The organism is Streptomyces sp. NPDC048481 (assembly GCF_043200075.1).
Taxonomy (GTDB): Bacteria; Actinomycetota; Actinomycetes; order Streptomycetales; family Streptomycetaceae; genus Streptomyces.
In genome coordinates this window covers 227,964-458,649 of record NZ_JBICXC010000001.1, presented here as the reverse complement: position 1 = coordinate 458,649, position 230,686 = coordinate 227,964, and the positions used below count along the sequence as shown (strand labels likewise).

General features: G+C 72.6%; 192 protein-coding genes, 4 tRNA genes and 2 pseudogenes (2 of these 198 only partly in view). 104 read left to right on the top strand and 94 right to left on the bottom strand.

Going from position 1 to position 230,686, the window contains the following annotated elements:
- The 9 genes from rodA to ACGFSH_RS01910 form a co-directional block, all read right to left on the bottom strand.
- Positions 1-697, bottom strand: partial view of a rod shape-determining protein RodA gene (gene rodA / locus ACGFSH_RS01950; RefSeq protein ID WP_393343981.1) — the 5' portion only. Its footprint begins 503 nt before the window's first position; the window shows 697 of its 1,200 coding nt (coding positions 1-697); it begins with the start codon at positions 695-697; its stop codon lies beyond the left edge, outside the window.
- A complete protein-coding gene (mrdA, locus tag ACGFSH_RS01945) occupies positions 694-2,943 on the bottom strand; it encodes a penicillin-binding protein 2 (protein WP_393343979.1) in 2,250 nt (749 codons plus the stop codon). Before mrdA ends, rodA begins: the two co-directional genes overlap by 4 nt.
- Positions 2,944-3,098: 155 nt before the next feature.
- Positions 3,099-3,770 (bottom strand): rod shape-determining protein MreD, encoded by a 672-nt coding sequence (mreD, locus tag ACGFSH_RS01940; protein WP_108999418.1) that lies wholly within the window; start codon positions 3,768-3,770, stop codon positions 3,099-3,101.
- A 15-nt stretch (positions 3,771-3,785) separates the two neighbouring features.
- Positions 3,786-4,724 carry a rod shape-determining protein MreC gene (gene mreC / locus ACGFSH_RS01935; RefSeq protein WP_393343976.1) on the bottom strand — a complete coding sequence of 313 codons (939 nt, stop codon included), beginning with the start codon at positions 4,722-4,724 and terminating at the stop codon, positions 3,786-3,788.
- Between the two features lie 220 nt (positions 4,725-4,944).
- Positions 4,945-5,964: a rod shape-determining protein gene (locus tag ACGFSH_RS01930; protein WP_020127820.1), complete on the bottom strand. Its 1,020-nt coding sequence runs from the start codon at positions 5,962-5,964 to the stop codon at positions 4,945-4,947.
- Between the two features lie 234 nt (positions 5,965-6,198).
- On the bottom strand, positions 6,199-6,612 hold the full coding sequence (gene ndk / locus ACGFSH_RS01925; RefSeq protein WP_240868984.1) for a nucleoside-diphosphate kinase: 414 nt from the start codon (positions 6,610-6,612) through the stop codon (positions 6,199-6,201).
- A gap of 94 nt (positions 6,613-6,706) precedes the next feature.
- Positions 6,707-7,072, bottom strand: coding sequence for a DUF4233 domain-containing protein (locus ACGFSH_RS01920; RefSeq protein ID WP_329409860.1), 366 nt, complete (start codon positions 7,070-7,072; stop codon positions 6,707-6,709).
- A gap of 8 nt (positions 7,073-7,080) precedes the next feature.
- Entirely contained in the window at positions 7,081-8,613 is a 1,533-nt protein-coding gene (locus tag ACGFSH_RS01915) for a bifunctional folylpolyglutamate synthase/dihydrofolate synthase (RefSeq protein ID WP_393343973.1), read from the bottom strand.
- A gap of 112 nt (positions 8,614-8,725) precedes the next feature.
- Complete coding sequence (locus ACGFSH_RS01910) at positions 8,726-11,350, bottom strand: valine--tRNA ligase (protein WP_393343971.1); 2,625 nt, start codon at positions 11,348-11,350, stop codon at positions 8,726-8,728.
- A gap of 136 nt (positions 11,351-11,486) precedes the next feature.
- Between ACGFSH_RS01910 and ACGFSH_RS01905 the strand changes: the two genes are divergently transcribed.
- Positions 11,487-12,476: a hypothetical protein gene (locus ACGFSH_RS01905; RefSeq protein WP_393343969.1), complete on the top strand. Its 990-nt coding sequence runs from the start codon at positions 11,487-11,489 to the stop codon at positions 12,474-12,476.
- Positions 12,477-12,545: 69 nt separating this feature from the next.
- Here ACGFSH_RS01905 and clpX read toward each other — a convergent pair whose 3' ends face one another.
- The 5 genes from clpX to ACGFSH_RS01880 all read right to left on the bottom strand — a co-directional run bounded on the left by clpX (position 12,546) and on the right by ACGFSH_RS01880 (position 17,539).
- Positions 12,546-13,835, bottom strand: coding sequence for an ATP-dependent Clp protease ATP-binding subunit ClpX (gene clpX, locus ACGFSH_RS01900; RefSeq protein WP_256920357.1), 1,290 nt, complete (start codon positions 13,833-13,835; stop codon positions 12,546-12,548).
- A 181-nt stretch (positions 13,836-14,016) separates the two neighbouring features.
- Complete coding sequence (locus ACGFSH_RS01895; protein ID WP_329409871.1) at positions 14,017-14,697, bottom strand: ATP-dependent Clp protease proteolytic subunit; 681 nt, start codon at positions 14,695-14,697, stop codon at positions 14,017-14,019.
- 233 nt (positions 14,698-14,930) lie between these two features.
- On the bottom strand, positions 14,931-15,539 hold the full coding sequence (locus tag ACGFSH_RS01890) for an ATP-dependent Clp protease proteolytic subunit (protein ID WP_030779489.1): 609 nt from the start codon (positions 15,537-15,539) through the stop codon (positions 14,931-14,933).
- A gap of 312 nt (positions 15,540-15,851) precedes the next feature.
- Positions 15,852-17,258, bottom strand: coding sequence for a trigger factor (gene tig, locus ACGFSH_RS01885; protein ID WP_393343966.1), 1,407 nt, complete (start codon positions 17,256-17,258; stop codon positions 15,852-15,854).
- A 204-nt stretch (positions 17,259-17,462) separates the two neighbouring features.
- Positions 17,463-17,539, bottom strand: a tRNA-Pro gene (locus tag ACGFSH_RS01880).
- A gap of 166 nt (positions 17,540-17,705) precedes the next feature.
- On the opposite strand from ACGFSH_RS01880, the gene ACGFSH_RS01875 reads away from it, so the two are divergent.
- Positions 17,706-17,776, top strand: a tRNA-Gly gene (locus ACGFSH_RS01875).
- Positions 17,777-17,874: 98 nt separating this feature from the next.
- Here the strand turns inward: ACGFSH_RS01875 and ACGFSH_RS01870 are convergent.
- Together ACGFSH_RS01870 and ACGFSH_RS01865 are read right to left on the bottom strand one after the other, a co-directional pair.
- Positions 17,875-18,240 carry a hypothetical protein gene (locus tag ACGFSH_RS01870; RefSeq protein ID WP_393343964.1) on the bottom strand — a complete coding sequence of 122 codons (366 nt, stop codon included), beginning with the start codon at positions 18,238-18,240 and terminating at the stop codon, positions 17,875-17,877.
- A 110-nt stretch (positions 18,241-18,350) separates the two neighbouring features.
- Positions 18,351-18,731, bottom strand: coding sequence for an ArsR/SmtB family transcription factor (locus ACGFSH_RS01865; protein WP_393343962.1), 381 nt, complete (start codon positions 18,729-18,731; stop codon positions 18,351-18,353).
- Positions 18,732-18,813: 82 nt separating this feature from the next.
- Between ACGFSH_RS01865 and ACGFSH_RS01860 the strand changes: the two are divergent.
- A pseudogene (locus ACGFSH_RS01860) lies at positions 18,814-19,121 on the top strand (VOC family protein).
- 113 nt (positions 19,122-19,234) lie between these two features.
- On the opposite strand, the gene ACGFSH_RS01855 reads toward ACGFSH_RS01860, so the two are convergent.
- Positions 19,235-19,429 (bottom strand): hypothetical protein, encoded by a 195-nt coding sequence (locus tag ACGFSH_RS01855; RefSeq protein WP_108999428.1) that lies wholly within the window; start codon positions 19,427-19,429, stop codon positions 19,235-19,237.
- A 390-nt stretch (positions 19,430-19,819) separates the two neighbouring features.
- Between ACGFSH_RS01855 and ACGFSH_RS01850 the strand changes: the two genes are divergently transcribed.
- The gene (locus ACGFSH_RS01850; protein WP_393343959.1) at positions 19,820-21,121 is read left to right on the top strand and encodes an acyltransferase family protein; all 1,302 of its coding nucleotides are present in this window, start codon (positions 19,820-19,822) and stop codon (positions 21,119-21,121) included.
- On the opposite strand, the gene ACGFSH_RS01845 is transcribed toward ACGFSH_RS01850, so the two are convergent.
- Both ACGFSH_RS01845 and ACGFSH_RS01840 read right to left on the bottom strand, forming a co-directional pair.
- Positions 21,109-21,558 carry an HD domain-containing protein gene (locus ACGFSH_RS01845; protein WP_393343957.1) on the bottom strand — a complete coding sequence of 150 codons (450 nt, stop codon included), beginning with the start codon at positions 21,556-21,558 and terminating at the stop codon, positions 21,109-21,111. The genes ACGFSH_RS01850 and ACGFSH_RS01845 overlap by 13 nt on opposite strands.
- Positions 21,559-21,629: 71 nt before the next feature.
- The gene (locus tag ACGFSH_RS01840; RefSeq protein WP_393343955.1) at positions 21,630-22,814 is read right to left on the bottom strand and encodes a PP2C family protein-serine/threonine phosphatase; all 1,185 of its coding nucleotides are present in this window, start codon (positions 22,812-22,814) and stop codon (positions 21,630-21,632) included.
- 163 nt (positions 22,815-22,977) lie between these two features.
- Between ACGFSH_RS01840 and ACGFSH_RS01835 the strand changes: the two genes are divergently transcribed.
- Positions 22,978-24,219: a GNAT family N-acetyltransferase gene (locus tag ACGFSH_RS01835; protein ID WP_393343953.1), complete on the top strand. Its 1,242-nt coding sequence runs from the start codon at positions 22,978-22,980 to the stop codon at positions 24,217-24,219.
- An 81-nt stretch (positions 24,220-24,300) separates the two neighbouring features.
- Here ACGFSH_RS01835 and ACGFSH_RS01830 read toward each other — a convergent pair whose 3' ends face one another.
- Together ACGFSH_RS01830 and ACGFSH_RS01825 are read right to left on the bottom strand one after the other, a co-directional pair.
- Complete coding sequence (locus tag ACGFSH_RS01830) at positions 24,301-25,107, bottom strand: Fpg/Nei family DNA glycosylase (RefSeq protein WP_393343951.1); 807 nt, start codon at positions 25,105-25,107, stop codon at positions 24,301-24,303.
- Positions 25,108-25,216: 109 nt separating this feature from the next.
- Entirely contained in the window at positions 25,217-25,702 is a 486-nt protein-coding gene (locus ACGFSH_RS01825; RefSeq protein ID WP_329409895.1) for a ribose-5-phosphate isomerase, read from the bottom strand.
- A gap of 216 nt (positions 25,703-25,918) precedes the next feature.
- On the opposite strand from ACGFSH_RS01825, the gene ACGFSH_RS01820 reads away from it, so the two are divergent.
- Positions 25,919-27,415, top strand: a complete 1,497-nt coding sequence (locus tag ACGFSH_RS01820) for an amino acid permease (protein ID WP_393343948.1) — start codon at positions 25,919-25,921, stop codon at positions 27,413-27,415.
- An 82-nt stretch (positions 27,416-27,497) separates the two neighbouring features.
- Here the strand turns inward: ACGFSH_RS01820 and ACGFSH_RS01815 are convergent, their stop codons facing one another.
- Positions 27,498-29,450 (bottom strand): serine/threonine-protein kinase, encoded by a 1,953-nt coding sequence (locus tag ACGFSH_RS01815; protein WP_393343946.1) that lies wholly within the window; start codon positions 29,448-29,450, stop codon positions 27,498-27,500.
- A 156-nt stretch (positions 29,451-29,606) separates the two neighbouring features.
- Between ACGFSH_RS01815 and ACGFSH_RS01810 the strand changes: the two genes are divergently transcribed.
- Complete coding sequence (locus tag ACGFSH_RS01810) at positions 29,607-30,338, top strand: LPXTG cell wall anchor domain-containing protein (protein ID WP_393343944.1); 732 nt, start codon at positions 29,607-29,609, stop codon at positions 30,336-30,338.
- An 89-nt stretch (positions 30,339-30,427) separates the two neighbouring features.
- On the opposite strand, the gene ACGFSH_RS01805 is transcribed toward ACGFSH_RS01810, so the two are convergent.
- Entirely contained in the window at positions 30,428-31,036 is a 609-nt protein-coding gene (locus tag ACGFSH_RS01805) for a biotin transporter BioY (protein WP_393343942.1), read from the bottom strand.
- A 290-nt stretch (positions 31,037-31,326) separates the two neighbouring features.
- On the opposite strand from ACGFSH_RS01805, the gene ACGFSH_RS01800 reads away from it, so the two are divergent.
- The 7 genes from ACGFSH_RS01800 (at position 31,327) to ACGFSH_RS01770 (ending at position 38,152) form a co-directional block, all read left to right on the top strand.
- Complete coding sequence (locus ACGFSH_RS01800) at positions 31,327-31,419, top strand: putative leader peptide (protein WP_393343940.1); 93 nt, start codon at positions 31,327-31,329, stop codon at positions 31,417-31,419.
- 85 nt (positions 31,420-31,504) lie between these two features.
- Positions 31,505-32,719, top strand: coding sequence for an ROK family protein (locus ACGFSH_RS01795; protein ID WP_393343938.1), 1,215 nt, complete (start codon positions 31,505-31,507; stop codon positions 32,717-32,719).
- Between the two features lie 351 nt (positions 32,720-33,070).
- Positions 33,071-34,141, top strand: a complete 1,071-nt coding sequence (locus tag ACGFSH_RS01790; protein WP_393343936.1) for an ABC transporter substrate-binding protein — start codon at positions 33,071-33,073, stop codon at positions 34,139-34,141.
- Between the two features lie 5 nt (positions 34,142-34,146).
- Positions 34,147-35,103, top strand: a complete 957-nt coding sequence (locus ACGFSH_RS01785) for an ABC transporter permease (RefSeq protein WP_393343934.1) — start codon at positions 34,147-34,149, stop codon at positions 35,101-35,103.
- Positions 35,079-35,816, top strand: a complete 738-nt coding sequence (locus ACGFSH_RS01780) for an ABC transporter ATP-binding protein (protein ID WP_393343932.1) — start codon at positions 35,079-35,081, stop codon at positions 35,814-35,816. The genes ACGFSH_RS01785 and ACGFSH_RS01780 overlap by 25 nt, the downstream gene beginning before the upstream one ends.
- A 92-nt stretch (positions 35,817-35,908) precedes the next feature.
- Positions 35,909-37,249, top strand: a complete 1,341-nt coding sequence (locus ACGFSH_RS01775; protein WP_393343930.1) for an LLM class flavin-dependent oxidoreductase — start codon at positions 35,909-35,911, stop codon at positions 37,247-37,249.
- Positions 37,250-37,261: 12 nt separating this feature from the next.
- Positions 37,262-38,152 carry a TauD/TfdA dioxygenase family protein gene (locus ACGFSH_RS01770; RefSeq protein WP_393343928.1) on the top strand — a complete coding sequence of 297 codons (891 nt, stop codon included), beginning with the start codon at positions 37,262-37,264 and terminating at the stop codon, positions 38,150-38,152.
- A gap of 269 nt (positions 38,153-38,421) precedes the next feature.
- Here the strand turns inward: ACGFSH_RS01770 and ACGFSH_RS01765 are convergent, their stop codons facing one another.
- Positions 38,422-39,066 carry a disulfide bond formation protein DsbA gene (locus ACGFSH_RS01765; RefSeq protein ID WP_329409920.1) on the bottom strand — a complete coding sequence of 215 codons (645 nt, stop codon included), beginning with the start codon at positions 39,064-39,066 and terminating at the stop codon, positions 38,422-38,424.
- A 170-nt stretch (positions 39,067-39,236) separates the two neighbouring features.
- Between ACGFSH_RS01765 and pepN (ACGFSH_RS01760) the strand changes: the two genes are divergently transcribed.
- Both pepN (ACGFSH_RS01760) and ACGFSH_RS01755 read left to right on the top strand, forming a co-directional pair.
- Entirely contained in the window at positions 39,237-41,828 is a 2,592-nt protein-coding gene (gene pepN, locus ACGFSH_RS01760; protein ID WP_393343925.1) for an aminopeptidase N, read from the top strand.
- 206 nt (positions 41,829-42,034) lie between these two features.
- Positions 42,035-43,096, top strand: coding sequence for a hypothetical protein (locus ACGFSH_RS01755; protein WP_393343923.1), 1,062 nt, complete (start codon positions 42,035-42,037; stop codon positions 43,094-43,096).
- 164 nt (positions 43,097-43,260) lie between these two features.
- Here the strand turns inward: ACGFSH_RS01755 and ACGFSH_RS01750 are convergent, their stop codons facing one another.
- Positions 43,261-43,722 carry an NUDIX hydrolase gene (locus ACGFSH_RS01750; RefSeq protein ID WP_393343921.1) on the bottom strand — a complete coding sequence of 154 codons (462 nt, stop codon included), beginning with the start codon at positions 43,720-43,722 and terminating at the stop codon, positions 43,261-43,263.
- Between the two features lie 109 nt (positions 43,723-43,831).
- On the opposite strand from ACGFSH_RS01750, the gene ACGFSH_RS01745 reads away from it, so the two are divergent.
- Positions 43,832-44,395 (top strand): CGNR zinc finger domain-containing protein, encoded by a 564-nt coding sequence (locus ACGFSH_RS01745; RefSeq protein ID WP_393343919.1) that lies wholly within the window; start codon positions 43,832-43,834, stop codon positions 44,393-44,395.
- A 315-nt stretch (positions 44,396-44,710) separates the two neighbouring features.
- Positions 44,711-48,025, top strand: a complete 3,315-nt coding sequence (locus tag ACGFSH_RS01740) for a S8 family serine peptidase (RefSeq protein ID WP_393343917.1) — start codon at positions 44,711-44,713, stop codon at positions 48,023-48,025.
- 99 nt (positions 48,026-48,124) lie between these two features.
- Here ACGFSH_RS01740 and ACGFSH_RS01735 read toward each other — a convergent pair whose 3' ends face one another.
- Both ACGFSH_RS01735 and ACGFSH_RS01730 read right to left on the bottom strand, forming a co-directional pair.
- Positions 48,125-48,877, bottom strand: a complete 753-nt coding sequence (locus tag ACGFSH_RS01735; RefSeq protein ID WP_393343915.1) for a hypothetical protein — start codon at positions 48,875-48,877, stop codon at positions 48,125-48,127.
- A 1-nt stretch (position 48,878) separates the two neighbouring features.
- Positions 48,879-49,418 (bottom strand): RNA polymerase sigma factor, encoded by a 540-nt coding sequence (locus ACGFSH_RS01730; RefSeq protein WP_393343913.1) that lies wholly within the window; start codon positions 49,416-49,418, stop codon positions 48,879-48,881.
- A 338-nt stretch (positions 49,419-49,756) separates the two neighbouring features.
- Here ACGFSH_RS01730 and ACGFSH_RS01725 point away from each other — a divergent pair, with 338 nt between their 5' ends.
- A complete protein-coding gene (locus ACGFSH_RS01725) occupies positions 49,757-50,773 on the top strand; it encodes an aspartate-semialdehyde dehydrogenase (RefSeq protein WP_393343911.1) in 1,017 nt (338 codons plus the stop codon).
- Positions 50,774-50,897: 124 nt separating this feature from the next.
- On the opposite strand, the gene ACGFSH_RS01720 is transcribed toward ACGFSH_RS01725, so the two are convergent.
- Positions 50,898-51,404 (bottom strand): DUF1203 domain-containing protein, encoded by a 507-nt coding sequence (locus tag ACGFSH_RS01720; protein WP_393343909.1) that lies wholly within the window; start codon positions 51,402-51,404, stop codon positions 50,898-50,900.
- Between the two features lie 203 nt (positions 51,405-51,607).
- On the opposite strand from ACGFSH_RS01720, the gene pepN (ACGFSH_RS01715) reads away from it, so the two are divergent.
- Entirely contained in the window at positions 51,608-54,175 is a 2,568-nt protein-coding gene (gene pepN / locus ACGFSH_RS01715; RefSeq protein ID WP_393343907.1) for an aminopeptidase N, read from the top strand.
- A gap of 92 nt (positions 54,176-54,267) precedes the next feature.
- Here the strand turns inward: pepN (ACGFSH_RS01715) and ACGFSH_RS01710 are convergent, their stop codons facing one another.
- Positions 54,268-55,296 (bottom strand): EamA family transporter, encoded by a 1,029-nt coding sequence (locus ACGFSH_RS01710; RefSeq protein ID WP_393343905.1) that lies wholly within the window; start codon positions 55,294-55,296, stop codon positions 54,268-54,270.
- Between the two features lie 78 nt (positions 55,297-55,374).
- On the opposite strand from ACGFSH_RS01710, the gene ACGFSH_RS01705 reads away from it, so the two are divergent.
- Positions 55,375-55,896, top strand: coding sequence for a MarR family winged helix-turn-helix transcriptional regulator (locus tag ACGFSH_RS01705; RefSeq protein ID WP_393343903.1), 522 nt, complete (start codon positions 55,375-55,377; stop codon positions 55,894-55,896).
- A 213-nt stretch (positions 55,897-56,109) separates the two neighbouring features.
- On the opposite strand, the gene ACGFSH_RS01700 is transcribed toward ACGFSH_RS01705, so the two are convergent.
- The 3 genes from ACGFSH_RS01700 to ACGFSH_RS01690 form a co-directional block, all read right to left on the bottom strand.
- Entirely contained in the window at positions 56,110-56,379 is a 270-nt protein-coding gene (locus ACGFSH_RS01700; protein ID WP_256920173.1) for a hypothetical protein, read from the bottom strand.
- A gap of 83 nt (positions 56,380-56,462) precedes the next feature.
- Positions 56,463-58,586 carry a 4-alpha-glucanotransferase gene (gene malQ / locus ACGFSH_RS01695; RefSeq protein ID WP_393343901.1) on the bottom strand — a complete coding sequence of 708 codons (2,124 nt, stop codon included), beginning with the start codon at positions 58,584-58,586 and terminating at the stop codon, positions 56,463-56,465.
- On the bottom strand, positions 58,587-58,823 hold the full coding sequence (locus tag ACGFSH_RS01690; RefSeq protein ID WP_393343899.1) for a hypothetical protein: 237 nt from the start codon (positions 58,821-58,823) through the stop codon (positions 58,587-58,589). It abuts the gene before it with no gap.
- 165 nt (positions 58,824-58,988) lie between these two features.
- On the opposite strand from ACGFSH_RS01690, the gene ACGFSH_RS01685 reads away from it, so the two are divergent.
- Positions 58,989-59,258, top strand: a complete 270-nt coding sequence (locus ACGFSH_RS01685; protein ID WP_393343897.1) for a hypothetical protein — start codon at positions 58,989-58,991, stop codon at positions 59,256-59,258.
- 177 nt (positions 59,259-59,435) lie between these two features.
- On the opposite strand, the gene ACGFSH_RS01680 is transcribed toward ACGFSH_RS01685, so the two are convergent.
- The gene (locus ACGFSH_RS01680) at positions 59,436-59,972 is read right to left on the bottom strand and encodes an HNH endonuclease (protein ID WP_108999468.1); all 537 of its coding nucleotides are present in this window, start codon (positions 59,970-59,972) and stop codon (positions 59,436-59,438) included.
- 323 nt (positions 59,973-60,295) lie between these two features.
- On the opposite strand from ACGFSH_RS01680, the gene ACGFSH_RS01675 reads away from it, so the two are divergent.
- From ACGFSH_RS01675 to ACGFSH_RS01610, 14 genes are all read left to right on the top strand, one after another.
- Complete coding sequence (locus tag ACGFSH_RS01675) at positions 60,296-61,402, top strand: mechanosensitive ion channel family protein (protein ID WP_393343895.1); 1,107 nt, start codon at positions 60,296-60,298, stop codon at positions 61,400-61,402.
- Positions 61,403-61,613: 211 nt separating this feature from the next.
- Positions 61,614-62,825: an ROK family protein gene (locus tag ACGFSH_RS01670; RefSeq protein ID WP_393343893.1), complete on the top strand. Its 1,212-nt coding sequence runs from the start codon at positions 61,614-61,616 to the stop codon at positions 62,823-62,825.
- A gap of 124 nt (positions 62,826-62,949) precedes the next feature.
- Complete coding sequence (locus ACGFSH_RS01665) at positions 62,950-64,299, top strand: ABC transporter substrate-binding protein (protein ID WP_393343891.1); 1,350 nt, start codon at positions 62,950-62,952, stop codon at positions 64,297-64,299.
- A 2-nt stretch (positions 64,300-64,301) separates the two neighbouring features.
- Positions 64,302-65,246 (top strand): carbohydrate ABC transporter permease, encoded by a 945-nt coding sequence (locus ACGFSH_RS01660; protein ID WP_393343889.1) that lies wholly within the window; start codon positions 64,302-64,304, stop codon positions 65,244-65,246.
- 4 nt (positions 65,247-65,250) lie between these two features.
- On the top strand, positions 65,251-66,144 hold the full coding sequence (locus tag ACGFSH_RS01655; protein ID WP_393343887.1) for a carbohydrate ABC transporter permease: 894 nt from the start codon (positions 65,251-65,253) through the stop codon (positions 66,142-66,144).
- A gap of 6 nt (positions 66,145-66,150) precedes the next feature.
- A complete protein-coding gene (locus ACGFSH_RS01650; RefSeq protein ID WP_393343885.1) occupies positions 66,151-67,416 on the top strand; it encodes a 6-phospho-beta-glucosidase in 1,266 nt (421 codons plus the stop codon).
- The gene (locus ACGFSH_RS01645; RefSeq protein WP_393343883.1) at positions 67,407-68,378 is read left to right on the top strand and encodes an N-acetylglucosamine kinase; all 972 of its coding nucleotides are present in this window, start codon (positions 67,407-67,409) and stop codon (positions 68,376-68,378) included. The genes ACGFSH_RS01650 and ACGFSH_RS01645 overlap by 10 nt, the downstream gene beginning before the upstream one ends.
- Positions 68,379-68,632: 254 nt before the next feature.
- The gene (locus ACGFSH_RS01640; protein WP_393343881.1) at positions 68,633-70,006 is read left to right on the top strand and encodes a hypothetical protein; all 1,374 of its coding nucleotides are present in this window, start codon (positions 68,633-68,635) and stop codon (positions 70,004-70,006) included.
- 17 nt (positions 70,007-70,023) lie between these two features.
- Positions 70,024-71,052: a glutamate ABC transporter substrate-binding protein gene (locus ACGFSH_RS01635; RefSeq protein WP_393343879.1), complete on the top strand. Its 1,029-nt coding sequence runs from the start codon at positions 70,024-70,026 to the stop codon at positions 71,050-71,052.
- A gap of 153 nt (positions 71,053-71,205) precedes the next feature.
- Positions 71,206-72,591: a hypothetical protein gene (locus ACGFSH_RS01630; protein ID WP_393343877.1), complete on the top strand. Its 1,386-nt coding sequence runs from the start codon at positions 71,206-71,208 to the stop codon at positions 72,589-72,591.
- 2 nt (positions 72,592-72,593) lie between these two features.
- Positions 72,594-75,326 (top strand): tetratricopeptide repeat protein, encoded by a 2,733-nt coding sequence (locus tag ACGFSH_RS01625; RefSeq protein ID WP_393343875.1) that lies wholly within the window; start codon positions 72,594-72,596, stop codon positions 75,324-75,326.
- A gap of 3 nt (positions 75,327-75,329) precedes the next feature.
- The gene (locus ACGFSH_RS01620; protein ID WP_393343873.1) at positions 75,330-76,748 is read left to right on the top strand and encodes a PP2C family serine/threonine-protein phosphatase; all 1,419 of its coding nucleotides are present in this window, start codon (positions 75,330-75,332) and stop codon (positions 76,746-76,748) included.
- 120 nt (positions 76,749-76,868) lie between these two features.
- Positions 76,869-78,215, top strand: a complete 1,347-nt coding sequence (locus ACGFSH_RS01615; protein WP_393343871.1) for a VWA domain-containing protein — start codon at positions 76,869-76,871, stop codon at positions 78,213-78,215.
- A gap of 66 nt (positions 78,216-78,281) precedes the next feature.
- Positions 78,282-80,042, top strand: a complete 1,761-nt coding sequence (locus ACGFSH_RS01610; protein ID WP_393343869.1) for an FHA domain-containing protein — start codon at positions 78,282-78,284, stop codon at positions 80,040-80,042.
- 108 nt (positions 80,043-80,150) lie between these two features.
- Here the strand turns inward: ACGFSH_RS01610 and ACGFSH_RS01605 are convergent, their stop codons facing one another.
- A complete protein-coding gene (locus ACGFSH_RS01605) occupies positions 80,151-81,161 on the bottom strand; it encodes a methyltransferase domain-containing protein (protein ID WP_393343867.1) in 1,011 nt (336 codons plus the stop codon).
- A gap of 151 nt (positions 81,162-81,312) precedes the next feature.
- Between ACGFSH_RS01605 and ACGFSH_RS01600 the strand changes: the two genes are divergently transcribed.
- The gene (locus ACGFSH_RS01600) at positions 81,313-81,726 is read left to right on the top strand and encodes a globin (RefSeq protein WP_393343865.1); all 414 of its coding nucleotides are present in this window, start codon (positions 81,313-81,315) and stop codon (positions 81,724-81,726) included.
- Positions 81,727-81,854: 128 nt separating this feature from the next.
- Here the strand turns inward: ACGFSH_RS01600 and ACGFSH_RS01595 are convergent, their stop codons facing one another.
- The 7 genes from ACGFSH_RS01595 to ACGFSH_RS01565 form a co-directional block, all read right to left on the bottom strand.
- The gene (locus ACGFSH_RS01595; RefSeq protein ID WP_393343863.1) at positions 81,855-82,538 is read right to left on the bottom strand and encodes a hypothetical protein; all 684 of its coding nucleotides are present in this window, start codon (positions 82,536-82,538) and stop codon (positions 81,855-81,857) included.
- Entirely contained in the window at positions 82,535-82,960 is a 426-nt protein-coding gene (locus ACGFSH_RS01590; protein ID WP_393343861.1) for an acyl-CoA thioesterase, read from the bottom strand. Before ACGFSH_RS01590 ends, ACGFSH_RS01595 begins: the two co-directional genes overlap by 4 nt.
- Before the next feature lie 6 nt (positions 82,961-82,966).
- The gene (gene ettA, locus ACGFSH_RS01585; RefSeq protein ID WP_393343859.1) at positions 82,967-84,631 is read right to left on the bottom strand and encodes an energy-dependent translational throttle protein EttA; all 1,665 of its coding nucleotides are present in this window, start codon (positions 84,629-84,631) and stop codon (positions 82,967-82,969) included.
- Between the two features lie 292 nt (positions 84,632-84,923).
- Positions 84,924-86,300 (bottom strand): TQXA domain-containing protein, encoded by a 1,377-nt coding sequence (locus ACGFSH_RS01580; RefSeq protein ID WP_393343857.1) that lies wholly within the window; start codon positions 86,298-86,300, stop codon positions 84,924-84,926.
- 378 nt (positions 86,301-86,678) lie between these two features.
- Positions 86,679-87,257, bottom strand: coding sequence for a single-stranded DNA-binding protein (locus tag ACGFSH_RS01575; protein WP_393343855.1), 579 nt, complete (start codon positions 87,255-87,257; stop codon positions 86,679-86,681).
- Between the two features lie 349 nt (positions 87,258-87,606).
- Complete coding sequence (locus ACGFSH_RS01570) at positions 87,607-89,574, bottom strand: YfjP family GTPase (RefSeq protein ID WP_393343853.1); 1,968 nt, start codon at positions 89,572-89,574, stop codon at positions 87,607-87,609.
- 225 nt (positions 89,575-89,799) lie between these two features.
- Entirely contained in the window at positions 89,800-91,410 is a 1,611-nt protein-coding gene (locus ACGFSH_RS01565; protein ID WP_393343851.1) for a dynamin family protein, read from the bottom strand.
- A gap of 320 nt (positions 91,411-91,730) precedes the next feature.
- On the opposite strand from ACGFSH_RS01565, the gene ACGFSH_RS01560 reads away from it, so the two are divergent.
- Positions 91,731-91,803, top strand: a tRNA-Arg gene (locus ACGFSH_RS01560).
- Positions 91,804-91,982: 179 nt separating this feature from the next.
- Here ACGFSH_RS01560 and ACGFSH_RS01555 read toward each other — a convergent pair.
- The 5 genes from ACGFSH_RS01555 to ACGFSH_RS01535 all read right to left on the bottom strand — a co-directional run bounded on the left by ACGFSH_RS01555 (position 91,983) and on the right by ACGFSH_RS01535 (position 95,834).
- Positions 91,983-92,180, bottom strand: a complete 198-nt coding sequence (locus ACGFSH_RS01555) for a hypothetical protein (RefSeq protein ID WP_393343849.1) — start codon at positions 92,178-92,180, stop codon at positions 91,983-91,985.
- Positions 92,181-92,420: 240 nt separating this feature from the next.
- Positions 92,421-92,834: a hypothetical protein gene (locus ACGFSH_RS01550; RefSeq protein WP_393343847.1), complete on the bottom strand. Its 414-nt coding sequence runs from the start codon at positions 92,832-92,834 to the stop codon at positions 92,421-92,423.
- 1,047 nt (positions 92,835-93,881) lie between these two features.
- On the bottom strand, positions 93,882-94,409 hold the full coding sequence (locus ACGFSH_RS01545) for a DUF6584 family protein (RefSeq protein ID WP_393343845.1): 528 nt from the start codon (positions 94,407-94,409) through the stop codon (positions 93,882-93,884).
- 181 nt (positions 94,410-94,590) lie between these two features.
- A complete protein-coding gene (locus ACGFSH_RS01540) occupies positions 94,591-95,415 on the bottom strand; it encodes a 4'-phosphopantetheinyl transferase superfamily protein (RefSeq protein WP_393343843.1) in 825 nt (274 codons plus the stop codon).
- A 38-nt stretch (positions 95,416-95,453) separates the two neighbouring features.
- Positions 95,454-95,834 (bottom strand): S-adenosylmethionine decarboxylase, encoded by a 381-nt coding sequence (locus ACGFSH_RS01535; protein ID WP_329410022.1) that lies wholly within the window; start codon positions 95,832-95,834, stop codon positions 95,454-95,456.
- A 485-nt stretch (positions 95,835-96,319) separates the two neighbouring features.
- On the opposite strand from ACGFSH_RS01535, the gene ACGFSH_RS01530 reads away from it, so the two are divergent.
- From ACGFSH_RS01530 to ACGFSH_RS01515, 4 genes are all read left to right on the top strand, one after another.
- Positions 96,320-98,173 carry a bis-aminopropyl spermidine synthase family protein gene (locus ACGFSH_RS01530; RefSeq protein WP_393343840.1) on the top strand — a complete coding sequence of 618 codons (1,854 nt, stop codon included), beginning with the start codon at positions 96,320-96,322 and terminating at the stop codon, positions 98,171-98,173.
- The gene (locus tag ACGFSH_RS01525; protein WP_393343838.1) at positions 98,170-99,252 is read left to right on the top strand and encodes an HAD-IIIC family phosphatase; all 1,083 of its coding nucleotides are present in this window, start codon (positions 98,170-98,172) and stop codon (positions 99,250-99,252) included. Before ACGFSH_RS01530 ends, ACGFSH_RS01525 begins: the two co-directional genes overlap by 4 nt.
- The gene (locus tag ACGFSH_RS01520; RefSeq protein WP_393343836.1) at positions 99,249-99,527 is read left to right on the top strand and encodes an acyl carrier protein; all 279 of its coding nucleotides are present in this window, start codon (positions 99,249-99,251) and stop codon (positions 99,525-99,527) included. The genes ACGFSH_RS01525 and ACGFSH_RS01520 overlap by 4 nt, the downstream gene beginning before the upstream one ends.
- 141 nt (positions 99,528-99,668) lie before the next feature.
- A complete protein-coding gene (locus ACGFSH_RS01515; protein ID WP_393343834.1) occupies positions 99,669-99,965 on the top strand; it encodes a chaplin in 297 nt (98 codons plus the stop codon).
- A gap of 66 nt (positions 99,966-100,031) precedes the next feature.
- On the opposite strand, the gene ACGFSH_RS01510 is transcribed toward ACGFSH_RS01515, so the two are convergent.
- The 8 genes from ACGFSH_RS01510 to chpG form a co-directional block, all read right to left on the bottom strand.
- Complete coding sequence (locus ACGFSH_RS01510; RefSeq protein WP_393343832.1) at positions 100,032-100,898, bottom strand: tyrosinase family protein; 867 nt, start codon at positions 100,896-100,898, stop codon at positions 100,032-100,034.
- Positions 100,882-101,385 carry a tyrosinase family oxidase copper chaperone gene (locus tag ACGFSH_RS01505; RefSeq protein ID WP_393343830.1) on the bottom strand — a complete coding sequence of 168 codons (504 nt, stop codon included), beginning with the start codon at positions 101,383-101,385 and terminating at the stop codon, positions 100,882-100,884. The genes ACGFSH_RS01510 and ACGFSH_RS01505 overlap by 17 nt, the downstream gene beginning before the upstream one ends.
- A gap of 189 nt (positions 101,386-101,574) precedes the next feature.
- Positions 101,575-102,096: a hypothetical protein gene (locus ACGFSH_RS01500; RefSeq protein ID WP_393343828.1), complete on the bottom strand. Its 522-nt coding sequence runs from the start codon at positions 102,094-102,096 to the stop codon at positions 101,575-101,577.
- 186 nt (positions 102,097-102,282) lie between these two features.
- Positions 102,283-102,879, bottom strand: a complete 597-nt coding sequence (locus ACGFSH_RS01495) for a vitamin K epoxide reductase family protein (RefSeq protein WP_393343826.1) — start codon at positions 102,877-102,879, stop codon at positions 102,283-102,285.
- A complete protein-coding gene (locus ACGFSH_RS01490; protein ID WP_393343824.1) occupies positions 102,879-103,379 on the bottom strand; it encodes a DUF5949 family protein in 501 nt (166 codons plus the stop codon). Before ACGFSH_RS01490 ends, ACGFSH_RS01495 begins: the two co-directional genes overlap by 1 nt.
- 203 nt (positions 103,380-103,582) lie before the next feature.
- Positions 103,583-103,870, bottom strand: a complete 288-nt coding sequence (locus ACGFSH_RS01485; RefSeq protein WP_256920957.1) for a hypothetical protein — start codon at positions 103,868-103,870, stop codon at positions 103,583-103,585.
- 204 nt (positions 103,871-104,074) lie between these two features.
- A complete protein-coding gene (locus tag ACGFSH_RS01480) occupies positions 104,075-104,740 on the bottom strand; it encodes a hypothetical protein (RefSeq protein ID WP_393343822.1) in 666 nt (221 codons plus the stop codon).
- Between the two features lie 265 nt (positions 104,741-105,005).
- Positions 105,006-105,245 (bottom strand): chaplin ChpG, encoded by a 240-nt coding sequence (chpG, locus tag ACGFSH_RS01475; RefSeq protein WP_393343820.1) that lies wholly within the window; start codon positions 105,243-105,245, stop codon positions 105,006-105,008.
- Between the two features lie 240 nt (positions 105,246-105,485).
- On the opposite strand from chpG, the gene ACGFSH_RS01470 reads away from it, so the two are divergent.
- The 9 genes from ACGFSH_RS01470 to ACGFSH_RS01430 are packed head-to-tail and all read left to right on the top strand — an operon-like array spanning position 105,486 to position 116,324.
- Positions 105,486-106,589, top strand: coding sequence for a DUF3344 domain-containing protein (locus ACGFSH_RS01470; protein WP_393343818.1), 1,104 nt, complete (start codon positions 105,486-105,488; stop codon positions 106,587-106,589).
- A 53-nt stretch (positions 106,590-106,642) separates the two neighbouring features.
- A complete protein-coding gene (locus ACGFSH_RS01465) occupies positions 106,643-107,818 on the top strand; it encodes a glycosyltransferase (RefSeq protein WP_393343816.1) in 1,176 nt (391 codons plus the stop codon).
- Positions 107,815-109,230 carry an exopolysaccharide biosynthesis polyprenyl glycosylphosphotransferase gene (locus ACGFSH_RS01460; protein WP_393343814.1) on the top strand — a complete coding sequence of 472 codons (1,416 nt, stop codon included), beginning with the start codon at positions 107,815-107,817 and terminating at the stop codon, positions 109,228-109,230. Before ACGFSH_RS01465 ends, ACGFSH_RS01460 begins: the two co-directional genes overlap by 4 nt.
- Positions 109,231-109,238: 8 nt before the next feature.
- Complete coding sequence (locus ACGFSH_RS01455) at positions 109,239-110,720, top strand: O-antigen ligase family protein (protein WP_393343812.1); 1,482 nt, start codon at positions 109,239-109,241, stop codon at positions 110,718-110,720.
- A complete protein-coding gene (locus ACGFSH_RS01450) occupies positions 110,717-112,681 on the top strand; it encodes a lipid II flippase MurJ (protein WP_393343810.1) in 1,965 nt (654 codons plus the stop codon). The genes ACGFSH_RS01455 and ACGFSH_RS01450 overlap by 4 nt, the downstream gene beginning before the upstream one ends.
- On the top strand, positions 112,668-113,408 hold the full coding sequence (locus tag ACGFSH_RS01445) for a polysaccharide deacetylase family protein (protein ID WP_393343808.1): 741 nt from the start codon (positions 112,668-112,670) through the stop codon (positions 113,406-113,408). The genes ACGFSH_RS01450 and ACGFSH_RS01445 overlap by 14 nt, the downstream gene beginning before the upstream one ends.
- Positions 113,405-114,568: a glycosyltransferase gene (locus ACGFSH_RS01440; RefSeq protein ID WP_393343806.1), complete on the top strand. Its 1,164-nt coding sequence runs from the start codon at positions 113,405-113,407 to the stop codon at positions 114,566-114,568. Before ACGFSH_RS01445 ends, ACGFSH_RS01440 begins: the two co-directional genes overlap by 4 nt.
- Positions 114,565-115,212, top strand: coding sequence for a lipopolysaccharide biosynthesis protein (locus ACGFSH_RS01435; protein ID WP_393343804.1), 648 nt, complete (start codon positions 114,565-114,567; stop codon positions 115,210-115,212). The genes ACGFSH_RS01440 and ACGFSH_RS01435 overlap by 4 nt, the downstream gene beginning before the upstream one ends.
- On the top strand, positions 115,209-116,324 hold the full coding sequence (locus tag ACGFSH_RS01430; protein ID WP_393343802.1) for a GNAT family N-acetyltransferase: 1,116 nt from the start codon (positions 115,209-115,211) through the stop codon (positions 116,322-116,324). Before ACGFSH_RS01435 ends, ACGFSH_RS01430 begins: the two co-directional genes overlap by 4 nt.
- 28 nt (positions 116,325-116,352) lie before the next feature.
- Here ACGFSH_RS01430 and ACGFSH_RS01425 read toward each other — a convergent pair whose 3' ends face one another.
- Positions 116,353-117,759, bottom strand: a complete 1,407-nt coding sequence (locus tag ACGFSH_RS01425) for a glycoside hydrolase family 26 protein (RefSeq protein WP_393343800.1) — start codon at positions 117,757-117,759, stop codon at positions 116,353-116,355.
- Between the two features lie 161 nt (positions 117,760-117,920).
- Here ACGFSH_RS01425 and ACGFSH_RS01420 point away from each other — a divergent pair, with 161 nt between their 5' ends.
- Together ACGFSH_RS01420 and ACGFSH_RS01415 are read left to right on the top strand one after the other, a co-directional pair.
- Positions 117,921-119,252 carry an ATP-grasp domain-containing protein gene (locus ACGFSH_RS01420; protein WP_393343798.1) on the top strand — a complete coding sequence of 444 codons (1,332 nt, stop codon included), beginning with the start codon at positions 117,921-117,923 and terminating at the stop codon, positions 119,250-119,252.
- Positions 119,252-120,496, top strand: coding sequence for an FAD-dependent oxidoreductase (locus ACGFSH_RS01415; RefSeq protein ID WP_393345446.1), 1,245 nt, complete (start codon positions 119,252-119,254; stop codon positions 120,494-120,496). The genes ACGFSH_RS01420 and ACGFSH_RS01415 overlap by 1 nt, the downstream gene beginning before the upstream one ends.
- 52 nt (positions 120,497-120,548) lie before the next feature.
- Here ACGFSH_RS01415 and ACGFSH_RS01410 read toward each other — a convergent pair whose 3' ends face one another.
- From ACGFSH_RS01410 to ACGFSH_RS01400, 3 genes are all read right to left on the bottom strand, one after another.
- Positions 120,549-121,655, bottom strand: a complete 1,107-nt coding sequence (locus tag ACGFSH_RS01410) for a chaplin family protein (RefSeq protein WP_393345444.1) — start codon at positions 121,653-121,655, stop codon at positions 120,549-120,551.
- Positions 121,656-121,786: 131 nt separating this feature from the next.
- Positions 121,787-122,014 carry a chaplin gene (locus ACGFSH_RS01405; RefSeq protein WP_393343796.1) on the bottom strand — a complete coding sequence of 76 codons (228 nt, stop codon included), beginning with the start codon at positions 122,012-122,014 and terminating at the stop codon, positions 121,787-121,789.
- 324 nt (positions 122,015-122,338) lie between these two features.
- The gene (locus ACGFSH_RS01400; RefSeq protein WP_393343794.1) at positions 122,339-122,752 is read right to left on the bottom strand and encodes a rodlin; all 414 of its coding nucleotides are present in this window, start codon (positions 122,750-122,752) and stop codon (positions 122,339-122,341) included.
- A 229-nt stretch (positions 122,753-122,981) separates the two neighbouring features.
- Between ACGFSH_RS01400 and ACGFSH_RS01395 the strand changes: the two genes are divergently transcribed.
- The 3 genes from ACGFSH_RS01395 (at position 122,982) to ACGFSH_RS01385 (ending at position 125,063) form a co-directional block, all read left to right on the top strand.
- A complete protein-coding gene (locus ACGFSH_RS01395) occupies positions 122,982-123,392 on the top strand; it encodes a rodlin (RefSeq protein ID WP_393343792.1) in 411 nt (136 codons plus the stop codon).
- Between the two features lie 104 nt (positions 123,393-123,496).
- Positions 123,497-124,528, top strand: a complete 1,032-nt coding sequence (locus tag ACGFSH_RS01390) for an LCP family protein (protein ID WP_393343790.1) — start codon at positions 123,497-123,499, stop codon at positions 124,526-124,528.
- Positions 124,529-124,655: 127 nt separating this feature from the next.
- Positions 124,656-125,063: a rodlin gene (locus ACGFSH_RS01385; RefSeq protein ID WP_393343788.1), complete on the top strand. Its 408-nt coding sequence runs from the start codon at positions 124,656-124,658 to the stop codon at positions 125,061-125,063.
- A 76-nt stretch (positions 125,064-125,139) separates the two neighbouring features.
- Here ACGFSH_RS01385 and ACGFSH_RS01380 read toward each other — a convergent pair whose 3' ends face one another.
- From ACGFSH_RS01380 to ACGFSH_RS01365, 4 genes are all read right to left on the bottom strand, one after another.
- Positions 125,140-127,059 (bottom strand): AMP-dependent synthetase/ligase, encoded by a 1,920-nt coding sequence (locus ACGFSH_RS01380; protein ID WP_393343786.1) that lies wholly within the window; start codon positions 127,057-127,059, stop codon positions 125,140-125,142.
- Between the two features lie 122 nt (positions 127,060-127,181).
- Complete coding sequence (locus ACGFSH_RS01375) at positions 127,182-128,036, bottom strand: ABC transporter permease (RefSeq protein WP_393343784.1); 855 nt, start codon at positions 128,034-128,036, stop codon at positions 127,182-127,184.
- Positions 128,033-130,690, bottom strand: a complete 2,658-nt coding sequence (locus ACGFSH_RS01370; protein WP_393343782.1) for an alpha/beta fold hydrolase — start codon at positions 130,688-130,690, stop codon at positions 128,033-128,035. Before ACGFSH_RS01370 ends, ACGFSH_RS01375 begins: the two co-directional genes overlap by 4 nt.
- A gap of 119 nt (positions 130,691-130,809) precedes the next feature.
- Positions 130,810-132,207 carry an APC family permease gene (locus ACGFSH_RS01365; protein WP_393343780.1) on the bottom strand — a complete coding sequence of 466 codons (1,398 nt, stop codon included), beginning with the start codon at positions 132,205-132,207 and terminating at the stop codon, positions 130,810-130,812.
- Positions 132,208-132,539: 332 nt separating this feature from the next.
- Between ACGFSH_RS01365 and ACGFSH_RS01360 the strand changes: the two genes are divergently transcribed.
- Positions 132,540-133,376 carry a hypothetical protein gene (locus tag ACGFSH_RS01360; protein WP_393343778.1) on the top strand — a complete coding sequence of 279 codons (837 nt, stop codon included), beginning with the start codon at positions 132,540-132,542 and terminating at the stop codon, positions 133,374-133,376.
- A gap of 75 nt (positions 133,377-133,451) precedes the next feature.
- Here ACGFSH_RS01360 and mmsA read toward each other — a convergent pair whose 3' ends face one another.
- From mmsA to iolC, 5 genes are read right to left on the bottom strand one after another with little or no spacing between them, the layout of a single operon-like run.
- Complete coding sequence (gene mmsA / locus ACGFSH_RS01355; RefSeq protein ID WP_393343776.1) at positions 133,452-134,954, bottom strand: CoA-acylating methylmalonate-semialdehyde dehydrogenase; 1,503 nt, start codon at positions 134,952-134,954, stop codon at positions 133,452-133,454.
- Positions 134,955-134,968: 14 nt separating this feature from the next.
- Positions 134,969-136,846 (bottom strand): 3D-(3,5/4)-trihydroxycyclohexane-1,2-dione acylhydrolase (decyclizing), encoded by a 1,878-nt coding sequence (gene iolD, locus ACGFSH_RS01350; RefSeq protein ID WP_393343773.1) that lies wholly within the window; start codon positions 136,844-136,846, stop codon positions 134,969-134,971.
- Positions 136,843-137,688 carry a 5-deoxy-glucuronate isomerase gene (gene iolB, locus ACGFSH_RS01345; protein WP_393343771.1) on the bottom strand — a complete coding sequence of 282 codons (846 nt, stop codon included), beginning with the start codon at positions 137,686-137,688 and terminating at the stop codon, positions 136,843-136,845. Before iolB ends, iolD begins: the two co-directional genes overlap by 4 nt.
- A gap of 7 nt (positions 137,689-137,695) precedes the next feature.
- Positions 137,696-138,589 carry a deoxyribose-phosphate aldolase gene (locus tag ACGFSH_RS01340; protein ID WP_393343769.1) on the bottom strand — a complete coding sequence of 298 codons (894 nt, stop codon included), beginning with the start codon at positions 138,587-138,589 and terminating at the stop codon, positions 137,696-137,698.
- On the bottom strand, positions 138,586-139,554 hold the full coding sequence (gene iolC, locus ACGFSH_RS01335) for a 5-dehydro-2-deoxygluconokinase (protein WP_393343767.1): 969 nt from the start codon (positions 139,552-139,554) through the stop codon (positions 138,586-138,588). Before iolC ends, ACGFSH_RS01340 begins: the two co-directional genes overlap by 4 nt.
- A gap of 177 nt (positions 139,555-139,731) precedes the next feature.
- On the opposite strand from iolC, the gene ACGFSH_RS01330 reads away from it, so the two are divergent.
- Together ACGFSH_RS01330 and ACGFSH_RS01325 are read left to right on the top strand one after the other, a co-directional pair.
- A complete protein-coding gene (locus ACGFSH_RS01330) occupies positions 139,732-140,649 on the top strand; it encodes a sugar phosphate isomerase/epimerase family protein (protein WP_393343765.1) in 918 nt (305 codons plus the stop codon).
- A gap of 282 nt (positions 140,650-140,931) precedes the next feature.
- Positions 140,932-141,132, top strand: coding sequence for a MerR family transcriptional regulator (locus ACGFSH_RS01325; RefSeq protein ID WP_329410097.1), 201 nt, complete (start codon positions 140,932-140,934; stop codon positions 141,130-141,132).
- 33 nt (positions 141,133-141,165) lie between these two features.
- Here ACGFSH_RS01325 and ACGFSH_RS01320 read toward each other — a convergent pair whose 3' ends face one another.
- The gene (locus ACGFSH_RS01320) at positions 141,166-142,209 is read right to left on the bottom strand and encodes a zinc-dependent alcohol dehydrogenase family protein (protein WP_393343763.1); all 1,044 of its coding nucleotides are present in this window, start codon (positions 142,207-142,209) and stop codon (positions 141,166-141,168) included.
- Positions 142,210-142,406: 197 nt separating this feature from the next.
- Here ACGFSH_RS01320 and ACGFSH_RS01315 point away from each other — a divergent pair, with 197 nt between their 5' ends.
- Positions 142,407-142,646 carry a cation transporter gene (locus tag ACGFSH_RS01315; RefSeq protein ID WP_329410101.1) on the top strand — a complete coding sequence of 80 codons (240 nt, stop codon included), beginning with the start codon at positions 142,407-142,409 and terminating at the stop codon, positions 142,644-142,646.
- Between the two features lie 146 nt (positions 142,647-142,792).
- Positions 142,793-145,084: a heavy metal translocating P-type ATPase gene (locus ACGFSH_RS01310; protein WP_393343761.1), complete on the top strand. Its 2,292-nt coding sequence runs from the start codon at positions 142,793-142,795 to the stop codon at positions 145,082-145,084.
- A gap of 938 nt (positions 145,085-146,022) precedes the next feature.
- Here the strand turns inward: ACGFSH_RS01310 and ACGFSH_RS01305 are convergent.
- The 3 genes from ACGFSH_RS01305 to ACGFSH_RS01295 form a co-directional block, all read right to left on the bottom strand.
- Positions 146,023-147,321 carry a citrate synthase gene (locus tag ACGFSH_RS01305; RefSeq protein ID WP_256920132.1) on the bottom strand — a complete coding sequence of 433 codons (1,299 nt, stop codon included), beginning with the start codon at positions 147,319-147,321 and terminating at the stop codon, positions 146,023-146,025.
- A 240-nt stretch (positions 147,322-147,561) separates the two neighbouring features.
- Complete coding sequence (locus ACGFSH_RS01300; RefSeq protein WP_393343758.1) at positions 147,562-149,820, bottom strand: ATP-dependent RecD-like DNA helicase; 2,259 nt, start codon at positions 149,818-149,820, stop codon at positions 147,562-147,564.
- 50 nt (positions 149,821-149,870) lie between these two features.
- A complete protein-coding gene (locus ACGFSH_RS01295; protein WP_393343756.1) occupies positions 149,871-150,194 on the bottom strand; it encodes a hypothetical protein in 324 nt (107 codons plus the stop codon).
- Between the two features lie 256 nt (positions 150,195-150,450).
- Between ACGFSH_RS01295 and ACGFSH_RS01290 the strand changes: the two genes are divergently transcribed.
- The 18 genes and pseudogenes from ACGFSH_RS01290 to ACGFSH_RS01205 all read left to right on the top strand — a co-directional run bounded on the left by ACGFSH_RS01290 (position 150,451) and on the right by ACGFSH_RS01205 (position 171,955).
- Entirely contained in the window at positions 150,451-151,467 is a 1,017-nt protein-coding gene (locus ACGFSH_RS01290) for a LacI family DNA-binding transcriptional regulator (RefSeq protein WP_393343754.1), read from the top strand.
- Complete coding sequence (locus tag ACGFSH_RS01285) at positions 151,464-153,008, top strand: sugar ABC transporter ATP-binding protein (protein ID WP_393343752.1); 1,545 nt, start codon at positions 151,464-151,466, stop codon at positions 153,006-153,008. The genes ACGFSH_RS01290 and ACGFSH_RS01285 overlap by 4 nt, the downstream gene beginning before the upstream one ends.
- Positions 152,998-154,953 (top strand): substrate-binding domain-containing protein, encoded by a 1,956-nt coding sequence (locus ACGFSH_RS01280; RefSeq protein WP_393343750.1) that lies wholly within the window; start codon positions 152,998-153,000, stop codon positions 154,951-154,953. Before ACGFSH_RS01285 ends, ACGFSH_RS01280 begins: the two co-directional genes overlap by 11 nt.
- A 71-nt stretch (positions 154,954-155,024) precedes the next feature.
- Positions 155,025-155,933: a ribokinase gene (locus ACGFSH_RS01275; protein WP_393343748.1), complete on the top strand. Its 909-nt coding sequence runs from the start codon at positions 155,025-155,027 to the stop codon at positions 155,931-155,933.
- On the top strand, positions 155,930-156,319 hold the full coding sequence (gene rbsD, locus ACGFSH_RS01270; protein ID WP_393343746.1) for a D-ribose pyranase: 390 nt from the start codon (positions 155,930-155,932) through the stop codon (positions 156,317-156,319). The genes ACGFSH_RS01275 and rbsD overlap by 4 nt, the downstream gene beginning before the upstream one ends.
- A 227-nt stretch (positions 156,320-156,546) precedes the next feature.
- A complete protein-coding gene (locus ACGFSH_RS01265; RefSeq protein WP_393343744.1) occupies positions 156,547-156,879 on the top strand; it encodes a hypothetical protein in 333 nt (110 codons plus the stop codon).
- A gap of 47 nt (positions 156,880-156,926) precedes the next feature.
- Positions 156,927-157,238: a pore-forming ESAT-6 family protein gene (locus tag ACGFSH_RS01260; protein WP_361350307.1), complete on the top strand. Its 312-nt coding sequence runs from the start codon at positions 156,927-156,929 to the stop codon at positions 157,236-157,238.
- Between the two features lie 59 nt (positions 157,239-157,297).
- Entirely contained in the window at positions 157,298-157,687 is a 390-nt protein-coding gene (locus ACGFSH_RS01255; RefSeq protein WP_393343741.1) for a DUF6507 family protein, read from the top strand.
- Positions 157,684-160,290 carry a hypothetical protein gene (locus tag ACGFSH_RS01250; RefSeq protein WP_393343739.1) on the top strand — a complete coding sequence of 869 codons (2,607 nt, stop codon included), beginning with the start codon at positions 157,684-157,686 and terminating at the stop codon, positions 160,288-160,290. The genes ACGFSH_RS01255 and ACGFSH_RS01250 overlap by 4 nt, the downstream gene beginning before the upstream one ends.
- Before the next feature lie 140 nt (positions 160,291-160,430).
- A complete protein-coding gene (locus ACGFSH_RS01245; RefSeq protein ID WP_393343737.1) occupies positions 160,431-161,171 on the top strand; it encodes an immunity 49 family protein in 741 nt (246 codons plus the stop codon).
- A 14-nt stretch (positions 161,172-161,185) separates the two neighbouring features.
- Complete coding sequence (locus tag ACGFSH_RS01240) at positions 161,186-162,742, top strand: pentapeptide repeat-containing protein (RefSeq protein ID WP_393343735.1); 1,557 nt, start codon at positions 161,186-161,188, stop codon at positions 162,740-162,742.
- Between the two features lie 39 nt (positions 162,743-162,781).
- Positions 162,782-163,051, top strand: coding sequence for a hypothetical protein (locus ACGFSH_RS01235; protein ID WP_393343733.1), 270 nt, complete (start codon positions 162,782-162,784; stop codon positions 163,049-163,051).
- Between the two features lie 31 nt (positions 163,052-163,082).
- Positions 163,083-164,453: a type VII secretion integral membrane protein EccD gene (eccD, locus tag ACGFSH_RS01230; protein ID WP_393343731.1), complete on the top strand. Its 1,371-nt coding sequence runs from the start codon at positions 163,083-163,085 to the stop codon at positions 164,451-164,453.
- A gap of 13 nt (positions 164,454-164,466) precedes the next feature.
- Complete coding sequence (locus ACGFSH_RS01225; RefSeq protein WP_393343729.1) at positions 164,467-165,840, top strand: hypothetical protein; 1,374 nt, start codon at positions 164,467-164,469, stop codon at positions 165,838-165,840.
- Between the two features lie 94 nt (positions 165,841-165,934).
- Positions 165,935-169,942: a type VII secretion protein EccCa gene (eccCa, locus tag ACGFSH_RS01220; protein WP_393343727.1), complete on the top strand. Its 4,008-nt coding sequence runs from the start codon at positions 165,935-165,937 to the stop codon at positions 169,940-169,942.
- Positions 169,939-171,348, top strand: coding sequence for a DUF6177 family protein (locus tag ACGFSH_RS01215; protein ID WP_393343725.1), 1,410 nt, complete (start codon positions 169,939-169,941; stop codon positions 171,346-171,348). Before eccCa ends, ACGFSH_RS01215 begins: the two co-directional genes overlap by 4 nt.
- A gap of 77 nt (positions 171,349-171,425) precedes the next feature.
- The gene (locus tag ACGFSH_RS01210) at positions 171,426-171,698 is read left to right on the top strand and encodes a type II toxin-antitoxin system Phd/YefM family antitoxin (protein WP_393343723.1); all 273 of its coding nucleotides are present in this window, start codon (positions 171,426-171,428) and stop codon (positions 171,696-171,698) included.
- A pseudogene (locus tag ACGFSH_RS01205) lies at positions 171,695-171,955 on the top strand (Txe/YoeB family addiction module toxin). The gene ACGFSH_RS01210 and the pseudogene ACGFSH_RS01205 overlap by 4 nt, the downstream one beginning before the upstream one ends.
- A 223-nt stretch (positions 171,956-172,178) precedes the next feature.
- Here ACGFSH_RS01205 and ACGFSH_RS01200 read toward each other — a convergent pair.
- Genes ACGFSH_RS01200 through ACGFSH_RS01190 form a run of 3 tightly spaced genes read right to left on the bottom strand, consistent with a single transcriptional unit; the run spans position 172,179 to position 175,323 of the window.
- Positions 172,179-173,009 (bottom strand): sugar phosphate isomerase/epimerase family protein, encoded by an 831-nt coding sequence (locus ACGFSH_RS01200; RefSeq protein WP_393345442.1) that lies wholly within the window; start codon positions 173,007-173,009, stop codon positions 172,179-172,181.
- 5 nt (positions 173,010-173,014) lie between these two features.
- Entirely contained in the window at positions 173,015-174,169 is a 1,155-nt protein-coding gene (locus ACGFSH_RS01195; protein ID WP_393343721.1) for a dihydrodipicolinate synthase family protein, read from the bottom strand.
- The gene (locus ACGFSH_RS01190; RefSeq protein ID WP_393343719.1) at positions 174,166-175,323 is read right to left on the bottom strand and encodes a Gfo/Idh/MocA family protein; all 1,158 of its coding nucleotides are present in this window, start codon (positions 175,321-175,323) and stop codon (positions 174,166-174,168) included. Before ACGFSH_RS01190 ends, ACGFSH_RS01195 begins: the two co-directional genes overlap by 4 nt.
- Positions 175,324-175,621: 298 nt before the next feature.
- Here ACGFSH_RS01190 and ACGFSH_RS01185 point away from each other — a divergent pair, with 298 nt between their 5' ends.
- Positions 175,622-176,668, top strand: a complete 1,047-nt coding sequence (locus ACGFSH_RS01185; protein ID WP_393343717.1) for a LacI family DNA-binding transcriptional regulator — start codon at positions 175,622-175,624, stop codon at positions 176,666-176,668.
- 424 nt (positions 176,669-177,092) lie between these two features.
- A complete protein-coding gene (locus ACGFSH_RS01180) occupies positions 177,093-177,905 on the top strand; it encodes a sugar phosphate isomerase/epimerase family protein (protein ID WP_393343715.1) in 813 nt (270 codons plus the stop codon).
- A 308-nt stretch (positions 177,906-178,213) separates the two neighbouring features.
- Here the strand turns inward: ACGFSH_RS01180 and ACGFSH_RS01175 are convergent, their stop codons facing one another.
- The 3 genes from ACGFSH_RS01175 to ACGFSH_RS01165 all read right to left on the bottom strand — a co-directional run bounded on the left by ACGFSH_RS01175 (position 178,214) and on the right by ACGFSH_RS01165 (position 181,179).
- On the bottom strand, positions 178,214-178,846 hold the full coding sequence (locus tag ACGFSH_RS01175) for a GNAT family N-acetyltransferase (protein ID WP_393343713.1): 633 nt from the start codon (positions 178,844-178,846) through the stop codon (positions 178,214-178,216).
- Positions 178,847-178,912: 66 nt separating this feature from the next.
- Entirely contained in the window at positions 178,913-180,139 is a 1,227-nt protein-coding gene (gene aroA, locus ACGFSH_RS01170; protein ID WP_393343711.1) for a 3-phosphoshikimate 1-carboxyvinyltransferase, read from the bottom strand.
- A 5-nt stretch (positions 180,140-180,144) separates the two neighbouring features.
- Positions 180,145-181,179 (bottom strand): EamA family transporter, encoded by a 1,035-nt coding sequence (locus ACGFSH_RS01165; protein ID WP_393343709.1) that lies wholly within the window; start codon positions 181,177-181,179, stop codon positions 180,145-180,147.
- Between the two features lie 142 nt (positions 181,180-181,321).
- Here ACGFSH_RS01165 and ACGFSH_RS01160 point away from each other — a divergent pair, with 142 nt between their 5' ends.
- Both ACGFSH_RS01160 and ACGFSH_RS01155 read left to right on the top strand, forming a co-directional pair.
- Positions 181,322-182,236, top strand: coding sequence for a LysR family transcriptional regulator (locus tag ACGFSH_RS01160; RefSeq protein WP_393343707.1), 915 nt, complete (start codon positions 181,322-181,324; stop codon positions 182,234-182,236).
- Positions 182,237-182,384: 148 nt separating this feature from the next.
- Positions 182,385-184,169 carry a glycoside hydrolase family 3 protein gene (locus ACGFSH_RS01155; RefSeq protein WP_393343705.1) on the top strand — a complete coding sequence of 595 codons (1,785 nt, stop codon included), beginning with the start codon at positions 182,385-182,387 and terminating at the stop codon, positions 184,167-184,169.
- Positions 184,170-184,336: 167 nt separating this feature from the next.
- Here the strand turns inward: ACGFSH_RS01155 and ACGFSH_RS01150 are convergent, their stop codons facing one another.
- The 4 genes from ACGFSH_RS01150 to ACGFSH_RS01135 form a co-directional block, all read right to left on the bottom strand.
- Positions 184,337-185,749, bottom strand: coding sequence for a S28 family serine protease (locus ACGFSH_RS01150; protein WP_393343703.1), 1,413 nt, complete (start codon positions 185,747-185,749; stop codon positions 184,337-184,339).
- A gap of 104 nt (positions 185,750-185,853) precedes the next feature.
- Positions 185,854-186,375 carry a hypothetical protein gene (locus ACGFSH_RS01145; RefSeq protein WP_393343701.1) on the bottom strand — a complete coding sequence of 174 codons (522 nt, stop codon included), beginning with the start codon at positions 186,373-186,375 and terminating at the stop codon, positions 185,854-185,856.
- Positions 186,376-186,503: 128 nt separating this feature from the next.
- Positions 186,504-190,232, bottom strand: coding sequence for an ABC transporter ATP-binding protein (locus ACGFSH_RS01140; protein WP_393343699.1), 3,729 nt, complete (start codon positions 190,230-190,232; stop codon positions 186,504-186,506).
- Positions 190,233-190,396: 164 nt separating this feature from the next.
- Positions 190,397-191,254: a serine hydrolase gene (locus ACGFSH_RS01135; protein ID WP_393343697.1), complete on the bottom strand. Its 858-nt coding sequence runs from the start codon at positions 191,252-191,254 to the stop codon at positions 190,397-190,399.
- 138 nt (positions 191,255-191,392) lie between these two features.
- Between ACGFSH_RS01135 and ACGFSH_RS01130 the strand changes: the two genes are divergently transcribed.
- Positions 191,393-193,648: a glycosyltransferase family 39 protein gene (locus ACGFSH_RS01130; RefSeq protein WP_393343695.1), complete on the top strand. Its 2,256-nt coding sequence runs from the start codon at positions 191,393-191,395 to the stop codon at positions 193,646-193,648.
- 198 nt (positions 193,649-193,846) lie between these two features.
- The gene (locus ACGFSH_RS01125; protein WP_393343693.1) at positions 193,847-194,653 is read left to right on the top strand and encodes an endonuclease I family protein; all 807 of its coding nucleotides are present in this window, start codon (positions 193,847-193,849) and stop codon (positions 194,651-194,653) included.
- Between the two features lie 36 nt (positions 194,654-194,689).
- Here the strand turns inward: ACGFSH_RS01125 and ACGFSH_RS01120 are convergent, their stop codons facing one another.
- The 3 genes from ACGFSH_RS01120 to speB form a co-directional block, all read right to left on the bottom strand.
- Positions 194,690-195,373: a DinB family protein gene (locus ACGFSH_RS01120; RefSeq protein ID WP_393343691.1), complete on the bottom strand. Its 684-nt coding sequence runs from the start codon at positions 195,371-195,373 to the stop codon at positions 194,690-194,692.
- 69 nt (positions 195,374-195,442) lie between these two features.
- Positions 195,443-197,128 (bottom strand): thiamine pyrophosphate-binding protein, encoded by a 1,686-nt coding sequence (locus ACGFSH_RS01115; protein ID WP_393343689.1) that lies wholly within the window; start codon positions 197,126-197,128, stop codon positions 195,443-195,445.
- Entirely contained in the window at positions 197,125-198,105 is a 981-nt protein-coding gene (gene speB, locus ACGFSH_RS01110; RefSeq protein WP_329410183.1) for an agmatinase, read from the bottom strand. Before speB ends, ACGFSH_RS01115 begins: the two co-directional genes overlap by 4 nt.
- A gap of 111 nt (positions 198,106-198,216) precedes the next feature.
- Here speB and ACGFSH_RS01105 point away from each other — a divergent pair, with 111 nt between their 5' ends.
- Together ACGFSH_RS01105 and ACGFSH_RS01100 are read left to right on the top strand one after the other, a co-directional pair.
- Complete coding sequence (locus ACGFSH_RS01105; RefSeq protein ID WP_393343687.1) at positions 198,217-199,671, top strand: helix-turn-helix domain-containing protein; 1,455 nt, start codon at positions 198,217-198,219, stop codon at positions 199,669-199,671.
- A gap of 66 nt (positions 199,672-199,737) precedes the next feature.
- On the top strand, positions 199,738-200,523 hold the full coding sequence (locus ACGFSH_RS01100; protein ID WP_329410185.1) for a phosphatase: 786 nt from the start codon (positions 199,738-199,740) through the stop codon (positions 200,521-200,523).
- A gap of 84 nt (positions 200,524-200,607) precedes the next feature.
- Here ACGFSH_RS01100 and ACGFSH_RS01095 read toward each other — a convergent pair whose 3' ends face one another.
- The 3 genes from ACGFSH_RS01095 to ACGFSH_RS01085 form a co-directional block, all read right to left on the bottom strand.
- Positions 200,608-201,480: an acyl-CoA thioesterase gene (locus tag ACGFSH_RS01095; protein ID WP_393343684.1), complete on the bottom strand. Its 873-nt coding sequence runs from the start codon at positions 201,478-201,480 to the stop codon at positions 200,608-200,610.
- A 36-nt stretch (positions 201,481-201,516) separates the two neighbouring features.
- The gene (locus tag ACGFSH_RS01090) at positions 201,517-202,674 is read right to left on the bottom strand and encodes an acyl-CoA dehydrogenase family protein (protein WP_393343682.1); all 1,158 of its coding nucleotides are present in this window, start codon (positions 202,672-202,674) and stop codon (positions 201,517-201,519) included.
- A gap of 167 nt (positions 202,675-202,841) precedes the next feature.
- The gene (locus ACGFSH_RS01085; RefSeq protein ID WP_393343680.1) at positions 202,842-203,441 is read right to left on the bottom strand and encodes a TetR/AcrR family transcriptional regulator; all 600 of its coding nucleotides are present in this window, start codon (positions 203,439-203,441) and stop codon (positions 202,842-202,844) included.
- A 97-nt stretch (positions 203,442-203,538) separates the two neighbouring features.
- On the opposite strand from ACGFSH_RS01085, the gene ACGFSH_RS01080 reads away from it, so the two are divergent.
- The 11 genes from ACGFSH_RS01080 to ACGFSH_RS01030 all read left to right on the top strand — a co-directional run bounded on the left by ACGFSH_RS01080 (position 203,539) and on the right by ACGFSH_RS01030 (position 217,879).
- Complete coding sequence (locus tag ACGFSH_RS01080; protein ID WP_393343678.1) at positions 203,539-205,155, top strand: carboxyl transferase domain-containing protein; 1,617 nt, start codon at positions 203,539-203,541, stop codon at positions 205,153-205,155.
- A 12-nt stretch (positions 205,156-205,167) separates the two neighbouring features.
- Entirely contained in the window at positions 205,168-207,258 is a 2,091-nt protein-coding gene (locus tag ACGFSH_RS01075; protein WP_393343676.1) for an acetyl/propionyl/methylcrotonyl-CoA carboxylase subunit alpha, read from the top strand.
- Positions 207,259-207,269: 11 nt separating this feature from the next.
- A complete protein-coding gene (locus tag ACGFSH_RS01070) occupies positions 207,270-208,205 on the top strand; it encodes a hydroxymethylglutaryl-CoA lyase (protein ID WP_329417032.1) in 936 nt (311 codons plus the stop codon).
- A gap of 6 nt (positions 208,206-208,211) precedes the next feature.
- Positions 208,212-209,372 (top strand): acyl-CoA dehydrogenase family protein, encoded by a 1,161-nt coding sequence (locus ACGFSH_RS01065; RefSeq protein ID WP_393343674.1) that lies wholly within the window; start codon positions 208,212-208,214, stop codon positions 209,370-209,372.
- Between the two features lie 296 nt (positions 209,373-209,668).
- Entirely contained in the window at positions 209,669-210,718 is a 1,050-nt protein-coding gene (locus ACGFSH_RS01060) for an ABC transporter substrate-binding protein (RefSeq protein WP_393343672.1), read from the top strand.
- 134 nt (positions 210,719-210,852) lie between these two features.
- On the top strand, positions 210,853-211,674 hold the full coding sequence (locus ACGFSH_RS01055) for a siderophore-interacting protein (RefSeq protein WP_393343670.1): 822 nt from the start codon (positions 210,853-210,855) through the stop codon (positions 211,672-211,674).
- 173 nt (positions 211,675-211,847) lie between these two features.
- Positions 211,848-213,290 (top strand): lysine decarboxylase DesA, encoded by a 1,443-nt coding sequence (desA, locus tag ACGFSH_RS01050; protein WP_393343668.1) that lies wholly within the window; start codon positions 211,848-211,850, stop codon positions 213,288-213,290.
- Positions 213,274-214,557, top strand: a complete 1,284-nt coding sequence (locus tag ACGFSH_RS01045; protein WP_393343666.1) for a lysine N(6)-hydroxylase/L-ornithine N(5)-oxygenase family protein — start codon at positions 213,274-213,276, stop codon at positions 214,555-214,557. Before desA ends, ACGFSH_RS01045 begins: the two co-directional genes overlap by 17 nt.
- Positions 214,554-215,105 carry a GNAT family N-acetyltransferase gene (locus ACGFSH_RS01040; protein WP_393343664.1) on the top strand — a complete coding sequence of 184 codons (552 nt, stop codon included), beginning with the start codon at positions 214,554-214,556 and terminating at the stop codon, positions 215,103-215,105. Before ACGFSH_RS01045 ends, ACGFSH_RS01040 begins: the two co-directional genes overlap by 4 nt.
- Positions 215,102-216,907 (top strand): IucA/IucC family protein, encoded by a 1,806-nt coding sequence (locus ACGFSH_RS01035; RefSeq protein WP_393343662.1) that lies wholly within the window; start codon positions 215,102-215,104, stop codon positions 216,905-216,907. The genes ACGFSH_RS01040 and ACGFSH_RS01035 overlap by 4 nt, the downstream gene beginning before the upstream one ends.
- 99 nt (positions 216,908-217,006) lie before the next feature.
- Positions 217,007-217,879, top strand: coding sequence for a DUF4429 domain-containing protein (locus ACGFSH_RS01030; RefSeq protein WP_393343660.1), 873 nt, complete (start codon positions 217,007-217,009; stop codon positions 217,877-217,879).
- A gap of 45 nt (positions 217,880-217,924) precedes the next feature.
- Here the strand turns inward: ACGFSH_RS01030 and ACGFSH_RS01025 are convergent, their stop codons facing one another.
- Positions 217,925-219,487: a purple acid phosphatase family protein gene (locus ACGFSH_RS01025; protein ID WP_393343658.1), complete on the bottom strand. Its 1,563-nt coding sequence runs from the start codon at positions 219,485-219,487 to the stop codon at positions 217,925-217,927.
- A 186-nt stretch (positions 219,488-219,673) separates the two neighbouring features.
- Between ACGFSH_RS01025 and ACGFSH_RS01020 the strand changes: the two genes are divergently transcribed.
- Both ACGFSH_RS01020 and glmS read left to right on the top strand, forming a co-directional pair.
- On the top strand, positions 219,674-219,931 hold the full coding sequence (locus ACGFSH_RS01020) for a hypothetical protein (protein ID WP_329410215.1): 258 nt from the start codon (positions 219,674-219,676) through the stop codon (positions 219,929-219,931).
- A 24-nt stretch (positions 219,932-219,955) separates the two neighbouring features.
- Positions 219,956-221,773 (top strand): glutamine--fructose-6-phosphate transaminase (isomerizing), encoded by a 1,818-nt coding sequence (gene glmS, locus ACGFSH_RS01015; protein WP_329410216.1) that lies wholly within the window; start codon positions 219,956-219,958, stop codon positions 221,771-221,773.
- A gap of 128 nt (positions 221,774-221,901) precedes the next feature.
- Here glmS and ACGFSH_RS01010 read toward each other — a convergent pair whose 3' ends face one another.
- On the bottom strand, positions 221,902-222,468 hold the full coding sequence (locus tag ACGFSH_RS01010; protein WP_393343655.1) for a GPR1/FUN34/YaaH family transporter: 567 nt from the start codon (positions 222,466-222,468) through the stop codon (positions 221,902-221,904).
- Positions 222,469-222,625: 157 nt separating this feature from the next.
- On the bottom strand, positions 222,626-223,153 hold the full coding sequence (locus tag ACGFSH_RS01005; RefSeq protein ID WP_329410220.1) for a universal stress protein: 528 nt from the start codon (positions 223,151-223,153) through the stop codon (positions 222,626-222,628).
- Positions 223,154-223,506: 353 nt separating this feature from the next.
- Between ACGFSH_RS01005 and ACGFSH_RS01000 the strand changes: the two genes are divergently transcribed.
- The 4 genes from ACGFSH_RS01000 to ACGFSH_RS00985 all read left to right on the top strand — a co-directional run bounded on the left by ACGFSH_RS01000 (position 223,507) and on the right by ACGFSH_RS00985 (position 226,369).
- Positions 223,507-223,836 (top strand): hypothetical protein, encoded by a 330-nt coding sequence (locus ACGFSH_RS01000; protein ID WP_393343653.1) that lies wholly within the window; start codon positions 223,507-223,509, stop codon positions 223,834-223,836.
- Between the two features lie 377 nt (positions 223,837-224,213).
- Entirely contained in the window at positions 224,214-225,449 is a 1,236-nt protein-coding gene (locus ACGFSH_RS00995; protein ID WP_393343651.1) for a helix-turn-helix domain-containing protein, read from the top strand.
- A 128-nt stretch (positions 225,450-225,577) separates the two neighbouring features.
- Entirely contained in the window at positions 225,578-226,180 is a 603-nt protein-coding gene (gene orn, locus ACGFSH_RS00990) for an oligoribonuclease (protein ID WP_393343649.1), read from the top strand.
- A gap of 116 nt (positions 226,181-226,296) precedes the next feature.
- Positions 226,297-226,369: transfer RNA gene (locus ACGFSH_RS00985), tRNA-His, on the top strand.
- 128 nt (positions 226,370-226,497) lie between these two features.
- On the opposite strand, the gene ACGFSH_RS00980 is transcribed toward ACGFSH_RS00985, so the two are convergent.
- The 4 genes from ACGFSH_RS00980 to ACGFSH_RS00965 form a co-directional block, all read right to left on the bottom strand.
- Positions 226,498-227,553, bottom strand: a complete 1,056-nt coding sequence (locus ACGFSH_RS00980; protein WP_393343647.1) for a LacI family DNA-binding transcriptional regulator — start codon at positions 227,551-227,553, stop codon at positions 226,498-226,500.
- Between the two features lie 318 nt (positions 227,554-227,871).
- Complete coding sequence (locus tag ACGFSH_RS00975) at positions 227,872-229,320, bottom strand: GH1 family beta-glucosidase (RefSeq protein WP_393343645.1); 1,449 nt, start codon at positions 229,318-229,320, stop codon at positions 227,872-227,874.
- 209 nt (positions 229,321-229,529) lie between these two features.
- A complete protein-coding gene (locus tag ACGFSH_RS00970) occupies positions 229,530-230,450 on the bottom strand; it encodes a carbohydrate ABC transporter permease (RefSeq protein WP_393343643.1) in 921 nt (306 codons plus the stop codon).
- A 14-nt stretch (positions 230,451-230,464) separates the two neighbouring features.
- Positions 230,465-230,686, bottom strand: the 3' portion of a protein-coding gene (locus tag ACGFSH_RS00965; protein ID WP_393343641.1) for a carbohydrate ABC transporter permease. The gene runs 771 nt beyond the window's last position; only the last 222 of its 993 coding nucleotides appear in the window; its start codon lies off the right edge, out of view; its stop codon occupies positions 230,465-230,467.

The window sequence follows — 230,686 nt, the reverse complement described above, 5'->3', positions numbered from 1 at the left end:
GCAGCTGCCAGACGGCGATCGCGCCCGCCGCGCCCGCCCCGAGCAGTCCGAAGACCCAGCGGTTGGAGGCGCCGGAGGCCAGCAGCACGCCCAGCACGATCATCACCATGACCATGACCGACCCGAGGTCGGGCATCAGCATGACGACCAGCATGGGCACGGCCGCGAGCCCCAGCGCCTGCACCACCGTGCGCTGGTCGGGGTAGGGCTTGTCGCCCGCGTCGACCCGGGCCGAGAGGAGCATCGCCATGCCCAGGATGATCGTGATCTTCACGAACTCCGAGGGCTGGAGCGAGAAACCGCCGCCGAGCACGATCCAGGAGTGCGCGCCGTTGACCGTGGAGCCCAGCGGGGTGAGCACCGCGAGGATCCCCAGCAGGGACAGGCCGTACAGGACCGGCACCGCGTTGCGCAGCGTGCGGTGGCCGAGCCAGATCGTGCCGATCATCAGGGCGAGCCCGATGCCGGTGTTCATCAGGTGCCGGACGAGGAAGTAGTACGGGTCGCCCTGGTTGATCTCGGTGCGGTTGCGGGTCGCCGAGAAGACCAGCAGCGAGCCGATCAGGGACAGCGCGATCGCCGACAGCAGTATCGGCCAGTCCAGCCGGCGGGCCATCGAGTCACGGGCGAAGACCCGTGTCCAGCCGGCCCGGGCGGGCCCGTAACCGGAGACGGAGAAACTGTTCACGCCGGTCATGTGCGCATCCTCCGGCTTCCCTTCTTCCGTCGTCGGCGGCGGGTGTCGCGGTTGGTGGCGGTGTTCTGCTGCACGGTGCCCGCCGTCTGCGTCCCGTCCGGGTCCGGGGCGGTCTGCTGACTGGCGCGCTGCTCCTTGGCCGGGTCCTTGGAGACCTTGGGCGACTTGATCGTGCCGTCCGCCTGGACCTTCGGCAGACCCACCTGCGGGGTGGGCAGCAGGGCGTTCTTCTTGTCGATCTTGCCGTCGTCGGAGACGCCGTACATCGCGTTGTAGATGTGCCGCACGGCCTCACCGGAGGCGCCCGAACCGGTACCGGCCTGGGCGATCGTCATGACGACCGTGTAGTCCTTGCTGTACGTGGCGAGCCAGGACGTCGTCTGCTTGCCGTAGACCTCCGCGGTACCGGTCTTGGCGTGCAGCGGGATCTTGTCCTGCGGCCAGCCGCCGAACTTCCAGGCGGCGGTACCGCGGGTGACCACGCCTTCCAGGGCCGCGTCCATGCCCTTGATCGTGGCCTTGGTGACGGGCAGCCTGCCCTTGGGCTTGGGCTTGATCTCCCGCACGGTCCGGCCGTCGGCGCTGACGATCGCCTTGCCGATGGTCGGGGTGTACATGGTGCCCCCGTTGGCGATCGCCCCGTAGATCACGGCCTCCTGGATCGGGGTGACGAGGGTGTCGCCCTGACCGATGGAGTAGTTGATCGAGTCGCCCTCGCGCATCTTGTTGCCTTCGAGGCAGTTCTCGTAGGCGATCTTCTCGACGTAACTGCCGTCCTTTTTACCGGACTTGCACCAGGAGTCCTTGTTGGCCTTCCAGTAGGACTCCTTCCATTGGCGGTCCGGGACCCGGCCGGTGACCTCGTTGGGCAGGTCGAGGCCGGTCTCCTTGCCGAGGCCGAACTGATGCGCGGCCTTGTAGAAGTAGTCCTTGGGCTCACCCTTCTTCGGGTTGATGCCGCCGTCCTTCTTCCACTCGCGGTCGGCGAGGCCGTAGAAGACGGTGTCGCAGGACACCTCGAGGGCCCGGCCGAGCGAGATGGGGCCGAAGCTCTCCCCTTCGAAGTTCTTGAAGACCTGGCCGCCCACCGAGTACGAGCTGGTGCAGGGGTAGCCGCCGTCCCATTCGTAGCCCGCCTCGACCGCAGCGGCCGTGGAGACCACCTTGAACGTCGAACCGGGCGCGGACTGACCCTGTATGGCCCTGTTGAGCAGCGGGTAGTCGGAGTTCTTGCCGGTGAGCTTCTTGTAGTCCTTGGCGGAGATGCCGCCGACCCAGACGTTGGGGTCGTAGGCCGGGGCGGACGCCATGGCGACGACCCGCCCGGTCTTGGCCTCCATCACGACGACGGCGCCGGAGTCGGCCTTGTAGTTCTCGCCGGTGATCTTGTCGAACTGGGTGCGGGCGATCTTCATCGCGTTGTTCAGCTCGTACTCGGCGACCCGCTGGACACGGGCGTCGATGCTGGTGACGAGGTTGGAGCCGGGCTGGGCCGCGTCCGCTTCGGCCTGGCCGATGACACGGCCGAGGTTGTCGACCTCGTAGCGGGTGACCCCGGCCTTGCCGCGCAGCTGCTTGTCGTACTGGCGCTCCAGGCCGCTGCGGCCGACCTGGTCGGAGCGCAGGTACGGCGAGTCGGTGTCCTGGGCCTTGGTGATCTCCTCGTCGGTGACCGGGGAGAGGTAGCCGAGGACCTGGGCGGTGTTGGCGTTGCCGGGGGCCGCGTAGCGGCGCACGGCCTCGGGCTCGGCGGTGATGCCGGGGAAGTCCTCGGCGCGCTCGCGGATCTGCAGGGCCTGCTTGGCGGTCGCCTCGTCGGTGATCGGGATCGGCTGGTAGGGCGAGCCGTTCCAGCAGGGCTGCGGGGTCTTCGCGTCGCACAGGCGGACCTTCTGGGCGACCTCGTCGGGCTTCATGCCGAGGACGCCCGCGAGCTTGGCCAGGACCGCCTTGCCGTCGTCCTTCTGCTTCAGCAGCTCGGTGCGGGACGCGGAGACGACCAGGCGCGTCTCGTTGTCGGCCAGGGCCACGCCGCGCGCGTCCAGGATCGAGCCGCGCACCGCGGGTTCGACGACCTGCTGCACATGGTTGCCGGAGGCCTCCTTGGCGTAGGCCGCGCCCTCGCGGATCTGCAGGTACCACAGGCGTCCGCCGAGGGTGCCGAGCAGGGAGAGGACGAGGATCTGGATCACGACGAGCCGGATCTGCACCCGTGGGGTCCGACCGGTCTCGGGAATGTTGGTCACTGCGGCTGTCTCCCCCTCTCAGTGCGCGGACGCGGTGCGCGAACGTGTGTGCGCGGACGAATGATGAACGGCCGGTCCGTGCGGCCTCGTTCCGCCTGTACTTCCTCGTTCGGGTGATTCCTCCACCGGCGCGCTCGGCGCGCGGACGCCCGCGTTCACAGCCGCTTGACCCCCTTGATGCGCCCGGCCCGCGTGGCCCGCGACCGGGCCGCCTTGAGCTTGAGCCCGCCCCGCTGCCCGCCGATCCTCAGGCCGGTGCCCGAGGAGAGCCAGCCGGAGGAGATGTCGGGGCTCTTGGCGGCGGAGTTCGTCTCGGCGAGCGGGTCGTTGTCGGCCCGGCGCGCCAGGAACATGATCGCGGGGACCACGAACGGGGCGAGCAGCAGGTCGTACAGGGCGGCGGTGAACAGCAGCCCGGTGAGGCCCACGTGACGGGCGGCGGTGTCGCCGACGAGGGCGCCCACCCCGGCGTACAGCAGGGTGGAGCCGACGGCGGCGGCGACGACCACGACCATCGGGCCGGTGGCCGACTTGATCTGCCCGGTCTCGGGCTTGATCAGTCCGGCGAGGTAGCCGATCACGCAGAGCACCAGGGCGTAGCGTCCGGCGGCGTGGTCGGCGGGCGGCGCGAGGTCGGCCAGCAGGCCGGCGCCGAAGCCGATGAGGGCGCCGCCGACATGGCCGTACACCATGGCCAGGCCCAGGACGGTGAGCAGGAGGAGGTCGGGGACGGCGCCCGGGAGGTGGAGGCGGGCGAGGACGCTCACCTGGATCACCAGGGCGACGACCACCAGCGGGACGGAGAGCAGGATCCGGTTGACGCGCATGGGGGTTGTCAGCTCCTACTGCTGCTGGCCGTCTACGGGTGCGTTCGCGTTCGGAGTGACCGTGACGGTCACCGTCGGCGTGGGGACCGGTTTGGGCTTGGAGGGGAGCACGGTGTCGCGCGGGTCCTTCTTCGGGGCCTCGACGACGACGCCCACGATGTCGAGCTTGGTGAAGCTGACGTACGGCGTGACGTAGAGGGTGCGGGTGAGGTCGCCGCCGGAGGGGTCGACACGGGAGACGACGCCGACGGGGACGCCGGGCACGAAGGGCTTGTCGGCCTGCGAGCCGAAGGTGACCAGCCGGTCGCCCTTCTTCACGTCGGCCTTGCCGTTGAGCAGCTCCACGCGCAGCGGGCGGTCGCCCTGCCCGGAGGCGAAGCCGAGCTCGTCGGACGCCTCCATGCGGGTGCCGACGGTGAAGTCGGGGTCGCTGGCCAGCAGCACGGTCGCGGTGTCGGGGCCGACCGTGGTGACCCGTCCGACCAGCCCGTCCCCGTTGAGGACCGTCATGTCGCGCTTGACGCCGTCGTTGGCGCCGACGTCGATGGTGAGCGTCCAGGAGAAGCCCTGGGCCGCCCCTATCGCGATGACCTCCGCGCCCTTGATGCCGTACTGGCCGGTACCCGCGATCTTCAGCATCTTGTCGAGCTGCGCCAGCCGGCTGCGGTTGCGGTCGTCGCTGCCGAGCTTCGCCTTGAGCGCCGCGTTCTCCTTCTCCAGCGCGGTGAGCCGGTCATGGCGCTCCCCGGAGTCGCGGACGGCCGAGACGGCGTTGCCGACGGGGTCCACCGCCGACGACACTCCGTTCTCGATCGGGCCGAAGGCGGCGGCCGCGGCCTGCCGGGCGCCGTCGACCGGGGAGTCCTCCCCGCCCCGGATGTCCACCGTGATCAGCGCGAACGCTACGGCGATCAGCAGCACCAGGAGCAGCCGGCTCTCTCGTGTGTCCCTCACGTGCGGCGGCCGTGCCCTTCCTCGAGAGAAAAACCAGAACAGAAATCAGGAAGCAGGTGTGGTGAAGCAGTTGTCGGAGTGCGGTGTCGGGTGCGGATCGGGAATTGCGGTAGCCCCGGGCCAGGATGACCAAGGGCGCTTTATGGGAGCCTATGCCGCAATATCAACGATCCGCCGCACGAGAGGAGATCATCCCGTACGGCGGAATCGAAGCGTTACGTCATCTGCGCGGCGCGGCGTCCAGGACCTGCTGGAGCGCCTCGAATTCCTCGACGCACTTCCCGGAGCCGAGGGCGACGCTGTCCAGCGGGTCCTCGGCGATGTGGATGGGCATGCCGGTCTCCCGGCGCAGCCGCTCGTCCAGACCGCGCAGCAGGGCTCCGCCGCCGGTCAGAACGATTCCGCGGTCCATGATGTCGCCGGACAGCTCCGGCGGGCACTTGTCGAGCGTGGTCTTCACCGCGTCCACGATCGCGTTGACCGGTTCCTCGATCGCCTTGCGCACCTCGGCGGCCGAGATGACGACGGTCTTGGGCAGTCCGGAGACGAGGTCGCGGCCACGGATTTCGGTGTGCTGGTCGTCGTCGAGGTCGTACGCCGAACCGATCGTGATCTTGATCTGTTCGGCGGTCCGCTCACCGAGGAGGAGGCTGTACTCCTTCTTGATGTGCTGGATGATCGCGTTGTCCAGTTCATCGCCGGCGACGCGGATGGACTGGGCGGTGACGATGCCGCCGAGCGAGATGACCGCGACCTCCGTGGTGCCGCCGCCGATGTCCACCACCATGTTGCCCGTGGCCTCGTGGACCGGCAGGCCGGAGCCGATGGCCGCGGCCATGGGCTCCTCGATGATGTGCACCTGGCGGGCGCCGGCCTGGGTCGACGCCTCGATGACGGCACGGCGCTCGACGCCCGTGATGCCCGAGGGCACACAGACGACGACCCGCGGCCGAGCCAGATACCGCCGCTTGTGGATCTTCAGGATGAAGTAGCGGAGCATCCGCTCGGTGATCTCGAAGTCGGCGATCACGCCGTCCTTCAGCGGACGCACGGCAACGATGTTGCCGGGCGTGCGCCCGATCATCTTCTTCGCTTCGGCGCCGACCGCGAGAATGCCACCGGTGTTGGTGTTGATCGCGACGACGGACGGCTCGTTGAGTACGATCCCGCGACCCCTGACGTACACCAGCGTGTTGGCGGTCCCGAGGTCGACAGCCATGTCACGGCCGATGAACGACATTGAGTTCCCCATCAGGATTCGACTGGCCTTCCATGAGCTTTGAGGGCTTATCAGGTCGGCGAGGTGGGTGCTGTGACGTGAAGGCTTCCATCGTAAACGCGCCTGCACGGACACTGCGGAGCGGTCTCCGCCATTGTTTGCAGATGCTGTGTGGGTTCGCTTCCGGAGACGGGCGTTCGGGGGCTCACGTTCCCTCGATCGCCCGCTTCGGACCCTTTCGCGACCGTAGCGGGATCAGGCCCGGCCGGGGAAGAAGATCTTCACCTCGCGCTCGGCGGACTCCTCGGAGTCGGAGGCGTGGATCAGGTTCTCCCGGACGATGACGCCGAAGTCGCCGCGGATGGAGCCGGGGGCGGCCGCGATCGGGTCGGTGGGGCCGGCCAGGGCGCGCACGCCCTCGATGACCCGCTCGCCCTCGACGATCAGCGCCACGACCGGGCCGGAGGCCATGAACTGCACCAGCGGCTCGTAGAACGGCTTGCCCTTGTGCTCGCCGTAGTGCTGCTCCAGCGTGTCCTGGTCCAGCGTGCGCAGCTCCAGCGCGGTGATCTGCCAGCCGGCCTTGCGTTCGATACGGCTGATGATCTCGCCGGTCAGGCCACGACGGACGGCGTCGGGCTTGAGCAGGACGAGGGTGCGCTGGGTCACGAGGGGGCTCCTTCTACTGCCGGTGTTCCGGCGCCGGTGCTCTGGCGCCGCCAGGTGCGGTGGGATGAGGTTACAGGTCCGGTCCGGGCGCTCGTCACGCAGCGTCAGCGGTATCCGCAGAGGTGGCGGAGGCCTGCGCCGCGAAGCGGGCCCTGGCCTCGTCGACCTTTCTGCCGTAGTGCACCGACGCCCACCACAGCGCCCCGAACAGCACGCCCATGAAGAACATGACCGGGACGAAGAAACCGGACGCGACGAGGGCGATCTGCAGCGCCCAGCCGAGGGCGACCCCGCCGGGCCGGGTGACCATGCCGCACAGCAGCACGCTGAGCAGCATGGCGATGCCGCACACGGTCCACACCGTGGACGGGGACAGGTCGGAGTCCTTCATGGCGACCAGGCCGGCGAAGCCGATGACGAAGAACTCGCCGATCAGGGTCGAGGAGCAGAGCGTACGCATGGCGGGCCTCAGCCCTTCCCGAGGAGCAGACGCGCCTCGCCGACGGTGATGACGGAACCGGTGACCAGGACGCCTCCGCCGGAGAACTCGCCCTCCTCCTCGGCGAGCGTGATCGCCGCCTCCAGGGCGTCGGGCAGCCGCGGCTCGACCTGGACGCGGTCGTCGCCGAACACCTCGACGGCGATGGCGGCCAGATCGTCGGCGTCCATCGCGCGGTGGCTGGCGTTCTGCGTGATCACGACCTCGGCGAAGATCGGCTCGAAGGCCTCCAGCAGCCCGCGCACGTTCTTGTCGCCGCTGGCCCCGACCACCCCGATCAGCCGGGAGAAGTCGAACGCCTCCCCGACGGCCTCGGCGGTGGCCCGGGCGCCGGCCGGGTTGTGGGCGGCGTCCAGGACGACGGTCGGGGAACGGCGGACGACTTCCAGGCGGCCCGGCGAGGTGACGGCGGCGAAGGCCTTGCGGACGGTGTCGATGTCGAGCGGCTCGGGCCGCTGCGAGCCGACGCCGAAGAACGCCTCGACGGCGGCGAGCGCCACGGCCGCGTTGTGCGCCTGGTAGGGGCCGTGCAGCGGCAGGTACACCTCGGGGTACTCGCCGCCCAGCCCGCGCAGGGTGACCAGCTGGCCGCCGACGGCGACCTGGCGGGCGACCACGCCGAACTCCAGACCTTCGCGGGCCACGGTCGCGTCGACCTCGACGGCCTTCTTCAGCAGCACCTGCGCCGCGTCGACGGGCTGCTGGGCGAGGATGACGGTGGCGTCCTGCTTGACGATGCCGCTCTTCTCGGCGGCGATCTCGGCGGTCGTCTCCCCCAGCCGGTCGGTGTGGTCCAGGTCGATGGGCGTGACGACGGCCACGTCACCGTCGATGACGTTCGTGGCGTCCCACGAGCCGCCCATGCCGACCTCCACCACGGCCACGTCCACGGGCGCGTCGGCGAACGCGGCGTACGCCATGCCGGTGAGCACCTCGAAGAACGACAGCCGGTACTCCTGCGCGCCGTCGACCATGTCGACGTACGGCTTGACGTCCTGGTACGTCTCGATGAACCGCTCGGCGGAGATCGGGGCGCCGTCCAGGCTGATCCGCTCGGTGATCGACTGCACGTGCGGGCTCGTGTACCGGCCGGTGCGCAGCTCGAACGCGCCGAGCAGCGCCTCGATCATGCGGGCGGTGGACGTCTTGCCGTTGGTGCCCGTGATGTGGATCGACGGGTAGGAACGCTGCGGGTCCCCGAGCACGTCCATCAGCGCGGCGATACGGGCGACGGAGGGCTCCAGCTTGGTCTCGCCCCAGCGGGTGGCCAGCTCCGCCTCCACCTCGCGCAGGGCCTTGTCGACCTCGGGATCCTCGGGGCGCGCGGGCACATCGGCCTGCGGCGCGCCGCCCTGGGTGCGCAGGGTGCGGCTGCCTGCCTCGATGACCGCGAGATCGGGATCGCGGTCGGTCTCCTCGGCGATGATCTCGTCGAAGGGATCGAGGGGGTCGAAGGGGGCGGGCAGGTCGTCGTGGTTGCCGTTCGGGGGGAGCTCGCTCACGGGGCCAGTCTACGGACGGCCGCCGACAGAGGTGGGCGAAGGCCCCCGTGACCGTGCCGGTCCCGGGGGCCTTCGTCGTGGGCCTTCGTCGTGGCGCCGCCGTCGCGCCGGCTCACGCCTGCGGCAGGCGCTCCAGCTGGGCCTGGATGCGGGCGATGTCCTCGTCCGCCTTGGCGAGGCGTCCGCGGATCTTGTCGACCACGTTGTCCGGGGCCTTGGCGAGGAACGCCTCGTTTCCGAGCTTGGCGTGGGCCTGGGCCTTCTCCTTCTCGGCGGCGGCCAGGTCCTTGGCGAGGCGCTTGCGCTCCGCGGCCACGTCGATCGTGCCGGAGAGGTCCAGCGCCACCGTGGCGCCCGCGACGGGCAGGGTCGCCGTGGCGGAGAAGCTCTCGCCCTCGGGCTGCAGGCGCAGCAACTGCCGGATGGCGGCCTCGTGCGCCGCGAAGGGCGTGCCGTCGAGGGTGAGGCGGGCGGGAACCCGCTGGCCCGGCTGGAGGCCCTGGTCGGCACGGAAGCGGCGGACCTCGGTGATGACCGACTGGAGGCCCTCGATCTCCTTCTCGGCGGCCACGTCCCGGAAGCCGCTGTCCGTCGGCCACTCGGCGACGACGACGGACTCGCCGCCGGTCAGCGTCGTCCACAGCGTCTCCGTGACGAACGGGACGATCGGGTGCAGCAGCTTCAGCGTGACGTCGAGGACCTCGCCCAGGACGCGGCCGGAGACCTTCGCGGGCTCGCCGCCGGCCATGAACGTCGTCTTGGACAGCTCGACGTACCAGTCGAAGACCTCGTCCCAGGCGAAGTGGTAGAGGGCGTCGGAGAGCTTGGCGAACTGGAAGTCGTCGTAGAACGCGTCGACTTCGGCGACCGTCTTGTTCAGGCGGGAGAGGATCCAGCGGTCCGTCGCCGTCATCTCGGACGGGTCCGGGAGCGGGCCCTCGACCGTCGCGCCGTTCATCAGCGCGAAGCGCGTGGCGTTCCAGATCTTGTTGGCGAAGTTGCGGGAAGCCTGGACCCAGTCCTCGCCGATCGGCACGTCCGTGCCGGGGTTGGCGCCCCGGGCGAGGGTGAAGCGGACGGCGTCGGAGCCGTACTTGTCCATCCAGTCCAGCGGGTCGACGACGTTGCCGAAGGACTTCGACATCTTCTTGCCGCGCTCGTCGCGGACCAGGCCGGTGAGGGCGATGGTCTTGAAGGGGACCTCGCCGTCCATGGCGTACATGCCGAACATCATCATCCGGGCGACCCAGAAGAAGATGATGTCGTGGCCCGTGAGGAGGACGTCGGTCGAGTAGAACTTCCGCAGGTCCGCGGTCTGTTCGGGCCAGCCGAGGGTGGAGAAGGGCCACAGGCCGGAGGAGAACCAGGTGTCGAGGACGTCGGTGTCCTGACGCCAGCCCTCGCCCGTGGGCGGCTCCTCGTCGGGGCCGACGCAGACGACCTCGCCCTCGGGGCCGTACCAGACCGGGATGCGGTGGCCCCACCAGAGCTGACGCGAGATGCACCAGTCGTGCATGTTGTCGACCCAGTCGAAGTAGCGCTTCGACATGTCGGCGGGGTGGATGCCGACCCGCCCGTCGCGGACCGCGTCACCGGCGGCCTGGGCCAGCGGGGCGACCTTGACCCACCACTGCAGGGACAGGCGCGGCTCGACGGTGGTCTTGCAGCGCGAGCAGTGGCCGACGCTGTGCGTGTACGGCCGCTTCTCGGCGACGATCCGGCCCTGGGAGCGCAGGGCCGCGACGATGGCGGAGCGCGCCTCGAAGCGGTCGAGTCCCTCGAACGGGCCGTGGACGGTGATCACCGCGCGCTCGTCCATGACGGTGATCGACTCCAGGCCGTGGCGCCGGCCGATCGCGAAGTCGTTCGGGTCGTGGGCCGGGGTGACCTTGACGGCGCCGGTGCCGAACTCCGGGTCGACGTGGGGGTCGGCGACGACGGGGATGGTGCGGTCGGTCAGCGGGAGCTTGACGCGCTTGCCGACGAGGTGACGGTAGCGCTCGTCGTCGGGGTGGACGGCGACGGCGGTGTCACCGAGCATCGTCTCGGCGCGGGTGGTGGCGACGACCAGCGTCTCCTCGCCCTCGCCGTACCGGATGGAGACCAGCTCGCCGTCGTCCTCCTGGTACTCGACCTCGATGTCGGAGATCGCCGTCAGACAGCGCGGGCACCAGTTGATGATGCGCTCGGCGCGATAGATCAGTTCGTCGTCGTAGAGCTTCTTGAAGATGGTCTGGACGGCCTTGGACAGGCCCTCGTCCATGGTGAAGCGCTCGCGGGTCCAGTCGACGCCGTCGCCGAGCCGGCGCATCTGGCCGAGGATCTTGCCGCCGTACTCCTCCTTCCACTGCCACACGCGCTCGACGAACTCCTCGCGGCCCAGGTCGTGGCGGGACTTGCCCTCCTCGGCGAGCTGCTGCTCGACCTTGTTCTGGGTGGCGATCCCGGCGTGGTCCATGCCGGGCAGCCAGAGCGACTCGTAGCCCTGCATGCGCTTGCGGCGGGTCAGGGCGTCCATGAGCGTGTGCTGGAAGGCGTGCCCGAGGTGCAGGCTGCCCGTGACGTTGGGCGGGGGGATGACGATGGTGTACGGAGGCTTCTCGCTCTTGGCGTCCGCCTCGAAGTAGCCCCGCTCCACCCAGCGCTCGTACAGCGGCCCCTCTACGTCGGCCGGCGCGTACTGGGTCGGCAGTTCGGTGTGGGGCGCTGATGGCTGCTGCTGAGCGTTCTCGGTCACGGGCCCAGTTTAGGGGTGTCACCGCGCGGTCCCGAAACGTGTTTCCTCTGTAACGGTGGGGCCCCCACTGCCGTGCCCGCAGGTGCTTTGCGCCAGGATGTGAAAAACGCATAAGCATCTGGAGGGGAACCCAGGAATGAGTCACAACCAGCCGGGCCCGTACGGTGGGCAGCCCCAGCAGCCCGGACCGTACGGCCAGCCCGGTCCGTACGGTCAGCCGCCCCAGGCGCCGCAGCCCGGCTACGGCTACCCCCAGCCGCCCACCGCCCCGCAGCCCGGCTACGGCTATCCGGCGCAGCCCCCGCAGGGCGTGCCCCCGCAGGCCCCGCCCTACGGCCAGCAGCCGCCGTACGGCCAGCCTCCCTACGGGCAGCAGCCTCCGCCCTACGGCCAGCCCCCCTACGGCGTCCCGCAGCCGCCTGCGGGCGGCCGCGGGAAGAAGACGGCCGCCATCGTCGTCGGCGCGGTCGCGGTCGTGGCCGCGCTCGGCGTGGGCGCCTACTTCGTGATCGGCGGAGGCGGCGGCGCGGGCCTCAAGGACGACGGCCCGCACACACTGACGACTCCCGGGACCGCCCTGACCGACTACAACCGGGTCACGAAGGACGGTGCGAGCGCCGGCAAGGACTCGGCCGCCGACCTGGCGAAGACCGGCGTCCAGGACGGCAAGTCGGTCATCGGCGTCTACACGACGGCGGACCTGAGCGGGTACGACCCGGCCGACCCGAGCACCGCGCCCGACGCGACCGAGCTGGCCACCTCCAAGACCATCACCTTCGCCGGCGCCTACGGCAAGATCGCCGACCCGGAGGCGACGCTGGACCTGTTCTTCGCCAACTTCAAGAAGTCGTCCGAGAAGAGCTCGTCCGGCTCCGCGGGGGCCGACAAGGGCGAGCTGATCGGCGAGGCCGAAAAGGCCGACCTCGACGGCGCGGTCATGAAGTGCCAGGCGGCCAAGGGGAAGAACAAGGTCACCCAGAAGGAGAAGACCGACTGGTTCTGCGCCTGGGCGGACTACAGCACCATCGCCATGGTGTCGCCGGGCGACGCCACGAAGGACGTCAGCAAGGACGTGGCGATCGACATCACCAAGCGGCTGCGCGAGCAGATCCGCGTCGGGGCGTGACGACCCGCTCCATGCGTACAGGGAAGGGCCCCGGTCGGTGACCGGGGCCCTTCCCTGTACGCGTGCCGGCTAGGCGGTCTTCGCCTCGCCCGGACCGCGGCCGCCGCGGGCGTCGCGCGGGATCAGGGTCGGGTTGACGTTGGAGAGCACCACGTCCGCCGTGATGACCACGCGGGCCACGTCCTTGCGGGACGGGACCTCGTACATCACCGCCTGGAGGACCTCCTCCATGATGGCGCGCAGGCCGCGCGCGCCGGTCTGGCGCAGGATGGCCTGGTCGGCGATGGCCTCCAGGGCCTCACGCTCGAAGTCCAGCTCCACGCCGTCGAGTTCGAAGAGCCGCTGGTACTGCTTGACCAGCGCGTTGCGCGGCTCGATCAGGATCTGCAGCAGCGCCTCGCGGTCCAGGTTGTGGACCGAGGTGATGACGGGCAGACGGCCGATGAACTCCGGGATCATGCCGAACTTGACCAGGTCCTCGGGCATGACGGCCTCGAACTGGTCCTTGGACTCCAGCTCGCGCTTGGAGCGGATCGTCGCGCCGAAGCCGATGCCCTTGGCGCCGGCCCGGGTCTCGATGATCTTCTCCAGACCGGAGAAAGCGCCGCCCACGATGAACAGCACGTTCGTGGTGTCGATCTGGATGAACTCCTGGTGCGGGTGCTTGCGTCCGCCCTGCGGCGGGACCGAGGCGGTGGTGCCCTCCAGGATCTTCAGCAGCGCCTGCTGCACGCCCTCGCCCGACACGTCGCGGGTGATGGAGGGGTTCTCGCTCTTGCGCGCGACCTTGTCGATCTCGTCGATGTAGATGATCCCGGTCTCGGCCTTCTTGACGTCGTAGTCGGCCGCCTGGATCAGCTTCAGCAGGATGTTCTCGACGTCCTCGCCGACGTACCCCGCCTCGGTGAGCGCCGTGGCGTCGGCGATCGCGAAGGGGACGTTCAGCATGCGCGCCAGGGTCTGCGCGAGCAGCGTCTTGCCCGAGCCCGTGGGGCCGAGCAGGAGAATGTTGGACTTCGCCAACTCGATGGCGTCGTCACGCCCTTGGGCGCCGCCGTTCTCGCCTGCCTGGACGCGCTTGTAGTGGTTGTACACCGCGACCGACAGGGCCTTCTTGGCGGGCTCCTGGCCCACCACGTAGCCCTCGAGGAACTCGTAGATCTCGCGGGGCTTGGGGAGTTCCTCCCAGCGGACCTCGCTCGTCTCCGCGAGTTCTTCCTCGATGATCTCGTTGCAGAGATCGATGCACTCGTCGCAGATGTAGACACCGGGCCCTGCGATGAGCTTCTTGACCTGCTTCTGGCTCTTGCCGCAGAACGAGCACTTGAGCAGATCGCCGCCGTCACCGATGCGTGCCACGGTGTGCTTCCCCTTCGCCTGGGAGACGCCTGGACGCTTACGAATCCAGCGGCTCCTGGTGCTGCCTTATTCCGACGGTACCTTGCCCGGCCCCTCGTTCGGGCCCCCCTTGGCACGGTTCACTGCGACGTGGACCGTGTCACACCGTGCCGAGGGGGCCCGAACGAGGCTGCCCCGGGCGTCAACGCAGAGACTCGTTGTTCATCTTCCGGGTGGAGATGATCTGGTCGATCAGGCCGTACGACAGGGCGTCCTCGGCCGTGAGGATCTTGTCGCGCTCGATGTCCTCGCGGATCTTCTCGATCGGCGTGGTCGAGTGCTTGGCCAGCATGTCCTCCAGCTGCGCGCGCATCCGGAGGATCTCGTTGGCGGCGATCTCCAGGTCGGAGACCTGACCGCGGCCGGTCTCACTGTACGGCTGGTGGATCAGCACGCGCGCGTTCGGCAGCGCCATCCGCTTGCCCGGCGTGCCGGCGGCCAGCAGGATCGCGGCGGCGGAGGCCGCCTGGCCCATGCAGACCGTCTGGACGTCGGGCTTCACGAACTGCATGGTGTCGTAGATCGCGGTCAGCGCCGTGAAGGAGCCGCCGGGGCTGTTGATGTAGACCGAGATGTCCCGGTCGGGGTCCATCGACTCCAGGCACAGCAGCTGCGCCATGACGTCGTTGGCGGAGGCGTCGTCGATCTGCACGCCGAGGAAGATCACGCGCTCCTCGAACAGCTTCGCGTACGGGTCGTACTCGCGGATGCCCTGCGAGGTGCGCTCGACGAAGCGCGGGATGACGTAGCGGGACTCGGCGCGGGGTCCGGTGTATTCGGCCTCGGTGCGGGCGTAGATGCCGCTGCCGGGGAAGTCGTTCACGATGTCTCCTGGAAAGGGGGCTGGGGCGGTGGACTGAAGGGGCTGGAGAGGGGCTCCGACGGCTTGCGGGGCTCCCGGCGCCCGCTGGGAGGCTCCGGGCGGCCCGGCGGCCCCGAGGGGCCGGCCGGGCCTCCCGGAGGCCTCAGCGGACTGCCTGGGGCCTCGGAGGGGTCAGGGGCTCAGGACGCTCCGGGGAGCTGCCTGGGCGGCCCTGCCGCCGTCAGCGGCGACCCTCAGGCCGCCCCGGTACCGCCGCCGCCCGGCATGCCGGCGGCCGTCGGGATGACGTCGTCGATGAGGCCGTACTCCTTGGCCTCGAACGCGTCGAACCACCGGTCGCGGTCCGAGTCGCGGGTGATCTGCTCGACCGACTGGCCGGTGTGCTGCGAGGTCAGCTCCGCCATGCGCTTCTTGGTGTGCAGCAGACGCTCGGCGTGGATCTTGATGTCCGAGGCCGATCCGGCCAGGCCCGCGGAGGGCTGGTGGATCAGGATCTCGGCGTTCGGCAGCGCGAAGCGCTTGCCGGGGGTGCCCGCGCTGAGCAGGAACTGGCCCATGGAGGCGGCCAGGCCCATGGCGATCGTCACCACGTCGTTCTTGATGAACTGCATGGTGTCGTAGATCGCCATGCCGGCCGTGATGGAGCCGCCGGGGCTGTTGATGTAGAGGTAGATGTCCTTGTCCGGATCGGCGGCAAGGAGCAGCAGCTGTGCGGTGATCTTGTTGGCGATGTCGTCGTCGACCGGCTGGCCGAGGAAGATGATCCGCTCGCCGAGCAGCCGGTTGTAGACCTGGTCGCCGAGGCCACCGCCGATGGAAGGCTCGCCGGCGGCGGAAGGCATCAGATTCGTCACGTCGTATCCACCTGCTCGTCTTGCGACGGCGCCGGGCCGTCTCACGTGTACTGCCTGGGGCTCGGGGACTCCCCTGCCCTCGTACTCATGGACCCTAACGCGCGGGTCCCTTCGGGGAATCCCGGAGAGGAGAGTGTTCGCCGGGGGCGTAGTCGGCCGGGGGCGCACGGGTCCCGCGGCGCCGCGGACGCGGACGGACGCGCGCACGGCGTCACGCACGGCATGAGGGGCCCCGGACGGATGTCCGTCCGGGGCCCCTCATGTCTGTTCATGTCTGCGTCAGAGGCGACGCGAGGCTTTTCAGCCCTCGTTCTTCTCCTCGGAGGTGTCCGCCTCGGCGGCGGCCTCCGCGGACTCGGCGCCCTCGGCGCCCTCGGCGCCGGTCTCGTCGTCCTCGTCGTCGAGGTCGATGACCTCGCCGTTGGTGTCCTTCACCGTGGCGGACTCCACGACCGTGGCCAGCGCCTTGCCGCGGGCGACCTCGCCGACCAGCAGCGGGACCTGACCGCCCTCGACGACCGCCTGGGCGAACTGGTCGGGGGACATGCCGGAGGAGGCGGCGCGGCGCATGAGGTGCTCGGTGAGCTCCTCCTGGTTGACGTTCAGCTTCTCGCGCTTGACGAGCTCGTCGAGCACGAACTGGGTCTTGATGCCCTTGACCGCGGCCTCACGGGTCTCGGTCTCGAACTCCTCGGCGGACTTGCCCTGGATCTCCAGGTACTTGTCGAGGTCGAGGCCCATCTGACCGAGCTGGTGGTGCTCCAGGTTGTGCTTGCGGGTGTTGACCTCGTCCTCGAGGAGCTTCTCGGGGACGGGCACCTCGACGAGCTCCAGCAGCTTCTCCAGGACGCGCTCCTGGGCCTGCGTGGCCTGGTCGTACTGCTTCATGTTCTCGAGGCGCTTGCGGCTGTCGGCCTTCAGCTCGTCGAGGGTGTCGAACTCGGAGGCGAGCTGCGCGAACTCGTCGTCCAGCGCGGGGAGCTCGCGGGCGGCGACCTGGGTGACCTTGACGGTGACCTCGGCCTCCTTGCCGGCCGCGGAGCCGCCCTTCAGCTCGGAGGTGAAGGTGGTCTCGCCACCGGCCTCCAGGCCCTTGACGGCCTCGTCGATGCCTTCCAGCAGCTCACCGGAGCCGATGGTGTAGGAGACGCCGCTCGCGACGCCGTCCTCCAGGACCTCGCCGTCGACCTTGGCCTCCAGGTCCACCGTCACGACGTCGCCGTCCTCGGCGGCGCGCTCGACCGGGGAGGTCGAGGCGAAGCGCTCGCGGAGCTGCTCGACCGACTTGTCGACGTCCTCGTCGGTGACCTCGACGGCGTCGACCTCGACCTCGATGGAGGAGAAGTCCTCGGGGAGCTCCAGGGACGGACGGATGTCGACCTCGGCGGTGAAGTTCAGCGTCTCGCCGTCCTTCAGCTCCGTGATGTCGACCTCGGGCTGACCGAGGACGTCGATCTCCGCCTCGTTGACCGCCTCCGTGTAGAACTTCGGCAGCGCGTCGTTGACGGCCTCCTCCAGCACGGCGCCACGGCCGAAGCGCTGGTCGATGACCCGGGCGGGGATCTTGCCCTTGCGGAAGCCCTTCACCGTGACCTGCTGGTTGATCTTCTTGTACGCCGCGTCGAGGCTGTCCTTGAGCTCCTCGAAGGGCACCTCGATGCTGAGCCGAACCCGGGTCGGGTTCAGGGTCTCCACGGCGCTCTTCACGGTTCGGTCTCCTTGGGGGCTGACTTCTTGGTTTCTGCCGGAGCCAGACCGGCTCCGACGGATTCGCCGCCCGGAGGACTTCAGAGAATGAGGACGCACGGGCGTGCAGCTTGCATAGTAACGGCAGCGACGACACGCCCCAAAGGCGATCAAGCGAGGTGGCCGCGGAGGCGGTCGGGATCGGTCGGCGGCGACCGAGGTCGGTGGTCGGGGTGGCGGGATTTGAACCCACGGCCTTCCGCTCCCAAAGCGGACGCGCTACCAAGCTGCGCCACACCCCGTCTGGTGCGACACGTAGGGTACATGCCCGCAGGCTCTCCGGCCGCCGCATTCACCGAGCCCTCGGGCGGACGGCGGCGGGAGCGGAAAAAGGCGGTGTGCGACACCGGCCCCGGACCCGCTACGATGCCTGCAGTGCCGCGGTCGCTGACCTGCGGCGCGTCGTGTGCGGGCGTAGCTCAATGGTAGAGCACTAGTCTTCCAAACTAGCTACGCGGGTTCGATTCCCGTCGCCCGCTCTGAAATGCGTAGGGCCAGGTCGGAGGGTGTTTCCTCGGGCCTGGCCCTCCGCCGTTCCAGGGCCGCCGCCACCGCGGGCCGGCGGGGGCGGTCTCGTTCAGGCGCGGTCAGTCAGTTCCTCGGCGAAGACCTGCGACAGGGGCTGCGGTCCCACGTACTGCTGGCAGTTGCACACGCCGGCCTCGTAGCGCAGCGGCTTCTTGTTCTCGTCCCAGGCCGTGGGCACCTCGACGCGTTCGTGGCACCGGCCCTGCTTGTCGTGCTTGGCGAGGTGGTGCGTGCACCCGCACACCGGCTCGGGCGACCTGTGCGCCGCCTCGACGGCCAGCCGCTCCTGCTTCGCCGCCTCCAGCAACTGGAGCTTGCGCTCGTGGCGATGACGCAGCGCGGTGCGGACGTTGTCGGCCACCCAGGCGAAACCGCCCGTCCAGAAGACGATGAGAACCCACCAGAACCAGTCCACCGGCTGCCCCTTTCCCCCATGTTCTGCCGCAGCCAGCCTAGAACCTTGTCATGCAGCCCTCAGGTGCTTTGCCGGGCTGGATCGTGCGGACGCCACGGCGGGCGGTGCGTTCACGCGGGCGCCCCGGCAGCCTCGGGCGTCGCCAGGAACGCGGACAGCCGGTCCAGCACGTCGGGCAGCGCCCAGTAGTAGACCCAGGTGCCGCGGCGCTCGCAGTCGATGAGACCGGCCTGGCGGAGCAGTTTGAGGTGGTGGGAGATCGTCGGCTGCGACAGGTCGAAGGCGGGGGTCAGATCGCACACGCAGACCTCGCCGCCCGACCGCGAGGCGATCATCGACAGCAGACGCAGGCGGACCGAGTCGCCCAGCGCCTTGAAGATCTTCGCCAGCCCGGCCGCCCGGGCCTCGTCCACGGGGGCGGTCGACAGGGGGGCGCAGCAGTCGGCGGGCCCGTCGTCCCCGGCGATCATCACGGGATCTTGCTTCGACATTCCTCTATGTTGACGTTTTTTTCGATCCAAGGCGCAAGCTCTATATCGACAGCCATCAATGCAATCAGTGGGGAGTCGTGTCATGTCCCGTGTTCAGCTCGCCCTGCGCGTCAGCGACCTCGACGCGTCGATCGCCTTCTACACGAAGCCGTTCGGCGCCGAACCGGCCAAGCGGCGCGAGGGCTACGCCAACTTCGCCGTCACCGAGCCCCCGCTCAAGCTGTGTGGGTCCACGGTCCGGGGCGGGAGCCCTGGGAGGTCTACGTTGTCAAGGCCGACGCGGACACGCTCGGCCGCAGCACCGGCCCCGACGCCACCGGCGACCGCTGCCGCAGCAACCGGGCCACCGCACCGGAGGCCCCGGCGAACGCGGGGTGCGCCTGCGGTTGAGCGCGTCGGCGCGCGCACCGCACATCACCGCACATCACCGCGCCTCGCCGCCGCGCCTTCGCCGTTCGGTTCCCGGCCGGTCCTCGTCACGGCCGGGGGCGCGGTCCCCCGCCTCAGAAGCTGATCGAATTGATCGTGTCGGCGAGGGAGTTGAGGAATCTGTTGATCGACGGGGCCATGCCGGTCGAGGCGAGGAAGAAGCCGAACAGGATGGCGACGATGGCCGGGCCGGCCTTGATCGATCCCCCTCGGATCAGCACGACCAGAATGATCGCCAAAAGCAGCACCACTGACAGTGAAATGGCCACAACTGATCACACGCCCTCGGTCGGTCCGCACTCCCGAGACCATCGTGCCACCAACCCGGCCTCCCTATGCGGCCCGTGACGCATCATCGCGCGGCCGTCGGCGGCCGCCGTCGCGCCGTACGGCAATTCGAGGCCGCGTCCGCACGGGAATTGGGGCGGCCCGTTTCCCGGTCCGCACAATGTGTCCGCAGGGAATTCGAATAATGACGGTTGTCACGTCAACTACGGTCCCACAACCGGCGTTATGCACCTTTTCATCGGGATGAATCGTGACATCACGGTCGGTCAGACGTCGATCCGTCGCGATCGCTCACACGCCCGAACAGCGAATAACGCGGAATGACCAGGGGTGTTTTACGAATAAGCGGGCACGCGGCTAGGGTGCATCGAATGTTCCACGCCGCCTCGTCTCTCGTTCCGGGCTCCCGCTCGACCAGGAACCCGAACGATCAGCACAACGGTCCACAGGACGAACACGACGACCGTTCCCCCGGCCGTTCCGGCTCCGGCCGCCCCGGGCACGGATCCGCCGAGCAGCCGTCGCCGCGGCCCGGCGCGCAGCGTGACGCCTTCTTCGACAACGCCAAGTACCTGGCTATCGTCCTGGTGGCGCTGGGGCACTCCTGGGAGCCGCTCAAGGGCGACAGCCGGGTGCTCCAGGCCGCGTACATGCTCGTGTACACGTTCCACATGCCGGCGTTCATCGTCGTCTCCGGGTTCTTCTCGCGCAGCTTCGACGGCAGCCCCGCGCGGCTGAAGCGGCTGGTCACCGGGGTCGCCGTGCCGTACGTCGTGTTCGAGAGCGCGTATCCGCTGTTCAAGCGAGTCGTCGACCACGACCCGCAGGCCGCCATCACGCTCCTCGACCCGTACTACCTGACCTGGTTCCTGTGCGCGCTGTTCATCTGGCGGCTGACCACCCCGATCTGGAAGACGCTGCGCCACCCCCTCCCCGTCGCGCTGGCCATCGCGATGCTGGCCTCCCTCACCCCCCGCTTCGGCGGCGACCTGGACCTCCAGCGCGTCCTTCAGTTCCTGCCGTACTTCGTGCTCGGCCTGTGCCTGCGTCCCGAGCACTTCCGGCTGGTCCGCCGCCGCTCGGTGCGGATCGCGGCGGTCCCGGTGTTCGCCCTCTCCCTGGCCTTCTGCTGGTGGGCGGTGTCGAAGGTGGACACCGGGTGGCTCTACCACCGGTCCGCCGCACAGGAGTTGGGCCAGCCCTGGTGGGTGGGCCCTCTCATGCAGCTCGCGCTGCTCGGCTGCTCGCTGCTGCTGACGGCGTGCTTCTTCTCCTGGGTGCCGGGGCGCAGGATGTGGTTCACCGTGCTCGGCGCGGGCACGCTGTACGGCTATCTGCTGCACGGCTTCCTGATCAAGGGCGCCGACTACCGCGGCTGGTTCGACCGTCCGGCACTGCACGGGCCGCTGGGCGAGATCGCCGTCAGCGTCGCGATCGCCGCGGCCGTCACCGCGCTGTGCACCCCGCCCGTGCGGCGGGTCTTCCGCTTCGTGATGGAACCGAAGATGGCCTGGGCCTTCAAGCCGAACGCCGCCGAACTCGCCCGTGAGCGCGCCCGGCAGCGGCCGGACGGCGAGCGGCCGGAGCGGGAGCGCGGGGAGGAGCACACGTCCCCGTCCGAGCCGGCTCCGGCGCCGGGGCGGCGCGAGCCCGCCGGAGTTCAGGAACGCTGATCCGGGAGGCCGAGCAGGGCGCGCATGCGCGCGTACTTCTCGGTCAGCCGCGTGCGGGTGGGCGCGTCCAGGACGGCCAGGCGGGCCGGGTCGGCGTTGTGCGCCAGGTCCGCCTCCTTCACCAGCAGGGCGCCCGGTGTGGCGAGGATGCGCGCCGCGTAAGCCTGCGGCGTCTCCCCCGCCCGTTTGGTGACCGCGAGGACGACCGCCTTCGTGCGGTCGCTCAGGTCGGCCGCCTCCAGCCAGGCCTCGGACAGGGCGTCGTCCTCGACGGCGTCGTGCAGCCAGGCCGCGGCGATCTGGTCGGTGTCGCCGCCCCGCGCGCGGACGCCCTCGGCGACCGCGCGCAGGTGCTCGGCGTAGGGCCGGCCGGCCTTGTCGGTCTGTCCCTCGTGGGCGGAGCGGGCCAGGGCCTCGATCTCGGACAGCGTGAGCATGACGGTTCCCCCTCGGAACACTCGGCGCGGGGCCGGGACGGGCTCGGGCCGGGCGGGCGGCCCGGCCGGGTTCAGGACAGGGGCGCGGACAGGGCCGTCGGGCCTTCGCGGCAGATCAGCAGGAGGGCCCGGTCGTCGTTGACGTCCTTGGCCACGGCCTCGATCAGATGCCAGGCGGCTCCCTGGAAGCCCCCGGCCACGTAGCGGTCGGCTTCGCCGGTGAGGCGGTCGATGCCCTCGACGATGTCCCGGTCGGACGTCTCCACCAGACCGTCGGTGAAGAGCATCAGCACGTCGCCGGGGCGCAGCGAGCCCTTCACGGGGTCGAACTGGGCGCCGTCGTACACCCCGAGGAGGGGGCCCTCCGCGGCCTTCTCCTCCCAGCGGCCGCTGCCCGCGCTGAGCTGGAGGCCCGGCGGGTGGCCGGCGGAGTAGAGCTCGTAGTCGCCGGAGTCGAGGTCGAGGACGAGGTGGATGGAGGTGGCGAAGCCCTCGTCCCAGTCCTGCCGCAGCAGATAGCCGTTGGCGGCCGGGAGGAAGGCGTGCGGCGGCAGCGAGCCGAGCAGGCCGCCGAAGGCGCCCGACAGCAGCAGCGCGCGCGAGCCGGCGTCCATACCCTTGCCGGAGACGTCGGTGAGGACGACCTCCAGGGTGCGGCCGCCGTTGGTGCGGGCCGCGACGACGAAGTCCCCGGAGAAGGACTGGCCGCCCGCGGGCCGCAGCGCCATCTCGCGGTGCCAGCCCGTGGGCAGACCGGGCAGCTTGCTCTGCACGCGGATGCGTTCGCGCAGGTCGAAGAGCATGGTGCCGCCGCGCCGCCAGGGCACGCCGACGCGGCTGCGGAACTGGGCGATGAGCAGGCCGAAGAAACCGCATGCGGCGACGACGAGCACCACGCCTGGCGTGACCCGGGAGGGTCCCTCGGTGTAGGGGCCCAGTCGCACCGACTCCACGATGAGGGCGGTGGCCGCCGCCGCGTACAGGCCGAGCAGGCTCGACGGGCGCAGCAGCAGGCCGCCGGCGACGATCGGCAGGACGAGGGCGGCCGGGGAGCACCACACCGAGTTGGCGAGCGTGGTGAGGGCGATCAGCGGCACGGTGAGCAGCAGGAAGGCCAGTGCGATCCAGTCCGAGCCGTCGCCGCGGAAGTAGTCCACGGCGCTCCGGCGCACGCCGGTGCGGACCCGGTGCCACAAGTGCCTCATCCGGGCCGTCAACGTCTCGGCTTCCGCGCGCCGCTGTCGTCCTGCTGCCATTAGTTCGGGACCCTATCCATCGAACCCGTCGCTTGGCACGGGAGGTCCCACTTGTCCCCCCTCCGAGGCTCAACTTCACAGTGAACGTCACGGAAAGCGCTCGCGCCGCCGGGTGGGCGAAATTCCCTGGCCCGTCCCGCACGGGGCTGCTAGGCATGAGGTCATGACGAGCGAGGCGGCAGGGCGGATGCGGAACCTGCGACGGGACGAATGGGACGAGTGGTACGGCACTCTCCTGCGGGCCTTCGGCGGGGTCGCGGAGGCGGCCGAGGAGCGGGAGCTGTTCCGGGAGCTCACCCCGTACGAACGGTCCCTGGGCGTGTGGGACGGCGACGCGTGCGTGGGGACTGCGGGGGCCTACGACTTCAGGATGACGGTGCCCGGCGGGGCGGCGGTGCCGGCGGCGGGCGTGACGATGGTCTCGGTGAGCGCGACGCACCGGCGGCGCGGGATGCTGACGTCGATGATGCGCCGGCAGCTGGACGACGTGCGGGCGTGGGGCGAGCCGCTGGCGGCGCTCACCGCGTCCGACCCGGCGATCTACGGCCGGTTCGGGTACGCCGCGGCGTCGTTCGCCCTGCATGCCGAGATCGACACCGTCCGGGTGGGGCTGTCCGTCCCGGCCGGCACGGACGACGTGCGGGTGCGGTACGCCGACCCCGGCGCCGAACTCGCCGCGTGCGAGCGCGTGTACGCGCGGACCGTGCCCGGCCGGCCGGGGATGCTGGCGCGGCGGCCGGGCTGGGAGCGGCTGGGGCTGCTCGACCCGGAGGGCGAGCGGGGCGGCGCGTCGCCGTTGCAGTGCGTGCTCGCCGAGCGCGACGGCGAGGTCACCGGGTACGCCCGCTTCCGGGTGCTGCCGCGGTGGACGGACAGCGGGCACGACGGGCAGGTGCAGGTGCAGGATCTGGCCGGGGTGGACGCTTTGTCCCGGGCGGCGTTGTGGCGGTTCCTGTTCGGGATCGACCTCACCACGTCGCTGAGGCTGCGGGGCCGGCCCGTGGACGAGGGATGGCGGCATCTCGTCTCCGACGTCCGCAGGTGCGCACTGCAGGTGAAGGACTCGCTGTACGTGCGGCTGGTGGACGTCGGCGCGGCGCTGGAGGCACGCACGTACCAGTCGCCGGTGGATGTGGTTTTGGACGTGGAGGACGCCTTCTGCCCCTGGAACACCGGGCGTTGGCGGCTGAGCGGCGACGCCAAGGGCGCGGTCTGCGCGCCCACCGCGGATGCGCCCGATCTCGCGCTCTCGGTGCGGGAGTTGGGGGCGGCGTACCTCGGCGGGGTGGGCCTCGCCGCACTGGCGGAGGCCGGCCGGGTGCGCGAACTGCGTTCGGGGGCGCTGGCGGAGGCGGCGGTGGCCTTCGGGTCGGCGTCGGCGCCCTGGCTCCCCCACAACTTCTAGACCGGCCTTCCGGCGGGGACCGGCCCTCGTCGGGCCCCTGGGGGCGGGGGTCTTGAGGCGCCTCCGAGACCGCCGGGTGGTTCAGTTCTTCTGGCAGGTGGGGCACCAGAAGAGGTTGCGGGCGGCGAGGCCGGCGGTGCGGACGGTGTCGCCGCAGAGGTGGCAGGGCTGGTGCGTGCGGCGGTAGACGTACACCTCGCCGCCGTGGTCGTCGACGCGGGGCGGGCGGCCCATCGCCTGCGGGGTGTGCTCCGGGCGGACCGTGTCGATGCGGTTGTGGCGGACGCCCTCGCGCATGAGGGCCACGAGGTCGGTCCAGATCGCTTCCCACTCGGCGGGGGTGACGGTGCGGCCCGCGCGGTAGGGGTCGATGCCGTGCCGGAAGAGGACCTCGGCGCGGTAGACGTTGCCGACGCCGGCGACGACCTTCTGGTCCATGAGGAGCGCGGCGATCGTCGTACGGCTGCGGGAGACGCGGGCGTAGGCGCGTCTCGGGTCGGCGTCGGCGCGCAGCGGGTCCGGGCCGAGTCGGGCGTGCACGGCCTGCTTCTCGGCGTCCGCTATGAGGGCGCAGGTCGTGGGGCCCCGGAGGTCCACGTAGGAGGTGGGGTCGGCCAGGCGCAGGCGCACCGTGTCGGTGGGCGGGGGCGCCGGCGCGTCGCCGAAGGCGACCTTGCCGAAGAGGCCGAGGTGGATGTGGATCCACCGCTCGCCGCCGAAGCCGAGGAAGAGGTGCTTGCCGTGCGCCTCGGTGCGGGTGAGCGGGCCGCCGGTGAGGAGGGCGGCGGCGTCGGCGAACCTGCCCTGGGGGCTGGTCACCTGGAGGGGGCGGCCGGCGAAACGGGCGTAGTCCTGTGCCAGCCGGTGGATGGTGTGCCCTTCTGGCACCGGCGCGTTCCTTTCCTGACCGCCGCCCCGGCCCGTCGGGCGGATGGGCGGACGGCTCCGGGTCCGGGCTCCGGCCGCCGCGCGGGGCGGCCGGAGCATGGGTTCCGGGTTACTGCTGGGGGTGGTGGGCGGGGATCTCGGGGAGGTCGCCCGTGGTCTCGTACGCCGAGAGCATGTCGATGCGGCGGATGTGCCGCTCGTCCTCGGAGAACGGGGTGGCCAGGAACGTCTCGACGAACTTGGTCACCTCGTCCTGGGTGTGCATGCGGGCGCCGACCGCGACGACGTTGGCGTTGTTGTGCTGGCGGCCGAGGGATGCGGTCTCCTCGCTCCAGGCGAGGGCGGCACGGACGCCCTTCACCTTGTTGGCCGCGATCTGCTCGCCGTTGCCGGAGCCGCCGATGACGATGCCGAGGGCCTCGGGGTCCGCGGCCGTCCGCTCCGCGGCGCGGAGGCAGAACGGCGGGTAGTCGTCCTGGGCGTCGTAGATGTGCGGCCCGCAGTCGACCGGGTCGTGGCCCGCCGCCCTGAGCCATTCGACGAGGTGATTCTTGAGTTCGAAGCCGGCATGGTCCGAGCCGAGATACACGCGCATGGGATGAGTGTGACACGCGCGGCGCGGGGTAGCAGCGCCGGGTGCCGCGTCCGAAAAGCCCGCACAAGTCCATGGAACCTCAGGAAAACCTCAAGTAACGATTCCGAATCAGAGGTTCCCGAATTCATTCACCTCCGATTCACTGGACCGGCTCGTACGCTTCCCCCACGCACGACGCACCAGAATCCCCACGCGGCGCAAAGGAAGACCCTCCCCATGACTTCGCAGCCGACCCTCTCCAAGGCCGAACACGGTCCTGGAGCGCCCGGAGAGAACGGTTCCGGGCTCCAGGCAGGTCTCAAGAACCGGCATCTGTCGATGATCGCCATCGGCGGTGTCATCGGCGCGGGACTGTTCGTCGGATCCAGCTCCGGCATCGCCACCGCCGGACCGGGCATCCTGCTGTCCTACGCTCTCGTCGGCACGCTCGTGGTGCTGGTGATGCGCATGCTCGGGGAGATGTCCGCCGCCAATCCGACCTCCGGCTCGTTCTCCGCGCACGCCGACCGGGCGCTCGGCCGCTGGGCCGGGTTCTCCATCGGCTGGCTGTACTGGTTCTTCTGGGTCGTCGTGCTCGCGGTGGAGGCCACCGCAGGGGCGAAGATCCTCGAAGGGTGGATCCCCGCCGTACCGCAATGGGGCTGGGCCCTCATCGTGATGGTGGTGCTGACGGCCACCAACCTCGTCTCGGTCGGCTCCTACGGCGAGTTCGAGTTCTGGTTCGCGGGCATCAAGGTCGTCGCCATCGGCGCGTTCATCGTCGTGGGCGCGCTCGCCGTCGCCGGTGTGCTGCCCGGCGCCGACAGCGACAAGGCGGGACTGGGCAACCTCACCGACCACGGCGGCTTCCTGCCCAACGGGCCGGGCGCCATCCTCACCGGCGTGCTGCTCGTCGTCTTCTCCTTCATGGGCAGCGAGATCGCGACCCTGGCGGCCGGCGAGTCCGAGAACCCGCAGCGCGCCGTGACGAAGTCGACCAACAGCATCATCTGGCGGATCGGCGTCTTCTACCTCGGCTCGATCTTCATCGTCGTCACGCTGCTGCCGTGGAACGACCCGTCCATCAAGGACCAGGGCTCCTACGTCGCCGCGCTGAACTCGCTGGGCATCGCGCACGCCGGCCAGATCATGAACTTCATCGTCCTGACGTCGGTGCTGTCCTGCCTCAACTCCGGTCTCTACACGGCCTCCCGCATGGCCTTCTCGCTCGGCGAGCGGGGCGACGCGCCCAAGGCCTTCGCCCGGACGACGAGCCGGGGCGTCCCGCTCGCGGCGATCGTCTCCTCCGTGGTGTTCGGGTTCGTGGCGGTCTTCTTCAACTACCGGTTCCCGGACTCCGTCTTCCTCTTCCTCGTGAACTCCAGCGGGGCCGTGGCCCTGTTCGTCTGGCTGGTCATCTGCTTCTCGCAGCTGCGGATGCGCAAGATCATCCAGGCGGAGGCGCCGGAGAGGCTGGTCGTGAAGATGTGGCTGTACCCGTACCTGACGTGGGCCACCGCCGCGCTGATCGTCTTCGTCCTCGGCTACATGCTGACCGACACCGAGGGCGAGAGCAGCGGGCGGACGACGGTGCTGCTGTCGCTCCTCGTCGCGGCGGTCGTGGTGGCCATCGCCTTCGTGCGGCAGTGGGACGCCCGCCGCAAGGGCCGCACGGATTCCCTCGCCGCCACCGCCGGCGCCGGGCCCGAGGCTCCGGTGGAGACCAAGGTCTGAGGTCCTGGCCGCCCGGACCGGGCGAACGGCCGAGGGGAGGAAGCCCGCAGAAGCGGGCTTCCTCCCCTCGGCCGTTCCCGGCTCAGGTCACCGTGAAGCCGGCCTTGACCTTGTCGTAGGTCCGCAGGGCGGCCGCCTCGACGCCGGGCTGGTACCAGGTGTTGACCTGGTACGACTTCCCGTTCTCGTCGAAGCCGAGGAGCCGGGCGTGCCAGGGGGTGCCCTTCAGGGTGAAGGTGTACTCCCAGACGACCGCACGCAGACCCCGGAACGTCGTCTCCTCCAGGCGGATCTTGCGGTAGTCGCGGCCCGCGCGGGCGCTCTGCTCGGAGGTCCGCCAGGTGTCCATCAGGTCCCCGCGGGCGAGGGAGGACTTGGCGACCAGCTCCTGGAGGCCGTCCGGGGACGTGTAGTGCACCTCGGCCCCCGTCTTCACGTCGCGTCGCCAGCCCCGGGGCGTCGCCCAGGCGAAGCCGCCCGCCTCCTGGTGCGCGCCCGGGGGCAGACTCGGCGGCCTGAAGGTCCCCTCGACCGTCGGGGACGCGGAGGGGGCTGCGCCGGTGGCCGCGGCGCCGCCGGCCGCCGAACCGCCGACCGGGGCTCCGCCCGCCGCGGAGGGCCCGGGCGAGGCGCCCGCGGTCCGCCCGCCGCCGTCGTGCGCACCGGGATCCGTCGCCAGCAGGACGGCCGTGACCGCTCCGGCGACGACGAGGACGACGGCCGCGACGACGGTGACGAGGGCGCCGGAGGCCCGGCGGCCGGGGCGGGCCGGCGCGGGACTTCCGGGGGTCTGCGGGACCGGCCCGCGGGAGTCGAGCAGCGTGCTGGTGGGCGGTTCTCCCGCCGGCGGCACCGGTGGAGGTGGTTGCGGATGAGGGTGCGGGAGCTGTGGTGCGGGCCGCGGTGGCACCCTCAGCGTCGGAACCGGGGCCGGGACCGGGGTCGGTGTCGGCACCGGGACCGGGCCGGGAGGCGGGGGCTGGGGCTGGGGCTGTGGAGGGGGCGATGTCGGCGTGAGGGCGGGCGTCGGGGAGGGGGGTGGCGTCGGGGGTGGTGCGGGAGGCGGGAAGGCTATGGGTGCGAGGACGGCTTCCAGATCCGTGAGGGTGGGGCGGGCGGCGGGGTCCTTGAGCAGCAGCGCGGCGAGGACGGCGTGCAACGGCCCCGCCTCCGGCGGGAGCCGGGGCTCCTCGTAGAGCACGGCGTGCAGGGTGGCCAGGGTGCCGTTCCGGGCGAACGGGGAGTTGCCGGCCAGGGCGGCGCACAGCGTCGCACCCAGGGACCACACGTCCGAGGGCGGCCCCTGCGGTCGGCCGGAGACGCGCTCGGGGGCCATGTAGTCGGGGGAGCCGACCAGCATGCCGACCATGGTCAGCGCCTTGGCGTCCTGGATCGCGGCGATGCCGAAGTCGGTGAGCACCACCCGCCGTTCACCGCTCCCCCGCCGGTCGCCGGGCTCCCGTCCGTCGCCTTGTCCGCCGCCCTCGCCCGCGCGGGGGCCGTCGTCCCCCAGCCGCTCCCCCGCTCCCCGGCCGCCGTGCTCGACCAGGACGTTGCCGGGTTTGATGTCCCGGTGCAGCACGCCCCTCGCGTGCACCTCGCGCAGCGCGGTGACCAGCCCGAGGCCGATGCGGGCGGTCTCACGCGGGTCCAGCGGGCCGTCCTCGGCCATGATCTGTTCGAGGGAGCGGCCGGCGACCAACTCCATGACGATCCAGAGGCGTTCGCCCTCGTCCACGACGTCGTAGACGCGCACCACGTGCGGATGGTCGATGCGGGCGGTCGCCCTGGCCTCGCGCAGGGTGCGTTCACGGCGGGTGCGGGTGTCCTCCGAGCCCATGCCGTCGATGCGCATCTCCTTCACCGCGACCGGCCGGTCGAGCACCTCGTCGACGGCCCGCCACACGCGCCCCATTCCCCCCTGGCCGATACTCTCGACCAGCCGGTAGCGCCTCGCCACCAGCAACCCGGGAAAACCGCCGCTCCCTGAATCACCGGCACTCCCCGGAATTTCCGGTGTTCCCGGATTCCCCATGTCTCCCGAATTCCCCGGCAATCCGCTGCACCCCCGCCGTCGTCCGGACTCAGAAACACAATAGTCACACTTAGTGCCGTACCAGCATAGTGCGGAGAAATCTTGTGGTACCTCTTCGAGTACTGCGAATTCAGGCGCAGCAAAAGGGGGCCGAACATGAGTTCACGTCGTACGAAGAGCGTGGCCGCACCGCTGGTCGCGGCATCGTTCTCGGCGGTGTTGATCCTTTCCTTCCCTGCCGGGGCGGACGACCAGGGGCCGGGCAGCGACAAGGGGGGAAAGCCGGTCGACGCGGCGCCCGCGGGCGTGCGGACGACCACGACACTGCCGGAGAGGATCTCGGTCGACAACGAATCCGGGAAGACGGCGATCACCGCGACGGTGAAGAACGGGGGAACCAAGGACAGCGGGCCCATACGTCTTCTGGTCGTCGGTTTCGACGGGCTGACGGTCAAAAGCGTGCAGGGATGCGACGCGATCGCGAAAAAGGACCTTCCGGCGGGGTCGAACAGTGGTTTCTCGTGCCCCGTCGGCCCTCTCGCGGCCGGTGCGTCGAAGTCGTACGCCGTCGACGCGACCTTCGATCTGAACAAGGCCGGGAAGATCTGCCTGCCGGTGCAGAGCAGTGACGGGAAGAAGACGTACTGGCAGCAGGGGCCGGTGCCGTTCGGCACGACGAACCCGTCGCCGAACGCGCCCGCCACCCCGCTGCTGCTCGGCACCGACAACGCGCCCGCGGCTCCGGGCGGGGACGAACTGCCGAAGACCGGCGTCGGACGGGACGTGGTCCCGTTGGGCGCGGCGGGCGCCTCGCTGCTCGCGGCGGGCGCGGCCGGACTGTGGTGGTCCCGCCGGCGGCCCGCGCCCCGTGAGGCACAGGGGGCATGACGCGCCGAAGGCGTGACCCGACGGACGTCGTCGGATCACGCCTCCTCGCCGGCCCGCGCCGGACGGCGGCCCCGGCGGCCGCCTGACGGTCAGCGCCGGACGAGCTTCCAGGCGGTGGGCAGCAGGCCCATCGCCAGGGCCGCCTTGAGGGCGTCGCCGATCAGGAAGGGGGTGAGGCCGGCCGCGACGGCGGCGGAGGCGGAGAGGTCGGCCGCGTAGGCCAGGTACGGGACGCCGACGGCGTAGATGACCGCCTCGCCCAGCAGCATCGTGCCCGCCATGCGCAGCACGGAGCGGTCGGCGCCGCGCCGGGCCAGGGCGCCCACGACGGCGGTCGCGAGGATCATGCCGAGGATGTAGCCGAAGGAGACGCCGATGCCCGAGGCGCCGTCGGCGAACCACGGCACGCCCGCGAGTCCGGCGAGCGCGTACACGGCGAGCGAGGAGGCGCCGCGGCGGGCGCCCAGGGTCGTGCCGACGAGCAGCGCGGCGAAGGTCTGGCCGGTCACCGGGACCGGGGTGCCCGGGACCGGGACCGCGATCTGGGCGGCGAGGCCGGTCAGCGCGGCGCCGCCGAGCACGAGCGCGGCGTCCCGGACACGGGCGGCGCCGGCCCCGCCCACGCGCAGCGTGGGGGAAGGGAGCAGGTCGGCGAGGACCTGTCCGGGGCGGGAGGGGGTGACGGCGGCCGTGCTCATGGGGACTCCGCGGAGGTCGTACGGATCGGGACACGGCGACGCTATCCCAGCGGGGTCCGCGTGATCACCGTCAGCGGTCGACAAACGGTCCGGTCGGGCCTTGGTGGGCTTCGGACAAAGCTTGGGGGTTACACCCGGTCCGGGGTGACGCCGGTCACTGAGGTGGGGTGCTGCGGACTACGCGGGCCCGGCGGAGGCCGTCTGTAGGGTTCCGCCAACTCGCGTGGGCGGCCGTCTCGCCCGTCGGTCGCCGTCTGGGCAGGACCGGTCCTCGCTGCTAGCTTCGAGCCATGGTTGCCCGGGCCCAGGCTCTGAACTTCTCGTCGCGTCGCCATGTCGACCTGCGACGGGTGAGCACTGCCGTCTGTCGCCCCGCGGTGTGAGGCGGGCGGAGCCGGTCATCCGGCGCGCCGCGCCCCGCAGACGGCGCAGTGTCGGACCGGCTCCTGATTTCCGAGGAAGTTCCCCATGCCTCGTACCGCGGCTCCCCCCGCCCTGGTCTCCCCTCTCACCCGCGTCGCCGACAGCGACCGCCGGCGTACCAGCGCCAGCGTGATCCTGCGGTCCGTGCTGGAGCACGGGCCGGTGGCGCGCTCCACCATCGCCCGGCTGACGGGGCTGTCCCCCGCGTCGGTCACCGATCACTGCGCCCGACTGGCCCGCGCCGGGCTGCTGCGGGAGGCGGACGCGCCCCGGCGCAGCAACGGAGTGGGCCGCCCGCACGTTCCCGTGGACCTGGACGACTCCCGGTTCGTGGTGGGCGGCGTCCATGTGGCGGCGTCCTTCACGACCGTCTCCCTGCTGGACCTGCGCGGACGGGTGGTGGCGCGGCGGAGGTCGGGGCATCGCGGTCTCGAACCGTCGACGGTGCTGGCGCGGGCGGGCGACGGGCTGGCCGCGCTGCTGGACGAGACCCCGGGCCGCCGCCCGCTGGCGCTGGGAGTGGCCGCGGGCGGGTGGGTGGACCGGGACTCGGGGACCGTCGTCGAGCATCCGCTGCTGGGCTGGCGGGACGTGCCGGTGCGTGAGGCGATGAGCGCCCGCACCGGGCTGCCGGTCCATGTCGACGGTCATGCGCGGGCGCTGGTCAACGCGGAGCGGTTGTTCGGACGGGCCCGCGGCAGCCGCAGCGTGCTGCACCTGTTCGTCGGGAATCTGGTCGACGCGGCCTTCGCCACGCATGACGAGGTGCATCACGGGCCGCGTTCCCAGGCCGGGTCGATCGCCCATCTGCCGTTGCCCGGCGGCACGCGCCGCTGCGACTGCGGCCGGACCGGCTGCCTCCAGGCGGAGCTGGGCGAGCGGACGCTGTGCCGGCGGGCCCGGGAGGCGGGGGTGGGCGACGGCGTGGACCCGATGCACGTGGTGGCCGCCGCGGACGCCGGGCACCCGGTGGCGGCACGGCTGCTGCGGGAGCGGGCGCGGATGGTGGGGCGGGCGGCCGGTCTGCTGCTGGACGTGCTCAATCCGGAGCGGGTGGTCGTCACGGAGGTGGGGGTGCTGTTCCGGGAGGACTGCCTGGCCGCGCTGCGCGAGGAGGTGGGAGCGCAGCGCGCGGCCGCCGTCTCGCCGAGCAGTTTCCCGGACTCGGTGGCGGCCGTGGCGGGCGGGGCGGTGGCGCTGGACGTGCTCTACCGCGACCCGCTGACCCTTTCCGCGGACGCCGTGCCCCTACCGACTTAATTCAGAAACTCCGAATGTTGACAGGGCTCGGGCCCGGACCGGAAAATCTTATCCATGAGCTGTCGCACTTTCTGTTGCTGACGCCCCGGTGCGCCGGGAGCGCGCCATTCTCCCCGCCCCTGCGCGGGTGAATTCCTCCCTTCGGCGATTTTCCTCTGCCGGCCCTTTCCGCATTCCGTCGCGCCCGTTCATGCCCTGTCGTCATGAACTGTCGTCATGACCTGTCGTCATGCCCCGGCGCGCCTCGCGCCGCCTCGTTGTGCCCGCCATGCCCGCCCTGTGTCTGCCGCAGCCGACACCTTTCTCCCGTTGCCGCTGCCAGGCTCTCTCCTTTTCCCCGGGGGTCCTCCCATGCCCGTTTCCCGCGCTACGTCCGGCGTCGACCGGCGTCTCTTCCTCACCTCCCTGCTCGGCGCCGCCGCGGGGGCCGTCGGGCTCAGCGGCTGCGCGCAGAGCAGCGCCGCCACCGGCGGCGAGGCCGCCCCGACCGCTCCGCTCGCCGCCCAGGTGCCCGCCGGCACGAGCCTGAAGATCGCCTCCTTCCAGGGTCAGCAGGAGTTGCAGCTCAAACTGGCGCATCTGCCCGATCTGCCCTTCAAGGTGTCGAGCTGGCTGAACATCGGGGCGGGTCCGGACGTCATCAACGCGTTCCGCGCGAAATCCCTGGACCTCGCCAACAACGCCGGCATCCCGCCGATCCAGGCGCATTACCAGGGCTTCGACGCGAAGATCGTCGCGATCAACATCACCCGCAGGCCGAACTACGTCTTCGCCACCAAGCCGGGCAGCGACATCCGTACCGTCGACGACTTCCGCGGAAAGAAGCTGGCGTTCTCCCAGGGCCAGGCCCAGGGCGTCGTCCTGCTGCGGGCGCTGAAGAAGGCCGGCCTGAAGTACGACGACGTGAAACTGGTCCCGCTGACCAGCAACCAGTTCCTCACGGCGCTTCAGTCGGGCCAGGTGGACATCGCCCCGCTCGGCAACACCCAGTCGCCGGCCTATCTCAAGCAGTACGGGTCCAAGGGGGCCCGTGTCATCACCACCGACGTCGTGGATCTGCTCAGCCTGCTGTGGGCGCCGGCATCCGTGCTGAACGACAGGGCGAAGGCGGCCGCCGTCGCCGCGTTCATCCCGCAGTGGGCGCAGGGCCTGGTGTGGAGCTACGAGAACCCCGACGCCTGGAACGAGGAGTTCTTCGTCAAGACGCAGAACCTGACCTCGGACCAGGCCAAGTCGATCACCGCCCTCGCCAACAAGCCGTTGTTCCCGCCGAGTTGGGACGAGGCCGTCAAGTGGGAGCAGGAGACCGCGGACCTGCTCGCGGAGGGCGGCTTCGTGAAGAGGTTCGACGTCGCCTCGCTCTTCGACCACCGCTTCGAGGGCATCGCCGCCAAGTCCGTGGCAGCCGAGTACCGGAGGTGACCGCCATGACCACCAGCACCGACACGAGCACCGGCACGGAGACCGGCAAGGACGCCGGGACGAGCGAGGACGCCAGGACGAACGAGGACGCCGGGACGAGCGGCGCGGCGGGCACGGCCTCGATCGGGGCTCCCGGCGCCGCCCCCGTGACGGCCGCCGACGCGCCCCGGGCCCGTCGCCGGCGCCGCCGCGGGCTGGCCCCCGGCAGGCCCTGGCCGGCCTCCCGGCTCGCCGGACCGCTGCTCCTGATCGCCCTGTGGGCCGCCGCCTCCGCCGCCGGGCGGCTGGACACGGGCGCGATCCCCGCCCCCTGGACGGTCGTGGAGACCGGCGTCCACCTGTGGACGGACGGGACGCTGACCACCGACGTCCTCACCTCGCTGGAGCGCGCCGGATACGGCTTCGCGATCGGTCTCGTCGCCGGTGTGGCGCTCGCGCTGCTCTCGGGGCTGACCCGCACCGGCGAGGCGCTGATCGACGGGACGGTGCAGCTCAACCGGGCGATCCCGACCCTCGGTCTGATCCCGCTGTTCATCCTCTGGCTGGGCATCGGCGAGACCTTCAAGACCGCGATCATCGCCATCGTCGTCTACATCCCGATCTACCTCAACACGCATGCCGCGCTGTCCGGCATCGACCACCGGTTCGTCGAACTCGCCGAGGTGCAGGGCCTGTCGAAGGTCCGCTTCATCCGGCAGATCGTGATCCCCGGCGCACTGCCCGGATTCTTCGTGGGACTCCGGCTCGGCGTCACCGGATCCTGGCTCGGCCTGGTCGTGCTGGAGCAGATCAACGCCACCAGCGGGCTCGGCTACATGATGTTCCAGGCGCAGAACTACGGCCAGTCGGACGTCATCCTGGTCGGTCTCCTCATCTACGGCGTCTTCGGTCTGATCTCCGACAGCGCGGTCCGTCTCATCGAACGGAGGGTGCTGTCGTGGCGCCGCACACTGAGCAACTGACCCGGCCCGCCGCCGTCCGGCTGCGCGGTCTGACCCGGTCCTTCGACGGACGCACCGTCCTGGACGGCATCGACCTGGACATCCCCGCGGGACAGTTCGTGGCCCTGCTCGGGCACAGCGGGTCCGGCAAGAGCACCCTGCTGCGGGCGGTCGCCGGCCTGGACCACGAGGTCACCGGGGACGGTGAGTTGACGGCCCCGGAGCGGGTGTCCGTCGTCTTCCAGGACTCCCGGCTGCTGCCCTGGCGGCGGGTGCTGGACAACGTGCTGCTCGGCCTGGACGGCAAGGAGGCCGCGCGCAGGGGCCGCGAGGCGCTCGCCGAGGTCGGTCTGAAAGGCCGCGAACGGGCCTGGCCCAACGAGCTGTCCGGAGGCGAGGCGCAGCGCGCGGCGCTCGCCCGCTCGCTGGTGCGCGAGCCCGAACTGCTGCTGGCCGACGAGCCGTTCGGGGCGCTGGACGCCCTGACCCGCATCAGGATGCACGCCCTGCTGCGGGTGCTGTGGGAGGCCCACCGGCCGTCCGTGCTGCTGGTCACGCACGACGTGGACGAGGCGATCGTGCTCGCCGATCGGGTCCTCGTCCTCGACCACGGGCGCATCGGGCTCGACCTCACCGTCGAGCGGCCGCACCCGCGCTCGTACCGGGACCCGCTGCTCGGCGAGTACCGCGAGCGGCTGCTGGCGGCGCTGGGCGTGACGACGGACGTCGCCTGACCCCGCCACCTCCCCTCTCTTTCTCGTCTCCTTCTCGTCTCCTTCTTCTCCCTCCCCCTCTCCCCGTACCTGTCCGAAGCGAAGGACACTCCATGCCCCGCCAGCTTCATCTGAACGCCTTCCTCATGAACACCGGTCACCACGAGGCCTCGTGGCGGCTGCCCGAGAGCGATCCGTACGCCCATGTGGAGTTGGACCACTACGTCCGGCTGGCCCGGACCGCCGAGCGCGGCGCCTTCGACTCCCTGTTCCTGGCCGACGGGCCGCAGCTGTGGAGCGACATCGCCCAGCGGCCGGCCGGCGCCCTGGAACCGCTCACCCTGCTGACCGCCCTGGCGACGGCCACCGAGCACATCGGCCTGATCGCCACCGCGTCCACCTCCTACAACTCCCCTTACAACCTAGCCCGCAAGTTCGCCTCGCTGGACATCATCAGCGGCGGCCGGGCGGGGTGGAACATCGTCACCACGGCGGGCGCGGAGGCCGCGCGCAACTTCGGTCTCGACGCCGAGCCCGCGCACGCCGAGCGCTACGCCCGTGCCGCCGAGTTCCTCGACGTGGCCCTCAAGCTCTGGGACAGCTGGGAGGACGACGCGATCGTCGCCGACAAGGCGGCCGGCGTCTGGGGCGACGACGGCAAGATCCACCCGCCCCGGCACCGGGGGACGTACTTCAGCGTCGAGGGCGCCCTCAACGTCCCGCGTTCGCCGCAGGGTTACCCGCTGCTGGTGCAGGCGGGGTCGAGCGAGGACGGCAAGGCGTTCGCCGCCCGGTACGCGGAGGCGGTGTTCACCGCGCAGCAGACTCTCGCCGATGCGCAGGCGTTCTACGCGGACATCAAGGCGCGGGCCGGGGCGCAGGGCCGCGACCCCGACCACCTCAAGGTGCTGCCCGGCATCGTGCCGGTGATCGGCTCGACGGAGGCGGAGGCGCGCGCCGCCGAACGCGTCCTGGAGGACCACATCGTGTACACGCACGGAGTGCGACGCCTGGAACAACTGCTTCAACTAGACGCAGGGACACTGGAGTTGGATGCCCGACTGCCCGCCGACCTGCCGTCCGAGGACGCCGTCGAGGGCGCCAAGAGCCGTTACACCCTGATCGTGGAGCTGGCCCGGCGCGAACGCCTCACGGTGCGGCAGCTGGTGGGCCGGCTCGGCGGCGGGCGCGGGCACCTGACCTTCGCCGGCACGCCCGAGCAGGTCGCCGACGCGATCGAGACCTGGTTCACCCAGGGCGCCGCCGACGGCTTCAACATCATGCCCGCGGTGCTGCCGTCCGGCCTCGACGCCTTCGTCGACCACGTCGTGCCGCTGCTGCGGGCCCGCGGTCTGCTGCGGACCGGATACGGGCCGCGCACGACCCTGCGCGAGAGGTACGGCCTGCCTCGCCCCGCCAACCAGTACGTCCGCCCGGCGCTCGCCACCGTCTGAAAGGACCCCGCCATGTCCCTCCACCTTCACAAGGTCACCGCGAACATCGGCGCCCGCGTCAGCGGCGTCGACCTCGCCCGGCCCCTCGACGAGGAGACCTCGTCCGCGCTGCGCGAGGCGCTCAACGTCCACAAGGCCCTCGTCTTCGACGACGTCCACCTCGACGACGAGGGGCAGCAGGCCTTCGTCCGCCACTTCGGCGACGTCACCACCGCCCATCCCACCGTGGCGGCCGTCGACGGCGCTCCGAACGTGCTGCCGGTCGACAGCGAGCAGGGCAGCGCCAACCACTGGCACACCGACGTGACGTTCGTCCTCAACCCGCCGCAGGCCAGCACGCTGCGCAGCATCACGGTCCCGCCGTACGGCGGCGAGACGCTGATCGCCAGTTCGGCGGCGGCCTACCGGCAGCTGCCGGAGCCCCTGCGGGCACTGGCGGACACGCTGTGGGCCGAGCACACCAACGACTACGACTACGCGGTGCCGGCGGAGGAGATCGACGAGAAGCGGGCCGCCCAGCGCGCCCGGTTCACGTCCATCAAGTTCCGCACCGTGCACCCGGTCGTGCGCGTCCACCCGCTCACGGGGGAACGCGGCCTGTTCATAGGCGGGTTCGCGCAGCGGATCGTGGGTCTGTCGGTGGGCGAGTCCCGCCGGATCCTGGACCTGTTGCAGTCCTACGTCACCCGGCCGGAGAACGTCCTGCGCCACCGCTGGTCGCAGAACCAGCTGGTGCTGTTCGACAACCGGATCACCCAGCACTACGCCGTCGACAACTACGACCGGCTGCCGCGCCTGCTGCACCGGGTGACCGCCGCCGGCGACGTCCCGGTCGGCGTCGAGGGGAAGGAGAGCTACTCCGTCGAGGGGGACGCGGCGCACTACACCTCCATAGCGGCGTAGCCGCGCGCCGTCCGGTCACCCGCGCCACGGGCGTACCGCCCGTCTCACCCCTTGGGCGAGCCGGCACCCGCCCGCCCACTTGCCGCCGGGACGCACTTGCAAGTAACTTGCAACAAGGCCGCCGGGCCGTCACGGTCCGCGCTGCCGCGTCCTGCCTCGTGATCGTCTTCTCACTTTCGCACCGGCGGACGGAACGAGGGAAGCCCCCGTGAGGACGTGACTCACGGGGGCTCTCCTCCGGCCGGCGGAACCACCCGCCGGCCGGGCTGTCACAGGTTGCTGAAGTCCGGGCCCTTGGTGCGGCTGCGCTTGATCTCGTAGAAGCCGGGAACCGACGCGACGGCGACCGTGCCGTCCCACAGACGGGCCGCCTCCTCGCCCTTGGGGGCCGGGGTGACCACCGGACCGAAGAACGCGATCTGCTCGCCGTCCGGGCCGGGCACGGCGATGACGGGCGTGCCGACGTCCTGGCCGACCTTCTCGATGCCCTCCTTGTGCGACGCGCGCAGCTCGGCGTCGAACTCGAAGTCCTTCTGCTCGGCGTAGTCGATCAGGTCGGCGGGCAGCCCGACGTCGGCGAGCGCGCCGGCGATGGCGCCCAGGGTGGGACCCTCGCCGTTGTTGTGGATGCGGGTGCCGAGCGCGGTGTAGAGCGGGCCGAGGACGTCCGCGCCGTGCTTCTGCGCGGCGGCCGCCACCACCCGGACCGGCTGCCACGCCTTGTTCTCCAGGAAGTCGCGGTACTCCTCGGGCAGCTCCGCGAGCCGGTCCTCGTTGAGGACGGCGAGGCTCATCAGATGCCAGCGGACCTCGATGTCACGGACCTTCTCCACTTCCAGCACCCAGCGCGACGTCATCCAGGCCCAGGGGCACGACGGGTCGAACCAGAAGTCGACGGGGGTCTTCTCCGGCATGTCTCTCCTCAGAGATCCTCAGCAGATAAGGCTTTCCCCACTGAACGCCGCCGCCCGTGCCGCGCATTCCCCGCTGGCGCGCATTCGCCTGCTGCCGCGTGTCAGGTGCGCATGGCAGGATCGCTCCTGTCCACAGCACATATGCGCCACGCAGTGAGGGAGTACCGCCCGTGCCCGGTGAGAACCTGTCCCGCGACGAGGCCCGGGAGCGGGCCGCCCTGCTGTCCGTCGACGGGTACGACGTGTCCCTCGACGTCCGCTCGGCGGTCGGCGACCAGGCAGCGGAGGCGGAGCCGCGCACCTTCCGGTCGGTCACCACCCTCCGCTTCCGCTGCAACGAGCCCGGCGCGTCCTCCTTCGCCGACCTCGTGGCGCCGGGTGTGACGGCGGTGTCCCTCAACGGCCGCGACCTCGACCCGGGCGAGGTCTTCGACGGCTCCCGGATCCTGCTGGAGGACCTGGCCGCGGAGAACGAGCTGATCGTCGACGCCCGTTGCGCCTACTCCCGCAGCGGGGAGGGCCTGCACCGCTTCGTCGACCCGGAGGACGGCGAGGTCTACCTCTACACGCAGTACGAGCCGGCCGACTCGCGCCGGGTGTTCGCCTGCTTCGAGCAGCCCGACCTGAAGGCCCCGTTCCGCTTCGAGGTGCGCGCGCCCGAGGAGTGGACGGTGTGGAGCAACGGCGCCGGCGACCGCGCGGACGGGGTCTGGCGGTTCGCGGAGACCAAGCCGATCTCCACCTACATCACCTGCGTGGTGGCCGGCCCTTACCACCATGTGACGGACGTCTACCGGCGCGACCTGGGCGACGGCACGACCCTGGAGATCCCGCTCGGCGCGATGTGCCGCAAGGGCCTGGCCCCGTACTTCGAGGCCGACGACATCTTCCTGATCACCAAGCAGGGCCTGGACTTCTTCCACGACCACTTCGACTACCCGTACCCCTTCGGCAAGTACGACCAGGCGTTCGTGCCCGAGTACAACCTCGGCGCGATGGAGAACCCGGGCCTGGTCACCTTCCGCGAGGAGTACGTCTTCCGCGGGAAGGTGACGCGCGCGTCCTACGAGGCGCGGGCGAACGTCATCCTGCACGAGATGGCCCACATGTGGTTCGGCGACCTGGTCACCATGGTGTGGTGGGACGACCTGTGGCTGAAGGAGTCCTTCGCGGACTTCATGGGCACGTTCGCGAACGTCGGCGCGACCCGCTTCTCCGACGCCTGGATCACCTTCGCCAACCGCCGCAAGGCCTGGGCCTACCGCGCCGACCAGCTCCCGTCCACGCACCCGATCACCGCCGACATCCGCGACCTCCAGGACGCCAAACTCAACTTCGACGGCATCACCTACGCCAAGGGCGCCAGCGTGCTCAAGCAGCTGGTGGCGTACGTCGGCCAGGACGCGTTCCTGGAGGGCGCGCGCCGCTACTTCAAGCGGCACGCCTACGGCAACACGCGCCTGGGCGACCTGCTGTCGGTGCTCGGGGAGACCAGCGGCCGGGACATGGCCGGCTGGGCTCGGTCCTGGCTCCAGACGGCGGGCGTGAACTCCCTGACCCCGCAGGTGCTGCTGGACCCGCGGGGCCGTGTCGACGAGCTGGCGGTGCTCCAGGAGGCGGCCGAATCACATCCCGAGCTGCGGCCGCACCGGGTGGCGATCGGCCTGTACCGCCTGGCGGGCGACCGGCTGGAGCGGTACGCGCGCGCGGAGGCGGACGTCGACGGCCCGCGCACGGTGATCGCGGAGCTGGCCGGGGAGCAGGCGCCCGACCTGGTGCTGGTCAACGACGACGACCTCACCTACTGCAAGATCCGGTTCGACGAGACCTCGCTGGCCACCCTGCGCGCGCACCTGGGCGGCCTGAGCGATCCGCTGGCCCGCGCGCTGTGCTGGTCGGCGCTGTGGAACCTGACGCGGGACGCCCTGCTGCCCGCGTCCGACTTCGTGGACCTCGTGACGCGTTTCGCGCACCGCGAGTCCGACATCGGCGTCCTGCAGATGCTGCACGCCTGGGCGGAGTCGGCGCTCGTGCACTACGCGCCCCGGGACTGGCGGCCCGCCGGCGAGCGGGCGCTGGCCCGGGTCGCCGAGCGCGATCTGCGGGCGGCCGAGCCGGGCAGCGGGCACCAGCTGGCCTGGGCGCGCTTCTTCGCGTCGGTCGCCTCGTCCGCGGCGGACCTGGACCTGCTGCGGAGCCTGCTGGACGGCACGACGAAGATCGACGGCCTGGAGGTGGACCAGGAGCTGCGCTGGGCGTTCCTGGAGCCGCTGACGGCGCACGGCGTGGTGGACGAGTCGGCGCTGGCGGCCGAACTGGCCCGCGACGACACCGCGTCCGGCAAACGCCACCAGGTCCGCTGTCTGGCCGCCCGCCCGTCGGCGGCCGTCAAGGCGCAGGCGTGGGCCCAGCTGATGGAGTCGGACACGCTGTCCAACGCGCTGACGGAGGCGACGATCGCGGGGTTCGCGCAGCCCTCGCAGCGCGAGTTGCTCGCGCCGTACGCGCCGAAGTACTTCGCGGCGATCGAGCGGATCTGGGCGGAGCGGTCCATCCAGAGCGCGATGAACGTGGTCAGGGGCCTGTTCCCGGCGCTCCAGGACTCGCCGCGGACGCTGGCGGCGACGGACGCCTGGCTGGCGGAGCACGAGTCGGCGGCCCCGGCGCTGCGGCGGCTGGTGCTGGAGGCACGGGACGACCTGGCGCGGTCGCTGCGGGCGCAGGCGTACGGCGCGGAGGCGGCGGCCGCCCCGAACGCCTGACCTTTGGCCATGAATTCCGCGCACGGTCACCGTTACGGAATTCAGGCAATCGGACCCGTAACCCCTGGACACCCCGAGCGGGACCAGGGGTTTTCGGCCCCTACTCGGCATCCGAACACCCGTCCTTTAGGACGAGCTTGTCCGGATTTGTCGACGGGCGTGTAACAGCGGTTAGAGGGCCCGTCCGGCGCGGAATCCCCCTGTGCATGAACCACAACACCCCGCTCCCCCAGGTTCCCCCGGCGTCCCCCCGCTCCGTCCGCCACCTGTCCGAGGTCCAGCGCCGCGTCATGACGGCGGCCCAGCTGCGCGTCCAGGGCGTCGCGCCCGCCGAGGCGAACGAGCAGTGCCGCCCCGGCGGGCCCTGGCAGCAGATCCTCCCGGGCGTGTACCTGCTCCACCCCGGCCCGCCGACCAGCGAGGAGCGACTGCACGCCGTGCTGGCCTACGCCGGCCGCGACACCTCGGCGCCGACCGGGGTGCCCGCCCAGCCGGGCTGCGGGGAGCCGCACCGGCCGGTCTACAAGGAGGCCATGATCACGGGCCTCGCGGCGCTGAACCTGCACGGCCTGTCGTGCGCTCCCCCGCTGCCGTCCCTGGAGCACATCGACGTCCTGGTGCCGCGGCTGCGCCGGCTGCGCTCCACGGGCTTCGCGCACGTCGTGCGCACCTCCACGCTGCCGGCTCCCGGGCAGGCGACCGGCGTCGCCGTGGCGCCGGTGCCGCGCGCGCTGGCCGACGCGGTGGCCCAGCTGACGGACGCCGGGGTGGTGCGTCGCCTGCTGTCGGAGGCGGTGCGCGGCGGCCACTGCGAACCCGCCGCGATCGTCCGGGAGTTGAACGAGGCCAAGCTGCTGAGCCGGCCGCACGTGGTGGACGCCGTGGACTCGCTGCTCGCCGAGGGCCGCGCGATCGCGGAGGAGCGCCTGTACACGATGGTGTGCGAGCACGGCCTGCCCGACCCGGTGTGGAACGTGGACCTGCGTCTGCCGGGCGGCCCGCACCTCGGCGGGCTGGACGCCTACTGGCCGGAGCACGCGGTCGCCGTCGAACTGGACACCCGGGCCCCGCGCCAGGACGAGGACGCGCTGTGGTCCGAGTACGCCCGCAAGCGCGAGCACCTGGAACGGCTGGGCATCACGGTCGTGTACATCACGCCCGGGAAGCTGCGGGACGCGATGGAGCAGCAGGCGGCGGTGGTCCGCACCGCGCTGATGGCGTCGGGCGACCGGGACCCGGCCGCGTACGTCGTGGTGCTGCCTCGCTAGTGACGGACCGGGGCGTCGCCAGGAGGGGCATGAGAAGGGGCCGTCGGGGAGGAAACCGGCGGCCCCTCCTCATGCGCCGGCCGCACGCAGCGGGCAGCCGGTGCCCGCGCCTGGATGGCGTACGCGGTGGCGCACGGCGGGGCGTTCGTGGCGGGGCGGCGGCCTCAGTGCCCGGGCGGGTGCGTCCGGCCGTCCACCGGCCGCTCGCGCCACAGGCCGAGCCCGACGTCGACCAGGCGCACCCGGGTGAGCCCCGCGACCGCGTCCAGGTCGTGCCAGGCGGCGAGGTCCGTGGAGCCGTTCACCTCGTTGCGCAGCTCGCCGCCGGCCACCCGGGCCTCGTAGACGACGCGGACGCCGTGGTGGTCCACCGGGCCGCGCAGACCCCCGCGGCCGAGGACGCGGCGGGAGGAGTCGATGCCGAGCAGGCCGGTCACCTCGACGCGGTACCCGGTCTCCTCCTCCAGTTCCCGGACGACCGTGTCGAGCGGGTCCTCCCCGTGCTCCATCCCGCCGCCCGGCAGCACCCACTCGTGCGAGCCGCCGGGAGCCGGCGAACGGGCGAGCAGAACACGGTCGTCACGGACGCAGACGGCGTAGGCCGCCACTCTCAGGGTCTGGCGCATGAGGGGACGCTAGCCGCCCGGCCCGCGCCCGGCAGGCGGTTTTTCGGCACATCGCAACCGGTCACGTACCCTTGAAGGGTTAGATCGAGGGTCGGACGAAGGAGAGCCCATGCCTGGCGCGCCCGCTGCCCGCCGTCCCGTCCCGCGCCCGCCGGACCCCCGCCCGCTCACCGGCGAGCCGCTCGCCCTCGACCTGCTCAACACCCGCTGGACGCAGGACGGCGCCGTGCGGGACCTGCTGGCGGACGCGGACGGACCCGCGGTGTGGCTCGCGGCGAACGGGCTGGATGAGCGGTTCACCGCCGACCCGACGACCCTGCGGCGCCTCCTCGACGCCCGCGACGCGATCGGGGCCGCCGTGGACGGGGCCGGGCCGGAGCCTTTGGACGCCGTCCTCGAACACGGCCGCATCCGGCCCACCCTCACCGGCGAAGGCCCCGGCGAGCGGGCCGAGTTCGCGGACGGGACGTGGGGACCGGCCTGGCTCGCCGCCCGCGACTACCTGAGGCTGCTCTCCCTCGCCCCGGACCGGATCCGCGGCTGCGCCCACGACGCCTGCACCCTGCACTTCTTCGACACCTCGCGCAACGGCGCCCGCCGGTGGTGCTCCATGGCGACCTGCGGCAACCGCGCCAAGGCCTCCCGGCACCACGCCCGCTCGAAGGACGCCTGACGCCCGGGGGCCGACGGCGAGAGCGACCGGCCTGCGCGGCGGCCGCCCCGACGCCGCCGCGCGCACCCGGCGGACGGGCGGCGGACGGACAGCCGGCGGACGGGCGGCGGACGGACAGCCGGCGGACAGTCCGCGCACAGCGGGCTCGTAGAGGGTTTTCCCCATACATCCATATCGTTTCGGTCAACTCTCCCCAAACAGCTGCCCCTTAGGTAAAGCTTTGCGGTCATCCGGGATCGCGTTCCGGACGGTCGTGATCAGGCAGGAACGGTCTCGATCACGTGCCGCTCGTTCCTTTACCTACAAGGGATGCCGATGACCCTCACCCCCCAGCGTGCACCGATATCGGGCACCAGACGCGTGGCCCGCATAGCCGTGGCCGCCGGCCTGGTGGCCGCACTGTCCGCGGCCGGGCCGATACCCCTGGCCTTCTCCGCCGACTCCGGACCGGCTCCGGGAACCTCCGACCCGGGCGCGAAGTCCGCACCCGTCAAGCTCGGTTCCGACGACGCCGCCCTCCTCGCCGAGGCCAAGGCCTCCGGCGCCAAGAACGTCACGCTGATGGTCGCCACCGCCCCCGGCCGGACCGAGCAGGTCGCCGAGGAGCTGGACGCGGTCAAGGGCGGCTCGGTGGGCCAGTCCTACGACAAGCTCGGCTACGTCCGCGCCACCGTCCCGACGGGCAAGGCCGAGTCCGCGATCGCCGCGGCCGCCAAGCTGTCCTCGGTGCACGCCATCGACCTGCGGCAGGACATCGTCCTCGACGACCCGGCCCCCGACGCGGACGCCGCCGGGCACACCCGGTCCGCCGGGAAGGCGAAGACCTACCCCGCGCCGAACCGCAACACCCCCGCCGAGAACCCGTACAACCCGTCCTTCGAGACGGGCGCCGTCGACTTCGTGAAGAAGAACCCGAAGGCGGACGGCCGCGGCGTCACCATCGGCATCCTCGACTCCGGCGTGGACCTGGCGCACCCCGCGCTGCAGAAGACCACCACCGGCGAGCGCAAGATCGTCGACTGGGTGACCGCCACCGACCCGATCCTCGACAGCGACGCCTCCTGGCGCCCGATGACGACCTCGGTGTCCGGCCCCGGCTTCACCTACGGCGGCCGCACCTGGACCGCGAAGCCCGGCTCGTACCAGGTCAACCTGTTCCGCGAGTCCGCCACCGCCGGCGGCGACGCCAAGGGCGACGTCAACCGCGACGGCGACACCACCGACGCGTGGGGCGTCCTGTACGACGCGGCCGCCGGCACCGTCACCGTCGACGTGAACAACAACGGCGACTTCGGCGACGACACCGCGATGAAGCCGTACAAGGACGGTTACCAGATCGGGTACTTCGGCACCGACGACCCGAAGACCGACGTGGCCGAGCGCCAGCCGTTCGTCGTGCAGATCCGCAAGGACGTGCCGATGGACCCGTTCGGCGGCGACTGGGTCGGCAAGAAGGCCGACTTCGCCAACATCGGTCTCATCGCCAGCGAGCACGGCACGCACGTCGCCGGCATCACCGCCGCGCACGGCCTGTTCGGCGGCCGGATGAACGGCGCCGCCCCCGGCGCGAAGATCGTCTCCTCCCGTGCCTGCGTCTTCGGCCCGGGCTGCACCAACGTCGCCCTCACCGAGGGCATGATCGACCTGGTCGTCAACCGCGGCGTCGACATCGTCAACATGTCGATCGGCGGTCTGCCGGGCCTCAACGACGGCAACAACGCGCGCGCCGAGCTGTACACGCGCCTCATCGACACCTACGGGGTCCAGCTCGTCATCTCCGCGGGCAACGAGGGCCCCGGCGCGAACACCATCGGCGACCCCGGTCTGGCCGACAAGGTGATCTCGGTCGGCGCGGCCATCTCCAAGGAGACCTGGGCCGCCAACTACGGCTCCCAGGTGACGAAGAAGTACGCGCTGCTGCCCTTCTCCTCGCGCGGCCCGCGTGAGGACGGCGGCTTCACGCCGACCCTGGTCGCCCCCGGCGCCGCGATCAACACCACGCAGACCTGGCTGCCGGGCTCCCCGGTCGCCGACGCGGGCTACACCCTGCCGGCCGGCTACTCCATGCTCCAGGGCACCTCGATGGCCTCGCCGCAGGCCGCGGGCGCCTCGGCGCTGCTGATCTCGGCAGCCAAGCAGCACAAGGTCGCGCTCACCCCGGCGGTCCTGCGCACCGCGCTGACCTCGACCGCGGACCACATCAAGGGTCTGCAGGCCTACGAGGAGGGTGCGGGCGCCATCGACATCGTCGGCGCCTGGAAGTCCATCCGGCACGGCGCCACGGCGCACGACTACACCGTCAAGGCCCCGGTCGACACCGCGCTCGACCAGGCCCTGAAGACGCCGGGCTTCGGCACCGGGATCTACGACCGCGAGAGTGGTCTGAAGGCCGGGCAGAAGAAGACGTACGACGTCACCGTCACCCGCACCTCCGGCCCCGACAAGGCGGTCCGCCACGAGCTGGAGCTGGAGAACAACGCGGCCGGCACCTTCCGGATCCTCGGCGACGACGAGGTGAAGCTGCCGCTGAACAAGCCGGTGACCGTCCGGATCCAGGCCAGGCCGAAGGCCGCGGGCATCGCGAGCGCCATCCTCACGGTCGACGACCCCAAGACCGAGGGCGTCGACAAGCAGATCCTCAACACGGTGGTCGTCTCGACGCCGGTGAAGCACACGTTCTCGGTGTCGAACACCGTGCAGCGCAACAGCTTCCAGTCCTACTTCCTGACCGTGCCCGAGGGCGCCAAGGCGTTCGAGGTCGCGATCGGCGGGCTGAAGGACAAGAGCCAGACCCGGTTCATCTCGATCCACCCCTACGGCGTCGCGGTCGAGGACAGCTCCACGATCTACTGCTACAGCAACTACCCGGACACCAACGGCTGCCGGCCCGACGCCCGTTCGTACCAGAACCCGCAGGCCGGGGTCTGGGAGATCGAGGTCGAGTCGCGCCGCACGTCGCCGCTGCTCGACAACCCGTACAAGCTGGAGGCCACCGTCTACGGCGCGGCCTTCGCCCCGGAGAACGTGACCGTGCCCGAGGCGAAGGTCGGCGTCCCGGCCGCCGCCTCCTGGACGGTGACGAACAAGTTCGCCGCCTTCGACGGCAAGCTGGCCGGCGGCCCGCTCGGCTCGTCCAAGAAGGACCGCCCGACCATCGCCAACGGCACCACCCGGACCACCACGGTCGAGGTCCCGGCCGGCGCGAAGTCGCTCGACGTCTCCATCGGCAACGTCTCCGACGCCTCCGCCGACCTCGACCTGACGGTCTACGACGCGTCGGGCAAGAAGGTCGCGCAGCAGGCCGACGGTGACTCGGAGGAGGCGGTCTCCATCCCGTCGCCCGCCGCCGGCACGTACACCGTCGAGGTCGCGGGCTACTCGGTCCCGGCCGGCACGACCACGTACGACTACGTGGACGCGTTCCTGTCGTCCGCTCTCGGCACGGTCTCGGTCGACGGCTCCGCGCCGGTGAAGCTGGCCACGGGCGCCTCGACGGCGGTCTCCGCCACCGTCACCGCCGCGGCCACCGCCCCGGCGGGCCGGGTCCTGTTCGGCCAGGTCCAGCTGGTCAACGCGCGGGGCACCGTCGCGGGCGCCGGCAACGTGACGATCGAGAAGGTCGCTCCGTAACACCCGCAACATCCGCACCACCTGCAACACCGCAACACCTGAAGCACCTGGGCACGAAGGGGGCGGGCGTCCGTACGGGCGCCCGCCCCTGGCCGTCGCCTATCCGCAGACGGCGGCCGGCCCGGACAGGGCCAGGGCCAGGGCCCGGCGTCGCGGGGCGATGTCGGGCTCGCCGACGACCCACACGTCGGAGACGCCGGCCCCCCGCCCGAGGGCGACCAGCACGTGGTCGCCGGGGTTCAGCGGCGTCCCCGCGTCCGGCTCCCTGTCCACGCCGACCTCGGGCGCAATCCGCGCGGGCCGGTAGGCGTGGGTGACGCGCACGCTGACGCGTTCGCGGTTCGTGCCGGGCAGCGGGCGCACGCCCGTCACGTCGCCCTCGACGACGAGCCGGGTGCAGGCCAGGTAGCCGGGATCGGCCAGGAGCCCGCCCGCGTCCTCGGACGCCTTCCCCCCGGCCTCCCCGCGGCCGGCGTCGCTCGCGGCGCTTCTGCTGTCCGCGCCGTCGGCGGCCCCCGGCCCGGTCCGCACGAGCACCCAGCCGGTCCCGAGGACCAGCGCCCCCGCGACGGCCGCCCCGACGGCCCCCAGGAGCAGGGGACGCAGCCGGCGCGGGGCGCGCGTCCGGCGGACGGGCGCCGGCGACGGCCGTGCCGCGCCCTCCTGCACCGGACGCGTCAGCGCGTCGGCGAGGACGCCGAGCTGCTCCCGCAGCAGCGCCACGTCGGCGACCGCCGAGCGGTGTTCCGCCATGAAGGCGGCGTCCGCACGGGCCTCGTCCGGCAGCGGCTCCCCGGTGATCGCCGCCGTCAGCGCGTCGGGCCCGCCACGGGCCTCGTGTTCCGCGGTCACGTCAGACCACCTCGTCCTCGTGCAGGCGGGCGCGCAGGGCCCGGACCGCCGTGTGCAGGCGGCTCTTGACCGTGCCCTCCGGGACGCCCAGCTCCCGGGCGATGGAGCGCACCGGCAGATCGGCGTAGAAGCGCAGGACGACGACCTGCCGCTGGGCGTCCGGCAGGTCCTCCAGGCCGCGCGCGACGGCCAGGGACAGGACGCTGTCGTCCTCGCCGGAAGCGTGCTCGTGCCCGCGCAGGGAGGCCAGCCGCTCCCCCAAACGCTCCTGCCTGCGCCGGGCCCGGTGCCAGTCCATGGCGAGGTTGGAGGCCACGACCGCCGCCCAGGCGGAGACGTCGCGCGGCGCCGCGTGTCCCTTCGCCGCACGCTCCAGCAGCCGCAGGCGGACCTGCTGTACCCCGTCCGGCAGGTCCGCCTGCGGCACGCCGCCCAGCGCGAGCACCGCCCGCACCCGGCGTTCCTGCGCCGGGTCCAGCGGGTCGTCGCCGGGCCCGGCCGCGTCGTCCCCCTGGACCCGGCGGGTGATTCTGCGCAGCACGCGCACCCCTCCCTCGCCGCGTTTCTCCTACGACGCCGCCGCGCCCGGAAACGTTCGCCTCCGGCGCGGGCGATTTCGGAGCGGGCCGCGGAGGCGTACGTCACACCGGCGCCCGCGGCGGCACAGCTTGCGGCCGGCGGCCGCGCCGGAGGGAAACCCTCCAGCTCAGCGGGGGTACGGGAGCGATTTCCGCAACCGCCGGCCACCGGGGGGCGTCCCAGTCCTCGGGCATGGCGGGCAAAGAATTGGACAGGTAGGCCGGTGTCGGCCGCATGATGGAAAAGCCACGGCCAGGCAATGCGTACGCAGCGAGACAGAACGAGACAAAGGGAGTCGCCGTGAGGGTCGGAATCGTCGGAGCCACCGGTCAGGTCGGCACGGTCATGCGCAGCATCCTCAAGGAGCGGAACTTCCCGGTCACGGAGCTGCGCCTGTTCGCCTCGGCCCGCTCGGCGGGGACGGTCCTGGACGGCGTGACGGTGGAGGACGCGGCGACGGCCGACTACACCGGTCTCGACATCGTGCTGTTCTCCGCGGGCGGGGCGACGTCGAAGGCGCTCGCGGAGAAGGTGGCCTCGCAGGGCGCGGTCGTGATCGACAACTCCTCGGCCTGGCGCAAGGACCCGCAGGTGCCCCTCGTGGTCTCCGAGGTGAACCCGCACGCGATCGTGGACCGCCCCAAGGGCATCATCGCCAACCCGAACTGCACCACGATGGCGGCTATGCCGGTGCTGAAGCCGCTGCACGAGGAGGCGGGGCTGGAGGCGCTGATCGTCGCCACCTACCAGGCGGTGTCCGGCTCGGGCGTCGCGGGCGTGGCGGAGCTGCACGGGCAGGCGCAGAAGGTCGTGGCGGACGCGGACCGGCTCACCCACGACGGCGCGGCGGTCGACTTCCCCGAGCCGCAGGTCTACCGGCGCCCCATCGCCTTCAACGTGGTCCCGCTCGCGGGCTCGATCGTCGACGACGGCCTGCACGAGACCGACGAGGAGCAGAAGCTCCGCAACGAGTCCCGCAAGATCCTGGAGATCCCGGAGCTGAAGGTCTCCGGCACGTGCGTGCGCGTCCCGGTCTTCTCCGGCCACTCCCTCCAGGTCAACGCCCGGTTCGCGCGCCCGCTGACGGTGGAGCGCGCCACGGAGCTGCTGGCCGGCGCGCCGGGCGTCGCCCTCTCCGACATCCCCACCCCGCTCCAGGCGGCCGGTCAGGACCCCTCGTACGTGGGCCGCATCCGGCAGGACGAGACCGTGGAGCACGGCCTCGCCCTGTTCGTCTCCAACGACAACCTGCGCAAGGGCGCGGCGCTGAACGCGGTGCAGATCGCGGAGCTGGTGGCGGCGGAGCTGAAGGACTGAGGCACGGCGTCCCCGGAGGGGGGCGGGCGTCCGCACGGACGCCCGCCCCCCTCCGTCGTCCCCGCCCGGCCCCCCGTCCCCGGCCGCTCCCCCGCGCCGTCCCGGCCCGTGGCGGGCCGGGGCGTCAGCGCGGGCGCACCTCGTAGAGGAAGCAGCCGTACTCGACGGCCCGTACGTGGACGAGCGCGACCTCCGGGTCCGTGAACGCCTCGGCGAAGGCCGCGGGGAACCCGTCCGGATCCTCGACGAGCCGGCCGCCCAGGATGCGGCCGTCGTGGGAGTAGCGGCGGACGGTGCGGTGGCTGTCCGTGAACGGCAGGGCGTCCCCGGCCGGGCCGGGGCACGCGCGCGCGTGGAGGAAGACGGGGCCCTGTTCGTCGTACGGTCCCGGGTCGGCGCCGGTCCCGGCCGCCCAGCGTCGCAGGGGCGCGTAGGAGACCAGGACGACCGACTCGCCGGGCTCGCTGCGGCGCAGGCAGCAGCGCAGCGGGGCGCCGCCCTCCTCGTCGGTCACGGGGACGGCCGGGCGGCCCGCGTCGTCCGCGGCGCGCAGTTCGTCGAGGACGCCGGGCGGGATCGGGACCGGCCGTGCGGTGCGGACGCCGGGGCGGGTGGCTGTCGGAGTCGTCATGCGTCCAGCGTCCCGCCCGCCGCGCGGCGGAACCGGCGGGATCCGGACGTCGTGGTCGGGCCCGCCGCCGGCGCGGCGCGGCCGCCGGAAGCCTGCGGGCGGGCTCCCGTGAGGCGGTCCGGGAGGCGCGGGGAACGTCGTCGCCCCGGGCGGCCCCCTCGTGGAAGGATGGCGCAACCGACACATATCGAGGAGATGACCGCGTGCCTGGCACAAACCTGACTCGCGAAGAGGCGCAGCAGCGGGCGAAGCTGCTCACCGTTGACTCGTACGAGATCGATCTCGACCTGTCCGGGGCGCAGGAGGGCGGCACCTACCGGTCCGTGACCACGGTGCGCTTCGACGTCGCCGGCACGGGCGCGGAGTCCTTCATCGACCTGGTGGCCCCGACCGTCCACGAAGTGACCCTCAACGGGGACGCGCTGGACCCGGCCGAGGTGTTCGAGGACTCCCGGATCGCGCTTCCCGGGCTCCTGGAGGGCCGCAACGTCCTGCGGGTGGTGGCGGACTGCGCCTACACCAACACCGGCGAGGGCCTGCACCGCTTCGTCGACCCGGTCGACGAGCAGGCCTACCTGTACACGCAGTTCGAGGTCCCGGACGCCCGTCGCGTCTTCGCGTCCTTCGAGCAGCCGGACCTGAAGGCCACCTTCCAGTTCACCGTGAAGGCGCCGTCCGGCTGGACCGTCGTCTCCAACTCCCCGACGCCGGAGCCCGAGGACGACGTCTGGGTCTTCGAGCCGACGCCGCGGATCTCCAGCTACATCACCGCGCTCGTCGTCGGCCCGTACCACAGCGTGCACAGCGTGTACGAGAAGGACGGCCAGTCGGTGCCGCTCGGCATCTACTGCCGGCCGTCCCTCGCCGAGTTCCTGGACTCGGACGCGATCTTCGAGGTCACCCGGCAGGGCTTCGACTGGTTCCAGGAGAAGTTCGACTACGCGTACCCGTTCAAGAAGTACGACCAGCTCTTCGTGCCCGAGTTCAACGCGGGCGCGATGGAGAACGCGGGCGCGGTCACCATCCGCGACCAGTACGTCTTCCGGTCCAAGGTGACCGACGCGGCGTACGAGGTGCGTGCGGAGACGATCCTGCACGAGCTGGCCCACATGTGGTTCGGCGACCTGGTCACCATGGAGTGGTGGAACGACCTGTGGCTGAACGAGTCGTTCGCCACCTACACCTCGATCGCCTGCCAGGCCTACGCGCCGGACTCGCGCTGGCCCCACTCGTGGACCACGTTCGCCAACTCCATGAAGACGTGGGCCTACCGGCAGGACCAGCTGCCCTCCACGCACCCGATCATGGCCGAGATCGGCGACCTGGACGACGTCCTCGTCAACTTCGACGGCATCACGTACGCCAAGGGCGCGTCCGTCCTGAAGCAGCTCGTGGCGTACGTCGGCATGAACGAGTTCTTCTCGGGCGTGCAGACGTACTTCAAGCGTCACGCGTTCGGCAACACCCGGCTGTCGGACCTGCTCGGGGCGCTGGAGGAGACCTCCGGCCGCGACCTGGGCACCTGGTCGCAGAAGTGGCTTCAGACCGCAGGCATCAACGTGCTGCGCCCCGAGATCGAGACGGACGCCGACGGCGTCGTCACGTCGTTCGCCATCCGCCAGGAGGCCCCGGCGCTCCCGGCGGGAGCGAAGGGCGAGCCGACGCTGCGCCCGCACCGCATCGCGGTCGGCCTCTACGGGCTGGACGGCACGAGCGGCAAGCTGCTGCGCGACGAGCGCGTCGAGCTGGACATCGACGGCGAGCTGACCCCCGTGGCGCAGCTGGTCGGCAAGCGCCGTCCGGACGTCGTCCTGCTCAACGACGACGACCTGTCGTACGCCAAGGTCCGCCTGGACGAGCAGTCGCTCGCGTTCGTCACCGAGCACCTCGGCGACTTCGAGTCGTCCCTGCCGCGCGCCCTGTGCTGGGCGTCGGCCTGGGACATGACCCGGGACGGCGAACTGCCCACCCGCGACTACCTGTCCCTGGTGCTGTCCGGTATCGGCAAGGAGTCCGACATCGGCGTGGTCCAGTCGCTGCACCGCCAGGTCAAGCTCGCCATCGACCTGTACGCCGACCCGGCCGCCCGCGAGAACCTGCTGACCCGCTGGACGGACGCCACGCTCGCCCATCTGCGCTCCGCGGAGGCGGGCAGCGACCACCAGCTCGCGTGGGCGCGGGCGTTCGCGGCGACGGCGCGCACGCCGGACCAGATCGACCTGCTGGAGTCGCTGCTGGACGGCGGGCAGACCATCGAGGGCCTGGCCGTGGACACCGAGCTGCGCTGGGCGTTCGTCCAGCGGCTGGTGGCGGTGGGGCAGTTCGACGAGTCCGACATCGCCGCCGAGCTGGAGCGGGACAAGACGGCGGCGGGCGAGCGGCACGCCGCGAGCGCGCGGGCGGCGCGTCCGACGCCGGAGGCCAAGGCGGAGGCGTGGGCGTCGGTCGTGGAGTCCGACAAGCTGCCCAACGCCCTCCAGGAGGCCGTCATCGGCGGTTTCGTGCAGACCGACCAGCGTGAGCTGCTCGCGCCGTACACGGAGAAGTACTTCGAGGTCGTCAAGGACATCTGGGACTCCCGTTCGCACGAGATCGCCCAGCAGATCGCGATCGGCCTCTACCCCGCGGTCCAGGTCTCGCGGGAGACGCTGGACAGGACGGACGCCTGGCTGGCCTCGGCCGAGCCGAACGCGGCCCTGCGCCGCCTCGTCTCCGAGTCCCGCTCGGGCGTGGAGCGCGCGCTGAGGGCCCAGGCGGCCGACGCGAGCTAGTCCGCCCGCACGGCTCACCCGTACGGCGGTCAGGGCGCCCGGTGTCACACCGGGCGCCCTTCGCATGCCCCGCCCCTGCGGCACGGCTCGCGTCACGCACTCCGCTCGGCGGCGGTCCGGGGGCCGGGAGCCGGGGCGGGCGCGGTCGCCGGGGGCGTCCTGAGCGAGGTGTCCGCCGTGTCCGCCGTGAGTCGTCCGGCACGCGACCCGCCGCCGGCCCCGGACCGGCCCTTCCCGGACCGGTCCGTCGCGAGGCCTGCGGCGCCGGGCCGGCCCGCGCCGAGCTGGCCGGCGACCGTCGCGCCGAACGCCAGCGCCATCCCCGCCAGCTGGACCGGCGTCAGCGCCTGGCCCAGCGCGGCCCAGCCCACGACGGCGGCCGTCAGCGGGGAGAGCGGGGCGAGGAAGGTGACCTGGGTCGCGCTGAGGCGGCCGATGCCACGGAACCAGAGCCAGTAGGAGACGGCCGTGTTGGCGAGCGCGAGGTAGAGGTAGCCGCCGACGGCCCGGCCGTCGAGAGCGGGCGGTGCGCCCTCGACGAGGAAGGCGAGCGGAGCGATCAGCAGGCCGCCCGCGGTGAGCTGCCAGCCCGCCAGGGCGAGCGGCCCCACGCCCTGCGGACGGCCCCACTTCTTCGTCAGGACCGTGCCCGTCGACATCGAGGCCGTGGAGGCGACCGCGGCGAGCACGCCCAGCAGGTCGAGCGCCCCGGCCGCCTTCAGCACGACGAGGCTGACGCCGAACGCGGCCACGGCCCCGGTGACGAGGTTGCGGGCGGTGGGCCGCTGCCCCAGCAGCAGCGCGGAGAGACCGACGACGAACAGCGGCCCGACCGAGCCGACGACGGCCGCCATGCCGCCGGGCAGCCGGTAGGCGGAGAGGAAGAGCAGGGGGAAGAAGGCGCCGATGTTCAGCGCGCCGAGTATCGCGGCCTTCCCCCACCAGAGGCCTCGCGGCAGGACCCGGCCCAGGGCGAGGAGCAGCAGCCCGGCGGGCAGGGCCCGCATCACAGCGGTGAACAGGGGCCGGTCCGCGGGGAGGAACTCGGTGGTCACGGCGTAGGTGGTGCCCCAGGAGACCGGGGCGAGGGCGGTGAGGAGGACGATCGCCGACTTCTTCATGGGAATAGCTTAGCGCCAAGCTACTTACCGTCAAGCCACTTTCTTGCGCGCGACCGGAACGCCTTGGATACTCGGTGCATGAGCAGTCAGCAGCCGCCGCGCAAGGACCCGGTCGACGCGATCGTCGAGCAGTGGGCGACGGTCCGCCCCGACCTCGACACCGCCGCCATGGAGATCTTCGGCCGGATCTCCCGGCTCACGCGCGCGATGGGCGACCGGATGGACAAGGCGTACGGGGCGCTGGGCATCGCCCGCGGGGAGTTCGACGTCCTGGCGACGCTGCGCCGCTCCGGTGAGCCCTACACCCTCTCGCCGCGCGGGCTGTCGGCGACGCTCATGCTCACCACGGGCGGGATGACCGGCCGGCTCGACAAACTGGAGCGGGCCGGCCTGCTGCGCCGCTTCCCGGACCCGCACGACCGCCGCGGGCTCCAGGTGACGCTGACGGAGAAGGGGCTGGAACTGGTCGACCGCGCGGTGGGCGCGGGACTGGACGTCCAGACGAAGGCCCTGAACGCGGCCCTGAACGCCGAACAGGCCGACCGGCTGGCCGACCTGTTGCGAGAACTGCTGCTGGCCACGGAGACGCCCGGCGGCTGACCGGCCGGCGCGCGGGGACGGCCGCCCCTCGCCCGCCCCCCGCTTCTCGACGGGGCGGCCGCACGGGTGGCCGCACGGGTGGCCGCACGGGACGGCCTTCCCCCACTGGGGCCGGCCGTCATAGCGGCGTCATCACATGGTGACGGCCCACGGCACGGCGTCCTTCGACGACGCCGCCCCGTGGGCCGGAAAACTCTCGGGCCGGGGCTGGGCCTAGGCCTTGCCCTTGACCGCGATGTTGGAGCTGGTGGAGTCGGCGCGGTCCTTGGACCGGTCGAGGACCCAGACCAGGCCCGCGATCAGCGCGAACAGCGCCAGCGGGGCCAGGACGTACAGACCCAGCGTCTCGATGACGCTCAGTCCCGGGCCGGGGTCGTCGCCGTCGTCGCGGGTCAGCGCGAGGGCGGGGGACGACATGAGCAGCATCATGAGCGTCGTACCGGCAGCCAGGGCGCCGGCGCGCAGGGCGTTCTTCTTGTCCACGGTGCAAAGTTAGCGAACGGCGTCGGGGAGCGCGCGTCCGGGGTGCCGTATGAGGCGCGGGGCGCCCGGGTCCCTCCCCGCGCTCACTCGGCCCCGTCCCCGTGAGGGCCGTCCGGGGAGGGGGCGGGCCGCTCCCTCAGGACGTCCATCAGGGCGTGCAGTCGCGGCGAGGCGGCCAGCTGCTCCAGGGTGACCGGGCGGCCCTGCGCGTCCGCGACCGGCAGCCGCCAGTTCGGGTACTGGTCCCAGGTGCCGGGCAGGTTCTGCGGGCGGCGGTCGCCCACGCCGTCCGGGAGCCACACGCCGATCATGCGGGCGGGGGTGCGCAGCAGGAAGCGGTGCACGGCCTGCACCTCGGCCTCCTCCGAGGAGAGGTCCCCGCCCCCGCCGGCGCCCGCCAGCAGCCCGAGCCTGCTGAGCAGGGCCAGCCATTCCGCCGCGTCGTCGGCGGCCTCCGCGCGCTCCTCCTCCAGCGGCCGGGTCAGCAGGCCGAGCCGGTCGCGCAGCTCGACGTGCTCGCCGGTGAGGCGGGCGGCGGTGGACGGCAGGTCGTGGGTGGTGGCGGTGGCCAGGCAGTCGGCGCGCCAGCGGTCGGGCGGCAGCGGACGTCCGTCGCCCTCCCAGTCGCGCTCGAACCACAGGACGGACGTGCCGAGCACACCGCGCTCGCGCAGCGCCTCGCGCACGCCCGGCTCGACGGTGCCGAGGTCCTCGCCGATCACCAGCGCGCCGGCCCTGGAGGCCTCCAGCACCAGAACGGCGAGCATGGCCTCCGCGTCGTAGCGCACGTACGCGCCCTGCGTCGGCGGCTCGCCCTGCGGCACCCACCACAGCCGGAACAGGCCCATCACATGGTCGATGCGCAGGGCGCCCGCGTAGCGGAACAGCGCCCGCAGCAGCCGCCGGTAGGGCGCGTAGCCGGAGGCGGCCAGCCGGTCCGGGCGCCACGGCGGCAGACCCCAGTCCTGGCCGCGGGCGTTGAAGGCGTCCGGCGGGGCGCCGACCGACATCCCGGCGGCGAAGAACTCCTGCTGCGCCCAGGCGTCCGCGCCCTCGGGGTGCACGCCGACCGCCAGGTCGTGCACGATCCCGACGGGCATGCCCGCCTCCCGCGCGGCGCGCTGGGCGGCGGTGAGCTGGGAATCGGTGAGCCAGGCCAGACGGGTGTGGAGGTCCACACGGTCCATCAGCTCCTCGCGCGCGCGGGCGGTCCCGGCCGAGCGCGGGTCGCGCAGTTCGGCCGGCCACTGCTGCCAGCGGGAACCGTGCACCTCGGCGAGCGCGCACCAGGTGGCGTGGTCCTCCAGGGCCTGGCCCTGCTCGGCGAGGAAGTCGCAGTAGGCGGCATGCCGGCCGGGTCCGAGCGGCACTCGGGCGACCAGCTCCAGGGCCTCCCGTTTGAGCGCCCACACGGCGTCCCGGTCGATCAGCCCGCCCTCGTCCAGGACGGCCTCGCGCAGCCGTCCGGCGCGTTCCGGCAGCGCGGCGCGCACCGTGTCGTCGCGTACGTAGGCGTATTCGGGGACGTCCTCGACGCGCAGGTGCACGGGGTCGGGGAAGCGGCGGGAGGAGGGCCGGTAGGGGGAGGGGTCGGTGGGGGTTCCGGGCACGGCCGCGTGCAACGGGTTGACCTGGACGAACCCGGCTCCGAGCACCCGCCCCGCCCAGGCGGCCAGTTCGCCGAGGTCACCGAGGTCGCCCATGCCCCAGGAGCGGCTCGACAGCAGCGAGTACAGCTGGACGAGCAGCCCGTACGACCGGCCCGCGGGGGCGGGCAGCCGGGGCGGCGCGACGACGAGGTGGGCGCTGCCGGAGCGCCCGTCGGGTGTGACGGCCGTCAGCCGGTGCACTCCGGGGGGAAGTCCGGCGAGGCAGGCGTGGGCGTCGTCGAACTCGTGGCTGTCGCCGTGTTCCGTCTCGACGCGCAGCCGGCTGCCCTCGGGGAGTGCGGCGAGCGCCTCCACCCGGTCGCCGGTCCAGCAGACCACGGTCGGCGGCAGCAGCCGCTCGCGCAGTTCGCGCTCCCGGGCGGCGAGCGCGGCGCGCACGGCCGCCGGGGAGGCCGCGTCGACGCCCAGCGCGGCCAGGACGCGGACGACGGCGACGGCCGGCGCCGTGACCGTGCGGTCCGGGGAGGGCTGGTAGGAGGTCGCCACGCCGTGCAGCGCGGCGAGCCGGGCGAGCTCCTCTCCGGGGGGTTCGGTCATCTACGGCCTCGTGGAGTCGGGGTCCGCGGCGAGCGGAGGTTCGCTGGTCAGGGGCTCGGCGCCGGGCAGCGGCGGTTCGCTGGTCAGCGGGGGCTGTGCGCGGTTCCCCTCGGCGCCGAAGGCGCACGGATGGGGATCGGCGAGGTCGGCGGCGGTGGGGGCGGAAGTCTCCGCCGGGCGTTTGGATCGGGCCGGCGCGATCACGGGGGCCTCCTCATCGGAAACGACATCGGACACCGCAGCCCTACCCAGCCGGCGCGAGGACAGACGTCCCCCTCGCATCCCAACCTGCCACAACCCTTCCCGGTCCGCTCACAGGCACACGGGCCCGGAAACGCCGCCGCCGCGTGAACCGGTCGGCCGGGCCCGGCCGATAGAAGAGGTGTGAGACTGTTCCGCCCCGTGAGGGGCCACCGGGAGGGCGACACGGACGCGGCGCTGCTGCGGGCGGTGGTGGGCGCGCGGCTGAGCCGGCTGCCCGTGTTCTGCTACGTCGGCGCGGTCCATCTCGCGTCGAGCGGGGTGCACGGGTGGGGGGGGGTCACGGTGTGGGCGTGGCCGACGCGGCCCGGGCAGGAGGCGGGGGCGTGGCCGGCGGCGGGCGCCGTGTTCGTGCTGGGCACGGCGCTGCACGTGATCCGCGGCTCCCGGCCGGAGGGCGTGCGCGCCTGAACGGCCGCGGGGGCGGGCACGGCCGGGTTCCGGCGCGGGGTGCGGCGTCCCGCGGGGCTTTCGGACGCGGCCGGGCGTCCCCGTGCCGAAGGGCCCCGCGTCCCGGCCTGTCGTCGGCGTCCGCGCGTACGACAGGCTGCGGGCGCCACGGGGCATGAAGAAGCCCGGAGCGGCCGGCTATGCGGAGATGCCGTCGATCCGGGCCAGGGCGTCGTCCGCGCCGTACGGTTGGAGGTACGGCAGCCAGCACGGGTCCCTGTGGCCCGTGCCGATGATGCGCCAGGCCAGGCCCGAAGGGGGAGCGGGTTTGTGGCGCAGCCGCCAGCCGATCTCGACGAGGTGGCGGTCGGCCTTGACATGGTTGCAGCGACGGCAGGACGCGACGACGTTGTCCCACACGTGTTTGCCCCCGCGGCTGCGCGGGATGACGTGGTCGACGCTGGTGGCGACGCCACCGCAGTACATGCACCGGCCCCCGTCCCGCGCGAAGAGCGCTCGACGGGTCAGGGGGACAGGCCCACGGTAGGGAACGCGGACGAACCGCTTGAGCCGGACCACGCTGGGTGCGGGGACTGTGACGGTCGCGCTGTGCATGAAGGCGCCGGATTCCTCCAGGGAGACGGCCTTGTTCTCCAGGACGAGGATGAGCGCGCGGCGGAGCGGTACGACGCCGAGCGGCTCGTACGACGCGTTGAGGACCAGGACATGCGGCACGGATGCCTCCTTGGGCGTCGGCGGCGCGTGGCTCGCGCCGGGACGATCTGCAGTCAGTCTCCCCTCTTGCCTGGTGGACGCGCCACCATGTCCCGGTAACGGGCTGGGAGTGTTTTCGACCACACGCTGTTCCTCCCCGGGATCACGGCCTGTTCACGCGCAGGTGAGGACCGTCTCTCCTTTCCGGATCGCGCCGAACCCCACCCGATGCCCCGTTAGTGTGGTGGTCATGCCTGTCCGGTGACCTTTCCGTGACCTCGCAGTGCGCGTCGACGACGACCGCCGCGCCGGACGGAGCAGCGCAGCACGTGGAGGTACCTGCCTTGTCCTTGTCCGCCGTCCTGTCGGCCGCCGGAGCGTCGCCCACGCCGACTCCCTCGGAGTCGCCGAGCGCGGTGACCGTCCCGTCCCTCCAGGACGCCCAGGAGAGCGCGACGAACGCGGCCAGCTGGGTCGAGCAGAACTGGTCGACGTGGTTGGCGATCGGTCTGCGCGTCCTGCTGATCCTGGTGATCGCGGTGGTGCTGAGAGTGGTGGTGCAGCGGTCGATCACCAAGCTGATCGACCGGATGACCCGCACTGTCGCCTCGGTGGACGGCACGGCGCTGGGCGGGCTGCTGGTCAACAACGAGCGGCGCCGGCAGCGCTCGCAGGCGATCGGGTCGGTGCTGCGCTCGGTGGCGAGCTTCCTGATCCTGGGCACGGCCGCGCTGATGGTGCTGGGCACCTTCGAGATCAATCTCGCCCCGCTGCTGGCCTCCGCGGGCGTCGCGGGCGTGGCGATCGGTTTCGGTGCCCGCAACCTGGTCACGGACTTCCTCTCCGGCGTGTTCATGATCCTGGAGGACCAGTACGGCGTCGGCGACCAGATCGACGCGGGCGTGGCCACCGGCGAGGTCATCGAGGTGGGGCTGCGCGTGACGAAGCTGCGCGGGGGCAACGGCGAGATCTGGTACGTCCGCAACGGCGAGGTGAAGCGGATCGGCAACCTGTCGCAGGGCTGGGCGACGGCCGGCGTCGACGTGACCGTCAAGGCGTCCGAGGACCTCGACCGGGTGAAGGCGACGCTGGACGAGGTCGCCGAGAAGATGAGCAAGGAGGAGCCCTGGAACGAGCTCCTGTGGAGCCCGATCGAGGTGCTCGGCCTGGACAGCGTCCTGCTCGACTCGATGGTCGTGCGGATCTCGGCGAAGACGATGCCGGGCAAGTCCCTGGCGGTCGAGCGGGAGCTGCGCTGGCGCGTCAAGCGCGCCTTCGACGAGGCCGACATCCGCATCGTGGGCGGCGCGACCGCCCCGGTGACGGAGGACCCGGCCGATCCGGCGGCGGCCGTGGCGGCGCCGTCCGCCTTCGCCAACGCGGACTCGCCGCAGGTGGCGGCGACGACGCCGATCGTGCAGCCGCGGGGGACGACGCCCGCGGCCAAGTAGGCCGTCCGGCCTCCCCGCGCTCGACCGAGGCGCCTCCGGGTAACGACTCCGTTGCCTCGGGGGCGTTTTGTCGTGTCGCGCCTTGACGCCCGCTTCACCCCGGGCTTACGTTCCCTTCCACCGATAGGAAACTTTCCTAACAGTGCCGGATATGGACGCGCGTCCGGCGGCACTGAGAAGCTGTGCAGTCGAGAAAGGCAGGTGTCGATCCATGGCAGGAACCGCCGGCACGCCGGGCACCCCGCGCGTCCTGCGCGCCATGAACGACCGGGCGGCCCTCGACCTGCTCCTGACGCACGGCCCCCTGTCCCGCACCCGCATCGGCAAGCTCACCGGCCTGTCCAAGCCCACCGCCTCGCAGCTCCTGGCCCGCCTGGAGGCCGCCGGACTGGTGCTGGCCACCGGCACCACCGCGGGGCGCCCCGGCCCCAACGCGCAGCTGTACGAGGTCAATCCGGCCGCCGCCCACGCCGCGGGGCTCGACGTCACCCCCGAACGCGTTCTCGCCGCCGTCGCCGACGTCACCGGCCGGACCGTGGGCACGCACGAGGTGCCCACACCCGGCAGGAAGACCGCCGGCGCGGTCGTACGGCAGGTCACCGACGCGCTCGACGGCGCGGTGAAGGCGGCCGGCCTCACCCGGGCCGACGTCCGCCGGCTCGTCGTCGCCACCCCCGGCGCCTTCGACCCCACCACCGGACGCCTGCGCTACGCCTCCCACCTGCCCGGCTGGCACTCCCCCGCGCTGCTCGACGATCTCGCCGCGGCCCTGCCGATGCCGGTCGAGTACGAGAACGACGTCAACCTCGCCGCCGTCGCCGAGCAGCGCCTGGGCGCGGCGCGCGGCCACGAGGACTTCGTCCTGCTGTGGAACGAGGGCGGTCTCGGCGCCGCCCTCGTCCTGGGCGGCCGGCTGCACCGCGGCTGGACCGGCGGTGCCGGAGAGGTCGGCTTCCTGCCGGTCCCCGGCGCACCCCTGGTCCGTCAGGTGACCAAGGCCAACAGCGGCGGCTTCCAGGAGCTGGCGGGCTCCCAGGCCGTGCCCCGGCTGGCCCGGGAGCTCGGGATCGGCGACATCCCGTCCGGGCCGTACGCCGACGCCGCCGCCGCGCTCGTCGAGCGGGCCGCCGCCGAGGACACCCCCGCGCACCGGCAACTGCTCCAGACGTACGCGACCCGGCTCGCGACCGGTCTCGCCTCGCTCGTCTCCGTACTCGACCCCGAACTCGTCGTCCTGAGCGGCGCCTCCCTGACCGCCGGCGGCGAGGTGCTGCGCGCCCTCGTCCAGGACGAGCTGGAGGAACTGGCCGCGTCCCGGCCGAAGCTGGTCATGGGCGACGTCACCGAACGGCCCGTGCTGCGCGGCGCGCTGGAGAGCGCGCTGGCGGCCACCCGCGACGAGGTCTTCGACACCTCGCGCTAGCCGAACACCACCCCCCTCCCGCGACCCCCGGCCCCTCACCCCACCCCGCTCCGCCCGCTTCACCGCACCGCACCTCGTCTCACCGCATTCCCCTCACCCTGCCCTGTCCCTGGAAGGCTCCGCCATGCCCACACGCATATCCGAAGTCGTCCGAAAGGCGGCTTTTGCCCTCACCGCCTCCACGGCCCTCCTGCTCAGCACGACCGCCTGTACCGGCCAGTCCGCGACCGGCTCCGACGACGACGCGTCGAAGGAGACGACCCTCACCTTCTGGCACGCCTGGAGCGCGCCGAACGAGGTGAAGGCCGTGAAGTCCCTGATCGCGGGCTTCGAGAGGGCGCACCCCAACATCCACGTGAACGTCGTCGGCAACATGACCGACGACAAGATCAACCAGGCGCTGCGCGCGGGCGGCACCAAGGCGCCCGACGTCATCTCGTCGTTCACCACCAACAACGTCGGCAAGTTCTGCTCGTCGGGCGCCCTCGTCGACCTCAACCCCTTCTTCGAGAAGGCGAAGATCGACCCGTCCACGACCTTCCCCAAGGCCATGAACGAGTACACCCGGTTCGACGGCAACCGCTGCGCCGTCCCGCTGCTCGGCGACGCGTACGGCCTCTACTACAACAAGACGGCGTTCGAGAAGGCGGGCATCACCGCGCCCCCCAAGACCTGGTCCGAGTTCGAGGCCGACGCCAAGAAGCTGACGATCACCCAGGGGAACACGTTCAAGCAGCTCGGCTTCATGCCGGACTACCACGGCTGGGAGACGACCACCGAGCACTACCTCGGCCAGTTCTCCCCGACGTACTTCGACACCGCCGGCAAGTCGACCATCGCCACCGACCCGGCCGTCGCCTCCGCCTTCACCCTCCAGAAGAAGCTCGTCGACGACCTCGGCGGCTTCAGGAAGCTGGAGACCTTCCGCTCCACGCTCGGCGACGAGTGGGGCCCCAAGCACCCCTTCCAGACCGGTCAGGTCGCCATGCAGCTCGACGGCGAATGGCGGCTGGGCATGGCGCTCGAGGCCAAGCCGGACTTCGAGATCGGCGTCGCCCCGCTGCCCGTCGCGGACGACCAGGTGGCCCAGTACGGCAAGGGGTACATCACCGGCACCATCGCCGGTATCGCCGCCACCAGCAAGAAGCAGAACGCGGCCTGGGAGCTGGTGAAGTACATGACCACCGACACGGGCGCGGTCGTCGCCTTCTCCAACGCCATCCACAACGTGCCGTCCACGCTGGCCGCGCTGAAGTCCCCGGACCTGAAGTACGACCCGCGGTTCAAGACGTTCCTGGACATCGCCGCGAACCCGAACTCGACCACCTCCCCCGCGTCGATCAACGGCGGCGTCTACCTCACCACCGTGCAGCAGCTCGGCTACGACTACGAGAGCGGCAAGGTGACCGACCTGAAGGCCGGCCTGAAGAAGGCGGCGGCGCAGATCGACACGGACATCGCGCAGGCGAAGTAGCGATGGCGGCCACGCACACCCTGAGGGCGAAGCACCTGCGCTCGGCACTGCGCACCCTCGCCTTCCTCTCGCCCTGGCTGATCGGTTTCGCGGTCTTCTTCGCGTACCCGATGATCTCGACGGTCTACTTCTCGTTCATGCACTACGACGGCTTCAAGCCGCCGACGTGGAGCGGCACGAAGAACTGGACGTACGTCTTCGAGCACTACCCCTTCTTCTGGCCAGCCCTGCGCAACACGCTCTGGCTCGTCGTGATCATGGTGACCCTGCGGGTCCTGTTCGGACTCGGCATCGGCATGCTCATCACGAAGATCAAGACCGGTACGGGTGTCTTCCGCACCCTCTTCTACCTGCCCTATCTCGCCCCGCCGGTGGCGGCCACCATGGCCTTCGCCTTCCTCCTCAACCCCGGCACCGGCCCGGTCAACTCCCTGCTGGAGAAGCTCGGCATCCCGGCGCCGGGCTGGTTCAACGACCCGAACTGGTCCAAGCCCGCCCTCACCCTGATGTTCCTGTGGGGGGTCGGCGACCTGATGGTCATCTTCATGGCCGCGCTGCTCGACGTTCCGAAGGAGCAGTACGAGGCCGCAGAACTGGACGGCGCCTCGGCGTGGCAGCGGTTCCGGTTCGTCACCCTGCCCAACATCTCGCCGATCATCATGTTCGCGGTCGTCACCGGCGTGATCGCGGCGATGCAGTGCTACACACAGCCGCTGGTGGCCGGAAAGGTCGCCTCGGGCGTGATCCAGGGCGCGGGCACCATGTTCGAGCCCGGCTACCCCGAGCACTCCACGCTCACCCTTCCCCAGCTCGTCTACAACCTCGGCTTCCAGCGCTTCGACTACGGCTCGGCCTGTGTCGTGGCCCTGGTCCTGTTCGCCCTGTCGATGGCGTTCACCGCGCTGTTGATGCGGCGCCGGGGCGGTCTCATCCAGGCAGGTGACTGACCCGATGACCCAAGTACTGGACCGTCCGGCGGAGTTGGGGACCCCCTCCTCTCCCGCCGAGCGCACCGCCCGCCGCCAGGCCCTGCTGGAATGGATCGCGGTCCACTCCCTCGGCGTGGCCGCGGCCCTCTTCTTCACCCTCCCCTTCGTGTTCGTGTTCCTGACGTCCCTGATGAGCGACTCCCAGGCGCTCAGCCGGGACCTGGTCCCGCACACCTGGGAGTGGGCCAACTACAAGAAGGTCTTCGACACCCCGGGCTTCCTCACCTGGTGGCGGAACACGCTGATCTACGCCGGCCTGGGCACGGTCCTCACCGTCGTCTCGTCCGTCCCGGTGGCGTACGCGCTGGCCAAGTTCCGCTTCCGGGGCCGGAATCTGACGCTCATGCTGGTGATCTCGATGATGATGCTGCCCCCGCAGGTGGTCGTCATCCCGATGTACCTGTTCTGGGCGAAGCAGCTGGACCTGTCGGGCACTCTGTGGCCGCTGATCATCCCGCTGGCGTTCGGCGACGCGTTCTCGATCTTCCTGCTGCGCCAGTTCCTGCTGACCATCCCCAACGAATACCTGGACGCGGCGAAGGTGGACGGCTGCGGCGACCTGCGCACCCTCCTGAAGGTCGTGCTGCCGATGGCGAAGCCCGGCATCGCCGCCGTCGCCCTCTTCCAGTTCTTCGCCGCCTGGAACGACTACTTCGGCCCGCAGATCTACGCCTCCGAAAATCCGAACGCGTGGACCCTCTCCTACGCCCTGGAGTCGTTCAAGGGCGCGCACCACACCGACTGGAACCTCACCATGGCGGCCACCGTGCTGGTCATGGCCCCCGTGATCCTCGTGTTCTTCTTCGCCCAGAAGGCGTTCGTCGAAGGTGTCACCCTCACCGGAGTAAAGGGTTAACAAGCCATGAAACTCACCGTGGTCGGCGGCGGCTCGACCTACACACCCGAACTCGTCGACGGCTTCGCCCGCCTGCGGGACACCCTCCCCGTGGAGGAACTCGTCCTCGTCGACCCGGCGGCCGACCGCCTGGAACTCGTCGGGGGCCTGGCCCGCCGGATCTTCGCCCGGCAGGACCATCCGGGCCGCGTCGTGACGACGTCCGACCTGGACGCGGCCGTCGAGGGCGCCGACGCCGTGCTGCTCCAGCTCCGTGTCGGCGGCCAGGCGGCCCGCGAGCAGGACGAAACATGGCCGCTGGAGTGCGGCTGTGTGGGACAGGAGACGACGGGAGCCGGCGGCCTCGCGAAGGCGCTGCGGACCGTCCCGGTGGTCCTGGACATCGCCGAACGCGTCCGGCGGGCCAACCCGCACGCCTGGATCATCGACTTCACCAACCCGGTCGGCATCGTCACCCGCGCGCTGCTCCAGGCCGGACACCGGGCGGTCGGCCTGTGCAACGTGGCGATCGGCCTGCAACGCAAGTTCGCGGCCCTGCTCGACGTGGCGCCCGCCGAACTGCACCTCGACCACGTGGGCCTCAACCACCTCACCTGGGAGACCGGGGTACGGCTGCACGGCCCCGAGGGCGAGGACGTCCTGCCGCGCCTGCTGGCCCGCCACGGCGACGCGATCGCCGCCGACCTGCGGCTGCCCCCCGCCCTGCTGGACCGGCTGGGCGTCATCCCCTCGTACTACCTGCGCTACTACTACGCGCACGACGAGGTCGTCCGGGAACTGCGCACCAAGCCGTCGCGCGCGGCGGAGGTGGCGGCGATGGAGAAGGAGCTGCTGTCGCTGTACGCCGACCCGGCCCTGGACGAGAAGCCGGAGCTGCTGGCGAAGCGCGGCGGGGCCTTCTACTCGGAGGCCGCGGTGGACCTGGCGGCGGCGCTGCTCACCGGTTCGGGCAGCCCCTACCAGGTGGTGAACACCCGCAACGACGGCACGCTGCCCTTCCTCCCGGACGACGCGGTGATCGAGGTCCAGGCGGCGGTGGGCCCCAAGGGTCCGTCCCCGCTCCCGGTGCCGCCCGTCGACCCGCTCTGCGCGGGCCTGATGGCGAACGTGACGGCGTACGAGGACCTGGCCCTGCGAGCGGCCCTGCACGGCGGCCGCGACCGGGTCTTCAAGGCCCTGCTGTCGCACCCCCTGATCGGCCAGTACGAGTACGCCGAGCAGCTGACCGACCGACTGGTCGCACACAACCGGGAGCATCTCGCGTGGGCCTGACGGCAAGCGTTCTCGCCATCGACGCGGGCAACAGCAAGACCGACGTCGCGGTCGTGGCGGCCGACGGGGAGGTGCTCGCCACGGCCCGCGGCGGCGGTTTCCGACCACCCGCGGTGGGCGTGGCGGCGGCCGTGGACGACCTCGCGGACACCGTCACGCGCGCGTACGAGGCCGCCGGCGTTCCCTCCGCGACCCATGTGTCGGCCTGCCTCGCCAACGCGGATCTGCCGGTGGAGGAGGCGCAGTTGGCGGCGGCCCTGCACGCGCGCGCGTGGGGCGGGTCGGTGGACGTCCGCAACGACACTTTCGCGATCCTGCGGGCGGGCGTGGCCGAACCGCGGGGGGTGGCCGTGGTGTGCGGCGCCGGCATCAACTGCGTGGGCATGCGCCCCGACGGCCGCACGGCCCGCTTCCCGGCCCTCGGCCGGCTCTCCGGGGACTGGGGCGGCGGCTGGGGGCTGGCCGAGGAGGCCCTGTGGCACGCGGCGCGGGCGGCGGACGGCAGAGGAGGACCGACGGACCTCACCCGCACCCTTCCCGCCCACTTCGGCCTGCCGACGGTGTACGCGTTGATCGAGGCCCTGCACCTGGAGCGCGTCCCGCCGTCGCGCCGCCACGAACTGGCCCCGGTCCTCTTCGCGACGGCGTCGCGGGGCGACGCGGTGGCGCGCGCGGTCGTGGACCGTCTGGCGGAGGAGGTGGCGACGATGGCGACGGTGGCGCTGACCCGCCTGGAACTGCTGGAGGAGGAGACGCCGGTGCTGCTGGGCGGCGGAGTCCTCACGGCGGGCCACGCCCAACTGGACGACCGGGTGCGCGAACTGCTGGCGGCCAAGGCTCCTAAGGCGGTGCCCCGCGTGGTCCGCGCCCGGCCGGTGCTCGGGGCGGCGCTGCTGGGTCTGGACCACGTGGGCGCGCCGGCCCGGGCACAGCGCACCACCCGGGCCTTCTTCGAGGCCTGAGCGCGCGGCGCCCGGCGCCGCCGGGAGCGGGAGCCCCAGGGCGTACGGGAGGCCGGGAAAGCGGGCGTGCGCCGGTTAGCGCCCGCGCTCCGCTCGCGACGCGAGCCCCCCGGAAGGAACCGAACACCCGCCGGAGACGTATTCATGAGCAGGGGGGACTGCGATCTGATCAAGATCGAGTGAAGGCCGGTGCGCACGACGCCTCCCGCCAGCGATACTTACCGGCGGGAGATGACCATGGGGGAGGTCGAACAGTGGCAGACCTGGCAAGCCCGCCGACCAGAACGACGCCACCGCCGGCACGCCGTACGGCGTTCGCCGAGGGTGTCGACACGGTCCGTGCCGCGGCGACGACCGAACCGGGGCGGCTGCGCATCATCGGCGCCCTTCTCGCACTCCTCGTCCTCGCCTTCGGCGCGGTGACGGCCTGGCAGACGGCCGACCGCCGGGCCGCCGCCGACGACGTGCTGCACAAGAGCCAGCCGCTCAGCTCGGCCGCCGCCGACATCTACCGCTCGCTGGCCGACGCCAACACGGCCGCCTCCAGCGGCTTCCTGGCGGGAGGCCAGGAGACGGCGGCGTCCCGGCAGCGATACGAGGAGGACATCGACAAGGCGGCCGCGGAACTCGTCACCGCGGCGAGCAACGCCGATCCCGGCTCCCCCTCCACCGAGTTCATCACCCGGCTGAACAAGCTGCTGCCCGAGTACAAGGGCCTGGTGGAGCGCGCGCGGACGTACAACCGGCAGGGCTTCCCGGTCGGCGGCGCCTATCTGCGCTACGCCAACGAGAAGATGCAGGAGGAGATGCTCCCGGCGGCGGAGGACCTCTACCAGCTGGAGAACCGGCGGCTGCGCGACGACTACGGCGACGCGACCCCCTACCCGTGGGCGGCGATCGCACTGGGCGTCGTCGCGCTGGCCGCCCTGGCCTGGGCACAGCACCGCAACTACCGCCGCACCAACCGGGTCCTGAACCACGGCCTGGTCGCCGCGTCGGCGGCCACCGCGGTCGTCCTGCTGTGGCTGACCGTCGGGCACACGGTGGCCCGCGCGGGCCTGAACTCCTCCTACGACGACGGCGTCCGCTCGCTGAACGTCCTGCACGACGCCCGGATCGCCTCCCTCAAGGCGCGCGGCAACGAGAACCTGACGCTGGTCTCGCGCGGCGCCGAGACGGCGAAGGTGACGGCCGACGGCGAGGAGATCACCCTCGACAAGTACGACCACGAGTTCACCACCGACATGGGCGCCCTCGACAAGGGCCTCAGCCTCGCGGCGAAGCTGGCCGACGACCGATCGGGCGAGAAGCCGGTGGCGACGGCCGAGAGCAACATGGCGGAGTGGAAGAAGCGCCACACCGCGGCCCGCGCCCAGGACGACAACGGCAACTACGAGCAGGCGCTCGCCCTGGTGATCGGCGGCAAGGACGCGACCGGCGCGTGCTTCGACGGCGTCGACAAGAACCTGGCGCTCGCGCTGGCGCACGAGCAGAGCGAGTTCCGGCAGGCCGCGGGCAACGGTCTGGACGCGATGACCGGCCTGTCCGTCGGGGCCGCCGTGCTCGCCGTGCTGGCCGCCGCGGGCGCGGTCCTCGGCATCGGGCGCAGACTGTCGGAGTACCGGTGATGAGGGGCGTGACGACGATGCGTGCGCGACGTGTACGGGCCCGGCTGCGGGGCTGGGGCGGCGTGGGGGCGATGGCGGCCGGCTGCGCCCTCGCGCTGGCGCTCGTGCTGATGCTGCCGTGGGCCCGCTCCGGCGGCGCCGCGGCCGCCGGCCGGACCGGCGGCAAGGTCGCCGAGGCGAGCCAGGCGGCGGACGCCGACTGCACGGCCCCCGAGAAGCAGACACTGGCCCCGTCGGCCGCGGACGGCCCGGCGATCGCCGCGATCAAGGCCCGGCAGGGCGAGAAGCGCAAGCTCGTCGTCGGCGTCGACCAGAACAGCTACCGCTGGGGCTACCGCGACCCCAACAACACCGGTGCGGCGCTGGAGGGCTTCGACATCGACCTGGTCCACCGCATCGCGCAGGACATACTCGGCGACCCGAACGCGGTCCAGTTCAAGGCCATCCCGACCAACCAGCGCGTCCCGGCCGTCCAGGAGGGCCGGGTGGACATGGTGGTGCGCACGATGACGATCTCGTGCAGCCGGCTCAAGGACGTGGCGTTCTCCGCGCCCTACTTCAAGACCGGCCAGCAGGTCCTCGCCCCCAAGTCCTCGAAGATCACCGGCTATGACGGCAGCCTGGTGAAGTCCAAGGTCTGCACGGCGGCCGGTTCCACGGCCAACACCAAGCTGGCCGACGACAGGAAGGCGGGCCGGCTCGGCGCCGGCGTCGACATCGCCACCACCGTCCCCAACCAACTCGACTGCCTGGTACGGCTCCAGCTCGGCGAGGTCGACGCCGTGGTCACCGACGGCGCGCTCGCGGCCAGCCAGGCCGCCCAGGACCCGACCGTGGAACTCAAGGGCGCCCCCTTCACGACCGAGTACTACGGCGTGGCGATGAAGAAGGACGCCGACGACCTGGTACGCCGGGTCAACCAGATCCTGGTGCAGTATCGCGCGAGCGGCTGGCAGACGTCGTACGACAGATGGCTGTCGGCGACACTGGGCGCCGACGCGGCGACGTCCAGGCCGCCCGCGCCGCAGTACCTGCGAACGGGCTGACGGGCCGCGGGAGCGCGGCGGGCGGCCGCCGACGGGCGGCCACCGGCGCCGGACGCCGGGCGGTCGGACCACCGAACGGACAACCACAGAGCGGGCACACACCGAGCGGGCAGACACCGAGCGGGCAACCGACACAGCAGCGAGAGGTGATCGATGGGCGTCACGGGACCCCCCGGGCCGGTGATGGACCGGGACGAGGTCGACCGTGCGCTGGCGCGGCTCGGCGCGGAGCACGAGGCGATCGAGACCTCGCTCCTCGCGCTCCAGGACCACGCGGGCCGCAGGCTCCTCGAAGGCGCCGACCTCACCGGCGTCACCAAGGAGCGCTGGGCGTCCGCGGAGGCGTCGATCACGCTGCTGTGGGCGTACTTCGACGCCTACTCCGACGCGCTGCGCAGCGCCCGCGAGATCCGCTCGCGCCGCCGCTGGTCCAGCCGCGAGGACCTGGTGGAACTGACGGAGCTGCTGCGCGGCGAGTCCGTCACGGTCGCCGGATCGGTCGCCGGATCACTGGCCGGACCCCCCGCGGAAACGGTCACCGGAGAGGTCACCGGACCGGCCGCGGGCGGCGACGACGCGCCGGCGCCGCGGATCACGGGCAGGCTCAGCCAGAGCTTCTCGCTCGCCACGCTCGTCGACCGCATGAACGAGCTGTACGCGACCTCGCTCGACATGGTGGTCACCGCCGACGCCGTCTGGTCGGCGCTGCCCGCGCGGATAGATTTACTGGCCGCCGAGCTCCAGCGCACCCGCCGGCTGGCGCACTCCGTCGGCGTCCGCCCGGGCGAGCACCCGGCGGGCGACGACCTGGAGCGCATCACCCGCACGCTGACGTCCCTGCGCGAGCAGGTCGTGTCCGACCCGCTGGCCTTCTGGGTGCGCGCGCAGCGCAGTTCCGCCCCCGGCGGCGGCCGCCCGGACACCACCGTGTACGACCGTGAGGCGCGCGCCCTGGAGGACGTGCGGCGGGAGATCGACGCCGTGCTGACGGTCCGCCAGGACGCGGAACAGCGGCTGGTGCGCCTGCGGGACGTCCTCGGCCGCGCCGACCGCACCCTCGCCGAGGCGCGCACCGCGCGCGGCGAGGTGCTGGCGAAGATCGCCGCCACCGAGGTGCCCGTCGTCAGCGGCCCGCCGACCGCGCTCCAGGAGCAGCTCGCGACGGCCGCCGAGTACCGGCGGCACGCCCAGTGGCACCGCCTGTCCCCGCTCCTGGAGTCCCTGGAGCAGAAGGCGGACGACGAACTGCTGCGTGCCCGCGAGTCGTTGAGCGCGGTCACCCAGCCGCTGGCGGTCCGCGCCGAGCTGCGCGGCCGTCTGGACGCGTACAAGGCGAAGGTCGCCCGGCACGGGCTCGCCGAGGACCCGTTCCTCATCGAGCGCTACGACGCGGCGCGCCGCATGCTGTGGAGCGCGCCCTGTGATCTGCGCGTCGCCGAACAGGCCGTCCTGCGCTACCAGCAGGCGGCCGCCGAACTGCTCACGGCGCCGCGCGTGCCGGAACAGGGCGGCCCTGAGGACCGTAGGGGGGAGCAGTAGCCATGAGTCAGGCAGGGCAGTCATGTCAGCGGCCGGGCTGCGAGGGGTCGTACGAGGATGTCGGCGACGGCGAGCTGTACTGCGACACCTGCGGTCTGGCCCCGGTCGTCTCGTCCCCCGGTCCCGCCTCCGGGGCGGGCCCGGTCGGATCGCTGCCGACCGGGGTGACCCGGGGTGGGAAGGACGGTTCGGGCAGCGCGAGTTCACGCTCCAGCGCCCGCAGCACCCGCACGTCGTCGCAGTCGTCGAAGTCGCGGCGCTCGGTGTCGGGGCGGCTGTCGCGCTCGCTGTCGGGCGCGTCGACGGGACGGTCGGTGTCGGTGCGCAGCTCCGGCTCGACGGCCGGCTCCTCGGGCCGGGCCCGGCTGGGCGTCGGCCTGGTCTCGGTGCCGCAGGTGCCGAAGCCCGACCCGCGCGCGATGGTGCAGGAGAACCCCGAGGTCCCGGAGCGCAAGCGGTTCTGCTCGCGCTCCGACTGCGGCGCTCCGGTGGGCCGTTCGCGCGGTGAGCGGGAGGGCCGCACCGAGGGCTTCTGCACCAAGTGCGGCCACCCGTACTCGTTCGTGCCGAAGCTGAAGGCCGGCGACATCGTGCACGGCCAGTACGAGGTGGTGGGCGCCCTCGCGCACGGCGGGCTCGGCTGGGTCTACCTGGCCATCGACCGCCCGGTGCACGACCGCTGGGTGGTGCTCAAGGGCCTGCTGGACACGGGTGACCAGGACGCGATGGCCGCGGCCATCTCGGAACGGCGCTTCCTGTCCGAGATCGAGCACGCCAACATCGTGCGGATCTACAACTTCGTCGAGCACCTCGACCAGCGCACCGGCTCCCTCGACGGCTACATCGTCATGGAGTACGTCGGCGGCAAGTCCCTCAAGGAGATCGCCAACGGCCGCCGCACGCCGGACGGCAAGCGGGACCCGCTCCCCGTCGAGCAGGCCTGCGCGTACGGCATCGAGGCACTCGAGGCGCTCGGCCATCTGCACAGCCGCAACCTGCTGTACTGCGACTTCAAGGTAGACAACGCGATCCAGACCGAGGACGAGCTCAAGCTGATCGACATGGGCGCGGTCCGACGGATGGACGACGACACGTCGGCCATCTACGGCACGATCGGCTACCAGGGCCCCGAGGTCGCCGAGGTCGGGCCGTCGGTCGCCTCCGACCTCTACACGGTGGGCCGCACCCTCGCCGTCCTCACCTTCGACTTCCAGGGCTACACGACCGTCTTCGCCGACTCCCTGCCCGACCCCGACACCATCGAGGTCTTCCGCCGGTACGAGTCGTTCTACCGGCTGCTCGTGCGCGCCACCGACCCCGATCCGGCGCGCCGGTTCGCCTCCGCGCAGGAGATGGCGGAGCAGCTGACCGGTGTGCTGCGCGAGGTCGTCTCGCTGCAGAGCGGCCGCGCGCGGCCCGCGCTGTCGACGCTGTTCGGGCCGGAACTCAAGGTCACGGACACGGAGTTGTTCCCCAAGCTGGACGGGGAGGTGTCCCGGCTCGGCGCCCGGACGGACGTCAACTCCGCCCGCCTGTTCGGCCGTTCCGGATCCGCCCGGCCGGCCCGGCCCGCTGCCGCGCCCGCCGGCGGCACGGGCGCGACGGTCATGCCGTCCGGCGCGCCGGGCGCCGCGCCCGGTCTGCCCGGCACGCCCGGCGCCGCACCGGCTCTCGCCTTCGCGGGCGGCGCGGGCGTCGTCCCCGCGGGCGGTCCGCTGCCGGGCGCGGGAAGTACGCAGGCGGGCGCGGGCGGCGGCCCGGTTCCGGCCGGCGGCGCCCCCGCGGTCGTCCCCGGCGGGCTGGTGCGGACCGTGCCCGCCCCCGCCGCCGCCCTCGCCCTGCCCGTCCCCCACGTCGACCCCACCGACCCCAACGCGGGTTTCCTCGCGGGTCTTTCCGCCTCCGCGCCGGCCGAGCTGATCACGGCGCTCGCCGCGGCGCCGGCGCCGTCGGTCGAGACCCGGCTGCGGCAGATCCGCGCCTGGCTGGAGAACGGCGACCACCGGGCCGCCCTCGCCCTGCTCGGCGAGCTGGAGGACGAACGCTCCGACGACTGGCGGGTGGTGTGGTACCGCGGTGTGGCCTCGCTGAACACCGGCGACCACGAGGGCGCGGCGCTGTCCTTCGACGCGATCTACGACGCCTTCCCGGGCGAGCCCGCGCCCAAGCTGGCGCTCGGCCTGTGCGCCGAGGTGCTGGGACAGCTCGACAACGCCGCCGAGTACTACCGCCTGGTCTGGTCGACCGACCCGAGCTATGTGAGCGCGGCGTTCGGCCTGGCGCGCGTGCAACTGGCCGCCGGGGACCGCGGCAGCGCCGTGCGGACGCTGGAGTCGGTGCCGGAGTCGTCCATCCACTACACGGCGGCGCGGGTCGCGGCCGTGCGGGCCCGGCTCCGGCAGCGGACGGCCCTCGCCTCCGACGTACCCTTTCTGGAGGACCTCGTCGCCGCCGCGGCGCAGGTGGAGGCGCTGGACGCGTACGGCCTCGACCCGACGCGGCGCGAGCAGTTGTCCGCCGAAGTCCTCGGGTGCGCCCTCGACTGGATACTCTCCGGTGGCCGGGACGCCGCGCCGGCCGCCCGGGCCCTGCTCGGCAGCGAACTGGACGAGCGGGGGCTGCGCTTCGGCCTGGAGCGCTCGTACCGCACGCTGGCCCGGCTGGCGACCGGCGGCGAGGAAAGGATCGACCTGGTGGAACGCGCCAATCGTTACCGCCCCCGGACGTGGGTGTAGTCAATGTCGCAGATGCCCCGGCAGGCCGCACTGCCGACGTGTCCGAGCTGCGCCGAGCCGGTCGACGCGGGTGACCGTTTCTGCGGCGCGTGCGGATACGACCTGTCCGCCGCGCCGTCGCGTCCGGACGACCACCCGACCCTCACGATGAACGGCTCCGCCCACCCGGCGTCCGCCCACCCCGCCCCCGTCCGTCCGGCCCCCGCGCAGCCCACCACGCACGGCACGGGGACGGCGGGGATCCTGGGGAACCCGGGAGCCGAAGCGCCGGGCGCGAACGGCACGGCCGTTCCCGTCGCCGGCGCGGGCGTTCCCGGCACGGGCGCCTCCGCCGGCGTGCCCGGGGCACCGCTCCCGCCGCCCGCCGCTCCGGCCGCGTCAGCCCCGGCGGCCCCGCCCGCGCCCGTCGCCGGGGTCCGGTTCGACCGGCCGTCGGAACCCGACGAGTACGCCCTCCAGGCGCCCGACCCCCGGGTGGCCGCCGAGGCCGCCGCGGTGGCCGAGACCGCGAAGGTGTGCGTGGCCTGCCGCGCGGGCCGGGTGGACGACGACGGGTACTGCGAGAACTGCGGACACGCCCAGCCGCGGGAACGCGACCACATGGAGGCCGAGTCGGGCCCGATCGCCGCCGTCAGCGACCGCGGGCTGCGCCACCACCGCAACGAGGACGCCTTCGGCCTCGGCTGCGCCACGCTGCCCGACGGCTCGCCCGCGCTCGTGGCGATCGTCTGCGACGGCGTCTCCTCCGCGACCCGGCCCGACGACGCCTCCCTGGCCGCCGCGAAGACGGCGAGCGAGTCCCTGCTGGCGGCCCTGCCGCAGGGAGCGCACCCCCAGCAGGCGATGCACGAGGCGATCGTCGCCGCCTCGCACGCGGTCAACGCGCTGGCCGACGAGCCGGCCACGGCCCGCGAGCAGGCCCCGCACCAGAACGCCCCCGCCTGCACCCTCGTCGGCTCGGTCGTCACCGCCGGTCTGCTGGTCGTGGGCTGGGTCGGCGACAGCCGCGCCTACTGGGTCCCCGGCGACCGCAGTTCGCCCCCCGCGCGACTGACCGAGGACGACTCGTGGGCGGCGCAGATGGTCGCCGCTGGCCTGATGAGCGAGGCGGAGGCCTACGCCGACGAGCGCGCCCACGCGATCACCGGCTGGCTCGGCGCCGACGCCTACGAACTGGAGCCGCACACCGCTTCCTTCAAGCCGGACCGGCCCGGCGTGGTCGTGGTGTGCACGGACGGCCTGTGGAACTACGCGGAGGCCGCCGAGGAGATGGCCGAGGTCCTCCCGCCGGACGCCGCGGCCCGGCCACTGCACAGCGCACGGGTACTGGTCGGCCACGCCCTCGACGGCGGGGGCCACGACAACGTAACAGTGGCCCTCGTGCCGTTCCCCGCCCCCGTTCAGGGGGCAGGATCGGCCTGAGACCGCAGGCGCCGCCGGCACGGGGACACATGGGGAAGCACGCACGGGCCGGTGGGGACCGGTCCGTGTCCGGACACCGCCCCGCGCACGCGGGGTTTTCCGAGGGGGATCTGAGCAGGCATGGCCAATTTCTCGAAGTCGAACGTGCCGCAGTTCTCGGTCGACGTCTACCAGAACGAGTACCTGCCGGAGGGCGGTCGCGAGGTCAGCGCGATCGTCACGGTCACCGCCACCGGCGGCGGCACGGTGGGCAGCGCGGTCGCCGCACCGCACCTGTACGCGCCGGGCCAGGGCCCGTCCGCCGCCGTTGCGCTCATGGTCGACTGCTCCGGCTCGATGGACTACCCGCCGACCAAGATGCGCAACGCCCGCGACGCCACCGCCGCCGCCGTCGACACCCTGCGCGACGGCGTGCACTTCGCGGTGATCGGCGGCACGCACGTCGCCAAGGAGGTCTACCCGGGCGGCGGCCGGCTCGCGGTCGCCGACGCGACCACCCGCGAGCAGGCCAAGCACGCCCTGCGCCGGCTGAGCGCGGGCGGCGGCACCGCGATCGGCACCTGGCTGCGGCTCGCCGACCGGCTGCTGTCCACCGCCGACGTCGCCATCCGGCACGGCATCCTGCTCACCGACGGCCGCAACGAGCACGAGTCGCCGCAGGACCTCAAGGCCGCCCTCGACTCCTGCGCCGGACGGTTCACCTGTGACGCCCGCGGCGTGGGCACCGACTGGGAAGTGAAAGAAGTCACAGGGATAGCCTCCGCGCTGCTCGGCACCGCCGACATCGTCGCGGACCCGTCCGGACTCGCCGCCGACTTCACGCAGATGATGGAGACGGCGATGGGCAAGGAGGTCGCGGACGTCGCCCTGCGGCTGTGGACCCCGGTCGGCACCACCGTCAAGTTCGTCAAGCAAGTCGCGCCGACCGTCGAGGAACTGACCGGCCGCCGCACCGAGGCGGGCCCGCGCGCGGGCGACTACCCCACCGGTTCCTGGGGCGACGAGTCCCGTGACTACCACGTGTGCGTCGAGGTCCCGGCGGCGAACGTGGGCCAGGAGATGCTGGCCGCACGGGTCTCGCTGGTGATCCCGCAGCCGGACGGCGCCGTCCACAACCTGGGGGCGCAGGGACTGGTGCGGGCCGTGTGGACCGACGACATGGCCGCCTCCACGTCGATCAACCCCCAGGTCGCCCACTACACGGGCCAGGCCGAACTGGCCCGGGTCATCCAGCAGGGCCTGGATCTGCGCAAAGCGGGCGATATGGATGGAGCGACGGCCAAACTGGGCCGGGCCGTGCAGCTCGCGAGCGTCTCGGGGAACGCGGATACTGCGAAACTGCTTGCGAAGGTGGTGGACGTGGTCGACGCGACGACAGGTACTGTGCGACTGAAGGCCAAGGTCGCGGACGCCGACGAGATGACGCTCGAGACCAGGTCCACGAAGACTGTTCGTGTGAAGAAGTGACCTGAACGGGCCGCGGGACACCGCCGGCCCTCCGGGACACCGAAGGAGAGAGGGGGACGCGCCGACATGCCGACCTGCCCGAACGGACACCAGTCGGGTTCCGACGACTGGTGCGAGGTCTGCGGTCACCGCATGGCCGGTGCCGTGCCCCCGCCCCCTCCCCCGCCGCCCCCGCCCGGCGGCGGCTACGGCTTCCCGCCGCCCCCGCCCGGCCAGGGCGGTCAGGGCCGGCCCGGCGGACCCCAGCCGTCCTCCGGACCCCGGCACGAGCCCGAGCTCTGCCCGCAGTGCCGCACGCCCCGCGAGGGCGGTGCGCCGTTCTGCGAGGAGTGCCGCTGGAACTTCCTGACCAACACGGCGACCTCGTACACCCCGGCCGCACCGCGTCCGCCGGCCTCCGGCCCCGGCGCGGGCCCGGCGGGCCCGGGCCACGGTGGTCCGGGCTCCGGCGGCCAGGGTCCCGGGGGTCAGGGCGGACGGTTCCAGCCGCCCCCTCCGTCCTTCGGGGGCAGCGACTCCTTCGACTACCAGGGCTCCCGTCCGTCCCAGGTGAACCGTCCCGCCGAGCCGATCCCGCCGTTCGGCGGCGAGCCCTCTGGGCCGGGCGGCCCCGGTGGGCACGGCGGCCAGGGCGGCCCGGCCGGCGGTCCGCCGCCGTTCGGACGCGAGCCCTCCGGACCCGGCGGCACCGCCGGCGGTCCTCCGCCGGGGGCGTACGGCCGCGAGCCCTCCGGCCCCGGCGGCCGTCCTCCCGGCCCGTCCGGCGACCCCTTCTCCCGCGAGCCCTCCGGCCCGCCCTCGGACCCGTACCGGCGTGAGCAGCCCGGTCAGCCCTCCGACCCCTTCCGGCGCGAGCCCGGCGGCCCCGGGGGCGACCCCTTCTCCCGTGAACCCTCCGGCCCCGGCGGCCGTCCTCCGGGCCAGGGCGGCCCCGGCGGCCCCGGTCCCGGCCAGGGGGGTCCGTCCGGCTTCGGCGGCGACCCCTCGCGGCCGCTTCCCCCGCCGCCCGGCCCCACCGCCGGCGGCGGCTTCCCCGGCCAGGGCGGCCCTGGTGGTCCGGGTGGGCAGAACGCTCCCGGCGGACCGGGTGGTCCCGGCGGCCAGGGCGGTTTCGGACAGGGCGGCGGTCCCGGCGGCCAGGGCGTTCCGCAGGCGTTCCAGCCTCCCGGGCAGCCCGGCCGGCCCGGTCCGTCCGGTCCGTCGGCCCCGTCCGGGTTCCCCCAGGAGACCGGCCGTCAGCAGCCCGGCGGCGCGCCCTTCGGCGGCGGTGACGACGACTGGGTGCTGTCCCCGCCGTCGAACACCGGTCCCGGTCAGGGCGACCCCCGCAACCCCGGCCCGCCCCAGGGCGGCGGTGGCTACGGCTACCCGCAGCCGGGCGCCACGCAGGCTCCGCCCGGACCGTCGTACCAGCAGCAGCCGGCGACCTGGACGGCCACGATCGGCCCGGACCGCGCGTACTTCATGGCGATGATGCACCGCTCCGGCCCCGAGGCCGCCGGGCTGAACCTGCCCGCGTACTCGCCCGAGCAGCAGCGCACGCTCACCGGCAACCAGATCACCATCGGCCGCCGCCGCCACTCCACCGGCGAGACCCCCGACATAGACCTGTCGGTGCCTCCGGAGGACCCGGGCGTCTCGCATCAGCACGCGGTGCTGGTGCAGCAGCCGGACGGCAGCTGGGCCGTCGTCGACCAGAACTCGACGAACGGCACCACGGTGAACGGCTCGGAAGAACCGATCCAGCCGTTCGTCCCGGTGCCCCTCCAGGACGGCGACCAGGTGCACGTGGGCGCCTGGACGACGATCACCGTCCGCCGCGGCTGACCGGGACACCGTCCGGACTCTTACGGGCGGACGGCGGAGTACGGGGGCATCGGGGACACGGGCATCGCCCGCACCCCGCGCCCCTGCGCCCCGCGCCCTCGCCTTCCCCTACGTCCGCACCGGGGCGGGGTCCGACGGTCCCGGCAGGGGCCATGCGTACGGCCCCTCCGGTGCGTCCAGCCAGGCCCACGCGTGTCCGTCGCCGACCGTGACGCCGTAGCGCTCCCGCCCCGGCATCCCCTCGCGCTCCCAGAGGGCGTACGCCTCCTGCGGGTCGAGGACGCCACGGGTGAGGGCCACCAGGAAGCGGAACAGGTCGTTCTCCCTCGCCCGGTGCGGGACGCCCGCGAACGGCACGGGTTCGGGCTCGGGCCGGTCCGCGCCGCGCAACGGCACGAAGAAGGCGGGGGTGCGCAGGAAGCGTCCCTCCGCGTGTGCGGCGTCCCGCACGGTCAGCGCGATCAGCCCGGTGGCCAGCGGCGCCAGGACGAGCGCGCCGGGCGGGCACTGGGCGAGCCAGGGGGACGGGATCGACGTCAGCGTGCAGGTCGCGACGATCCGGTCGAAGGGGGCGCGCTCGGGAACCCCGCGCGCCCCGTCGCCGGTGACGACGGTGGGCCGGTATCCGGCGTCGGCGAGATGTCTGCGCGCGGACTCCGTGATCTCCGGATCCAGGTCGATCGTGGTGACGTTCGCGTCGCCGAGCCGGTACGACAGGAGCGCGGCGTTGTAGCCGGTGCCCGCGCCGATCTCCAGGACCCGCGCCCCGTCCCCGACCCGCAGTTCGGCCAGCATCAGCGCCATCAGGGAGGGCTGGCTGCTGGAGGAGACCAGCACGCCGTCACGCAGCCGGGTGGCCAGCGGGGCGTCCTCGTAGGCGCCGCGCAGCCAGCGCTCCCTGCCGCGCGGGTCGGCGCTCTCGCACCAGCGCCGCTCGTAGCCGCCGGCGCCGCTGACGTAGTAGTAGGGCACGAAGAGGTGGCGCGGAACGGTCGCGAAGGCCTCCCGCCACCGCGGGTCGACGGCGAAGGCGCCACTGGCGTCGATCTCGCGCACCAGCGCGGCCCGCTCCGCGGCGGCGAGATCCGCGAGCCGCCCGCCGAGTCCGTGCTCACCCATGCCTCCCATGCCTCCACTGTGCGGGGCGGCACGCTCCGAGGCGAACCCGCGGGCAAGGGCTGACGGCGGCGGCCGGTCTCCACTCCCCCGGTCCCGGAGCCTCTTGTCCTCGGTCCTAAGCCTTGCGTCCTCGGTCTCGGCGTCTGAGACCATGGGAGGCGTGAAAGAGATTCGGCGCGGCACGCTTCAGGAGCAGACCTTCTACGAGCAGGTCGGCGGGGAGGAGACCTTCCGCCGGCTGGTCCACCGCTTCTACCAGGGAGTCGCCGGCGACCCGATCCTGCGGCCCCTGTACCCGGAGGAGGACCTGGGCCCGGCCGAGGAGCGCTTCGCGCTGTTCCTCATGCAGTACTGGGGCGGTCCGACGACGTACAGCGAGCGCCGCGGCCACCCGCGGCTGCGCATGCGGCACGCGCCCTTCGTCGTGGACCGGGCCGCGCACGACGCCTGGCTGAAGCACATGCGCGAGGCGGTCGACGAGCTCGGCCTGTCCGAGGAGCACGAGCACACGCTGTGGAACTACCTGACGTACGCGGCCGCGTCGATGGTGAACACCCCGGAGTAGCCCCGATCGCAATCGAGCGGGGCCACGACGCCGAGGGCCCCGGCATGATCGAGGCCGCCGGATCCCGGTGACCGCAACGACGAAGACGGGCACCCGGGAGGTGGGCGCCCGTGAGCTGGTCGACGACGTCAGTGGACGCTGATGTCGAGCGTTCCCAGCCCGCCCGACCGCTGCCGGACGGCGATCGACCCGTACGGTGTGCGCAGCCGCAGCCAGGTGCCGAGGGACAGCAGCGCGACGTCCTCGGAGCGCGTCGAGGGCCGCAGGAAGCCCAGCGACTGGGCCGCGTGCACGGCCCGCACGGGAAGGCCGGTGTCGCCTACCGTCCGGGACCAGATCTCCCGCCCGATGCGGTCGAGTTCGGTCCGCGTGCGCAGGTCGGCGGTCAACTCCTCGGTACGGGAGCGGAATTCGGTGACGGCTGCGCCGACCGTGGCGCGCAGCGCGTCCGGCGAGGGCAGGCCGGGCCCAGGCCGCCAGCCGCCGCGCGGCGGCAGCACCCCGGCCCACGGCGGCCCGGTGACGGCGGCGGGGACGGCGGCCGTGGCGGCGCTCTCGTCGACGGCCTCCAGCAGCTCGCCGGCCGACACGGTCACGTCCAGCGTGACGTCCAGGCCGTTCTCGTACGGCTTGGCCAGCCGGACCGCGCGGACGGCGAGCACCTCGAACGAGGGGGGCCGTCCGAAGACGGCGAGCGCGGTGCCGGCCGCCTGGAGCCGCACGGCCGCGCCACGGTCGTAGTGGAGCAGCCGGGAGAGGAAGGCCGCGAGGTCCGCCGCCTCCCCCTCGTCGGCGAGGTGGAGCACCGTCATGCGGCGACGGCCTCCTTGCCGGCCTTCTGGTCGTCGTCGTCCCGGTACTCCGAGAGGAACTCGCGCTCCTCGTCGGTGAGCCGGCGCGGACGCTCGGCCTCGAAGTCGAACGGCACGACCACCGTCGAGGCCCGGACGTAGACGTGGTCGCCGTCCTTCACCTCGTAGGCGATGGTGAAGGAGGCGGCCCTGATCTGCGTGATCCACAGCTCGATGTCCACCGGCGTGTGCCGGTGGACGAGCTGCCGCTTGTAGTCGATCTCGTGGCGCGCCACCACGGACCCCTGCTTGAAGTCCTTCTCCGGGCGGAACAGGAAGTCGATACGGGCTTCCTCCAGATAGCGGAGGAAGACCACGTTGTTGACGTGGCCGTACGCGTCCATGTCCGCCCAGCGCAGCGGGCAGCGGTAGATGTGCCGCAAGATCGATCAGCCCCGGGTCAGCTTCTTGTAGGTGGCGCGGTGCGGACGCGCGGCGTCGGCGCCCAGCCGCTCGATCTTGTTCTTCTCGTACGACTCGAAGTTGCCTTCGAACCAGAACCACTTGGAGTCACCCTCGTAGGCGAGGATGTGCGTGGCGACCCGGTCGAGGAACCACCGGTCGTGGGAGACGACCACGGCCGCACCCGGGAACTCCAGCAGCGCGTTCTCCAGGGACGACAGGGTCTCGACGTCGAGGTCGTTCGTCGGCTCGTCGAGGAGGAGCAGGTTGCCGCCCTGCTTGAGGGTGAGCGCCAGGTTGAGGCGGTTGCGCTCACCGCCGGAGAGGACGCCGGCCGGCTTCTGCTGGTCCGGGCCCTTGAACCCGAACGCCGAGACGTACGCGCGCGAGGGCATCTCGACCTGTCCGACGTTGATGTAGTCCAGCTCGTCGGAGACGACGGCCCACAGCGTCTTCTTGGGGTCGATGTTGGCGCGGCTCTGGTCGACGTACGAGATCTTGACGGTCTCGCCGACCTTGATGGAACCGGAGTCCGGCTCCTCCAGCCCCTGGATCATCTTGAACAGGGTGGTCTTGCCGGCGCCGTTCGGGCCGATGACCCCGACGATGCCGTTGCGCGGGAGCGTGAAGGAGAGGTCGTCGATGAGGACCTTCTCGCCGAACGCCTTGGAGAGGTTGTTGACCTCGACGACGATGGAGCCCAGCCGCGGGCCCGGCGGGATCTGGATCTCCTCGAAGTCCAGCTTGCGCATCTTGTCCGCCTCGGCCGCCATCTCCTCGTACCGGGCGAGACGCGCCTTGGACTTGGCCTGACGCCCCTTGGCGTTGGACCGCACCCACTCCAGCTCTTCCTTGAGCCGCTTGGCGCGCTTGGCGTCCTTCTGCCCCTCGACCTTGAGACGCGTGGCCTTCGTGTCGAGGTAGGTGGAGTAGTTGCCCTCGTAGGGGTGGGCGCGACCGCGGTCGAGCTCCAGGATCCACTCGGCGACGTTGTCGAGGAAGTACCGGTCGTGGGTGACGGCGACGACGGTGCCGGGGTACTTGGCGAGGTGCTGCTCCAGCCACTGCACGGACTCGGCGTCCAGGTGGTTGGTGGGCTCGTCGAGCAGCAGCAGGTCGGGGGCCTCCAGCAGCAGCTTGCAGAGCGCGACGCGACGGCGCTCACCGCCGGAGAGGTTGGTGACGGGCCAGTCGCCGGGCGGGCAGCCCAGGGCGTCCATGGCCTGCTCCAGCTGGGTGTCCAGGTCCCACGCGTTGGCGTGGTCCAGGTCCTCCTGCAGCCTGCCCATCTCGTCGAGCAGCGCGTCCGAGTAGTCGGTCGCCATCAGCTCGGCGACCTCGTTGAAGCGCTTGAGCTTGCCCATGATCTCGGCGGCGCCGTCCTGCACGTTCTCCAGAACGGTCTTGGACTCGTCGAGCGGCGGCTCCTGCAACAGCATGCCGACGCTGTAGCCGGGCGACAGGAACGCGTCACCGTTGGAAGGCTGCTCGAGCCCCGCCATGATCTTCAGAACGGTGGACTTACCGGCACCGTTCGGCCCGACCACACCGATCTTCGCGCCGGGCAGGAAGCTCAGCGTTACGTCGTCAAGGATGACCTTGTCGCCGTGTGCCTTGCGCGTCTTGCGCATGGTGTAGATGTACTCAGCCAAGAGAAACCGTCCGGCAGCTTGAAATCAGGCAGTGGGCAGATACACCCCATCTTGCCTGACCGCCACCCCCGGGCGGAAACCCGATTGACGGGGCGCGGCTGACCTGGGGGTTTCACCGGCGCGACGAGATCGCAGGTCGAGGTCGGCCGACTTCGGCCGACGGCCGCCGGCCCGACGGCAGAGGTCGGATCGGACGTGAGGTCGCGGCCGGTCGAGTCGGTCGAGGGGTGTGGCCGGAGTCGGTTCGGTCGTCCGGCCGGGTTCGGCGTGCCGTCGTGGGGTCCGCCGCGGGTCAGTCGTGGGGCTGGGTTTCCTTGCGGCCGATCAGGATCAGGGCCGCGCCGCCGATGATCACCAGGCCGATGGCGGTGCCCGCGATGAGAGGGGTGGCGGCGCCGCCGCCCGTCGCGGCCAGGTCGACGCCCTTGTCCGTGGAGGCGCCGCCGATCGTGGCGGGGCTGGGCTCGCTGAGGGTCTGGGTGGTCAGGCCCGCGGTGTCGTCGGCCCGGGTTCTGCAGTCCAGGACGCCGGTGAAGCGGTAGCCGACGCCCTGCGGGTCGTCGATCGTGAAGTCGTAGGCCTGGTCCTCCTGGAGCGGGATCGTCTCGGTGCGGGACGCGCCGGCCGGGACGGCGTGGCCGACGCCCATCAGCTCGTAGACGAAGGCCGCGTCACCTCGGTTGACGGCGGTGAGGTCCAAGCCGCCCTTCACACAGTTCTTCGCCGCGGACAGCGCCGGGAGGGCGCCCTGCGGCGCCCAGGCGGCGCCGGCCGTCGCCGACACCGTCGACTCGCTGGAGCCGGCCAGGATCTGGGTCTGGCTGCGGCTCTCCGAGGTGAACGCGCGGCCCACGGGGACGGTCGTCGAGGCCTGCACGGTCAGCGCGGCCGAGCCGGGGACCGCGTCGGCGGGCACGTCGAAGAACAACTGGCTGCCGTCCGTCGCGGACGTGACCACCTTGCCGTCCTTGCCGACGATCCGCACCCCGCTGGTGGCGGCGTCCGGCGGAGGCGAGACCGTCACGGCGGTCGCTCCGGTGTGCACGGTCACCGGGCCGAGCAGTTCGCCGGGCCGGCCGGAGACGGCGGGCGCGTCGAGGGTGAGGGAGCCGGCGGGCTCCGCCACCGGGCGGGCCGCCTTCTGGAGGTAGTCCGCGAGCCGCTCGGCCCGCGGCCCGACGGCGTCGACGTCGGCGCCGTCCGAGTAACGCCAGATGGCCACCTGGGTGCCCGCGGCGGCGTCCTGCTCGGTCAGACCGCCGTCGATGCCGGCCTTGCGGGCGAGCGAGGCGAGATCGTTCACCTGGGGGTAGGAGTTCTGCAGGATCCAGCGGATGCGCCCCGCGTTCCTGTTGGCGGCGAGCGACGTGCCGCTCCACGGCGTCTCGTGGTATCTCGCGTCCCGCTGCGTGGGGTTGTAGAGGTCGACGCAGTAGGTCTGAAGGGTTCCGCCACCCTCGACGGACATCTCGAACAGACCGGCCGACACCTCGCGGTCTGCGCCGTCGGCGTGGATCACGGCCGCGCCGTAGGTCTTGAGGCCGCCTATCGTCGCGGTGGCCCCGCCCTGACTCTGCGTCATCTCGGCGGCCGTCGCCGTGTCCGCACCGGCGACGACGCCCACCGCGACGAAGCCGGACACCAGCGTCGCCACGGCGAGGCGCACCATGCCTCGTCCGCGCGAGAACCGCGCAGAGAACGAAGAAATCACACAATTCCCCTTCGAGCAGGACCCGTTGACGTGGGGGGCACGGTCCCACCTGCAGAATCTGAAGCTCCATGAGCCACGTCCGGCATCCTAGAGACGTGGCGCACCACGCTTGCCGGTGATCTCATCGGATCGGCGATCCGACTCGGAATCGTTATCCCCAAGATCGCCGGCCGGCCGGGCTTATCGACAAATACACTCCACGACCCGAAGTCCGTTCGCCGATAAGCCGCGACTCGGTCGGCGTCCGAGCCCGGGCCGCCCTGACGCTGCGTCACCGTCCCGTTCCCTCGCGCAGCGGTCCGTCCCGCGTCGCGCCGCGTCGCCCCGCATCCCGGCTCACGTTGCCGCGGCCACCCCCGCGGCCACCGGCTCGCGCCGCCGCCGGGACTGCGGCTTCCGCTCCGGGGAACCCGCGGGGTCCGCGGGCTCCGCGGGGCTCACAAGATTCCCGGTACTCGTGGGACTTCCGGTACTCGTGGGACTCCCGGGACTCGTGGCCGGCGTCTCCCAGTCCGGCTCGGGCCGTGACGGCGTGCCGGCGGCGGCCTGATCGGGGCGGCCCGACCTCCGGAACGCCGACGTGCCGCGGGCGAGGTCATGACCGATCGCCACCGCGTCGATGTCCGCCGACGTCCAGCCCTGCTGTCCCTCGCGCGACTCCGTGCGCACCTTCAGCCTGCCCTGCACGACGACCGGGTCGCCGACGTTGAGCGAGGCCATCGCGTTCGAGGCCAGCTGCCGGTTGGACCACACCGTGAAGAAGTTGGTGTGCCCGTCGGTCCAGGCGCTCTTCTCCCGGTCCCAGTAGCGCGAGGTCACCGCCAGCCGGAACCTCAACGACGCGCCCGACGCCAGCTCCCTGAACACCGGCTGCGTCGCCACGTTGCCCACCGCGCAGACCATCGTCTCGTTCATTCGAACCCCTCCCTCACCGGGCGATCGCGCACCCGGACGGGCCCACGGGCCTCTCCCGTACGGCCGAGTACGCAGCGGCGGTCGCGCACCGATACACCACGCCCCGCCGGCTGCCTCACGGCGACCGCGTCCTTCGCGACCGCCGCGAAGCCAGACTGCCTCCGCCGCACCGGACCCGCCGGGCCCTGTGGACCACCCCCGGCCTGTGGACAACGCCACCACCCGGACGAGTGACACACATCCCCCTGGACGGATCACCCCCGTGCATCCGACGCCGCACCCCCGTGAATCGCCCGACATCTGGCGCGCGAGGAGCGACGGACGTCTCGCTCCCGTCGACCGCCCGTCGTCATCGCGCGCCGGCCGCCACCCCCGTGACCCGTGCGTACTGCTCCCGCACCTCCCGGTAGCGCAGCAGTTCCGAGGCGACGGGGTCCAGGACGCGTGCCCGGCCGCAGCCGGCCGCCGCCTCCCGCAGCCGGCGTTCCGCATCCTGGCCGTAGCGCCGGGCCGGGCCGCGGGCCGCCATCCGGCAGCTCCACTCGACCAGCGGACCGCCCACGATGCCGGACACCATCAGCAGCACCGGAACCCCGAGATTCGGCGCGAGAACGCCCACGATCTGCCCGACCAGCCACAGACCGCCGACGACCTGGAGCAGCGTCATGGCCGCCTGCGCCATGACGGCCACGGGCCACCACCCCGGCCGCGGCGGCCTGCCGGGCGGCAGACCGGCCCGCGCCGCCAGTTCGTCCAGCGCCTCGGGCAGCCCCTGCGCGCCGCGCACGGCCGCCTCCCGCACGGCCTGCGCCCAGGGCGTGGGCAGTCCCGCCGAGGCCCGCTCGGACAGCGTGCGAACCGCCTGCTCGACGCGTTGCCTCGCCGTGGTCTCCTCGTCGGGCGGGGCGCTGACCGGCAGTCGCCCGGTGGGAGGGTCGCGCCGGTCCTGATGCCAGCGCCACAGCCGCAGCCACGGCGTCCCGCACGCGCGGCCCGCGTTGCGCAGCCAGGCGCGCTCGGCCGCCTCACCGGCCGCGGTGGCGCCCACCGCGTCGGCGAGCCGGTCGGCGAACTCGTCCCGCGCCTCCTCGCTGAGCCCGGTGCGCCGTCCGGTGGCGTAGACGGGACGCAGCCGCCATGCCGCGGTGTCCAGGTCGGCCGAGATGCGGCGTGCGGCGGCGCCGCGCTCCGCGACGAACTGGCCGAGCAGTTCCCGCAGTTCCGGCAGGCCGTCGCCGGTGAGCGCGGACAGGGCGAGCACGGTGGCACCGGGCTCGCCGTACTCGCCGAGGGCCACGCCGTCCTCGTCCAGGAGGCGCCGCAGGTCGTCGAGGACCAGCTCGGCGGCCTCGCCGGGCAGGCGGTCGACCTGGTTGAGGACGATGAACATGACCTCCGCGTGGCCCGCCATGGGCCGCAGATAGCGCTCGTGCAGGACGGCGTCGGCGTACTTCTCCGGATCGACGACCCAGATGACCGCGTCGACCAGCCCCAGGACGCGGTCGACCTGCTCCCGGTGCTGGACGGCGGCGGAATCGTGGTCGGGCAGGTCGACCAGGATGAGCCCGCGCAGCTGCTCCTCCGCGTCCGCGCTCTGCACCGGCCGTCTGCGCAGCCGTCCGGGAATGCCGAGCCGGTCGATGAGGGCCGACGCGCCGTCGCTCCACGTGCACGCGATGGGCGCGGAGGTGGTCGGCCTGCGCACGCCCGTCTCCGAGATGTTCACCCCCGCGAGGGCGTTGAACAGCTGGGACTTCCCGCTCCCGGTGGCGCCCGCGAGCGCGACGACGGTGTGCTGCCCCGAGAGCCTGCGCCGGGCCGCCGCCTCGTCGAGGACCCGGCCGGCGCGGGCGAGCGTCCTGTTGTCGAGACGGGCGCGGGAGAGCCCCACGAGCTCGCGCAGGGCTTCGAGCCGGGACCGCAGGTGCCCCTCGTAGACGAGCGGAGTCGACGGCAGCGCCCCGCCGCCTCCCCCACCTCCCCCGCCTCCCCCGCCTCGGCTTCCTCCGCTTCCCGCTCCTCCGCCTGCGCCCCCTGCGGCGGTCACGCCGCTCCGGGGCTCCTTGGCGGCGGCCTGCTCGGCTGCGGACGCTTCGGTCACCCTGCGGGCGATGAGACCGTCGTCCCAGGCCGTGCCGTCCTCCGCCGGCGAGTCGGTGCGCGCCTCCCCATCGGAGTCGCCGTCCGACGGGGGGACCGAGCCGGGCACGCGCGCGTGACGGGCTGCCACGCGTTCCGCACGGTCGCGCCGGCCGGCGCGTCCCTCCCGCGCGCGGGAGCGGGCCTCGGCCGCGTTCTCGTCACCGGCGTCCGTCACGTCCCGGGCATCCACGTCGCTGTCGGCGCTCCCGTCGCCGCGCTCGTCCCCGTCGCCCGTGGGGCCCCTGCGACTCCCCTGATCGGAGTGACCCGAGTGATCCGTGTCGTCAGAGTGACCTGTGTGATCCGAGTGGTCCGAGCGATCGGGGTGATCCGAGTGCTCCCTGTGGTCCCTGTGGTCCGTGTGGTCCGTGTGGTCCTGGTCAGTGACGGCGGTCACCGGTCACCTCTCCTTCTGCAGTACGGACAGCGCGGCGATGAGTTCGGCCTGGGGTTCGGGGTGGACTTCGAGTCCGTCAAGGGGGGCGAGCCGGCGCTCGCGCTCGGTGTGCATGACGCGGTCGAGGTGCTCGGCGAGCAGACGTCCGGCCCGGTCGCGCAGCCGCAGGGCCCCGTGCGCGCCGATCCGCTCCGCGAGCCCCTCGCCCGCCGAACGCGCCCTGCGGCCGCCCAGCAGTGCGGTGGCGACGAGGGCGGCGACGGCCTCGGGATCGGGCGCGACACCACGTTCCAGGGTGCGCACCTCGTCCTCGGCGTACTCGTCGAGTTCGCGCCGCCAGCGTCGTACCGCGAGGCCGATCCGGTGCTCGACGCTCTCCGGATCGGCGTCGTCATGGCCCGTCAGCTCCGGGGCTCGTGCCGCGGGTTCGCGCCGCCATGCCTCGTCGACGCGCTCGTCGGCGGCGGCGACCGCGCACAGCAGGAGCGCCACGAGGCTCTCTGAGAGGGCGTCGAGGAGCTCGCTCGCGGTGCAGTCCAGCGGGAAGGCCCGCCAGCGCTTGAGGGCATCACCGGCGAGCACGGCGCCGCTCTGCAGCCGGCCCCGTACACGCGCGTACTCGCTGTCGTACGCCGTCTCGACCGCCGAGGTCAGCCGCAGGGCGGCCGCGTACTGGGCGGCGGCCGCGCCCGCCAGTTCGGGCATGCGGGCCTTGAGGGAGTCGAGCACGCCGTGGGCCGTGCGGCTCAGCGCGTAGCGGCGGGCGCCCGAGTCCTGGGCGTGATGGGCCAGCCAGGTTCGCAGCGGCGCCACCGCGGTGCCCGGCAGCAGCCCGCCGCCCCAGGCGGACTCGGGCAGTTCGGGAACCGTGAAGCGCGGGACGTCCCCGAGCCCGGCCTTGGTGAGCAGGGCGCCGTACTGCCGGGACACCTCGGAGACGACCTGGTGGGGCACGCGGTCGAGGACGGTCACGAGCATGACGTCGTACTCCTTGGCCGTGCGCAGCAGATGCCAGGGCACGGCGTCGGCGTAGCGTGCGGCCGTCGTGACCATCACCCAGATGTCGGCGGCGCAGATCAGTTCGGCGGCGAGGACGCGGTTGTCGGCGACGAGGGAGTCGACGTCGGGTGCGTCGAGGAGGGCGAGGCCGGGCGGGAGCGTGTCGGCTGTCTCGATGCGCAGCACGCGTCTGCCGTCCTCGCCGGGCAGCAACAGGTCCTCCATGGACTCCTGACGGTGCGTCCACACGCGGGTGAGGCCGGGCAGCACGCGCATGCCGCTGAACCAGTGCTGGTCCTCCGGATGGCACACGAGCACCGGTGTGCGTGTCGTCGGCCGCAGCACGCCCGCCTCGCTGACGCGCCGCCCCACCAGGGAGTTGACGAGGGTGGACTTGCCGGCGCCGGTGGACCCGCCCACCACCGCGAGCAGCGGGGCCTCCGGCTGCCTGAGCCGGGGCACCAAGTAGTCGTCTAGCTGGGCGAGGAGTTCGTCGCGGTTGGCACGCGCGCGTGGGGCGCCCGCCAGGGGCAGCGGAAAGCGTGCGGCGGCGACACGGTCGCGCAGGGCGGAGAGTGCGTCGAGCAGCTGAGGCCGTACGTCCAAGGTCACCACACGCGAAGAATGCCCAATTTTAGGGGATTTATGAAGCATATAGGCATGTCTGCGCGCCGATAGGACACAACGGACGGAAGGTGCGACTGGGACAGAGGTGCAGGCCAGGCATAACGAGTGCACAACACCCGTGTCGCGGGACGCCAAAAGCGGTGCACGATTCGCACCTGCCTGCGATTATCAGGACCGCTTCACCGAACCTCCACATTGAGCCACGGAGGCGAAGCAACCAGGACAAGGAACCGGGAGCCCTATCCTTGTCCCCGGCAGCGTGACGGATCAGCCCACACCCGGGCAGCACGTACGAGGCCACCACACCGGCCCCCGTAGCTCAGTGGATAGAGCAGGCGCCTTCTAAGCGCTTGGCCGCAGGTTCGAGTCCTGCCGGGGGCGCAAGTCTCCGCCCTCCCATTGGGAGGGCATTTTTGCTGGTCAGAGCATGTATGGTGCGACGCGCCAAAGCCCCGGACACTCCCCCGACGATCATGGGGAGGGTCCGGGGCTGTCCGGCTGCAACCGGGTTTTCGCGGGTGGCTGTGTCGAATACGTGTCGAAGTTTTCGGCGCGGAGCCTCAGCCCGCGTCGGGCAGCTCGGGAAGATCCCCCGCGGCCTCCAGGCGCCGTTTCAAGTCAGGCAGCTGCCCCTCGACGCACCGGGCGTAGGTGGCCAGCAATACCGGCACGCTGTTGCCGGCCCATTCAGCCACCTGGGCGGGCGGGATCCCGTCATTGAGCCACTTCGTGAGGCGCGTGTGCCGGTTGTCGTACACCCGCTTTCCCGTGGGCGGCTCGAAGACGTGCGGCGGCAGGACGGCCCTCCGCGCGCTGCGCCCCGCCCGGCGGATGACCGATCCCGCGAGGACGCCGCCCGTCTCCCCCTGGAACAGCGGATCACCGGACTTGAGCTGCTCGTCCTCCCCTCGTCATGTCTTGCGGCGAGGACGCCCGCCGGCCAGGACCGTGCGATGCCGCCGCAGCGGTGATGCCGCTCGCGTGGCTGTCGGCCGATGTCAGGCGGACGGCGGGAAGGGACGGCAGGGCTCGCTGGAGGCCGGGGGCTCGTCGGTGACCTTGCAGAGGTGGGCCGACGGGCCCCGCACGCCGGCTGACCACTTGACGCTGGGCGTCGTGACGTCATAGGTGCCCGGACCGCAGTGCGTGCGGGATGAGACGTAGGTCCGCGGTTCGCGAGGTTTTCCGATCCATACGCTGACGCCGGCCTGCACGTAGTAACAGGCCGTCGGGTCGGTGACGGTCAGCTTCCCCGAGAGCGAGACCTCGAAGGTGTCGGAGGTGGTCAGGGTGCCCTTGAAGCCGGCACCCGGGATTGCCAGGTTCTCCGGTGTGGATTGCGCTGCCGTGGCGGTGCCTGCGGTGAGCAGCAGTGTGGCACCTGCCGCGGCGGCAACCAGAGTCTTGCGCATGATGGGTGTCCTTTCGGTCGCGCTGGACGATCAATGCGGGCAGCAGCGACCTTAGGAAGCCTCTATATCCCCGCGGTATCGCATCCCTGAGGGTCTACCGCCCGCCTCGACCTCGTCGGCAGTCCCCTCCGTCTCAGCGGTAGTCGGCCATAGCATCGGGGAGGGGAGCCGAGACGTGGTGGGCTCTCCTCCCCGGTTGAGACGGTGCGTCGTCGGCGGCAAGCACCGCTTGTGGTCACTGCGTCAGAAGCGGTGCGGTTCGCCCACCTCCAAGAGTGACCGCGACTGGTTGCGACGCGGAGTACCTACGCTCACCGGCTCCGCGTCCTGATCGTCGGGAGTGTCCGCGGCGTACTTCAACAGGGCTGCTGTTGTGTGGAGTTGCTCCGCTTCAGCCATGTCCGCCGGACGTGACGTGCAGCCGTCGTTGTCATCTGTGCTCAGGTGGCAGGGCTCGTTTGGGCAGGGGGCTGTACACCCGGGTTGGCCGGGGCGGTGCTGAGGGTGCGTGCCGCGCGCAGGGGGCAACCGCGGGCAACACCGGCGCCTCGCAGCCGCATAGCTGCTCGCTTCCTCGCGCAGAGACGGCCCTTGCAGGCGGCGGGCGGCGTGGTGCCTGCCGCTCGCTGCGAGATCGTCCACGCGGTTCCGGTCAACCGTCCGTAGGGGTCTGCCGGACCCGCCCGTAGCGGGTCAGCGAGCGTCGCGGCTACCTTCGGCGTCGGATGTACCAACCGGCCACCAGCACGATGAGGATGGCAACGACGAAGGCCCACACGGTCGTTGCGCCGTGATACGAGCGGTAAGCATTCAGGGCGAGCATGTTCAGGCGGATACCCCGGGCGCACGACTTCAGCCGAGACGCATGATCCGCCCTCCGCCGAACTCGTGTCGAAGGCGTCGTACGTCCGTGGGCGGTGGACTGCCGCCGCTCGTGCGGCACTTGGCCGCCGGGCGCCGGGCACAGGTTCTCGCCGTGGGCGCCGCAGCGCGGCGTCGGTGAGGCCGGGCGGGGCCGGGCGGGCTGGGCGGAATCCGGATGTTGGATCAGCTGAAGAGAGCCACCAGGCCGTTCACCCAGATCGCCAGGAAGGCGACGGCCGCCGTCAGGCAGCCGAGGCCTGCCAGCGCGCCGCCGATCGTCCATGGCTCGGCCGGCGCCTCGTGTTCGCCCTCCGGGGCGTCCCGGTAGGAGGCCGGGTCTTCCCAGTGGACGGGGTGGCCCGACTCCTCGGCGCAAGCGGTCCGTACCGCGACCAGTTGCTCCGCCGCGAAAGCCGAGGCGGCCTTCGTCTCGGGGGCCTGCCAGGCGAGGGCCTTCATCCGTTGCCGGGGAGAGCTGTACCGCGCCTCGAAGGCGGCGCTCTCGTCGGCGTTGCGGTCGCTGTCGAGGTACATCCAGCGTCCGGCCTCGGCGGCGTCGCCGTAGAGCCGGTAGACCTCGGCCAGACGTCTACGCAGCGTCAGGTCGTGCGGGTACGACGAGACGAGGCCGCGCAGGCGCTGGCGCGCGACGGGGATGCGGCCGGCGGCCAGGTCCGCGTCCACGCGGGCAAGGGTCTCTCTCAGGGGCATGAACGCATGATCGAGTAACGCAATGGCGTACGTCGACCCGGTTTCGACGCCCGTACCCGTACCTGTACCTGTACCCGTACCTGTACCCGTAGCCGGACCCGTACCTGTCCCGTAGCCGGACCCGTACCTGTCCCGTAGCCGTACCCGTCCACGTCCGCGTGCGCCTCTGCCTCCCCCGCCCTCACGCCCCCCATGCCGTATCCGGCGCCGTCGTTTCCCGGCCCCTGGTCCGGAGGTATTCGGTGAGGGCGGCCGAGCCGTCCCGCAGGGTGATGTGCACCCCGCTCGGCGTCGCCGCGTCGGCCTCGGTCCTGGGGGCGACGGAGTTCGTGATCGCCACCGCCGCGGGATGCGTCCCGTGGGCGAGCAGGTCCGTCAGCATCATGTGGGGCGGGACGGCGGCGGGGGTGAGTTGTTCGGGCCAGGTGAGCACGGCCGGGGGCTGTTCGGGGTCGGACAGTTCCAGGGCGCGCAGGGGTGCTCCGAGTCCCACACCGAGTGCCTTCAGCACGGCCTCCTTGCGGGTCCATGTGCGCAGGAAGGCGGCCTTGCGGGCGGCGGGCGGGCGGCGGTGCAGCGCGGCCAGTTCGGGGGCGGCCAGGGCGACGCGGGCGGCCGTGTCCACGTCGAGGCCGAGGTCCGCGTCCTCGACGTCGAGGCCCACGCGTCCGTTCTCACAGACGGCGACGCCGATGACCGCGCCGCTGTGCGTGACGGAGAAGTCGGGCCGCGGTCCGCCCCGCGGCGGCGGTTCCAGCCGGACCTTGCCGTGCGGGCCGCCGCAGCGCGGGCACACGCGGCGCAGGGGGACGTCCGCCGCCGGCACGCCCAGCGGTCCGGCCAGGGCGATCCGGCTCAGCGCACAGCCCACCAGGAACCGTCCGCGGTCCGCCGGGTCGGCGGTCGCGTCGTGGCGGCGGCGCTCCACCGGGTCGAGCAGTGCCAGGAGCCCCGGGTGGGCGTCGGCCAGAGCGGCCCACCACACGTGAACGGGATGTCCTGGCACGGCGGCGTCTCGTCCCGGCGGCGCGAGGGAGGGAGCGGTCAGTGCACGGCGCGCAGCATGCGCGTCACGTTGATGCGCGTCGGCGAGAGGCCGAGTTCCACGCTCTGCATCATGCGCTCGCCGTTCAGCCGGCCGTAGGCGAGGAGGTCCACGTTCGCCAGGCTGAATTCGGGCCAGGTGTGAATGCTCAGGTGCGAGGCGGAAAGCAGGAGAATCGCGGTGACGGCGCCGTTGGGGAAAACGTGCGACGCCTCGCCGAGCACCGTGGCGTTTCCCTTTTCGGCGGCCGTGCGCAGCACCTGGAGGAGGCGCTCCTCGTCGGTCAGGATGCTGTGGTCGCTCACCCAAACGTCGACCGCATAAGAGCAGAGGTCGTCGACATTTATGCCTTCGGTGGCGAGGCTGGAGGAGTTGGTCATGGGGAACCGGGGGTGACGAACCGCTGCCCCCGTCTCCTTTCATATAGGCGCTCGATGGTGCCCAGAGTAGCATCCGGGGCGCAGGGGGGCTCGCGCGCGCGGTGCGTCAAGGGGGCCGGGGGGCGTCCGGCGCATTCGGCGGAGAACCGGTGCGGTGCCTTTCGGGAGGCATTTCCCTTTCATGCCCAGGAGCATCCGGGAAGTTTCCGGAAAGTCCTCGGGAAGGTTTCGGTGAGTTCCCGGAACCTTTTCGGGAATCGTCGCGGCAGGCATTCGGGGATTCCGCTGCGTGAACGCCATGCCATTACGTCCTGGGCGGGCGAATTACGCGCCGTTCCGCTGTCGTTTCTCCGCGCCGGGTGCGGGACCGGACGGCTCTCCACCAGCCCGTATACTCGATGGTCCCGGAATCCACAGATCAGTTTGCCTGGAGCAGCATTGTGACCAACGCGCGTCGGCACCCTCGGAGCACCCCCGCCGATTCCGTGCTCACGGAAGTCGCGGACGCCGTCCGGCTCCAGGAGGGTCCGCCCGGAGTGCGGTCCGTCCTGCGCGCCCTGCGCCGGCTCGCCCCGGCGTCCACGAAGGAGCTCAGCCGCGCGACGGGCCTGCCCGTGCCGATCGTGGCCGCCCTCGGCAACGAGCTGCGCCGCCGTGGTCTCGTCACGGAGTCACGTCCGTCGCGGCTGACCGATGCCGGTGCGGACCTCGTCGCCCAGCTGGGCATGGACCTCGTCCTCGACGCCACCTGCCGGGCCTGCGACGGCCGTGAGCTGGTCATCCCCGACGTGCTGGACGAGGCGGTGACCCGGCTGCGCGCGCTCATGGAGTCCGGTCCCGCCGCCGACATGGCGATCGACCAGTCGCACTGCACGGCCGAGACGAAGGTGCGCCGGGTGCTCGCGCTGCTCACGGCGGGGGCGCTGCCGGGCGGTTCGCTGCTGCTGATCGGCGACGACGACCTGGTGTCCCTGGCCGTCGCCGTGGTCGGAGACGTGCTCGGCGGCCCCATCGTGGAGCGGGTGACCGTCGTGGACATCTCGCCGGAGATCCTCGACCACATCCGCAAGACGGCGGCCGGGCTCGGCACCCGCGTCGAGACCGTCCAGCACGATCTGCGCCGTCCGCTGCCCGCCGAGCTGCACGGGCAGCACGACGTCGCCATGACCGACCCGCCGTACACGCCCGAGGGCGCCCGGCTCTTCCTCTCCCGCGCGGTGGAGGGGCTGCGGCCCGGTCCTGCGCACAGCGTCTTCTTCTCGTTCGGCGGCAAGAGCCCGGACGAGATGCTGGAGGTGCAGCGGGAGATCATGGAACTCGGCCTGGTCACCAACGGCTACGTCCGCAACTTCAACGAGTACGAGGGCAGCGGCATCCTCGGCGGCGTCGGCTTCTTCCAGCACCTGCTGACCACCACCTCGACCGCCTCCCGACAGGGTGAGTTCAGCGGCCCGCTCTACACCGGCGACAAGCGGACCCGGCAGCGCGAGTACACGTGCGCGGCGTGCGACGCGCGGATCCGGGTCGGCCCCGGCGCCCGCTGGACGTCGGTCGCCGCGCTGCGCGAGGACGGCTGCCCGCAGTGCGGCAAGGGCCCCTTCCGCCCCGGCCGCCTGGTCCCGGCGGAGGAGCCGCCGGCGCCGGCCGCCGAACCGCGGCCCTCGGCCGCCGGCACTCCGGCCGCCGCCGTCCCGGCCCCCGTCGCTCCCCCCGCCCCCGCTCCGCCCGCCCCCGTCGCTCCGATCGCCCCCGCGCCGCGCGCTTACGGCTGGCGTCCGCCGGAGGAGGCCGAGCGTGCCGCGCTCGCCGAGCGGGCCCGGCCGTACGTCACCCGGCAGGCCGACGAACGCGATCTGCCGGCCATCGGGCGGTTCGAGGCCGAGATCGCCCGTGTCTCCTTCGGCGAGGACGCCATCGACGACCCCGCCCGCTGGGAGTCGCGCCTCGGCCGCGCCATGGAGAAGTCCAAGGAGGGCATGATCGTCGCTCACCGCCCCGGCGAGGAGCCGGTCGGCTGGTGCTGGGTGAGCATCAACCAGAACGCGATGACCGGCGACCGGTACGCCAACTTCCGCTCCCTCGCGGTCTCCCTACTGGACAACCGCGGCGACGTCGCCGAACTCCTGCTCACCGCGGGCCTGGAGTTCTGCGCGGCCAACGGCATCACGGAGGTCGTCGGCAGGGTCCACGTGGGGAACGTTCCGATGCGCACGGTCTACCGCAAGTTCGGCTTCGACCCGACCAGCCTGTCGATGAAGCTGTTCCTGCCGAAGGGCGAGCAGGAGAAGCCGGACGGGAAAGAGGCGCGGCGGACGAGCGCGGACGGCGGCGTGCGATGAGCGGCACGGAGGGCTTCGACCCGGACCGGGTCAAGTGCGTCGTCTGGGACCTCGACGGCACCTTGTGGGACGAGGTCGCCGTCGAGTCGGCCACCGACGCGCTGCCCACGCCCCGCCCCGGCACGCTCGCCGCGATCGACGCGCTGGCCGCCCTCGGCGTGCTCAGCAGCATCGCGAGCCGCAGCGCCCCGTCGGTGCTCGACCGGCTGGAGACCGTGCCGGCGCTGCGCGAGCGGTTCCTGGCGCCGCAGGTGTCCTGGCAGGACAAGAGCGAGTCGCTGCGCAGGATCGCCGAGGAGCTGGGCATCGCGGTGGACGCGCTGCTCCTGGTCGACGACTCCCCCTATGAGCGCGCCGAGGTCGAGGCGCTGCTGCCGCAGGTGCGCACCCTGGCCCCCGAGGACGTCCCCGCGCTGCTGGCCGCGTTCGAGGGCCGGGAGGTCACCCCGGAGTCACGGGAGCGGGTGCGCCGCTACCGCACCGAGGAGACCCGCCGGGCCGAGGGCGAGCGCTTCCGGGGCTCGCGCGAGGAGTTCCTGCGCTGGTGCGACATGCGTCTGACGGTCGGCGCGGCGACGCCGGGCGAGGTCCCCCGCGCGCTGGAACTCGCCGCCCGCACGCACCGTCTGAACTCCTCCGGCCTCACCCCCCACCGGCTGCGCGAACTGGCCGCCGCGCCCGGACACGAGCTGTTCACGGCCCATATGACGGACCGTTTCGGCGAGTACGGCGTCATCGGCGCCGCCCTCGTCGACCGGACCGGCGACGCCTGCTGGTCGGTGCCGCTGCTCGCCCTGTCCTGCCGGGTCGCCGGCCGGGGAGCGGCCGCGGCGTTCCTGTTCCGGCTGATGCGGCGGGCCCGCGAGCGGGGGGCGTCGGAGTTCCGGGTCACGCTGCGCCCGACGGACGCCAACCTGGAGATGCGGATCCTGCTCCGCCAGGCGGGTCTGCGCCGTGTGGACGGCCCCGGCGAGGGCGCGGCCGCCGATTCAGCGGTCCTGGGGCGCAGCCTGGACGACGAACTGCCCGAGCCGCCCGCCTGGCTGCGGGTCGCCGAACGAGAGGACGCCGAGGCGTGACGGACACCCTGGACCGCGGCGCGGTGGAACGCGAGCTGCGCTCGATGATCGCCGAGGCGGCCCGCCTGGACGAGGCGTTCGTCGCCGCACTGCCCGCCGACACCGACCTGTTCGGGCCGCGGATCGGCCTCACCTCGCTGGCCGGGGTGACCCTGCTGGGCGCCGTCGACCGGCGTTTCGGGGTGGACGTGGCCGCGCTGGACCTGAGCCTGGACAGCCTTCAGTCCATCGCCACCCTGAGCGACTTCGTCGCGGCCCACCTCCAGCCCTCCTAGCCACCCGTCTGTACGTCCACCCTGTTCAAAAAGGGTGATCCCTACGGTCGTGCCGTGACCCGGTGGGAACGGCGGCGTTGAACGGGAAGTGCGACGGCGCCCCCTGCTGCCGCACGAACCGAATCAGCTAAGGAGAACGTGATGTCTCGCATCGCGAAGGTTGCCGCTGTTGCCCTCGGCACCAGCGCCGTGGTGGTCAGCGGGGCCGGCCTGGCCATGGCGGACGCGGGTGCCAACGGTGCTGCCATCGGCTCGCCGGGTGTCCTGTCGGGCAACGTCGTCCAGGTTCCGATCCACATCCCGGTCAACGTCTGCGGCAACACCGTCAACGTCATCGGTCTGCTGAACCCCGCGTTCGGCAACACCTGCGCCAACGTCAGCGACCACGGCAAGGGTGGCGGCGACAAGCACGGTGGCCACAACGGCTACGGCGACTGAGCAGCATTCCCCAGGAGAGCCCCGGCACCTCGAGCGCCGGGGCTCTCCCCTTTTCCTCGGTGGGCGTCAGGCGTAGCGGTAGATGTGGGAGACGTCCTCGAGGGCGTCCGGGGTCACGTTCCAGGGGGGCAGCTTCTCGTGCCGGGCCACGACCCTGCGGTACTGGCGGCTGCTCGGGCCGGGCGGCTCGGCGGGGAGGTAGCGGTGCTCGCGGTGGCGGCGCTGCCAGCGGGTCCACAGCAGGTCGACGAAGGCGTGGTGCAGCCAGAACACCGGGTCGTTGACGGAGGCGCCGCCGAGCATGACCCCGCCGACCCAGCGGTGCACCCGGTTGTGGTTGCGCCAGGCCGCGCTGCCCGAGCCTGAGCCCCAGCCCTCCAGCCTGTTGCGGAAGCCGCGGGCGACGGTCGAGTCCCAGGGCGACACGTCGTAGACGGGGTCGGCCAGCGCCGTCTCCACGTCTCTCGCGCCGGGCAGGTCGATGGGGGCGGCGGCCCGGCCGAGGTCGCGGGTGAGGAACTTGCCGTCGGTGACGTTCTCCTTGATGGTCCAGTTGCCGGTGGCGTAGGCGAACGGTCCGGTCGTCACCTGGTGGTCGGAGCGGCGTCCGTTGCCCCCGAGCAGGTCCTTCGTCCAGGGCGCCGCGGTGGTGGCGCGGTCGCGCGTCCAGTCCCAGTAGGGCACCGTCACCGACGGGTCGACCCGGCGCAGGGCCGCCTCCAGGTCGAGCAGGAACCTGCGGTGCCAGGGCAGGAAGGAAGGCGTCATGTGGGCGCTGCGCAGACCGCCGTCGCCGTCGGAGACGTAGTGGTCGATGTGCATCCGCACGAACGCGTCGTACTCGCCCCTCTTCTTGACCGCCAGCAGTGCGTTCACGAAGCGCCGCCGCTCGGCGCCGGTGAGCGTGCTGACGTCCTTACGGATGTAGGCCATGGTGTCCCCCCATGTGCGTGTGGTGGTGTGCCGGAGCGTCCTCGCGCAGCCGCTCCCCCGGGCCGAGCCCGTCGACGGCGGCGCGGACCGCCTCCAGCGGGGTGGCGTACGAGCGGTAGTGGTCGACCATGCTCAGCCAGGTGCCGTCGGCGCGGCGCATCAGGTGCAGCGGGCGGCCGTCGACCGTGACGTCCCAGCGCGCGCCGGCCGCGGCGGCCCCTCCCGCCGACCTGAGGACGCCGTGGATGCGCCGGCCCCGGTAGGTCTCGTCGAACGAGGAGTCCGGGGGGCCGCCGTCCGCCGGGCGCAGCGGCCGGGAGGCGGCGACGACCGGGGCGACGGCGAGGGCCGCGGAGCCTGCGAACAGTCCGCGCAGCAGGTCCCGGCGCCGTGCGCGGCGGGCCGGCCCGGATCTGGCCGTGACCGCCGCGGCTGCCGGAACTGCCGGAACTGCGCTCACGGGTACTCCGTCGACGCTGGCGACCATGGTGTGCTCCTCGTCCGGGACGGTGGTCCGGTGCGGTTGTCTGTGGGGCTAACCGCGGGGAGGGCCGCCTGGTCACCGTCTGCGCCCGAACGGCCGGTTCGGGTACGGCGACGGGCCCGGACGACGGCGTCCGGGCCCGTGTTCCGCGGCGGGCGACCGCAGTGCTGCTGACCTCTGCTTCAGCCCTTGCTACAGCCCTCGGTCCACGCCGAGGTCCGCGCCGGGCACGGCCTGGAGTACGGGGGTGATCACGCCCGCCTCGGGCAGCTTCAGGTCGGGCAGGCCGAAGTGGTCGGGGTTGGGCGCGGTGAGGGGCGCGTCCAGGACGAGGCCGGGGCCGAGCGTGCGCAGGTCGGAGGCGGGGGCGTCCAGGCCGACGTGGTCGAAGCCGTCGCCCAGCACCTCCGGCAGGGGCGCCCGCACGCCGAGGCCCGGCAGCCCGGCGGCGATGGGCAGCTGCGGGACGACGTGCTCCGGGATGAGGCGGCCCTCGACGAAGCGCGGCCCCTCGGGCGCGCCCGGCGTCGGCAGGGGGATCTCGCCGCCGATGGTGGGCAGTTCCACGTTGAGGGACTTCTCGACGCCGTCCAGCGGCACGGGGACGGGGACGGTGCCGACGGCGGATGCCGGGCTCGCGCAGACGGCGGCGCCGGCCGCGGCCGCGACACACGTGAGCACGGCGGCGAGGGTTCCTCGGGTGGTCGACTTCATCTCGGGTACGGGCCCTTTCGGTGGAGTTCGGAAGGCGGTGCGTCCGTACCGGGTAACGAGCCGGAAAACGGCATCAGTGCACAATTCCCCCGGGTGCCGTAATAGTGCTACCGCCATACCGCCGAACCGGCGCGACGGACGGGCCGGCGCCGGGCCGAGCCGCTGCGGCCGCGGATGCCGCGGCGGTCAGCTCGTCCAGAAGTCCCACCAGCGGGTCAGCACCAGCATGCCGACGATCCCGATGTGCAGCAGCGGGGGCGCCCAGGTGAAGTCGTCGAGGAAGTGGCGCAGGCCGGCCGGTGCCGGCAGGTGGCCGTTGCGCACGTCGAAGGCGACGACGTACCAGAACGGGAGGATCGTGGCGACCCACGCCAGGCAGCACCACAGGCACAGCGCGTTGATCCGGTACAGCGACTCGAACTGGAGCCAGGACACGAAGCCGACGCCGAAGAGGCAGCCGGCGGTGAACGTCAGCCAGTACCAGCGGGGGAAGGCGGCCCCGGCCAGCAGGCTCGCCCCGACGCACAGCACCGTCCCGTAGGCCACCAGGCCCAGCATCGGGTTGGGGAACCCGAACACCGAGGCCTGGTCGCTGCGCATGACGCTGCCGCAGGAGACGACGGGGTTGAGACTGCACCCCGGTGTGAAGCCGGGGTCCTCCAGCAGCTTGAACTCGTCGAGGGTGATGACCCAGGAGGCCAGCAGCCCGGCCGCTCCGGCAAGGACCAGCAGCAGGGCGAAGGCGCGGCCGTCGCCCACGGCGACCGGCTGCGGCCGCCGCATCAGCCGCGCAGTCGGCGGGCGGGCAGGACGATGTGCGCCGCCGCCGTCAGGGTCTCGTCGGCGCCCGCGAACGCGGCCAGCGCCTCGGGCGCGACGGCGCGTCCGGGCGTGGCCTCCGGCCAGGCACGGGTGGTGAGGACGAGGTAGGCGTAGCCGCGCTCGGCGACGGCGGTGAGCCACTCCGCCGGGGGCAGGCACTGGGCGTTGAGGCCCGGCATGTTGAGGACGGCCGCGCCGGACTCGACGAGCAGGCTGAACGGCAGGCTGGGCCGCTCGGTGCCGTCGACGACGTCGCCGCCGACGGGCATGCCGTTGTCGGAGAGGAGCCGTGCGACGGCGGCGGCCGTCCCCTCGGGCCCGTCCGCGGTGTCGCCGAGGGAGTAGGCCAGGAGGTAGGGCATGTCACGGCCGTCGGAGGCCTCGCCGCTCCACGGCATCACGACGAGGGTGCCCAGGTCGGCCACGCGAAAGGGGCGGGTTGCGCTTGGGGTTGAGGTCACCGCGCGACCCTATCGGCGGGCCGGCGGGCCGCCTGACGTGTTCTCACCCGACCGGGGGACTTCGGCGGGTCGCTCCACACGAACGAGGGACGGCCCGCTCGACTCCCCTCGAACAGCGCCCGCGCCGTGGCGTCCGGGGCCTTGCGGACATGGGCGAGGGCCGGTCCGTGGGTGACGGACCGGCCCCGGCGGCGGGGGGCGGTTCAGCCCTGCAGCGGCAGTCCGCCGAGCAGCGGGTTGTGGGTGTTGAGCGCGCCCGCCGCGCCCTTGACGGTGCTCAGCACGGAGTCCTTGTTCTCGGTGTCGAGGGCGTCCGACTGGTGCTGGAGCGGCATGGCGTCCTCCAGGTTGACCGGCCCCCGGGCCAGGGTGTCCACGGCGCCGTTGAGGCTGGTGGGCGTGAGGTCGGCGGGGGTGGCGAACGCGGGCGCGGCCAGGCCGGCGAGGGCCACGGATCCGGCGACGACAGCGGCGGCCTTCAGGGACTTCATCGGGTTCCTTTCTTCGGCGACTCGGCGGCGCAAGTCGCCGGGGCACGTTCTGACGTCGTGTTCAACGAGGCCTGTCGGGTGCGGAAACCGGGTACGCGGAAAATTTCCGCACCCCGGCGGTGGAAACGCCGGGGTGCGGAAACGGCGGGGTGCGGAACGCCGGGCGGGGAGACGCCCGGCCGGCGGTCGCGCCCGGGCGGGCGGTCAGCGGGTGGGCGGGGGCGGCAGCGCGGGCGTCGCCGGGGCCTGGGCCGCCTCGGCCGGCAGGCCGGGCAGACTCGGCAGGCTGGGCACGCTCGGCAGGCTCAGGTCCAGTCCGTTCAGCGTCGAGGAGAGCAGGTCGAGCAGACTGCCCAGGACGCCGGTGACCGCCGAGGCCACCTGGCCGACGTCGAGGGAGGTGGCGGCCTGGAGCAGGTCGTCCAGGGCCTTCTGCACGGCGGCGAGGGCGTCGGACACCGGGTCGGCCGCGGCCTTGGCGCCGCTGTCGTCGGTGCCCTTGGCGAGGGCGGGCGGCACGGCGGCGGGTGCGGCCGGGGCGACGGCGGTCTCGGCGGTGATCTTGGCGACGGCCGTCTTGACGGCGTCGCCGAGCCGGGTCGCCTCGCCGGGGGTGAGGCGGCCGTCGTCGGCCTTGAGGACGGTGGTGAGCGTCTGGGTGACGGGGGCGAGGACGGTGCTGAGATCACCGAGGCCCTTGCCCTGGGCGAGCAGCGCGGCGCTGCCGGGAACGGGCGCATCGGAGGCTGCTGCGACGCGCTCGCGGGCGGTGGCGCCGTCGGCCGCCATGGCGGCGGGTGCGGCGAGGCCGAGGACGAGGGAGGCGCACAGTGCGGTGGAAGCGATACGCCGTACGGGCAGACCACGCATGGGAAATCCTTTCGATTGCGTCGGGTCTCGTGCTCACCGTGCAAAGCGCCGTCACAACCCGCAACACAACCGTTGCACCGGGTGACATCCCGCGAGCCGCCGGACCGGCATCGCCCCTGATGGGGGGCACGCCGGGGCCCGTCGGGCGGGTGGGGGCCGGTTCCCCCGTCCGGGGCAACGCCCACGGCAACGCGAACGGCCGCCCTCCTGACAGGAGGGCGGCCGTTCGGCGAATGACGTGTCGTGACCTCTCGGGGAGGTGACGTCAGTCGTTGACGCAGGTGTTGCCGAACGCCGGGTTCAGCAGGCCGATCACGTTGATCGTGTTGCCGCAGACGTTGACCGGGATGTGGACGGGGACCTGGACGACATTGCCCGACAGCACGCCCGGGGAGTGCTCGGCGACGGCGTTCGCGCCACTGTCGGCGGCGGCGATGCCGGAGGCGCCGGCGACGGCCGCGGCGGCAACGGAGGTCAGGACCAGGCCCTTCGCGATACGCGACATGGAGAGGTGCTCCTTGGGGGTTTTGACACAGACACCCGGGCGGGGATGCCCGGCGCTGAAGTCAACGCGCGGGGCTCACGGGGGTTGTGCGGCCGAATGAGTGATGTCGCCGGGGATCGACGTTCACCATACCGACACTGTTGTCCGGTTTCAGGGGATTAATCCGGACAGCGGTTAGAGTTGCGCCCCATCCGACGCACGCCTATAGCAAGCAAATCGCACGAAAGGGCACCGCCGGTCATGCGTAATTCCCTGGGTCCGACGCTGCGTCGCGCCGCGGTCGGCGTCCTCGCCCTCGCCGTCCTCTGGGCGCCGGGCGGCGCCCGGGCCGCCGGCGCACCGCCGGCCGCGGAGGCCCCCCGTCTCCCCTTCGCTCAGCGCTACCACTCCACCCAGCACGGCGGGATCGTGCGCGCGGCCAACGCCGCCATCAGCTGCCGCGCCGCGCCCGCGGCCAAGGCGGCCCCCGACTGCCCGGCCGTGCGCGCGGGCCGGGCGGCGCGCAACAACGACTTCGACATGTTCTACGTCGACGTCGACGACGACCCCAACACCTACAACTCCTCCCGCGCCGAGGTCCGGTTGCCCGAGGGCGCGCGGGTGTCGTACGCGCGCCTGTACTGGGGCGGCAACCTGCGCGTCGGCGAGCAGAAGCCGCCCAGGGACAACGGGCGGGTGCTGATCGCCGAGCCGGGCGGCGCGTACAAGGCGGTGCTCGCCGACACCGTCGTCGGCCACCGCACGGCCCATGGCGCCGACGCCTTCCAGGCCTCCGCGGACGTCACGAAGCTGGTCCGCGCCAGCGGCCGGGGCCTCTACACGGTCGCGCAGATCAACGTCGCCATGGGCAGGTCGGCGACCGGGGCCTGGGGCGGCTGGACGCTGGTCGTGGCCTACGAGAACCCGGCCGAGCCGCTGCGGGACCTGTCCGTGTGGGACGGCTTCGACGCTCTCGACGCGCCCGCCGGCAAGGAGATCCGGCTGCGCGGACTGCGCATCCCGGCGGGCGCGGGCGGCCGGGCCGGGCTGGTCGCCTACGACGGCGACCGCGGCCGTTCGGGTGATTCGCTCATGCTGTCGACCGGTGGCCGGGCGGCCGTCGCGCTCACGAACCCGGTCAATCCATCTGACGATGTGTTGAATTCCACGATCAGCGAGCCGGGGGAGGCTCCGGGAGCGCGTGTACCGGCGTACGCCAACACCCTGGGCTACGACTCCGATGTGTTCGATCTGCGCAGGGGTTTGCGGTCCGGCGGTGACCAGCTGACGGTTCGGCTCGTTGCCCACCGGGACGCGGCGTGGGCCGGGGCGCTCTTCGTCGCCGTCGACACACGGAAGAAGTAGTCAGGCGCGTTCCCGCACGTCCCGAGCGCCACCGTGAGCGAGGAAACCGCGCAATGCACCAGCCAGAACCCGCCAGGAGAACCCGGGTCCTGCACCTCACCCAGCCCGTGGACGGCGGGGTCGCCCGGGTCGTGACGGACCTGGCGCGGGCCCAGCTCGCGGCCGGTCTGCACGTCACGGTGGCCTGCCCCGCCGGCCCGCTGGACGGGCCACTGCGGGCCCTGGGCGCGCAGGTCCGGCACTGGGCGGCGTCCCGGTCGCCCGGTCCCTCGCTCCCCGGCGAGGTGCGGCGCCTCGCACGCCTGCTCGACGAGGTACGCCCCGACCTGGTGCACGCGCACAGTGCCAAGGCCGGGCTGGCCGGCCGGCTCGCGCTGCGCGGACGGATCCCGACGGTGTTCCAGCCCCACGCCTGGTCCTTCGAGGCCGTCGACGGCACGACCGCGGCGCTCGCGCTGCGCTGGGAGCGGTTCGGGGCGCGCTGGGCGGACCGGCTCCTCTGCGTGAGCGACGCCGAGCGCGCCACCGGTGAACGCGCCCGGATCGCCGGACGGTGGAGCGTCGTCCCCAACGGCATCGACACCGGGCGCTTCCACCCCGCCCCCGTCGACACCGTGCGCGCCGCCCTCCTCCCCGGGCTCGACGCGGCCGCCCCGCTGGTGGTGTGCGTGGGGCGGCTGTGCCGGCAGAAGGGGCAGGACGTGCTGCTGCGGGCCTGGGACGCCGTCGCGCGCCGCACCCCCGGCGCCCGTCTGGTGCTGGTGGGCGACGGCCCGGAGGCGGAGCGACTGCGGCGCGGGGCCCCGGAGTCGGTGCTGTTCACCGGGTCCGTCGCCGACGCCGTGCCCTGGTACCAGGCCGCCGACCTGGTCGTGCTGCCCTCCCGCTGGGAGGGCATGGCACTGGCCCCGCTGGAGGCGCTCGCCTGCGGGCGGGCCGTGGTGGTCACCGACGTGGACGGGGCCCGGGAGAGCCTGCCGGACGCCCTCGCGTCCCGCTGCCTGGTACCCGCCGACGACCCCTCGGCGCTGGCCGACGCCGTCACCGCGCTGCTCCTCGACCCGCTGCTGCGCGAGTCCCTCGGCCACCAGGGGCGCCGGCACGTGCTGGCCACGCACGACGTGCGGCACACGGCCGAGAGGGTCGCGGTCGTCTACCGCGAGCTGCTCACGACCACACAAGGGGCGCCCGTCGCGCCCACCGAGTGCAGGGAGTCCATCCACTCGTGACTGCGGAAAGCACCGTCCCCTCTCCTGGCGCGCAGCCCGGATACTCGTCCGTCTCGGTCATCCCGCGCCGGGGAAGCGCCACGGGATTCAGGTTCCCCGCCCGACGGCCCGCCGCACGGCCCGCGTCCCCGCTGCCGCTGCTGCTCACCGACGGCCTCGCCGCGCTGGCCGGCGCGGCGGCGCTGACCGGCGCGCAGCACCGGCCGCTCCTGACGGCCCTGCTGGTGGCGGCGACGATGCTGCTGCGCCCGCAGCGGAGCCGTCCGGTGGCGGGGGTGCTCGACGAACTGCCCGCCCTCTGCGGCCGGATCGCCGTCGGCTGGCTGGCGCTGGCCGCGGCCGTGGGGGCGTGGAACCCGGCGCACGCGCTCTCCGCCCGCACCCTGCTCGTCGGCTGCGCGGCCCAGGCCGCCGCGTGCTGCGCCGGCCGTGCGGTGGTCCATCTGCGGCGGCGGCGGGCGCTGCTGCGCCGCCCGCACGCCGCGCTCGTCATCGGACCCGCCACGACCGCGCAGCGGGTGGCCGCCGCCGTGCTGCGCCATCCCCGGTGCGGGATCCGCCCGGTGGGGATCGTGACCGAGAACCCCGACGGCGCCGAAGGACTGCCGGTGCTGACCACCGGTCAGGAGGTGCAGCGGGCCCTCATCCAGAACGGCGTCCGCGACGTCCTGTGCGTCCACCCGGCCGTGCGCAGCGTGCAGGGCCCGCTGCTGCGGGCGCTCGCCGAGTCGGGCTGCACGGTGTGGGAGATCGACGCCGACACGCCCTCGTACGCGAGCCGCGAGCAGCTCGCCGGGTTCGCCTGCCGGCGCCTCGACATGGGCGCCCGGCGCCGCGGCAGCCTCGGCAAACGCCTGCTGGACGTCACCGTCTCCGGAACGCTGCTGCTCCTGGTGAGCCCCCTGCTGCTGCTGTGCGCGACCGTGCTGCGGCTGACCGACGGGCCCGGCGTCGTCTTCCGGCAGGAGCGGATCGGCAAGGACGGCAGGCCCTTCACCCTGCTGAAGTTCCGCACCCACCGCCCGGTCGACGAGCACGAGGCCGCGACCCGCTGGAGCGTGGCCGGCGAGCGCCGGATGAGCCCCTTCTGCCGCTTCCTGCGCCAGACCTCGCTGGACGAGCTGCTCCAGCTGTGGAACGTCCTGTGCGGCGACATGAGCCTGGTCGGCCCGCGGCCCGAACGCCCCTTCTTCGTCGGCGAGTTCAGCCAGAGCTACCCCGGCTACGCGGCCCGCCACCGCATGCAGACCGGCATCACCGGCCTCGCCCAGGTGCACGGGCTGCGCGGCGACACCTCGATCGAGGACCGGGCCCGCTTCGACAACGCGTACATCGACAACTGGTCGCTGTGGCAGGACGTGTGCATCCTGCTGCGCACCGCGGCCGCCCTCGTGCGACCGACCGGGAGCTGAAACCGCCGATGAGCCAAGGACCCGTCCGGACCTTCCCGCCCGCGCTGCGGCGTCTGGCACGGCGCTTCGCCGGGCTGTCCGGGGCGCCCGCGTACGCTCATGCGGCCGCCCCCGCACCGTGCGACGCGGCGCACGGGGACCCGGGGCGCCCGTCCATCGGGCGGCCCGGGGCGCGCTCCGGACCGGCCCTCGCCCCGCCCCTGACGGCCGCGCGGACGCTGTCCCCGGTGCTGCCCGTGGTCGCCGTGGTCGCCCTGCTGGGCCTGCCGCCCGCGCCCGGCGGCGAGGGCGCCGGACCGGCGGACGCGCTGTCCGCGCTGGTCGTGCTGTTCTGCGCGGTCCGGCTGCTGCGGCAGCGACGGCGTCCGCTGTCCCGGACGGCCGCGCTGCTCCTCGCCCTGCCGGTCGCGGGCCTCGCGCTCGCCGCGATGGGCGCCTCCTCGCCGGGCGCGGGCCTCACCGGCCTGGGCCGCTACCTTCAGATCTTCGTGCTGGTCCCGGCGGCCGTGGTGCTCCTGGTCCGCGACCGGGCCGACTTCCGGGTGCTGGCCTGGTCGTTCGTCGCGCTGGCGGGCTGGCAGGGGGCGGTCGGCGTCCACCAGTTCGTCACCGGGACCGGGGCCTCGTACCAGGGCGAGACGATCCGGGCGGTCGGCACGTTCGGGCCGCAGGACGTGATGGGCATGGCGACCGTGGTGTCGTTCGGGCTGGTCTGCTCGCTCGGGCTGGCGCTCGGCGGGTCACGGGCACGGCAGCGGGCGGTCGCCGCCGGCTGCGCCCTGGCGCTGTTCGTGCCGCTGGCCCTGTCCTTCAGCCGGGGCGCGTGGATCGCGACCGCGCTGACCTGCGCGGTCCAGTTGGCCCTGGCGGGGCTGCGGCGGGCGCTGACGATCGGCGCGGTGGGCCTGGCGGCCGGGGTGATCCTGGTCGGCGGCCTCGGGGTCGGCTCGGCGATGCTCCAGGAGCGCGTCGACAGCATCACCCAGGTCGCCGACGCCCCCGACCAGTCGGTCACCGACCGGTACACGCTGTGGGCGTCCGCGGTCGGCATCTGGCGTGAACAGCCGCTCACCGGCGTCGGGTTGAAGGGCTTCCCCGAGCACCGGGACGCGCACGCGTCGCTCGCCTTGTCCTCCGGCAGTGACACCGACGGCGCGGGCTCGGGCTTCGTCCGGCAGCCGCTGCTGTCCCCGCACAACATGTACCTGCTCGTCCTGGCCGAGCAGGGCCTGATCGGGCTGCTCGCCCTGGCGGGCTGCTGGCTGGCGATGCTGGCCCGCGGACTGCGCGGCTGGGCCCGCGTGCGGCGCTCGGGGCCGGGCCTGGACTGCGCGCTCGTCGCCTGCGGCCTCCTGATCTGGCAGCTGATCGACTTCGTGTACGCCGACATCGGCGGGCCGTCGACCGTGCTGACGGCCGTCGTCTTCGGCGCCGTGGCCTGGTGGGCGCTGGTCGGCGCCGACGGCCGCGAGGAGGCGCTCGCGCGATGACGGTCACGCCTCCCCGGACGCCTCGCACGGACGGCCCCCCGTCCGTACCGCCGGCCCGGGACGCCGCACAGCCCGGGCAGGCCACCGCCGAGACGGAGGAGGAAGCGACCGAGACCACCTGGACGACCGGGACCGCCGAGACGATGGAGTCGGCCGGTAGCGCCGTGACTTCCGGTGCGGCCGGTGCGGCCGTGACCCTCGGTGCGGCCGGGACCGCCGGTCCCGCCGGTCCCGCCGGGGTGGACGGGTCCGCTGGTGCGGCCGGCGCTCTCGGTGGGGTGGAGGCGGTCGGGACGGACGTGGCCGTCGGGGCGGTCGATGCCGTGGAGGCCGGCGGGGCGGGCGGGGGCGGCGCGCCGGGTGCCGGGGCGGCGGGGCGGGGAGGCGGGGAGCTTCCCGTGGTGTCCCGGGGGTTTCTCGCTCGGGCCGCTCTCGTCACCGCCGGGCTGTCGGTGGCCGGAGCCCTGCTGGGGCTGCTCCGGGACCAGGCGCTTGCCCGGCTGTTCGGGGCGGGCAGTGACACCGACGCGTTCCTCGTCGCGTGGACCGTGCCCGAGTTCGCGGCCACCCTGCTCATCGAGGACGGACTGGCGTTCGCGCTGATCCCGGCGTTCAGCATGGCGCTGGCCCGCCGTTCCCGGGGCGAGCCGGGCGACCCGGTGCGGGCCCTGGTCGCCGGCACGCTCCCCCGGCTGTCGCTGGCCTTCGTCGCGGTGGGCGCCCTGCTGATCGGCATCGCGCCGCAGCTCGTCGGGGCCCTCGCGCCCGGCCTGCCCGACCCCGCGCTCGCCGTCGACTGCACCCGGCTCACCGCCACCTGCGCGGTGAGCTTCGGGCTCGCCGGGTACTGCAGCGCCGCCCTGCGCGCGCACCGGCGGTACGTCGCCCCGGCGGCGATCTACGTGGCCTACAACGTCGGCATCATCGCCGGGATGTACGCGCTCGGCGGCCGCTGGGGGGTGCGGTCGGCGGCGGCCGGGGTCGCGGTCGGCGGACTCCTCATGGTCCTCGTGCAGCTCCCCTCCCTCCTGCGCCGGTTGGGGCGGCGGGCCGGGGACGGGGAGCGGGCCGTCGCGCACGAGGCCCCCCGGCCCCTCGACACCGCGCTCCTGACGACGGTGCTGCTGTTCGCGCTGTGCCGGCAGTCGCAGGTCCTCGTCGAGCGCTTCCTCGCCTCGCAGCTGCCGGCCGGCGCGATCTCGCACCTCAACTACGCGCAGAAGGTCGCGCAGATGCCGATGATCCTGTCGGTGATGGTCTGCACGGTCACCTTCCCCGTCGTCGCGCGGGCGCTGGCCGAAGGCGACGTCGGCCGGGCCCGCAGCCGGGTGGAGCGGGACCTGGCGCTGGCCGCGTGCATCGTGCTGCTCGGCACGGCGGCGGTGGTCGCCTGCGCGCCCCAGATGATCGAGGTGCTGTTCCAGCGGGGCGCGTTCACCGCGCGGGACACCGCGGCGACGGCCGGACTGATGCGGGTGTACGCGCTGGGACTGCTCGGCCAGACCCTGACGGGCGTGCTGGTGCGCTCCTACTTCTCGGCCGGCCGCGGGTCCTGGTACCCGGTCGGCGCGATGGCCTGCGGGATCGTCGTCACCTCCTGGATCGGCGCCTGGAGCGTCCACACCTGGGGGGTGTACGGGATCGCCGCCGCCAACGCGACCGGCATCACCGTCACCGCGCTGGTCCTGCTGGCCGGGATGGGACCGCGCAGCGTGCCCGTCGACGTGCGGGGCGTGCTGCACGAACTGAGCCGGCCGGTGCGGGCCGCCCTGGTGGCGGCCCTGGCCGGGATGCTCGCCGCCGGCCGGTGCGACGACCCGCTCCTCGGGCTCGTCGTCGGCGGGCTCACCGTGACCGTCGTCTTCCTGTCCCTCGGCCGGGCTCTGCGCGCCCAGGGCATCGTCCGCGCACTCGGCTCCGTACGTTCCGCGACCCGGAGGCTCTCCCATGGCCGCTCCTGACCGCCGCCCGCCCACCGCCGTCCCGTGGGTGGCGATGTACCACTCCGTGGGCGACTGCTCCGAGGACCCGTACCACATCACGGTCACCCCCGAGCGGCTGGAGAAGCAGCTGGAGTGGCTGCGCCGGCGCGGGCTGCGGGGCGTCTCCATGGGCGAACTGCTCGCCGCCCGCGCCCGAGGCGAGGGCCGCGGCCTGGTGGGCCTCACCTTCGACGACGGGTACGCCGACTTCCTCACCGAGGCGCTGCCCGTGCTGCGCCGCAACGGCTGCACGGCCACCCTCTTCGTGCTGCCCGGCCGGTTCGGCGGCGACAACGCCTGGGATCCGCTGGGCCCGCGCAAGCCCCTGCTGACCGCGGACGGCATCCGCCGCGCGGCCGACGAAGGCGTCGAGATCGGCTCGCACGGCCTCACCCACGTCGACCTGACCGCGGCCGACGACCTCACGCTCAAGGCGGAGACGGTCGAGAGCCGGGCCGTCCTCGCCGAGCTGCTCGGCGCCGCGCCCGACGGCTTCTGCTACCCCTACGGGACGATCGACCGGCGGGCCGTGGACGCCGTGCGCGAGGCCGGCTACGCCTACGCCTGCGCGATCGACCCGGGCCCGCTGAACGGCCCGCACGCCTTCCCCCGGCTGCACGTCGGGCAGAACGACGACGCGCTGCGGCTGTATCTGAAGTACCGGCTGCACCGGCTGCGCCGGCGGCCCGTGGAGGGGCTGCGGTGAAGGCGCTGCACATCATCACCGGGCTCGGCGTCGGCGGCGCGGAGCAGCAGCTGCGGCTGCTGCTGCGGCATCTGCCCGCGCGGTGCGACGTGGTGACGCTGACGAACCCGGGCTCGGTGGCCGACGGGCTGGCCGAGGACGGGGTCCGGGTCGTCCACCTCGGCATGGCCGGCAACCGCGATCTGGGCGCGCTGCCCCGGCTGGTGCGGATCATCCGCTCCGGCGGCTACGACCTGGTGCACACCCACCTCTACCGGGCGTGTGTCTACGGCCGGCTGGCCGCACGTCTCGCCGGGGTCCGCGCGGTCGTGGCCACCGAGCACTCGCTGGGCGAGTCGCAGCTGGAGGGCCGCGAGCTGACGTCCGGGGTGCGCGCCCTGTATCTCGCGAGCGAGCGGCTGGGCCGCACGACGGTCGCCGTCTCCCCCACGGTCGCCGACCGGCTGCTCGACTGGGGCGTGCCGGCCCCGCGGATCGAGGTCGTCCCCAACGGCATCGACCTGGCCCGCTTCCGTTTCGACCCGCGGGCCCGGCAGACCACCCGGCGACGGCTCGGGCTGCCGGACGACGCCCGCGTCGTCGGCGGGGTGGGCCGTCTCGCGGCCGGAAAGCGCTTCGACGTCCTCGTCCGGGCCCTCGCCCGCCTTCCCGGCGACCACTGGCTGCTGCTGGTGGGGGGCGGGCCCGAGGAGAGCGTGCTGCGGCGCCTCGCCCACGAGGCGGGGGTCGCCGACCGCGTCCTGTTCGCCGGGGAGCGCCCGTGCGTCCCCGACGGCACGCCGGGTCCCGACCTGCCGTCCCTCGTCAGCGCCATGGACGTGTTCGTCTCCCCCTCGCCGGAGGAGACCTTCGGTCTGGCGGCCGTGGAGGCGCTCGCCTCGGGGCTTCCCGTGCTCTACGCGTCCTGCCCGGCGATCGACCATCTGCCCGCGCGGCCGGCCGGCGCCCGCCGGGTGAGCGGCGGCGCCGAGGCCGTCGTCCGCGCGCTGACCGAGACGCGCGCGGCGGCCCCCGGCCCGCGCACCGCCCCGGACGCCGTCCGCCACTACGACATCACCCGCAGCGCCGCCCAGCTCATGGACGTGTACGCGGCCGCCCTGACCGGGCCACCCCGGTCTTCCTCCGCTTCCCCGACACCCCAGGGAGTCAGTTCCCCATGACCGAGAACCCCCGTCGTCCTGCCGCCCTGCGCCGCGCCAAGGCGCTGCCGCCGTGGTCCCTGCTCGCGGCCGGCGTCGTCGCCGGCGGTCTGCTCGGCGGCGCCTACGGAGCCGTCAAGCCGCCCGTCTACACGGCCACCGCCTATGTCGTCGCCGTCCCGACGGCCAAGTCGGACCCGGCGTCCGCGCTCGGCTTCGCGCAGGCCTACGGCCGGGTCGCCACCCAGCTCGCCGTGCTCGGCGACGCCCAGGTGTGGGCGGGCGTGCCCGTGAAGACGCTCCAGCAGAACGTGCAGACGGCGACCTCCCCGGACGCCCCGATGGTCGCGATCACGGCGACCTCCCCGCGCGCCGACCTGGCGGCCGACATGGCCAACGCGGTCACCCGCGCGCTGACCCAGCACGCCAAGGGCGCCGAGGCAGCCACCAACGTCGAGTTGCAGCAGTTCGCCCGCGCGGTGCGGCCGACCGCGCCCTCCTCTGCGTCCCCGGCGGTGACCGGGCTGGTCGGGGCGAGCGCGGGCGGGCTGCTCGGCGGGCTGATCCTGCTGGTACGACCGCGGCGGGGCTCACAGGAGGAGGCCGGCCGCCCGGCCGCCGTCCCCGGCCCGGCGCTGGCCGCCGACGCCCACGGAGCACTGTGAAACCGGCGCTCACCACCGAACTCGTCACCGACGAGCAGGTCTTCGCCGACCTCGCGCCCGCCTGGGGGCGGCTGTACCGGCGGTGCGCGACGGCCACGCCGTTCCAGAGCCACGCCTGGCTGCACTCGTGGTGGCTGTCCTACGGGCGGCGCGGACGGCTGCGGCTGCTGCTGGTCCGCGACGGCGGTGAGCTGGTCGCGGCGGCCCCGCTGACGGCCGTCCGCCGGCCGCTGCCCGCGCTCGTGCCGCTCGGTGGGGCGATCTCCGACTACGGCGATGTCCTCGTCGACGACGAGCACGGCGAGCGGGCCGTCGCCGCGCTCGCCGAGGGCCTCGCCCAGGTCGCCCGGACCGCACTGATCGACTTCCGCGAGGTGCGGCCCGGCGGTGCGGTGGAGCAGGTCTACGAACGCTGGCGCGGGCCGCGCCGGCGGGTCAGCGACTCGGTGTGCCTGGAGCTGCCCGCCGTCGCCATGGAGGATCTGGTGGCCCGGCTGCCGTCGGCGAAGGCCCAGCGGGTGCGCGCCAAGCTGCGCAAGCTGACCGCGCTCGGCGTGCAGCGCAATGCGGTGTGCCCCGAGGAGGTGGACTCGGCGCTGCGGCGGCTGCTGGAACTGCACGAGCTGCAGTGGCAGGGCCGCAAGGTGACGGGGGAACACCTGCGCTCCCGCTTCTGCGAGCACCTGGTGCGCTCGGTGGGCCCGATGGTGCGCGCCGGGGACGCGGTGGTGACCGAGTTCCGGCTGGACGACGACGTCGTGGCCGTCGACCTGACCCTGCTGTCACGGCGGCTGGCCGGGGGGTATCTGTACGGCGCCCATCCGCGGCTGCGGGAGAGCAAGGCGGACGTCGCGGTGATGCTGCTGGACGCGTGCGCGGAGCACACCCGGGACGGGGGGCGCGCCGCGCTGAGCCTGTTGCGCGGGGACGAGCCGTACAAGCACCACTGGCGGCCCGAACCGGTCGTCAACCAGCGGCTGCTGCTCGCCCGCCGGCGGACCGCCCCGCTGCTGGCGGCCGCCGTCTGCGACGTGGCCGCCCGCCGGCGCGGCAAGGAGTTGCTGCTCCGTCTGGAGCGGCGGAGGGAGCGGGCCGGTGACGGCAGGTCCTGACGCGGGCCTGCCGCCACCGCACCGCGGTTCATCCCTTGTCGGGCCACCAGTCCAGGCGGAAGCAGAGCTTGCCGCCGAGCCAGTACTCGACCCAGTCGCCGAGGTCCATCGGCGTGCAGGCGGCCGGGGGCTCGCCGGTCGGGTCGGTGGTGGGAGGCTGCGGGACCGTCGGTTCCACGGAGGGTTCCTGGGACGGCGCCGGGGTCGTCGGCGGCGTGCTCGGCCCGTCGAGGCGGCCGGACAGCAGCGAGCGGTAGACCTCGGACGCGCGGGGGTTCTGGCGGCACTGCCACACGCCGTGCGGGCAGTAGTCGGTCAGCGTGTTGTACAGCGGCCTGTGCTCGTCCATCCAGGCGATCATGCGCCGCATGTACTCGGCGTTGTCACCGTTGCGGAAGAGCCCCCATTCGGGATAGGAGATGGGCTTGCCGTGGGCTTTGGCGAAATCCACGTGCGCCTGGAGTCCGTACGGTTCTTTCACCTGCTCGTCGAAGGACAGGCCGGTCGGCTGATCGTAGGAGTCCATTCCCAGGATGTCGACGGTGTCGTCCCCGGGATAGCACTCGGTCCAGGGAACGGCGTCCTTGCCGCGGGTCGGCGTGAAGTCGAACCGGAATTTCTGGCCCGGCACCGAACGCATCGCCGAGACGATCCTGTTCCAGTACTTCTTCCAGGCCTCCGGGTCCGGCCCGCAGCGATGGGTGTACGTGATGCCGTTCATCTCCCAGCCGAGGACGATCACCGTGTCCGGCACCTTCAGCGCGACCAGCCTGCGGGCGAGCGCCCTGAAGTGGTGATCGAAGTCCCCGGCCGCGCCCTGCCGCAGCAGCCGGCGCACCTCGGCGTCGGAGACGCCCTCCTCGTTGCGCTCCATCATGGGCACGTTGAGGACGAGCATCCGGTCGTCCTCCTCCAGCCGCCAGTCGGCCCACACGTCGAGGAAGCCGGGCGGGCCCTCGATGTTGTGCCAGCGGTCGCCCGGCAGGTAGGTGTGGCCGACACGCAGCTTCGAGCCTCCCAGCCATTCGCTGAGCTCGGCGATCCGGGCCACGCCCCGGGCGCCGTAGTCGAGGTAGGCGCCGAAGGCGGGGGCCGGCCCGGCGGCCGCGCCGGACGCGGACGGGGACGGGGACGGGGACGGAGCCGCAGACTCGCCGGACGAGGAGGGTGCGGCGGACTCGCCGGACGGGTCCGCACTCTGAGCCGGCGTCACCTGTGCGGCCGGCGGGGCCGGCGTGACGCCCGGCGTGGGGACGGCCGGGTCGGGCGCGGCGGGCGCCGGAGCGGTCGGGGTGGGAGCGGGAGGATCGGCGACCCGCACCACCCCCGAGCCCGCGGCGAATCCGGGTCCGGACGCCAGGACGGCCGAAGCCGCGACCGCCGCCGCGACGACGGCCAGCCTGCGGGACCGTGCGCGTCGCTGTTGTGGAGCCATGCCTGCTCCTTTCTCCACTTTCGCGTAACGCGCACTGCCCGCGCATTACTGACACCCAGTCATATGAAAGTCACACGAAAAGGAATCACGCCACCGCCGTTAGGGCTTTCGAGTTTCTCGATCGCCCGTTCCGGTGAAACGAGCCGAAGGACCACGACCACATGCCCCAGTCGCCCCTCGACACCCGTGTCCCCGCCGTCCTCCTGCGGATCGACCGCAATCCCTTCCACCACGGCACGCTGGGCGCCGTGCGCTCGCTCGGCCGGGCAGGAGTCGACGTGCACGTCGTCGCCGACTCGACGGGAAGCCCCGTACGCGCCTCCCGGTTCGTGACCGGGCTGCACCCCCCGCCGCCGCCCGGCGCCGGCCCCGCCGACATCGCCGCCGCCCTGCTGCGGGTCGCCGCCCGCGTCGCACGGCCCGCCGTGCTGATCCCGATGGACGACGCGGGCGCCGTCGCCGTGAGCGGGCTGCGCGCCGAACTGGCGCCCGCCTACCTGCTCCCCCCGCAGCCGCGCCATGTGCCCGCACTGGTCGCCGACAAGGCCGAACTGGCCGGAGTGTGCGCGGCGGCGGACGTGCCGCACCCGGTCACCCTGATCCCCGAGAGCCCCTCCCAGGCCGCCTCCGCCGCCTGGCGCCTCGGACTGCCGGTGGTCGCCAAGTGGAGCCGCCCCTGGCTGCTGCCCGCGGGCTCGGGACTGCGCAGCACGGTCGTGGTGCGCTCCACCCAGGAGGCCCGCGACCTCTACCTGCGCACCGACGAGGCGGGCAGCAGACTGCTGCTCCAGACGTTCCTGCCGCCGGGCCCGGACCGCGACTGGTTCTTCCACGGCTACGCCGACCGCTCCGGCACGCTCGCCGCCGGCGGACCCGGCCGCAAGCTGTGCGCCTGGCCGCGCGGGGCGGGCCTGACGGCGGTGGGCGAGTGGACCGACAACCCGCAGGTGGAGGCGCAGGCCGAACGGCTCACCGACAGCCTCGGCTACCGGGGCGTCCTCGACCTCGACTTCCGCCGCTGCGGCAGCACCGGCGCCTACCACCTGCTCGACTTCAACCCGCGCCCCGGCGCCCAGTTCCGGCTCTTCGCCGACGCCGCCGGCCTCGACGTCGTCCGCGCCCAGCACCTCGACCTGACCCACCGTCCGCTGCCGCCGCGCACTCCGCGGCCCGGCCGGGCGTTCATCGTGGAGAACTACGCGCCGCTCGCCGCGCTGCGCACCCCGCGTCGCGACCGCGAGCTGGCCTGGCACGCCCACGACGACACCGCACCCGGCCGCGCCATGTGGGGCCTGTGGGGCTCCCACGTCGTCCGCCGGCTGCTGGACCGGCTCCCCCGGCCGGGCGCGGCGCGCGTGAGCGGCGACCTGCCCCGCGTGGTGCGCCAGTCGCCGCCGCCCGCGCCGTCCCTGACCGGCCTGCCGGGCGCGGCCGGCGCCCCGGACGCGACCCCGGCCGAACCGACCGACGACGAGAGGGCGAGCAGATGCTGATGGACGACCTGCTGGTGGTGGGCGCGGGCCCGTACGGCCTGTCCATCGCCTCCCACGCCGCGGACGCGGGGCTGAGCCTGCGCGTCTTCGGCCGGCCGATGGCCTCCTGGCGCGACAACATGCCGGCCGGGATGTTCCTGAAGTCCGAGCCGTGGGCCTCCAACCTCTCCGACCCGGCGGGCCGTTGGCGGCTCGACGCGTACTGCGCGGCCCGCGGCACGGCCGCACGCCACGGCCGGCCGATCCCGGTGGAGATGTTCGCCGGGTACGGGCTGTGGTTCGCCCGCAACGCCGTTCCCGAGGTGGACGAGCGCACGGTGACCCGGATCGCCGCCCGGCCCGGCTTCTTCGAGGCGGTCACCGAGGACGGCGAGACGGTGCGGGCCCGGACGGTGGCCCTCGCCGTCGGCGTGCTGCCGTTCACCGAGATCCCCGCCGCCCTGCGCGCCCTGCCCCGCGACCTCGTCACGCACAGCAGCCACCACGGCGATCTCGAACGGTTCCGCGGCCGGGACGTCACCGTGATCGGCGGCGGCCAGGCCGCCCTGGAGACGGCCGCGCTCCTCGCCGAACAGGGCACCCGCGTCCGGGTCCTGGCCCGCGCCGGCCGGCTGGGCTGGAACGACGTACCGCCGCCCTGGGAACGGCCGTGGTGGCGGTCGGCCCGCTCGCCGCACAGCGGCCTGGGCTGCGGCTGGCGCAACTGGTTCTACGCCGAACGCCCCGGCCTGTACCGCAGGCTGCCGGAGGAGACCCGGGCGCGGATCGCGGCGACGGCGCTCGGACCGGCCGGGGCGTGGTGGGTGCGCGACCGCGTGGAGCGCTCCGTCGAGGTGCTCCTCGGCCAGGAGGTGACGGCGGCGCGGGCGGTGCCGGGCGGGGTGCGGCTGGAGGTGACCGGCGCGGGCCGCGTCGAGACCGAGCACGTGATCGCGGCCACCGGCTTCCGGGCGACCCGCGACCGGCTCGGCCTGCTCGCCCCCGAACTGCGCGACTCGCTGGCCGTGGTGGCCGACGGCTCCCCCGAGGTCGGCCGGGACTTCGAGTCGTCCCAGCCCGGCCTGTTCATGGCCGGGCTGGTGACGGCGGCCGGATTCGGTCCGGCGATGCGCTTCGTCCACGGCGCGACGTTCACGGCGGGGACCCTCGTGCGCGGAGTGCGGCGCAGGCTGCGCACCGGGCTGCCGGGCGCGGCGATCCCGGCGCCGGGCCGGCGCGGGGCGGCGCAGGCCGTACGGGGCTGAGGCGGGACGGCGCGAGGGTGCCGGACGCGGAAGCGTCCGGCACCCTCGGCGTTCAGCGCCGCGAGGCGCCCTTGCCCCGCCGGTACAGGACGGCGCCGCCCGCGATGAGCGCGGCGCTCACCCCGGAGGCGGCCAGCAGCGCCGCGCTGTCGCTTCCGGTGTGCGGCAGCTGCGGCCGGTCGTGCCCGCCGCCACCGCCACCGCCGTACGGAGGCGTGGTGTGCCCGCCCCCGGGCGGTGTGCTGTGCCCGCCCCCGGACGGAGGCGAGCTGTGACCCCCATGCGGGGGCGGTGTCGAGTGCCCGCCCCCGGGCGGGGACGAGTGACCCCCACCGGGCGGGGACGAGTGACCCCCACCGGGCGGGGACGAGTGCCCGCCTCCCGGCGGACTGCTGTGCCCACCTCCCGGCGGAGACGAGTGACCGCCACCGGGCGGGCTGCTGTGCCCGCCACCGGGAGGAGACGAGTGCCCACCGCCGGGCGGGCTGCTGTGCCCGCCACCAGGCGGAGACGAGTGCCCGCCACCGGGCGGACTGCTGTGCCCGCCACCAGGCGGAGACGAGTGACCGCCACCGGGCGGACTGCTGTGCCCGCCACCAGGCGGAGACGAGTGACCGCCACCGGGCGGACTGCTGTGCCCACCTCCCGGAGGAGACGAGTGACCGCCACCGGGCGGGCTGCTGTGGCCGCCGCCCGGGGGCGTGCCGTGGCCCCCGCCGCCGCACGTGTCGCCGTAGCCTCCGCAGTCCTCCCCCGGCCCGTTGTTCCCGTCGCCGTGGTCCCCGTACCCGGAGTCGCCGTAACCGGAGCCGCCGTCGGAGTCCCCGTACCCGGAGTCGCCGTAACCGGAGCCGCCGTCGTCGGAGTCCCCGTACCCGGAGTCGCCGTAACCGGAGTCGTCGGCGGGTGCGGTGCGGGCGCTGCGCCGGTGGGCGGCCGAGGCGCCGGCGCAGTCGGCGCCGAACGCGGGGGCGAGCGCCGCGACGGCGTCGACCGTGTCGCCGCAGGCGTTCACCGGGGCGTGCGCCGGCGCCTGGCCGTGGTTGCCCGAGAGGACTCCGGGCGCTTGCTTGGCGGCCCCCTCGGCCTGCGAGTCGGCGAGGGCGTACCCGCCCCCGCACAGGGACAGAATGCTCGTCGCGGCGGCTGCCGCGACCATTCCCCTGCTCAGGGTCTGTCGCAATTTCCGTTGTCTTCCTGCTCGGAGAAGTGGGAAGGCCGGCCCTGGACCACGCGGAGTCGTCCAGGACCGGCCTAGGACCGGCCGTCAGCAGCCGGCGTGACGCGTCGTCAGTCGTTGACGCAGGTGTTGCCCGCGGCCGGGTTCAGCAGCGCGATCACGTTGATCGTGTTGCCGCACACGTTGACCGGGATGTGGATCGGAACCTGGACGACGTTGCCCGACAGGACGCCCGGCGAGCCGACGGCCGCACCGTTGGCTCCGGCGTCGGCGAAGGCGGGGGCGGCCCCGCCCAGGGCCAGGACCAGACCCGCGACAACAGCAGCGCTCTTCTTCATGAGTTTCCCTTCTCTGCGGTCATGCCCAGATGACGGTCGAAACCGAGCGAGCGCAACCGGAAGGGCTCGCACCATGACTCGCAGGCTGCAAACGACAGATAGACGGGCGAAGAAACCCGGGAACACGCGCTGCGCGGGAATTCACTCGAATGCATTCATATGATCGGCAGGTCGGGCGCATAAGCGAGGAAACGGTTCACCCGGACGGCGGGAAGACTCCCGCACAACTCCCGTGGAACCGGCCGGAATCGGGGTGCGAAAACACGTCCGCCGCACGGCCGCCGGATGAGGGACGGACCGTGCGGCGGGCGGCGCCGGTGGACGTCAGCCGTTGGCCACGCCGTTGCCCGAGAGGGCGGAGATGTCGTCCAGGATGTGCGACAGCGGCTCGTCGCCCTTGGCCTGGGTGCTGTTCTCGGCGCACTGCTGGTTCTGCGGGGCGGACAGGACGGGGATGTCCTGGACGCCGATGTTCGCGAGGACCGCGACGAGCGACTGCACGTCGGCCTTGACCGGCAGGCCCACGCAGAGCTTGTTGGCGGTGCCCTGGACCAGGGTCGCCTGCGGGCTCATGTCGCCCTTGGTCACCGAGTTGCCGAACGCCTCGTGCGCCCCGTTGCCGCTGGCGGAGGTGGTGCCCGCGTCGTCCCCGATGGCAAGCGCCTGGGGGGCGGCAGCCGCCGACACTCCGATGACGGAAGCGGCGACCGCAGCCGCGGCCATTGCCTTCTTCAGCATTTCGCTATTCCTTTCCCTGTCCTGGCTCCGGGCCAGGACCATGTGCCTGCCACCGAACCAACCGGAAGCCGCGGGTTTGGTTGCGGCTCGTCACCCGATCGGTTTCGCCGACACGCCCGGCCCTGTTCCCGCCGATGGGCCATCGGAGTGAAGCCAGAGAACCAAAACACGGATCGTGGGTTAACCAGAGCGCTCCGGTGGACGGGGTTTTCACGAAAGGGACTTACAAGTGATCAAGAAGGTACTGGCCACCGCTGCGGTCGCCGCCTCCGTCGTCGGCGCCTCCGCCGTCGCAGCGGCCCCGGCCCTCGCCATCGGCAACGACAGCGGGACGACCTCGGCCAGCGGCAACGGCGCGAGCCAGTCGTTCGGCAACTCGGCCACCTTCGGCAACATGAGCCCGCAGATGGCGCTCATCCAGGGCTCCCTCAACAAGCCCTGCATCGGCCTGCCGGCGAAGGCCAACGTGCAGTCGATCCTCGCGCTCGTCAACGTCGGCGTGCAGGACATCCCGATCCTGTCGGCGCCGCAGAACCAGCAGTGCGTCGAGAACAGCACCCAGGCCAAGGGCGACGAGCCGCTGTCGCACATCCTGGACGACATCTCCGCCCTCTCGGGCAACGGTGCCGCCAACCACTGAGCCGACGTGGTGAACGGGTTCTTTTCCTGAGCCCCGGGGTGGATTCTCCGCCCGGACAGCGGGCCGCCGGATCATCGGCGGCCCGCTGTTCTAGCGTGCGGCGCGTGACGGTGAAGAGAAACCCTTGGCCCCGCCGCCTGGCGATTCCCGGAATCGTCCTCGCCTGCACGGGGGCGCTGCTCGGCGCCTCCGGGCCGCCCGGCGAGGAACACGCCCCGCGCGCGATGAACATCCTGCTGATGGGAACCGACGAACGGGACACCATCAGCGAAGCCGAGAAGCAGCAGTTCCATGCCGGCGGCCAGCCCTGCGGCTGCACGGACGTCCTGATGCTGGTCCACCTGTCGGCCCACCGGGACCGCGTCAGCGTGATCGGCATGCCCCGCGACTCCGCCGCGCAGATCCCGCCCTACCGCGAGGGGCCGGACGCCAAGGAGCGCCCGCCGCATCCGGCGAAGCTCAACGCGGCCTTCCAGGAGGGCGGCCCGGAGCTCGCCGTGGCGACCGTGGAGTCGATGACCGGGGTGAACGTCGACCGGTTCGTGCAGGTCGACTTCCGGCGCTTCATGGACACGGTGAACGAGGCCGGCGGCGTCGAGGTGTGCACGCCCCGACGGCTTCACGACTCCGCGACCGCACTGGACCTCGAGCCCGGAAAGCACCGGCTCGACGGCGGCCGGTCCCTGCAGTACGTCCGGTCACGGCACGTCGACTCCAGCGCCGACCTCGGCCGCATCCAGCGCCAGCAGCGGTTCCTGGTGCAGGCGTGGCGGGGGTTGCAGCTGCGCGGGCTGCTCGGCGACCCGGTGCGGGCGCTGCACCTGGTGCGCACGCTGCTCGGGTCCGGTCCGCAGGGCTTCTCCGTCAACGAACTCGTCCAGGAGGCGGTCGCGCTGCGCAGTCTGCCCGCCTCGGCCACGGAGTTCACCACGGTGCCGATCAGCGGGTTCGCACCGGCGTCCCTGGGCATCGGCGCGGCGCTGACCTGGGACGAGCACAGGGCGGACGAGCTCTTCGCGAAGGTGCGCAGGGACCAGCCCCTGGTCTCCGACAGCGACGACCCGCGGCCCGCCGATCCCCCGACCGTGCTCGGCAGCACGACGCCGGTGCGCGGGAGCGCGTACGCGTGCACGTGAGGGGCGTGCGCCCGCCGCGCCCGGTGCGCTGGGCCGATCGGGGCACAGCACGCAACCCCGGGCGGGTTGCGGGCGTTGTCGATCACGCAGCTCCTCCCCCGGAGTCCGCCTTTCGAAGGGAACGAACATGAAGAAGCTGTGGGCATCCGCGGCTCTCGCCGCCTCGGTCGCCGGCCTCGCGGCCGTCAGCGCCCCGCAGGCGCTGGCCATCGGCGACGACAGCGGCACCACGTCGGCCAGCGGCAACGGCGCCTCGTCGGAGTTCGGCAACTCGGCCACCTTCGGCGACATGAGCCCGCAGCTCTCGCTGGTCCAGGGGTCGCTGAACAAGCCGTGCGTCGGTCTGCCGGTGAAGGCGAACGTGCAGTCGCTCGTCGCGCTCCTCAACGTCGGCGTCCAGGACATCCCGATCCTGTCCGCGCCGCAGAACCAGCAGTGCGTCGAGAACAGCACCCAGGCCAAGGGCGACGAGCCGCTGTCGCACATCCTGGACGACATCTCGGTCCTCGCGGGCAACGGCGCCGGCAACGGCTGAGCCACACCCCGACGTTCCGCGACGGCGGGTCACCGGTTCTCCGGTGGCCCGCCGTTTCGCGTGCCGCGCGGTCCCGTCACCTCCGGTAGAGGTCCTCGATCTCCCGGGCGTACCGTTGCGCCACCGCCTGGCGCTTCACCTTCAGGGACGGGGTGAGCAGGCCCTCGGCCTCGCTGAACTCGCCGTCGACCACGGCGAAGGCGCGGATCGACTCGGCGCGCGAGACGGCCTCGTTGGCGTGGTCGACGGCCCGCTGGACGTCGGCGCGCAGACGGGGATCGTCGGTCAGTCCGGCGAGCGGGGTGTCGGCGGGCAGGCCCCGCACGGTCAGCCAGTGGGCGAGGGCGTCGGGGTCGAGCGTGACGAGGGCGGCGACGAAGGGGCGGCCGTCGCCGACGACGAGGCACTGGCCGACCGGGGCGCGGCTGCGCAGCCGGTCCTCCAGGACGGACGGGGAGACGTTCTTGCCGCCGGAGGTGACGAGGATGTCCTTCTTGCGGCCGGTGATGGTGAGGTAGCCGTCGTCGTCGAGCGCGCCGAGGTCGCCGGTGGCGAACCAGCCGTCGGCGAGAACCTCGGCGGTGGCCGCCGGGTCGTTCCAGTAGCCGGCGAAGACGACGTCGCCCTTGATCAGCACCTCGCCGTCGGCGGCGATGCGGACGGCGGTGCCGGGGACGGGCCGGCCGACGGTGCCGGGGCGGGGCCGCAGGGGCGGGACGAGGGTGGCGGCGGCGCTGGTCTCGGTGAGGCCGTACCCCTCGTAGACGACGATCCCGGCGGCGTGGAAGAAGAGGCTGAGGGTGCGGTCGAGGGGGGAGCCGCCGCTGATCGCGTAGCGCATGCGCCCGCCCAGCTCGTTGCGGATGCGCCGGTAGACCAGCAGGTCGTACAGCGCCCAGGCGGCGTAGAGGCCGGGGCCGGGGCCCTTTCCGCGGCCCGTGAACCGGTTCAGGTACGCCTCGGCGAAGCGCACGGCGACGCGTTCGGCGCGGTCGAAGGAGGCGCCGCGGCCGATCTTCTCGGCGGTGGCGCGTCCGGCGTCGTGGATGCGCTCGAAGAGGTAGGGCACGCCGACCAGGAAGGTGGGCCGGAACTCCTTGAGCGCCGGGCGCAGTTCGGCGGGCTTGAGGCTCGGGAAGTGGCCGGTCTCGATGCGGGCCGCCAGGCAGGCGATCTGGAGGGTGCGGCCCATGATGTGGGCGAGGGGGAGGAAGAGGAGGGTGGAAGCGGTCCGGCCGGTGACCTCCTGGAAGACGGGGTGCAGCAGTTCGAGGGTGTTGGCGGCCTCGGCGTGCAGGTTGGCGTGGGTGAGGACGCAGCCCTTGGGGCGGCCGGTGGTGCCGGAGGTGTAGCAGACGGTGGCCACGGCGTCGGGGGTGAGGGCGGCCCGGCGTCCGGTCACCTCCTCGTCGGGGACGCGGGCGCCGAGTGCGGTGAGTTCGGCCAGGGCGTCCTCGTCGAGTCGCAGGATGCGCGGGGGACGGGGGTGGTGCGCGGTGCCGGTCGTCGCCGTGACGGCGTTGTCCGCTGTCTCGGCGACGAGCAGGGTCGCGCCCGAGTCGCGGACGATCCAGTCGATCTGGTCGGCCGAGGAGGTGGCGTAGACGGGGACGACCAGGCCGCCGGCCGCCCAGACGGCGAAGTCGAGGACCGTCCACTCGTAGCGGGTACGGGACATGACCGCGACGCGGCCGCCCTGCTGGACGCCGGCGGCGATCAGGCCCTTGGCGACGGCGGTGACCTCGGCGGCGAAGGCGCGCGCGGTGACCGGTCGCCAGACGCCGGCCTCACTGCGGCGCAGGACGACGGCCTCCGGGGCCTCGGCCGCGTTGGTGAAGGGGAGGTCGGCGACGCTGCCCGAGGCGAGCGGCGGCGCCAGGGGCGCGGTGCGGGCCTCGCGCACCGCGCCGGTGTCGTCCCTGACGAGGTCGATCGTGGTGCGGGAGGCCAGGTCGGGGCGCCGTCCGGCCCGTTTCAGATCCCTGCGGACACCCATGGGCGGCCCTCCCGGTCGCGGCGCGGCTGGCGTGTGACGGGCGGTAACTTACTGAGAAGTAAGGTCGTGCGCCAGAGGCCGCGCGGGCCTGGCGTGGCGCCGCCGGGCCGGGCGGGGCCGCGTCAGGACACCACGTCCTTGCGGGCGAAGCCGCGGAAGGCGAGGGCGAACAGGACGAGGGCGTAGGTCACGGAGACGGCGGCGCCCTGGATCATGCCGGACCACTCGGGGGTGGGCTGGACCGCGTCGGCCCAGGCGAACTGCCAGTGCGCGGGCAGGAAGTCGCGCCAGTCGCCGAGGGCGGTGACGGCGTCCAGCACGTTGCCGACGATGGTCAGGCCGACCGCGCCGCCGACCGCGCCGAGCGGGGCGTCCGTCCTGGTCGACAGCCAGAACGCCAGTCCCGCGGTGACCAGTTGGGAGACGAAGACGTAGCCGACGACGACCACCAGCCGCTGGGCTGCGGCGCCCGGGGCGAGCGCGCCGCCGGTGGGCAGTTCGAGCGGGCCCCAGCCGTAGGCCGCGGAGCCGACGGCGAGGGCGACGACCGGCAGCAGGACCATCGCGGCCAGGCTGAGGCCGAGGCCCACGACGAGCTTGGACCACAGGAGGCGGGCCCGGGGCACCGGCGCGGCGAGGAGGTAGCGCAGGGAGGACCAGCCCGCCTCCGAGGCGACCGTGTCCCCGCAGAACAGGGCGACCGGGATGACGAGCAGGAAGCCTGCGGAGACGAACAGGTTGACGGCGGCGAAGTTGGCGCCGGACGCCGTCGCCGTGTCCATCAGGGTCACCTGGCCGTTGCGGCCGCCGGGCTCACCGCCGATGGCGAAGGCGACGAGCAGCACGAACGGCAGGACGGCGAGGACGCCGCCCATGACCAGCGTGCGGCGGCGCTTGAGCTGGCGGACCAGCTCGACGCGCAGCGGCAGGGTGCGGGACGCCTGGTAACCGGGGGCGACCTCGGTGAGGGTGCTCATGCGGGACCTCCGATCAGGGTGAGGAAGGCGTCCTCCAGGCGGCGGTGCGGGCCGACCGAGGTCACCGGCACGTCGAGCCGGACGAGGTCGGCGATCAGGCGGCGGGCGCTGCCGTCGGCGTCCAGGCGGACCAGCAGGCCGTCGTCGGCGCGCAGCGCGGAGGCCACCCCGGGCAGCGCGGCGATCTTCTCGACGACCGGCTCGTCCACGGGGGCGGCCGTGCCGACGAGGAGGGTGTCCCCGGAGCCGGTGATCTCGGCGACCGGGCCCGCCTGGACGAGCTTCCCGCGGTCCATCACCACGAGGTGCGTGCAGGACTGCTCGACCTCGGACAGCAGGTGGCTGGAGACGATGACCGTGCGGCCGGCCGCCGCGTAGCGGATCATCACCTCGCGCATCTCGCGGATCTGCGGCGGGTCGAGGCCGTTGGTGGGCTCGTCGAGGATGAGCAGGTCCGGCAGGCCGAGCATGGCCTGGGCGATGGCCAGGCGCTGGCGCATGCCCTGGGAGTAGGTGCGCACCGCGCGGGCCAGGGCGTCGCCGAGGCCGGCGATCTCCAGGGCCTCGTCGAGGTGGGCGTCCCCGGCGGGGCGGCCGGTGGCCCGCCAGTACAGCTCCAGGTTCTCCCTGCCGGTCAGGTGCGGCAGGAAGCCGGCGCCCTCGACGAAGGAGCCGACGCGGGACAGGACCGGCGCGCCCGGGCGGATCGCGTGGCCGAAGACGCGGACCTCGCCGCCGTCGGGCGTGATCAGACCCATCAGCATGCGCAGGGTCGTCGTCTTGCCGGCGCCGTTCGGGCCGAGGAGTCCGAGGACCTGCCCCTGCTCGACGCGGAAGGACAGGTCGCGCACGCTGTAGCGGTCGCCGCTCGCGTACTTCTTGCTCAGGCCGGTGATCTGGAGGGGGACGTCGGCGAGTGCGGGGTCGGGGGCGGGGCCCGCGGTGCGGCGGCGGGCGGACAGGAGCAGGGCGAGGGCGAGCGCCGCGCCGGTGAGGGGGAGCCACCACACCCAGGACGGCAGCGGGGCGGCGGCCGTGGTCACGGCCGGCGCGGTGGGGACCAACAGGTCGCTCTTCACGGAGACGGTGTACGTCGCCGGGGCGGTCGGGGAGGCGTAGCCGAGGTCGGTGGAGGCGAGGACCAGGCGCAGCCGGTGGCCCTCCTCGACCTTGTGGTCGATCGCCGGGAGAGTGATCGTCACGTCCCTGCCCTTGCCGGCGTCTTCGACGCGGACCGGGCTGACGAGCTGGGAGGGCAGCACCTGCGCGCCCCGGCCGCCGCCGACGTCGTAGACCTTGGCGAAGAGGACGGCGGTGCCGGACGTCGACCTCACGTGGACGGTGACCGTCGGGGAGCCGGTGATCCGCAGGTCGCCGGTGACCGGGGCGGAGTCGAAGGCGGCGTACTGGCCGGGGAAGTCGAGGGAGAGGCCGACGCCGAGGGAGGAGAGCCGGGCGAGGCCGCCGCCGCCGAGGCCGGGCAGGGCGGAGACGGCGGGCGGGGTGGCGCCGGGCGGGTTGGCGAAGGACTGCTCCTCGCGGCGGCCGGTGAGCGTGAAGGAGCGCTCGTGGTCGCTCAGGCCGGGGTAGCGGTCCGCGCTCGCGCCCCGCAGTTGTGCGGCGCCGTCGGTGGAGTCGACGCCTCCGGTGCGGGTGACGCGGAAGGCGGGGCCGGTGCCGGCGGACCGCTCGCCCTTGAGGTAGCGGTCGAACCAGGCGTTGACCCGGGCCTGGACGCGGCCGGCCTCCATGTCGCCGCCGTCGTGGCCGCCGGCGATCCAGTCGACGTCCACGGGCGCACCGTTCGCGCGGATCGCCTTCTCGGCCGCGTCGGCCTGGGCGAGGGTGAAGAGGGAGTCGGTCTGCCCCTGAAGCAGGAGGGTGGGGACCTTGATGCGGCCGGCGACGGCGGACGGCGAGCGCGCTCCGAGGAGCCGGCGGGCGGCGGCGTCCGGGGCGCCGGACTCGGCGACGCGCGCGTACATCGCCGCCAGTGCGGGGGTGAAGCGGGCGGCCCCGCCGCCGGTGTTGAAGAAGACCCCGGCCCACAGCTTCTTGAACACGCCGTCGGGGAACAGGGCGTCCGCGAGGTTCCAGTAGGTGATCGAGGGGGCGATGGCGTCGACGCGGTGGTCGTACCCGGCGGCCAGCAGGGAGACCGCGCCGCCGTAGGAGGCGCCGGCGACGCCCACGCGCGGGTCGCCGGGCTTGTCGAGCTGCACCTCGGGCCGTTTCGCGAGCCAGTCGATCAGCCGGGAGACGTCGGCGACCTCGCCCTTCGGGTCGTTCAGGCCGATCTTTCCGGTGGACCTGCCGAAGCCGCGCGCCGACCAGGTCAGCACCGCGTACCCGTCGCGGGCGAGCTTCTCGGCCTGCGGCCTGACGTCGTCCTTGCTGCCTCCGAAACCGTGCGCGAGGAGCACGGCGGGGCGCCGGCCGGGGCCGCCGGAGGTGAAGTAGGAGGTGTCCAGGCGTACGCCGTCCACCGTCATGACCCGGTCGGCGCCGTGCACGGCGGGTGTGTCGTCGCCGGCGGCGACGACCGTCCAGGTACCGGCGCCGGCGAGTACGACGACGGCGGCCACGGCGGAGACGATCCGTCGTGGCCGTCGGGGCCGCCGTGGTCCTCGCAGACCGGGCAGTCGAAGATCCATGCTTCAACCGTACGGGGTCGGCCCGGTGGGGAGAGGGCGACCGTGGGCCGAATCCGCCGCCCTCCCGGCGGCGTACACCGCGGTCCCCGTGTACCACGGACGCGGTATGCCCGCGGAGGTCAGGAGCGCGCGTCCTCGGGGAGGGACACCAGCCAGCGGGTCGCGCGGCGCGGGCGGAGGTAGAGGGCCCAGTAGAGGGTGGCGGCGGCGGTGATGCCGCCGGTCCACAGCAGGTAGCTCGTCTCCTGCTGGATGAGGACGTAGCCGAGGACGGCGATCAGCAGGACGGGCAGGACCGGCCACAGGGGCATGCGCCAGGCGGCGGTGTGCCGGTGGTGGCCGCGGCGGGAGAGCAGCGCGGCGACGGCGACCAGCAGGTACATCCCGGTCACCGAGACGCCGGTGACGCCGTAGAGGGTGTCCAGGTTCACGAAGCAGAGCAGCGCGCCGGGGATGCCGACGGCCAGGGTGGCCACCCAGGGGGAGCCGAAGCGGCCGAGCTTGGAGAAGACGTCGTTGACGGGCTGCGGCCAGGCCTTGTCGCGGGCGGAGGCGAACAGGACCCGGGAGTTCTGGATGACCATGACGATGCCGGCGTTGATGATCGCGAGCGCCACGCAGAGGCTGACGAAGGCGCCGACGGCCGAGTTGGACCAGGCGGTGACCATGGAGCCGATGTCGCCGCCGGTGAGCTGGGAGAGGTCGGAGGCGCCGAAGGTGATGGCGACGACCGGGACCAGGATGATCACCGTGGAGATGGCGAGGGTGGCCAGGACGGTGCGGGCGACGTTGCGGCGCGGGTGCTCCAGCTCCTCGGAGAGGTAGACGGCGGTCGAGAAGCCCTGGGTGACGAAGAGGGCGATGGCCAGGCCGGAGACGACCAGCATGGCGGTCACCGTGTCGGTGCGGCCGTGCGCGCCGGCCACCTGCATCGAGACCAGGCTGCCCGCGCCGCGGTGGCCGTGGGCGAAGCCCAGCACGGCGACGACGGCGGCCGCGATGACCTCCAGGACCAGGAAGACGCCGGTGATCCAGGCGTTGGCGCGCAGGTCGAGGAGCCCGGCGAGGGTGGCGAGGAGCATGACGCCGGCGCCCGCGAGGGCGGGGTCCAGGTGGACGAGGGGGGCGAGGTAGTCGGCCGTGCCCATGGCGATGACCGGCGGGACGATCATCACGACGAGCAGGGAGAGGACGAAGACCAGCCAGCCGGCGAGCCGTCCGGCCAGCGTGGACACCATGGCGTACTCGCCGCCCGCGCTGGGGATGAGGGTGCCCAGCTCCGCGTAGCAGAACGCCACGGCGACGCAGAGCAGCGAGCCGATCGCGATGGTGAGCGCGGTCGCGGTGCCGAGGGAGCCGAAAAGGTCCGGGACGACGACGAACAGGGTGGAGGCGGGGGTGACGCAGGAGAGGGTCAGAAGCGTGCCGCCGACGACTCCGATGGAGCGCTTGAGCGTCTGGGGGCTGTCGGACGCCTGAGGGAGGGCGGTCTCGACAGGGCGGAGCGTGTCGGTCATGCGGCGGTTCCGATCGACTCGTGCGGCGGGTGAGGGGCGGGAGCGCTATCGCCTCCGGCGGCTCGGTCGTACGTCGTTCCGTCCGCTCCCGGCGGCTGCATGGAATCCCGACGGAAACCGCCGCGTCAATAGGTGTTCACCTACGGAATCCGTCGTCCCGACGACCCCTGGATCGCGGATACGGCATTTTCGACGTGCTCCTTCCGCCCCGTCGCGCGTACGGGAACCGCACGTCGGGCGGCAAAAAAGTGGGACGACGTTCGGCATGCGGACGTGTCAGTGTGTCCCGATAGGGTTCGGGGATCACAGATCATGCACAGGGGTGGGGACTCATGAAGGCGAAGTACGCGGGGGCCTGGACGGCGGTCACGGCCGCGGCTCTGATCACGACGACCGGGTGCGGCGGCCAGGCCGCCGAGGGGGCGGCCAAGGCGGTGAACGCCACGGACGCGATCATGGCGGCGCTCGGCCGGGCTACCGACCGCACCGAGCAGCTCGGCTCGGCGGAGGTGAAGATGACCACCTCCATCGGCGCGGGCGCTCCCGTGACCATGGACGGCACCTACTCCTGGGGCGACGGCTACGCGTTCGACGTCCTGATGGACACCGCTGCCGCGAAGATGCAGCAGCTCCAGGACGCCCCGAAGATGCGCATGCTCTTCGTGGACGGCGCGTACTACTACGACGTCGACCCGCAGGCCTCCGGTCCGCTCAAGGGCAAGGAGTGGATGAAGATCGACGGCTCGGCCGTCTTCGGCAAGCAGGGCGCGCAGGCGCTCAGCGGCGACAACGGCAGCCCGTCGGCCTCCATGAAGAGCCTGAAGTACGCCGACGACGTCGAGAACCTCGGTTCGGAGAAGATCGACGGCAAGGCGACCACGCACTACCGGGCCGTCGTCGACCAGGCCGGGATGGGCAAGTTCAAGAAGGCCTACGGCGACAAGGACAACCTCTTCGGCTCGCTCACCGGCGGCGCCACCTCGATCACCATGGAGGTGTGGGTCGGCCCCGAGGACCTGCCGGTCCGGATGATCCAGGAGATCGGCTCCATGAAGGTCACCATGGACTTCGAGAAGTTCGGCCGGACGGCTCCGGTCGAGGCGCCGCCCGCCGCGCAGACCGGCGACCTCACCGAGGCGGTCAAGGCCGCCGGCACCACCGCCGGCTGACGGACGCGGGCCTCGGCCCGCCCACGGCGACGCCCCGCCCCCGGACGGGGACGGGGCGTCGTGCGCGTCGCGGGCTCAGTGGTTGCGGGGGAAGCCCAGGTCGACTCCGCCGGGGCCGTCCGCGGGGTCGGGCCAGCGGGTGGTGACGACCTTGCCGCGGGTGTAGAAGTGCGTGCCGTCGTTGCCGTAGATGTGGTGGTCGCCGAAGAGCGAGTCCTTCCAGCCGCCGAAGCTGTGGTAGCCGACGGGAACCGGGATCGGCACGTTCACGCCGACCATGCCGGCCTCGACCTCCAGCTGGAAGCGGCGGGCCGCGCCGCCGTCCCGGGTGAAGATCGCGGTGCCGTTGCCGAACGGCGAGGCGTTGATGAGCGCGATGCCCTCGTCGTAGGTGTCGACGCGCAGCACGGTCAGCACCGGGCCGAAGATCTCGTCCTGGTAGGCCTTCGCGGTGGTCGGCACCTTGTCGAGGAGGGAGATGCCGATCCAGTGGCCGTCCTCGAAGCCGTCGACGGTGTAGCCGGTGCCGTCGAGGACGACCTCGGCGCCCTCGGCCGCCGCGCCCGTCACGTACGACGCCACCTTGTCGCGGTGGACGGCCGTGATGAGCGGGCCCATCTCGCTCGTCGGGTCGTTGCCGGGACCGATCTTGATCTTCTCGGCGCGCTCGCGGATCTTCTGCACCAGCTCGTCGCCGATCGCGCCGACGGCGACGACCGCGGAGATCGCCATGCACCGCTCGCCCGCCGAGCCGTACGCGGCGGAGACGGCGGCGTCGGCGGCCGCGTCCAGGTCCGCGTCGGGCAGGACCAGCATGTGGTTCTTCGCGCCGCCCAGCGCCTGGACGCGCTTGCCGTTCGCGGAGGCGGTGGTGTGGATGTACCGGGCGATCGGCGTCGAGCCGACGAAGGACACGGCCTTGACGTCCGGGTGCTCCAGGAGCCGGTCCACGGCCACCTTGTCGCCCTGCACGACGTTGAACACGCCGTCCGGGAGGCCGGCCTCGGACAGCAGCTCGGCGATCTTCAGCGAGGCCGACGGGTCCTTCTCGGACGGCTTCAGCACGAACGTGTTGCCGCAGGCGATCGCGATGGGGAACATCCACATCGGGACCATCGCCGGGAAGTTGAACGGCGTGATGCCCGCGACGACGCCGAGCGGCTGGCGGATCGACGCGACGTCCACCCGGCTGGCCACCTCGGTGGACAGCTCGCCCTTGAGCTGCACGGTGATCCCGCAGGCCAGGTCCACGATCTCCAGGCCGCGCGCGACCTCGCCGAGCGCGTCGCTGTGCACCTTGCCGTGCTCGGCGGTGATCAGCTCGGCGATCGCGTCCCGGTTCGCGTCCAGCAGCGCGCGGAACGCGAACAGGATCGTGCTGCGCTTGGCCAGCGAGGACGTGCCCCAGGTGGCGTAGGCGTCCTTCGCGGCCGCGACCGCGGCGTCGACCTCGTCCACCGAGGCGAACGCGACCTTCGTGGTGACGGCGCCGGTCGCCGGGTCGGTGACCGGCCCGTACGAACCCGAAGCGCCTTCGACGGTCTTGCCGCCGATCCAGTGGTTGACGATCTTCGTCATGACCGAGTGCTCCTTCACAGATGGCGGCGACGGGTGGAGACGTGCCGTTCGTACAGCTCACGTGCCTTCACCGCGGACGCTCGGGTCGCGGTCTCGGCCACAGGTACATCCCACCAGGCCTGCGCCGGCGGCGGGCCCGACACAGTGTCGGCCGTTTCGGTCTCGACGTAGACACATGTGGGAGTGTCGGCGCGGCGCGCCTCGGCGAGGGCCTCGCGCAGGTCGCGGACGGTCTTCGCGCGCAGCACGCGCATGCCGAGGCTGGCCACGTTGGCGGCCAGGTCGACGGGCAGCGGGGCCCCGGTGAACGTGCCGTCGTCCGCGGTGTAGCGGTAGGCCGTGCCGAACCGCTCGCCGCCCACCGACTCCGACAGGCCGCCGATCGACGCGTAGCCGTGGTTCTGCACGAGCAGGATCTTGATCGCGATCCCCTCCTGCACGGCCGTCACGATCTCCGTGGGCATCATGAGGTACGTGCCGTCGCCGACCAGCGCCCACACGTTGCGCTCCGGCGCGGCCAGCTTCACACCGATGGCGGCCGGGATCTCGTACCCCATGCAGGAGTAGCCGTACTCCAGGTGGTACTGGTCCCGCGAGCGCGCCCGCCACAGCTTGTGCAGGTCGCCGGGGAGCGAGCCGGCCGCGTTGATGATCACGTCCGACTCGTCGGCGAGGGCGTCGAGCGCGCCGAGCACCTGCGCCTGGGTGGGGCGCACGTCGGGCTCGTCGGCCTCGTAGCAGGCGTCGACGCGCTGCTCCCAGCGCTCCTTGTCCTCGCCGTACTCGGTGACGTAGGCGTCGGCGACCCGGTGTCCGTGCGTGCGCAGCGCCCCGGTCAGCGCCTCCAGTGCGCTGCGGGCGTCCGCGACCAGCGGGAGGCCGGCGAGCTTGTGGCCGTCGAAGGAAGCGATGTTGACGTTGAGGAAGCGGACGCCGTCACCCTGGAACAGGGTGTGGGAGGCGGTGGTGAAGTCGGTGTAGCGGGTGCCGACGCCGATGACCAGGTCGGCGGTGCGGGCCAGTTCGTCGGCGGTCGCGGTGCCGGTGTGGCCGACGCCGCCCACGTCCTGGGGGTGGTCGTGGCGCAGCGAGCCCTTTCCGGCCTGGGTGGAGGCGACGGGGATGCCGGTGGCCTCGGCGAACTCGGCGAGGGCCTCCTCGGCCCGGCTGTGGTGGACCCCGCCGCCGGCCACGATCAGCGGGCGGCGGGCCGCGCGGACCGCCCGGACGGCCTCGGCGAGTTCGGCCGGGTCGGCGCCGGGCCGGCGGACCGTCCAGGTGCGCTCGGCGAAGAACTCGTCGGGCCAGTCGTGGGCCTCGGCCTGGACGTCCTGGGGCAGCGCGAGGGTGACCGCACCCGTCTCCACCGGGTCGGTGAGCACCCGCATCGCCTGGAGCGCCGCCGGGATCAGGGCCTCGGGGCGGGTGACGCGGTCGAAGTACCGCGACACCGGCCGCAGACAGTCGTTGACGGACACGTCTCCCGCGTAGGGGACTTCGAGCTGCTGGAGCACCGGGTCGGCGACCCGGGTCGCGAAGATGTCGCCGGGCAGCAGCAGCACCGGGATGTGGTTGACGGTGGCGAGGGCGGCGCCGGTGACCAGGTTGGTCGCGCCGGGGCCGATGGACGTCGTCACCGCGTGGGTGGACAGGCGGTTCGACTGGCGGGCGTAGCCGACGGCCGCGTGCACCATGGACTGCTCGTTGCGTCCCTGGTGGAAGGGCATCTCGTCGCCGTACTCGACCAGCGCCTGGCCGAGGCCGGCCACGTTGCCGTGGCCGAAGATGCCCCAGGTCGCGCCGATCAGCCGCTGCCGTACGCCGTCGCGCTCGGTGTGCTGCGCGGCCAGGAAGCGCACCAGCGCCTGGGCCACGGTGAGCCTCGTGGTCATCGGTAACCCCCTTCTGCGTGGGCCGGGTGGAAGCAGATCCGCCACTCGCGGGTCTCGCCCGGGCCGGCCATGACGTTGAGGTAGTACATGGCGTGGCCGGGCTGGGCGATCGACGGGCCGTGCCAGCCGTCGGGGACGAGGACGGCGTCGCCGGTGCGGACCTCGGCGAGGACGTCGGAGCCGCCCTCGCGGGAGGGCGACACGCGCTGGTAGCCGAACCCGTGCGGGCCGTCGATCTCGAAGTAGTAGATCTCCTCGAGCTCGGCCTCCTCGCCGGGCCGGTGCTCGTCGTGCTTGTGCGGCGGGTACGAGGACCAGTTGCCGCCGGGGGTGATCACCTCGACGGCGATGAGCCGGTCGCAGTCGAAGGCGTCGGCGGACGCGAAGTTGCGCACGTGGCGCGACTGGGCGCCGCTGCCGCGTTCTTCGACGGGGACCTCCGGCGCGGGGCCGTAGCGGGCGGGGAGTCGTCGCTCGCACTTCGCTCCTGCCAGGGCGAAGCGGCCTCCCGCGCCGGAGGCGATCTGGACCCGGGCGTCGCGGGGAACGTACGCGAAGTCGGAGACCGACGCGAACACCGTTTCCCTGCCCAGGAGTTGGAACTCGTTTTCGTCAGTGCGCACGGTACATCCGCCTGCCAGCGGAAGGACGATCCACTCGCTGTCACCGGTGGTGAAGGTGTGGGCCGCGCCCGGCTCCAGCTCGACGACGCGCAGGCTGCAGTAGTCCCAGCCGGCCCGTTGGGGGTCGATGTCGAGCGTGTAGCGGTCGCCGGCGGTCGTGCCGTGCGGGAGGTGGAGGTCGGGGACGTGCGGGTCGGGGTGCGGCTCTCGGTGCGTCATGCGGCCCTCACAGGAGTCCTACGGCGATGTCCACGGCGGCGGCGACGTCCCCGTCCGGCGGGTAGAGCAGCGAACGGCCGACCACCAGGCCCTGGACGGTGGGCAGTTGCAGCGCCCCGCGCCACTTCTCGTACGCGACGTCCTGTTCCTCGGCGGTGCCGCCGACCTCGCCGCCCAGCAGGACGGCGGGCAGGGTCGAGGTCTGCATGACCTCGGCCATGTCGTCGGGGTTGTCGGTGACCGGCACCTTCAGCCAGGTGTAGGCGGAGGTGCCGCCGAGGCCGGAGGCGATGGCGATCGACCGGGTGACGGCCTCGGCGGACAGATCGTTGCGCAGTCTGCCGTCGGGGCCGCGCCGGCTGATGAACGGCTCGACGAAGAGGGGGAGTCTGCGGGCGGCCATGTCGTCGACGGCGCGGGCGGTGGTCTCCAGGGTGGTGAGGGAGCCGGGGTCGTCGTAGTCGACGCGCAGCAGCAGCTTGCCCGCGTCGAAGTGGAGCCGCTCGATGTCCTGGGCGCGGTGGCCGGTGAAGCGGTCGTCCAGCTCGAAGACGGCGCCCTGGAGGCCGCCGCGGTTCATCGAGCCCATGACGACCTTGCCGTCGAGGGCCCCGAGCAGCAGCAGGTCGTCGAGGATGTCGGCGGTCGCGAGGACGCCGTCGACTCCCGGCCGCGACAGCGCGAGGCAGAGCCGTTCGAGCAGGTCGGCGCGGTTGGCCATGGCCAGCTTGGCCCCGCCGACGCCGAGCGCGCCGCGGGCCGGATGGTCGGCGGCGACGATCATCAGCCGGCCGGAGTCGCCCAGCAGCGGGCGGCGCGGACGGCGGGCGGCCGCCTCGGCGATCGCCTCGGGGTGCCGCGTGCGCAGCCGGACGAGTTCGCTGACGTCGACGTTCGTCACAGGACGGCCCCCGCCTCGATCGCGGCTTCCACTTCGTCCGGCGTGGGCATCGCGGATGAGCACTCCAGACGGGAGGCGACGATGGCGCCGGCCGCGTTGGCGTGGCGCATGGTCTTCTCCAGGTCCCAGCCGGCGAGCAGGCCGTGGCAGAGGGAGCCGCCGAACGCGTCCCCGGCGCCGAGGCCGTTGAGGACCTCGACCGGCAGCGGCGGCACCTGGGCCGACTCGCCCGCGCGGCTGACGGCGAGGACGCCCTCGGGGCCCTGCTTCACCACGGCGAGTTCGACTCCGGCGTCCAGCAGCGCCTGCGCCGCGGCCCGCGGCTCGCGCAGCCCGGTGGCGACCTCCACCTCGTCGAGGTTGCCGACCGCGACCGTGGCGTGCTTGAGGGCCTCGGCGTAGAACGGGCGGGCGGTCCCGGCCGGGTCGCCCCCGGCCGGGTCCTTCCAGAACATCGGCCGCCAGTCGAGGTCGAAGACCGTGATGCCGGCCTTGGCCCGGTGGGCGAGGGCGGCGAGGGTCGCCGTGCGGCTCGGCTCCTCGCTCAGGCCGGTGCCGGTGACCCAGAAGACCCGGGCCTCGCGGACGGCGTCGAGGTCGAGCTCGTGGGCGTCGATCTCCAGGTCCGGCGCCTTGGGCTGCCGGTAGAAGTACAGCGGGAAGTCGTCCGGCGGGAAGATCTCGCAGAAGGTGACCGGCGTCGGCAGTCCGGGCACGGCCGTGACCCAGCGGTCGTCCACGCCGAAGCCGCGCAGCGCCTCGTGCACATACGCGCCGAAGGGGTCGTCGCCGGTGCGGGAGATCACCGCCGTCTCCCGGCCGAGACGGGCCGCGGCGACGGCCACGTTGGTCGCCGACCCGCCCAGGAACTTCCCGAAGGACGTGACCTGCGGGAGGGGGACACCCGTCTGCAGCGGATAGAGGTCCACTCCGATCCGCCCCATGGTGATCAGGTCGTACGCCATCGAGTTCCCTTCACAGTCGGCTCGGCCCCGGAAAGAGGCCCACGGCACGTCCGCGGCGCACGTCCCGTATCGGCTCTCACGGCTTTCTAGCCCCGCACGCCGGACCCTGTCAATGTTTTGTCCAGACATTCGGACCAGCCCTTGACACCCCTGGGGCGAGACTTCACGCTGACCGCCATGACGTCGTTGCCTCCCGAATCCTCACTTTCCCGCATCCGGATCGGATCGGCCCCCGACAGCTGGGGCGTCTGGTTCCCGGACGATCCCGCCCAGGTCCCCTGGCAGCGCTTCCTGGACGAGGTCGCGCAGTCCGGCTACGAGTGGATCGAGCTGGGCCCCTACGGGTACCTGCCGACCGATCCCGCGGTCCTCGCCGAGGAGACGGCCAGGCGCGGGCTGAAGGTGTCGGCGGGCACGGTCTTCACCGGCCTGCACCACGGCGAGGCCGTGTGGGAGAAGACCTGGGCCCACGTCGCGGACAACGCGGCGCTCGCCCAGGCGATGGGGGCGCGCCACCTCGTCGTGATCCCGTCGTTCTGGCGGGACGACAAGACCGGCGACGTCCTGGAACCGGACACCCTGACCCCCGAGCAGTGGCGCAACCTGACCTCGCTGACCGAGCGGCTGGGCAAGGAGGTGCGGGAGCGGTACGGCTTGCAGATCGTCGTCCACCCGCACGCCGACACCCACATCGACAGCGAGGAGAACGTCGCCCGCTTCCTGGACGGCACCGACTCCGCTCTGGTCTCGCTGTGCCTGGACACGGGGCACTACGCGTACTGCGGCGGAGACAGCGTCAAGCTGATCGAGACGTACGGGGAGCGCATCGGCTACCTGCACCTCAAGCAGGTCGACCCGCGGATCCTGGCGGACGTGCGGGCGAAGGGGACGCCGTTCGGGCCGGCCGTGGCCCAGGGCGTGATGTGCGAGCCCCCCACCGGGGTACCCGCGCTGGGACCGGTCCTGGAGGCCGCGCAGAAACTCGACGTGGACCTGTTCGCGATCGTCGAGCAGGACATGTACCCGTGCGCACCGGACACCCCGCTCCCCATCGCGCAGCGCACCCGGGCGTTCCTGCGGTCCTGCGGGGCGTAGGGCGACCGCCCGGCAGCACCGGTCCCGCGGGCCCGGCGGGCCCCACGTGCCCCGCGGGACGGCCGCGCCCCGGGCGTCGCCCGTGTCACGCGTGTCACGAACACCGCCGTTCCGTCACACATGTCGCCGGAACGCGGGCCTTCTGTCACCGTCCGTCAACAACCGCTTCCGTTCGGTCACCGCACCTCGTTCACGGGGCACTGGCCAGGTGATCGCCAGCGCGCGCCGGGCTCCCCCCGGCGGCCTCCCGGCCGCCGCCCCGCGCGCAGGAGGGTGCGGCTCATGACCGACCGAAGGCTCTGGTCCTACAAGGAGATCGCGGCGCACATCAAGGTGCAGCCGGACACCGTGCGGTCCTACCGCAAACACGGGCTGCTGCCCGCGCCCGACCACGTCGAGGGCGGCAAGCCCTACTGGTACGCCGACACCGTCCGCGCCTGGGTCGCCTCCCGCCCGGGCAACAGAGGACGCGCCCTCGACTGACCCGGCCCGGCCCGAAGCGGCCCCGGCGGGCGGTCAGGCCCACGGCTCGACGACCGTCACCCCCGCGCCGGGAGCCGTGCCCAGGGCCGCGAGCGCCGCCGGGGCCGCGTCCAGCGAAATCGTCGAGGTCACGAGGAGGTCCGGGCGCAGCGCCCCGGAGCGGACCAGCTCCAGCATGCCGGGATAGGCGTGGGCGGCCATGCCGTGACTGCCCAGCAGCTCCAGTTCCAGCGCGACGGCACGGGCCAGCGGGACGGCCGTGAGGCCGTCCCGCGAAGGCAGCAGCCCGACCTGGACGTGCCGGCCCCGGCGGCGCAGCCCGTTCACGGAGGCGGCGCAGGTGGCGGGCGAGCCGAGGGCGTCGAGCGAGAGATGCGCGCCGCCGCCGGTCAGCTCGCGCACCGCCGTAGCCGTGTCCGGCACGCCGGCCGCGTCCACGCACTCCGCCGCGCCGAACCGGCGCGCCAGCTCCAGGGCCCGCGGCGAGACGTCCACCGCGACCACCCGCGCCCCGCTCGCCGCCGCGATCATCACCGCCGACAGGCCCACGCCGCCGCAGCCGTGCACCGCCACCCACTCCCCCGCCGCGAGCCGGCCCTGCCGCACGACGGCCCGGAACGCCGTGGCGAACCGGCAGCCGAGGGAGGCGGCGGTGGCGTACGACAGGCCGTCCGGGATCGCGACGAGGTTGACGTCGGCGTGGTCCAGGGCCACGTACTGGGCGAACGAGCCCCAGTGCGTGAAGCCGGGCTGGGTCTGGCGCTCGCACACCTGGTGATCGCCGGCCGCGCACGAGGGACATCTGCCGCAGCCGCACACGAAGGGCACGGTGACCCGGTCGCCGGGCTTCCAGCGGGTGACCCGGGGTCCCGCCTCCGCGACCACCCCGGCGAGTTCGTGTCCGGGGACGTGCGGCAGCACGATGTCCGGGTCGTGGCCCATCCAGCCGTGCCAGTCGCTGCGGCACAGGCCGGTGGCCTCGACGCGCACCACCACGCCGTGCTCCGCGGGACGGGGGTCGGGCGTCTCCCGCACCTCGGCCGGCTCCCCGAACCGCTCGAACACCACAGCCCGCATACGCCCTCGCCCCGCTCCCGCTCTCGCGCCGCGTCTCCTCGCCGAAGATCACCGCGAAGGCTAGCCGCGCCGGCCCGTCCTGTCGCCGCCACGCCGGGATCCTTCTTGGAGAAATACCCCCTAGGGGTATAGTCTCGAAACAACGGGAGACCTCTCGCGGCCCCGCCCGCCCCACCTGCCTCCACGAGGAGAACGACATGACCGCTCAGACCGACACCCCGGGCTCCGTCACCACCGTCTACAAGGTGAACGGCATGAGCTGCGGCCACTGCGAGGGCGCCGTCTCCGGCGAGCTCTCGGAGCTGGCCGGTGTCAGCTCGGTGAAGGCCGTCGCCTCGACCGGCGAGGTCACGGTCGTCTCCGCCGAGGCGCTCGACGAGGCCGCGGTGCGCGCCGCCGTGGACGAGGCCGGCTTCGAGCTGGCCGGCCGGGCCTGAGGCCCACCCCCCGGCGCCCCGCGACGCCGCCCTCGCACCCGCCGCGCCCGCGCGCGGCCCGAGGCAACCCTTCCTCCGCCCGCCGGGCCGTACCGACCAGCTGATACTGGTTCCGTACGGCCCGGCCCGCTTCCTGGAGCACGGACATGACCAGCACCGCCACCCCATCGCCCACGGCACAGCCGCCCGGACCGACCGCCGAGGTGGAACTGATCGTCGGCGGGATGACCTGCGCCTCCTGCGCGGCCCGCGTGGAGAAGAAGCTCAACCGCATGGACGGCGTCACCGCGACGGTCAACTACGCCACGGAGAAGGCGAAGGTCAGCTACCCGGCCGGCATCGAGGTCGCCGACCTCATCGCGACCGTGGTCAGGACCGGGTACACCGCCGAGGAACCCGCGCCCGAACCGGTCCGCCGCACTCCGGCCGACGAGATACGCGCGACGGGCGGGCCGGCGGGGGCGGACGGCGAGGCCACGACCGCCGACACCGAGCCGGCGGGACTGCGCCACCGGGTCCTCGTCTCCGCGCTGCTCGCCGCGCCGGTCGTCCTGCTCGCCATGGTCCCGTCCCTTCAGTTCGACAACTGGCAGTGGCTGTCGCTGACGCTCGCCGCGCCCGTGGTCGTGTGGGGCGGCGGGCCGCTGCACCGGGCCGCCTGGACGAACCTGCGGCACGGCGCCGCCACCATGGACACCCTCGTCTCCGTCGGCACGCTGGCCGCGCTCGGCTGGTCGCTGTGGGCGCTGTTCTTCGGCGACGCGGGCATGCCCGGCATGCGGCACCCCTTCGAACTCACCGTCTCCCGCACGGACGGCGCCTCCACCATCTACCTGGAGGTCGCCGCCGGAGTCACCGTCTTCATCCTCCTCGGCCGCTACCTGGAGGCCCGCTCCAAGCGGCACGCGGGGGCGGCGCTGCGGGCGCTGATGGAGCTGGGCGCCAAGGACGTGGCCGTGCTGCGCGCGGGCGGGGAGGAGCGGATCCCGGTCGACCTGCTGGCCGTCGGCGACCGGTTCGTCGTCCGCCCCGGCGAGAAGATCGCCACCGACGGCACGGTCGTGGAGGGCGTGTCCGCCGTGGACGCCTCGATGCTGACCGGCGAGTCCGTGCCGGTGGACGTCGGGCCCGGCGACGCCGTCACCGGCGCGACCGTCAACGCCGGCGGCCGGCTGGTCGTGGAGGCCTCCCGGATCGGCGCGGACACCCGGCTCGCCCGCATGGCGCGCCTCGTCGAGGAGGCGCAGAACGGCAAGGCCGAGGTGCAGCGGCTCGCCGACCGGATCGCCGGGATCTTCGTGCCGGTGGTGCTGCTGATCGCCGTCGCCGTCTTCGCCGGCTGGCTCCTCGCGACGGCCGACACCGTCGCCGCGTTCACGTCGGCCGTCGCCGTCCTGATCATCGCCTGCCCGTGCGCGCTCGGCCTCGCCACGCCCACCGCGCTGCTGGTGGGCACCGGACGCGGCGCGCAGCTCGGCATCCTCATCAAGGGCCCGGAGGTCCTGGAGTCCACACGCCGCGTCGACACGGTCGTCCTGGACAAGACCGGGACCGTCACCACCGGCCGGATGACCCTCCAGGACGTGTGGGCGGCCGACGGCGTCGACGAGCGGGAGCTGCTGCGGCTGGCGGGCGCCCTGGAGCACGCCTCCGAGCATCCGGTAGCCCGGGCGGTGGCGGCGGGCGCCGGGGAACGCGTCGGCGCGCTGCCCGCGGCAGAACGGTTCGAGAACGTGCCCGGACGCGGGGTGCGCGGGCGCGTGGAGGGCCGCGAGGTGGCCGTGGGCCGCCTCTTCGAGTCCGTCCCGCCCCAGGTGGCACAGGTCGCGGCGGACGCCGAGCGGGACGGGCGCACGGCGGTCGTCGTCGGCTGGGACGGCACGGCGCGCGGGGTGCTCGCCGTCGCGGACGCGGTCAAGGAGACCAGCGCCGAGGCGGTCCGCGAGCTGCGCGCCCTGGGGCTCACGCCGGTGCTGCTGACCGGGGACAACCAGGTGGTCGCCGAGGCGGTGGCCCGGGCCGTGGGGATCGACCGGGTGATCGCCGGGGTGCTCCCGGAGGACAAGGCCGACGTCGTCCGGCGGCTTCAGGACGAAGGGCGGGTCGTCGCCATGGTCGGGGACGGGGTCAACGACGCGGCCGCCCTCGCCGTCGCCGACCTGGGCCTCGCCATGGGGACGGGCACGGACGCGGCGATCGAGGCGAGCGACCTGACGCTGGTGCGCGGGGACCTGCGGGTGGCCGCGGACGCGATCCGGCTGTCGCGGCGGACCCTCGCCACGATCAAGGGCAACCTCGTGTGGGCCTTCGGCTACAACGTGGCCGCGCTGCCGCTGGCCGCGGCCGGACTGCTGAACCCGATGATCGCGGGGGCGGCGATGGCGTTCTCGTCGGTCTTCGTCGTGACGAACAGTCTGCGGCTGCGCACGTTCACGTGAGCGCGCGTGGATACCGCCGAGTAGGACCAGGCCAATGACCTGGACCCCTGGAGTCCTGCGCGCGCCTCACATAAGCTCTTCACAAGGCTCGCGCATCATCCTTACGCTTGGGCCTCGATCGCCGTATCCGGTCTCTTGCGCATCTAACGGACATATGCAAGAGACACAGATCACAGTGATGGGAACGTAACCACCGAAGGGGTTCGAAGGTCTAAGTTGACGATGTCGGGAAGCGTCTTGGGGGGCGTGACCTGACATCTGAGGATGTCTTGGGGGACGTCCTCAGAGATGCGTTGCCGGGGCAGTACACCGGGAAGCTTTGAGCGGCCCTCCCAGCGTGCGCTGTCCCGGCAGATCGCACACGGCGGTGGTGCGGCGAGTTCTGCTCGTTCTGCTCAACCGCGGGCACGACAACCGAAGATGGTCACACAACAGCGAATTCAGGCGCTGTCCTCACAACGCCCGGCCGGATCCCGTGGGGGGAATCCGCACCGGGACATGGGAAGGCGCCCTGGTCGTCGGCCCGTGGGGGGACCGCCGCCGGGGCGCCTTCCGTTTGCCTCAGGGACACGCGGGCCCCCTTCGATCCAGGTCCGACCGTCCCCACTCAGGGGCGCGGGGAACTGCGCGACCAGCCCCCACCCCACCCGCACCCCACAACGCACCCCCTCAGGGACACGCGGGCCCCCTTCGAACAAGCCCCGACCGCCCCCACTCAGGGGCGCGGGGAACCGCGCGACCAGCCCCCACCCCAACCACACCCCACAACGCACCCCAAGCCCTCCACCCCCGCTCCCCCGGCCCCCAGTCCCCACCCTGCGGGCAAACGCACGACTGCCCGAACCAAAAGGCCCGGGCAGTCGAACAAAAACATCGAACAAAAAGAACGTCAGGACATCACGAGGGGCACGAGAACCCCCCGCCCCCCGCCGGAGGCCTCAGCGCTGCTCGACCGGAACGAAGTCCCGCTCCACGACACCGGTGTAGATCTGCCGCGGGCGGCCGATCCGCGACCCGGGCTCCTTGATCATCTCGTGCCACTGGGCGATCCAGCCCGGCAGGCGGCCCAGGGCGAACAGGACCGTGAACATCTCGGTCGGGAAGCCCATGGCCCGGTAGATCAGGCCGGTGTAGAAGTCGACGTTCGGGTAGAGGTTGCGCGAGACGAAGTAGTCGTCGGAGAGCGCGTGCTCCTCCAGCTTCAGCGCGATGTCCAGCAGCTCGTCGGACTTGCCGAGAGCCGAGAGGACGTCGTGCGCCGCGGCCTTGATGATCTTGGCGCGCGGGTCGAAGGACTTGTACACCCGGTGGCCGAAGCCCATCAGGCGGACGCCGTCCTCCTTGTTCTTCACCTTGCGGATGAAGGAGTCGACGTCGCCGCCGTTGGCCTGGATGCCCTCGAGCATCTCCAGCACGGACTGGTTGGCGCCGCCGTGCAGCGGGCCCCACAGCGCGTTGATGCCGGCCGAGATCGACGCGAACATGTTCGCCTGGGACGAGCCGACCAGGCGGACCGTCGACGTCGAGCAGTTCTGCTCGTGGTCGGCGTGCAGGATCAGCAGCTTGTCGAGGGCGGAGACGACGACCGGGTCGAGGTCGTACTCCTGCGCCGGCACCGAGAACGTCATGCGCAGGAAGTTCTCGACGTAGCCGAGGTCGTTGCGCGGGTAGACGAACGGGTGGCCGATCGACTTCTTGTACGCGTACGCCGCGATCGTCGGGAGCTTGGCGAGCAGCCGGATCGTGGAGAGGTTGCGCTGCTTCTCGTCGAAGGGGTTGTGGCTGTCCTGGTAGAACGTGGACAGCGCGGACACCACGGACGACAGCATGGCCATCGGGTGGGCGTCGCGCGGGAAGCCCTTGTAGAAGTTCTTGACGTCCTCGTGCAGCAGGGTGTGCTGCGTGATGTCGTTCTGGAAGACGGTGAGCTCGTCGACGGTCGGCAGCTCGCCGTTGATCAGGAGGTAGGCGACCTCGAGGAAGGTCGACCGCTCGGCCAGCTGCTCGATCGGGTAGCCGCGGTACCGGAGGATGCCCTGCTCGCCGTCGAGGTACGTGATGGCGGATTTATAGGCGGCGGTGTTGCCGTAGCCGCTGTCCAGGGTCACCAGACCGGTCTGGGCGCGGAGCTTCCCGATGTCGAAGCCCTTGTCGCCGACGGTGCTGTCGATCACCGGGTAGGTGTACTCGCCGTCGCCGTACCGCAGTACTACAGCATTGTTGGTGTGCTCGCTCACGTCATCCCTCACCGACGTTGTGCCTCTTCTTCGAGGTTGCCCTGACTGTCTCTACCATCCCCCATTTGGCGCAGGAGAGTGCACTCGGGGTCGACCATTGGGCGTATCAGCGGCACTCAGTGCCGCCAACTAGCTCATCCTGCCGCCTTGGTCACGGTTGGGGAAGTGCTCTGTGACCTTCGTGACTCATTTGATCGATCATTTTTTACACCTTCTCCGGAACTCCCGGAACCGGCGGGGTCAGCGGCCCGCCAGCCGGAAGTCCAGGGCCGTGCAGCGGCGGCCCGCCGACACCGTGCGCACCGCCTGGCCGATCGCCTTGCGGGAGCCGACGAGGACGACGAGCTTTTTCGCGCGGGTGACGGCCGTATACAGAAGATTCCGTTGCAGCATCATCCATGCCCCGGTGGTGACGGGGATCACCACGGCGGGATATTCGCTCCCCTGGGAGCGGTGGATAGTCACCGCGTACGCGTGGGCCAGCTCGTCCAGTTCGTCGAAGTCGTAGGGCACCTCCTCGTCCTCGTCGGTCAGGACCGTCAGACGCTGGTCGACCGGATCGAGGGAGGTGACGACGCCCACGGTGCCGTTGAAGACGCCGTTGCGCCCCTTGTCGTAGTTGTTGCGGATCTGGGTGACCTTGTCGCCGACACGGAACACCCGCCCGCCGAACCGCTTCTCCGGCAGGTCGGGGCGGCCCGGTGTGACGGCCTGCTGAAGCAGTCCGTTGAGGGCGCCCGCGCCGGCCGGGCCGCGGTGCATGGGCGCCAGGACCTGCACGTCCCGGCGCGGGTCGAGGCCGAACTTCGCCGGGATGCGCCGTGCGGCCACGTCCACCGTGAGCCGGCCGGCCTCCTCGGTGTCGTCCTCGACGAAGAGGAAGAAGTCCTTCATGCCGTCGGTGAGCGGGTGCTGGCCGGCGTTGATCCGGTGCGCGTTGGTCACCACGCCGGACTGCTGGGCCTGGCGGAACACGCGCGTGAGGCGCACCGCCGGCACCGGTCCGCCGTCGGCGAGGAGGTCGCGCAGCACCTCGCCCGCGCCGACGCTGGGGAGTTGGTCGACGTCGCCGACGAAGAGCAGGTGGGCGCCGGGCGGGACGGCCTTGACGAGCTTGTTGGCGAGGAGCAGGTCCAGCATGGACGCCTCGTCGACCACCACCAGGTCGGCGTCCAGCGGGCGGTCGCGGTCGCAGGCCGCGTCGCCGCCGGGCTTGAGCTCCAGCAGGCGGTGGACGGTGGAGGCCTCGGCGCCGGTCAGTTCGGCCAGCCGCTTGGCGGCGCGGCCGGTGGGCGCGGCGAGCACCACCTTCGCCTTCCGCGCGCGGGCCAGCTCCACGATCGAGCGGACCGTGAACGACTTGCCGCAGCCCGGACCCCCGGTAAGGACCGCGACCTTCTCGGTGAGCGCGAGCCGCACGGCGGCCTCCTGCTCGGGCGCGAGGTCGGCCTTCGTGCGGCCTTTCAGCCAGGCCAGCGCCTTGTCCCAGGCCACGTCGCGGAAGGCCGGCATCCGGTCCTCGTCGGTGCGCAGCAGCCGCAACAGCTGCGCGGACAGGGAGAGTTCGGCGCGGTGGAAGGGGACCAGGTAGACGGCCGTGACGGGTTCGCCGCCCTCGGCCGCCGGGACCTTCTCGCGGACGACCCCCGGCTCCTCGCCCTCCTCCGCGGGCTCGGCCAGCTCCGCGAGGCACTCGATGACCAGGCCGGTGTCGACCTGGAGGAGTTTGACCGCGTCGGCGATCAGCCGCTCCTCGGGGAGGTAGCAGTGGCCCTGGTCGGTGGCCTGGGACAGGGCGTACTGCAGGCCGGCCTTGACGCGTTCCGGGCTGTCGTGGGGGATGCCGACGGACTGGGCGATCCGGTCCGCGGTGAGGAAGCCGATGCCCCAGACGTCGGAGGCCAGCCGGTAGGGCTGGTTCTTCACGACGGAGATCGACGCGTCGCCGTACTTCTTGTAGATGCGCACCGCGATGGACGTGGACACCTCGACGGTCTGGAGGAAGAGCATGACCTCCTTGATCGCCTTCTGTTCCTCCCAGGCTTCGGCGATCTTCTTCGTGCGCTTCGGACCGAGGCCGGGGACCTCGATCAGCCGTTTCGGCTCCTCCTCGATGATCTTCAGGGTGTCCATGCCGAAGTGCCGGGTGATGCGGTCGGCGAAGACCGGGCCGATCCCCTTGACCAGGCCGGACCCCAGATAGCGACGCATGCCCTGGACGGTGGCGGGCAGCACGGTCGTGTAGTTCTCGACGGTGAACTGCTTGCCGTACTGCGGGTGGGAGCCCCAACGGCCCTCCATGCGCAGGGACTCGCCGACCTGGGCGCCGAGCAGGGCGCCGACGACCGTGAGGAGGTCGCCGCCGCCTCTGCCCGTGTCGACCCGGGCGACCGTGTAGCCGTTGTCCTCGTTGGCGTACGTGATGCGTTCCAGCACGCCTTCCAGCGTGGCGAGCCGCCGCTCCTCCGCCCCCTGGGCGGCCCCCGTCTGTTGGGACATGATCCGACGGTACCGCCCGCCACCGACAAGGCCGCCCGGACCGTCTCGGGTCAGTCCTGCCCGATCGTCACGCAGGTGCCGACGACGTAGCCGGTGACGCCGCTGCGGGTCACCTTCACCCAGCGCTTGCTGACGATCCCGCACTTCTCGTAGGCGGCGGTCCCGTAGTACATCGTGCAGGAGGCCGGGGCGCTCTGCCCCTTGTTGAGCTGGGCGAGAGCGGTGCCGCCGGTGCTGGTCGTGGAACGGATGACCACGGTCTCCAGGGCCTTGGCCGTGCAGCTCGCCGCGGCGGCCGGGCCGGCGGCCACGAAGGAGGCGGCGACCAGGGCGACGGCCCCCGCGGACGCACCGAGTATGCGGCTTGCGCGCATGTTTGTTCTCCCTTGTTCTCCCGGCACGGCGCCTTCCGGACACCGCGCTCTCTTGGCACGGGCATGCCACCCGTGCCGGTCGAAGGCAGCCTAGGTGTGCCGTCCGGGCGGGTTCATCACGATCGGGTTTCAGCCACGCCAGGGGTCTTGATCAACCCCCGTGTAATCGATTCCAATCCTTCGTGACGCGTCGATGTAATCGATTCCACGACCGCACGGCGCGCACCAACCGAGTCCACGAGGAGGTGGAGCGGCGATGGCGAGCATCAAGGACGTCGCTGCCGAGGCGGGCGTCTCCGTCGCCACGGTGTCACGCGTCCTGAACGACCATCCGTCGGTCAGCGACGACGCACGCACGCGCGTGCTGGCCGCGGTCGAGGCGCTGGGCTACCGCCCGAACGCCGTCGCCCGGTCACTGCGCACCGACCAGACCCGCACCCTCGGCCTGGTCATCAGCGACGTGATGAACCCCTACTTCACCGAGCTGGCCCGCTCCGTCGAGGAGGAGGCCCGCGCCCTCGGCTACAGCGTGATCATCGGCAACGCCGACGAGCGGCCCGACCTCCAGGACCATCACGTCACGACCCTGCTGGACCGCCGGATCGACGGCCTGCTGGTCTCCCCCACCGACGGCGGCTCCCCCCGGATGCTGGACGCCGCGCGCGCGGGCACGCCGATGGTGTTCGTCGACCGGTGGATCCCGGGCCTGGACGTGCCCGTGGTCAGGTCCGACGGACGGGCCGCCGTCCGCGATCTCGTGGCCCATCTGCACGGCCTCGGCCACCGGCGGCTCGCCATCATCGCGGGGCCCGCGGCCACCACCACCGGCAGCGAGCGCGTGGAGGCCTTCCGGGCCGCCCTGGCCGAGTACGGGCTCCCCCTCCCGGACGCCTACACGGGGCAGGGCGACTTCCAGGCCGAGAGCGGCCGCCGCGTCACCGAGGGCTTCCTCGACCTGACCGAACCGCCCGAGGTCGTGTTCGCCGCCGACAACCTGATGGCGCTCGGCGCGCTGGACGCCGTCCGCGCGCGCGGGCTGCGCGTCCCGCAGGACCTGGCGCTCGCCGCGTTCGACGACATCCCGTGGTTCGTGCACACCGATCCGCCGATCACGGCGATCGCCCAGCCGACGGGCGAGCTGGGGCGGGCCGCCGTGCGCGCGCTCGTCGACCGCATCGAGGGCCGGCCTCCGCAGTCGGTCACCTTCGCCGCCCGCCTCGTCGTACGCCGCTCGTGCGGCGAGTCCCCCGCAACGAACAGGAGCCAGACGTGAGCAACGCGGACGAGTTGCTGCGCATCGAAGGCATACGGAAGACCTTCCCCGGCGTGGTCGCGCTCGACAGCGTCGACTTCGACCTGCGGCGGGGCGAGGTGCACGTGCTGCTCGGTGAGAACGGCGCGGGCAAGAGCACCCTCATCAAGATGCTCTCCGGCGCCTACCGCCCGGACGCCGGGCGGATCCTGGCCGGCGGCGAGGAGGTGCGCATCCACGGCGCGCAGGACTCCGAGCGCCTCGGGATCGCCACCATCTACCAGGAGTTCAACCTCGTCCCCGACCTGACGGTGGCCGAGAACATCTTCCTGGGACGCCAGCCCCGCCGGTTCGGGGTGATCGACCGCAAGCGGATGGAGGCCGACGCCGCCGTCCTGCTGGAACGCGTGGGCGTGAACGTGTCGCCCCGCGCGCGGGTGCGCGAACTGGGCATCGCCCGGCTTCAGATGGTCGAGATCGCCAAGGCGCTCAGCCTGGACGCGCGCGTGCTCATCATGGACGAGCCGACCGCCGTGCTGACCTCGGAGGAGGTCGAGAAGCTCTTCGCCATCGTGCGCAGGCTGCGCGAGGACGGCGTGGGCATCGTGTTCATCACCCACCACCTGGAGGAGATCGCCGCCCTCGGCGACCGTGTCACGGTCATCCGCGACGGCCGCAGCGTCGGACAGGTGCCGGCCTCCACCGCGCAGGACGAACTCGTGCGCCTCATGGTGGGCCGCTCCATCGAGCAGCAGTACCCCAGGGAGCCCGCCGGGACGGGCGCCGCGCTGCTGTCCGTCGAGGGCCTCACCCGGGACGGCGTCTTCCACGACGTCTCCTTCGAGGTGCGCGCCGGTGAGGTCGTCGGCATCGCCGGTCTGGTCGGCGCGGGCCGTACCGAGGTCGTACGGGCCGTCTTCGGGGCCGACCCCTACGACCGGGGCGCCGTGCGGGTCGCGGGGGCGCCGCTGCGCGGGCACGACGTCAACGCGGCGATGACGGCCGGGATCGGGCTGGTGCCCGAGGACCGCAAGGGCCAGGGGCTCGTGCTGGACCAGTCGGTCGAGGAGAACCTCGGGCTCGTGACCATGCGGTCCGCGACCCGCGGCGGCCTGGTCGACCTCCGGGGACAGCGCGAGGCCGCGGCCCGGATCGCCGCACAGCTCGGGGTGCGGATGGCCGGACCCGGCCAGCACGTGCGCACCCTGTCCGGCGGCAACCAGCAGAAGGTCGTCATCGGCAAGTGGCTGCTGGCCGACACGAAGGTGCTGATCCTCGACGAGCCCACGCGAGGGATCGACGTCGGCGCCAAGGTCGAGATCTACCAGCTCGTCAACGAGCTGACGGCGGCCGGCGCCGCGGTCCTGATGATCTCCAGCGACCTGCCCGAGGTGCTCGGCATGAGCGACCGGGTGCTGGTGATGGCCCAGGGCCGGATCGCCGGCGAACTGCCCGCCGGGCAGGCCACCCAGGACGCGGTGATGGCCCTCGCCGTCAGCGCGCCCGCCGCCCCCCGTACCACCCCTACGACCACGGAAGTGGAGACCGGCCGTGACCGCTGACACGCACCCGAGCACGAAGGGCGCCGGCGGCGGCGCCGCGGCGGTCCGCCGTCTGCTCCTCGACAACGGCGCGCTCACCGCGCTGATCGTCCTCGTCATCGCCATGTCGGCGCTGTCGGGCGACTTCCTGACCACGGACAACCTGCTCAACGTGGGCGTCCAGGCGGCCGTGACCGCCATCCTCGCCTTCGGCGTGACGTTCGTGATCGTCTCGGCGGGCATCGACCTGTCGGTCGGCTCGGTGGCGGCACTCTCGGCGACCGTGCTGGCCTGGAGCGCCACCCAGCACGGCGTCCCGGTGGCCGTGGCGCTGCTCCTGGCCGTCGCCACCGGCATCGCCGCCGGTCTGGTGAACGGTTTCCTCATCGCGTACGGCAAACTGCCGCCGTTCATCGCGACGCTGGCGATGCTGTCGGTCGCACGCGGTCTGTCGCTGGTGATCTCCGAGGGCTCGCCGATCGCCTTCCCCGACTCCGTCTCGCACCTCGGCGACACCCTCGGCGGCTGGCTGCCGGTGCCGGTGCTCGTGATGGTCGTGATGGGCCTGATCGCCGCGTTCGTGCTCGGCCGGACCTACATCGGCCGCTCGATGTACGCCATCGGCGGCAACGAGGAGGCCGCCCGCCTCTCCGGTCTGCGGGTGAAGAGGCAGAAGCTCGCGATCTACGCCCTGTCCGGCGTCTTCGCGGCCGCCGCGGGCGTCGTGCTCGCCTCCCGGCTGTCCTCCGCGCAGCCGCAGGCCGCCGACGGCTACGAGCTGGACGCCATCGCCGCGGTCGTCATCGGCGGGGCCTCCCTCGCCGGCGGCACCGGCAAGGCCTCGGGCACCCTGATCGGCGCGCTGATCCTGGCGGTGCTGCGCAACGGGCTGAACCTGCTGTCCGTCTCCGCGTTCTGGCAGCAGGTCGTCATCGGTGTCGTGATCGCGCTGGCGGTGCTGCTCGACACCCTGCGCCGCAAGGCGGGGGCGACCCCGATGACGGCCGGTACGGGCAGCGGCGGCGGCAAGGGCCGGCAGGCGGCGACGTACGGTCTCGCGGCCGTGGTCACCGTCGCGGTCGTCGGCGCGACCTCCTTCCTGCACGGCGGCGGCTCGCCTGGCGCGAACCCGAGGATCGGCCTGGCGCTGTCCACGCTCAACAACCCGTTCTTCGTGCAGATCCAGTCCGGCGCGAAGGCCGAGGCGAAGAAGCTGGGCGTGGACCTGACGGTCACCGACGCGCAGAACGACGCCTCGCAGCAGGCCAACCAGCTGCAGAACTTCACCAGTTCCGGCTACGACTCGATCATCGTCAACCCGGTCGACTCGGACGCGGCGAGCAACTCCGTGAAGGCCGCCGACAAGGCCGATATCCCGGTGATCGCGGTCGACCGGGGCGTCAACAAGGCCACGGTGGACGCGCTGGTCGCCTCCGACAACGTGGCCGGCGGTGAGCTGGCGGCCAGGACGGTCGCCGAGAAGCTCGGCGGCACCGGCAGGATCGTGATCCTCCAGGGCCAGGCGGGCACCTCCGCGGCGCGCGAGCGGGCGGAAGGTTTCGCCAAGGGGCTGAAGGCCTACCCCGGCATTCGGGTGCTGGCCCAGCAGCCGGCCGACTTCGACCGCACCAAGGGCCTCGACGTGATGTCGAACCTGCTCCAGGCGCACCCGGACGTCCAGGGCGTCATCGCCGCCAACGACGAGATGGCGCTCGGCGCGATCAAGGCGCTGGGCTCCAAGGCCGGCAAGTCCGTGCAGGTCGTCGGCTTCGACGGCACCCCGGACGGCCTCAAGGCCGTCGAACAGGGCACGCTGTACGCCTCGGTGGCTCAGCAGCCGTCCCAGCTGGGGAAGATCGCCGTGGACAACGCCCTGAAGGCGCTGCGGGGCAAGAAGGTCGAGGAGACGGTGAAGGTGCCGGTGAAGGTCGTCACCGAGGCGAACGTGGCCGGATTCAGCGGCTGACATCGAACGCGAGGGCGGGCGGTCCACGTACGGACCGCCCGCCCCACGTCACGTACCAGGGGAGTTCTTCCATGTACGACTACGACCTGCTGGTCGTGGGGTCGGCCAACGCCGACCTGGTGATCGGCGTCGAGCGCAGGCCGGCGGCCGGGGAGACCGTGCTCGGTTCCGACCTGGCCGTGCACCCCGGCGGCAAGGGCGCGAACCAGGCCGTCGCGGCCGCCCGCCTCGGGGCCCGCACCGCCCTGCTGGCCCGCGTCGGCGACGACGCCCACGGACGGCTGCTGCTCGACGCGCAGCAGGCGGCCGGGGTCGACACGGCGGGCGTGCTGGCGGGCGGGGCGCCGACGGGCGTCGCGCTGATCACCGTCGACCCGTCGGGCGACAACAGCATCGTGGTGTCGCCGGGTGCGAACGGCCGGCTGACCCCGGAGGACGTGCGTGCCGCGAGCGCTCTCGTCCGCGCCTCGCGGGTGGTGTCGGCACAGCTGGAGATCCCGCTGGAGACGGTCGTGGCGGTCGCGGCGAGCCTCGGACCGGACAGCCGGTTCGTGCTCAACCCCTCCCCGCCGCGCCCGCTGCCCGTCGTGCTGCTCGCGGCCTGCGACCCGCTGATCGTCAACGAGCACGAGGCGAAGGTGATCCTCGGCGAGGCCGGCGACACGGCCTCCGAGCCCGAGGACTGGGCGCGGCTGCTGCTCGCGAAGGGGCCGCGGTCGGTCGTCGTCACGCTGGGCGCGCGGGGCGCGCTCGTCGCGTCGGCGGACGGCGGCGTGCGACGCGTCGCCCCCGTGAAGGTGGACGCCGTGGACACGACGGGCGCGGGCGACGCGTTCACCGCGGCGCTGGCCTGGCGGCTGGGCCGGGGCGCCTCGCTCGAGGAGGCGGCGGCCTACGCGGCGCGGGTGGGTGCGGTGTCCGTGACCCGCCAGGGCGCCCAGGAGTCGTTCCCGACCGCCGAGGAGGTCGACGCGCTGTGAAGAGGGCGGGGATCCTCAACCGTCATCTCGCCGGTGCGATCGCCGGGTTGGGGCACGGCGACGGGGTGCTGGTGTGCGACGCCGGCATGCCGATACCGGACGGCCCGCGCGTGGTCGACCTCGCTTTCCGGGCGGGGGTGCCGTCGTTCGCGGAGGTGGTCGACGGGCTGCTGGACGAACTGGTCGTGGAGGGCGCGACGGCGGCGACGGAGATCCGCGAGGCGAACCCGACGGCGGCCGCACTGCTGGACGGTCACTTCCCCGAACTCACCCTGGTCCCGCACGAGGAGCTGAAGACACTGTCGGCGAAGACCCGCCTGGTGGTCCGCACGGGCGAGGCGCGTCCGTACGCGAACGTGCTGTTGAGGTGCGGGGTCTTCTTCTGAGCCGGGCCCCGGCCGGACAGCCGGTCGCACGGAGTGCGGGCGCGACATGGTCGGTGTGAGCGGTCCGGACGGTCCGGGCCGCGCGGTCGGGGTGGGAGATGCCGACGGCGTGGCGAAGGTGTCCGGATCGTGTCACACGGCGATCTACCGCGTTGCGTCCGCAACGGACAGTGCGACAGCATGCTCGAACAGGTATGTGATGCACACGTGACGCACGGGGGTGACGCATGAAGTTCGACATGGGGTCCACGGCCCTCTCGGATCTGGGCAAGAGCACCGTCGGTTCGAGCACCGACCTGGGCACGCTGATCCGCGGACTCATCCAGGCGGCCGAGCCGCTGGAGGGCAAGTTCAACGGCTCCGGAAAGGTCGCCTTCGACTCGTTCAAGACGCGCGCGGACGAGATCACGGCCGCGCTCAACGGATCGCTCGGCGCGATCCTGGAGGGCCAGGGCGGCATGGACACCGCGTTCGCCGGCGGTGAGACCGAACAGCACGACAACGCCCACAAGAACATGGGCGCGGCCAACTTCGACGCGGCCCGCTTCGGCGCACGCTAGGCCGCGGGTCGAGGCGTGGAACCGACAACCACAGGGGGTTTGTGACGATGGGTCAGAATCAGGACCGCCGCTCCTACGACACCGGCGCCTCGGGCGAGGTGCAGGGCGGACTGCAAGGGATCGTCGCGCAGCTGGAGCGGGTGCTGGCCGACCGCGACAAGGCCGTGAAGGCCGCCATGGCCGACTTCCAGGCCGACGGGGTGTCCGAGGAGTACCACGGCAAGGAACTGCGCTGGAACCGGGCGGCCAACGAGGTGCGCAGCATCATCCAACTGGTGCGCACCACGCTGGAGGACAACGACGGAACGGCCCAGTCGACGATGGCGAAGGCGCGGGCGGCGGTCGACAACATCGGCTGACGCGAGGGCGTCGACGCGGCGCCGGCACATGTAGGTCACGGGGAGTACGGGGTATCCACATGACGGGGTGGGACATCTCGCCGTCGGGCGTGCAACACGTTCTCACGGAGACGGCGAAGGCGGCCGAGGGCCTCTCGAACACCGGGAAGGCGTTGCAGGAGACCCTGCCCAGCGCCGCCGGGTCCGCCGGCACGATCCAGCAGGGCGGCGTCGAGAAGAGCGGGGTCCAGGGGCCGGTCGGCGGGGCGCTGGCCGAGTTCTTCACGGCCTACCAGCAGAAACTGGCCTACGTCGCGGTGCGCACGTCGAACTCCCTCAACGGGGCGGCCACCGCGACCAACGCGTACGTCAAGGGCGACCTGGACATGGCCGCGCAGGCCCAGGCGAGCGCCCTGAAGGAGCCGAAGATCGACCTGCCGGGCGCGGGCGGACAGCAGGGGGGCAAGTGAGCGCGGACCTCATCGACCCGCAGAACATCCCGCAGTTCACCGGCGACCTGGAACAACTGGGCACGGACTCGATGCTCCTGACCGCGGAGGCCCTCACCTTCCGCCAGTCGGGTTCGGACGTGCACACCCGCTTCCAGGGCCTGTCGGCGTGCTACTCGGCCCCGGAGGCCGACCAGTTGTTCGCCACGACGGCGCCGGTGGCCGCCAAGGCCGACGAGTTCGCCGACGACCTGGAGAAGGTGGCCGCCGCCCTCAGCTCGTACGAGACGGAAGTCCAGCCGCTCGTGGCCAAGCTGAGAAGCCTCAAGCAGCGGGCGGAGACCTTCCGCAGCGACATCGCGGGCGACGACCACTGGCGCGAGGACGACGACAACGTCCAGCTCAACAACGACCTGGTGCACGACGTCAGCGCCACCACAGCGGCTTTCTGGCAGGCGGAGGTCACCTGCCACAACAAGATCACCGCACTGGTGGGCGGGACGACGCTGATCCTCGAGGACGGCGCGCAGAAGCGGCTGCTGAAGCGCGGCACCAGCACGTACGGCTTCACCGCCGACCTGCTGGACAGTTCCGAGGAACTGCCCTGGGGCAGGACCGTGGAGAAGGAACGGCACGGTCTGGACTGGCTCGGCCACCAGGTGCTGGACTTCGGCAAGGGCTTCTTCGTCGACGGCGTGTGGGGCACGATCCGGGGCCTGGGCACCTTCGTGGGCGTAGACGGCTGGGACGCGGCGGGCGAGGCCTGGACCGGGCTCGGCAAACTCGCGACGGGCCTGGCCATCACCGCGACCCCGGTCATCGGCAGCATGTACTGGACGATGCCCGAGGACAAGCTGCCCGGGTATCTGCGCGAGACCCGCAACACCGTCAAGGAGGCCGGCAAGGCGCTGGTGGCGTGGGACGAGTGGGGCAAGAACCCCGCCCGGGCCGGCGGCGCCGTCACCTTCAACGTCCTGACGACGGTCTTCACCGGCGGCGCCGGCACGGCCGCGAAGGGCGGGGCGCTGGCCCGCACCCTCGGCGTGCTCGGCAAGACGGGGCGGCTCGTCGACCCGATGACGTACCTCGGCAAGGCCGCGAAGTTCGGCACGGTCAAGGTGGCCGACCTGTTCGCCGGCCTGAAGGGCGTCCACGCGGGCGCCTACGACGACATCCTCTCCGGAGCCGGACGCGTCCAGCCGGACGGCAGTGTGGTGCGGATCGCCGACGACATGCCGGTGATCCACGACAACGTCGTCCAGTGGCCGGACGGAACCCGCCTCGACCTCAACGACGGCTCGGTCCTCCGCCCGGACGGCACGGCCGCCCCGGCCAAGGTCGAACTGTCAGCGGCAGACAGGGACTTGCTGCGCCAGACGCTGCCGCACGACGAGGGAGCGCTGGTCGGGGCGGGCGACCGGGCGGGCGCCCACGCCGCCGGGGACACGGCCGGCCATGCCGGCGGCGACTCGACCGCGCGGGGCGGCGGTCACACGACGCCGACCGCGCACGCCACCGACCACGCGGGAGGCGGCCGGGGCACCGACACGGTCCCGGCACACGACACCGGCGGACACGCGGCGGGCGGCGACCACGGTCACACGGGCGGCGGGACCGACGGCGGCCACGTTCCCGCCCAGCACGGTGGGACCGGGGGCGGCCACGGAGGCGGCGGCCACGGCTCCGACGGATCCCCCTCCGGCAGCCACAACCCGCTGGATCACGAGCGCGAGGTCATGCGCCGACAGGTCGAGCGGGCCAACAACGACCCCCAGTGGTTCAAGGACCACTACCGCGAGAACGGCTACCGCCTGTCGACCGAGGCCAACGGGGGGTACAGCCAAGCCGTACCCCAGCTCGTACGCAACCCGTTCGCACCGCCCAAGTGGATCGCGGCCAGCGACATGCCTCCGGCGATCAAAGAGCACTACGTGCACAAGGATCCCGTGGTGGGCAACCGCTCGGACCTCTCTCCCGAGACCCTGCGCCACATGGACGCCCAGGCGGCGAAGCGGGACGCGGCCGTCACGGCCGACAATGCCGCGGAACACCGGCTCAAGGCTGCCGAGGAGGCGTACACCGCGCACCGCACGGAGGAGACGGCCGCCGCCAGGGAGAGCGCCGACGCGGCCCACAAGCCGCTCCACGCCGACGCGAACCGGCAGGCCGAACTGCTCGGCGAGGACGCCGCCGAACACCACGCGATACCGGAGCACTACGAGGGCGCGGTGCGGCTGGACGACAGGGCGTTCGGCAACAACCGGTTCGACCAGGTGTACCGGACGCCGGACGGCCGGTACGTGGTGGTCGAGGCGAAGGGTTCCACTGAGGCGAAGCTCGGCATACGTAAGGGACACAGCGGACGTCTGGTAACACAGGGAACGAAGGAGTACTTCGAGACCATCCTCGATCAGATGGAAATGCGGGCCGAACGGGACGAAATCAAGGCTGAGAAGACCGGAAACCCGGATCTGCTCAAAGCGGCCGATGCCGAACGCAAGCTGGCGAAGGATCTGAGCATGGCTCTAAAACGGGGCGATGTGGACTATGTCCTCGTGAAAGCCAAGTTCAGCGGGCCTAAGTACGCTGGCTACGAGATGCTGAAGTTCAAATTCACGAAATGAGGGAACCGTCCATGCCGACGAGGGTTTCGCGGCCGCCGGCAGAAGGAAGTCACCCCGATCCGGAAGGGCTGCGGCAGAGAATCAATGCGCGCACCCTCAAGGACGTCGAGGACCTGGAGGCGTACCCCGACAGTCTCGGGATGACGTTCAATCGTGCGCGCCAGAGGGCCGCGCTCCTGTGCACCGAGGACCCCACCGCCAAGATGCTGGAGACCTGGGAGGCCTGGGTCATGGCCATGCAGGTCGGGTCGGCGCTCTTCGCCTCGGCTACCGCTCCTGAGGGGTCCACCGTCGAGTGCGTGATCGCTCATGAGGTCAGGACGATCCCCGCCGTGGGGCCCACCCACTTCACGGACGCCGGGACCTGGCTGGACGCCTTCTGGCTGGCCGTGGTCTGCCGGGACCAGGCGCGGATGACCGCGTTGTGCCAGGTGCCGATCGAGACGCTGCGGGCTTCCGGGGCCGTGTTCGAGGAGTACATCTACCACTGGGTGGACGCCCTCCAGACGTACTGGCTGGAACGGCCGGGCCTCGGGGACAAGCTCGTCGCAGCGTTCGACGGGACCGACCCGGACCGGCTGCGGGTCGCCGACCGGGAGCTGATGCTCAAGGTCCTGTTCCCGCCGCTCAACCTCTTCCACCGGTTCGTCGCCCAGGACCCCGTGAAGTTCAACGAGGCCCTCGTCCGCGCGCTCGAACTGCACAAGGACTACTGGACGGCCGACCCGGAGCGCGAGGAGTCCGGCGACGGCGACATCCCGCTCGCCGTCCTGGCGATCACCTGCCTCGCGTACGACGCCGGCCGGCCGATCGACGTCGAGTCCGAGTACCTCCCGGAGCACCTGCTCAAGCGCAGCTGGCTGGGCGAGTTCCCGACGTGAGGTAGGTGACTGGCATGCCTGCTGAGAAGTCGATGCCGTCCGTGGACCTCGCCCACTGGAGTCCCACGAAGGCTCCTGCGGACTCGCGGGCGGCGACGCGTCTACAGGAACGGCTTCAGGGCGGAGGCGACAGTGGACTGGATGGCGTGGGTCTCGATCTGAGCGGAGCGGATCTCTCCGGGGCTGACTTCCAGGAGGCGTGGTTCACCGATGCCAAGCTGGTCGGGACCAAGCTCATCGGCGCGGATCTCTACCGCGTCGACGCCCAGGGGGCCGACTTCTCCGGAGCCGACCTGACGCAGGCCTCACTGGTACGCGCCACCTTCGACGACGCGGTCTTCCGAGGAGCGGTCCTCGATGGCGCGGACCTGGTCAAGACGTCCCTTTGTGGGGTCGACGCGTCGGCTGCCTCGCTGCGCGGGGCCCGCCTCACGGGCGCCTCGCTGATCGAGGTGGACCTGCGCGGCTCCGACCTGTCGGGGGCGATCGTCCACGAGAACACGTTCAAAGTCACTGTGGACGAGACGACCAGGTTCACAGGAATGTCAGGCACCCTCTTCGGCCCGGTTCAGTTGATCGACCAGGAAGGCCGAAGGGAGATCGGCGGCGCCGAGCTGGAGGCATGGCTCAGGAATCGCGGCGGCCGGGTCCAAGTGTTGCCGCTCTTGGCGCATCACTTGAAGGTTCGCGTCAGTGACGCGCCCAGACGACTCCCTCCGATTCTCGCGGAAGCGTTCCGGGTGACGCGAGTACAGACCGATGTATCGGCGGCATCAGAGGTGGAGAACCGGAACTGGGCTGCTGTCGTCACATGTGACTACGAGCTCCTGCAGGGCGACTTGAGCTGGTCTCTGGACATCTATGCGGCCGGCGAGGTCGAGCACCGGCCGACAGAGGACGAGCTGGCCTCGTTCGTTGCCCGGCGACTCAAGGCCCCGGTCTTCTTTTCCTGGGACCCTGTGTTCCCCTGGATCCGGAGGGCGGCTCTGCCGGACGGTGGTCTCACACTGGCACGGGTGCTGCAGCCGCAGGACGACAATCCCGCTTACCTGATCGATGCCGCGGAAGCGGCAATCCCGGGATTCCCGGATGTTGTCCTGACGCGTTTCCCGGAAGCCCTGCACGTATACGGACCGGACTCGCGACGGCGTGCCGACTGGCCTCCCGACCGGCGCTTTCCGGCCACAGCCTTCGAAGGTGACGTCACGCGGCGCACAGACGTGGACGATCCGGACGTCGGCATGGATGACGCCCACCGTCTGCTCTACCGGGGGGAGCCTTTCACCGGTGAGGTGACGGAGCACCTGGGGGGCAGGCTCGTGAGCCTCGACGTGTACGTCGAGGGCCTGCAGCACGGGCCGTCATGGGAGTGGTACCAGGACGGAACGCTCCGATCGGAGGGCACCGTGCTCAAGAACTTGGCCCGCGGGGAGCACAAGCAGTGGCACCCGAACGGAGCGCTCGCGTCACGAAGGGTGTTCACCGACGACGGGCTCACCATCCTGGAGGACCACGAATGGGACGAGGACGGTGTCGCGACGAAGAGTTGGCGTGCCGATCGCACATCGTGATCTTCTTCGACCGCTCGACGTGACGAAAGCGCAGGAGTCATGACCGCTCAGGACTATGACAGTCAGCTTCTCGAGTCCGTTGCCGTGCGGCGGCGGCGGTTGCGGGATGCGTTGGTGTTCGGGGCGCAGCGGCAGCGGCGGGCCGTGGACGAGCGGGTGGGGAAGGTGGTCGCCGGGATGGTCGTGGCGGCCGTGTTGTGCGCGGGGTGCGTGGGGTGGTCGTTCGTGTCGCACCGGGTGATCGGGCAGAGCACGAGCCCCTACTCCCCCGGGGTTTCCACACCCTCCGGCAGTCCTACGAGCCGGTGATAGGTTCGCGAACGTGATGTCTACGGGGGCCATGAGTCGTCAGGCGGCCGGCGGGCCGGCGGTGCTGAGCCGCGTCACCCTCGTCGGTGAGCGGCGCCGCGTCGACCTCGTCCTGCCCGCGCAGGAGCCGGTCGGGGTGCTGCTGCCCGAGATCATGCAATTGCTGGACGACCGTGTGGAGGGCCGGCCCGCGTCGTGTCACCTCGTGACCGTGGACGGTTCCGCGCTCGATCACGACAGCACCCTGGAGACGGCCGGTGTCCGCGACGGCGCCGTGCTGCGGCTCGTCCGCGTGGAGGACGCGCCGCCCGCCCCCGTCGTGCACGACGTCAGCGACGAGGTGGCGGAAGGCCTGGGCCACCGGTCGGGGCAGTGGGGGCCCGCCGCGCGGCGGATCACCGCGGGGGTCGCGTGCGTGAGCTGGGCGGTCGTGGCCGCCCTGTTCGCACGTGCGCAGTACGACCGTTCCGTCGTCGCCGGTGCGCTGCTCGCCGGCGCCGGTGCGGTCGCGGTCGCCGGTGCGGTCCTGGGGCGGCTGCGCAGGCAGGCGCCGGCGGTGACCCTGCTGTGCGCCGGTGGCGCGCTCGGTGTGCTGGGCGCGTGGAGCCTGGTCGACGTACTCGGCGGGGATGCCGCGGGCGCTCTGCGGCTGGCCGGGGTGGCCGGCGTGGGCGCGCTGGTCCTTCTCCTGCTCGGGCTGTCCACGCCGTTGGGGCGGGGCGGTGTGGTGGGCGCCGGTGCCGTGGCCCTGACCGCCGTCGGCTGGGAGGCCGTCCTCGCCGCTCAGTCGGGCGCGGGGACAGCGGAGCAGCAGGCTCGTGTCGGGGCCGTGCTGGGCGTCGTGTGCGTCGTCGTCCTCGGAGTGCTGCCGCGGCTGGCGCTGATGGCGTCCGGTCTGTCGGGGCTCGACGACCGGCGGGCCGGCGGGGTCTCCGTCAGCCGTTACCAGGTGTCCGCCGCGCTGGCCGCCGCTCACCGCGGGCTGGTGCTCGCCACGGTCACCGTCGCGGCGTCGGCTGCCGCGGCGGCCGTGCTGGCGGTGCGGTCCCCGTCCGGGTGGACGGTGTCGCTCGCGGCGGTCGTCGCGCTGGTGCTCGCTCTGCGGGCCCGGGCGTTTCCCCTGGTCGCCGAGGTCGTCGTACTGCTGGCCGCGGCAGCCGGCGTCGCCGTACGGTTGGTGACGGTGTGGGCGGAGCGGTCCTCGGCCGCTGCCCCGCTGGCCGTGCTCGTCGTGCTGGCGGTGCTGCCGGTGGCCGTGCTCGCCGTGCAGCCGGCCGAGCATGTGCGGGTGCGGTTGCGGCGGTTCGGTGACCTGCTGGAGTCGGTGGGGGTCATCACGCTGCTTCCGCTGCTCGTCGGCGTGTTCGGTGTGTACGGGCGACTCCTCGACACCTTCGCTTAGGGGGCGCGGCGGCATGACGCAGGGGGAACAGCGGTGGGAGCGGTCGTCCGGACGCCCCGGTGGCGGGGGCGACTGGCAGCGGGACGTGTTGCGGGAGCTGGGCGGCAGCCCGGACGCGGAAGCCGGTACGGGTGCGGGCGGTGGCCGGGAGGCGCCTGCCGTGCGGCCCGGTGAGCCCGCGCTGCGGCTCGTGCACCCCGCGCCCTCGCGCCCCGCGGCCACCGCGGCGGGGACCGGCGAGGACGCGTCCGGTCCGCGCATACCCGGCCCGGTGCCCCCGCCCGCGGCCGGTCCCTCGTCCGCGCCCGGGGCACCGGGACCCGCCGCGCCCATGGCCCCCGCCCTCGAGGCCGACGCCGTTTCGCCCGCCGACGCGCCGGAGCCGGAGCGGCCCGCGACCCCCGCCGCACCCGTCGTGCCCACAGCGCCCACAGCGCCCGCCGGCGGCCCTCGGCTTCCCGCCTCCCCCGCTCCCGAGGCTTCTCCCACCCTCGACCCGCGGCTCCTCATCGCGCTGGGACGGCCCCTGCACGGCGACTCCGTGACCCGGCGCACGGGGCGGGCGCTGCGCAGGCTCACCTCGTCCGTCGCACAGGACGTCGCCGAACAGACCCGGATCGCCCGCGAGTTGCAGCAGCCCGTGACGACGGGCCGGGTGGTGGCCGTCACCTCCATTCGCGGCGGCGTCGGCAAGTCCACCGTCTCCGCGTTGCTCGGGCGCACCCTCACCCACTACCGGCACGACCAGGTGCTGACGCTGGAGGCGGACTCCGCGCTGGGCACCCTGCCGGTGCGCATGGGTGCGGAGGCGGTGCGCTGGACGTGCGCCGACCTCGCGCGGATCCTCACGCCCTCCATGCGGCTGACGGACGTGACCGGCTATCTGGTGCCGGTGTCCGACGGCGGCTGGCTGCTGCCCGCGAGCCGGGGCCAGGTGGGGGCACCGCTCGACATGACGACGTACCGGAAGGTGACGCTGGCGCTGCGCCGCCACTTCGCGGTGACCGTCGTCGACTGCGAGTGCCTGCCCGGCGAGGTGGCCCGTACGGCCATGGACACCGCGCACGCCCGCGTGGTGGTCGCGCCGACGACGGCGGAGGGCGTCGGCGCGACCCGTCAGGTGCTGGACTGGCTGGCCCGGCTGCCGCACTCCGCGCTGGCCTCCACGGTTGTCGCGCTGGTCTGCGGCAGTCCCGACACCGTCCTCGACGACAAGGCGGCGGCCGGGCATCTCAGGGAGACCGGCGTCACCGTCGTCACCTTGCCGTACGACCGCCATCTGGCCGGTGGCGGGCCCATCCGCACCGACCTGCTGGCGCAGACGACGCAGCACGCCGTTCTGCGGCTGGCCGCCGAGGTGATGGGGCGCGCGGTGAGGGTGCGATGAGCACCCGGCCGCCACGGAGCACTCGCCCGTCACGATGTCGTCCGCGCCCGCCCGCCCCCTCCTCCGTCACGACCCGCTCCGGAGAACTCCGCCCGTGACCCTGCGAATCGTCCACCGGCCCGCCCGCAGCACCCGTCCGCTCGAACCCGCCCGGCCCCGCACGGTCGAGGCTCCGCCCAACCTGCCCGAGGGAAAGGTCGGCAACGCGGCGACCGCGCTGCTCCCGATGGCCGGCGTCATGGGCTCCGTGATCATGATGACCGTGATCCGCAACAGCCGGTTCGCGGCGCTCGGCGCGGTCGTGCTGGTCTTCGCGCTGCTCGGGGCGGTGGCCCTGTTCCTGTCCCAGCGCGGCAAGGCGCAGCGCACCCGGCGCACCCAGCGCGAGCGCTACCTGGAGTATCTGGAGGAGCTGCGGGAGGAGTTGGGGGCCGCCGAGCGCCGGCTGCGGGAGGCGGAACGGGAACTGAACCCGTCGCCGGACGCCCTGTACGACCTGGTGCGGGATCCGGCCCGGCTGTGGGAGCGTCGCCGCCAGGACGCCGACTTCCTCAGGGTGCGAGTGGGCCTCGGGGACGTGCCGGTCCCGGAGCCGGTCGTGCAGCAGAGCGGCACCGGCGGGGTGCTGACGCCCCCGGACCCGTTCATGCTCAACGAGGCGCGCGCCCTGCAACGCCGGTTCGCGACGGCCTCCGACGCGCCCCTGGCGGTGCCGCTGGACCGCGCCGGGAACATCAGCGTCGTCGGCGACCGGGAGGGCGTCCTGCGGGTGGCGCGGGCGCTGCTCGTGCAGACGGCGGTGACGCACGCGCCCGACGACGTGGCACTCGCGCTGGCCGTGCCCGGCGAGCGGTCGGCCGACTGGGAGTGGGCCAAGTGGCTGCCCCACGTGCTGGACCCGCAGGCGCACGACGGTCCGGTGGCCGCCCGCCGGATCGCGCCCGACCTGCGGCAGCTGGCCGAACGGCTCCGTCACGAGCTGGGCCGGCGCTCGGCGTACGCGGCGGAGGTGCGGCGCGGTCTGGCCGACCGCGACGCGCTGCGGCTCGCCGGACGGCTCGTGGTGGTCGTCGACGCGTACGGCGAGCCCGCCGGCGACCTTCCGCGTCCGGACTCCGCGGTCGGGCTCTGCGACATGGGCGTCACGGTGGTGCACCTCCTCCAGGAGCGGATCCACGAGCCGGACGAGGTGAGCGTCCGGGTCGGCGTGGACGGCGACCGGGTGGTCGTCGACGATCTGCGCGGCTTCGCCGCCGAGGGCGCCGTCGATCCGGTCACCCTCGCGGGCGCCGAGGGCATCGCCCGTCTGCTGGCTCCGCTGCGGCTGTCGCCGGAGTCCGCGGCCGAGGGCGCTCCCGTCACCGGGCCGGTCGACTTCCCCGCGCTGCTCGGCATCACCGACCCCGCCGATCCGGACGTCCCCACGCTGTGGAAGCCGCGCGGCGAACGCGACTTCCTGCGCGTGCCGATCGGGCTGACGGAGCGTCACGAGCCCGTACTGCTCGACCTGAAGGAGTCCTCGCAGCTCGGCATGGGCCCGCACGGGTTGTGCGTGGGAGCGACCGGTTCCGGCAAGAGCGAGCTGCTGCGCACCCTCGTCCTCGCGTTGGCCGCCACCCACTCCCCCGATGATCTCGCGCTCGTCCTGGTCGACTACAAGGGCGGCGCGACGTTCGCCCCGTTCGCCGGACTGCCGCATGTCGCCGGGATGATCACCAACCTGGAGAACCAGGCCGGGCTCGTCGAACGGGTCCACACCAGTCTCGCCGGCGAGGTCCGGCGGCGCCAGCAGGTCCTCAAGGACGCCGGGAACGTCGCCGACATCGGCCACTACGGGGTGCTGCGCGCGACGAGCCGACCGGACCTCGAACCGCTGCCGCACCTGTTCGTCGTGATCGACGAGTTCGGCGAACTCCTCACCGCCAAGCCCGACTTCATCGACCTGTTCCTGTCCATCGGCCGCATCGGCCGCTCCATCGGCGTGCACCTGCTGCTGTCCAGTCAGCGCATCGAGGGCGGCAAGCTCAAGGGCCTGGACACCTATCTGTCGTACCGGCTGGGGCTGCGGACCTTCTCCGCCGACGAGTCCCGCACCGTCCTCGACACCACCGACGCCTTCCATCTGCCGCCCCTGCCGGGCTTCGGTTATCTGAAGGTCGACACGTCCACCTACGAACGGTTCAAGGCCGGGTACGTCTCCGGAGCGCACCACGGGCCCGCGGCGCGCGAGAGGGACGGCGACGAACCGCTGGTCCTGCCCTACCCGACGTACAACACCGCGCAGGGCGCCGAGGAGCGGGCGGAGGAGGCCGTCGCCACCCGGCGGGAGACCGGCCCGACCGTGCTGTCCCTCATGGTCGGCCGGCTCGCCGGCGCCGCGCCCGCCGTGCGCCGCATCTGGCTGCCGCCGCTGCCGGACGCCGTCACCCTGGACGCGGCCGCCGGACCGGTCCGGGTCTCCGAGCGCGGCCTGCACCTGGCGCGCGCGACGGGCGGCATGCGGGTGCCGCTCGGCGTGCTCGACGACCCGGCCCGGCAGTGGCAGGGCCAGTGGGTGCTGGACCTGACCACGGCCGGCGGCCACGTCGCCGTCATCGGCGGCCCCCAGTCCGGCAAGACGACGCTGCTGCGGACCCTCGTCCTGTCCCTGGCGGCCACCCACACCCCCCGGGACGTCGCCGTGTACGGTCTCGACCTGGTCGGCGGCGGCCTCTCGGCGCTGGCCGCCCTGCCACACGTGGGAGGCGTCGCGGGACGGGCCGACCGGGAGCGGGCAGCCCGTACGGTCGCCGAGGTCCGGGCCATGCTCGCCGAGCGCGAGACGGTGTTCCGCGAGCACGGCATCGACTCGGTCGACCAGCTGCGGCGGCTGCGCGCCGAGGGCCGGCTGCCGCAGCTCGGCTCCACCGACGTGGTCCTCGTGGTCGACGGGTTCGGTGCGCTGCGCGACGACTTCGACGACCTCGACGAGTCCGTCGCCGACCTGCTCAAGCGCGGCGGCGGCTACGGGATCCACGTGGTGGCGGGCATGCTGCGCTGGAACGACGTCCGCATCGCCACCCAGTCGATGTTCGGCACGCGGATCGAGCTGCGGCTGAACGACCCGGCCGACTCCTCCGTCGACCGCAAGCTCTCCGAGACCCTCTCGCCGGACGTGCCCGGCCGGGTGCTCACCGACGGCAGACTGTTCGCGCAGGCGGCACTGCCGCGCCTCGACGGCTCGCCCACGACCGGTGATCTGGGCCCGGCCCTGGACGAGGCGGCCCGGACCGTGCACGCCAACTGGCCCGGCGCGCCCGCCGCCCCGGTGCGGGTGCTGCCCGCCCGGCTGCCCGCGTCCCGGCTGCCCCCGGCGGCCGTCGAACCGCGCCGGACGCCCCTCGGCCTCGACCAGGACGCCCTCGCCCCCGTCCTGCTCGACCTGTTCGGCGGCGACCAGCACCTGCTGGTCCTCGGCGACAACGAGTGCGGCAAGACGAACCTTCTGAAGCTGGTCGTCGCCGGGCTCGTCGAGCGCTACTCCGACGAGGAGCTGGTCTTCGGCGTCTTCGACCCCCGGCGCGGTCTGCGCGGCGTCGTCCCCGAACCGTACCGGGGCGGCTACGCGCACAACGCCGCCCTCGCCGGGGCCCTCTCCACGGGCATCGCCGCAGAGCTCGACAAGCGGCTGCCGGAGAGCGCCGACCCCGACGCGCCCGAGACCGGCGAACCCTCCTTCCGGGGGCCGCGGATCGTCATCCTCGTCGACGACTACGACATCCTCACCACCGCCGGACAGCAGCCCCTCGCGCCCTTCGTGCCGTACGTCTCCAGCGCCCAGGACATCGGCCTGCACTTCGTCCTCGCCCGCCGCGCCGCGGGAGCCTCCCGCGCGTTGTACGAACCGCTGCTGACCGGCCTGCGCGAGACGGGCGCGACCGCCCTGCTCATGACCGGCGACCGCACCGAGGGACAACTCTTCCCCGGCCTGTACGCCTCCCAGCAGCCGCCCGGCCGCGGCACCCTGGTCCGCCGGGGCCGCCGCCACCAGCTCGTCCAGACCGCGCTGGCCGATGCCGGGGAGACCAGGAACGCCGGGGCCGCCGGAAAGGAGGAGTCGTGACCAAGGACGTCATCGCCCTCACCCCGAAGATGCCGGACACCTGGGCCCTGCTCGCCGGCCTGTACGCGGGCGGCCCCCGGACGCACGTGACCGCCGGATCCGAGGGCGCCGTGCTGCGGCTGTGCGCCCCGGACGGCAGGCCCCTGGTGTCCGTGGAGGCCCCGCTGCTCGTCCAGGTCCCGGGCGAGGCGGAACGGCTGCTCGGGCGGGAGACGCCGGTGCCGTTCTGGTGGACCGAGGCGCGGGCCTCCGGCGCGGTGCCCGAGGCCGAGCGGCTCGCGGGATCGGTGTGCGGGCGGCTCGCCCTGCTGCTGGGCGGCGGCACCTGGCCCGAGACGGCCGCGAACACCGACGTCGTGGACGTGAGCGCGGTCGTCGCACCCGGCGACGGCGGGCCGGTCGTGGACGTCCTCACCGAGAGCACGGCCGTCGTCCTTGCCGACCGGCCCGTTCTGGCCCTGACCGCCTGGCTCTCCGAACTGCTGCGCGACACCACGGAGTCGGGCCGCGCCCTGCACATCGTCACCCCGCCGCACGTCCGGCTCAGCGCCCCGGCCCGCGCCACCCTCGTGCAGCCGCCCAACCGCTGGGTCGTCCAGGACCCGGCACAGGGCTATTACGACGGACTGTCCGGAGCGGTGCTGCGCTGGCAGGACGGGACGTTCGCACCGGCGGTCGGAGCCGACGGCACGGCCTCGGTCGCCGAGGCGTTCGGACGGACGTCCCCGAGCGCGGAGCGGCAGCTGATCGTGGCGTTCCGCACCGTGCTCCCCGCCCAGGAGGACGCGGTCCTGGGCGAGGGCGTGGAGACGGCCTGGCGGGCGCTCACCGGCTCCCCGCCCGCCGGCTGGGGCACCGCGGAGCCCGTCAACCTGCCGTGGTCGACGCCCAGGCTGACCGGCCTGGCACGCGACCGCGCCCCCGCGCCCACCCACCTGACCGTGGCCGGACACCCCGGCCGGCCCGCGCTGGGGTGGATCCGGGTCACCCGGACGACCGCGGGCGTCGAGCAGGACGTGACGCTGACCCTCGGATACGGGGACGGCGAGGCGCCGCCGCTGGACGCGATCACGCCACTCGCGCAGACCCTCGTCGAGGAGCACGGCCTGACGACGATGCTGGCCTCGGTCCGCCGGTCCCCCCGCGACCTCAGCACGCCGCCCGTGCTCCAGGCACCGCCCCTTCCGGTCGCCTTCACCCTGGGCGCGCGGGACGTACGCGGCATCGGCCTCACCCACGCCCGCCGCCCACCCCTCCCGGTGCGCCCCCTCGCCCTGGGCCCCGCCTCCGCCCCGGCCCTGCACTACCCGCTGGGAGACGGCACGGACCCGCAGGCCCTGACCGACCTCCAGCAACTGGCGGCACACCTGCGGGCGGGGATGCCGGGGGCGGACACGGAGTCCTGACGGCGGCTTCTGGCACGGAAAACTTGCACCACTACGGGTACCGCTTTCTTGTACCGCCCTGTGCAGAGGAGTGCGTAGTGTCGATAAGCGCCAGCGAGGCGAGGAAGACCCCGTTCCCCCTCAGCGAGCAGGTCGACAACGACCACACCGTCGTGGAGATCAGCTCCCGGTCCGGCGATGTGGTGCTGATGTCCGCCGACGACTACCGGTCATGGCAAGAGACCGTGTACCTCCTGCGGTACCCCGCCAACGCCGCGCGCCTGATGAGGGCGGTCGCGGCTTACAAGGCCGGGGAAACCGTCGAGAAGACCATGGACGAGCTGTACGCCGCGGCGGACGGTGAGGGGTGAGGGACGTCCGCCTCGCTCCCGACGGATGGGACGATTTCGCGTAGTGGGCGACGACCGACCCGAAGATGTGCCGTCGGCTGGCGAAGGTGATCGACGACTGCCGACGCGATCCCTCCGCCGGGATCGGGAAGCCGGAGCCCCTGAGGGGCGGGCGTTCCGGCTTCTGGTCCCGCCGGATCAACGACGAACACCGCCTGGTGTACGCGGTGGAGGACAAGGCCGTCGTGGTCATCAAGGCCCGTTACCGCTACGGCTGATCACCGGCGACTGCGGCGCACGACGAGATTACGGGCGGCCGAGGGCGCACCACCGCCAGATCGACGACGTCGACCCGGATCAGGCGGGCGCCCCGGGCACGGGTGGCAGGGGGTCGGAGACGAACGAACCTCGGGCGCGTGCGGTCACCACAAGGCCCCGGTCCCTGAGGATGTCCAGAGCACGGCGGACTGTGCAGGCCGCCGAAGCGTCACGCCGCCTGTGTCAGGCCGCGGTGTGGGACGCGAAGCGTTGCGCGGTCTCCGCCAGGACCTCGCGCCCGTCCCGGGCCCACAGCCCCTCGTTGAACAGTTCGACCTCGATCGGGCCCGTGTACCCGGCCGCCTCCACGTGGCCCTGCCACTCGCGCATGTCGATCGCGCCGTCGCCGATCTGGCCGCGGCCGTTGAGGACGCCCTCGGGCAGGGGCGTCGTCCAATCGGCGAGCTGGAAGGTGTGGATGCGGCCGCCCGCGCCCGCCCGGGCGATCTGTGCGGGCGCCCGGTCGTCCCACCAGACGTGGTACGTGTCGACGGCGACGCCGACCTGGTGGGCCGGGAAGCGTTCCGCGAGGTCCAGGGCCTGGGTGAGGGTGGAGACCACGCAGCGGTCGGCCGCGTACATGGGGTGCAGGGGCTCGATGGCCAGCATCACCCCGTGTTCCTCGGCGTAGGGGCCGAGTTCGGCGAGGGCGTCCGCGATGCGCTCGCGGGCGCCGTGCAGGTCCTTGGAACCGGCGGGCAGGCCGCCGGAGACGAGGACCAGTACCTCGGTGGCGAGAGCGGCCGCCTCGTCGACCGCCCGGCGGTTGTCGGCGAGGGCCGCCGCCCGCGCGTCCGGGTCTGTCGCCGTGAGGAAGCCGCCGCGGCACAGGGTCGTCACCGTCAGGCCCGCGTCGCGGACCAGCCTGGCGGTCGCCTCCACGCCGTACGTCTGGACCGGATCGCGCCACAGACCGACGTTCACGACGCCCAAGTCTTGGCAGGCATCGACGAGTTCGGGCAGGGACAGCTGCTTCACCGTCATCTGGTTGATGGAGAAGCGGCTCAGGTCCATGTTGCTCACTGGGTCACTCCGTACAGGGCGAGCAGGGTCTTCATCCGCTCCTCGGCCAGCTTCGGGTCGGGGAACAGACCGAGCCCGTCGGCGAGTTCGTAGGCGCGGGCGAAGTGCGGGAGGGAGCGGGCCGACTGGAGGCCGCCGACCATCGTGAAGTGCGGCTGGTGGCCGGCCAGCCAGGCCAGGAACACCACGCCCGTCTTGTAGAAGCGGGTGGGGGCCTGGAACAGGTGGCGGGACAACTCGACGGTGGGGTCGAGGAGTTCACGGAAGCCGGCCGTGTTCCCCGTGTCGAGGACGCGGACCGCCTCCGCCGCGAGCGGGCCCAGCGGATCGAAGATGCCGAGCAGGGCGTGGCTGAAGCCGTGCTCGTCGCCCGCGATCAGCTCGGGATAGTTGAAGTCGTCGCCGGTGTAGCAGCGCACGCCCCGCGGCAGCCGGCGCCGGATGTCGATCTCGCGTCCGGCGTCCAGCAGCGAGACCTTGATGCCCTCCACCTTGTCGGGGTGGGCGGCGATGACCTCCAGGAAGGCGCCGGTGGCCGCGTCCAGGTCGGAGGAGCCCCAGTAGCCCTCCAGCGCCGGGTCGAACATCGGGCCCAGCCAGTGCAGGATCACCGGCTCGGACGCCTGGCGCAGCAGATGGCCGTAGACGTCCAGGTAGTCCTCGGGGCCCGAGGCGGCCGCCGCGAGGGCACGGGACGCCATCAGGATGGAGCGCGCGCCCGATTCCTCGACGAGGGCGAGCTGCTCCTCGTAGGCCGCGCGGACCTCGGCGAGCGTGCCGCCCGCGGTGAGCTGGTCGGTGCCGACGCCGCAGGCGATCCGGCCGCCGACCGCCCTGGCCTCGGCTGCCGAGCGGCGGATCAGCTCGGCCGCGCCCGCCCAGTCCAGGCCCATGCCGCGCTGGGCGGTGTCCATCGCCTCGGCGACGCCGAGCCCGTGGGACCACAGGTGGCGGCGGAAGGCGAGGGTGGCGTCCCAGTCGACGGCGGCGGGCGAGTCGGGCGAGACGTCCGCGAAGGGGTCGGCGACGACGTGCGCCGCCGAGTAGACCGTGCGGGAGGTGAAGGGCGCGCCGGCGGTCAGGGCGAGCGGCTCGGTGCGGGGTTCGTAGGTCCGCAGGGCGCCGTCCGCGCCGGGCAGCTGGATCGTCACAGCGTGACCTCCGGGACGTCGAGGCGGCGGCCCTCGGCGGAGGACCTCAGGCCCAGCTCGGCGAGCTGGACGCCGCGGGCGCCGGCCAGCAGGTCCCAGTGGTAGGGGGCGTCGGCGTAGACGTGCTTGAGGAACAGCTCCCACTGCGCCTTGAAGCCGTTGTCGAACTCGCCGTTGTCGGGGACCTCCTGCCACTGGTCGCGGAAGACCTCGGTGGCGGGGATGTCGGGGTTCCAGACCGGCTTGGGGGTGGCGGAGCGGTGCTGGACGCGGCAGTTGCGCAGTCCGGCGACGGCCGAGCCCTCGGTGCCGTCGACCTGGAACTCGACGAGTTCGTCGCGGTTCACGCGCACCGCCCAGGACGAGTTGATCTGCGCGACGGCGCCGCCCTCCAGCTCGAAGACACCGTAGGCGGCGTCGTCGGCGGTGGCGTCGTAGGGCTTGTCCTGCTCGTCCCAGCGCTGCGGGATGTGGGTGGCGGTGAGGGCCTGGACGGACTTCACCCGGCCGAACAGCTCGTGCAGGACGTACTCCCAGTGCGGGAACATGTCGACGACGATGCCGCCGCCGTCCTCCGCTCGGTAGTTCCACGACGGGCGCTGGGCGGACTGCCAGTCGCCCTCGAAGACCCAGTAGCCGAACTCGCCGCGGACGGAGAGGATCCGGCCGAAGAAGCCGCCGTCGATGAGCCGCTTGAGCTTGAGCAGGCCCGGCAGGAACAGCTTGTCCTGGACGACGCCGTGCTTGACGCCCGCGGCGGTGGCCAGGCGGGCCAGCTCCAGGGCGCCGTCGAGGCCGGTGGCGGTGGGCTTCTCGGTGTAGATGTGCTTGCCGGCGGCGACGGCCTTGCGGATCGCCTCCTCGCGGGCGGAGGTGACCTGGGCGTCGAAGTAGATCTCGACGGCCGGATCGGCGAGCACCGCGTCGAGGTCGGTGGAGACGTTCTGCGGGTCCAGGCCGTGCTGCTCGGCGAGCGCCCTGAGGGCGTGCTCGCGGCGGCCGACGAGGACGGGTTCCGGCCACAGGACGGTGCCGTCGCCGAGGTCGAGGCCGCCCTGGTCGCGCAGGGCCAGGATGGAGCGGACGAGGTGCTGGCGGTAACCCATGCGTCCGGTCACGCCGTTCATGGCGATCCGCACCGTTCTGCGTGTCACGTCGATCCCTTCATAGGCGTCGTGCGCAGGTGTCTGCGCGTTTCGTACGCGTTGTGCGCGCCGCGTACGCCTCTTCCTGATCAGCGTGACAGCAAGCGCTTTCTATACAGGAAGAAGCTAGCCTCTGACCGGTGGTCCGGACAAGACCGTGTCCATCCCGAGTTGTTCGAGGGGGCGAACAACGGGGGTCCTGGGCCGTAAGGTCGGCTCGACACGCCCGGAACCGCGCCTGCCATGGCCGCTGTCCACCAGGGCGTACGACGACGTACGACGAGATGTGTGACCGGAGGACGACGAGATGACGGTGACCCTGGCGGACGTGGCGGCCCGCGCGCAGGTCTCGCCCGCGACGGTGTCGCGCGTGCTGAACGGGAACTACCCCGTGGCGGCCACCACCAGGGAGCGGGTGCTGCGGGCGGTCGACGAGCTGGACTACGTGCTGAACGGGCCGGCGAGCGCGCTGGCCGCGGCCACCTCCGACCTGGTCGGCATCCTGGTGAACGACATCGCCGACCCCTTCTTCGGGATCATGGCGAGCGCGATCCAGTCGGAGATCGGGGGGCCGGGCGGCCGCGCCGGCGGCGAACGGCTCGCGGTGGTCTGCAACACCGGGGGCTCGCCGGAGCGCGAACTGACCTACCTGACGCTGTTGCAGCGGCAGCGGGCGGCGGCCGTGGTGCTCACCGGCGGGGCCGTGGAGGACGAGCCGCACGCCTCGGCGGTGGCGTCCAAGCTGCGCCGGCTCGGCGAGGCCGGCACCCGCGTGGTGCTGTGCGGCCGACCGCCCGCGCCGGACACCTCGGCCATAGCCCTGACCTTCGACAACCGCGGGGGCGGACGCGAGCTGACCGAGCACCTCATCGGGCTCGGCCACCGGCGGCTCGGCTACATCGCGGGCCCCGAGGAGCGCACGACCACCCGGCACCGGCTGGAGGGCCACCGGGCGGCGCTGGCCGCGGCCGGCATCGAGGAGGACCCGCGCTGGACCGTGCACGGCCGCTACGACCGCCGGGCCGGCTACGAGGCGACGCTGGAGCTGCTGCGCCGCGACCCCTCACTGACGGCGGTCGTCGCCGCCAACGACTCCGTCGCGCTCGGGGCCTGCGCCGCCCTGCGGGAGTCGGGGCTGCGGATCCCGGAGGACGTGTCGGTGGCGGGCTTCGACGACCTGCCGTTCAGCATCGACGCGGTGCCGTCCCTGACGACGGTGCGGCTGCCGCTGGCCGAGGCGGGGGCCCGCGCGGGACGCATCGCCATGGGCCGCGAGGAGCCGCCGCCGGGCGGCATCGCCACGATCCGCGGTGAGTTGATGGTGCGCGGGTCGTCGGGCGCGCCCCGCAAGTGAGACTGCCGTCCGCCCACCGGGAGGCCCGGCTGCCGGACGTCGTCCGCATCGCCGATCCGGCAGCCCGTTCGCCGCGGGAAGCGTGAAGGAGAAGGACTGGGCAGGTCAGGAACCGCTGCGGAGGTTCCGCGGCAGGGTGCGGGACTGAGGCCGCCGCCGTTCGCCGGGGTTGGGGCCGGGGCCCGGGTTGGGCCGGGGGCCGGGATCTGGTTGGGCCGGGGGACGGGATCGGCCGGCGGCCCGGAACGCGGACCGCGCACCGAGACCGCCTCGCCCCTGAGTCTGTCCCCGCCCTCCGCCCCTCGGCCCTCGCCCCTGCCGGGCGGTCCCCTCGGCGGTCGGTCCGGGCACACCGGCGGGCACGGGCGGAAATCGCCCCCTTCTGCGCTGGACCCGTGTGCCGCCTCCGGGTGAGAGTGGGGACATGAAGTTCGCCTTTTCCACTCTCGGTGTCCCCGGTCTGCCCGTCTCCGAAGTGCTGCGGCTCGCGGTCGCGCACGGTTATCACGGCGTGGAGGTACGCGCCCATCCCGAGGAACCGGTCCACCCGGGACTGACTCCGCAGGAACGCGCCGACGTCGCCGCCGAGTTCAAGGCGGCGGGCGTCGAGATCCTCGGGGTCGCCGGGTACGCGCGGGTCGCCGCGCCCGGTGACGACGAACCCGTGCTGGACGAGATCCGCGCCCTCGTCGGCCTCGCCCGCGATCTCGGCGCGCCCTTCGTCCGCGTCTTCCCGGGCGGAGCCCCGGACGGGGCCGAGGAGCAGAGCGACGCGGACGCCGACGCGATCGCGGCCCGGCGTCTCGGGACCGCCGCCGAACACGCCGCCGACTTCGGGGTGCGCATCCTGGTGGAGACCCACGACTCGCACCGCACGGGCGCGGACGTCATCCGGATCATCGGCCCCGTCGGACACCGGCAGGTCGGCGCGCTGTGGGACGTCATGCACACCTGGCTGGGCGGCGAGCAGCCGCAGGACACCTACGCCGCGCTCTCCCCGTTCCTCGGGTACGTGCAGGTCAAGGACATCGCCTCGGCCGAGGACACGACCCCGCTGGCTCTGGGCTCCGGCGTGCTGCCCCTCGCGGAGTGCGTCGAGGTCCTGACCCGCAACGGCTGGGACGGCTGGCTGTGCTGGGAGTACGAGAAGCGCTGGCACGAGGACGCCGAGCCGCTGGCAGGCCTCCTCGACGGCGGCCGCGCCCACCTGGGCCGGCTGCTCAACGACTCGGCGTGACGGTGGCCGGTCACGCACCGGCGGACCACACGAACGCAACGGACGAGCCCGGCGCCGGAGCGGATCACCCGAGCGGATCACGCCAGTGACCCGCTCGGGTGGCCGCTCACGTGAGTGACCGGCCGGGCGAACCGCCCGCGTGACCGGCCGACGAACCGCCCACCGCGCCCGCCATGTCCGGCGGGCGCGGCGGGCGGGCGCGGTAGGCACGTTCGACCGGCTCGGCAGGCGCAGTCGGCGCTGTGGGCGCAGCGCCGTGCGCGCGGGCGGCCGGGCTCGGTGGGACGGCCACAGGAGCAGGGGTCAGGTCAGGTCGGGCCAGGACGGTGGCGGGCCACGCGGGCTGTCAGGCGCCGCTCGCATGCGGGCCATTCGCGTGCCGTGACGGAGAAGATCGCGGAGTCGCGCAGGCTGTCGTCCTCGCCCGGCGCCCAGGAGCGCGACCAGTTGCGCAGGACGCCCTCGAAGCGGGCGCCGACGCTCTCGATCGCCGCGCGCGAACGGGCGTTGCGGGCGTCCGTCTTGAGGTCCACCCGGGAGACGCCCCACCGCTCGAAGGCGTGCCGGAAGAGCAGCAGCTTGGCCTCGGCGTTGACGCCCGTGCCCTGGGCGGAGCCGGCGAGCCAGGTGAAGCCGACCTCGACGGCGTCGAGGCGGTCGTCGGAGCGCCAGCACCGGGGCTCCCAGTACGAGGTCGCGCCGACCGCCCGGCCGGAGGCGAGGCTGATCTGCGCGTACGGGGCGAGCCGGCCGGTCGCCGCGCGGGCGAGCTGGGCTTCGACGTAGTCGGCGGTCTCGTGCCCTCGGGGCACCCAGGTGTAGGCGTACGTGGACCGGTCCTCCTCGGCCGCCTCCGCCAGTTCGGCGGCGTGCCGCCGCTCCAGCGGCTCCAGGCGCACCAGCGCGCCCTCCAGAACCGGTCCCTCCAGCACGAAGGCCACCCGACGCCGTCCTCTCCCAGCCGTGCCGTTCGCGGGCCGCCCGCCCGGCGGCGGACGGCGCCCTGATCAGACGTCCAGTCGCGCGAACGCCTCGTGGAAGCCGGGGAAAGTCTTGCGGACGCAGCCGGGGTCGTCGAACGAGATTCCGGGGACGCGCAGGCCGGTCACCGCGAAGGACATGACGATGCGGTGGTCGCCGAAGGTCTTGACGTCGGCGCCGACGGGGGCTGCGCCGGGCACGATCTCGATCCAGTCCGGGCCGGTGTCCACCCGCACCCCCATCCGGCGCAGGTTCTGCTCGCAGGCCTCCAGCCGGTCGCACTCCTTGACCCGGGTGTTCGCCACGTCCTCGATGCGCACGGGCCCGGAGGCGAAGGGGGCGATCGCGGCGAGCGTCGGCATCGTGTCGGAGATGTCCCGCATGTTGACGGTGAGGCCGCGCAGTTCGCCCGTCCCGGCCACCGTCGTGCGGTCGGCGCCGGCCTCCACGCGGGCGCCCATCCGGCGCAGGACGTCCACGAAGCCCAGGTCGCCCTGGAGCGCGTCCGCGCCGAGCCCCGGCACGGTCACCTCGCCGCCGGTGACGGCGGCCGCCGCGAAGAAGTAGCTCGCGGTCGACGCGTCGGGCTCGATGGCGTAGGTGGTCGCCCGGTAGCCGCCCGGCGGGACGACGTAGGTGTTCCCCTCGCGGGCCACGTCCGCGCCGAAGGCCCGCATCATGGCGATCGTGATGTCCACGTACGGCGCGGACACCAGGTCGGTGACGGTGACGCGCAGCCCGGTGCGGGTGAGCGGGCCGAGCAGCAGAAGGGCGGTCAGGTACTGGGAGGACTGGCCGGCGTCCAGCACGACCTCCCCGCCCTCGACGCCGGCGGCCCGCACTGTGAGCGGGTGGTGGCCCTCCGCCTCCTCGTGCCGCAGGTCCACGCCCAGGTCGCGCAGTGCGCGGGTGAGCGGGAGCAGGGGGCGGCGGCGCATCTGGGGCGAGGCGTCGAAGCGGTAGACGCCGTGCCCGGCGGCGACGAGGGCCGGCAGGAAGCGTGCCGTGGTCGCGCCGTCCCGGCAGTACACGTCGGCCGCGGCGCGCGCCGGTCCCTGCGGGCGGCCGTCGATCTGCCAGGCGTCCGGCGTCCGCCCGACGCGGTAGCCGAGCCGGGTCAGGCCCTCGGCGAAGCCCTCGGTGTCGTCCGAACGCAGGGGCCGCTGGAGGGTGGTGACTCCGTCGGCGGCCGCGGCCAGGAAAAGGGCGCGGGCGGTGAGCGACTTGGAACCGGGGATGTCGACGAGGGCCATGCCCCTCATGATCCCGCGCCGGTCCGCCCCGCTGCCGGTACGTCCACGGGATGGACGACGGCCGGGCCCGCTCCGCCGGCGGGGGCGGGCGCGGAGACCGTCGGGGAGCCGGGCACGGGAACGGGCGGGTCGGCGGGCGGGAACGGCGCTTGCGCGCCGTCCTGCGCGGGACGGCCGGCGGGCCTGCGCGCCGGCGACAGGGAGGTCAGCGCGACCCCGCCCACCAGGAGCGCGGCGGCGCACCAGCGCGGGCCGCTCACCGACTCGTCGAGGAAGACGGCGGCCGACGTCATGCCGAAGACCGGGACCAGCAGGGAGAAGGGGGCGACGGTGGACGCCGGGTGACGGTGCAGCAGCCAGCCCCAGGCCCCGAACCCGAAGACGGTCGTCACCCAGGCGACGTAGACGAGCGTGCCCGCGCCCTGCCAGTCCAGGCCGCGCAGGGCGGCCAGATCGCGTGCCGGGCCCTCGGTCAGCAGGGAGAGGGCGAGCAGCGGCAGGACCGGGACGGTGCTCACCCACACCATGAAGTTCAGCGCGTCCGGCGGGGATGCCTTGCGGGTGAGCACGTTGGACGCGCCCCAGCACGCCGCCGCCGCGATGACCAGGGCGAACGCGCCGAGCGGGCCCGAGGCGCCCTCGTCCGCGGCCGCCACGGCGATGCCGGCGAGGGCCACGGCCATTCCCAGCAGACGGATCCGGGTCGGCCGTTCGCCGAGCACGGCGAACGCGATGGCGGCGGTGAACACCGACTGGATCTGCAACACCAGCGAGGACAGGCCGGCCGGCATGCCCGCGTCCATGCCGACGAACAGCAGCCCGAACTTCGCCACGCCCAGCACGAGTCCCACCGCCACGATCCACTTCCAGGCCACCTTGGGGCGGCCCACCAGGAAGACCGCGGGCAGCGCCGCCACCAGGAAGCGCAAGGCGGAGAAGAGCAGCGGCGGGAAGTGACCGAGGCCGATCTCGATGACGGTGAAGTTGACGCCCCAGACGGCGGCGACGAGGACGGCGAGGGCGAGGTGAGCGGGTCGCATGCGTCGAGGATCACCCGCCCGGACTGTGTAGCACCAGCGAAGATTGCTGCATGGTTGGATGAAGCAACGCTGATCTGTCCCCGCGTCCCGCTCATCCGTTCCCGCGTCCCGCTGATCCTTCCCCGGTCCCGAGGAGCCAGCCGTGCTCGATCTCCAGCGCCTGCGCGCCCTGCACGCCGTGTCGGTGCACGGAACCGTCGGCGCCGCGGCCGCCGCCCTCGGCTACACGCCGTCGGCGGTCTCCCAGCAGCTCGCCAAGCTGGAACGGGAGACCAGGACCGTGCTGCTGGAGCGGGAGGGGCGCGGCATCCGCCTCACCGATGAGGCGCTGCAACTCGTCGCCGCGGCCAAGGAGTTGCTGGCGATCGTGGAGCGCACCGAGACCGAGCTGGAGGAGCGGCGCGGGGTGCCGGCCGGGCGGCTGACCATCGCCGCGTTCGCCTCGGCGGCGCGCGGACTGCTGCCGGGCGCCCTCGCCGACCTGGCCCGCCGGCATCCCGCGCTGGACGCCCGGCTCACCGAGGTCGACCCGCATCTGTCGGTGGACCTGGTCGCGAAGGGGGCCGTGGACCTCGCGGTCGCGCACGACTGGGACATCGCGCCGCTGCCCGCCCCGGCCGGCGTCGAGCACGCGGTGATCGGGGACGACGCGTGCGACCTGCTGGTCCCCGAAGGGCATCCGTTCGCCGGGCGGACGGGGGTGCGGCGCGAGGAACTGGGCGGCGAGCGCTGGATCTGCCAGCCGCCGGGCCGCGTCTGTCACGACTGGCTGGTGCGCACCCTGCGCGCGGCCGGGCACGAGCCCGACCTGGTGCACACCGCCGAGGAGAACCCGACCCTGGTGGCGCTGGTCGCGGCCGGGCTGGGCGTCGCCCTCATCCCCCGGCTCGGGCGGGGTGCGCTGCCGCCGGGCGCGGTGGAGGTGCCGCTCGACCCGACGCCCGTCCGGCGGCTGTACGCGCTGTGGCGGTCGGGGGCGGCGCGGCGGCCGGCGATCGCCGAGACGGTGCGGGTGCTGCGCGAGCAGTGGCCGCACGCGTCGGCCCGCCGGCCGTGACCGCCCGGGGCCGCCGCGGCGACCGGCCCCCGCCGCGCCGCCCGGCGGCCGGTCGCCAGGCCGTCGTCGGCGCGCCTCCTCCAATGCGCCGACGGCGGCGTCCCCGCGGGTAGCGTGCGCCACCGGCCCCCCACCGGAAGGAGCGCACATGCCCTCCAGACGCACCGTTCTCGCCGCCACCGCCGGCGTCACCGCCGCCCTCGCCGCGGGCGGCACGGCCCGCGCGGACGAGCGCCGGCCCGAAGTCCTGCTGTCCCGGATGACCCTGCCGGAGAAGGTCGGCCAGGTCTTCGTCTCACGGGTCCACGGCCACTCGGCGACCGCGCCCGACCCGGCCGACGCCGCCGCCAACCTCGCCGACTTCGGTGTGCGCACGGCCGCCGAGCTGCTCGCCCGCTACCGGCTCGGCGGGATCATCTACTTCACGTGGGCGCACAACACCCGCGACCCCGGCCGGATCGCGGAGCTGTCCGACGGCCTCCAGCGGGCGTCCCTCGGGCAGCCGCGCGGGCTGCCGGTGCTGATCTCCACCGACCAGGAGCACGGCGTCGTCTGCCGGGTGGGCAGGCCCGCCGCCCTCTTCCCGGGCGCGATGGCGATCGGCGCGGGAGGCGACCGGGCCGACGCCCGCACCCTCGGGCTGCTCTCGGGCCGTGAGCTGCGGGCCATGGGCATCCGGCAGGACTACTCCCCCGTCGCCGACGTCAACGTCGACCCGGCGAACCCGGTGATCGGCGTCCGCTCCTTCGGCGCGGACCCGGACGCGGTGGCCGGCCTGGTCGCGGCGGAGATCGAGGGCTACCGGGCGGCAGGGGTGGCGGCGACCGCCAAGCACTTCCCCGGGCACGGCGACACGGCCGTCGACAGCCACACCGGCTTCCCCGTCATCACCCACACGCGCGAGGAGTGGGAGGCGCTGGACGCGCCGCCGTTCCGGGCCGCGATCGCGGCCGGCGTCGACTCCCTGATGACCGCGCACATCGTCATGCCCTCCCTCGACGGCTCCGGCGACCCGGCCACCCTGTCCCGGCCCGTCGTCACCGGCCTGCTGCGCGAACGGCTGGGCTTCGACGGGGTGGTGATCACCGACGCCCTCGACATGGCAGGCGTGCGCACCAGGTACGGCGACGACCGGGTGCCGGTGCTCGCGCTGCGGGCGGGCGTCGACCAGCTCCTCAACCCGCCCAAGCTGGACGTGGCCTGGAACGCCGTGCTCGACGCCGTGCGGGACGGCGAGCTGACCGAGGAGCGGCTCGACGAGTCGGTGCTGCGGATCCTGCGGCTGAAGGAGCGGCTGGGCCTGTTCGACGATCCCTACGTGCGCGTGGGCGACGTCGGCCGGACCGTGGGTGCCCCGGCGCATCTGGCGGCGGCCGACCGGCTCGCCGAGCGCACCACGACGCTGCTCGTCAACGAGGGGCCCGTGCTCCCGCTGTCCCCCAGGACGCACCCGCGGGTCCTGGTGACGGGTGCCGACCCGGCCTCCCCGTCCGGCACGACGGGCCCGCCCACCGGGGTCCTCGCCGCAGCCCTCACCGCGCTCGGCTTCACGGCGACGTCCCTGCCGACGGGCACGGACCCCTCGCCGGAGGCGATCACCCGGGCGGTGGCCGCCGCGGCCGGGGCCGACGCGGTGGTGGTGACGACCTACGACGTCACGGCGGACAGCTCCCAGCGCACTCTGGTGCGGGAGTTGACCGCGACCGGCCGGCCCGTCGTCGCGGCGGCCGTCCGCAACCCCTACGACGTGGCCCTGTTCCCGTCCGTGAAGGCCTGTCTGGCGACCTACTGCTGGACGGACGTCGAACTGCGGGCGGCCGCCCGGGTGATCGCCGGCGCGGTCTCCCCGCGGGGCCGGCTCCCGGTGCCGGTGCGCCGCGCGGACGACCCCGCCCGCACGCTCTACCCGATCGGACACGGTCTGACGTACTAGGGCGTGTCTGCCGGGTGTCCGACCGGCCGTGCGGGTCGGGGCGGCCAGGTCCGCGGGGGCGCTGCCCACCGCACGAAGGGAGGGCCGCGGACGTCCGGGCACATCGCCCGGCGTCCACGGCCCTCCGGTCGACCCGTGTCAACGGGTCGGGGGGTGACGGCGGCGCGCTACGGGCGCAGCGCCGGCTCCCGCTCCACGTCACGCACGTCCAGGCGCGCGTCGAACTTGGCCAGCGGCCTGGCCTGCGAGGCCGTCGGCGCCGGGACGCCCGCCCAGTCCAGGATGCGGGCCGTGGCCAGCGCCTTCTGGTCGGGGACGAGACCGGCCACGTTCGCGCCGTGGTTCAGGCCGGGAGCGGTGAAGACGTAGCTGTCCTTCGCGCCCTTGCCCAGCCGGAACCGCTCGGCGCCCCACGGGTCGTTCTGGCCGTAGACGAAGAGCATGTGCCGGGCGTTGTGCCGCACCCACGAGTCGACGTCGCGCATCGCGGACGGCTGGAACTTCATGGGGATGTCCCGGGGGACGAAGTTGCGCGGCGGCTGGTAGCCGTAGCGGACGTACTTCTTCTCGATGTACGGGAAGTGGATGGTGGGCGCGCCGAGTTGGGTGCCCGCCTGGTAGTAGTACGGGGTGTAGGTCGCCAGGCCCTGGTCGGCGTAGGCGGAGAAGCCGGAGATCGTGTCGACGGAGTTCCAGATCTCGTCGTCCGTGGCCGTGGCCGCGTCCGCCGGGACGGTGGCGCAGTCGGACAGCAGGCTGTACTGCCAGAAGCCCCAGACGTAGTCGAGGACGACGGCCTCGTAGGCGCGGTCCAGGCTGCCGATGGTGGTGAAGGTGTAGCCGTTCTCGGCGGCGTACGCCGCGTACTTCTCCTCCAGCGGCGCCCGGCGCACCAGCGCCTCGCGCTGCACGGCGTTCAGCCGGTCGCGGCACTCCTTGGTGCCGACGGTGGCGAAAAAGCGGTCGTAGGCCGAGTCCTCGTCGTTGACGACGTCGTTGGGGGCCACGTAGGCGACGACGCCGTCCATGTCCCTGGGATAGAAGCGCTCGTAGTAGGTGGCCGTCATGCCGCCCTTGGAGCCGCCGGTGGAGATCCACTTCTTGCCGTAGATCTTCTTCAGCGCGGTGAAGATGCGGTGCTGGTCGCTCGCCGCCTGCCAGATGTCCAGCTTGGACCAGTCGGCCGGAGCCGGGCGGGACGGGGTGAAGAAGCGGTACTCCATGGAGACCTGGTTGCCGTCCACGATCTGGGTGGGCTCACGGCGGCCCGGTGTCGTGGAGACGTTGTAGCCGCCGGTGTAGAACACCGTCGGGCGGCTGACGTCCTTGTGCAGCACGGTGATCCGCTGCTGGAACGTGCCCTTGCCGGGGTGCCTGTGGTCCACCGGCTGGGTGTAGTTGAGGACGAAGAACCGGTAGCCGGGGTACGGCTTCTCCTCGACCAGGCTCACGCCCGGCACGGCGAGGAGCCGGTCCTTGATGTCGACGGCCTCCGGTGTTGCGGCGGTGGCCGCTCCCGCCGTGCTCACCGTGCCTATGAGCACCATGAGCGCGAGCAGCCATCTGAGCGCCTTGCGCATGCGCGTGCACCCTCCCTGTGAGACTGATGTGCGTCGCCGGAAGGTATCGGAGCAACACCCGTCACACCAGAGGGGCTTGGCACTTCACCGTCTTCACCGGCGGTTCAGCAGCGGAACCAGGCGGACCGGTACGAGCCGCCGGTCACCAGTCCCGTCACCCGCACGTAGCGGTGGCCCGCGTACACCCGCGCCGGGGGCGAACTGCGGGTGTCCCGGCGGGACTTCGCGACGGCGCGCAGACCGCGTGCCTGAAGGCTCACCGCGACCAGCCGTCTGGTGCCCGGGTGCTTCTGCACGGTGACGGCGCAGAGGTACCCACCGTCACGGAAGAGCTGCACGGAGCCGGTGGAGAAGGGCAGGGTGCGCACCTTGCGGCCCTTGCAGCCGGTGGCGGTGGCGGCCTGGGCGGCGCCCGGAGCGGCGACGGCGAGGAGAGCGGACACGATCAGCAGGACGAGGCCGGCCACCGGCCGCCTGCCCACCGCACCCTTCGCGCCTCTCGCGCCGCCCCTCGCGTCCCTTCGGGCCTTCGCGCCCTTCGCGGCCTCCCCGTCCGTCGCGCTCTTGCTCGCTGCCGGGCGTTCCAGCCCGGCGGGCCCGTTCGGCCCCGAAGCGCCTGTGCCCACGGTCCGTCCCTCCCACGTTCCCCGTACGCGATAGCCGCTCGCGTCAGCCGTACGGATGTACGGACGCCGGACACCCGTCGGATGGTTGCGCGGCCGCCGCCGGAGCGGGGGCGCGCACGGGTACGGGATCAGACGGCCGCGGGCTCGTCCTCGCCCACGAAGGTGCGCCACAGCCGGGCGTAACGGCCCTCCAGCGCCAGCAGTTCGTCGTGCGTGCCGTCCTCCACGACCCGGCCGTGGTCCATCACCACGACCCGGTCCGCGCGCGCCGCGGTGGTCAGCCGATGGGCGACGACCAGGGTGGTGCGGCGGCCGGCCAGCCGGTCCGTGGCCTGGTTGACCTGGGCTTCCGTGGCGAGGTCGAGGGCGGCCGTCGCCTCGTCGAGGAGCAGCACGTCCGGGTCGACGAGTTCGGCGCGGGCCAGGGCGATCAGCTGGCGCTGGCCCGCGGAGAGGTTGCGGCCGCGTTCGGCGACCGCGTGCAGATAGCCGCCGTCGAGGGTGGCGATCATCTCGTGCGCGCCGACCGCCCGCGCCGCCGCCTCGACCTCGGCGTCGGTGGCCTCGGGCCGGCCGTAGGCGATGGCGTCGCGGACGGTGCCGGGGAACAGGTACGCCTCCTGCGGGACGACGCCCAGCCGGTGGCGGTACGAGGTGAGGTCGAGGGAGCGCAGGTCCGTGCCGTCGACGGTGACACGGCCGGCGGTGGGGTCGTAGAAGCGGGCCACCAGCTTGACGACGGTCGACTTGCCCGCGCCGGTCTCGCCGACGAAGGCGACGGTCTGGCCGGCCGGGATGCGCAGCTCGATGCCGCTCAGGGCCTCCTCGGGCTCGTCGTCGGCGCCGTACGCGAAGTGCACGCCCTCGAAGGCGATCTCGCCGCGCAGGGAGGTGACCTCCCGCGGTTCGTCGGCGGCGGCGGTGGACGTCGGCTCCCGCAGCAGTTCCTGGATGCGGCCCAGGGAGACGGTCGCCTGCTGGTAGCCGTCGAAGACCTGGGAGAGCTGCTGGACGGGGGCGAAGAACAGGTCGATGTAGAGGAGGTAGGCGACCAGGGCGCCGGTGGTCAGCGTGGCCGCGTCGACCCGGCCCGCGCCCGCGATGAGGACGGCCGCGGCCGCGACCGACGACAGCAGCTGCACGAACGGGAAGTAGACCGAGATCAGCCACTGGCCGCGGATGCGGGCCTCGCGGTAACCGTCGGAGCGCTCGGCGAACCGGGCCGCGCCGTCGCGCTCGCGCCGGAAGGCCTGCACGATCCTGAGCCCGGACACCGACTCCTGGAGGTCGGCGTTGACCGTCGACACCCGCTCGCGGGCGAGTTCGTAGGCCCGCACGCTCGCCCTGCGGAAGAAGTAGGTGGCGACGGCGAGGGGCGGGAGCGTGGCGAAGACGATCAACGCCAGCTGCACGTCGATCACCAGCAGGGCGGCCATGATGCCGAAGAAGGTGACGACCGAGACGAACGCGGTGACCAGGCCGGTCTGAAGGAACGTGGACAGGGCGTCGACGTCGGTCGTCATCCGCGTCATGATGCGGCCGGTCAGCTCGCGCTCGTAGTAGTCGAGCCCGAGACGCTGGAGCTGGGCGAAGATCTTCAGGCGCAGGGTGTAGAGGACCCGTTCGCCGGTGCGGCCGGTCATCCGGATCTCGCCGGTCTGCGCGACCCACTGCACGAGCACGGCGAGCAGGGCGAGCAGGGAGGCGGTCCAGACGGCGCCCAGCGCCATCCGGGTCACGCCCTGGTCGATGCCGTGCCGGATCATCACCGGCAGCAGCAGGCTCGTCCCGGCGTCGACGGCGACCAGTGCGAGGCTGACGAGCAGGGGCGCGCGGAAGCCGCGCAGCAGCCGGCGCAGGCCGTAGGACTCCTCCGGCTGGACCGCCCGTACCTCGTCGACGTCCGGCACGTCGAGGGCCGGGGGCAGCGCCTCGACCTGGGCGAGGAGGCCGGGCGTGGCCGGCGTCCCGGACAGGGCCGCGTCCTTCGGCTCGCGGTCGCCGGTCCACAGCCGGGGGGTCACCCCGCGTTCGGCGTCGAACTCGGCGTCCAGTTCGTCGCGGACGGTGGTGTCCTCGCTCGGCGCGACGCGCGGGGCGTGGCCGGGCGAGACGCCGCCCAGCTCGTCGGGGTCGGTGAGCAGGCGGCGGTAGAGCGCGGAGCGTTCCTGGAGCTCCTCGTGGGTGCCGAGGTCGGCGAGCCGGCCCGCGTCGAGGACGGCGATGCGGTCGGCGAGGTTGAGGGTGGACCGGCGGTGGGCGATCAGCAGGGTGGTGCGGCCCCGCATGACCTGCTTGAGGGCCTCGTGGATCTCGTGCTCCACGGCCGCGTCCACGGCGGACGTCGCGTCGTCCAGGACGAGCAGGCGCGGGTCGGTGAGGATGGCGCGGGCGAGCGCGACGCGCTGGCGCTGGCCGCCGGACAGGGTGAGTCCGTGCTCGCCGACCGTGGTGTCGTAGCCGTCGGGCAGCTCCGCGATGAAGCGGTCGGCCTGGGCGGCGCGGGCGGCGGCCTCCACCTGCTCCCGGGTCGCGTCGGGACGGCCGTACGCGATATTGGCGTGGACCGTGTCGGAGAACAGGAACGAGTCCTCGGGGACCAGGCCGATCGCGGCCCGCAGCGAGTCGAGGGTCAGCTCGCGCACGTCGTGGCCGCCGATGAGGACGGCGCCCCGGGTGACGTCGTAGAAGCGGGGCAGCAGGAGCGAGACCGTGGACTTCCCGGAGCCGGACGAACCGACGACCGCCAGGGTCTCGCCGGGGCGGATCTCGAAGGTGAGGGCGTCGAGGACGGGCCGGTCGGCGTCGTAGCCGAACGCTACGTCGTCGAACTCCACCGTGGCCGGGGCGTCCGCGGGCAGCTCCTTGGCGCCGTCCCGCATGGACGGCTCGGTGTCGATCAGCTCCAGGACGCGTTCGGTGCCCGCGCGGGCCTGCTGGCCGACGGTGAGCACCACCGCGAGCATCCGGACCGGGCCGACGAGCTGGGCGAGGTAGGTGGAGAAGGCGACGAAGGTGCCGAGGGTGATGTGGCCGCGCACGGCCAGCCAGCCGCCGAGGGCCAGCATGGCGACCTGGCCGAGGGCGGGGACCGCCTGGAGGGCCGGGGTGTAGGCGCTGTTCAGCCGGATGGTGCGCAGCCGGCCCGCGAAGAGCCGGCGGCCGACCTCGCGCAGTTTGCCGGTCTCCTGGTCCTCCTGGCCGAAGCCCTTCACCACGCGGACGCCGGTGACCGCGCCGTCGACCACGCCCGCGACCGCCGCCGCCTGGGCCTGGGCGTACCAGGTGGCGGGGTGCAGCTTGGTCCGGCTGCGCCGGGCGATGTACGCGAGGGCGGGCGCCACGGCCAGCGCGACCAGGGTCAGCGGCAGCGACAGCCACGCCATGATCACCAGGGAGATCGCGAAGAGGAGCAGGTTCCCGATCGTCATCGGGAGCATGAAGAGCAGGCCCTGGATGAGCTGAAGGTCGCTGGTGGCGCGGCCGACCACCTGGCCGGTGGACAGCTCGTCCTGCCGGCGGCCGTCGAGCCGGGTGATCGTGTCGAACATCTCGGTCCGCAGATCGTGCTGGACGTCGAGGGCGAGCCGTCCGCCGTAGTAGCGGCGCACGTAGGTGAGGGCGTAGACCAGCAGGGCGGCGGCTATCAGGGCCCCGGCCCAGGGAGCCATGCCGCGGCTGTGGTCGCCGATGACGTCGTCGATGATCACCTTGGTGACCAGCGGCACCAGTGCCATGACGGCCATGCCGGCGAGGGAGGAGCCGAGCGCGAGGACCACGTCCGCCGGATGACGCCAGGCGTATGCGGCCAGTCTGCGCGCCCAGCTCGGTCGCCGCTCCCCCTGCTGCGCTGCCACGCCGGTGCCTTCCTGTCGTCCTGGTCTGCCGGAAGGCACCAACGCCGGAGCAGGCGGATTTCATCCCTCCGCAACGATCGGCGTCGCGCGGTGGACGTGCCGGGACGCAGCGTCACGGCCCGTCCACCGCGACCGCGCCGCGAAACGGACCGGGAACGGGCCGCTCAGGAGGCGGCGAGGTCCCGGTGGATCACCTTGGCGACGCCCTGGATGGTCGCGATGCCGTAGTCCATGGTGGCGTTGCCCTGGGTCAGGACGGTGATGACGTAGTCGTGGCCGCCGCCCTTGAAGGTGCCGATGCTGTGCACCCGCCAGGCCTGCGTGGCCCGCGACAGCCAGCCGTTCTTGACCCGCCAGGTGACGCCCGAGGGCCGCCCGAACGGCGTTCCCCAGCGCTGCGAGGGTATGACCTGGCCCATCAGCGTGTTGACGTAGGCGCGCGAGGCGTCGGTGAGGACCGCGTTCTTGGCGGTGAGCAGCTTGAGCAGTTTCTGCTGGTCGTTGGCGGTGATCTGGGTGAGGCCCCAGTAGTTGTCCGCGCCGGGCTTGGTCTGCGTCATCTTCGCGGCCGTCAGGAAACCCTTGATCTTCGTCAGGCCGAGCTGCTTCCACAGGGTGGAGGTGGAGGCGTTGTCCGACTTGGTGATCATGGCGGTGGCGAGGGACTTCTCCTGGCCGGTCAGCGCCCGGCCGGTCTTCTGCGCGTCCCACAGCAGCGCGGACAGGACGGTCACCTTGACGACGCTGGCCGAGTCGAACGCGGTGGAGCCGCGCAGAAAGCAGGTGGTCTGCGCGGTGCGGTCGTAGAGGCCGACGGCGACGGTGCCCCGGCGGCCCGCGACCGCGGCGGTGATGTCCTTCTTCAGTTTGGTCGCCAGAGCGGCCTTGGCCGAGGTGCAGCTGACGGTCGAGGTGGCGGCCGAGGCGGGCGACGCGGCCACGCCGGTGACGAGAAGGCCGGCGCCGAGCGCCGCGGCGAGCAGCCGTGCGCGTCGGGTCGTGCTGGATGTCCCCTGATTCATGCCCTGTTGACACATGAGTTCGTGGGAATGGTTGTACGAGCACACCGCACGAATTTCCGGACTCGCGGGCGGACTCTCACAGGCGGCGGCCATTTCCGGCACAGCGGGCGCCCACGGCGGCCGTACAGCATGCGCAGGGTGACCTCAGCCACCGATCCCCACACCCACCCCGCCGTGCCCCCCGACGGGGCGCCGCAGGCCCTCGCGACCGGGCCGGCGCCTCCGGACCGGGCGCCGCGCTGGTCCCTGCCCGCGCTGATCGCGATCCTGGCCCTCGCCGCCGTCCTGTACGGCTGGAACCTGTCGGACGGCAGCCTCAACAGCTTCTACAGCGCGGCCGTCTACAGCGGCACGAAGAGCTGGGAGGCGTGGTTCTTCGGCTCGCTCGACGCCGGGAACTTCATCACCGTCGACAAGCCGCCCCTCGCCCTCATGATCATGGGCTTGTCCTGCCGGATCCTCGGCTTCGGCACCTGGCAGATGATGCTGCCGCAGATCGCGGCGGCGCTGGGCACGATCTGGATCCTGCACGCCTGCGTCAAGCGGGCGTTCGGCCACACGGCCGCCGCCCTCGCGGCCCTCGTGCTCGCGCTGACCCCGATCACCGTCGCCATCGACCGCGACAACAACCCGGACACGGTCCTGGTGCTGCTCATGGTCGGCGGCGCGGCCCTCGCGCTGCGCGCCACCCGCGACGACCGGCTGCCCGCGCTGCTCGGCTCAGCGGTGTGCTTCGGGCTCGCGTTCAACACCAAGATGCTCCAGGGCTACATCGCCCTGCCCGCCGTCGTCGCCGTCTACCTGTACGCGTCGCGACCCGGATGGCGCAGGAAGGCCCTGAACCTGGCGTCGGCCGCCGTGGCGCTGGCCGTCTCCAGCTTCTGGTGGGCCACGGCCGTGTCCCTGGTCCCCGCCGACGACCGCCCCTACATCGGGGGTTCGGCCGACGGCAGCGCCTGGGACCTGATCATGGGCTACAACGGCTTGGGCCGGGTCCTCGGCGGCGAGGGCAACGGCGGGGGCGGCGGGGGCGGCGGCACCTTCGCCGGGACCGCGGGCCTCGGCCGGATGTTCAACGACGTCCTCGGCGGCCAGATCTCCTGGCTGATCCCCTTCGCGGGCATCGCGCTGGTCGCCGGCCTGGCGCTGTGCGGGCGCGCCCCGCGCACCGACGCGACGCGTGCCGCGCTGCTCCTGTGGGGCGGCTGGCTCGTGCTGCACTACCTGACCTTCGCCCTGGCCGAGGGCACGATGCACCCGTACTACACCACCGCGCTCGCCCCGGGCGTCGCGGCGCTGTGCGGAGGCGGCGGCGTCCTGCTCTGGCGGGCCTTGCGCGACGGCGGCACCCGCTGGTCGTGGGCGCTGCCCGCGGGGCTCGCGGTGACCGGCGTCTGGGCGGTCGTGCTGCTCCGCCGGGCCACGGGGTGGAACACCTGGCTGTGGCCGGCCGTCGGCGTGCTCACGGTCCTGGCGGTCGCCGGTCTGTGCGTCCTGCGGTCGTCGCGGTCCGGCCTGCGGGCACGGCTGCTCGGCGCGGCCCTCGCGGCGGCGGTCGTGGCGGCCCTCGCCGGTCCGGCGGCGTACGCGGCGTCGCCCGCCTTCGGCTCGGGCGGTGGCATGACGGGCGGCACCAACCCCACCGCGGGCCCGTCGGCCGGCGGCGGCACGGGCGGCCCCGGCGGCGGCGGACCCGGCTCACGGACAGAGGCCGGCCGACGGGGCTCTTCCGGCGGGGAGTTCCCGGGCGGCGGCCCGCAGAGCGGCGACGGCGCACCCCCTCAGGGCGGCGGCACGAACGGCGCCCCGAACGGCCAGGGCGGCCAGGAGGGTCAGGGCGGCCAACAGGGCGGCTCGGTAGGGGAGTTCCCCGGCGGCGCGGCGGGCGGCGCGCCCGGTGAGGCGGGGGCGGGCGCCGGCGCGGGCTCGGGCATGAGCGGGGGCATGGGCGGAGGCGGCGGCGCGGACGGGGCCGGCAGCGCGCTCGCCGCGTACCTGAAGAAGCATCAGGACGGCGCCACCTGGCTCATCGCGGTGTCCGGCTCGCAGAGCGCCGGCCAGTTGATCCTGAGCACCGGTGAGCCCGTCATCTCGATGTTCGGCTTCACCGGATCCGACAACGCGATGACCCTGGCCAGACTCGAGGAATTGGTCAGGAACGGCGAGCTGCACTACATCCAGCTCGGCGGGGGCGGCGGGCCCGGCGGCGGGAACAACAGCCTGCTCGCCGAGATCACCGCCTGGGTGCAGAAGCACGGCACGGCGGTGAAGGAGAGCGCGTACAGCGCGACTTCGTCCTCGTCCTCGTCCGGCGCGGACGCCTCGTCCGGCGCACAGAGCGGCCAGAGCGGCCGGTCGACGGTCTACCGGCTGGACCCCTCCGACGCGGGCTGAGCGGCCGGGCCCACCGCGCCGAACGGCTCCCGGTCTCGCGCCGGGGGCCGTCCCGCGGGGGCCGACTCGCGGGGACCGGAGGGGATTTGACGCGTCCCGTCACCCGATCTACACGTCACGTTCATTGCCATGACCGCATGTGCATGTCACTCTCCCGATTGCCGCCTTCAATCAACCCGCGTAGATCGGACACCCCACATGCTGGCGACACGCATACGCCGATGGAAGTCGGTGGCGCTGGCCACCACCGCAGTCCTGGTCGGCATCACCGCCCCCGCGCTCACCGCGACCCCCGCCGCGGCGACCACGACGGCGTACGACTCGACGTACTACAAGAACGCGGTCGGCAAGACGGGTTCGAGCCTGAAGTCGTCCCTGCACACGATCATCAGCGCCAACGTCTCGAAGATCTCGTACTCGGCCGTCTGGAACGCGCTGAAGGTCACCGACCAGGACCCGAAGAACAGCGCCAACGTCATCCTCCTGTACAGCGGCGTCTCCCGCAGCAAGTCCCTCAACGGCGGTGACGTCGGCGACTGGAACCGCGAGCACACCTGGGCCAAGTCCCACGGCGACTTCGGCGAGGTCACCGGTCCCGGCACCGACCTGCACCATCTGCGTCCCGCGGACGTGACGGTCAACAGCATCCGCGGCAACAAGGACTTCGACAACGGCGGCAGCACCGTCTCGGGCGGCGGCGGCAGCCTCACCGACTCCGACTCCTTCGAGCCCCGCGACGCCGACAAGGGCGACGTGGCCCGCATGATCCTCTACATGGCGGTCCGCTACGACGGCGGCGACGGCTTCGCCGACCTGGAGCCGAACGAGAAGGTCGACAACGGCAGCAACCCGTACATCGGCAAGCTGTCCGTGCTGAAGGCGTGGAACGAGCAGGACCCGCCGAGCGCGTTCGAGGAGAAGCGCAACCAGGTCATCTACGACACCTACCAGCACAACCGCAACCCGTTCATCGACCACCCGGAGTGGGTCGAGGCGATCTGGTAGTCCGCCGCGCGGGCGGGCCGGGGCGTTCGGCGCGCCCTACTCCCCGCCCGCGCCGCGCGGAGCCCCGTACCAGCGCCACCGGGTGAGGCGCGCACGCCCCGGCAGGTCCCCCCGGCCGGTGGCCCACAGCAGAGCGGGCCACGGGCCGGCGTCCGCGGGGACGTCGGGGAAGAGCCGGGCCAGCACCCGGGCGCACACATCGGCGTCCGGCTCCCAGCGCACTCCCAGCCCTCCGGCGACGTCGTGCAGGTGCACCAGGGTCTCCACGACGCCCATCGCGGCGAAACCCTCGGGGTCCGAGGCCCCGAAGACGTGGTGCGAGCGGACCGTCGCCGGGGTCGTGCGCACCATCGCCGCCAGCATCGCCCCGCAGGCCTCCAGCACCTGGGCGAGGCCCGCCGCCCCGGCCGCCCGGTCGGCGAAGACGACGTTCGCGGGCCCGCCGGGACGCCTCGGGCTCCAGACGAACGGCACCTCGGTGTCCGACGGCGGCTCCCCCGGCCCCAGTTGGGCGGCGTAGGCGAACAGGTCGTCGGCCAAATGCTCGACGGTCTCCCAGCAACTCCACTCCAGGGAGCCCGCCCGGGCGTCCCAGTCGGCCGCCCGCGCTCCCCGGATCAGGTCCGCCGCCCGCCGCACCGCCTCCCGCACGTCGTCGGCGGTGACGGGACCGGTGGCGCAGGCGGGGGCGGGCGCGGACGAAGGCTCGGTGTCGGGCATGCCGGGACCGTACCAACGATCCGCGGCGGGCCACCGCCGGTTTCGCCGCCCCGCCCCGCCCCGGTCCGTTCAGCCGAGGTGCGTCGCCGCGAACATCCGCAGGACCGCCGGGAGGACGACCACCGAGGGGCCCGGCGTGTCCAGCGCCGCCGCCAGGTCCGCCGCCAGGGCTTCCGGGGACGTCCGCACCGCCGGCACCCCGAAGGACTCCGCCAGGGCGACGAAGTCGGGCCGGGTCAGCTCCGTGGCCGTCGTCTCGCCGAACGCCTGCGTCATGTACTCGCGCAGGATGCCGTAACCGCCGTCGTCCACGATCAGCCAGGTGACGTCCAGACCGTGCTGGCGGGCCGTGGCCAGTTCGGCGACCGAGTACAGGGCTCCGCCGTCGCCGGACACCGCGAGCACCGGGCGGGTCGGGTCGGCGACCGCCGCGCCCAGGGCCGCGGGGAAGGCGTAGCCGAGGCCGCCGGCGCCCTGCGCGGAGTGCAGGAGGTTAGGGCCCTCGGCGTCGAAGGCCGACCAGGCCCAGTAGGCGAGGATCGTCATGTCCCAGAAGGACGGGGAGTCCGCCGGCAGCGCCTCGCGCACCGCGGCCAGCACGTCCTGTTCCACGGTGAGTTCCTGGGCGGCGATGCGGTCGGCGACCTTCGCGAGCAGGTCCCTTACCCGGCCGGGCGCGGTCTCGTCCCGCCGTTCCTCCACCGTCTCCAGGAGGGCCTGCAACGCGAGGCGGGCGTCCGCGTGGATGCCCAGCGCCGGGTGGTTGGACTCCAGTTTGCCGAGGTCCGCCTCGATCTGGACGATCCGGCCCCGGGGCCTGAACGTGTGGTAGTTGGAGGAGAGTTCGCCGAGGCCGGAGCCGACGACCAGGAGCACGTCGGCGTCCTCCAGGAAGTCCGTGGTGTGCCGGTCCTCCAGCCACGACCGGAGGGAGAGGGGATGCGTCCAGGGGAACGCGCCCTTGCCGCCGGGGGTGGTGACGACGGGCGCGTCCAGGCGCTCCGCCAGCTGCCGCAACTTGCCCGAGGCGTCCGCCCGGACCACTCCCCCGCCGGCGATGATCGCCGGGCGCCGCGCACGCGACAGCAGGTCGGCCGCCACGGCCGTCAGTTCGGGGCGCGGCGGCAGCTCCTCGGGGAAGGCGTCGCCGCCGGTCACCACCGGGATCGACGCCGGGGCGAGCAGCACGTCCTGCGGGATCTCCACCCACACGGGGCCGTGCGGCGCCGACAGGGCCGACTTCCAGGCCGCCTCGATCGCCGACGGGATCTGGGACGGGGCGCGGACGGTGTGGACGGACTTCACCACGCCCCGGAACGAGGCGGCCTGGTCGGGGAGTTCGTGCAGATGGCCGCGGCGGCCGCCGCCGAGACCGGCGGCGGGGACCTGGCTGCAGATCGCCAGGACCGGCGCGGAGGCGGCCGCGGCCTCCTGGAGGGCGGGCAGGGAGGTCAGCGCGCCCGGCCCCGTCGACAGCAGCAGCGGGGCCGCCTCGCCGGTGATCCTGCCGTACGCGTCCGCCGCGAAACCGGCGTTGTTCTCCACCCGCAGGCAGACGTGGCGCAGGTCGGAGCGGCGCACGGCGTCGAACAGGGCGAGCGCGTGCTGGCCGGGCAGGCCGAACACGGTGGTCGCGCCGAGGGCGGCCAGGGTCTCCACGACGAGGTCCCCGCCCGTGCGGCCGGCGGGAGGGTTCAGCGCGGCCTCCGTCTGTGCGGCGGTCGGGCGGAGCACCAGGTCGTGGTCGTGGGTCACTTGCCCTCGTTCTCCTCGCGGGCCGCGGCGATCCGGCGGGCCATGATGGTGGTCAGTTCGTACGCCGTGTGGGAGGCGGCCACCGACGTGATCTCCGCGTGATCGTACGCGGGGGCCACCTCGACGACGTCCGCGGAGACCAGGTTGCACGAGGCGAGTCCGCGCAGGATCTCCAGCAGCTCGCGGGAGGTCATGCCGCCGGCCTCGGGGGTGCCGGTGCCGGGCGCGTGGGCCGGGTCGAGGCAGTCGATGTCGATGGAGATGTACAGAGGACGGTTCCCGATGCGCTGGCGCAGCTGGTCGGCGACCTCGTCGGCGCCGCGGCGGTAGACGTCGGCGGAGGTGACGATGCCGAAGCCCATCTTCTCGTCGTCGGTCAGGTCCTGCTTGCCGTAGAGCGGGCCGCGGATGCCGACGTGGGAGAGGGCCTCGGTGTCGAGGATGCCCTCCTCGACGGCCCGGCGGAACGGGGTGCCGTGGGTGTACTCGGCGCCGAAGTAGGTGTCCCAGGTGTCGAGGTGGGCGTCGAAGTGGAGCAGGGCGACGGGGCCGTGCTTCTTCGCGACCGAGCGCAGCAGAGGCAGGGCGATGGTGTGGTCGCCGCCCAGGGTCATCAGGCGCGCGCCGGTGCCGATGAGGTCGTCGGCGGCGGCCTCGATGGTGTCGACGGCCTCGTTGATGTGGAAGGGGTTCGCGGCGATGTCGCCGGCGTCCGCCACCTGGGCGAGCGCGAAGGGGGAGGCGTCCTGCGCGGGGTTGTACGGGCGCAGCAGGCGGGAGGCCTCGCGGATGGCGTTGCCGCCGAAGCGGGCGCCGGGCCGGTAGGAGACGCCGGAGTCGAAGGGCACGCCCACCACGGCGACGTCGGCGCGGCCGACCTCGTCGAGCCGGGGCAGCCGGGCGAAGGTCGCGGGGCCCGCGTAGCGCGGGACGCGGGAGGAGTCGACGGGGCCGCGGGGCGTGTCGTTGCTGGTCATGGTCGTTCGCCTTCTCGTCCGGGGGTGTCTTTCACGATAGGTGGCCGGACCACGGCCGCGAAGTGTACGTTTCCTCCATTCGGAGCCCGTCGGACGGAGGAAACGCACACCGTGTCCGAGCAGCCCGCCGTTCCCCCCACTCCGCCGGTCCCGCTGTCCGCGCTGCTGGCCCGTGAGGACCTGGCGCTGCGGCAGATCGCCGGGCCCGCCGGCGCGGGCACGGTGCTGCACGGCGCGCACGCGTCGGAGATGGCCGACCCGTACCCGTATCTGCTGGGCGGTGAGCTGCTGCTGACGGCGGGGGTGCACTTCGCGGGGGCGGACGGGCCGGCGAGCCGGTTCGACGACTACGTGGGGCGGATCGTGGCGGCGGGCGGCGCCGCCCTGGGCTTCGGTGTGGCGCCCGTGCACGACACCGTGCCGGGCGCGTTGGCCGAGGCGTGCGACGCGCGCGGGCTTCCGCTGGTGGAGGTGGCGCCGCGCACGACGTTCGCGGCGGTGGCGCGGGCGGTCTGGCAGCTGATGGAGCGGGCCCGCACGGCGGAGCTGCGGCGGGTCACGGAGGCGCAGCAGGCCCTGGCGGCCGCCGCCTCGCGTCCCGACCCGGTGCCGTCGGTGCTGCGGCAGCTGGCCCGGCGGGTCGGGGGTCGTGCGGTGCTGTACGGGGCCGAGGGGGAGCCGATCGCGGCGGCGGGCACGCCCACCGGCGCGGAGGACGCGCTCGCCGCTCTCGCCCGCCGTCTCGCCTCGCGCGGTCCGTCCAGCGCCGGCGACACGGCGGCCTCCGGTGTCCGGCTGGCCGCCTACGCCCTGGGGGCGGGCGGGGGTCTCGTGCTGGGCGTGGCGTTCCGGCGGCGGGAGCCGGGCGACCACGCCGTCGCGTCGGTCGCCGCGGTGCTGCTGACCCTCCTGACGGGCGCGCGGCAGAGCGGCTCGGACGCGGCCCGTTCCGCGGCGCTGGTGCGGGTGCTGCTGGGCGGGGCTCCCGAGGAGGTGGCCGGGCTGCTCGGCGGTGAGCGGTGGAGCGTCGTGCACGCGCGCGCGGAGGCCGCGGAGCCCGGCCCGCTCGCCGCGTCCGCGCTGGGCGCGGCGCTGGGGTCGCCGCTGGTCGACGCGGCCCGGGACGTGGTGCGGGTCCTCGTGCCGGGCGAGCGCACGCCGGGGCCGCTGCCGGGCTGGACGATGGGGGTCAGCGCGGTCGTCGAGCCGTCCCGGTGGCCCCTCGCCGACGCCCAGGCGGCCCGCGCCCTCGCCCGCGCGCGGGCGACGCGCGCGCCTCTCGTGCGGCACGGCGGGCGCACGGCGCTGGCCGGTCTGGTCGCGCCGGAGGAGGCCGCGGAGCACGCGCGGGCGCTCCTCGCGCCGCTCGCCGCGTCCCCGGCGCTCGTGGAGACGCTGCGGGCCTGGCTGTCACTGCACGGCAGCTGGGACCGCACGGCTGTGGCGCTGTCGGTGCACCGCAACACCGTGCGGCAGCGCATCGCCCGCTGCGCGGCCCTGCTGGACGCCGACCTGGACGACGCGGACGTGCGGATGGAACTGTGGTTCGCCCTGAGACACGGGTGAGTGACGCGTGTCCCAGCGGCCGGGACGACGGGGACACGCACTGTCCGCTGCCTCACAATGGAACCCATGCCGATACCCGGGACGCCCAGCCGCGCCGAACTCGTCGACCACCTCGTCAGGACCCGTATCGCCGGAGACGTCGCGACGCCCCGCGAGAACAACCTGTCCCACTACCGTCAGCTCGCGAACGGGGTGCGCAACTTCTGGCTCGGCCTGGAACTCGGCGACCGCTGGAGCGACGAGCAGGACGTGCTCGCGGTGATGGCGGAGCGGGTGGGCGTGAACGACGACCCCGAGCACCGCTACGGGCAGGACACCATCGACCCGCAGCTGACGGTCGGCGGCCTGGACCGGATGGCGGCCCGGCTGCGCAAGGCCGCGGAGGGGCGGCAGCGGGTCCTGTTCGCCACCGGCCACCCGGGCGGGCTGCTGGACGTGCACCGGGCCACGGCGGCCGCCCTGCGCGCGGCGGGCTGCGAGATCGTCGTCATCCCGCAGGGGCTTCAGACCGACGAGGGGTACGTGTGGCAGGTCGCCGACGTGGCGGTGCTGGAGCATGGGGCCACGCTGTGGCACACCCACTCCGGCGAGCCGATGAAGGCGATCCTGACGGCCTTGGAGCGCGAGGGGCGTCCGCTGCCGGACCTGGTCGTGGCCGACCACGGCTGGGCGGGTTACGCGGGCCGGCACGGCGTCGACTCCGTCGGCTACGCCGACTGCAACGACCCGGCCCTGTTCATCGGCGAGGCGGAGGGCGTCGTCCAGGTGGCGGTGCCCCTGGACGACCACGTCGTCAGCCCGCGCCACTACGACCCGATGGTCGCCTACCTGCTCGCGGAGGCGGGCCTGTGACCGCCGGAGGCCGGTCCCGGTCGGGCCGCCCGCCGGCCGCCTGACCGGGGGCCGGGCGGCCGGGGCAGCCGGAGGCCTCGCGGCTCAGTCGTCCCGCGGGACGCGGACCACGCCCTCCTGGATGACCGACACGGCGAGCCGCCCGTCCTGCGTGTAGATGCGGGCCTGGCCGAGGCCGCGCCCGCCGGACGCGGACGGCGACTCCTGGTCGTACAGGAGCCACTCGTCGGCGCGGAACGGGCGGTGGAACCACATGGCGTGGTCGAGGGACGCCCCCACCACGTCGCCCACGGCCCAGCCGCCGCGGCCGTGCGCGAGCAGCACCGAGTCGAGCAGGGTCATGTCGGAGACGTAGGTGGCCAGGACGACGTGCAGCAGGGGGTCGTCCGCCAGTTTGCCGTTGGTGCGGAACCACACCTGGCTGTGCGGTTCGCGCGGCTCCCCGAACCGGCCGTACGGCGGGTCGTCGACGTACCGCAGGTCGATCGCCTCGCGCGCTTCGAGGAACCGCTCGACGATCACCGGGTCGAGGTGGTCGTAACCGCGCAGCCGCTCCTGGCCGGTCGGCACCGACTCGGGGTCGGGCGCCGGCGGCATGGGCGTCTGGTGGTCGAGGCCCTCCTCGTACGTCTGGAAGGACGCCGACAGCGTGAAGATCGGCCGGCCGTGCTGGACGGCGACCGCGCGACGGGTGGTGAAGGAGCGGCCGTCGCGGATGCGCTCGACGTTGTAGACGATGGGCGCGCCGGGGTCCCCCATGCGCAGGAAGTACGCGTGCAGGGAATGGGCGTGCCGGTCGGCGGGGACCGTACGTCCGGCGGCGACCAGCGCCTGGGCCGCCACCTGCCCGCCGAACACGCGCGGGACGACGGCGGACCGGGACCGGCCGCGGAAGATGTTCTCCTCGATCTGCTCCAGGTCGAGCAGATCGAGGAGATCCTGTAGTGCCTGGCTCATGGGTGTCAGGTGTACCGGGCTGCGGTTGCCGGGACCTTACAGACCCATGTCCTTGGCGATGATCGACTTCATGATCTCGCTGGTGCCGCCGTAGATGCGGTTGACGCGGTTGTCCGCGTACAGGCGGGCGATCGGGTACTCGTTCATGAAGCCGTAGCCGCCGTGCAGCTGGAGGCAGCGGTCGATCACGCGGTGGGCGACCTCGGTGCAGAACAGCTTGGCGCTGGCGGCCTCGGCGGGCGTCAGCTCACCCGCGTCCAGGGCCTCCGTGGCGCGGTCGGCGACGGCCTCGGCCGCGTCGACCTCGGCCTGGCAGGCGGCCAGCTCGAACTTGGTGTTCTGGAAGTGCGCGACGGGCTTGCCGAAGACCGTGCGCTCCTGCACGTACTGCTTGGCGAACCGGACGGCGGCCTTGGCCTGCGCGTACGCGCCGTAGGCGATGCCCCAGCGCTCGGAGGCGAGGTTGTGGCCGAGGTAGTAGAAGCCCTTGTTCTCCTCGCCGAGGAGGTCCTCGACGGGCACCTTGACGTCGACGAACGCCAGCTCGGCGGTGTCGGACGTCTTCAGGCCGAGCTTGTCCAGCTTGCGGCCGACCGAGTAGCCCTCGGCCTTGGTGTCCACCACGAACAGGGAGATGCCGTGGCGGCGGTCCTCGGCGGTGGGCGCGGCGGTGCGCGCGCAGACGATCATGCGGTCGGCGTGGACGCCGCCGGTGATGAAGGTCTTGGAGCCGTTGAGGACGTAGTGCGTGCCGTCCTCGGAGAGCTTGGCGGTGCTCTTCATGCCCGCGAGGTCGGAGCCGGTGCCCGGCTCGGTCATCGCGATCGCCCACATCTCCTCGCCGGAGACGAACTTCGGCAGGAAGCGCTTCTTCTGCTCGTCGTCGGCGAGCAGCTTGATGTAGGGCAGGCCGAGCAGCACGTGCACGCCGGAGCCGCCGAAGGTGACGCCCGCGCGGGCGGTCTCCTCGTACAGGACGGCCTCGAACTTGTAGGAGTCGATGCCGGCGCCGCCGTACTCCTCGTCGACGCGGATGCCGAAGACGCCCAGCTCGGCGAGCTTGTAGTAGAAGTCGCGCGGCGCCTGGCCGGCCGCGAACCACTCGTCGTAGACCGGGACGACCTCGGCCTCGATGAAGGCCCGCAGGGTCTCCCGGAACGCCTCGTGGTCCTCGTTGAACACCGTACGGCGCACCGCCGCCACCCTTCTGTGCGCCTAAGCCGGCGCCGCTCTCGCGTACCTGGTTGCTCGCCGCGGGGGTTCCTCGATGCATGGTTGCGGTCCCGATGGCTAAGCGCTTGCTCAGGGCAACCGTACCGGCGGGTAGGGACAGGCGTCCATAGGGGCGGCCGTAACGCTCGTCACTCCCCTGCGGCCGCCGCCGCGAACGCGCCGCGGGCCATGCGGTGCAGGAGTCCGGCCGTGGTCGCGCGACCGGGCAGGGCGCCCGGCCGGCCGAGGTGCGGGGTGGAGTTCAGCAGACCGAAGACCGAGTGGACCGCGGAGCGCGCGGCGGGCTCGGCGAGGCGGGGGTACACCGCGCACAGGACCTCCACCCACAGCTCCACGTACTGCCGCTGGAGCTGGCGGACCAGCTTGCGGTCGCTCTCGCGGAGGCGGTCCAGCTCACGGTCGTGCAGGGTGATCAGGGGACGGTCGTCGAGGGCGAAGTCGATGTGCCCCTCGACGAGCGAGTCGAGCACCGACTCGCAGGGCACGCCGTCGGCCTCCGCCAGGCGCCGCTTCGCACCGGTCAGCAGCCGGCCGCTGATGCCCACCAGGAGTTCGGCGAGCATCGCGTCCTTGCCGGGGAAGTGGCGGTACAGCCCCGGACCGCTGATGCCGACCGCGGCCCCTATCTCGTCGACCCCTACGCCGTGGAAGCCACGCTCGGCGAACAGACGCGCGGCCTCCCTGAGGATCTGCTCGCGCCGGGTGGGGGCGTCCGTTCTCGTGGCCATGAGGGCAATTCTAGACAGCGAGGTTAGCGGTCGTTAACCTGAGCGAAATGGTTAACGCTCATTAACAGTCGATCACTGGCGTGAGGGGACCGCGAGGATGGAAGAGGCACCGGAGCTGACGAGCGCGGCTGATCCCGCGTCGGAGGCCTGGAGGGCCAACGAGGACGCGCACCGCGCGCTCGCCGAGGAGCTGCGCGGCAAACTCGCCGCGGCCCGGCTGGGAGGCGGTGAGAGGGCGCGGGCCCGGCACACCGCGCGCGGCAAGCTGCTGCCCCGCGACCGGGTCGACACGCTCCTGGACCCGGGCTCGCCGTTCCTTGAGCTGGCCCCCCTCGCCGCCGACGGGTTGTACGACGGACAGGCCCCGGCCGCCGGCGTGATCGCCGGGATCGGCCGGGTCTCCGGGCGCGAGTGCGTGGTCGTGGCCAACGACGCCACCGTCAAGGGCGGCACCTACTACCCGATGACGGTGAAGAAGCACCTGCGTGCCCAGGAGGTCGCGCTGGAGAACCGGCTGCCGTGCCTGTACCTGGTGGACTCGGGCGGCGCCTTCCTGCCCATGCAGGACGAGGTGTTCCCCGACCGCGAGCACTTCGGACGGATCTTCTACAACCAGGCCCGCATGTCCGGGGCCGGGATCCCGCAGATCGCGGCCGTGCTCGGGTCGTGCACGGCCGGCGGGGCGTACGTCCCGGCCATGAGCGACGAGGCGGTCATCGTCCGCGGCCAGGGCACGATCTTCCTCGGCGGCCCGCCGCTGGTGAAGGCCGCCACCGGCGAGGTCGTCACCGCGGAGGAGCTGGGCGGCGGCGAGGTGCACTCGCGCGTCTCCGGCGTCACCGACCACCTCGCCGAGGACGACGCGCACGCGCTGCGGATCGTGCGGAACATCGTCGCCACGCTCCCCGCGCGCGGGCCGCTGCCCTGGCAGGTGCGGCCGTCCGTGGAGCCCAAGGTCGACCCGCACGGCCTGACCGGCGCGGTCCCGGTCGACTCGCGCACCCCCTACGACGTCCGCGAGGTCATCGCGCGCGTGGTCGACGGCTCCCGCTTCGCGGAGTTCAAGTCCGAGTTCGGGCAGACCCTGGTCACCGGCTTCGCCCGGATCCACGGCCACCCGGTCGGCATCGTCGCCAACAACGGCATCCTGTTCTCCGAGTCCGCCCAGAAGGGCGCCCACTTCATCGAGCTGTGCGACCAGCGCGGCATCCCGCTGGTGTTCCTTCAGAACATCTCCGGCTTCATGGTCGGCAGGGACTACGAGGCCGGCGGCATCGCCAAGCACGGCGCCAAGATGGTGACGGCGGTGGCGTGCACGCGCGTGCCCAAACTGACGGTCGTCGTCGGCGGGTCGTACGGCGCGGGCAACTACTCCATGTGCGGCCGGGCCTACTCGCCCCGCTTCCTGTGGATGTGGCCCAACGCCAAGATCTCCGTCATGGGCGGCGAGCAGGCCGCCTCCGTCCTCGCCACGGTCAAGCGCGACCAGCTGGAGGCCGGCGGCCAGGAGTGGCCCGCCGAGGACGAGGAGGCCTTCAAGGACCCGATCCGCGCGCAGTACGAACGGCAGGGCAACGCCTACTACGCGACCGCCCGGCTCTGGGACGACGGGGTCATCGAACCGCAGGAGACCCGGCAGGTGCTGGGCCTGGCCCTGACGGCCTGCGCCAACGCGCCGCTGGGCGAGCCCCGGTTCGGCGTCTTCCGGATGTGAGGAGGGGACTTCATGTTTGACACAGTGCTCGTCGCCAACCGGGGCGAGATCGCCGTCCGGGTCATCCGCACGCTGCGCGCCATGGGCGTGCGCTCGGTGGCGGTCTTCTCCGACGCCGACGCGGACGCCCGGCACGTCCGGGAGGCGGACACGGCGGTGCGGATCGGGCCGCCGCCCGCCGCCGACAGCTATCTGTCCGTCGAGCGGCTGCTGGACGCGGCCGCGCGGACCGGCGCCCAGGCCGTGCATCCCGGCTACGGCTTCCTGGCCGAGAACGCCGGCTTCGCGCGTGCCTGCGCCGACGCCGGACTGGTCTTCATCGGGCCGCCCGCCGAGGCCATCGCCCTCATGGGCGACAAGATCCGCGCCAAGGCCACCGTGCGCGAGGCCGGGGTCCCGGTGGTGCCCGGATCGAGCGGCAGCGGCCTGACGGACGACCAGCTCATCGCCGCCGCCCGCGAGATCGGCGTGCCCGTGCTGCTGAAGCCCAGCGCGGGCGGCGGCGGCAAGGGCATGCGGCTGGTGCGCGACGCGTCGCTGCTGGCCGAGGAGATCGCCGCCGCCCGCCGCGAGGCCCGCGCCTCCTTCGGCGACGACACGCTGCTCGTCGAGCGGTGGGTCGACCGGCCCCGGCACATCGAGATCCAGGTCCTCGCCGACGCCCACGGCAACGTGATCCACCTCGGCGAGCGCGAGTGCTCGCTCCAGCGCCGCCACCAGAAGATCGTCGAGGAGGCGCCCAGCGTCCTGCTCGACGAGGCCACGCGCGCGTCGATGGGCGAGGCGGCCGTGCAGGCGGCGCGCTCCTGCGGGTACCGCGGCGCGGGCACGGTGGAGTTCATCGTGCCGGGCGGCGACCCGTCCTCGTACTACTTCATGGAGATGAACACCCGGCTCCAGGTGGAGCACCCGGTCACCGAACTCGTCACCGGCCTGGACCTGGTGGAGTGGCAGTTGCGGGTCGCCGCGGGCGAACCGCTGCCCTTCGGCCAGGAGGACGTGCGGCTGACCGGGCACGCCGTCGAGGCGCGGGTGTGCGCCGAGGACCCCGCGCGCGGGTTCCTGCCGTCCGGCGGCACCGTGCTGCGGCTGCGCGAGCCGCAGGGCGACGGCGTGCGCACCGACTCCGGGCTCAGCGAGGGCGCCGAGGTCGGCAGCCTCTACGACCCGATGCTGTCCAAGGTGATCGCCTACGGCCCGGACCGGGAGACCGCGCTGCGCAAGCTCCGGGCGGCCCTGGCCGGCACGGTCACCCTGGGCGTGCAGACCAACGCCGGGTTCCTGCGGCGGCTGCTGGCCCACCCGGCGGTCGTCGCGGGCGAACTCGACACCGGGCTGGTGGAGCGCGAGGCCGCTTCCCTGGTCACGGCCGCCGTCCCGCCGGAGGTCCAGGCGGCGGCGGCGCTGCTGCGCCAGGCCGCGCTCGACCCCGCGCTGCGCCCCGCGCCCGCCCCCGACGCGGGCTGGGTGGACCCCTTCTCGGTCGCGGACGGCTGGCGCCTGGGCGGCGAGCCCGCCTGGACCGCGCACCACCTGCACGTGCCCGGCCACGACCCGGTGACCGTCCGCGTGCGCGGCGCGGCCGACGGCGGCTGGGAGGTGCTCCTCGACGGGGAGGAGACCCCGCGCCACAGCTCCGGGATCCTGCCCCCGCGGCCCGGCGACGACCGCTTCGTCTGCCGGCTCGACGGCGTCACGCACGCCTTCGCCGCACTGCCCGACGGGTCCTGGCTGGGCCGCGACGGCGACGCCTGGCAGGTGCGCGACCACGACCCGGTGGCCGCCTCCCTCACCCGAGGGGCGCACGCGGGCGCCGACTCGCTCACCGCGCCCATGCCCGGCACGGTCACCGTCGTCAAGGTCGCCGTCGGCGACGAGGTGGCCGCGGGCCAGAGCCTGCTGGTGGTCGAGGCGATGAAGATGGAGCACGTCATCTGCGCCCCGCACGCCGGCACCGTCGCCGAACTCGACGTGACCCCGGGCACGACGGTCGCCATGGACCAGGTCCTGGCCGTCGTCGCCCCCGCGGACGGACCGGAGAACGGTTCCGCGACCGGCGCGGCGGCCGGTTCCGCGGCCGCGCCCCGGAAGGAGGAGAAGTGACGACGCTCCCCATGGCCGTGCCCGCGCCGGGACTGCCCGCCCGGGTGCGCATCCACGAGGTCGGCGCCCGCGACGGTCTTCAGAACGAGAAGACGACCGTGCCGACGGACGTCAAGGCCGAGTTCGTGCACCGCCTGGCCGACGCGGGCCTCACCACCATCGAGGCCACCAGCTTCGTCCACCCCCGATGGGTCCCCCAACTCGCCGACGCCGAGCAGCTGTTCCCGCTGGTGAGCGACGTCGACGCGGCACTGCCGGTGCTGGTGCCGAACGAGCGCGGGCTGGACCGGGCGCTGGCGCTGGGCGCGCGCGCCGTCGCCGTCTTCGCCAGCGCCACCGAGTCCTTCGCCAAGGCCAACCTCAACCGCACCGTGGACGAGGCGCTGGCCATGTTCGAGCCGGTGGTGGCGCGGGCCAGGGCCGAGGACGTCCGGGTGCGCGGCTACCTCTCCATGTGCTTCGGCGACCCGTGGGAGGGCGCGGTCCCGCTGGAGCAGGTCGTCCGGGTCTGCCGCGCCCTGCTCGACATGGGCTGTGACGAACTGAGCCTGGGCGACACGATCGGCGTGGCCACCCCGGGCCATGTGCGGGCCCTGCTGACCGCGCTGAACGAACAGGGCGTGCCCACCGACGCGTTGGCCGTGCACTTCCACGACACCTACGGTCAGGCCCTCGCCAACACCTTCGCCGCGCTCCAGCACGGCGTCACCACCGTCGACGCCTCGGCGGGCGGTCTCGGCGGCTGCCCGTACGCCAAGTCCGCCACCGGCAACCTCGCCACCGAGGACCTCGTGTGGATGCTGCGGGGCCTCGGCATCGACACCGGGGTCGACCTCGGCCGTCTCGTCGCCACAAGCGAGTGGATGGCCGCCCGGCTGGGCCGGCCCAGCCCGTCCCGCACCGTCCGAGCACTCGGCACCACGACACAGCCCCACAAGGAGCAGTGACCCGACATGGACCACCGTCTCTCCCCCGAACTGGAAGAACTCCGCCGCACGGTCGAGGAGTTCGCGCACGACGTCGTCGCGCCCAAGATCGGTGACTTCTACGAGCGGCACGAGTTCCCCTACGAGATCGTCCGCGAGATGGGCCGCATGGGCCTGTTCGGGCTGCCCTTCCCCGAGGAGCACGGCGGCATGGGCGGCGACTACCTCGCGCTCGGAATCGCGCTGGAGGAGCTCGCGCGGGTCGACTCGTCCGTGGCGATCACCCTGGAGGCCGGCGTCTCGCTGGGCGCCATGCCGATCCATCTCTTCGGCACGCCCGAGCAGAAGCGCGAGTGGCTGCCGCGGCTGTGCTCCGGCGAGATGCTCGGCGCGTTCGGGCTGACCGAGCCGGACGGCGGCTCGGACGCGGGGGCGACGCGCACGACGGCCCGCCTCGACCCCGACACCGACGAGTGGGTGATCAACGGCACGAAGTGCTTCATCACCAACTCGGGCACGGACATCACGGGCCTGGTCACGGTCACCGCGGTGACGGGCCGCAAGCCGGACGGCCGGCCGCTGATCTCCGCGATCATCGTCCCGGCCGGCACCCCGGGCTTCACGGTCGCGGCGCCCTACTCGAAGGTCGGCTGGAACGCCTCGGACACCCGTGAGCTGTCCTTCGCCGACGTGCGCGTCCCGGCGGCGAACCTGCTCGGCGAGGAGGGCCGCGGCTACGCGCAGTTCCTGCGGATCCTCGACGAGGGACGCATCGCCATCGCCGCGCTGGCGACCGGCCTCGCGCAGGGCTGCGTGGACGAGTCGGTCAAGTACGCGCGGGAACGGCACGCGTTCGGCCGCCCGATCGGCGCCAACCAGGCCGTCCAGTTCAAGATCGCCGACATGGAGATGAAGGCCCACACCTCCCGTCTGGCCTGGCGGGACGCGGCCTCGCGGCTGGTGGCCGGGGAGCCCTTCAAGAAGGAGGCGGCGCTGGCGAAGCTGTACTCGTCGACGATCGCCGTCGACAACGCCCGCGACGCCACCCAGGTGCACGGCGGCTACGGCTTCATGAACGAGTACCCGGTGGCCCGGATGTGGCGCGACTCCAAGATCCTGGAGATCGGCGAGGGCACGAGCGAGGTGCAGCGCATGCTGATCGCCCGGGAGCTGGGCCTGCCCGCCTGACCCGAAACCGCCCGCCGCCCCGGCGCCGTACGGCGTCGCGACGCCCTCCGGCGTCCCGGCGTGCGCGCGCCACGATCGGTCGTTCGGCGGCCCCGGCCCACCGGCCGGGGCCGCCGACGCCGTTTCCCCCACGTCCTGGTGACGGTCCGTCCGCCGACGGCGGAGCGGCGGGCCACCGGCGCGGGCGGGCGCGGCCGCGCTCTCCGGGGCCGCCCTCTGGACACTAGCTGAGGTTAGGCTAACCTACATTCGAACCGTCCTCGGGTGATCCCGCCCCGTTCGAAAGTGGCACACTCATGTCCAACGCCAGAGCCGTCCGTCCCACCCGCCGCGGCATCCTCGCCGCCGGTGGCGCCCTCGGTCTCGGCGCCGTGCTCGCCGCCTGCGGGGACGACAAGTCGGGCAGCAGCGGCTCCGGGTCGTCGGCGAACGCCCCGGCGAAGTCCGGCCCCTGGACCTTCAAGGACGACCGCGGCACCACCGTCAAGCTCGACGCCGTCCCCGCGAACATCGTCGCCTTCACCGGCGTCGGCGCCGCCCTCCACGACTACGGCATCCAGGTCAAGGGCGTCTTCGGTCCCACGAAGACCACCGCGGGCAAGGCCGACGTGCAGGCCGGCGACATGGACGTCAGCAAGGTGACCGTCCTCGGCAACGTCTGGGACGAGTTCAACGTCGAGAAGTACGCGGCCCTCGCGCCCGACGTCCTCATCTCCACGATGTTCGACGGCGCCGGCACCCTCTGGTACGTCCCCGAGGCCTCCAAGGACAAGATCGCCAAGCTCGCCCCGAGCGTCGGCATCTCCGTCTACGACCGTCAGCTGACCGGTCCGCTGCAACGCATGTGGGAGCTGGCCGAGTCGCTGGGCGCCGACATGACGGCGGCCGCGGTCACCGGCGCCAAGAAGAGGTTCGAGGACGCGGCCGCCCGGCTGCGCGCCGCCGCCAAGGCCAAGCCCGGCATCAGGGTGATGGCCGGCTCCGCGAGCCCTGAGCTGTTCTACGTGTCCGGCACCGATCTCTCGATCGACCTGGAGTACTTCAAGGCCCTCGGCGTGAACTTCGTCGAGCCGCCGGAGAAGGCCAAGGCCCAGGGCGGCGGCTGGTACGAGTCGCTGAGCTGGGAGAACGTCGACAAATACCCGGCCGACATCATCATGATGGACGACCGCTCCTCGACCATCCAGCCCGCCGACATCACCGAGGCGACCTGGAAGAAGCTGCCCGCGGTCAAGGCCGGCCAGGTCATCGCGCGCTCCCCCGAACCGATCCTGTCCTACGACAAGTGCGTGCCGCTGCTGGAGAACCTCGCCGCGGCGCTGGAGAAGGCGAAGAAGGTCGCCTGAACGACGGCGTCCTGACGACGTGGGCGCGCCGCGGCCGAGACCGCGGCGCTCGCGCCCACGCGGCGGAGCCGCACGCCGACGCGGCCCCGCGCCCCTGAGCGACCCGTCCCGCCCCCACGTCTTCGGGAGCCCCCATGACCACCGCCGTCGCCGCCCCCTTCCGGTTCTTCTCGCTCCGGGTCGCCCGGACCCGGCGGCTGTCGCCGTCCCTGGTCCGGGTGAGCTTCGCCGGGGAGGACCTGCGGCACTTCCTCTCCGACGGACACGACCAGTCGCTGTCGCTCTTCCTGCCGCACCCGGGGCAGGAGGAGCCGCGCGTTCCCGTCGAGCTGGGGGACGGCTGGTGGCAGGGCTGGCGTGAACTGCCGGACGACGTAAGGGCGGTGATGCGTTCGTACACGCTGAGCGGGCTGCGCGCCGACCCGCTGGGGCGCACGGTGGGGATCGACGTCGACTTCGTGCTGCACACCCCCGCCGGGCCCGCCTCCGCGTGGGCCGCGCGCGCGGCCGCCGGGGACCGGGTACTGCTGCTCGGCCCCGCGGTGGCCGACAACCGGGCGATCCGCTTCCGTCCGCCGCACGACGCCGATCTGCTGGTGCTGTGGGGCGACGAGAGCGCACTGCCGGCCGTCGCGTCGATCCTGGAGTCTTTGCCGGCCGACCGGCGCGCACGGGTCTGGCTCGAGGTCCACGACCCGGCAAACATCAGGGAGTTGCCGACCCGGGCGGCCGCCGAGGTCACCTGGGTGGTCGGGGAGGATTGCGTCGACGCCGTCCGCGCGGCCGCGCTGCCGCCCGCCAAGCGCCCGTACGTCTGGATCGCGGGCGAGTCGGGATCCGTGAAGGCGCTGCGCCGGCACTTCGTGCGGGAGCGCGGCGTGGACCGGCGCCGGGTCACCTTCGTCGGGTACTGGCGCCGGGGCATGAGCGAGGAACAGCTCCGCGCGACCGAGTAGCGGCACCGCGCCCCCGCAGCCTGCCTGCGGGGGCGCGCACGTGACCACCGTCACGGCACACCCAGGATTCCGGTGATCAAACCTAGGTTAGGCTAACCTAAGTTTGATCTGAGGTTCCGTCCCCGAACCGCCCCGCCCTCGCGTCCCGTCCCCACCCCCGGAGGACCCCCACCATGCGCTCGCACCTGCTCAATGACACGAACGCGGAGCACTATCGCCGCTCCGTGACCGAAGGAGTAGAGCGGGTGGCCGCCAAACTCGCCGCCACCGACCGTCCGTTCACCGGTGTCACGGTCGACGCCCTCGCGCCCCGCATCGACCGCATCGACCTCGACCGGCCCCTGGGCGACACCACCGCCGTGCTCGACGAGCTGGAGGAGGTCTACCTCCGCGACGCGGTCTACTTCCACCACCCCCGCTACCTCGCCCACCTCAACTGCCCCGTGGTCATCCCCGCCGTGCTGGGCGAGGCGGTCCTGTCCGCCGTCAACTCCTCCCTCGACACCTGGGACCAGTCGGCCGGCGGCACCCTCATCGAGCGCAGACTGATCGACTGGACGTGCGCCCGCGCCGGCCTCGGCCCCGCCGCCGACGGCGTGTTCACCTCCGGCGGCAGCCAGTCCAACCTCCAGGCCCTGCTGCTGGCCCGTGAGGAGGCGAAGTCCGACTCCCTCGCGCGACTGCGCGTCTTCGTCTCCGAAGCCGGCCACTTCAGCGTGCAGAAGTCGGCGAAACTGCTCGGCCTCGCCCCCGATGCCGTCGTCGCCGTCCCCGTCGACCACGACAAGCGCATGCAGACCGTGGCGCTCGCCCACGAGCTGGAGCGGTGCAGGAAGGACGGGCTCGTCCCCATGGCCGTCGTCGCCACCGCCGGCACCACCGACTTCGGCTCCATCGACCCGCTGCCCGAGATCGCCGAACTGTGCGCCCAGTTCGGCGCCTGGATGCACGTCGACGCCGCCTACGGCTGCGGGCTCCTCGCCTCCGTGAAGTACCGGGACCGCGCCGACGGCATCGAACGCGCCGACTCCGTCACCGTCGACTACCACAAGTCCTTCTTCCAGCCCGTGAGTTCCTCCGCGGTGCTGGTCCGCGACGCCTCCACGCTGCGCCACGCCACCTACCACGCCGAGTACCTCAACCCGCGCCGCATGGTGCGCGAGCGCATCCCCAACCAGGTGGACAAGTCCCTCCAGACCACCCGCCGGTTCGACGCCCTCAAGCTGTGGATGACCCTGCGCACCATGGGCGCCGACGGCATCGGTGCGCTCTTCGACGAGGTCTGCGACCTGGCCGCCGACGGCTGGCGCCTGCTGGCCGCCGACCCGCGCTTCGACGTCGTCGTCCGGCCGTCGCTGTCCACCCTCGTCTTCCGCTACGTCCCCGCCGCCGTCACCGACCCGGCCGAGACCGACCGCGCCAACCTGTACGCCCGAAAGGCCTTGTTCGCCTCCGGCGACGCGGTGGTCGCGGGCACCAAGGTCGGCACCCGCCACTACCTGAAGTTCACCCTGCTCAACCCCGAGACCACCACCGACGACATCGCCGCCGTCCTCGACCTGATCGCCGGCCACGCCGAGCAGTACCTGGGAGAGTCCCTTGACCGCGCCTGCTGAATCCCCGGACACCGTCCATGACTTCGTGGGGATCGGACTCGGCCCCTTCAACCTCGGCCTGGCCTGCCTGACCGAGCCCATCGCCGAACTCGACGGCCTCTTCCTGGAGTCGAAGCCCGACTTCGAGTGGCACGCGGGCATGTTCCTCGACGGCGCCCACCTCCAGACCCCGTTCATGTCGGACCTGGTCACCCTCGCCGACCCCACCTCGCCCTACTCCTTCCTCAACTACCTGAAGGAGAAGGGCCGGCTCTACTCGTTCTACATCCGCGAGAACTTCTACCCGCTGCGCGTCGAGTACGACGACTACTGCCGCTGGGCCGCCCACAAGCTGACCAGCGTGCGCTTCTCGACCACGGTCGCCGAGGTCACCTACGACGAGGGCGACGAGGTGTACGCGGTGCGGACCGCCGACGGCGATGTGCACCGCGCCCGCCGCCTGGTCCTGGGCACCGGCACCTCCCCCCACATACCGCCGGCCTGCGCCGGCCTCGGCGGCGACTTCCTGCACAACTCGCGCTACCTGCGGCACAAGGCGGACCTTCAGAAGAAGGAGTCGATCACCCTCGTCGGCTCCGGGCAGTCGGCCGCCGAGATCTACCTCGACCTGCTCTCCGAGATCGACGTGCACGGCTACCGGCTGAACTGGGTCACCCGCTCCCCGCGCTTCTTCCCGCTGGAGTACACCAAGCTCACCCTGGAGATGACCTCCCCGGAGTACGTCGACTACTTCCGGGCGCTGCCGGAGCACACCCGCTACCGCCTGGCCGCCGACCAGAAGGGCCTGTTCAAGGGCATCGACGGCGACCTCGTGAACGAGATCTTCGATCTGCTGTACCGCAAGAGCCTCGCCGGGCCCGTCCCCACCCGGCTCCTGACCAACTCGGCGCTCACCGGCGCGAGCCACGCCGACGGCACGTACACCCTCGCCTTCCGCCAGGAGGAACAGGGCAAGGACTTCGAACTGAGCAGCCAGGGACTGGTGCTGGCCACCGGCTACCACTACGCCGAGCCCGCGTTCCTCGCGCCGGTCGCGGACAGGCTGCGCCGCGACTCCCGCGGCAACTTCGACATCGGCCGCAACTACGCCATCGACACCACCGGCCGGGGCGTGTTCCTCCAGAACGCAGGCGTGCACGCGCACAGCGTCACCTCGCCCGACCTCGGCATGGGCGCCTACCGCAACAGCTGCATCATCCGCGAGCTGCTCGGGCGCGAGTACTACCCCGTCGAGAAGACCATCGCCTTCCAGGAGTTCGGCGTATGACCAGCCCCGCGGCCGTCGGCCGCCTCTCCCTCCGTCCCCTCGACCCGCTCTCCGACGCCGGGCTGCTGCACCGCTGGGTGACCCACCCCAAGGCCGCCTACTGGATGATGCAGAACGCGACGCTCGTGGACGTCGAGCGGGCCTACATGGACATCGCCGCCGACGAGCACCACCACGCCCTCCTCGGGCTGCACGACGGCGAACCGGCCTTCCTCATGGAGCACTACGACCCCGTCCACCGCGAGCTGGCGGGCCTGTACGAACCGCTCCCGGGCGACGTCGGCATGCACTTCCTGGTCGCCCCGACCGACCGGCCGGTGCACGGCTTCACCCGCGCGGTGATCACCGCCGTCATGGCGCACCTATTCGCCGACCCGGCGGTCCGGCGCGTCGTCGTCGAACCGGACGTCGGCAACAAGGCCGTGCACGCGCTCAACGAGGCCGTCGGCTTCGTGCCCGAGCGGGAGATCCGCAAGCCGGAGAAGACGGCGCTGCTGAGCTTCTGCACCCGCGAGCGGTTCACCGCGGCGACGGGGGTGACGGCATGACCCCCGCCGACGCCGTGGCCCACCTCTCCCCCGAGCACTGGGCCAGGGCCAACCGCCTGCTGGTGCGCAAGGCCCTCGCCGAGTTCGCCCACGAGCGGCTCGTCACGCCCGAGGCGCTCGACACGCTACGGGGACCCGTCGCGCCGGACGGGAGCGAGGGCCGGTACGTCGTCCGCAGCGACGACGCACTGACGTCCTACCGCTTCACCGCCGTCCGCCGCGCCCTCGACCACTGGCAGGTCGACGCCGACTCGATCACCCGCACCCGCGAGGGGGCCGAACTGCCCGTCGAGGCACTGGACTTCTTCGTCGAGCTGAGGAAGACCCTGGAGCTGAGCGACGAGATCCTGCCGGTCTACCTGGAGGAGATCTCCTCCACCCTCTCCAGCGCCTGCTACAAGTTCACCAAGCCCGCGACCACCTCGGCGGAACTGGTCCGCAGCGGCTTCCAGGCCATCGAGACCGGCATGACCGAGGGCCACCCCTGCTTCGTCGCCAACAACGGGCGGCTCGGCTTCGGCGTCCACGAGTACCTGTCGTACGCGCCGGAGACGGCGAGCCCGGTGCGGCTGGTGTGGCTGGCCGCGCACCGTTCGCGGGCCGCCTTCACGGCCGGGGCGGGCATCGCCTACGAGTCCTTCGTGCGCGAGGAGCTGGGCGACGCGACGGTCGACCGGTTCGACGCGGTCCTGCGCGGGCGCGGCCTGGACCCGGCCGACTACCTCCTCGTCCCCGTCCACCCCTGGCAGTGGTGGAACAAGCTCGCCGTCACCTTCGCGGCCGAGATCGCCCGCCAGAACCTGGTGTGCCTGGGCGAGGGCGACGACGAGTACCTGGCGCAGCAAAGCATCCGCACCTTCTTCAACCGCACCCACCCCGAGAAGCACTACGTCAAGACGGCCCTGTCCGTGCTCAACATGGGGTTCATGCGCGGCCTCTCGGCCGCCTACATGGAGGCCACCCCGGCCATCAACGACTGGCTGGCACGGCTCATCGACAACGACCCGGTGCTGAAGTCGACCGGACTGTCGATCATCCGCGAGCGGGCTGCCGTCGGCTACCGGCACCTGGAGTACGAGGCCGCGACGGACCGCCACTCCCCCTACCGCAAGATGCTCGCGGCGCTGTGGCGGGAGAGCCCCGTGCCGGCGCTGCGGGAGGGCGAGTCGCTCGCGACGATGGCCTCCCTGATCCATGTGGACCACGAGGGCCGGTCGGTGGCCGGCGCGCTGATCGAGCGCTCCGGCCTGGCCCCGGCCGACTGGCTGCGCGCCTACCTCCAGGCCTACTACACGCCCCTGCTGCACAGCTTCTACGCCTACGACCTGGTGTTCATGCCGCACGGCGAGAACACCATCCTGGTCCTGAAGGACGGCGTCGTGCAGCGGGCGGTCTACAAGGACATCGCCGAGGAGATCGCCGTCATGGACCCGGACGCGGTGCTGCCGCCCGAGGTCCGGCGCATCCGCGTCGACGTGCCCGACGACACGAAGCTCCTGTCGATCTTCACGGACGTCTTCGACTGCTTCTTCCGCTTCCTCGCCGCCGCTCTCGCCGACGAGGGGATCCTGGCGGAGGACGGCTTCTGGCGCACGGTCGCCGAGGTCACCCGCGCCTACCAGGAGGCGAACCCCGAACTGGCCGACCGGTTCCGCCGGTACGACCTGTTCGCCCCGGAGTTCGCCCTGTCCTGCCTCAACCGCCTCCAGCTGCGCGACAACCGGCAGATGGTGGACCTGGCCGACCCCTCGGGCGCCCTCCAGCTGGTCGGCACCCTGCGCAACCCCGTCGCGGGGTTCTGACCGGCCCGGCGGGCTCCGCGGGCACGGTTCCCGCCGGAGCCCGTCGCCGCGCCGGCCGGCCGCCGTGTGCCCGCACCGGGCCGGTGGAACAATCCCCGCATGGCGGAAATCCTGCAGAAGGACGGCACGTGGATCTTCGACGGCGACGCCCTGCGGCTGACGCCGGGACGGGACAGGAACGTCGGCCTGCTCCGCCGGGAGCTGGGTGAACTCGTCGTCCCGCTGCGGGCGTTGGCGGGTGTGTCGTTCGAGCAGGGCAAGCGGGCCGGGCGGCTCAGGCTGCGGCTGCGGGACGGGGCCGATCCGCTGCTCCAGGCGACCGGCGGCAGGCTGGCCGAGCCGCACGACCCGTACCAGCTGCTCGTCGAGTCCGACCGGTACGGCGTCGCCGAGTACCTCGTGGACGAGGTGCGCCGCGCGCTGCTGCTGGACGAGGTCCCGTCCGACCCGGTGGACTCCTATCTGCTCCCGGGCCCGCCGGTGCCCCTGTCCGTGTCCGCCGGGGACGGCACCGCGAGCTTCGACGGCGAGACCGTACGGCTGGAGTGGAACTGGAAGACGGAGGAGGCCAAGTCGTCCGCGGGACCGCGCACGCTGGCGCTCGCGGACATCGAGGGCGTGGAGTGGCAGCCCGCGGTGGGGCTGGAGAACGGCGCCCTGCGGTTCCGGCCGCGGCACAAGTCCGCCACGGCCCCGCCGAAGTACGACCCGAACGCGGTGGAGCTGTGGGGCTTTCGCAGGGACCCCCTGATGGCCCTGGTCGCGGCGGCCGTGCAGGCACGGCTCCCGCATCCGGGCGCCGCCGCGGCGGCGGCGGACGCCGTGCGGCCGCTGCTGCCGGCTCCCGCGGCCGAGGGCGACCACGACGCGCTGCTGCGCCGGCTGCGCGAGCTGGGCGGCCTGCACCGTGACGGCGTGCTGACGGACGACGAGTTCGCCCTGGCCAAGCAGGCGGTCCTCAAGCGCCTGTAGCGCGGGCCAGGACCGCCTGCCGCCGGAGCCGGACCGGCGCGGGGGCTACTTCGCCCTGCGGGCCACCGTGAAGTGGTCGATGCGGTCGCCGGTCTCCGCGATGCCCTGGACCTTCAGGGTCGTGTAGTGGCCCCTGGGCGCGGGAGCGACGTCCACGCGCAGGAACGAGTAGTTCAGGTAGCGCACGCGCGACCAGGTGACGGTCTCGTCCTTCCTGCCGTCCTTGAGGTTGACGAACGAGGCCACCGACTCGGCCTCGTTCTCGTGGCCCTCGTAGGAGTCCGGGGCGGAGAACGCGTACAGGCTGCGGCCTGCCGCGCCCGCCGTCACGTAGACGACGCCCTCGGTCTCGGGGTAGGCCGTGCCGCCGATCGGGAGCTTCTTGGCGACCGCGCCGCCCCTGATGACGTCGGTGCGCTCGTACTGGTGGTTGTGCCCGTTGATGACGAGGTCCACCCGGTACTCGTCGAACAGCGGCACCCACTCCTGACGCACGCCGCCCTCCGAGGCGTGCGCGGTGGAGGTGCAGTAGGCGCAGTGGTGGAAGAACACCACGACGAAGTCGATGTCCTTCGAGGCGCGGAAGGCCCTCAGCCGCGCCTCCAGCCACCTGGTCTGGGTGCCGCCGGAGATGCCGAGGTTCGCCGGGATCTCGAAGGAGACGTCGTTGGGGTCCAGCGAGATGACCGCCGTGTTGCCGTGGACGAAGGAGTAGACGCCCGGCAGGTTCTTCTTGTCGGGACCGTTGCCGGGGAGGTTCCAGCGGGCCTCCTCGCCGCCGTAGCCGTTGGGCGAGTACCAGGCCTCCATGTCGTGGTTGCCGTACGACACCATCCACGGCACCGACTTGGAGACGGACTCGGTCTGGGCGAGGAACTGGTCCCAGGTGCGCGCGTCGAAGACGCTGTCGGAGGTCTTGCCCTGCCCGGCCGGGTCGCCGTAGGCGATGTCGCCGGCGTGCAGGTGGAAGGCCGGGTTCTGGCCGAGGATCAGGCTGTCGTTGGCCAGCGCGTGGTAGCTGACGCCCTGGTCGCCGAAGGCCGTGAAGGTGAAGGGCGCCTTGTGGGCGGGGGCCGTGGTGAAGGTGCCGAGGGTGCCCAGGAGATGCGGGGCGGCCGGGTCGAAGCCCGTGTGCCCGACGCCGTAGTAGTACGTCCTGCCCGGCTTGAGGCGGGTCAGCTCGGCGTGCACGTAGTACTGGGTGTGGTCGCCGCTCGCGCCGACGCCGGCCGGGGTGTGGAGGGTGCGCACCTCCGCCTCGATCTTGCGGGAGAGGTCCCAGGGGTGGGCGCCGATGCGGATGAACGGCTTCCTCACCGCGACCGGCACCTGCCAGGAGACGGTCATCTCGGTGCGCGGGTCGCCGCCGTAGGCGAGGTGGCGGCCGAAGGGGGCGACGAGGGCGCCGTCGACGGGCTCGGTGTGCGAGAGCGGCCGGGTGCGGGCGGCGGCCTGTGCCGTGGCGCCGGTCACGAACGCGCCACCGGTGACGGCGCCCAGCGTGACCGCGCCGCCTCTGATCATCGTGCGCCGGGAGAACCTGGTGCGCAGGTACTCGTGCTGCTCGGCCATGCTCATGCGGTCGGCGAGCCGCTCGGGTACGCCCATGCGAGGAGTGTCCATGACGTCTGAAACTCGTCGTCTCCGGCGACGGCCCGCAAGACGCCGGATGGACGGTTCGCGAACAGCGGCCCATAACACATTCAATGTTCCACCAAGGCCCCTTGACAGCGGCCTGCCCGAAATCGGGCACGTTTCTTGCGAAACCGGCTCGCGTACCCCAGGATCTACCGGGTGCACGAGGAACTTGTCGATCACCTGACGCGCTCCACCCCCCTCCAGCGGGGCGAGGCGCTGCGGGTGATCCAGGACGTGCTCGCCTACTTCGACGAGACGACCGAGGACTACGTCCGTCGCCGCCACCGCGAGCTCCAGGCCCAGGGCCTGGTGAACGCGGAGATCTTCGAACGGATCGAGGCGGACCTGAAATACCGTGCGGTGGCGCCGCCCGAGCTGACGCTCAGGCAACTGCGGCGCATCGTCTACGGCTGAACCGAAGCTTGGGGATACGTATACATGTGCGGAATCGTCGGATACATCGGGAAGCGTGACGTCGCTCCCCTGCTCCTGGAGGGCCTTCAGCGCCTGGAGTACCGCGGCTACGACTCGGCCGGCATAGTCGTCACCTCGCCGAAGACGGCCGGCCTGAAGATGGTCAAGGCCAAGGGCCGGGTGCGCGACCTGGAGGCCAAGGTCCCGGCCCGCTTCAAGGGCACGACCGGCATCGCCCACACCCGCTGGGCCACCCACGGCGCCCCCTCCGACGTGAACGCCCACCCGCACATGTCGGCCGACCTCAAGGTCGCCGTCGTCCACAACGGCATCATCGACAACGCCTCCGACCTGCGCAAGAAGCTCGAAGCCGACGGCGTCGAGTTCCTCTCCGAGACGGACACCGAGGTCCTCGTCCACCTCGTCGCCCGCGCCCAGGCCGACAAGCTCGAGGACAAGGTCCGCGAGGCGCTGCGCGTCGTCGAGGGCACGTACGGCATCGCCGTGATGCACGCCGACTTCTCCGACCGCATCGTCGTCGCCCGCAACGGCTCCCCGGTCGTCCTCGGCATCGGCGAGAAGGAGATGTTCGTCGCCTCGGACATCGCCGCGCTCGTCGCCCACACCCGGCAGATAGTCACCCTCGACGACGGCGAGATGGCCACCCTCAAGGCGGACGACTTCCGCACCTACACCACCGAGGGCACCCGCACCACCGCCGAGCCGACGACCGTGGAGTGGGAGGCCGCCTCCTACGACATGGGCGGCCACGACACCTACATGCACAAGGAGATCCACGAGCAGGCCGACGCCGTGGACCGCGTGCTGCGCGGCCGCATCGACGACCGCTTCTCCACCGTGCACCTCGGCGGCCTCAACCTGGACGCCCGCGAGGCGCGCCAGATCCGCCGCGTCAAGATCCTGGGCTGCGGCACCTCGTACCACGCGGGCATGATCGGCGCCCAGATGATCGAGGAGCTGGCCCGCATCCCCGCGGACGCCGAGCCCGCGTCCGAGTTCCGCTACCGCAACGCGGTCGTGGACCCCGACACGCTGTACATCGCCGTCTCGCAGTCCGGTGAGACGTACGACGTGCTGGCGGCCGTCCAGGAGCTGAAGCGCAAGGGCGCCCGGGTGCTGGGCGTGGTCAACGTGGTCGGCTCGGCGATCGCCCGCGAGGCGGACGGCGGCGTCTACGTGCACGCCGGCCCCGAGGTCTGCGTCGTGTCCACCAAGTGCTTCACCAACACGACGGTGGCCTTCGCGCTGCTCGCGCTGCACCTGGGCCGCACCCGCGACCTCTCGGTGCGCGACGGCAAGCGGATCATCGAGGGCCTGCGCAAGCTGCCCGCCCAGATCGCCGAGATCATGGAGCAGGAGGCGGAGATCGAGAAGCTGGCCGAGGAGCTGGCCGAGGCCCGCTCGATGCTCTTCATCGGCCGCGTCCGGGGCTACCCGGTCGCCCGCGAGGCCTCGCTGAAGCTCAAGGAGGTCTCCTACATCCACGCCGAGGCCTACCCGGCCTCCGAGCTGAAGCACGGTCCGCTGGCCCTCATCGAGCCCGCGCTCCCGACGGTCGCGATCGTCCCCGACGACGACCTGCTGGAGAAGAACCGCGCGGCCCTGGAGGAGATCAAGGCCCGCAGCGGGCGGATCGTCGCCGTCGCCCACCGCGAGCAGGAGAAGGCGGACCGCACGATCGTCGTCCCCAAGAACGAGGACGAGCTCGACCCGATCCTCATGGGCATCCCGCTCCAGCTCCTCGCCTACTACACGGCGAAGGCGCTGGGCCGTGACATCGACAAGCCGCGCAACCTGGCGAAGTCCGTCACCGTCGAGTAGCCGCCCGCCGGGGCGCGGGACGACCGCGCGGGCCGGCGGACACGAACGGGCCCCCTGTGCCGCCACCGCGCACAGGGGGCCCGCCGCATCCGCCGGGGAGGCCCGTCCCCCCGGCGCCGGCTGCCGGTTCAGCCCGCGGCCGTCACACCGGGGCGGGCAGCACGCCGGGAGACCGTCGTGGGCCAGTGCGCCAGGGCCGCCGTCGCCGTGTACCAGGCGACCGCGCCCGCCGCGACGGCGAACCAGCCGCCCGCCTTGGCGAGAGCGCCGCTGTCGGCGAACCGGGCGACGGCCGCCAGGACCAGGCCGACGCAGAACAGCCCGTGGGCCGCCTGGCCGAGCTGGTCGCCGCCGGCGAGGGCCAGCGAGAGGGCCACGAGGGCGAACAGGAGCAGGAAGAGCCCTGCCGCGTTGTCGGAGACCTGGGCGCCGGCGGAGACCGCCCAGGTGAACCAGAAGGCGCCGAGGACGGTGTGGGCGGTGCCGGCGGCCGCGTCGCCCTGGCGCAGGGCGAGCAGGCCGGCGAGGAAGAGCGCGACGCCGCCGACGTAGTGGGCGATGGACACGGCGTCCGCTGCCGTCACGCCGTCGATGAGGTCGGTGTACCCCAGCCCGAAGGCCAGCAGGGTGACGCCGAGGGCGAGTCGGCCGGCGATCGTGGTGGTGCTGCTTCCCGCAGAGACGTCGTTGTCCACGGCAAGCTCCCTTCATGCATGTGCAGTTGTGTGAGCCGTATATGCCCTTCACAAAGGCACAAACACCCCTACGCGTCAGTAGTTTCGCGCTGCGCGCACAGGGGGTCCGAGGGCTCCCCGACCTCATCCCACCGGGGAGCGAAGGGAGTTGCGGGAGTTACGGGATGACGATCACGGGGCGTTTGGCGCGCTTGGCGAGCCGCCCCGCGACGGAGCCGAAGATCCGGCCGACGAGACCGTGCGTGGAGCCGACGACGATCGCGTCGGCCTCGTACTCCCGCCCGACCTCTTCGAGCTCGTGACAGATGTCGCCGCCGCGCTCGACCAGGATCCAGGGGACCTCGGCGAGGTAGTCCGCGCACGCCAGCTCCAGACCGAGCACCTCGGTGCGGTGGTCGGGCACGTCGACGAAGACGGGCGGCTCGCAGCCCGCCCACACCGTGGTGGGCAGCCGGTTGGCGACATGGACGATGATCAGGCCCGATCCGGAGCGATGGGCCATGCCGATCGCGTACGCGAGGGCCCGCTCGCTGGACGTGGAGCCGTCGAAACCGACGACCACCCCGTGCTTGAAGGCGGGATCGCAGGAATGACGTGCCTCTTCAGCCGCCAGGGGCTCGGCCGCCGTGGGGTCGGCGACGGGCCGCTTGCGGTCCGCGGGTTCGAAGAATTCGTGACCGGCCATGGCTGTCTCGGCGTATCGATCCTTATACGGGTGGGACGGCGGTGAGCGGCGGAGCTGTCCGGGAATCCTCTTCCCAACCCCATACCCCCAAGGGTACGGCGGCACGCCTCCTGGGCCCAGAGCCCGCACGCCCCCGGTGGGGGTTCCAGGGAGCATGCACGAGCGGACGCCCGTAACGCAATGGTTGCTGCCCCGTACAGGCGGTTTGCACGGACCGCGGCCGAGACCGGACCCCCTCCGGCAGTGACCGACCGCGCGAAGGGGCGTTGAACCCCGTGAACCGCCGCCCCCGGCCGAGCCCCGCCGCACGGCGGCGCGGACCGAACGCCGCCGCCCAGGAAGGAGTCCGCCCGATGCGCCCGCCCCGCCCCGCCCCCGAGCCCCGCCCCGGCGAGGACCGGACGACCGACCTGATCCGCTGGGCGGCCTTCACCTGCGTCCTGGTCCCGGTGGTCCTGCTCGGCTACGGCGCCTCCCTCGCCGGGGCCGCCGGCACCGCCCTCGGCCTCGCCGCCGTCACGGCCGTCTGCCGGGTGCTGCTGCGCCGGTCCGAGCGGTGCGCGGCCCGGCTGCTGGCCGACGAGCCCGCACCCGGGGCGCACCACCGGGGGCGCCACCAGCGCACCGGAACGGGGCCGCGCCGCGGCGGTCGTCACTCCGGGGGAAACTCACCGGTCGGTTGACCGGTTTTCACGCACGGAACCGCTTGTTTTCAGCCAACTTCCGGTAAGTGTGCATCTCTTGCCGTAACCACCCCCCACCCCCCGTTCCACCTGCACGGAAAGGGGGCCGGGGCACCCGTGCACCCTATGGGGATTGGCCACCGCACCGAGGCGCACTTCCCTGCACGGCCCGTGAGTGCAACGCTTCGTGATCGAATGCTTCACGCCAAGTTGCCATGTCGACAATCTGCCGGATGGTGAACTGGCCACGCCGGCATCAGGCGACACAGTAGATTCGATCTTGACTGTCTACGGCGGGGGACTCGTGCAGGACCAAGGGGAAACGTGCAGGAGCGACACAACCGAGGAGCCGCGACCACCGAGGGGGGCTTAGCAGGATGAGCCACGACTCCACTGCCGCACCGGAAGCCGTGGCCCGGAAACTGTCCGGGCGACGACGCAAGGAGATCGTCGCGGTGCTGCTGTTCAGCGGCGGCCCCATATTCGAGAGTTCCATTCCGCTGTCGGTGTTCGGGATTGACCGCCAGGACGCCGGCGTGCCGCGCTACCGCTTGTTGGTGTGCGGCGGCGAGGAAGGCCCGCTGCGGACCACAGGGGGCCTGGAACTCACCGCACCACACGGCCTGGAGGCGATCTCGCGGGCGGGCACGGTCGTCGTGCCCGCCTGGCGTTCGATCACGTCGCCACCGCCGGAGGAAGCGCTCGACGCACTGCGCCGGGCGCACGAGGAGGGCGCCCGCATAGTGGGCCTGTGCACCGGCGCGTTCGTGCTGGCCGCCGCGGGCCTGCTGGACGGCCGTCCGGCCACCACCCACTGGATGTACGCGCCGACGCTGGCCAAGCGCTATCCGTCGGTCCATGTGGATCCACGGGAGCTGTTCGTCGACGACGGCGACGTGCTGACGTCGGCCGGCACCGCGGCCGGAATCGATCTGTGCCTGCACATCGTGCGCACGGATCACGGTAACGAGGCGGCGGGCGCGCTGGCCCGGCGTCTCGTGGTGCCACCGCGCCGATCGGGCGGCCAGGAGCGCTACCTCGACCGGTCTTTACCCGAGGAGATCGGCGCCGACCCGCTGGCCGAGGTCGTCGCCTGGGCGCTGGAGCACCTCCACGAGCAGTTCGACGTGGAGACGCTCGCCGCGCGCGCCTACATGAGCCGGCGCACCTTCGACCGCCGCTTCCGGTCGCTGACCGGCAGCGCGCCGTTGCAGTGGCTGATCACCCAGCGGGTGCTCCAGGCGCAGCGGCTGCTGGAGACGTCGGACTACTCGGTGGACGAGGTCGCGGGCCGCTGCGGCTTCCGCTCGCCGGTGGCCCTGCGCGGCCACTTCCGCCGCCAGCTCGGCTCGTCGCCGGCGGCGTACCGGGCGGCCTACCGGGCGCGCAGGCCGCAGGGCGAGCGGCCGACGGACAGCGAGCCGTCGTCCCCGCCCCCACCGCCGCCGTCGCTGCACCCGGAGTCGCCCGGACCGGTGCCTCCGCAGATCCGGCGCACGGCCTCGCCCACGGCCGGGGCGATGGGCTCGTCGGCGTCCCTGTTGTCCGAGCACGCGCGTGAGGCGTACGCGGCCTCGCGGGCGAGTGTGCCGGGGCAGCGCAGCGGCATGTGAACGACCCCGGACGCCGGACGGCCCGCATGAAGCGGCCCGTCCGGCGTCCGGGCGCGCCCCGGCACGTCCGCCGAGGGCGGTGGACACCGGGACGCCTCAAAAGGCGACGTCAGCTTTAGGGTGGTCGCATGAACGATCGCATGGTGTGGATCGACTGCGAGATGACCGGCCTCTCGCTGTCCGACGACGCTCTCATCGAGGTAGCCGCCCTCGTCACCGACTCCGAGCTGAACATCCTCGGCGACGGTGTGGACATCGTCATCCGCCCGCCGGACCGGGCGCTGGAGACGATGCCGGAGGTGGTGCGTCAGATGCACACCGCGTCCGGACTGCTCGACGAACTGGCGGGCGGCACGACGCTCGCCGAGGCCGAGGCACAGGTCCTCGCCTATGTGCGGGAACACGTGAAGGAGCCGGGCAAGGCTCCCCTGTGCGGGAACTCCGTGGGCACCGACCGCGGTTTCCTGGCCCGGGACATGGCGGCCCTGGAGGACTACCTCCACTACCGGATCGTCGACGTCTCCTCGATCAAGGAGCTGGCCCGGCGCTGGTACCCGCGCGCGTACTTCAACAGCCCCGAGAAGAACGGCAACCACCGCGCCCTCGCCGACATCCGCGAGTCCATCGCGGAACTGCGCTACTACCGCGAGGCCGTCTTCGTGCCGCAGCCCGGCCCCGACTCCGACACCGCGAAGTCGATCGCGGCCAAGCACGTCCTGCCCGCGAACTGAGCCCTTACGACGACGCTCCGGCGGCCCCGGGAAAAGCCGTGCGCGAGCACCCCTTCGGACCCTGTACACTTTTTCTCGGCCGGTAGGGAGACCACAAAGTCCAACTGCCGGGCGTGGTGGGTGTAGCTCAGCTGGTAGAGCACCTGGTTGTGGTCCAGGATGCCGCGGGTTCGAGTCCCGTCACTCACCCTGAGTCATCAGCCGGTGACTTCCCGCAAGGGAGGTCACCGGCTGTTGGCGTTGTGCGGGCGTCCCGGTCGCGTCGGACGCGCGGGCCCCCGGTGGGGGCCCGCTTCACGCCGTCGCCCGTGCCGCCGTCACGACGAAGCGCGCTCCACCAGCTTCGTCGGCAGCACCACCTGGCGCCGCTGCGGCCCCCCGGGCACCGTCGGGCCGCTTCCCGCGATCTCCGACAGCAGCAGGTCGATCATCCTGCGGCCCATCTCCTCGATGGGCTGACGGACGCTGGTGAGCGGCGGGTCCATGTGACGGGCTATGGCCGAGTCGTCGTACCCCACCAGCGCCACGTCGTCCGGGATACGGCGGCCCTGCTCGCGCAGGACCTGCCGGGCGCCCGCCGCCATCACGTCCGAACCCGCGAACACCGCGTCCAGGCCGGGGCGCCGGCCGAGCAGCGCGGCCATCGCACGGCGCCCGCCCTCCTCGGTGAAGTCCCCCGGCTCGATGAGCTGTTCGTCGGCCGCGTGCCCGGCGTCACGCAGCGCCTCGCGGTAGCCGTCGACGCGGCGCTGCGCGCCGTACACGTCGAGGCGCCCGGTGATGTGAGCGATCTCGCGGCAGCCGCGGGCCAGCAGGTGCTCGACGGCCGAGCGGCCGCCGCCGTAGTTGTCGGAGTCCACCGACGCCAGCGCCTCACGCGCCGACCTCGGGCCGCTGATCACGGCGGGAATCTCCAGCTGGGCGAGCAGGTCGGGCAGCGGGTCGTCGGCGTGCACGGACACCAGCAGCACGCCGTCCACCCGGTGCGCCGCCAGGTACTCGGCGAGCCGGCGGCGCTCCTTGTCGCTGCCCGCGAAGATCAGCAGCAGCTGCATCTCGGTGTCCGAGAGCTCGGCGCCGACGCCCTTCAGCATGTCCGAGAAGTAGGGCTCCGCGAAGAAGCGCGTCTCCGACTCGGGGACGACCAGCGCGATGGCGTCCGTCCGGTTGGCGGCCAGGGCACGGGCTGCCGTGTTGGGGACGTACCCGAGTTCGGCGACCGCCGCCTCGACGGCCGCGCGGGTCGCGTCGCTCACCCGGGGCGAGCCGTTGATGACCCGGGAGACCGTGCCACGACCGACTCCGGCACGAGCGGCGACCTCCTCCAGGGTCGGCCGACGGCCGCCCCGGCTCCGCCCACTGCTGACCGCCATGGTCGCCGCCTTCCGTTCGCAGCACTCAGGGCCAGGAATGTAACAAACGTGGCCCGGGCCCTCCCTGGCCCATTCTCCCTCGCCGACCGGCGGCTTTCCGCACCGGTCGGCCCGGGAGGGACGGCCGGGGCCGGGCAGCGTCCGCCCCCGCGCGTGCCCGGCCCCGGCCACGCCCCGCCGCCCGGCCCGTCCTTCGGGCGGACGGCGCTCCTTCCGGAACACGCCCCAGCCGCCCCGCGGCCCGCTCACACGGGTGCTTCGCGGGACGGCGTGCGAGGGCCGGCCGGGTCGCGGACGGGGGCGTCGGGGCGGTCGGGCTCACTCCTGCCCGGCGGCCGGCAGCGCGTTGCGCCGGATCACCCCGGCGTACCAGTGGGCGCTCTCCTTCGGGATGCGGCGCTGGGTGGAGTAGTCGACGTAGACGGCGCCGAAGCGCTTCGAATAACCGTATGACCACTCGAAGTTGTCCAGCAGGGACCACAGGAAGTAGCCGCGCACGTCGGCTCCGTCGGCCACGGCGCGCCGGACGGCCGCCAGGTGCGCGTGCAGGTAGGCGATCCGCTGCGGGTCGTTGACCAGGCCCTCGGGAGAGACGTAGTCGTCGAAGGCGGCGCCGTTCTCGGTGACCATCAGCGGCAACTGCGGGTGCGACGCGGCCAGGTCGGTCAGCAGCGTGTACAGGCCCTCGGGGTCGATGGCCCAGTTCATCGCGGTGAGCTGGTCGTTGGCGAGATGGAAGTCGACGTGGTCGGAGCCGGTCCACGGCGAGTGGTCGCTCGCGCCGTGACCGTCGTTCTTGGTGCCGGTGCCGTCACCGGCCGAAACCACCGTCGGGGCGTAGTAGTTGACGCCCAGCACGTCGATCGGGCGGGAGATCTCCGCCAGGTCGCCGTCGTGCACCAGTTCCGCCCAGTCGACGAGGTGGGCGGTGTCGGCCATCAGGTCGTCGGGGTAGACGCCGTCCAGGACGGGGCCGGTGAAGACGCGGTTGCCGACCGCGTCGATCCGGCGGGCGGCCTCGGCGTCCTCGGGGCTGTCGGTGAGCGGGCGCACCTGGTGCAGGTTGAGGGTGATCGAGGTCTGGGCGGACGCCGGGAGGTTGGCGCGCAGCGCCCCCACCGCGAGGCCGTGGCCCAGGTTGAGGTGGTGGGCCGCGCGCAGGGTGGCGGCCGGGTCGGTGCGGCCCGGGGCGTGCACACCCGAGCCGTAGCCCAGGAACGCCGAGCACCAGGGCTCGTTGAGGGTGGTCCACAGCCCGACGCGGTCCCCGAGGGCGCGGCCCATGATCTCCGCGTAGTCGGCGAACCGGTGCGCGGTGTCGCGCTGCGGCCAGCCGCCCGCGTCCTCCAGCTCCTGGGGGAGGTCCCAGTGGTAGAGGGTGGCGACGGGGGTGATGCCCGCCTCCAGGAGCTCGTCGGTGAGCCGGCGGTAAAAGTCGAGCCCGCGCTCGACGGCGGGGCCGCGGCCGGTGGGCTGGACCCGCGACCAGGAGATCGAGAAGCGGTACGCGCCGAGACCGAGGTCCTTCATGAGCGCCACGTCGTCGCGGTAGCGGTGGTAGTGGTCGGCGGCGATGTCACCGGTGTCGCCGTTGCGCACCTTGCCCGGGGTGTGGCTGAAGGTGTCCCAGATGGAGGGGGTCCGGCCGTCCTCCGCGGCGGCGCCCTCCACCTGGTAGGCGGCGGTGGCGGCGCCCCAGACGAAGCCCGGCGGGAAGGAGGTGGCTGCGGCCGGTTCGGCCTTGGTCTCGGTTCGTACGGCAGTCATGGAAAGAACGCTCCCAAGTGGCGTGGACAAGGACCGGAGGGTGATCCGGCGATGGGGGGAAGCGGACGGGGGCACGGCTCTGGGCGCCCGGCCGGGCAGGGCCCGCGTGCGGGGCGGGCCGTACGGGACGGCGTCCGGCGGACTTTCACGGACACGGCCTAGGGCGCGTGCCAGGCGTCGCCCGGCAGACGGGACTTTCGGAACACGCCCTAGCCCTTGACGGCGCCGGCCATGATGCCGCCGACGATCTGCTTGCCGAAGACGACGAAGACCAGCAGCAGCGGCAGGGTGCTGATCAGCGCTCCGGCCATGACGATGCTCTGGTCGGGGGTGTAGGAGGCGCTGAGCTGGCCGAGGGCCACCTGGAGGGTGGGGTTCTCCTGGTTCAGGGCGAGGAAGGGCCAGAAGAAGTCGTTCCACGCCTGCACGAAGGTGAGCATGCCCAGGACCATCATCGCGGGCCGGGCCGCGGGCAGGACCACGTTCCAGACGATGCGGATGTTGGTCGCCCCGTCCACCTTGGCCGCCTCGATCAGCTCGTAGGGCAGGGCCTCCAGCAGGTACTGGCGCATGAAGAAGACGCCGAAGGCGCCGACCAGGGTCGGGAAGATCACCGACTCCAGCTTTCCGCCCCACCCGATGTCCGACATCATCATGAACAGCGGGACGACGCTGAGCTGCGGCGGAATCGTCAGGGTGGCGATGACGGCGGTCATCAGGGCGCCGCGGCCGCGGAAGCGCATCTTGGCGAAGGCGTAGCCGGCCAGGGTGCAGAAGAACAGCGTGGCCGCGGTGATGCAGCCGGCCACGATGAAGCTGTTGACGATGGCCTTGCCCAGGTGGGCCTGGTCCCAGGCCGCCTGGATGTTGCTCCACAGCCGGCCGCCCGGCAGGAACGGCGGCGGGGTGTCGAGGACCCGCTGCTGATCGTGGGAGGCGGCCACCAGCGTCCAGTACAGCGGGAAGACCGAACCCAGGCCGACGACGATCAGCGTCAGGTAGGTGAACGGACCGCCCTTGAGCTGCTGGCCGGCGCCGAGTTTGAAACGGCTGCCCTTCTTGTCCGCGGAGGCGGGAAGCGGTGCCGGGTCGAGGACCGGCACGGTCTTGGTGGGACTGGTCGTGGTCATCGATATCGCTCCCGTCAGGCCGCGCTCTTGCGCACGAACCGGCCGACGATCCAGTTGATCAGGGCGATGAGCAGCAGCAGGACGAGCATGGCCCAGGCCACGGCCGCCGCCGGGCCCAGATGTCCCAGCTTCCAGCCGTAGTTGAAGAGGTAGATGCTGAGGGTCTCGTACTGGTGCTCGCTGCCTCCGACGGCGCCGATCGTGCCGCCCTGCAACAGCAGCGGCTCACCGAACAG

Bases quoted from the DNA above. Each gene is read 5' to 3' on its own strand.
- ACGFSH_RS01060 (WP_393343672.1), top strand. From the start codon at position 209,669: ATGTCCAACGCCAGAGCCGTCCGTCCCACCCGCCGCGGCATCCTCGCC.
- ACGFSH_RS01890 (WP_030779489.1), bottom strand. From the start codon at position 15,539: ATGCCTTCCGCCGCCGGCGAGCCTTCCATCGGCGGTGGCCTCGGCGAC.
- ACGFSH_RS01535 (WP_329410022.1), bottom strand. From the start codon at position 95,834: ATGACCAACTCCTCCAGCCTCGCCACCGAAGGCATAAATGTCGACGAC.
- ACGFSH_RS01845 (WP_393343957.1), bottom strand. From the start codon at position 21,558: ATGCTCACGCTGTCCGAGATCGAGGCCCTGGCCCGCTCCGCCCACGAG.
- ACGFSH_RS01545 (WP_393343845.1), bottom strand. From the start codon at position 94,409: ATGCCCCTGAGAGAGACCCTTGCCCGCGTGGACGCGGACCTGGCCGCC.
- ACGFSH_RS01465 (WP_393343816.1), top strand. From the start codon at position 106,643: ATGCACCAGCCAGAACCCGCCAGGAGAACCCGGGTCCTGCACCTCACC.
- ACGFSH_RS01260 (WP_361350307.1), top strand. From the start codon at position 156,927: ATGGGTCAGAATCAGGACCGCCGCTCCTACGACACCGGCGCCTCGGGC.
- ACGFSH_RS01820 (WP_393343948.1), top strand. From the start codon at position 25,919: ATGACTTCGCAGCCGACCCTCTCCAAGGCCGAACACGGTCCTGGAGCG.
- ACGFSH_RS01740 (WP_393343917.1), top strand. From the start codon at position 44,711: ATGACCCTCACCCCCCAGCGTGCACCGATATCGGGCACCAGACGCGTG.
- ACGFSH_RS01400 (WP_393343794.1), bottom strand. From the start codon at position 122,752: ATGCTGAAGAAGGCAATGGCCGCGGCTGCGGTCGCCGCTTCCGTCATC.
- chpG (WP_393343820.1), bottom strand. From the start codon at position 105,245: ATGTCGCGTATCGCGAAGGGCCTGGTCCTGACCTCCGTTGCCGCCGCG.
- ACGFSH_RS01550 (WP_393343847.1), bottom strand. From the start codon at position 92,834: ATGCGCAAGACTCTGGTTGCCGCCGCGGCAGGTGCCACACTGCTGCTC.
- ACGFSH_RS01310 (WP_393343761.1), top strand. From the start codon at position 142,793: ATGACCAGCACCGCCACCCCATCGCCCACGGCACAGCCGCCCGGACCG.
- ACGFSH_RS00980 (WP_393343647.1), bottom strand. From the start codon at position 227,553: ATGGCGGTCAGCAGTGGGCGGAGCCGGGGCGGCCGTCGGCCGACCCTG.
- ACGFSH_RS01275 (WP_393343748.1), top strand. From the start codon at position 155,025: ATGTACGACTACGACCTGCTGGTCGTGGGGTCGGCCAACGCCGACCTG.
- ACGFSH_RS01610 (WP_393343869.1), top strand. From the start codon at position 78,282: ATGCCGACCTGCCCGAACGGACACCAGTCGGGTTCCGACGACTGGTGC.
- orn (WP_393343649.1), top strand. From the start codon at position 225,578: ATGAACGATCGCATGGTGTGGATCGACTGCGAGATGACCGGCCTCTCG.
- ACGFSH_RS01635 (WP_393343879.1), top strand. From the start codon at position 70,024: ATGCGTGCGCGACGTGTACGGGCCCGGCTGCGGGGCTGGGGCGGCGTG.
- ACGFSH_RS01655 (WP_393343887.1), top strand. From the start codon at position 65,251: ATGACCCAAGTACTGGACCGTCCGGCGGAGTTGGGGACCCCCTCCTCT.
- speB (WP_329410183.1), bottom strand. From the start codon at position 198,105: ATGACCAGCAACGACACGCCCCGCGGCCCCGTCGACTCCTCCCGCGTC.
- ACGFSH_RS01410 (WP_393345444.1), bottom strand. From the start codon at position 121,655: ATGGTCGCGGCAGCCGCCGCGACGAGCATTCTGTCCCTGTGCGGGGGC.
- ACGFSH_RS01750 (WP_393343921.1), bottom strand. From the start codon at position 43,722: ATGCGCCAGACCCTGAGAGTGGCGGCCTACGCCGTCTGCGTCCGTGAC.
- ACGFSH_RS01810 (WP_393343944.1), top strand. From the start codon at position 29,607: ATGAGTTCACGTCGTACGAAGAGCGTGGCCGCACCGCTGGTCGCGGCA.
- ACGFSH_RS01070 (WP_329417032.1), top strand. From the start codon at position 207,270: ATGGCCGTGCCCGCGCCGGGACTGCCCGCCCGGGTGCGCATCCACGAG.
- ACGFSH_RS01495 (WP_393343826.1), bottom strand. From the start codon at position 102,879: ATGCGGCGGCCGCAGCCGGTCGCCGTGGGCGACGGCCGCGCCTTCGCC.
- aroA (WP_393343711.1), bottom strand. From the start codon at position 180,139: ATGGCCCTCGTCGACATCCCCGGTTCCAAGTCGCTCACCGCCCGCGCC.
- ACGFSH_RS01315 (WP_329410101.1), top strand. From the start codon at position 142,407: ATGACCGCTCAGACCGACACCCCGGGCTCCGTCACCACCGTCTACAAG.
- ACGFSH_RS01180 (WP_393343715.1), top strand. From the start codon at position 177,093: ATGAAGTTCGCCTTTTCCACTCTCGGTGTCCCCGGTCTGCCCGTCTCC.
- ACGFSH_RS01235 (WP_393343733.1), top strand. From the start codon at position 162,782: ATGACCGCTCAGGACTATGACAGTCAGCTTCTCGAGTCCGTTGCCGTG.
- ACGFSH_RS01295 (WP_393343756.1), bottom strand. From the start codon at position 150,194: ATGCGCGCAAGCCGCATACTCGGTGCGTCCGCGGGGGCCGTCGCCCTG.
- ACGFSH_RS01705 (WP_393343903.1), top strand. From the start codon at position 55,375: ATGAGCAGTCAGCAGCCGCCGCGCAAGGACCCGGTCGACGCGATCGTC.
- ACGFSH_RS01470 (WP_393343818.1), top strand. From the start codon at position 105,486: ATGCGTAATTCCCTGGGTCCGACGCTGCGTCGCGCCGCGGTCGGCGTC.
- ACGFSH_RS01125 (WP_393343693.1), top strand. From the start codon at position 193,847: ATGCTGGCGACACGCATACGCCGATGGAAGTCGGTGGCGCTGGCCACC.
- ACGFSH_RS01670 (WP_393343893.1), top strand. From the start codon at position 61,614: ATGGCAGGAACCGCCGGCACGCCGGGCACCCCGCGCGTCCTGCGCGCC.
- ACGFSH_RS01435 (WP_393343804.1), top strand. From the start codon at position 114,565: ATGACCGAGAACCCCCGTCGTCCTGCCGCCCTGCGCCGCGCCAAGGCG.
- ACGFSH_RS01785 (WP_393343934.1), top strand. From the start codon at position 34,147: ATGACCACCAGCACCGACACGAGCACCGGCACGGAGACCGGCAAGGAC.
- ACGFSH_RS01720 (WP_393343909.1), bottom strand. From the start codon at position 51,404: ATGACGACTCCGACAGCCACCCGCCCCGGCGTCCGCACCGCACGGCCG.
- ACGFSH_RS01485 (WP_256920957.1), bottom strand. From the start codon at position 103,870: ATGAAGTCCCTGAAGGCCGCCGCTGTCGTCGCCGGATCCGTGGCCCTC.
- ACGFSH_RS01595 (WP_393343863.1), bottom strand. From the start codon at position 82,538: ATGACGGTGCTCCACCTCGCCGACGAGGGGGAGGCGGCGGACCTCGCG.
- ACGFSH_RS01665 (WP_393343891.1), top strand. From the start codon at position 62,950: ATGCCCACACGCATATCCGAAGTCGTCCGAAAGGCGGCTTTTGCCCTC.
- ACGFSH_RS01085 (WP_393343680.1), bottom strand. From the start codon at position 203,441: ATGGCCACGAGAACGGACGCCCCCACCCGGCGCGAGCAGATCCTCAGG.
- iolB (WP_393343771.1), bottom strand. From the start codon at position 137,688: ATGACGCACCGAGAGCCGCACCCCGACCCGCACGTCCCCGACCTCCAC.
- ACGFSH_RS01815 (WP_393343946.1), bottom strand. From the start codon at position 29,450: ATGGGGAATCCGGGAACACCGGAAATTCCGGGGAGTGCCGGTGATTCA.
- ACGFSH_RS01840 (WP_393343955.1), bottom strand. From the start codon at position 22,814: ATGGCAGCAGGACGACAGCGGCGCGCGGAAGCCGAGACGTTGACGGCC.
- ACGFSH_RS01825 (WP_329409895.1), bottom strand. From the start codon at position 25,702: ATGCGCGTGTATCTCGGCTCGGACCATGCCGGCTTCGAACTCAAGAAT.
- ACGFSH_RS01075 (WP_393343676.1), top strand. From the start codon at position 205,168: ATGTTTGACACAGTGCTCGTCGCCAACCGGGGCGAGATCGCCGTCCGG.
- ACGFSH_RS01805 (WP_393343942.1), bottom strand. From the start codon at position 31,036: ATGAGCACGGCCGCCGTCACCCCCTCCCGCCCCGGACAGGTCCTCGCC.
- ACGFSH_RS01040 (WP_393343664.1), top strand. From the start codon at position 214,554: ATGACCAGCCCCGCGGCCGTCGGCCGCCTCTCCCTCCGTCCCCTCGAC.
- ACGFSH_RS01425 (WP_393343800.1), bottom strand. From the start codon at position 117,759: ATGGCTCCACAACAGCGACGCGCACGGTCCCGCAGGCTGGCCGTCGTC.
- ACGFSH_RS01375 (WP_393343784.1), bottom strand. From the start codon at position 128,036: ATGAGCACCCTCACCGAGGTCGCCCCCGGTTACCAGGCGTCCCGCACC.
- ACGFSH_RS01330 (WP_393343765.1), top strand. From the start codon at position 139,732: ATGACGTCGTTGCCTCCCGAATCCTCACTTTCCCGCATCCGGATCGGA.
- glmS (WP_329410216.1), top strand. From the start codon at position 219,956: ATGTGCGGAATCGTCGGATACATCGGGAAGCGTGACGTCGCTCCCCTG.
- ACGFSH_RS01525 (WP_393343838.1), top strand. From the start codon at position 98,170: ATGAGCGGCACGGAGGGCTTCGACCCGGACCGGGTCAAGTGCGTCGTC.
- ACGFSH_RS01120 (WP_393343691.1), bottom strand. From the start codon at position 195,373: ATGCCCGACACCGAGCCTTCGTCCGCGCCCGCCCCCGCCTGCGCCACC.
- ACGFSH_RS01150 (WP_393343703.1), bottom strand. From the start codon at position 185,749: ATGCGCAAGGCGCTCAGATGGCTGCTCGCGCTCATGGTGCTCATAGGC.
- ACGFSH_RS00970 (WP_393343643.1), bottom strand. From the start codon at position 230,450: ATGACCACGACCAGTCCCACCAAGACCGTGCCGGTCCTCGACCCGGCA.
- ACGFSH_RS00975 (WP_393343645.1), bottom strand. From the start codon at position 229,320: ATGACTGCCGTACGAACCGAGACCAAGGCCGAACCGGCCGCAGCCACC.
- ACGFSH_RS01165 (WP_393343709.1), bottom strand. From the start codon at position 181,179: ATGCGACCCGCTCACCTCGCCCTCGCCGTCCTCGTCGCCGCCGTCTGG.
- ACGFSH_RS01135 (WP_393343697.1), bottom strand. From the start codon at position 191,254: ATGAATCAGGGGACATCCAGCACGACCCGACGCGCACGGCTGCTCGCC.
- ACGFSH_RS01510 (WP_393343832.1), bottom strand. From the start codon at position 100,898: ATGGCCTACATCCGTAAGGACGTCAGCACGCTCACCGGCGCCGAGCGG.
- ACGFSH_RS01025 (WP_393343658.1), bottom strand. From the start codon at position 219,487: ATGGGCGTACCCGAGCGGCTCGCCGACCGCATGAGCATGGCCGAGCAG.
- ACGFSH_RS01445 (WP_393343808.1), top strand. From the start codon at position 112,668: ATGGCCGCTCCTGACCGCCGCCCGCCCACCGCCGTCCCGTGGGTGGCG.
- ACGFSH_RS01095 (WP_393343684.1), bottom strand. From the start codon at position 201,480: ATGAGCCAGGCACTACAGGATCTCCTCGATCTGCTCGACCTGGAGCAG.
- ACGFSH_RS01835 (WP_393343953.1), top strand. From the start codon at position 22,978: ATGACGAGCGAGGCGGCAGGGCGGATGCGGAACCTGCGACGGGACGAA.
- ACGFSH_RS01580 (WP_393343857.1), bottom strand. From the start codon at position 86,300: ATGGTGCGCCTCGCCGTGGCGACGCTGGTGTCCGGCTTCGTCGCGGTG.
- ACGFSH_RS01405 (WP_393343796.1), bottom strand. From the start codon at position 122,014: ATGAAGAAGAGCGCTGCTGTTGTCGCGGGTCTGGTCCTGGCCCTGGGC.
- desA (WP_393343668.1), top strand. From the start codon at position 211,848: ATGCGCTCGCACCTGCTCAATGACACGAACGCGGAGCACTATCGCCGC.
- mmsA (WP_393343776.1), bottom strand. From the start codon at position 134,954: ATGACGAAGATCGTCAACCACTGGATCGGCGGCAAGACCGTCGAAGGC.
- ACGFSH_RS01365 (WP_393343780.1), bottom strand. From the start codon at position 132,207: ATGACCGACACGCTCCGCCCTGTCGAGACCGCCCTCCCTCAGGCGTCC.
- ACGFSH_RS01100 (WP_329410185.1), top strand. From the start codon at position 199,738: ATGCCGATACCCGGGACGCCCAGCCGCGCCGAACTCGTCGACCACCTC.
- ACGFSH_RS01255 (WP_393343741.1), top strand. From the start codon at position 157,298: ATGACGGGGTGGGACATCTCGCCGTCGGGCGTGCAACACGTTCTCACG.
- ACGFSH_RS01000 (WP_393343653.1), top strand. From the start codon at position 223,507: ATGCGCCCGCCCCGCCCCGCCCCCGAGCCCCGCCCCGGCGAGGACCGG.
- ACGFSH_RS01650 (WP_393343885.1), top strand. From the start codon at position 66,151: ATGAAACTCACCGTGGTCGGCGGCGGCTCGACCTACACACCCGAACTC.
- ACGFSH_RS01770 (WP_393343928.1), top strand. From the start codon at position 37,262: ATGTCCCTCCACCTTCACAAGGTCACCGCGAACATCGGCGCCCGCGTC.
- ACGFSH_RS01320 (WP_393343763.1), bottom strand. From the start codon at position 142,209: ATGCGGGCTGTGGTGTTCGAGCGGTTCGGGGAGCCGGCCGAGGTGCGG.
- ACGFSH_RS01615 (WP_393343871.1), top strand. From the start codon at position 76,869: ATGGCCAATTTCTCGAAGTCGAACGTGCCGCAGTTCTCGGTCGACGTC.
- ACGFSH_RS01930 (WP_020127820.1), bottom strand. From the start codon at position 5,964: ATGTCGTTCATCGGCCGTGACATGGCTGTCGACCTCGGGACCGCCAAC.
- iolC (WP_393343767.1), bottom strand. From the start codon at position 139,554: ATGGCGTACGACCTGATCACCATGGGGCGGATCGGAGTGGACCTCTAT.
- mreD (WP_108999418.1), bottom strand. From the start codon at position 3,770: ATGCGCGTCAACCGGATCCTGCTCTCCGTCCCGCTGGTGGTCGTCGCC.
- ACGFSH_RS01505 (WP_393343830.1), bottom strand. From the start codon at position 101,385: ATGGTCGCCAGCGTCGACGGAGTACCCGTGAGCGCAGTTCCGGCAGTT.
- ACGFSH_RS01620 (WP_393343873.1), top strand. From the start codon at position 75,330: ATGTCGCAGATGCCCCGGCAGGCCGCACTGCCGACGTGTCCGAGCTGC.
- ACGFSH_RS01625 (WP_393343875.1), top strand. From the start codon at position 72,594: ATGAGTCAGGCAGGGCAGTCATGTCAGCGGCCGGGCTGCGAGGGGTCG.
- ACGFSH_RS01370 (WP_393343782.1), bottom strand. From the start codon at position 130,690: ATGGATCTTCGACTGCCCGGTCTGCGAGGACCACGGCGGCCCCGACGG.
- malQ (WP_393343901.1), bottom strand. From the start codon at position 58,586: ATGACCGAACCCCCCGGAGAGGAGCTCGCCCGGCTCGCCGCGCTGCAC.
- ACGFSH_RS01450 (WP_393343810.1), top strand. From the start codon at position 110,717: ATGACGGTCACGCCTCCCCGGACGCCTCGCACGGACGGCCCCCCGTCC.
- ACGFSH_RS01850 (WP_393343959.1), top strand. From the start codon at position 19,820: ATGTTCCACGCCGCCTCGTCTCTCGTTCCGGGCTCCCGCTCGACCAGG.
- ACGFSH_RS01055 (WP_393343670.1), top strand. From the start codon at position 210,853: ATGACCACCGCCGTCGCCGCCCCCTTCCGGTTCTTCTCGCTCCGGGTC.
- ACGFSH_RS01745 (WP_393343919.1), top strand. From the start codon at position 43,832: ATGCCTGGCGCGCCCGCTGCCCGCCGTCCCGTCCCGCGCCCGCCGGAC.
- ACGFSH_RS01035 (WP_393343662.1), top strand. From the start codon at position 215,102: ATGACCCCCGCCGACGCCGTGGCCCACCTCTCCCCCGAGCACTGGGCC.
- ACGFSH_RS01080 (WP_393343678.1), top strand. From the start codon at position 203,539: ATGGAAGAGGCACCGGAGCTGACGAGCGCGGCTGATCCCGCGTCGGAG.
- ACGFSH_RS01795 (WP_393343938.1), top strand. From the start codon at position 31,505: ATGCCTCGTACCGCGGCTCCCCCCGCCCTGGTCTCCCCTCTCACCCGC.
- ACGFSH_RS01185 (WP_393343717.1), top strand. From the start codon at position 175,622: ATGACGGTGACCCTGGCGGACGTGGCGGCCCGCGCGCAGGTCTCGCCC.
- ACGFSH_RS01005 (WP_329410220.1), bottom strand. From the start codon at position 223,153: ATGGCCGGTCACGAATTCTTCGAACCCGCGGACCGCAAGCGGCCCGTC.
- ACGFSH_RS01775 (WP_393343930.1), top strand. From the start codon at position 35,909: ATGCCCCGCCAGCTTCATCTGAACGCCTTCCTCATGAACACCGGTCAC.
- ACGFSH_RS01710 (WP_393343905.1), bottom strand. From the start codon at position 55,296: ATGAAGAAGTCGGCGATCGTCCTCCTCACCGCCCTCGCCCCGGTCTCC.
- ACGFSH_RS01630 (WP_393343877.1), top strand. From the start codon at position 71,206: ATGGGCGTCACGGGACCCCCCGGGCCGGTGATGGACCGGGACGAGGTC.
- ACGFSH_RS01290 (WP_393343754.1), top strand. From the start codon at position 150,451: ATGGCGAGCATCAAGGACGTCGCTGCCGAGGCGGGCGTCTCCGTCGCC.
- ACGFSH_RS01905 (WP_393343969.1), top strand. From the start codon at position 11,487: ATGAGTCACAACCAGCCGGGCCCGTACGGTGGGCAGCCCCAGCAGCCC.
- ACGFSH_RS01500 (WP_393343828.1), bottom strand. From the start codon at position 102,096: ATGAAGTCGACCACCCGAGGAACCCTCGCCGCCGTGCTCACGTGTGTC.
- iolD (WP_393343773.1), bottom strand. From the start codon at position 136,846: ATGACCACGAGGCTCACCGTGGCCCAGGCGCTGGTGCGCTTCCTGGCC.
- ACGFSH_RS01385 (WP_393343788.1), top strand. From the start codon at position 124,656: ATGAAGAAGCTGTGGGCATCCGCGGCTCTCGCCGCCTCGGTCGCCGGC.
- ACGFSH_RS01155 (WP_393343705.1), top strand. From the start codon at position 182,385: ATGCCCTCCAGACGCACCGTTCTCGCCGCCACCGCCGGCGTCACCGCC.
- ACGFSH_RS01030 (WP_393343660.1), top strand. From the start codon at position 217,007: ATGGCGGAAATCCTGCAGAAGGACGGCACGTGGATCTTCGACGGCGAC.
- ACGFSH_RS01800 (WP_393343940.1), top strand. From the start codon at position 31,327: ATGGTTGCCCGGGCCCAGGCTCTGAACTTCTCGTCGCGTCGCCATGTC.
- ACGFSH_RS01755 (WP_393343923.1), top strand. From the start codon at position 42,035: ATGAACCACAACACCCCGCTCCCCCAGGTTCCCCCGGCGTCCCCCCGC.
- ACGFSH_RS01380 (WP_393343786.1), bottom strand. From the start codon at position 127,059: ATGGGTGTCCGCAGGGATCTGAAACGGGCCGGACGGCGCCCCGACCTG.
- ACGFSH_RS01660 (WP_393343889.1), top strand. From the start codon at position 64,302: ATGGCGGCCACGCACACCCTGAGGGCGAAGCACCTGCGCTCGGCACTG.
- ACGFSH_RS01515 (WP_393343834.1), top strand. From the start codon at position 99,669: ATGTCTCGCATCGCGAAGGTTGCCGCTGTTGCCCTCGGCACCAGCGCC.
- ACGFSH_RS01225 (WP_393343729.1), top strand. From the start codon at position 164,467: ATGACGCAGGGGGAACAGCGGTGGGAGCGGTCGTCCGGACGCCCCGGT.
- ACGFSH_RS01865 (WP_393343962.1), bottom strand. From the start codon at position 18,731: ATGTCGAAGCAAGATCCCGTGATGATCGCCGGGGACGACGGGCCCGCC.
- ACGFSH_RS01600 (WP_393343865.1), top strand. From the start codon at position 81,313: ATGGGAGGCGTGAAAGAGATTCGGCGCGGCACGCTTCAGGAGCAGACC.
- ACGFSH_RS01415 (WP_393345446.1), top strand. From the start codon at position 119,252: ATGGACGACCTGCTGGTGGTGGGCGCGGGCCCGTACGGCCTGTCCATC.
- ACGFSH_RS01605 (WP_393343867.1), bottom strand. From the start codon at position 81,161: ATGGGTGAGCACGGACTCGGCGGGCGGCTCGCGGATCTCGCCGCCGCG.
- ACGFSH_RS01360 (WP_393343778.1), top strand. From the start codon at position 132,540: ATGAAGGCGAAGTACGCGGGGGCCTGGACGGCGGTCACGGCCGCGGCT.
- eccD (WP_393343731.1), top strand. From the start codon at position 163,083: ATGAGTCGTCAGGCGGCCGGCGGGCCGGCGGTGCTGAGCCGCGTCACC.
- ACGFSH_RS01765 (WP_329409920.1), bottom strand. From the start codon at position 39,066: ATGCCGGAGAAGACCCCCGTCGACTTCTGGTTCGACCCGTCGTGCCCC.
- ACGFSH_RS01065 (WP_393343674.1), top strand. From the start codon at position 208,212: ATGGACCACCGTCTCTCCCCCGAACTGGAAGAACTCCGCCGCACGGTC.
- ACGFSH_RS01420 (WP_393343798.1), top strand. From the start codon at position 117,921: ATGCCCCAGTCGCCCCTCGACACCCGTGTCCCCGCCGTCCTCCTGCGG.
- ACGFSH_RS01240 (WP_393343735.1), top strand. From the start codon at position 161,186: ATGCCTGCTGAGAAGTCGATGCCGTCCGTGGACCTCGCCCACTGGAGT.
- ACGFSH_RS01480 (WP_393343822.1), bottom strand. From the start codon at position 104,740: ATGCGTGGTCTGCCCGTACGGCGTATCGCTTCCACCGCACTGTGCGCC.
- ACGFSH_RS01300 (WP_393343758.1), bottom strand. From the start codon at position 149,820: ATGTCCCAACAGACGGGGGCCGCCCAGGGGGCGGAGGAGCGGCGGCTC.
- ACGFSH_RS00995 (WP_393343651.1), top strand. From the start codon at position 224,214: ATGAGCCACGACTCCACTGCCGCACCGGAAGCCGTGGCCCGGAAACTG.
- ACGFSH_RS01575 (WP_393343855.1), bottom strand. From the start codon at position 87,257: ATGAACGAGACGATGGTCTGCGCGGTGGGCAACGTGGCGACGCAGCCG.
- ACGFSH_RS01245 (WP_393343737.1), top strand. From the start codon at position 160,431: ATGACGTTCAATCGTGCGCGCCAGAGGGCCGCGCTCCTGTGCACCGAG.
- ACGFSH_RS01265 (WP_393343744.1), top strand. From the start codon at position 156,547: ATGAAGTTCGACATGGGGTCCACGGCCCTCTCGGATCTGGGCAAGAGC.
- ACGFSH_RS01455 (WP_393343812.1), top strand. From the start codon at position 109,239: ATGAGCCAAGGACCCGTCCGGACCTTCCCGCCCGCGCTGCGGCGTCTG.
- ACGFSH_RS01200 (WP_393345442.1), bottom strand. From the start codon at position 173,009: ATGGACCTGAGCCGCTTCTCCATCAACCAGATGACGGTGAAGCAGCTG.
- ACGFSH_RS01790 (WP_393343936.1), top strand. From the start codon at position 33,071: ATGCCCGTTTCCCGCGCTACGTCCGGCGTCGACCGGCGTCTCTTCCTC.
- ACGFSH_RS01920 (WP_329409860.1), bottom strand. From the start codon at position 7,072: ATGCGTACGCTCTGCTCCTCGACCCTGATCGGCGAGTTCTTCGTCATC.
- ACGFSH_RS01325 (WP_329410097.1), top strand. From the start codon at position 140,932: ATGACCGACCGAAGGCTCTGGTCCTACAAGGAGATCGCGGCGCACATC.